188 protein-coding genes, 1 tRNA gene and 4 pseudogenes (1 of these 193 running past the window's edge) are annotated in these 230,686 nt (G+C 72.3%); 119 read left to right on the top strand and 74 right to left on the bottom strand.

The genetic code is table 11. The annotated features are described in order from the left end of the window. The first annotated feature begins 5 nt into the window (after positions 1-5). The 9 genes from gcvH (at position 6) to NAEX_RS54080 (ending at position 7,771) form a co-directional block, all read left to right on the top strand. On the top strand, positions 6-395 hold the full coding sequence (gene gcvH / locus NAEX_RS39020) for a glycine cleavage system protein GcvH (protein WP_096332546.1): 390 nt from the start codon (positions 6-8) through the stop codon (positions 393-395). Positions 396-400: 5 nt separating this feature from the next. Next, positions 401-1,399: a hypothetical protein gene (locus NAEX_RS39015; RefSeq protein WP_096332545.1), complete on the top strand. Its 999-nt coding sequence runs from the start codon at positions 401-403 to the stop codon at positions 1,397-1,399. Further along, complete coding sequence (locus NAEX_RS39010) at positions 1,396-2,565, top strand: aminotransferase class V-fold PLP-dependent enzyme (protein ID WP_096332544.1); 1,170 nt, start codon at positions 1,396-1,398, stop codon at positions 2,563-2,565. Before NAEX_RS39015 ends, NAEX_RS39010 begins: the two co-directional genes overlap by 4 nt. A gap of 5 nt (positions 2,566-2,570) precedes the next feature. Beyond that, a complete protein-coding gene (locus NAEX_RS39005) occupies positions 2,571-2,891 on the top strand; it encodes an MGMT family protein (protein ID WP_096332543.1) in 321 nt (106 codons plus the stop codon). Between the two features lie 391 nt (positions 2,892-3,282). Then, a complete protein-coding gene (locus NAEX_RS39000; protein WP_096332542.1) occupies positions 3,283-4,377 on the top strand; it encodes a hypothetical protein in 1,095 nt (364 codons plus the stop codon). Then, entirely contained in the window at positions 4,374-5,633 is a 1,260-nt protein-coding gene (locus NAEX_RS54085; RefSeq protein WP_100793274.1) for an RNA polymerase sigma factor, read from the top strand. Before NAEX_RS39000 ends, NAEX_RS54085 begins: the two co-directional genes overlap by 4 nt. Before the next feature lie 215 nt (positions 5,634-5,848). Further along, the gene (locus NAEX_RS38990) at positions 5,849-7,117 is read left to right on the top strand and encodes an outer membrane protein assembly factor BamB family protein (protein WP_177325994.1); all 1,269 of its coding nucleotides are present in this window, start codon (positions 5,849-5,851) and stop codon (positions 7,115-7,117) included. 249 nt (positions 7,118-7,366) lie between these two features. Then, positions 7,367-7,621 (top strand): hypothetical protein, encoded by a 255-nt coding sequence (locus NAEX_RS38985; RefSeq protein WP_096332539.1) that lies wholly within the window; start codon positions 7,367-7,369, stop codon positions 7,619-7,621. Between the two features lie 27 nt (positions 7,622-7,648). Further along, a complete protein-coding gene (locus NAEX_RS54080) occupies positions 7,649-7,771 on the top strand; it encodes a hypothetical protein (protein WP_256254092.1) in 123 nt (40 codons plus the stop codon). Between the two features lie 102 nt (positions 7,772-7,873). Here NAEX_RS54080 and NAEX_RS38980 read toward each other — a convergent pair whose 3' ends face one another. Beyond that, positions 7,874-9,223, bottom strand: coding sequence for a TldD/PmbA family protein (locus tag NAEX_RS38980; protein WP_096332538.1), 1,350 nt, complete (start codon positions 9,221-9,223; stop codon positions 7,874-7,876). Then, positions 9,220-10,851, bottom strand: a complete 1,632-nt coding sequence (locus tag NAEX_RS38975) for a TldD/PmbA family protein (RefSeq protein WP_096333872.1) — start codon at positions 10,849-10,851, stop codon at positions 9,220-9,222. Before NAEX_RS38975 ends, NAEX_RS38980 begins: the two co-directional genes overlap by 4 nt. Positions 10,852-11,398: 547 nt before the next feature. Between NAEX_RS38975 and NAEX_RS38970 the strand changes: the two genes are divergently transcribed. After that, positions 11,399-12,841 carry an NHL repeat-containing protein gene (locus NAEX_RS38970; RefSeq protein ID WP_096332537.1) on the top strand — a complete coding sequence of 481 codons (1,443 nt, stop codon included), beginning with the start codon at positions 11,399-11,401 and terminating at the stop codon, positions 12,839-12,841. Between the two features lie 169 nt (positions 12,842-13,010). Here NAEX_RS38970 and NAEX_RS38965 read toward each other — a convergent pair whose 3' ends face one another. Beyond that, complete coding sequence (locus NAEX_RS38965) at positions 13,011-13,370, bottom strand: hypothetical protein (protein ID WP_096332536.1); 360 nt, start codon at positions 13,368-13,370, stop codon at positions 13,011-13,013. Positions 13,371-13,882: 512 nt separating this feature from the next. Between NAEX_RS38965 and NAEX_RS38960 the strand changes: the two genes are divergently transcribed. Then, positions 13,883-16,951 (top strand): ATP-binding protein, encoded by a 3,069-nt coding sequence (locus NAEX_RS38960; RefSeq protein WP_100793277.1) that lies wholly within the window; start codon positions 13,883-13,885, stop codon positions 16,949-16,951. A gap of 117 nt (positions 16,952-17,068) precedes the next feature. Here the strand turns inward: NAEX_RS38960 and NAEX_RS38955 are convergent, their stop codons facing one another. Beyond that, complete coding sequence (locus NAEX_RS38955) at positions 17,069-17,773, bottom strand: hypothetical protein (protein WP_100793278.1); 705 nt, start codon at positions 17,771-17,773, stop codon at positions 17,069-17,071. 170 nt (positions 17,774-17,943) lie between these two features. Between NAEX_RS38955 and NAEX_RS38950 the strand changes: the two genes are divergently transcribed. Then, positions 17,944-19,041: an OmpA family protein gene (locus NAEX_RS38950; protein WP_096332533.1), complete on the top strand. Its 1,098-nt coding sequence runs from the start codon at positions 17,944-17,946 to the stop codon at positions 19,039-19,041. A gap of 242 nt (positions 19,042-19,283) precedes the next feature. Beyond that, positions 19,284-19,982, top strand: coding sequence for a hypothetical protein (locus NAEX_RS38945; RefSeq protein ID WP_096332532.1), 699 nt, complete (start codon positions 19,284-19,286; stop codon positions 19,980-19,982). A 358-nt stretch (positions 19,983-20,340) separates the two neighbouring features. On the opposite strand, the gene NAEX_RS38940 is transcribed toward NAEX_RS38945, so the two are convergent. After that, complete coding sequence (locus NAEX_RS38940) at positions 20,341-21,144, bottom strand: YIP1 family protein (RefSeq protein WP_096332531.1); 804 nt, start codon at positions 21,142-21,144, stop codon at positions 20,341-20,343. Positions 21,145-21,232: 88 nt separating this feature from the next. On the opposite strand from NAEX_RS38940, the gene NAEX_RS38935 reads away from it, so the two are divergent. The 11 genes from NAEX_RS38935 (at position 21,233) to NAEX_RS38885 (ending at position 32,062) form a co-directional block, all read left to right on the top strand. Further along, the gene (locus NAEX_RS38935; RefSeq protein WP_096332530.1) at positions 21,233-21,895 is read left to right on the top strand and encodes a class I SAM-dependent methyltransferase; all 663 of its coding nucleotides are present in this window, start codon (positions 21,233-21,235) and stop codon (positions 21,893-21,895) included. A 2-nt stretch (positions 21,896-21,897) separates the two neighbouring features. Further along, positions 21,898-22,710, top strand: a complete 813-nt coding sequence (locus tag NAEX_RS38930; RefSeq protein ID WP_096332529.1) for a TatD family hydrolase — start codon at positions 21,898-21,900, stop codon at positions 22,708-22,710. Positions 22,711-22,876: 166 nt separating this feature from the next. Further along, positions 22,877-23,548 (top strand): 50S ribosomal protein L3, encoded by a 672-nt coding sequence (rplC, locus tag NAEX_RS38925; protein ID WP_096332528.1) that lies wholly within the window; start codon positions 22,877-22,879, stop codon positions 23,546-23,548. Positions 23,549-23,648: 100 nt separating this feature from the next. Next, on the top strand, positions 23,649-24,269 hold the full coding sequence (locus tag NAEX_RS38920) for an SAM-dependent methyltransferase (RefSeq protein ID WP_096332527.1): 621 nt from the start codon (positions 23,649-23,651) through the stop codon (positions 24,267-24,269). Between the two features lie 195 nt (positions 24,270-24,464). Beyond that, positions 24,465-25,016, top strand: coding sequence for a hypothetical protein (locus NAEX_RS38915; protein ID WP_096332526.1), 552 nt, complete (start codon positions 24,465-24,467; stop codon positions 25,014-25,016). Between the two features lie 59 nt (positions 25,017-25,075). Continuing rightward, a complete protein-coding gene (locus NAEX_RS38910; RefSeq protein ID WP_096332525.1) occupies positions 25,076-25,489 on the top strand; it encodes a hypothetical protein in 414 nt (137 codons plus the stop codon). A gap of 1,022 nt (positions 25,490-26,511) precedes the next feature. Continuing rightward, the gene (locus NAEX_RS38905; protein WP_143141002.1) at positions 26,512-26,847 is read left to right on the top strand and encodes a hypothetical protein; all 336 of its coding nucleotides are present in this window, start codon (positions 26,512-26,514) and stop codon (positions 26,845-26,847) included. Between the two features lie 102 nt (positions 26,848-26,949). Beyond that, positions 26,950-28,815 (top strand): translational GTPase TypA, encoded by a 1,866-nt coding sequence (gene typA, locus NAEX_RS38900; RefSeq protein WP_096332523.1) that lies wholly within the window; start codon positions 26,950-26,952, stop codon positions 28,813-28,815. Positions 28,816-29,126: 311 nt separating this feature from the next. Continuing rightward, positions 29,127-30,476 (top strand): hypothetical protein, encoded by a 1,350-nt coding sequence (locus NAEX_RS38895; RefSeq protein ID WP_096332522.1) that lies wholly within the window; start codon positions 29,127-29,129, stop codon positions 30,474-30,476. 414 nt (positions 30,477-30,890) lie between these two features. Continuing rightward, positions 30,891-31,391: a hypothetical protein gene (locus NAEX_RS38890; protein ID WP_096332521.1), complete on the top strand. Its 501-nt coding sequence runs from the start codon at positions 30,891-30,893 to the stop codon at positions 31,389-31,391. Positions 31,392-31,459: 68 nt separating this feature from the next. After that, a complete protein-coding gene (locus NAEX_RS38885; protein ID WP_096332520.1) occupies positions 31,460-32,062 on the top strand; it encodes a hypothetical protein in 603 nt (200 codons plus the stop codon). Between the two features lie 156 nt (positions 32,063-32,218). On the opposite strand, the gene NAEX_RS38880 is transcribed toward NAEX_RS38885, so the two are convergent. The 8 genes from NAEX_RS38880 to NAEX_RS38845 all read right to left on the bottom strand — a co-directional run bounded on the left by NAEX_RS38880 (position 32,219) and on the right by NAEX_RS38845 (position 42,775). After that, the gene (locus tag NAEX_RS38880; RefSeq protein ID WP_096332519.1) at positions 32,219-33,466 is read right to left on the bottom strand and encodes a Mur ligase family protein; all 1,248 of its coding nucleotides are present in this window, start codon (positions 33,464-33,466) and stop codon (positions 32,219-32,221) included. Between the two features lie 318 nt (positions 33,467-33,784). Continuing rightward, a complete protein-coding gene (locus NAEX_RS38875; protein WP_170136379.1) occupies positions 33,785-34,444 on the bottom strand; it encodes a phosphoribosylanthranilate isomerase in 660 nt (219 codons plus the stop codon). A 130-nt stretch (positions 34,445-34,574) separates the two neighbouring features. After that, positions 34,575-35,381 carry an indole-3-glycerol phosphate synthase TrpC gene (locus tag NAEX_RS38870; protein WP_096332517.1) on the bottom strand — a complete coding sequence of 269 codons (807 nt, stop codon included), beginning with the start codon at positions 35,379-35,381 and terminating at the stop codon, positions 34,575-34,577. Positions 35,382-35,390: 9 nt separating this feature from the next. Then, positions 35,391-36,458 carry an anthranilate phosphoribosyltransferase gene (gene trpD / locus NAEX_RS38865; protein ID WP_096332516.1) on the bottom strand — a complete coding sequence of 356 codons (1,068 nt, stop codon included), beginning with the start codon at positions 36,456-36,458 and terminating at the stop codon, positions 35,391-35,393. Beyond that, positions 36,455-37,093, bottom strand: a complete 639-nt coding sequence (locus NAEX_RS38860) for an anthranilate synthase component II (RefSeq protein WP_211302619.1) — start codon at positions 37,091-37,093, stop codon at positions 36,455-36,457. The genes trpD and NAEX_RS38860 overlap by 4 nt, the downstream gene beginning before the upstream one ends. A 59-nt stretch (positions 37,094-37,152) precedes the next feature. Continuing rightward, the gene (locus NAEX_RS38855) at positions 37,153-38,766 is read right to left on the bottom strand and encodes an anthranilate synthase component I family protein (RefSeq protein ID WP_096332515.1); all 1,614 of its coding nucleotides are present in this window, start codon (positions 38,764-38,766) and stop codon (positions 37,153-37,155) included. 146 nt (positions 38,767-38,912) lie between these two features. Further along, entirely contained in the window at positions 38,913-39,521 is a 609-nt protein-coding gene (locus NAEX_RS38850; RefSeq protein WP_096332514.1) for a hypothetical protein, read from the bottom strand. A 278-nt stretch (positions 39,522-39,799) separates the two neighbouring features. Beyond that, complete coding sequence (locus NAEX_RS38845; RefSeq protein WP_096332513.1) at positions 39,800-42,775, bottom strand: tetratricopeptide repeat protein; 2,976 nt, start codon at positions 42,773-42,775, stop codon at positions 39,800-39,802. 213 nt (positions 42,776-42,988) lie between these two features. On the opposite strand from NAEX_RS38845, the gene NAEX_RS38840 reads away from it, so the two are divergent. The 7 genes from NAEX_RS38840 to NAEX_RS38810 all read left to right on the top strand — a co-directional run bounded on the left by NAEX_RS38840 (position 42,989) and on the right by NAEX_RS38810 (position 50,158). After that, a complete protein-coding gene (locus NAEX_RS38840; protein WP_096332512.1) occupies positions 42,989-44,248 on the top strand; it encodes a serine hydroxymethyltransferase in 1,260 nt (419 codons plus the stop codon). A 35-nt stretch (positions 44,249-44,283) separates the two neighbouring features. Then, positions 44,284-45,465, top strand: a complete 1,182-nt coding sequence (locus tag NAEX_RS38835; RefSeq protein WP_096332511.1) for a beta-ketoacyl-ACP synthase — start codon at positions 44,284-44,286, stop codon at positions 45,463-45,465. A gap of 118 nt (positions 45,466-45,583) precedes the next feature. Next, a complete protein-coding gene (locus NAEX_RS38830; protein ID WP_096332510.1) occupies positions 45,584-46,387 on the top strand; it encodes a beta-ketoacyl synthase chain length factor in 804 nt (267 codons plus the stop codon). Continuing rightward, on the top strand, positions 46,384-46,830 hold the full coding sequence (locus tag NAEX_RS38825; RefSeq protein ID WP_096332509.1) for a hotdog family protein: 447 nt from the start codon (positions 46,384-46,386) through the stop codon (positions 46,828-46,830). Before NAEX_RS38830 ends, NAEX_RS38825 begins: the two co-directional genes overlap by 4 nt. Continuing rightward, positions 46,827-47,549 carry a 3-oxoacyl-ACP reductase FabG gene (gene fabG / locus NAEX_RS38820; protein WP_096332508.1) on the top strand — a complete coding sequence of 241 codons (723 nt, stop codon included), beginning with the start codon at positions 46,827-46,829 and terminating at the stop codon, positions 47,547-47,549. Before NAEX_RS38825 ends, fabG begins: the two co-directional genes overlap by 4 nt. Before the next feature lie 7 nt (positions 47,550-47,556). Continuing rightward, positions 47,557-48,756: an NAD(P)/FAD-dependent oxidoreductase gene (locus NAEX_RS38815; RefSeq protein ID WP_096332507.1), complete on the top strand. Its 1,200-nt coding sequence runs from the start codon at positions 47,557-47,559 to the stop codon at positions 48,754-48,756. 151 nt (positions 48,757-48,907) lie between these two features. Next, a complete protein-coding gene (locus NAEX_RS38810; protein ID WP_096332506.1) occupies positions 48,908-50,158 on the top strand; it encodes a fibrinogen-like YCDxxxxGGGW domain-containing protein in 1,251 nt (416 codons plus the stop codon). A gap of 299 nt (positions 50,159-50,457) precedes the next feature. Here the strand turns inward: NAEX_RS38810 and NAEX_RS38805 are convergent, their stop codons facing one another. Then, positions 50,458-51,057, bottom strand: a complete 600-nt coding sequence (locus NAEX_RS38805; RefSeq protein ID WP_096332505.1) for a Maf family protein — start codon at positions 51,055-51,057, stop codon at positions 50,458-50,460. Between the two features lie 135 nt (positions 51,058-51,192). Here NAEX_RS38805 and NAEX_RS38800 point away from each other — a divergent pair, with 135 nt between their 5' ends. From NAEX_RS38800 to NAEX_RS38775, 7 genes are all read left to right on the top strand, one after another. Next, positions 51,193-52,062: a hypothetical protein gene (locus tag NAEX_RS38800; RefSeq protein ID WP_143141004.1), complete on the top strand. Its 870-nt coding sequence runs from the start codon at positions 51,193-51,195 to the stop codon at positions 52,060-52,062. A 269-nt stretch (positions 52,063-52,331) separates the two neighbouring features. Further along, entirely contained in the window at positions 52,332-53,063 is a 732-nt protein-coding gene (locus NAEX_RS38795) for a YggS family pyridoxal phosphate-dependent enzyme (protein ID WP_096332503.1), read from the top strand. A 453-nt stretch (positions 53,064-53,516) separates the two neighbouring features. Continuing rightward, entirely contained in the window at positions 53,517-54,818 is a 1,302-nt protein-coding gene (locus NAEX_RS38790) for a (2Fe-2S)-binding protein (protein WP_170136378.1), read from the top strand. Positions 54,819-55,067: 249 nt separating this feature from the next. After that, on the top strand, positions 55,068-55,361 hold the full coding sequence (locus tag NAEX_RS53400; RefSeq protein WP_245913898.1) for a (2Fe-2S)-binding protein: 294 nt from the start codon (positions 55,068-55,070) through the stop codon (positions 55,359-55,361). Then, a complete protein-coding gene (locus NAEX_RS38785) occupies positions 55,358-56,563 on the top strand; it encodes an NAD(P)/FAD-dependent oxidoreductase (RefSeq protein WP_245913897.1) in 1,206 nt (401 codons plus the stop codon). Before NAEX_RS53400 ends, NAEX_RS38785 begins: the two co-directional genes overlap by 4 nt. A gap of 387 nt (positions 56,564-56,950) precedes the next feature. Further along, positions 56,951-57,766 (top strand): MBL fold metallo-hydrolase, encoded by an 816-nt coding sequence (locus NAEX_RS38780; protein ID WP_096332501.1) that lies wholly within the window; start codon positions 56,951-56,953, stop codon positions 57,764-57,766. 226 nt (positions 57,767-57,992) lie between these two features. Further along, a complete protein-coding gene (locus tag NAEX_RS38775) occupies positions 57,993-58,778 on the top strand; it encodes a hypothetical protein (protein ID WP_096332500.1) in 786 nt (261 codons plus the stop codon). Between the two features lie 71 nt (positions 58,779-58,849). Here NAEX_RS38775 and mtaB read toward each other — a convergent pair whose 3' ends face one another. The 3 genes from mtaB to NAEX_RS38760 form a co-directional block, all read right to left on the bottom strand. Further along, the gene (gene mtaB / locus NAEX_RS38770) at positions 58,850-60,157 is read right to left on the bottom strand and encodes a tRNA (N(6)-L-threonylcarbamoyladenosine(37)-C(2))-methylthiotransferase MtaB (RefSeq protein ID WP_096332499.1); all 1,308 of its coding nucleotides are present in this window, start codon (positions 60,155-60,157) and stop codon (positions 58,850-58,852) included. Then, on the bottom strand, positions 60,157-62,103 hold the full coding sequence (locus tag NAEX_RS38765; protein ID WP_143141005.1) for a serine/threonine-protein kinase: 1,947 nt from the start codon (positions 62,101-62,103) through the stop codon (positions 60,157-60,159). The genes mtaB and NAEX_RS38765 overlap by 1 nt, the downstream gene beginning before the upstream one ends. 126 nt (positions 62,104-62,229) lie before the next feature. Then, a complete protein-coding gene (locus tag NAEX_RS38760) occupies positions 62,230-62,880 on the bottom strand; it encodes a pseudouridine synthase (RefSeq protein ID WP_096332497.1) in 651 nt (216 codons plus the stop codon). A 154-nt stretch (positions 62,881-63,034) separates the two neighbouring features. On the opposite strand from NAEX_RS38760, the gene NAEX_RS38755 reads away from it, so the two are divergent. Next, entirely contained in the window at positions 63,035-64,843 is a 1,809-nt protein-coding gene (locus NAEX_RS38755) for an acyl-CoA dehydrogenase (RefSeq protein WP_096332496.1), read from the top strand. Positions 64,844-65,119: 276 nt separating this feature from the next. Here the strand turns inward: NAEX_RS38755 and NAEX_RS38750 are convergent, their stop codons facing one another. From NAEX_RS38750 to NAEX_RS38740, 3 genes are all read right to left on the bottom strand, one after another. Then, complete coding sequence (locus NAEX_RS38750) at positions 65,120-66,628, bottom strand: ABC transporter substrate-binding protein (RefSeq protein WP_211302548.1); 1,509 nt, start codon at positions 66,626-66,628, stop codon at positions 65,120-65,122. Positions 66,629-66,711: 83 nt separating this feature from the next. Continuing rightward, the gene (locus tag NAEX_RS38745; RefSeq protein WP_096332494.1) at positions 66,712-67,578 is read right to left on the bottom strand and encodes a tetratricopeptide repeat protein; all 867 of its coding nucleotides are present in this window, start codon (positions 67,576-67,578) and stop codon (positions 66,712-66,714) included. Positions 67,579-67,636: 58 nt separating this feature from the next. Then, positions 67,637-69,712: a serine/threonine-protein kinase gene (locus tag NAEX_RS38740; RefSeq protein WP_096332493.1), complete on the bottom strand. Its 2,076-nt coding sequence runs from the start codon at positions 69,710-69,712 to the stop codon at positions 67,637-67,639. A 142-nt stretch (positions 69,713-69,854) separates the two neighbouring features. Here NAEX_RS38740 and NAEX_RS38735 point away from each other — a divergent pair, with 142 nt between their 5' ends. The 4 genes from NAEX_RS38735 (at position 69,855) to NAEX_RS38725 (ending at position 72,999) form a co-directional block, all read left to right on the top strand. Then, on the top strand, positions 69,855-71,315 hold the full coding sequence (locus tag NAEX_RS38735; RefSeq protein ID WP_096332492.1) for a peptidase M17: 1,461 nt from the start codon (positions 69,855-69,857) through the stop codon (positions 71,313-71,315). An 11-nt stretch (positions 71,316-71,326) separates the two neighbouring features. Beyond that, entirely contained in the window at positions 71,327-72,013 is a 687-nt protein-coding gene (gene ung, locus NAEX_RS38730) for a uracil-DNA glycosylase (protein WP_096332491.1), read from the top strand. A gap of 383 nt (positions 72,014-72,396) precedes the next feature. Beyond that, positions 72,397-72,534 carry a hypothetical protein gene (locus NAEX_RS51425; RefSeq protein WP_170136376.1) on the top strand — a complete coding sequence of 46 codons (138 nt, stop codon included), beginning with the start codon at positions 72,397-72,399 and terminating at the stop codon, positions 72,532-72,534. An 81-nt stretch (positions 72,535-72,615) separates the two neighbouring features. Beyond that, complete coding sequence (locus tag NAEX_RS38725) at positions 72,616-72,999, top strand: hypothetical protein (protein WP_096332490.1); 384 nt, start codon at positions 72,616-72,618, stop codon at positions 72,997-72,999. Between the two features lie 114 nt (positions 73,000-73,113). Here the strand turns inward: NAEX_RS38725 and NAEX_RS38720 are convergent, their stop codons facing one another. Beyond that, positions 73,114-73,980, bottom strand: coding sequence for a ribulose phosphate epimerase (locus NAEX_RS38720; protein ID WP_143141006.1), 867 nt, complete (start codon positions 73,978-73,980; stop codon positions 73,114-73,116). 163 nt (positions 73,981-74,143) lie between these two features. On the opposite strand from NAEX_RS38720, the gene NAEX_RS38715 reads away from it, so the two are divergent. The 4 genes from NAEX_RS38715 to NAEX_RS38700 all read left to right on the top strand — a co-directional run bounded on the left by NAEX_RS38715 (position 74,144) and on the right by NAEX_RS38700 (position 79,503). Continuing rightward, complete coding sequence (locus tag NAEX_RS38715) at positions 74,144-75,694, top strand: sigma-54-dependent Fis family transcriptional regulator (protein WP_096332488.1); 1,551 nt, start codon at positions 74,144-74,146, stop codon at positions 75,692-75,694. Positions 75,695-75,875: 181 nt separating this feature from the next. Then, on the top strand, positions 75,876-77,444 hold the full coding sequence (locus NAEX_RS38710; protein WP_096332487.1) for an SPFH domain-containing protein: 1,569 nt from the start codon (positions 75,876-75,878) through the stop codon (positions 77,442-77,444). A 429-nt stretch (positions 77,445-77,873) separates the two neighbouring features. Then, positions 77,874-78,488 (top strand): hypothetical protein, encoded by a 615-nt coding sequence (locus tag NAEX_RS38705; RefSeq protein ID WP_143141007.1) that lies wholly within the window; start codon positions 77,874-77,876, stop codon positions 78,486-78,488. Beyond that, positions 78,478-79,503, top strand: coding sequence for an amidohydrolase family protein (locus tag NAEX_RS38700; protein WP_170136375.1), 1,026 nt, complete (start codon positions 78,478-78,480; stop codon positions 79,501-79,503). The genes NAEX_RS38705 and NAEX_RS38700 overlap by 11 nt, the downstream gene beginning before the upstream one ends. A gap of 66 nt (positions 79,504-79,569) precedes the next feature. On the opposite strand, the gene NAEX_RS38695 is transcribed toward NAEX_RS38700, so the two are convergent. Beyond that, the gene (locus NAEX_RS38695) at positions 79,570-80,847 is read right to left on the bottom strand and encodes an endonuclease/exonuclease/phosphatase family protein (protein ID WP_096332484.1); all 1,278 of its coding nucleotides are present in this window, start codon (positions 80,845-80,847) and stop codon (positions 79,570-79,572) included. A 160-nt stretch (positions 80,848-81,007) separates the two neighbouring features. Between NAEX_RS38695 and NAEX_RS38690 the strand changes: the two genes are divergently transcribed. Continuing rightward, a complete protein-coding gene (locus NAEX_RS38690; protein WP_096332483.1) occupies positions 81,008-81,925 on the top strand; it encodes a S1 family peptidase in 918 nt (305 codons plus the stop codon). On the opposite strand, the gene NAEX_RS38685 is transcribed toward NAEX_RS38690, so the two are convergent. After that, complete coding sequence (locus NAEX_RS38685) at positions 81,882-82,607, bottom strand: hypothetical protein (RefSeq protein WP_096332482.1); 726 nt, start codon at positions 82,605-82,607, stop codon at positions 81,882-81,884. The genes NAEX_RS38690 and NAEX_RS38685 overlap by 44 nt on opposite strands. Before the next feature lie 179 nt (positions 82,608-82,786). Next, positions 82,787-84,727, bottom strand: coding sequence for a YgiQ family radical SAM protein (locus tag NAEX_RS38680; RefSeq protein WP_096332481.1), 1,941 nt, complete (start codon positions 84,725-84,727; stop codon positions 82,787-82,789). Positions 84,728-84,836: 109 nt separating this feature from the next. Here NAEX_RS38680 and NAEX_RS38675 point away from each other — a divergent pair, with 109 nt between their 5' ends. Further along, positions 84,837-85,610 (top strand): ABC transporter ATP-binding protein, encoded by a 774-nt coding sequence (locus tag NAEX_RS38675; RefSeq protein WP_170136374.1) that lies wholly within the window; start codon positions 84,837-84,839, stop codon positions 85,608-85,610. A gap of 228 nt (positions 85,611-85,838) precedes the next feature. On the opposite strand, the gene NAEX_RS38670 is transcribed toward NAEX_RS38675, so the two are convergent. Continuing rightward, a complete protein-coding gene (locus NAEX_RS38670) occupies positions 85,839-86,657 on the bottom strand; it encodes a 1,4-dihydroxy-6-naphtoate synthase (RefSeq protein ID WP_096332479.1) in 819 nt (272 codons plus the stop codon). Then, positions 86,654-87,283 (bottom strand): futalosine hydrolase, encoded by a 630-nt coding sequence (gene mqnB / locus NAEX_RS38665; RefSeq protein ID WP_170136373.1) that lies wholly within the window; start codon positions 87,281-87,283, stop codon positions 86,654-86,656. The genes NAEX_RS38670 and mqnB overlap by 4 nt, the downstream gene beginning before the upstream one ends. A gap of 315 nt (positions 87,284-87,598) precedes the next feature. On the opposite strand from mqnB, the gene NAEX_RS38660 reads away from it, so the two are divergent. From NAEX_RS38660 to NAEX_RS38595, 13 genes are all read left to right on the top strand, one after another. Continuing rightward, positions 87,599-88,276, top strand: coding sequence for an HAD family hydrolase (locus tag NAEX_RS38660; protein ID WP_170136372.1), 678 nt, complete (start codon positions 87,599-87,601; stop codon positions 88,274-88,276). A 28-nt stretch (positions 88,277-88,304) separates the two neighbouring features. After that, positions 88,305-89,990 (top strand): SDR family oxidoreductase, encoded by a 1,686-nt coding sequence (locus NAEX_RS38655; RefSeq protein ID WP_170136371.1) that lies wholly within the window; start codon positions 88,305-88,307, stop codon positions 89,988-89,990. 4 nt (positions 89,991-89,994) lie between these two features. Beyond that, a complete protein-coding gene (locus NAEX_RS38650) occupies positions 89,995-91,140 on the top strand; it encodes an SDR family oxidoreductase (protein WP_096332475.1) in 1,146 nt (381 codons plus the stop codon). A gap of 10 nt (positions 91,141-91,150) precedes the next feature. Further along, on the top strand, positions 91,151-92,632 hold the full coding sequence (locus NAEX_RS38645; protein ID WP_096332474.1) for a polysaccharide pyruvyl transferase family protein: 1,482 nt from the start codon (positions 91,151-91,153) through the stop codon (positions 92,630-92,632). Then, the gene (locus NAEX_RS38640) at positions 92,629-94,263 is read left to right on the top strand and encodes an AMP-dependent synthetase/ligase (RefSeq protein WP_096332473.1); all 1,635 of its coding nucleotides are present in this window, start codon (positions 92,629-92,631) and stop codon (positions 94,261-94,263) included. The genes NAEX_RS38645 and NAEX_RS38640 overlap by 4 nt, the downstream gene beginning before the upstream one ends. Continuing rightward, on the top strand, positions 94,260-95,033 hold the full coding sequence (locus tag NAEX_RS38635) for an enoyl-CoA hydratase/isomerase family protein (protein ID WP_096332472.1): 774 nt from the start codon (positions 94,260-94,262) through the stop codon (positions 95,031-95,033). The genes NAEX_RS38640 and NAEX_RS38635 overlap by 4 nt, the downstream gene beginning before the upstream one ends. Beyond that, entirely contained in the window at positions 95,030-95,263 is a 234-nt protein-coding gene (locus NAEX_RS38630; RefSeq protein ID WP_096332471.1) for an acyl carrier protein, read from the top strand. The genes NAEX_RS38635 and NAEX_RS38630 overlap by 4 nt, the downstream gene beginning before the upstream one ends. Then, positions 95,264-96,979, top strand: a complete 1,716-nt coding sequence (locus tag NAEX_RS38625) for an AMP-binding protein (protein WP_096332470.1) — start codon at positions 95,264-95,266, stop codon at positions 96,977-96,979. Between the two features lie 93 nt (positions 96,980-97,072). Beyond that, positions 97,073-97,981: a diacylglycerol/lipid kinase family protein gene (locus tag NAEX_RS38620; protein WP_096332469.1), complete on the top strand. Its 909-nt coding sequence runs from the start codon at positions 97,073-97,075 to the stop codon at positions 97,979-97,981. A 4-nt stretch (positions 97,982-97,985) separates the two neighbouring features. After that, positions 97,986-98,780: a lysophospholipid acyltransferase family protein gene (locus tag NAEX_RS38615; protein ID WP_096332468.1), complete on the top strand. Its 795-nt coding sequence runs from the start codon at positions 97,986-97,988 to the stop codon at positions 98,778-98,780. A 339-nt stretch (positions 98,781-99,119) separates the two neighbouring features. Continuing rightward, positions 99,120-100,139 carry an ADYC domain-containing protein gene (locus tag NAEX_RS38610; RefSeq protein ID WP_143141009.1) on the top strand — a complete coding sequence of 340 codons (1,020 nt, stop codon included), beginning with the start codon at positions 99,120-99,122 and terminating at the stop codon, positions 100,137-100,139. Positions 100,140-100,212: 73 nt separating this feature from the next. Beyond that, positions 100,213-100,653, top strand: coding sequence for a hypothetical protein (locus tag NAEX_RS38605; RefSeq protein WP_096332466.1), 441 nt, complete (start codon positions 100,213-100,215; stop codon positions 100,651-100,653). Positions 100,654-100,961: 308 nt separating this feature from the next. Beyond that, positions 100,962-101,192 carry a hypothetical protein gene (locus NAEX_RS38595; RefSeq protein WP_143141010.1) on the top strand — a complete coding sequence of 77 codons (231 nt, stop codon included), beginning with the start codon at positions 100,962-100,964 and terminating at the stop codon, positions 101,190-101,192. Here NAEX_RS38595 and NAEX_RS38590 read toward each other — a convergent pair. The 6 genes from NAEX_RS38590 to NAEX_RS38565 form a co-directional block, all read right to left on the bottom strand. Next, positions 101,162-102,451, bottom strand: a complete 1,290-nt coding sequence (locus NAEX_RS38590; RefSeq protein ID WP_096332463.1) for a DUF4388 domain-containing protein — start codon at positions 102,449-102,451, stop codon at positions 101,162-101,164. The genes NAEX_RS38595 and NAEX_RS38590 overlap by 31 nt on opposite strands. Positions 102,452-102,658: 207 nt before the next feature. After that, positions 102,659-104,113 carry an SGNH/GDSL hydrolase family protein gene (locus NAEX_RS51420; RefSeq protein ID WP_096332462.1) on the bottom strand — a complete coding sequence of 485 codons (1,455 nt, stop codon included), beginning with the start codon at positions 104,111-104,113 and terminating at the stop codon, positions 102,659-102,661. A gap of 497 nt (positions 104,114-104,610) precedes the next feature. Continuing rightward, positions 104,611-106,233, bottom strand: a complete 1,623-nt coding sequence (locus NAEX_RS38580) for a porin family protein (protein ID WP_143825717.1) — start codon at positions 106,231-106,233, stop codon at positions 104,611-104,613. A gap of 6 nt (positions 106,234-106,239) precedes the next feature. Beyond that, complete coding sequence (locus tag NAEX_RS38575; protein WP_143141011.1) at positions 106,240-107,208, bottom strand: NHL repeat-containing protein; 969 nt, start codon at positions 107,206-107,208, stop codon at positions 106,240-106,242. 15 nt (positions 107,209-107,223) lie between these two features. Then, entirely contained in the window at positions 107,224-108,333 is a 1,110-nt protein-coding gene (locus NAEX_RS38570; RefSeq protein ID WP_096332459.1) for a substrate-binding domain-containing protein, read from the bottom strand. A gap of 371 nt (positions 108,334-108,704) precedes the next feature. Then, entirely contained in the window at positions 108,705-108,992 is a 288-nt protein-coding gene (locus NAEX_RS38565; RefSeq protein WP_096332458.1) for a YciI-like protein, read from the bottom strand. A gap of 518 nt (positions 108,993-109,510) precedes the next feature. Between NAEX_RS38565 and NAEX_RS38560 the strand changes: the two genes are divergently transcribed. The 5 genes from NAEX_RS38560 (at position 109,511) to NAEX_RS38540 (ending at position 114,513) form a co-directional block, all read left to right on the top strand. Next, positions 109,511-110,059, top strand: coding sequence for a Rid family hydrolase (locus tag NAEX_RS38560; RefSeq protein WP_170136370.1), 549 nt, complete (start codon positions 109,511-109,513; stop codon positions 110,057-110,059). Positions 110,060-110,229: 170 nt separating this feature from the next. After that, the gene (locus tag NAEX_RS38555) at positions 110,230-112,326 is read left to right on the top strand and encodes a hypothetical protein (protein WP_096332456.1); all 2,097 of its coding nucleotides are present in this window, start codon (positions 110,230-110,232) and stop codon (positions 112,324-112,326) included. A gap of 548 nt (positions 112,327-112,874) precedes the next feature. Beyond that, positions 112,875-113,234 carry an ArsR/SmtB family transcription factor gene (locus tag NAEX_RS38550; RefSeq protein WP_096332455.1) on the top strand — a complete coding sequence of 120 codons (360 nt, stop codon included), beginning with the start codon at positions 112,875-112,877 and terminating at the stop codon, positions 113,232-113,234. Beyond that, positions 113,231-113,869, top strand: coding sequence for an SRPBCC family protein (locus tag NAEX_RS38545; protein WP_096332454.1), 639 nt, complete (start codon positions 113,231-113,233; stop codon positions 113,867-113,869). Before NAEX_RS38550 ends, NAEX_RS38545 begins: the two co-directional genes overlap by 4 nt. 56 nt (positions 113,870-113,925) lie before the next feature. Beyond that, on the top strand, positions 113,926-114,513 hold the full coding sequence (locus tag NAEX_RS38540) for a DUF4291 domain-containing protein (protein ID WP_096332453.1): 588 nt from the start codon (positions 113,926-113,928) through the stop codon (positions 114,511-114,513). Positions 114,514-114,516: 3 nt separating this feature from the next. Here the strand turns inward: NAEX_RS38540 and NAEX_RS38535 are convergent, their stop codons facing one another. The 3 genes from NAEX_RS38535 to NAEX_RS38525 form a co-directional block, all read right to left on the bottom strand. Beyond that, positions 114,517-114,939 (bottom strand): hypothetical protein, encoded by a 423-nt coding sequence (locus tag NAEX_RS38535; protein ID WP_096332452.1) that lies wholly within the window; start codon positions 114,937-114,939, stop codon positions 114,517-114,519. Positions 114,940-114,971: 32 nt separating this feature from the next. Continuing rightward, the gene (locus NAEX_RS38530) at positions 114,972-115,565 is read right to left on the bottom strand and encodes a DJ-1 family glyoxalase III (protein ID WP_245913896.1); all 594 of its coding nucleotides are present in this window, start codon (positions 115,563-115,565) and stop codon (positions 114,972-114,974) included. 144 nt (positions 115,566-115,709) lie between these two features. Further along, complete coding sequence (locus NAEX_RS38525) at positions 115,710-116,426, bottom strand: CoA transferase subunit A (protein WP_096332451.1); 717 nt, start codon at positions 116,424-116,426, stop codon at positions 115,710-115,712. Positions 116,427-116,565: 139 nt separating this feature from the next. Here NAEX_RS38525 and NAEX_RS38520 point away from each other — a divergent pair, with 139 nt between their 5' ends. Next, positions 116,566-118,014, top strand: coding sequence for an esterase/lipase family protein (locus NAEX_RS38520; RefSeq protein ID WP_096332450.1), 1,449 nt, complete (start codon positions 116,566-116,568; stop codon positions 118,012-118,014). A 1-nt stretch (position 118,015) separates the two neighbouring features. After that, positions 118,016-119,827 (top strand): protein kinase family protein, encoded by a 1,812-nt coding sequence (locus tag NAEX_RS38515; protein WP_096332449.1) that lies wholly within the window; start codon positions 118,016-118,018, stop codon positions 119,825-119,827. Between the two features lie 35 nt (positions 119,828-119,862). Here the strand turns inward: NAEX_RS38515 and NAEX_RS38510 are convergent, their stop codons facing one another. The 5 genes from NAEX_RS38510 to NAEX_RS38490 form a co-directional block, all read right to left on the bottom strand. Next, entirely contained in the window at positions 119,863-120,123 is a 261-nt protein-coding gene (locus NAEX_RS38510; RefSeq protein WP_096332448.1) for a GlsB/YeaQ/YmgE family stress response membrane protein, read from the bottom strand. A gap of 208 nt (positions 120,124-120,331) precedes the next feature. Next, positions 120,332-121,603: a pyridoxal phosphate-dependent aminotransferase gene (locus tag NAEX_RS38505; RefSeq protein WP_211302547.1), complete on the bottom strand. Its 1,272-nt coding sequence runs from the start codon at positions 121,601-121,603 to the stop codon at positions 120,332-120,334. Positions 121,604-122,019: 416 nt separating this feature from the next. Further along, complete coding sequence (locus tag NAEX_RS38500) at positions 122,020-122,865, bottom strand: aminoglycoside phosphotransferase family protein (protein WP_096332447.1); 846 nt, start codon at positions 122,863-122,865, stop codon at positions 122,020-122,022. A gap of 13 nt (positions 122,866-122,878) precedes the next feature. Beyond that, entirely contained in the window at positions 122,879-124,489 is a 1,611-nt protein-coding gene (locus tag NAEX_RS38495; RefSeq protein ID WP_096332446.1) for a GMC family oxidoreductase, read from the bottom strand. Between the two features lie 88 nt (positions 124,490-124,577). Then, on the bottom strand, positions 124,578-125,090 hold the full coding sequence (locus tag NAEX_RS38490; RefSeq protein ID WP_096332445.1) for a DUF1993 domain-containing protein: 513 nt from the start codon (positions 125,088-125,090) through the stop codon (positions 124,578-124,580). 348 nt (positions 125,091-125,438) lie between these two features. On the opposite strand from NAEX_RS38490, the gene NAEX_RS38485 reads away from it, so the two are divergent. Then, complete coding sequence (locus tag NAEX_RS38485; protein WP_096332444.1) at positions 125,439-125,909, top strand: hypothetical protein; 471 nt, start codon at positions 125,439-125,441, stop codon at positions 125,907-125,909. A 146-nt stretch (positions 125,910-126,055) separates the two neighbouring features. Here NAEX_RS38485 and NAEX_RS38480 read toward each other — a convergent pair whose 3' ends face one another. Beyond that, the gene (locus NAEX_RS38480; RefSeq protein WP_096332443.1) at positions 126,056-127,012 is read right to left on the bottom strand and encodes an alpha/beta hydrolase family protein; all 957 of its coding nucleotides are present in this window, start codon (positions 127,010-127,012) and stop codon (positions 126,056-126,058) included. A 149-nt stretch (positions 127,013-127,161) separates the two neighbouring features. On the opposite strand from NAEX_RS38480, the gene NAEX_RS38475 reads away from it, so the two are divergent. Together NAEX_RS38475 and NAEX_RS38470 are read left to right on the top strand one after the other, a co-directional pair. Then, entirely contained in the window at positions 127,162-127,959 is a 798-nt protein-coding gene (locus NAEX_RS38475) for a helix-turn-helix domain-containing protein (RefSeq protein WP_245913895.1), read from the top strand. 455 nt (positions 127,960-128,414) lie between these two features. Beyond that, the gene (locus NAEX_RS38470) at positions 128,415-128,729 is read left to right on the top strand and encodes a hypothetical protein (RefSeq protein ID WP_096332442.1); all 315 of its coding nucleotides are present in this window, start codon (positions 128,415-128,417) and stop codon (positions 128,727-128,729) included. A 143-nt stretch (positions 128,730-128,872) separates the two neighbouring features. Here the strand turns inward: NAEX_RS38470 and NAEX_RS38465 are convergent, their stop codons facing one another. Next, a complete protein-coding gene (locus tag NAEX_RS38465; protein ID WP_096332441.1) occupies positions 128,873-130,042 on the bottom strand; it encodes a serine/threonine-protein kinase in 1,170 nt (389 codons plus the stop codon). Between the two features lie 126 nt (positions 130,043-130,168). Between NAEX_RS38465 and nth the strand changes: the two genes are divergently transcribed. Continuing rightward, positions 130,169-130,804: an endonuclease III gene (gene nth / locus NAEX_RS38460; RefSeq protein ID WP_096332440.1), complete on the top strand. Its 636-nt coding sequence runs from the start codon at positions 130,169-130,171 to the stop codon at positions 130,802-130,804. Between the two features lie 524 nt (positions 130,805-131,328). On the opposite strand, the gene NAEX_RS38455 is transcribed toward nth, so the two are convergent. Then, the gene (locus NAEX_RS38455) at positions 131,329-132,486 is read right to left on the bottom strand and encodes an RCC1 domain-containing protein (protein ID WP_096332439.1); all 1,158 of its coding nucleotides are present in this window, start codon (positions 132,484-132,486) and stop codon (positions 131,329-131,331) included. A gap of 475 nt (positions 132,487-132,961) precedes the next feature. On the opposite strand from NAEX_RS38455, the gene NAEX_RS38450 reads away from it, so the two are divergent. From NAEX_RS38450 to NAEX_RS38440, 3 genes are all read left to right on the top strand, one after another. Next, entirely contained in the window at positions 132,962-133,618 is a 657-nt protein-coding gene (locus NAEX_RS38450) for a hypothetical protein (protein WP_143141012.1), read from the top strand. A gap of 503 nt (positions 133,619-134,121) precedes the next feature. After that, on the top strand, positions 134,122-136,842 hold the full coding sequence (locus NAEX_RS38445; RefSeq protein ID WP_096332437.1) for a hypothetical protein: 2,721 nt from the start codon (positions 134,122-134,124) through the stop codon (positions 136,840-136,842). A 74-nt stretch (positions 136,843-136,916) separates the two neighbouring features. Beyond that, positions 136,917-136,984 (top strand) — tRNA-Asp (locus tag NAEX_RS38440). 317 nt (positions 136,985-137,301) lie between these two features. Here NAEX_RS38440 and NAEX_RS51415 read toward each other — a convergent pair. Further along, the gene (locus tag NAEX_RS51415) at positions 137,302-137,439 is read right to left on the bottom strand and encodes a hypothetical protein (protein ID WP_170136369.1); all 138 of its coding nucleotides are present in this window, start codon (positions 137,437-137,439) and stop codon (positions 137,302-137,304) included. A 290-nt stretch (positions 137,440-137,729) separates the two neighbouring features. On the opposite strand from NAEX_RS51415, the gene NAEX_RS38435 reads away from it, so the two are divergent. Further along, positions 137,730-138,155 (top strand): hypothetical protein, encoded by a 426-nt coding sequence (locus NAEX_RS38435; RefSeq protein ID WP_143141013.1) that lies wholly within the window; start codon positions 137,730-137,732, stop codon positions 138,153-138,155. 455 nt (positions 138,156-138,610) lie between these two features. On the opposite strand, the gene NAEX_RS38430 is transcribed toward NAEX_RS38435, so the two are convergent. The 3 genes from NAEX_RS38430 to NAEX_RS38415 form a co-directional block, all read right to left on the bottom strand. Then, on the bottom strand, positions 138,611-139,162 hold the full coding sequence (locus tag NAEX_RS38430; RefSeq protein ID WP_143141014.1) for a hypothetical protein: 552 nt from the start codon (positions 139,160-139,162) through the stop codon (positions 138,611-138,613). 322 nt (positions 139,163-139,484) lie between these two features. Next, on the bottom strand, positions 139,485-140,696 hold the full coding sequence (locus NAEX_RS38420) for a DUF4215 domain-containing protein (RefSeq protein ID WP_245913894.1): 1,212 nt from the start codon (positions 140,694-140,696) through the stop codon (positions 139,485-139,487). Positions 140,697-140,750: 54 nt separating this feature from the next. After that, the gene (locus tag NAEX_RS38415) at positions 140,751-141,839 is read right to left on the bottom strand and encodes a DUF4215 domain-containing protein (protein ID WP_170136368.1); all 1,089 of its coding nucleotides are present in this window, start codon (positions 141,837-141,839) and stop codon (positions 140,751-140,753) included. A gap of 196 nt (positions 141,840-142,035) precedes the next feature. Here NAEX_RS38415 and NAEX_RS38410 point away from each other — a divergent pair, with 196 nt between their 5' ends. Together NAEX_RS38410 and NAEX_RS38405 are read left to right on the top strand one after the other, a co-directional pair. Next, positions 142,036-144,363: a serine/threonine-protein kinase gene (locus NAEX_RS38410; protein ID WP_096332433.1), complete on the top strand. Its 2,328-nt coding sequence runs from the start codon at positions 142,036-142,038 to the stop codon at positions 144,361-144,363. Positions 144,364-144,474: 111 nt separating this feature from the next. Further along, positions 144,475-145,503, top strand: coding sequence for a PEGA domain-containing protein (locus tag NAEX_RS38405; RefSeq protein WP_096332432.1), 1,029 nt, complete (start codon positions 144,475-144,477; stop codon positions 145,501-145,503). A gap of 428 nt (positions 145,504-145,931) precedes the next feature. On the opposite strand, the gene NAEX_RS38400 is transcribed toward NAEX_RS38405, so the two are convergent. Next, positions 145,932-147,230: a hypothetical protein gene (locus NAEX_RS38400; protein ID WP_143141016.1), complete on the bottom strand. Its 1,299-nt coding sequence runs from the start codon at positions 147,228-147,230 to the stop codon at positions 145,932-145,934. A 452-nt stretch (positions 147,231-147,682) separates the two neighbouring features. On the opposite strand from NAEX_RS38400, the gene NAEX_RS51410 reads away from it, so the two are divergent. From NAEX_RS51410 to NAEX_RS38385, 3 genes are all read left to right on the top strand, one after another. Further along, positions 147,683-148,198, top strand: coding sequence for an ester cyclase (locus NAEX_RS51410; protein ID WP_170136367.1), 516 nt, complete (start codon positions 147,683-147,685; stop codon positions 148,196-148,198). Between the two features lie 274 nt (positions 148,199-148,472). Next, a complete protein-coding gene (locus tag NAEX_RS38390; protein ID WP_096332429.1) occupies positions 148,473-149,582 on the top strand; it encodes a WD40/YVTN/BNR-like repeat-containing protein in 1,110 nt (369 codons plus the stop codon). Positions 149,583-149,972: 390 nt separating this feature from the next. After that, complete coding sequence (locus NAEX_RS38385; protein ID WP_143141017.1) at positions 149,973-150,671, top strand: hypothetical protein; 699 nt, start codon at positions 149,973-149,975, stop codon at positions 150,669-150,671. A 236-nt stretch (positions 150,672-150,907) separates the two neighbouring features. Here NAEX_RS38385 and NAEX_RS38380 read toward each other — a convergent pair whose 3' ends face one another. Beyond that, the gene (locus NAEX_RS38380) at positions 150,908-152,404 is read right to left on the bottom strand and encodes a S1 family peptidase (protein WP_096332427.1); all 1,497 of its coding nucleotides are present in this window, start codon (positions 152,402-152,404) and stop codon (positions 150,908-150,910) included. Positions 152,405-152,688: 284 nt separating this feature from the next. Here NAEX_RS38380 and NAEX_RS38375 point away from each other — a divergent pair, with 284 nt between their 5' ends. Together NAEX_RS38375 and NAEX_RS38370 are read left to right on the top strand one after the other, a co-directional pair. Continuing rightward, positions 152,689-153,891: a pectin acetylesterase-family hydrolase gene (locus tag NAEX_RS38375; RefSeq protein WP_143141600.1), complete on the top strand. Its 1,203-nt coding sequence runs from the start codon at positions 152,689-152,691 to the stop codon at positions 153,889-153,891. Positions 153,892-153,987: 96 nt separating this feature from the next. Then, positions 153,988-154,320, top strand: a complete 333-nt coding sequence (locus NAEX_RS38370) for a hypothetical protein (RefSeq protein WP_096332425.1) — start codon at positions 153,988-153,990, stop codon at positions 154,318-154,320. Between the two features lie 146 nt (positions 154,321-154,466). Here the strand turns inward: NAEX_RS38370 and NAEX_RS38365 are convergent, their stop codons facing one another. Together NAEX_RS38365 and NAEX_RS38360 are read right to left on the bottom strand one after the other, a co-directional pair. Beyond that, positions 154,467-156,719, bottom strand: a complete 2,253-nt coding sequence (locus tag NAEX_RS38365) for a hypothetical protein (protein WP_170136366.1) — start codon at positions 156,717-156,719, stop codon at positions 154,467-154,469. A 562-nt stretch (positions 156,720-157,281) separates the two neighbouring features. After that, a complete protein-coding gene (locus NAEX_RS38360; RefSeq protein ID WP_143825714.1) occupies positions 157,282-158,904 on the bottom strand; it encodes a HEAT repeat domain-containing protein in 1,623 nt (540 codons plus the stop codon). Between the two features lie 212 nt (positions 158,905-159,116). Here NAEX_RS38360 and NAEX_RS38355 point away from each other — a divergent pair, with 212 nt between their 5' ends. Together NAEX_RS38355 and NAEX_RS38350 are read left to right on the top strand one after the other, a co-directional pair. Beyond that, positions 159,117-159,767, top strand: a complete 651-nt coding sequence (locus NAEX_RS38355; protein ID WP_096332422.1) for a hypothetical protein — start codon at positions 159,117-159,119, stop codon at positions 159,765-159,767. Next, entirely contained in the window at positions 159,764-160,501 is a 738-nt protein-coding gene (locus tag NAEX_RS38350) for a hypothetical protein (RefSeq protein ID WP_096332421.1), read from the top strand. The genes NAEX_RS38355 and NAEX_RS38350 overlap by 4 nt, the downstream gene beginning before the upstream one ends. Positions 160,502-160,572: 71 nt before the next feature. Here the strand turns inward: NAEX_RS38350 and NAEX_RS38345 are convergent, their stop codons facing one another. Beyond that, complete coding sequence (locus tag NAEX_RS38345; protein ID WP_096332420.1) at positions 160,573-161,571, bottom strand: sensor histidine kinase; 999 nt, start codon at positions 161,569-161,571, stop codon at positions 160,573-160,575. A gap of 1,033 nt (positions 161,572-162,604) precedes the next feature. On the opposite strand from NAEX_RS38345, the gene NAEX_RS38340 reads away from it, so the two are divergent. Next, positions 162,605-163,501, top strand: a complete 897-nt coding sequence (locus NAEX_RS38340) for an ATP-grasp domain-containing protein (RefSeq protein ID WP_096332419.1) — start codon at positions 162,605-162,607, stop codon at positions 163,499-163,501. A gap of 84 nt (positions 163,502-163,585) precedes the next feature. Next, positions 163,586-164,704 (top strand): hypothetical protein, encoded by a 1,119-nt coding sequence (locus NAEX_RS38335; protein WP_096332418.1) that lies wholly within the window; start codon positions 163,586-163,588, stop codon positions 164,702-164,704. A gap of 222 nt (positions 164,705-164,926) precedes the next feature. On the opposite strand, the gene NAEX_RS38330 is transcribed toward NAEX_RS38335, so the two are convergent. Further along, positions 164,927-165,562 carry a hypothetical protein gene (locus tag NAEX_RS38330; protein ID WP_096332417.1) on the bottom strand — a complete coding sequence of 212 codons (636 nt, stop codon included), beginning with the start codon at positions 165,560-165,562 and terminating at the stop codon, positions 164,927-164,929. A gap of 514 nt (positions 165,563-166,076) precedes the next feature. Between NAEX_RS38330 and NAEX_RS38325 the strand changes: the two genes are divergently transcribed. Beyond that, positions 166,077-166,256: a hypothetical protein gene (locus NAEX_RS38325; protein WP_143825713.1), complete on the top strand. Its 180-nt coding sequence runs from the start codon at positions 166,077-166,079 to the stop codon at positions 166,254-166,256. Positions 166,257-166,271: 15 nt separating this feature from the next. Further along, on the top strand, positions 166,272-167,384 hold the full coding sequence (locus NAEX_RS51405) for a hypothetical protein (RefSeq protein ID WP_096332415.1): 1,113 nt from the start codon (positions 166,272-166,274) through the stop codon (positions 167,382-167,384). A gap of 308 nt (positions 167,385-167,692) precedes the next feature. Here the strand turns inward: NAEX_RS51405 and NAEX_RS54790 are convergent. From NAEX_RS54790 to NAEX_RS54075, 4 genes and pseudogenes are all read right to left on the bottom strand, one after another. Then, a pseudogene (locus NAEX_RS54790) lies at positions 167,693-167,815 on the bottom strand (DUF6953 family protein); the annotation flags it as partial. Between the two features lie 15 nt (positions 167,816-167,830). Then, positions 167,831-169,168 (bottom strand): hypothetical protein, encoded by a 1,338-nt coding sequence (locus NAEX_RS38315; protein ID WP_096332414.1) that lies wholly within the window; start codon positions 169,166-169,168, stop codon positions 167,831-167,833. A gap of 429 nt (positions 169,169-169,597) precedes the next feature. Then, positions 169,598-171,967: a hypothetical protein gene (locus NAEX_RS51400; protein ID WP_170136365.1), complete on the bottom strand. Its 2,370-nt coding sequence runs from the start codon at positions 171,965-171,967 to the stop codon at positions 169,598-169,600. Continuing rightward, on the bottom strand, positions 171,954-173,759 hold the full coding sequence (locus tag NAEX_RS54075) for a serine/threonine-protein kinase (protein WP_096332412.1): 1,806 nt from the start codon (positions 173,757-173,759) through the stop codon (positions 171,954-171,956). Before NAEX_RS54075 ends, NAEX_RS51400 begins: the two co-directional genes overlap by 14 nt. Positions 173,760-173,929: 170 nt before the next feature. On the opposite strand from NAEX_RS54075, the gene NAEX_RS38300 reads away from it, so the two are divergent. Next, positions 173,930-174,373 (top strand): GNAT family N-acetyltransferase, encoded by a 444-nt coding sequence (locus NAEX_RS38300; protein WP_096332411.1) that lies wholly within the window; start codon positions 173,930-173,932, stop codon positions 174,371-174,373. 196 nt (positions 174,374-174,569) lie between these two features. On the opposite strand, the gene NAEX_RS38295 is transcribed toward NAEX_RS38300, so the two are convergent. The 3 genes from NAEX_RS38295 to NAEX_RS51395 form a co-directional block, all read right to left on the bottom strand. Beyond that, a complete protein-coding gene (locus NAEX_RS38295) occupies positions 174,570-175,850 on the bottom strand; it encodes a DUF3089 domain-containing protein (protein ID WP_096332410.1) in 1,281 nt (426 codons plus the stop codon). A gap of 214 nt (positions 175,851-176,064) precedes the next feature. Then, positions 176,065-177,213 (bottom strand): alpha/beta fold hydrolase, encoded by a 1,149-nt coding sequence (locus NAEX_RS38290; protein WP_170136364.1) that lies wholly within the window; start codon positions 177,211-177,213, stop codon positions 176,065-176,067. Positions 177,214-177,284: 71 nt separating this feature from the next. Continuing rightward, a complete protein-coding gene (locus tag NAEX_RS51395; RefSeq protein ID WP_096332408.1) occupies positions 177,285-179,708 on the bottom strand; it encodes a sensor histidine kinase in 2,424 nt (807 codons plus the stop codon). A 365-nt stretch (positions 179,709-180,073) separates the two neighbouring features. On the opposite strand from NAEX_RS51395, the gene NAEX_RS38280 reads away from it, so the two are divergent. Beyond that, positions 180,074-180,973 (top strand): MOSC domain-containing protein, encoded by a 900-nt coding sequence (locus NAEX_RS38280; protein WP_096332407.1) that lies wholly within the window; start codon positions 180,074-180,076, stop codon positions 180,971-180,973. Between the two features lie 60 nt (positions 180,974-181,033). Here NAEX_RS38280 and NAEX_RS38275 read toward each other — a convergent pair whose 3' ends face one another. After that, on the bottom strand, positions 181,034-182,116 hold the full coding sequence (locus tag NAEX_RS38275) for a S1/P1 nuclease (protein WP_096332406.1): 1,083 nt from the start codon (positions 182,114-182,116) through the stop codon (positions 181,034-181,036). A 66-nt stretch (positions 182,117-182,182) separates the two neighbouring features. On the opposite strand from NAEX_RS38275, the gene NAEX_RS38270 reads away from it, so the two are divergent. From NAEX_RS38270 to NAEX_RS51390, 5 genes are all read left to right on the top strand, one after another. Continuing rightward, complete coding sequence (locus tag NAEX_RS38270) at positions 182,183-182,782, top strand: hypothetical protein (RefSeq protein WP_143825712.1); 600 nt, start codon at positions 182,183-182,185, stop codon at positions 182,780-182,782. 754 nt (positions 182,783-183,536) lie between these two features. After that, complete coding sequence (locus NAEX_RS38265) at positions 183,537-184,250, top strand: hypothetical protein (RefSeq protein WP_143825711.1); 714 nt, start codon at positions 183,537-183,539, stop codon at positions 184,248-184,250. A 2-nt stretch (positions 184,251-184,252) separates the two neighbouring features. After that, positions 184,253-186,022, top strand: a complete 1,770-nt coding sequence (locus NAEX_RS38260; RefSeq protein WP_143825710.1) for a c-type cytochrome — start codon at positions 184,253-184,255, stop codon at positions 186,020-186,022. A gap of 7 nt (positions 186,023-186,029) precedes the next feature. Continuing rightward, the gene (locus tag NAEX_RS38255) at positions 186,030-186,812 is read left to right on the top strand and encodes a hypothetical protein (RefSeq protein WP_096332402.1); all 783 of its coding nucleotides are present in this window, start codon (positions 186,030-186,032) and stop codon (positions 186,810-186,812) included. Between the two features lie 13 nt (positions 186,813-186,825). After that, on the top strand, positions 186,826-188,001 hold the full coding sequence (locus tag NAEX_RS51390; protein WP_211302546.1) for a hypothetical protein: 1,176 nt from the start codon (positions 186,826-186,828) through the stop codon (positions 187,999-188,001). Positions 188,002-188,216: 215 nt separating this feature from the next. On the opposite strand, the gene NAEX_RS38245 is transcribed toward NAEX_RS51390, so the two are convergent. The 4 genes from NAEX_RS38245 to NAEX_RS38230 form a co-directional block, all read right to left on the bottom strand. Then, positions 188,217-188,921 (bottom strand): FMN-dependent NADH-azoreductase, encoded by a 705-nt coding sequence (locus NAEX_RS38245; RefSeq protein WP_096332401.1) that lies wholly within the window; start codon positions 188,919-188,921, stop codon positions 188,217-188,219. Between the two features lie 76 nt (positions 188,922-188,997). After that, positions 188,998-189,372, bottom strand: coding sequence for a winged helix-turn-helix transcriptional regulator (locus NAEX_RS38240; protein ID WP_096332400.1), 375 nt, complete (start codon positions 189,370-189,372; stop codon positions 188,998-189,000). A gap of 134 nt (positions 189,373-189,506) precedes the next feature. After that, positions 189,507-190,880 carry a right-handed parallel beta-helix repeat-containing protein gene (locus NAEX_RS38235; protein WP_143141575.1) on the bottom strand — a complete coding sequence of 458 codons (1,374 nt, stop codon included), beginning with the start codon at positions 190,878-190,880 and terminating at the stop codon, positions 189,507-189,509. A gap of 367 nt (positions 190,881-191,247) precedes the next feature. After that, entirely contained in the window at positions 191,248-193,683 is a 2,436-nt protein-coding gene (locus NAEX_RS38230; protein ID WP_245913988.1) for a GAF domain-containing sensor histidine kinase, read from the bottom strand. On the opposite strand from NAEX_RS38230, the gene NAEX_RS53390 reads away from it, so the two are divergent. The 7 genes from NAEX_RS53390 (at position 193,658) to NAEX_RS38205 (ending at position 202,898) form a co-directional block, all read left to right on the top strand. Further along, complete coding sequence (locus tag NAEX_RS53390) at positions 193,658-193,984, top strand: hypothetical protein (RefSeq protein WP_245914001.1); 327 nt, start codon at positions 193,658-193,660, stop codon at positions 193,982-193,984. The two genes, NAEX_RS38230 and NAEX_RS53390, sit on opposite strands and share 26 nt — an antisense overlap. 851 nt (positions 193,985-194,835) lie before the next feature. Further along, complete coding sequence (locus tag NAEX_RS38225) at positions 194,836-197,310, top strand: bifunctional aminotransferase class I/II-fold pyridoxal phosphate-dependent enzyme/GNAT family N-acetyltransferase (protein ID WP_170136361.1); 2,475 nt, start codon at positions 194,836-194,838, stop codon at positions 197,308-197,310. Between the two features lie 177 nt (positions 197,311-197,487). Further along, positions 197,488-197,832, top strand: coding sequence for a hypothetical protein (locus NAEX_RS48880; RefSeq protein WP_143825709.1), 345 nt, complete (start codon positions 197,488-197,490; stop codon positions 197,830-197,832). Between the two features lie 17 nt (positions 197,833-197,849). Beyond that, on the top strand, positions 197,850-199,112 hold the full coding sequence (locus tag NAEX_RS38220; protein WP_211302545.1) for an amidohydrolase family protein: 1,263 nt from the start codon (positions 197,850-197,852) through the stop codon (positions 199,110-199,112). A gap of 772 nt (positions 199,113-199,884) precedes the next feature. After that, positions 199,885-200,427, top strand: a complete 543-nt coding sequence (locus NAEX_RS38215) for a hypothetical protein (RefSeq protein ID WP_096332395.1) — start codon at positions 199,885-199,887, stop codon at positions 200,425-200,427. A gap of 54 nt (positions 200,428-200,481) precedes the next feature. Beyond that, positions 200,482-201,108: an RNA polymerase sigma factor gene (locus NAEX_RS38210; protein ID WP_245913893.1), complete on the top strand. Its 627-nt coding sequence runs from the start codon at positions 200,482-200,484 to the stop codon at positions 201,106-201,108. A 107-nt stretch (positions 201,109-201,215) separates the two neighbouring features. Next, positions 201,216-202,898 (top strand): serine/threonine-protein kinase, encoded by a 1,683-nt coding sequence (locus NAEX_RS38205; RefSeq protein ID WP_170136359.1) that lies wholly within the window; start codon positions 201,216-201,218, stop codon positions 202,896-202,898. 1,191 nt (positions 202,899-204,089) lie between these two features. Here NAEX_RS38205 and NAEX_RS38200 read toward each other — a convergent pair. Next, the gene (locus NAEX_RS38200; protein ID WP_096332393.1) at positions 204,090-207,188 is read right to left on the bottom strand and encodes a WGR domain-containing protein; all 3,099 of its coding nucleotides are present in this window, start codon (positions 207,186-207,188) and stop codon (positions 204,090-204,092) included. A 94-nt stretch (positions 207,189-207,282) separates the two neighbouring features. Next, positions 207,283-207,708: an IS66 family transposase gene (locus NAEX_RS54785; RefSeq protein ID WP_096332392.1), complete on the bottom strand. Its 426-nt coding sequence runs from the start codon at positions 207,706-207,708 to the stop codon at positions 207,283-207,285. Positions 207,709-208,009: 301 nt separating this feature from the next. On the opposite strand from NAEX_RS54785, the gene NAEX_RS38190 reads away from it, so the two are divergent. The 3 genes and pseudogenes from NAEX_RS38190 to NAEX_RS54070 all read left to right on the top strand — a co-directional run. Continuing rightward, positions 208,010-208,213 carry a hypothetical protein gene (locus NAEX_RS38190; protein WP_143141626.1) on the top strand — a complete coding sequence of 68 codons (204 nt, stop codon included), beginning with the start codon at positions 208,010-208,012 and terminating at the stop codon, positions 208,211-208,213. Between the two features lie 197 nt (positions 208,214-208,410). After that, positions 208,411-209,505 (top strand): annotated as a pseudogene (locus tag NAEX_RS54780) (helix-turn-helix domain-containing protein); the annotation flags it as partial. Positions 209,506-209,600: 95 nt separating this feature from the next. After that, positions 209,601-209,843: pseudogene (locus NAEX_RS54070) on the top strand (tyrosine-type recombinase/integrase); the annotation flags it as partial. A 366-nt stretch (positions 209,844-210,209) separates the two neighbouring features. Here NAEX_RS54070 and NAEX_RS51380 read toward each other — a convergent pair. From NAEX_RS51380 to NAEX_RS38155, 6 genes are read right to left on the bottom strand one after another with little or no spacing between them, the layout of a single operon-like run. Further along, positions 210,210-210,356 carry a hypothetical protein gene (locus NAEX_RS51380; RefSeq protein ID WP_170136356.1) on the bottom strand — a complete coding sequence of 49 codons (147 nt, stop codon included), beginning with the start codon at positions 210,354-210,356 and terminating at the stop codon, positions 210,210-210,212. Positions 210,357-210,413: 57 nt separating this feature from the next. Continuing rightward, positions 210,414-210,629 carry a hypothetical protein gene (locus NAEX_RS38175; RefSeq protein WP_096332389.1) on the bottom strand — a complete coding sequence of 72 codons (216 nt, stop codon included), beginning with the start codon at positions 210,627-210,629 and terminating at the stop codon, positions 210,414-210,416. Further along, the gene (locus NAEX_RS38170; RefSeq protein ID WP_096332388.1) at positions 210,630-211,412 is read right to left on the bottom strand and encodes a hypothetical protein; all 783 of its coding nucleotides are present in this window, start codon (positions 211,410-211,412) and stop codon (positions 210,630-210,632) included. 59 nt (positions 211,413-211,471) lie between these two features. Further along, positions 211,472-212,467, bottom strand: coding sequence for an IS3 family transposase (locus NAEX_RS38165; RefSeq protein WP_211302334.1), 996 nt, complete (start codon positions 212,465-212,467; stop codon positions 211,472-211,474). A gap of 11 nt (positions 212,468-212,478) precedes the next feature. Beyond that, positions 212,479-212,802 carry a transposase gene (locus tag NAEX_RS38160; protein WP_096325681.1) on the bottom strand — a complete coding sequence of 108 codons (324 nt, stop codon included), beginning with the start codon at positions 212,800-212,802 and terminating at the stop codon, positions 212,479-212,481. Between the two features lie 36 nt (positions 212,803-212,838). Next, positions 212,839-213,495 carry an SMODS domain-containing nucleotidyltransferase gene (locus NAEX_RS38155; RefSeq protein WP_096332387.1) on the bottom strand — a complete coding sequence of 219 codons (657 nt, stop codon included), beginning with the start codon at positions 213,493-213,495 and terminating at the stop codon, positions 212,839-212,841. Between NAEX_RS38155 and NAEX_RS38150 the strand changes: the two genes are divergently transcribed. From NAEX_RS38150 to NAEX_RS38140, 3 genes are all read left to right on the top strand, one after another. After that, entirely contained in the window at positions 213,494-216,478 is a 2,985-nt protein-coding gene (locus NAEX_RS38150) for a serine/threonine-protein kinase (protein WP_096332386.1), read from the top strand. The genes NAEX_RS38155 and NAEX_RS38150 overlap by 2 nt on opposite strands. Before the next feature lie 90 nt (positions 216,479-216,568). Next, the gene (locus NAEX_RS38145; protein WP_096332385.1) at positions 216,569-217,015 is read left to right on the top strand and encodes a hypothetical protein; all 447 of its coding nucleotides are present in this window, start codon (positions 216,569-216,571) and stop codon (positions 217,013-217,015) included. Positions 217,016-217,048: 33 nt separating this feature from the next. Next, complete coding sequence (locus tag NAEX_RS38140; protein WP_096332384.1) at positions 217,049-217,693, top strand: RNA polymerase sigma factor; 645 nt, start codon at positions 217,049-217,051, stop codon at positions 217,691-217,693. Positions 217,694-217,701: 8 nt separating this feature from the next. Here the strand turns inward: NAEX_RS38140 and NAEX_RS38135 are convergent, their stop codons facing one another. Continuing rightward, positions 217,702-219,132, bottom strand: coding sequence for an SAVED domain-containing protein (locus NAEX_RS38135; protein WP_096332383.1), 1,431 nt, complete (start codon positions 219,130-219,132; stop codon positions 217,702-217,704). A gap of 189 nt (positions 219,133-219,321) precedes the next feature. Here NAEX_RS38135 and NAEX_RS38130 point away from each other — a divergent pair, with 189 nt between their 5' ends. The 9 genes and pseudogenes from NAEX_RS38130 to csx7 form a co-directional block, all read left to right on the top strand. Then, entirely contained in the window at positions 219,322-221,712 is a 2,391-nt protein-coding gene (locus NAEX_RS38130) for a CRISPR-associated helicase/endonuclease Cas3 (RefSeq protein ID WP_096332382.1), read from the top strand. After that, positions 221,705-223,834 carry a type I-G CRISPR-associated protein Cas8g1/Csx17 gene (gene cas8g1, locus NAEX_RS38125; protein WP_096332381.1) on the top strand — a complete coding sequence of 710 codons (2,130 nt, stop codon included), beginning with the start codon at positions 221,705-221,707 and terminating at the stop codon, positions 223,832-223,834. Before NAEX_RS38130 ends, cas8g1 begins: the two co-directional genes overlap by 8 nt. Further along, positions 223,831-224,835 (top strand): type I-G CRISPR-associated RAMP protein Csb1/Cas7g, encoded by a 1,005-nt coding sequence (gene cas7g / locus NAEX_RS38120; protein WP_096332380.1) that lies wholly within the window; start codon positions 223,831-223,833, stop codon positions 224,833-224,835. Before cas8g1 ends, cas7g begins: the two co-directional genes overlap by 4 nt. Next, a pseudogene (gene csb2, locus NAEX_RS53375) lies at positions 224,832-225,491 on the top strand (type I-G CRISPR-associated protein Csb2); the annotation flags it as partial. The gene cas7g and the pseudogene csb2 (NAEX_RS53375), both read left to right, overlap by 4 nt. Next, a complete protein-coding gene (gene csb2 / locus NAEX_RS38115) occupies positions 225,434-226,312 on the top strand; it encodes a type I-G CRISPR-associated protein Csb2 (protein ID WP_275937658.1) in 879 nt (292 codons plus the stop codon). The pseudogene csb2 (NAEX_RS53375) and the gene csb2 (NAEX_RS38115), both read left to right, overlap by 58 nt. Before the next feature lie 57 nt (positions 226,313-226,369). Further along, positions 226,370-227,764 carry a Cas10/Cmr2 second palm domain-containing protein gene (locus NAEX_RS51375; protein WP_170136354.1) on the top strand — a complete coding sequence of 465 codons (1,395 nt, stop codon included), beginning with the start codon at positions 226,370-226,372 and terminating at the stop codon, positions 227,762-227,764. 14 nt (positions 227,765-227,778) lie between these two features. Further along, positions 227,779-229,566 (top strand): RAMP superfamily CRISPR-associated protein, encoded by a 1,788-nt coding sequence (locus NAEX_RS38110; RefSeq protein ID WP_170136353.1) that lies wholly within the window; start codon positions 227,779-227,781, stop codon positions 229,564-229,566. 7 nt (positions 229,567-229,573) lie between these two features. Beyond that, a complete protein-coding gene (locus tag NAEX_RS38105) occupies positions 229,574-229,993 on the top strand; it encodes a hypothetical protein (RefSeq protein WP_096332378.1) in 420 nt (139 codons plus the stop codon). Continuing rightward, positions 229,990-230,686, top strand: the 5' portion of a protein-coding gene (csx7, locus tag NAEX_RS38100) for a type III CRISPR-associated RAMP protein Csx7 (RefSeq protein WP_096332377.1). Its footprint extends 134 nt past the window's final position; 697 of the gene's 831 nt are visible here — the first part of the coding sequence; its start codon is at positions 229,990-229,992; the stop codon falls past the right edge of the window. Before NAEX_RS38105 ends, csx7 begins: the two co-directional genes overlap by 4 nt.

The following is a 230,686-nucleotide window of genomic DNA, read 5'->3' as shown; positions in this document are numbered from 1 at the left end:
TCACCATGAGCAAGATCCCGAGCAACCTCCGCTACACCAAAGCGCACGAGTGGGCCCGCCTCGAGGACGACGGCACCGTCGTCGTCGGCATCACCGACCACGCGGTCAACACCCTCGGTGACATCACCCTCGTCACCCTGCCGACCGTCGGCACCCGGCTGACCGCCGACCAGGAGTTCGGGACGATCGACTCGGTCAAGGCCGTGAGCGAGCTGTACGCCCCGATCGACGGCGAGGTGATCGCGGTCAACACCGAGCTCGACGCCTCGCCCGAGGACGTCAACACCGACTGCTACGGCGACGGCTGGATGCTCCGGATCCGCCCGACCGACTCGGCCGCGATCGAGCGGTTGCTGACCGCCGCGCAGTACGAGGCGCACCTCAAGGAAGAGTAGCCGCCGTGGCCGCCTGGCTCGCGCTCGTCGCGGCGCTCGGCCTCGCGCCGCCCGCGACCTCGACGCCCGGCCCGCAGGGCCCGGCCCCCGCGAGCCCGTCGGCCGCGACCGGCTCCGCCGCGACGACCAGCCGTCCCGAAGGCCCGAGGCCGGCCCCCGCGAGCCCGGCCGTCCCCGCCGCGCGCCCGCCCGAGGAGGTCGAGGCCGAGGGCAACGAGCGCGCCGAGCCGCCGGGCGGGGTGCCGAAGATCCCGTCGCCGCGCTCCCTCCGGACCTATGGGACAGGTACCATCAAACCTGTCTCCGAGGACACCCTCGGCTCGCTCGGCCTGACGCGCCAGCGCGACGGCACCATGATGTACGTCGACGCCGGCAAGCGGTTCACCGCGGTGTTCAACGCCGACGGCACCGTGCGCTTCGGCGACCGCTGGAACCGCGACCAGCACGGCAACAAGCTGAAGGGCTCGCGGGCCGCGATGCGCCAGATCAACATGACCGGCCTCGGCATTTCAGGCCCGTCGGAGTGGCTGGTCAAGCTGCAGGACCTGCTCGGCGGCCCCGAGACGGACGCCGCCGCCAAGCGCGAGTTCCTCGACCGCACGCGCGAGCTCCGGACGCAGATGGCGATCGAGTGGACCCTGCGGGTCCTGACCTACCGCCTCGGCACCCTCGAGCGCGAGCTGTTCGAGCTGTGGAGCGGAGCCGGCGACGCGGCGAAGAAGCGCGAGCTGATCTTCCAGCGCTGGGACGAGTGCGACGAGGCTTACCGCGTCGAGTTCGCCGGCGAGGTCCCCGAAGAGGCCATGTCGGAGATCGATCGCACCCGCGCCGACGTCGCCGAGCAGGCGCGCCGGATCATCGAGACCTTCGTGCGCCGCCAGTTGCCGCGGTCCGGCCCGAACGCCTTCAGCAAGCGCGAGCTCGCCGACATGAACGGTCGCCGCACCAGCCGGCAAGAGTTCCGCCCCTACGACATCCAAGCGACCCAGAGGACCGCCCCGTGACCCCGATCCGCCCCGAACTTCAGCCGCAGCTGGCCCGCTACCGCGACGACTACCCGATCCTCGCCCACTCGACCTACATGAACAGCAACAGCATGGGCGCCATGCCGCGGCAGGCCGCCGAGATGCTGCAGAAGTACGCCGACGACTGGGCCAGCGAGGGCGTCGAGGTGTGGCCGCACTGGCTCGACGTCATGCGCGACACCGCCGACAGCGCCGCGCGGTTCCTCAAGGCGCCGCCGGGGCAGACGATCCTCAACCAGAACGTCGCCTACTTCCAGGCCGCGATCGCGTCGTGCATCGACTACGGCGGCGGCAAGAACCGCGTCGTCGTCGAGTCGCTGCAGTTCCCCAACGTCCTCTACGTGTGGGAGCGCTTCGGCGACCTCGGGGCCGAGCTCGTGCAGGTGCCCTCCGACGACGGCATGACGATCCCGCTCGAGCGCATGCTCGAGGCGATCGACGAGCGGACCGCGATCGTCCCGCTGTCGCACGGCATCTACGTCTCGGGCGCGCTGCAGGACATCACCGCGATCACGCGCCGGGCCCACGAGGTCGGCGCGCTCGTCATGGTCGACGTCTATCAGACCGCCGGCGCCGTCCCGATCGACGTCGCCGAGTGGGGCGCCGACATCGTCGTCGGCGGCAGCCACAAGTGGCTGTGCGGCGGCCCGGGCACCGCGTACATGTGGATGAAGCCCGAGCTGCGCGAGCGCCTGCGGCCGCGGCTGACCGGCTGGATGGGCCACCAGGACCCGTTCGCCTTCGAGCCGCCGCCGATCCGCTACGCCAGCGACCACCGCCACTTCCTCGCCGGCACCCCCTCGATCCCCGCCTATTACGTCGCCCTCGCCGCGTACAAGAACCTGCACGAGATCGGCGTCGAGACGATCCGGGCCCACAACCTCGCCCTGTGCCAGCGCATCATCGACCGGGCGCAGGAGGCCGGCCTCGTCGTCCACTCGCCGCTCGACCACGAGCGCCGCACCGGCTTCGTCGCCGTCGACTTCGAGGGCAGCGAAAACGCCAGCAAGCAGCTGATCGAGGAGCGCTACAAGCTCGACTGGCGGCCCAACTGCGGCCTCCGGCTCGGCCCGCACTTCTACAACACCGAGGCCGAGGTCGAGCGCCTGATGGACCGCGTGATCGCGCTCGCCGGCCGCAGCTAGGCGCCATGCACCCCGACTACGCCCGGATCTACGCCACCATCCAGCGGATCCCCCGCGGCCGCGTCGCCACCTACGGCCAGATCGCGGAGCTCGCCGGCCTGCCCGGCCGCGCCCGCCAGATCGGATACGCCCTCCACGCCTTGCCGGACGGCAGCCCGGTGCCGTGGCAGCGGGTCCTCAACGCTCGCGGCGAGATCAGCCTCCCCGGCGCCTCCGGAGCCCGCCAGCGCGCCCTCCTGCTCGCCGAGGGCGTCGAGTTCGGCGACGGCGGCCGCATCGACCTGGCCGAGTATCAGTGGCGCCCGCGCGCCCCCCGGCGCCGCTGACCTGTCCCTCGCGCCAGGTCACCGGCCGGCGCACTTCGGACATGTCCCCAAAGACAGGTCTATCGACACCGCTCGCCCGCGGCGTCCCTGCCGCAAATTCTCGGCGCCAACGGACATACCCTCCATTGCGGTTCGCCGCGAACGCCCGGTCGCAAAGGTCGCCACGATCGATGTCCGCGCACAGCCGGCCACGTCCCGCATCATGGCCCCGACGCGTCGAGACCACGACCCGGCTCGAGACTGCCTGCCTGAACATGTCCTTCAAGACATGTCCTCACAGGCATTTCCACCGCCGGGCCAGCGCGCGCCGCTGCCCCCGGCGCACGACGCGCGGTCCGCTTCCGCCCCGCGCCGGCGGTCGCCGCGTGCGCTAGGATGCTTCGGTCCGCCGATGCCGTCCGCGCTCCTCGCCGCAGTGCTCGCGTTCCAGGTGCCCCAGCCCCCGTCCGCGGGCGCGATCGAGTGGCAGGCTCCGGCCGGCTGCCCCGATCGCCGGGCGCTGGCCGACGCGATCGTCGGGCGCCTGGGCCGCGAGCCCACCGCCGACGAGCTCTCGCTGGTCGGCCGGGTCCAGCGAGAGGGCCCCTCGCAGTACCACCTGAACCTGCGGCTCACCGTCGACGGCCACGCCGAGACCCGGAGCCTCAGCGCCCGCCGCTGCGCCGCCCTGGTCGACGCCGCTGCCCTCCTGACCGCCCTCGCGCTCGACCGAGCGGCCGCCGAGCGCAGCGCCGCGGCCGGCCCGGTCGCGCCCGAGGCCGAGCCCACGCCGGTCGAGCCCCAGCCGCCCGCGCCCGAGCCCGCCAGCGAGCCGGGCCTCGCGCCTGCCACGCCCGCCGCACCCGCCGCCGACGCCGTCTTCGACCCCGACGCGCCGCTCCCGGCGCCGCTCCCGGAGCCTCCGCCCGAGCCCGCCGCCGTCACCCTCCCCGGGCCTCTGGCTCCAGCACCGCCCCCGCGCAAGCGGGGTCCCGGCGCGCTGCTCCGCCTGTCCGCCGGCCTCGAGGTCGGCGCCGTCCCGGCTCCGACCGCCGGGCTCGAGCTCGCCGCCGGCGTGCTCTGGCGCCGCGCTCGCCTCGAGTTCCACGCCGTCCACCTCGTCCCGCAGACCGAGGCCCGCCCGCCCAACGAGGTCCGCGTCTACCTGCTCGGCGGCGGCGCCCGCGGCTGCGCGCGCCTGTTTCGCGGCCGCTTCGAGTTCCCGCTGTGCGGCGGCGCCGAGCTCGGCGGCTTGCGCGGCGAGGGCCGCGGTCCGGGCGCGCGCGCGGCCACCGGCCTGTGGGCGGCCGTGTTCGCCTCGGCCGGCGCCACCTGGCGGTTCCACCGCCTGCTCGGCCTCAGCCTGGCCGCCCAGGGCCTCGTCCGCCTGGCCTCGCCGAGCTTCGACCTCCAGGACGAGCCCGAGCCGGTCAACCTGTTCGCCAGCGCGCCGGCGAGCCTGCGCCTGCTCCTCGGCCTCGAATTGCGCCTCGGAGACCCGCGGTGACGGAATCCCTGTCGGCCGGGGACAGCCCCCACGGCCCCATGCTGCTCGCCACCGACCGGGAAGCGCGCTTTCGCGCCATCTACGACCGCGAGTTCCACTTCGTGTGGTCGGCCGCCAAGTACTTCGGGATCCCCGCGGCCGCCCGCGACGACGTGGTCCAGGACGTCTTCCTCACCGCCTACCGCCGCTTCGACCAGGTCCACTACCAGGTGTCCGAGCGCGCCTGGCTGTACGGCGTCACCCGCCGCGTCGCCTCGCACTGGCACCGCGGCGTCGCCCGCCGGACCCGCCGGATCGCCGCTCTCGGCGAGCTCACCGGTCACGTCGGCGAGGCCCCGCACGAGCGCCACGACGCCGCCCGCCTGCTCGAGCGCCTGCTCGCCGGCCTGCCACGCGGCACCCGCGAGGTGTGGGAGCTGACCGAGCTGCTCGGCTTGAGCGGCCCCGAGATCGCCGCCGAGCTCGAGCTCCCGCTCAACACCGTCTACTCGCGGCTCCGCCTCGCCCGCGCCCGCCTGCTCGAGCTGGCGGCCAGCCCCGAGCTGCTGGCCGCCGAGGTCGCCGCCGACCGCCGCCGCGCCGCGCCGCCGGCCGACGCCGCCTCGCGGACCTGGGCGCTGATGGTCCCGCTGTTCGGCCACGGCAAGCTGGCCGCCGTCGTCGCCGCCTGGACCACCGCCCGCGCCGGCGTCATGACCACCCTGATCGTCGCCGGCGCCACCGCCGTCGTCGCCGTCGCCCCGCGCCAGGCCCCCGGCCGCGCCGCCCCCGTCGCCGCCCCCGCCGAGGACATGTCCGGGCGGGCAGCCACGCCGCGCCCCGCCGCGCCCGCCGACCTGGCCCGAACGCCGGCAACCCTCGCCGACCTGTCCTCGGGTACAGCCGAGACCGCCCCTCCCGATCCGGTCACCCGCCCGGCCTACGATCAACTCCTGTCCCGGGAGACATCCCCCCGCGCGCCCGACCGCGACGACCTCGCCCTCGAGGTCGGCCTCCTCGATCGCGCCCGCGCCCGCCTCGACGCCCGCGACCCCGCCGGCGCCGCCCAGCTCCTCGACGCCCACGCGCGCCAGTTCCCGCGCGGCGCCCTCGTCGACGCCCGCGAGGCCGCCGCGGTCGAGCTGCTGTGCCTGCAAGGCCGCCCCGCCGACGCCGCCGCCGCCGCCCGCCGCCTCGCCGCCCACCTGCCCGACTCCGTCCTCGCCCGCCGCTTCGAGCGCTTCGTCTGTCCCGACGACCCGCCGGCGGAGCAGTAAGACGCCTCGTGGAACATGTCCCCGGCGACATGCCTGTTTCGGCATGCCCGAAGAGACATGTTCATCATGACATGTCCATTCCTCCAGACGGTTCACGGCCGGCGGGGGCACCCGCAACGAGCAGCGAGTGGGACCCCCGGCGGCGCGTAAATCGGCGAGGTCGCCGTGACGGAAACCCGCGCCGACGGGGACAAGCCGGTCCGGAGGTATCTGCATTGTCCCACGCCGCTCACCATGCCCCTCTCGCCTTCCTCGTCCACCTCGCCTGCATCCCCTCGATCGTCGTCGGAGACGCTCCCCAGGACGGCAGCACGACCCCCGCTCCGGACCTTACTACCAGCGGCGCGACCGGCGGTGACGCGCCCACGACCACCACCGGCGAGCCGGTCCCGGGTGTGTGCGGGGACGGCGTCATCAACCTCGACGAGGTCTGCGACGACGGCAACGACGAGCCCAACGACGGCTGCGACGAAGCGTGTACTCGCACGGGCCGTGTCGTCTGGACCTTCGAGCCGGCCGGCAGCTTCGCCATCGCAGACATCGCCTTCGCCCCCAACGGCCTGCTCCTCATCGTCGGCTTCGACGACGAGCCCCGCCTGCTCGCGCTGTCCCCCGACGGCGAGGAACTGTGGCGCAAGCCTGTCCCCGGGGCCGGCGAGCTCGCCGTCGACCCGGCCGGACGGATCTTCATCGGCAGTGGCGAGTTCATCCACGCCTTCAGCCCCGACCTCAAAGTGCTGTGGAGCGTCGACCCGGAGGAAGAGATTGAAATTGGCCTGGTTGTGGGCCTCGACGTCCGCGGCGACGGCGTCTACGCCGGCTCGCTCGAGAGCGCCGATCAACGCCTCGTCGTCCGCCGCCACGACATCGCTACCGGCGCGGTCGTGTGGGAGACCCGCACGCCCCAGGGTTCCACGATCCTCGCCGAAGACATGGCCGTGGTCGGCGACCGGGCCTTCGTCGTCGGCCGGCTCAAGCACGCCGACCTCGTCGAACGGTCCATGCTCGCCATATTCGACCGCGAGAGCGGCGCGTTGCTCTCACTGGAGCTCGACGACCCCGTGCTCCGCTCATGGGTCTCGGCGGCCGCGATCGGTGACGGCGACCTGGTGATCGCCGGCGCGGGCCTCGACGCCGACGTCGCGCTCCGCCGCTTCGATCCCGCGCTCGAAGAGCGCTGGACCATCCTCACGGTCGACGACCTCGCCACCACCCCCGCGCACATGGCCGTCGGGCCGAACGAGCACATCGCCGTGGTCGGCCGGTTCTGGCCCGAAGAACGCCCGGCCCACGTGCATCTCTACGACGGCGCCGGCGCGCCCCTGTGGCTGTCGAAGTTCGAGCACGCGCAAGACGAGCGGGGCAACGCGGTCGCCGCCGCGTTCGGCGCGGACTTCCTCGCCGTCGCCGGCAACGTCCACAGCGGCCCCGACCACGCTCCCCTCATGCGGGCCTGGATCCGTCGGTTCGCCATCGACGAATGACCCTGGGACATGACCGCCAAGACATGTCCTGAAAAACATGTCTCGTCAGGACGAGCTCGCCACCGACGCCCGCGGCCGCGCCGCGTGGTTCAACGGCCCCGGCCGGCCGCGGCGCCGCGCTCGCCGCCGTTCGCGCTCTTTGCGCTCGCCCCCGTCCGATCGCCCGCTCCGCGGCAGACTCCCCGCCTCGCGTCCGGGGGAGCGAGCAGCCGCTTGCCGCGTGGTGAGGTCCCCCGCCATGCCTCGAGCATGACGGCACCGACGAACCCGGAGCGTGACCGCGAGGTCGACGCGTTCCTGCACCTCCTCGGACGCGCGCTGGTGGAAGGCGACGCCCTCACGGTCGCTACGCTGTACGAGACGCCGGCGTTCTTGCTGGCGGACGCCGGGGCGCAGGCCGTCGCCCGGCGCGAGGAGATCGAGCGCTTCTTCGCCGGCGCGCGGGCGCAGTACCTCGAGCGCGGGGTGACGATGACGCGGCCGGAGGTCGAGTCGCGCGAGTGAGTCGGCGACCGGGTCGTCCTCGTCCGCGTGTACTGGCCCTACGTCGACCGCGAGGGCCGCGAGGTCGGCCACGAGCGCTCGACCTACGCCCTCCGCCGCGACGACTCCGGCGCCCTGCGGATCCGCGCCGTCCTCGCCCACCACGACTGACCCGCGAGCAGCCGGCCGCGATCGCCCGCCCCTGCGGGACCTGTCCTTCCAGACATACCCCGCGAGACATGTCCTATCCGACATGCCCCGCCGGACACCCGCTCACACCGCGTCGCTGACGCTGGCGAAGTGGAACTCCTTCGCCACCAGCGGCGGCACCACCGCGACCATCCCGTCGCCGGCCGTGCGCTCGGGCTTGCCGATCGCCACCAGGTGCTTCAGCAGCGCCGCCGGGCTCTCGTTGTAGCGCATGTTCTTCACCGGCCGCGCGATCTTCCCCTGCTCGATGAGGAACGTGCCGTCGCGGGTCAGCCCGGTCGCCAGGATCTGCCGCGGGTCGAGCATGCGGTTGTAGAAGAAGCGGGTCACCAGCACCCCGCGCTCGACCCCGCGGACCAGCTCGAGCAGGTCCTTGCCCTCGGCCGGGTCCGCGGGCCCGAGGAAGATCGAGCGCGGGGCCGGCAGCGCCGGCTTGCCCTGCTTGCGGGCCCAGAACCGGCTGTAGGCCAGCGCCTTCAGCATCCCGCGGTCGATCCACGTCGTCGTCGGCAGCGGCAGCCCGTCGCCCGCGAACGGGATCGACGGCCAGCGCGGATCGGTCGGGTCGGAGCGCAGCGTCACGCGGGGGTCGAACAGCGCCTCGCCGATCGCGTTGCCGCCGGGGCGGCTGAAGAAGCTGCGGCCCTCGTCGGCCGCGCGGGCCTGCAGCGCCGACACCAGGAACCCGAGCAAATCGGCCACCGCCTGCGCCTCGAGCACCACCGTGTACGCCCCCGGCGCCAGCGTCTCGGCCCCCTGGCTCGACATCGCCGCCTTGTCGGCCGCCCGCCGCGCCAGCGCCGACGCGTCGAGGTCGGCCAGCCGGTGCGACGACCCGCCGGCCCAGCCGCTGCCCTTGCCGTCGGGCGTGCGCATCGTCGTCGTCAGCGACGCCTCGGTCCCCGCGTGGAGCGCGAACAGACCTGTCCGATTGGCCAGGACCGTCACCCCGTCCTCGTGCTCGACGATCCCCGACGCCACCAGCTTGGCCTCGCGCGCCACCTTCAGCACCCGCGCCACCACCTCGGTGCGCCCCTCCGGCCCGACCTCGGCCGTCTTCGCGTCGCGGGCCGCGACCTTCGCGTACTGCTGCGGCCCCAGCGGCGGCTCGTGCTCCGGGTCCTTCGGCGCCAGCTTGGCCAGCGCCTCCGCCTCGCGCACCAGCGCCTGCAGCGACGCCGCGTCGCCGCCGGTGCCGGACACCGTCGCCACCTGCCCGTCCTTTGCCGCCGTCACCGACACCTCGAAGCGGCTCGCCTCGCCGGACGTCGTCGGCGCCCCCGCGGCGAACCGCAGGTACGCCGTGCGGCGGGCCGTCACCCGCAGGCTCACGTCCTCGAAGCTCGCGGCCGACAGCGCCGCCTTGACCAGCGCTCGCGCCTCGGCCGGGCTCAGCGGAGACGGCGCGCTCACTTGTCACCCCCGGTGTTGAGGATGTTGACGACGAAGCGCGCCGGCGGGCACCCGTGGCTGACCGCGTTGCTCTGCGACGGCTCGCCCTTGCCGTCGCTCATGCTGCCGCCGAGGCGGTACGTGTCTGTCCCTCCGAGCATGTCACACGAGCTCCAGAATTCGACCGTGTTGGCCTGATACGCGACGTCCCGCAGCGGCCGCGTCAACCGTCCGTGCTTGATCTCCCAGAAGAACTGGCCCGAGAACTGGAAGTTGTAGCGCTGCTGGTCGATCGACCAGCTCCCGCGGCCGGTGATCAGCACCCCGTCGTCGGTCGCCGAGATCAGGTCCTCCGTCGTGTAGCCCTCGGTGCCCGGCTGCAGGCTCACGTTCGGCATGCGCTGGAACGGCACGCTCGCGTAGCTGTCGGCGTAGCTGCAGCCGCGGCTCGCCTGCTCGCCGGCCGCGCCCGCCAGGTCGCGCGTCGTCTGCCAGCCGACGAACGTCCCCTTCTTCACCAGGTCCCAGCGCTGCGACGCCACCGCCTCGTCGTCCCACGCCGTCGTCGCCAGCCCGCCGGGCTGCGTGCGGTCGGCCGCGAGGTTGACGATGTCGCTGCCGATCTTGAACTTGCCCGCCTTGTCCGGGGTCAGAAAGCTCGTGCCGGCGTAGTTCGCCTCGTAGCCGAGCGCCCGGTCGAGCTCCGTCGAGTGGCCGATGCTCTCGTGGATCGTCAGCCACAGGTTCGACGGCGCCAGGATCGCGTGCTTTTTGCCCGGCTCGACCGGGGCCGCGTGCAGCTTCTGCAGCGCCTCCTCCGCGATCTTCGGCGCGCTGCCGACCAGGTCGGCCGCCGTCACGTGCTCCCAGCCGGCCAGCATCGGCGCCACCTCGTGGTCGCGGCCCGCGAAGCGACCGCGCCGGCGATCGATCGCCGTCGCGGTCAGCCCCGGGATCACGCGGAAGTAGATCTGGTGCACCCGCGAGCCCTCGCTCGTCATCACCAGCTTCTCCTCGCGCACGCACGCCACGCTCGCGTCGACGTGCGCCACCCCGGGCACCGCCAGCGCCGCCCGGGCCGCCGCCAGCAGCAGCTCCGCCTTCTCGGCCGGCGCGATCGAGAACGGGTCGACCTGGAACGGCGACACCCAGCCGCCCTGCAGCACCGGCGCCGGCGCCAGCGTCACCGGTTGCGGCATCAGCAGCGCGCTCTGGCGGGCCATCGCCACCGCCGCCCTGGCGATCCCCTCGACCGCCTTCGCGCTGCGCTCCGCCGTCGCCGCGAAGCCCCAGCCGCCGTCCGCGATCACCCGCAGACCGACCCCGTAGTCCTCGCTGCGACCGATCCCGCTCACGTGGTCGTCGCGCACGCTGACTCGCTCGCGGCGCATCAGCACCAGGCGCGCGTCGGCGTAGCTCGCCCCGGCCTTCGTCGCCGCCGCGAGCGCCGTGCGCAGCAGCGACTCGTCGGCCAGCAGGCGACTCGCGGCCAGCAGGGCCATGCCCGCGTCTGCGCTCGCGGGCGCCGACTTGGGCGCCGGGATCCGGCTCGGCGGCGGCCCGGCCCACGCCGCGCGCGAGCCGTGGAGCAGCGCCTCGGCCCCACAGATTCCCGTGAGCGCGAGGAAGGAGCGGCGAGAGCTCGACATCGGCGCGATGATACCCATCCCGCCCGCGGCGCCGCGGCCGAAATGCAGCGCTCGCCGGCCCGCCGCCGAACCGGCGCTGCGCGGAGGATCCCTCGCCCGGCGGCGGCCCCGGGTCGTCCGGCCCGCCGCGTCCCCGATCCCCGCCTCGGCGTTCGCCCCGCGCGCCACCCACGTCGGCGGGCAGTCCCTGCGGAGATCCCCGCGTCGCGCCGCGCCCCCGAGGCCCGTCACGTCTGTCGTTCGCGATGCATCGACCGTGCGTCCTCGCTGCATTCGCGACCGCCCTGTGCCCCCCATCTCGCCGCAGCCGCCCCGCTCCGCGCTTCGCCTGCACCTCCTCGCATTCGCCCGCGCTCGACCTCCGCGCATTCGCCTTCGCGGTTCGCCTCGCCGCCCCGCAGCGCCGCGACGCGGGCCTCGACGTCGCGCAGGGACCCCCGCATGCGAGGCCCCTCGGCGCTCCCCGACGATGGATCCGAACCTCCCCGGGAAGTTCGGTGCGATCGGGTACTTGCCCTCATGAGGGTGATCGTGCGTTCATCGCCCCATGGTCTCGCCTCGTCTCCTGGTCGCATCCCTGGCCGCCTGTCTCCTCGTCGCCTGCGGTGACAGCGGGCGCGCCGACTCGGCCAGCGCCACGGCCACGGTCACGATGCCGACCAGCATCGGCAGCATCACCCTGCCCGATCCGACCATGACCGACCCCACCCAGGGTTCGATGAGCGCCAGCGAGGGCACCGACGGCAGCGCCGGTCAGACCGAGAGCGCCAGCAGCGACCCGCCGACCACCAGCAACGGTTCGATGTCGGGCATGACCATGACCACGCACGGCGGCCCCAAGTTCGACCTCGGCGTCACGCCTGACGGCGGCATGGGCTGCGCCGGCGACATGGACATCGACGAGAGCTTCATCTGGATCCCGGCCACCAGCGACGGCCTCGTCTCCAAGATCAACACCCGGACCCTCGTCGAGGAGGCGCGCTACCTCACCGGTCCGAGCGGCGGCTCCGAGAGCGTCTCGCGCACCGCCGTCTCGGGCGACGGCCGGTTCGTCGTCGTCAACGCCCGCGGCACCGGGCGCTCCACCGCCGTCGCCGCCAACATCGCCGACTGCATCGACTTCAACGGCGACGGCCAGATCACCACCTCCACCGGCGTCGCCGACATCAAGCCGTGGGGCACCGACGAGTGCGTCGTCTGGACGATCGTCCACGCCAACTGGTCGGGCCAGTACATCGAGGGACCGCGCGGGATCACCTGGACCATCGGCGACTACGACAAGGCCACCTGCACCTACAAGAACCAGAAGGTCTGGCTCGGCTTCGGCGCCTTGCAGGCCGGCTCCGCCAACCTGGTCCGGCTCGACGGCGCCACCGGCGTGATGGAGCAGTCGATCGAGGCCGTCGCGTGGAACGGCAGCGGCTACGCCCCGTACGGCGGCGCCCTCGACCCCATGGGCAACGCCTGGTTCACCGGCCTGCGCGGCGAGCTCGCGCGCGTCAACGCCAACGAGAACCCGATCACGATCACGCGGATCCCCCAGCCGTCCAACATCCAGACCTACGGCATGACCGTCGACCGCAACGGCAACCCGTGGATGGCCGGCTGCACCGGCCCGGTCTCGACCTACGACGTCGCCACCAACCAGTGGTTCTCGGTCGCCGGCACCAACGCCTGTCACCGCGGCATGGCCATCGACCACAACGACCACGCCTGGGTCGCCTCGAACAGCCCCTGCGGTCTCGTCGAGATCGACGTCCCGACCCGCACCCTCGTCGCCCAGCACAGCCTCGCCCAGTGCTCGACCCCGATCGGCGTCAGCGTCGACGTCGACGGCTTCGTGTGGCTCGTCGACCAGGCCGGCTGGGCGTGGAAGATCGACCCGCTCAACGTCCCGGCCATGCAGAACATCCCCGTCGCCGGCGACCACTACGTCTATTCGGACATGACCGGCGGCCAGCTCAAGAGCGTCACCCCCCCGCCGGGCTGATCGCGCGGACGGGCGAGGCCTGCCTCCGCCGCGGCGGCGCTGTCGTCCTGCGCTTCGCCGAACTGCGAGCATCGTCCCGACGACGATTCGCCGCCGATCATCATACCCCGCATTCCTTCTCGAATGCGGCGTGATCGCTCCCGCCATGGTCTTCCGTGTGGCGCGCCGATCAGCCCCACACCACCATCGAGCGCTCCGCCCCGAGGCTGCACGTGATGCGGTCCGAGCCCGGCCCGGACTTCCACGGCCCCAGGCGATCGCCGTGCCACCAGCAGCGCACCTTCAGGCGCCACTTCACGCCGGGGGTGCCGCCGCAATTCGTCGCCCCCCAATCGTCGCTCCACCGGTTGCTGCACGTCAGCCCGTCCCGCGATTGCATCGACGTCCCGCCGCGGGGGCCCGACGGCTCCGCCGCGGAGGCCTCGGTCGCCGTCGACTCGTCGTCAGCAACGGTCTGCTCGTCCTCGCAGCCCGGCGCGAGCACGAATGGCAGCAGTCCGGCGAGCACCCACCTGCGACGATTCTCCATGGCGTGGCCTCCTCCGCGGCCGCATCGCGCTCGCGCCACGCCTCCGCGACGTCGCCGGCGCATCGGGCGAAGGCTATCGAGGCTCCGCGATCGTGCCAGTCCGCGCGCGCCGCCTCGCGGCCGGCGGACCGCCCGCCGGCGCCTGGCCCCCGACATCGCCCCACTTCCTCGCCTGCTCGGCCCGCCTCGTCGCGCGCGCGCCCGTCCCCACCTGCCTGAGCGGGCCGCGCCGTCCCCCGCTGCGGCCGGGTTCGCGCCTCCTCGGGACGCCGTTCCCCCGGGCGACGCGCCCGCGCACGCGTCAAAGGACATGTTCATCAGCACATGAACTTTCAGACATGGCCGAAAAACCATGTGAAAATTCGCGCCCCGGCTCGGCGGCCGCCTCGCCGGCGCGGGCGGCCACCCCGCTCGGCGAGCGGCGGTGCGGCCGCGAGGGCCCGGGCGCGGGGGCGCTCCCTCCTGGCCGCCCGCTTCGAACAACCCCCGCGCCTCACGTATTCTTGGCGTGCGTGCTCCCGGGCGCCGAGTTCACCGAGTTGATGGACGACGCTCTCCTCGTCGTCTCGCCGGCCGGCGCCGTCGAGGCCGCCAACGCCGCGGCCGAGCGCCTGCTCGGGGCCTCGCGGGAGGCGCTGGTCGGCCGCGACCTCGCCGCGCTGCTGCCCGACTCGACGCTCGACCAGGCCTGTCGCGGCACCGACGAGGCTCGTTTCTCCCTCGACGACGGCCGCGGCGCCCGGCTCGCCGCGCACGTCGTCCCGCGCCCGGAGGGCGCCTGGGTCGTGCTCCGCCCCGAGCCCGCGCCGCTCGTCGCTCCCGACCTCCAGTCGGACGAGCACCTCCGCACGCTCCTCAGCCACGCCCCCGTCGTGCTGTTCGCCTGCGACGCCCGCGGCATTCTCACCTTGAACGAGGCCCACGGCCTCCGTCCGCTGCGCCCGAACCCCGGCAACGACGTCGGCCGCTCGATCTTCGAGGCCTACGCCGACATCCCGTGGGTCGTCGACGCCGCCCGCCGGGCGCTCGCCGGCGAATCGTTGTCGATGGTCGGCGACCTGCGCGGCGTCGTCTACGAGGCTCACTACAGCCCGCTCCGCGTCGGCGGCAGCGGCGAGCTGTGCGGCTTCATCGGCGTCGCCCTCGACGTCACCGAGCGCGAGCGGACGATCGAGCGCTACGCCAGCCAGCAGGCGGTCTTCAAGTACGTGCTCGCCAACCTCCCGCAGGGGATTTTTTGGAAGGACCGCGAGTGCCGCTACCTCGGCTGCAACCAGCACTTCCTCCAGCGCCTCCGCCTCACCAGCCCCGACGAGCTGATCGGCAAGACCGACTACGACATCTGCGCCTCGCGCGAGGAGGCCGACTTCTTCCGCACCATGGACCGCAAGGTCTTGGGCGACGGCGTCCCGATCCTCAACATCGAGGAGCCGATGCGCATGTTCGACGGCACCGACACCTACCTGCTGACCAGCAAGGTCCCGATCCGCGACGACCAGGGCGAGGTCAGCGGGCTGCTCGGGATCTACGTCGACATCACCGAGCGCAAGCGCATGGAGCTCGAGCTGCAGCGGGCCAAGGAGGCCGCCGACGCCGCCCTGCGGGCCAAGAGCGAGTTCCTCACCACCATCAGCCACGAGCTGCGGACCCCGCTGGCGCTGCTCCTCGGTCCGCTCGAGTCGCTGCTCGACGGCGACGCGCCGCTCGGCGAGCCGGTCCGCGGCGCCTTGACCCGCATGTGGCGCAACGCCTCGCGCCTCGGCCGGCTCGTCGACGACATCCTCGACTATCAGAAGCTCGAGGCCGGCAAGCTGCGGCCCACCTGGGAGCCGGTCGCCGTCCGCGACCTCGTCGAGGGCATCGTCCTCGACGCCGAGCCGGCCGCCCAGGCCGCCGGCATCGACCTGCGGCACGAGCTCGCCGACGACCTCGGCGCCGTCCCGCTCGACCGGCGCATGTTCGAGAAGATCCTGCTCAACCTCCTCGGCAACGCCCTCAAGTTCACCCCCGCCGGCGGCGCCGTCACCGTCGCGCTCGCCCGCCGCGACCGCGCGCGCCTGCGCCTCACCGTCCGCGACACCGGCCCCGGCATCGCCCCCGAAGAGCACGAGCGCGTGTTCCAGCGCTTCGAGCAGCTCGACAGCTCGATCACCCGCAAGCACGAGGGCACCGGCCTCGGCCTGGCGATCGTGCGCGAGTTCGCCGAGGAGCTCGGCGGCGTCGTCGAGCTCCACAGCGCGCTCGGCGAGGGCGCCAGCTTCGTCGTCGACCTGCCGATCGACGCCGATCGCCTCGTCGACCTCGAAGCCGTCCCCCAGCCGAACGCCGCCCGCCCCGGCCGCTTCGACGTCCTCGCCGACGACGCGCGCCCCGAGCCCCGGCCCGACCTGCCGCGCCTCCTCGTCGCCGACGACAACCCCGACATGCGGGCCTACATCGCCGCGGTCCTCGGGAACGACTACGCCGTCGAGCTCACCGCCAACGGCGCCCTCGCCCTCCAGGCCGCCCGCGCGCGCCGGCCCGACGTCATCCTCGCCGACGTCATGATGCCGGAGATGGACGGCTACGAGCTCGTCACCCGCCTCAAGCGCGACGACGACCTGCGCGACGTCCCCGTCGTCCTCCTCAGCGCCAAGGCCAGCCGCGAGGAGACCGCCCGCGGCCTCGACGTCGGCGCCGACGACTACTTGCCCAAGCCGTTCGCCGCCGTCGAGCTGCGCTCGCGCGTCCGCGCCGCGCTCCGCCTGCACCGCACCCACCTCGAGGTCGTGCGTCAGAAGCAGGCGCTCGAGCAGGCCCTGCAGGCCCTCCAGGACGCCCAGGATCAGTTGGTCCAGTCGAGCAAGATGGCGGCCGTCGGCGCGCTGGTGGCCGGCCTCTCGCACGAGCTCAACAACCCCGTCGCCGTGATCCGCATGAGCGCGCAGATGCTGCTGCGCCGCAGCCCGCGCGACCCGTTCATACGCCGCGCCCTCGAGCGGATCGAGCGGCACTCGCAGCGCTGCGCCGCGCTGGTCGACGCCCTGCTCGCGTACACCCGCCGGCGCCCGCCCGGCGCCGAGCGCTGCGAGCTGGACCAGGTGCTCCGCTGGCTGCTCGAGCTGGTGCGGCCCGAGGCCGACGAGCGCGGCATCCGCCTCGTCGCGGGGTTCGCCGGCGACTCGCTGCCGGCGCTGGTGGTCCACCGCCCGTCGCTCGAGTCCGCCCTGCTCAACGTGTTCGGCAACGCCGCCGACGCCACCGGCCCGGGCGGCGTCATCGAGATCCAGGCCCGCAGCGCCCCCGACAGCGACGGCCGCGCGGGCGCCGAGATCGTCATCCGCGACACCGGCGTCGGCATCGCCGCCGCCGACCTCCCGCGCGTGTTCGAGCCGTTTTACACCACCAAGCCGCCCGGCAAGGGCACCGGCCTCGGGCTGTCGATGGCGCAGAAGTTCGTCCGCGCCCACGGCGGCACGATCCGCATCGACAGCGAGCTCGGTCGCGGCACCGCCGTGCGCATGTGGCTGCCCCTGCTCCCGCCCGACGCCGCCGCGGCCGAGGGCCGTGCGCCCGCGAGCCTCGCCCCGCAGGCCCCCTGATCGCCGGGGCCGGCCGCTCGGCGTGCTCCATCCCGGAAGAAACATGCCCCAGGGGTCATGCCCCACGCATCATGTCCATAAAAACATGCCCTTTCGGACATGTACCGTAGCGTCGCCTCACAGCACGCAGCCGAGCTGCACCAGCTCGGGCGGCGCCGACAGCGTCACGAGCGCGTCGACGGCCAGCGGACCGTCGGGCGTCTCGACCTCGACGTGGACCTGCGCCGGCAGCCCGTCGACCTCGGACAGCTTGGCCAGCTCGTCGGGCGGGAACACCGGCACGACCCCGGCCACCCCGCCGTCGAGCGTCTCGCAGCCGATGTAGTACGACTCGCCGTCGCGCTGGTAGAAGTGTCCGGTCGGCCCGATGTTGTAGCCCTCGACGTCGACCACCACCGACACCTCCGGGTGGTAGCCGCCCGGGTCGAAGCCGCCGAGCGACGGGTACAGCCCGAACATCCACAGGCCCTGCCCGCCGCACTCGAGCGGCAACACCGCGCCGTCGACCAACGGCGCCCCGCCCTTCACCGCCAGCTCGAAGAACGGCGCCGGCGCGTCGCGGTCGAAGCCCTGGCAGTACACCGCCGGCGCGGACGTCGTCGACGACACGTCGGTCGACGGCGCCCCGGTCGACGTCGACGACCCCGTCGTCGGCGCCGGCTCGCTGGCGGACTCGTCGCCCGTGGTCGCACTCGAACCCGCGCCCGTCGTCGCCGTCGCGCCGGTGCCTGCCGTCTCGGTGGCCTCGCTCGCGCCCGGCGACGCCGGGCCGCCCGAGCATCCGACCACCACGATCACCACGACGACCCGCGACCGGCGCATGCACCCACCCTATCCGCCGCGCGCCCCGTTTGACCAGACGCGCGGCCGCGAGCTCCAGCCGTGACGCACCGCCCCTCGTGGCGCCGGCGAACCCGGCAGGCCCACCCACGCGCCGCTGGGCGAAGAACTCGGGTTCGCCCGTCGCCCTCGCGCTATCCTGATCCCCCAGCGTGCGACGCACCTCCGCCACTGCCTCGCTGGCCGCCTTCCTGGCCTGCAGCGGCCCGCAAGTCCCCGAGCGGCCGCAGCCGCCCCCGGTCTCGGAGTGCGCGGCGATCCTCGCCACCATTCCCTACGCCGCGACCGCCATCCCCCTCCAGCTCGACCCCGACGGCCTCGCCGAGCTCGACGAATGGATCGCCCGCCTGCGCGCCGATCCCCGGCTGCGCGTCGAGCTCGGCGTCCACATGGCCGCGGCCGCGCGCGCCGGCGCCGACCCGGCGCAGGTCCACGCGCGGATGCGCCGGCTCGGCGTCGACCTGCTCGCGCGCGTGCGCGCCGAGGTCCGCCCCGCCGCTCGCGTCGCGCTCGTCGTGCACGGCGTCCCGGGCGGTCCTGCCGACGATCTGTGGGCCGGCAGCTGGGTCCAGCTCCGGCGCGTCTGTCCGCCCTTCGCCCCCGATCTCGACGCCGACGGCGTCGCCGATGCCCTCGATCGTTGCCGCGACGACCCCGAGGATCACGACCGCTTCGCCGACGACGACGGTTGCCCCGATCGCGACAACGACGGCGACGGCCTCCTCGACGCCGCGCGCTGGACCGGCAGCGAGTGGATCAACTGCGACGGCAAGCTCGAGCGCGGGATCCACCGCCGCGACTGCCGCGACGAGCCCGAGACCGTCAACGGCGAGCAGGACGACGACGGCTGCCCCGAGGCGCTCGTCGCCGACTGCGGGCGCTTCGTCGTCCGCATCGGCTACGACCCCGTCACCCGCGAGCTCGACCCCGACGGCTTCCTCGAGCTCGACGCGCGGCGCAAGCAGCTCGGCCAGCGCCTCTCCACCCGCGGCGTGTTCGTGCTCGAGGGCCACACCGCCGCCGGCATGCCCCCGGCCGAGGCGCGTCAGCTCGGCCTCGACATGGCCGACAAGGCGCGCGCCGTGTTGATCGATCGCGGCTTCGTCCACCACGCGCTCGAGGTGCGCAGCCGCGGCGCCGACCAGCCGATCGCCGACAACGACAGCGACGAGGGTCGGCGCGCCAACCATCGCGTCGAGATCGTCGCCGGCCTCGCCTGCCTCGAACCGTCGAGCCCGCTGTGTCCGTGAGCCCCGGGTCGCCCCGCGATCGCCCGGGGGAGCCGCCGGGTGCCGCCATGGAGGCTCGTGCGCCGTCCTCTGCACGCCCGGCCCGCGACGCGAGGACCCACGAATCGCGGTGCGCTCGCGGCCGCGTGGCGAGGCTTTGCGCCCCCGCGCGCGTGCGCGGCGCCAGGCGGCGATTTGCCTGCGAGCGGCTGGCGCCGCGCGGCTCGCCCGGACAAAATGGCCGCCACTCGGAGGAAGAATCCATGCTCACGACCCGCTCGAGCCTCGCCCTCGCCGTGCTCCTCGCCGCAGCCTGCGGCGGCGAGACCACCAAGCCAGCCCCTGCCCCCGAGGCCGCCAAGCCGGCCGCGCCCGCCCCCGCCGACAAGCCGGTCGAGGCGGCCCCGGCCAAGCCCGCCGAGCAGCCCGTCCTCGCCGACAGCGGCCTCGGGGTCGGCGGCAAGTTCAAGCCGTTCGAGATCGTCAACTGCGACAGCGGCGAGAAGTACTGCCAGGTCTGCAAGTTCGGCGGCAGCCCGAAGATCATGGCCGTCGGCACCATCGACGACGAGGCCTTCAAGAACGACATCAAGAACCTCGACGCGCTGGTCCAGAAGTACGGCGAGGACAAGCTCAAGGCGTTCGCCGTCATCACCGACATCAAGGACGGCAAGGCCACCACCCCCACCGGCGACCGCGCGGCCCTCGAGGCCAAGGTCAAGGCCCTGCGCACCGAGCTCGGCGTCACCATCCCGCTGGTCGTCCCGGCCGACGAGGGCGGCAAGAACGACGCCTTCGACGGCTGGTACAACATCACCAAGAGCCGCACCGTCATGTTCGCCGACGGCCGCAACGCCGTGAAGTACTCCGGCGTCGCCCCGGCCGACCTGTCCGGCCTCAACACCGCCATTCAAGAGGTCCTCGGCGTCCCCGGCGACGCCGCCGCCCCCAAGGCCGGCTGAGCGCTGGCGCTGCCCCTCCAGACATGTCGCCAGGGCCAGCCGTAGCGCTGCCCCTCCAGACATGTCGCCAGGACCATGTCCCCGGCGACATGTCGTGTTTCACCTCATGCCGCTCCGGCTCGGCCGGGCCGAGCGCCCCGTCCCTGCGCCAGGGCCAGCGTCGCCGGCCTGGCTGCGCCGGCGAGACGACCGGCGCTCGCGCGCGGCTCCGCGCCGACGCCGCCCGCCGCTTTCCGGCTCCCGGCCCGAGCTGCGGCCCGCCGAAAGACATTGCCCCGAGGCCATGTCCTCCAGACCATGGCCTTCAAACCATGTTCCTCGCCGCATGTCCTCTCCGACATGCCCCGGAAGCCAGCGCTCAAGGCACCAGGTACGGCAGCCCCGGCGGCGGCGCGTAGCCGGGCAGCTCGCCGAGCGCGAGCACGGCGCGGAGCGCCTGCGTCGCGGCGAACATCGCGGCTGGCACCAGCGCGACCACGAACCCGCGGATCGGCGGGACCTGGTGCGTCCCGGTGAGCGCGTTGCCGGCGACCACGAACGTCAGCAGGGTCAGCGCCCCCAGCCCGCCGAGGTAGACCGGCAGCGTCAGCTGTCCGAGGAACAGCGGCAGGTCGAGCGCCGCGACCCCCAGCAGCGCGGGCGCCAGGGCGTAGCCGACGGCCCGCATCGTCGCCGCGATCGAGCGCGGCGCCCCGCCGGTCAGCGCCAGGGCCACGTGGGTGGCGATCCCCAGGCCGGCGTACAGCAGCGGCACCCCGACCGGGGCCATCAGCAGCAGCCACAGCGACAGCGCCTCGACCAGGCGCGCGTCGAACAGCGGGATCCCCTCCTGGACCGCGGCTGTCGGGCCTGTAACGCCCAGCGTCACCAGCAGCGCCGCCCACAGCGGCAGCCGCACGGTCAGCAGCAGCCGCAGCGCCGCGCCGTGGTCGACCGGTTCATGGACGTGTTGAAAGCTCCGCCGCGGCCGCAGCAGCAGCGCCGCCAGCGAGCGACGCACCCGCCAGCCCCAGCCGGGCAGCGCCGCGGCCGACCCGCCTTCGGCCTCGCGCGGCCACTCCACCGGCAGCGCGCTCCACAGCGCGCCCGAGTCGGCGAGCAGCTCGCGACCCTTCGCTTCCTGGCGGACGCGCGCCGCGCTCGCTGTTCCGGGCTCAGCCATCGGCCGCGGAGTGTAGCCGACTCGGGCCGGCCTCGAACGGGGCGCGGGCACTTCCCGCGGGCCCGGGCTCACGCGTAAGCTGACGGACATGCATCGCCCCCTCCTCGCCGCCGTGCTCGTGGTCGCTGCCGTCGGGTGTCGCAAGCGCGAGGTCGTCGCCGACATGGACTACGACGACCCCAAGGCGGCGATCGCCACCATGGAGAGCGAGGAGCGCGAGTCGTGGGAGATGCCCGACCGGATCGTCCGCGCCCTCCCGATCCCCGACAAGGGCGCCGTGATCGCCGACATCGGCGCCGGCTCCGGCTACTTCTCGCGCCGGCTGGCCCAGCAGGTCCCGACCGGCACCGTCTACGCCGTCGACATCGACGACGAGTTCCGGGCCCACATCGAGTCGCAGCGCGAGAGCTGGGGCACCCCCAACATCCAGCCGCACCTCGCCTTCTACGACGACCCGGCGCTGCCCGAGAAGGCCGTCGACCTCGTGTTCGTCGCCAACACCTACGCCTATCTGCGCGACCGCGTGCGCTACTTCAAGAAAGTCCACGACGCGCTCAAGCCCGGCGGTTACCTCGCGATCGTCGACTTCCGGCCCGACGCCCAGCCGCCGGAGAAGTTCGCACCTGACCCGAAGTACAGGCTCTCGCGCGACGCCATCGTCGGCGAGCTGCAGCAGGCCGGCTTCGCCCTCGAGCGCGAGGAGGACTTCCTCCCGCACCAGTACTTCCTCATCTTCGCCATGAACCGCTGACCATGCCCGCGCCGCGCCCGCCCCGCTTTCCCGGCCTCGTCGACACCCACTGCCACCTCGACTACGCGCCGATGATCGACGACCTCGCCGCCACCCTGCAGCGGGCCGCCGACGCCGGCGTCGAGCAGATGATCCACGTCGGCTGCTCGCGCGCGAGCGCCCCGCGGGCCGTCGCGCTGGTCGCCCCGCACGCCCACCTGTTCGCCGCCGTCGGCATCCACCCGCACGACGCCAGCGAGGCCGACGAGGCCGCCCTGGCCGAGATCGCCGCCCTCGCCCGCGGCGCCAAGGTCGTCGCCGTCGGCGAGACCGGCCTCGACTACCACTACAACCGCAGCCCGCCCGACGCGCAAAAACGCGCTTTGGCCGCCCACCGCGAGATCGCCCGCGACCTCGACAAGCCGCTGGTCCTGCACATCCGCGACGCCCACGCCGACGCCCTCGCCATCCTCGACGACGCCCCGCCGCTGCCGCGCCGCGGCGTCGTCCACTGCTTCACCGGCACCCCCGCCGAGGCCGAGCAGTGGCTCGCGCGCGGCTACCTCCTGTCCTTCTCGGGCATCGCCACCTTCCCCCAGGCCGAGGGCCTGCGCGACGCGGCCCGGCTGTGCCCCGCCGACCGCCTCCTGCTCGAGACCGACGCCCCCTACCTCGCCCCGGTACCCGTGCGCGGCCGCAAGAACGAGCCGGCCAACGTCGCCTTCACCTGCGCGCACCTCGCCGGCGTCCGCCGCGAGGATCCGGCCGCCCTGGCCGTGCAGGCCGGCGCCAACGCCCGAACCTTCTTCCGCCTGCCGGCCCCCGCGAGCGCGTGAGGCAAATCCACCGCCGTCCGCGCCCCGGCGCGCCCGCAGGTTGACGCCCGGCGCGATCGCGGGCACCTTCCCCGTCCCTGCGGCGCCTCGCTCTTCGCTGATTCCAACGTGAAGGAAGCCGCGCCGCAACACCTCACGGCCCTTCGGGCCTGAGCTCCGGAGCCCCATGAATTTCCAGATCGGTCTCATCGCCAAAAAGCTTGGAATGACGCAGGTGTTCAAGGACGAGGGTGACCGCGTCCCCGTCACCGTCCTGCACGTCGCCGGCAACACCGTCACCGCCCACCGCACCGCCGAGCGCGACACGTACACGGCCCTGCAGGTCGGCTTCGCCGAGAAGAAGGCCTCGCGCGCCAGCAAGCCCGAGAAGGGCGCCGCCGAGGCCGCCAAGGTCGGCACCTTCTACGTCCACAAGGAGTTCCGCGTCCCCGCCGCGGCGCTCGCCGCCCACCCGGTCGGCAGCCAGCTCGGCGCCGACCTGTTCAAGGAGGGCGCCCGCGTCGACGTCACCGGCACCTCCAAGGGCAAGGGCTACCAGGGCGTCATCAAGCGCCACAACATGGAGGGCGAGAAGAACAGCCACGGCCAGCACGAGTTCTTCCGCCACGGCGGCTCGATCGGCTGCCGCAAGACCCCCGGCCGCGTCCACCGCGGCAAGCGCATGACCGGCCACATGGGCCACGAGCGCGTCACCCTGCAGAACCTCGAGATCGTCAAGATCGACGCCGAGCGCGGCCTGATCCTCGTGCGCGGCCCGGTCCCCGGCGCCAACAACGGCTTCGTGACCATCCGCGCCGCCATCAAGCCCGCCATCAAGGCCGGCAACAACAAGCCCTGAAGGCCCTGTTCCGAAGGCCCTGTCCTTCGGGACATGCCCTTTGAGCCACACCGCTCGAGCCGGCCACGCGCCGGCTCGGCTGCTTAAGCCGCCGCACGTCATGACCCGCCACCGCCTCAGCGACAAGGCCCACCGCCACGACGCCGCCTACCAGCGCGCCAAGCAGGAGAACTACGCCGCGCGCGCGGTCTACAAGCTCGAGGAGATCGACAAGCGGTTCCACATCCTGCGCCAGGGCGCGCGGGTGCTCGACCTCGGCTGCTGGCCGGGCTCGTGGATCCAGTACGCCGGCGACCGCGTGACCGAGACCGGCTACGTCCTCGGCCTCGACCTCAAGCCGGTCGTGCTCAGCTTCCCCGCCCACGTCGAGCACCGCGTCGCCGACGTGTTCGAGTGGACCCCCGGACCCGACCTTCCGCCCTTCGACGTCGTCCTCAGCGACATGGCCCCGCACACCACCGGCGACCGCCACACCGACGTCGTCCGCAGCGAGGGCCTGGCCGAGCGCGCCCTCGACATCGCCTGCATGGTCCTCCGGCCGGGCGGCCACTGCGTCGCCAAGGTGTTCCAGGGCGGCGGCTTCGGCGAGCTGCTCAAGCGCTTCCGCGCCAGCTTCCAGGAAGCCCGCCCCTACCACGCCAAGAACTCGCGCTCCACCAGCACCGAGCAGTACCTCGTCGGCCGCGGCCTCAAGGCCAGCGCCACGGTGCGCCGGCCCTGAGCGCACGAGCGCCGGCGGTCGCCCTCGCGACCTGCAGTCGCGCCCCGAACGCGCCACGCACGACCTGCCTCGACGCCCCGCGGGCCGATCGGCGGTCGCCGCCGCGGCGGCGTGCACGACGCCCGCAGGGCGCCGCTCGCCGCATGTCCTGCGAGACATGTCCGGACGATCGCGCCGCCCCACGAACTCCGCTGCGTGCATCGCTGTCGCTCGTCGACCTCGAACGAGCGCGAGGTGGGTCCGACCGACGACTGCCTCCGTCAGTTCGCCCCGCCCACCGCGAACGTCGAGATGCCCCGTTCGAACCTCTCGCCTGCGGGCATGCACGTCCCGATTCGTCCCCTCGTCCGTAGCCTCCCGCTCGTCGCGCTCGCGCTGGTGGCCTGCGGAAACGGCGATCCCGCCGACACCGACGCCACCACCACGACCGCCGCCGAGACCACCGCAGGCGCGACCGTAGGCGCCGTCACCGACGCGCCGACGACCCGTCCGCCCGGCACCACCGCCGCCGTGGATCCGACCACCACCACGACCACCGGCACCACGACCACGACCACCGGTGACGACCCCGACACCGCCACCGGCACGACCGGCCGCGAGGCCGGATTCGACGAGAACCTGCCCTACGGCGGCCGCTTCCACGGCGTCGCCGCCAGCGGCCGCGGCCCCGGAAATACCCGCTTCGCCACCATGGCCGCGCACCGCCTGCGCGCCGAGAAGTCGGGCTACGTCACGGCCGTGCGCTGAACAATCGCTTCGATCACCAGCGCGGCAACGTCGGCTACTCGATCGACGACGGCGGCGACGTGCGCGTCGAGCTGCGCGCCGACGACGGCACCGACGACCACTTCCCCGCCGACAGCGTGCTGGCGCAGACGGCCGTGCTCGAGCACAGGATCGAACAGCCCGAGTTCCCGCTGGTCGAGTTCGCCGAGCCCGCGTGGCTCGACGTCGACCAGCTCTACCACATCGTCTACGTCCAGCTCGGCGAGCCCGGCAACGAGGTCTCGATCAACGACCTGCACAACCTCACCTACGGCAGCCCCAAGAGCCCGTTCTTCGACGACGACTTCGCCACCCTGATCTGCCGCGAGAACACCGGCTGGTCGCGACGCGCCCGCTACATCCCGCTGTTCGAGCTCCACTACGACGACGGCGTCGTCAAGGGCCAGGGCAACCTCGCGGGCGCCCCGTGGTCGACTCGATCCAGGGCACCGTGAAGTCGATCTCCGGCGACCTCGGCGCGCGCGAGCGGATCGTCGTCGACGGCCCCACGCGCGTCGCCCGGGCCCTGTGGGTGCGGCCCTGGCGGGTCGAGGGCGACGACCCGTTGCACGTGTGCCTGCGGACCGGCTGCGGCGACGACCTCGTGTGCTTCGCCCTCGATCCCGGTCAGTCTCGGCGCCGTACAACGACCAGAACTTCGACTGCAACGACTGCGGCGACTGCGACAGCTGCGACATCTGCGGCGGCTGCGACGCCTGCGAGGCCGCACCAACGTCGTCGAGTGGATCCGCCTCGAGTTCGCCGAGAGCCGGACCCTCGAGTCCGGCGCGACCTACTCGGTCGAGTTCGCGAGCGAAGCCTCCAGCACCTACCGCGTCACCGCCATGTACGGAACCGGCCACGCCAAGGACGAGAGCGAACGCTTCGGCGAGGACAAGCAGGTCCTCTCGTGGCGTGCCGAGTACACCGTCGACGGTGGTCAGGAGTGGATTGGCTGGACCAACTGGGACGCCGACGACCGCTCCGACCACCACCTCGGCGTCCTCTTCGAGCTCGAGGAGTTCCAACCGGCGCCGCGACCCGCGGTGCGGAGACCAGGACGGGCGGGAAGCAAGTGCCGCCCCGGCATGACATTCCCGCGCCGAAGGAGCGATATCGCGCGCCTTGCTCCTTCTGCGACGTCCTGCCGCCCGCGCGGTTTCGCCCCGGAGCGCTCCCGCTCGCATGCGCTCGCCCCTCGGTCGGGTCCACGAAATGGGGCGCCGACTTCGCCCCGCGAAGCGATCTCCCTGTCCCGAAGGCCAGCCCGGCGCGCTGCCGCGCCCCGCTCTCGCCGCCGTTTTGCGCGCGTCTCCGCCCCGGCAGCAAATCGGCCCTCGGGCCGCTAGAGCGGCCTATCTGGCCGTCCGCGCAGTTTTGCGCCGCGCGATTTGGTTTATCTCCCTCTGATCAAGAGTTCAGGGCAGCCTCGGTGATCGCTGGACACTGATTGGGTGTTCAGTACAGATCCGATCCCATGCAACGCCGTCGCCGACTGCGGATCACCCCCACGCCGGTCCGTGAATTGCCGTCTCCGGACGACCCCGGGCTGCCGGACGTCGCGCCGCGGCCGGAGCCGGAGCCGGAGCGCCGGCCGCCCGAGCCGCCGGAGCCGCCCGAGCCGAACGGCCCGGATCTGCCCGCCCCGGTCCCCAAGCGCGATCCCCGCGATTGCCTTGCTTCCGCCCCGGCCGAGCCGCACCTGTGGGCCGTCATGCAGGCCCAGATCGACGCCGATCGCCGGCGCAGGGCCGCATTCGTGGCCGCGCGGCGACCGAACCGACCCGTATTCGCCCCCGATTCACTCCTGTGACCGTGCTGTCGCCCGCGAATAAGCCCGTGCCGCTCACATCGGCGCGACTTGCCAGCGCCGCGCCGCCGGGTTTACTTCCCGCCGCCGCCCAAAACGGCGTCTATGGCCGCCACGCAGCAGATTCGTAACCTCGCGATCATCGCCCACGTCGACCACGGCAAGACCACGCTGGTCGACGCTCTACTCACTTCAGCAGGCGCGCTCGACCGCGGAGAAGGTCAGCTCGAGCGCGCGATGGACAGCGGCGATCTCGAGAAAGAGCGCGGCATCACCATCACCAGCAAGCCGACCAGCGTCACCTACGGCGACGTGCGGATCAACCTGGTCGACACGCCCGGACACGCCGACTTCGGCGGCGAGGTCGAGCGCGTGCTCAACATGGTCGACGCCGTGCTCGTCGTCGTCGACGCCTTCGAGGGGCCGATGCCGCAGACGCGGTTCGTCACCGAGAAGGCCGTCGCGCTCGGGCTCAAGATCCTGCTCGTCGTCAACAAGATCGATCGTCCCGGCGCCGAGCCGCACAAGACCGTCGACGCCACCTTCGATTTGCTCGCCGGCATCGGCGCCAGCGAGGAGCAGCTCGACTTCCCGGTCATTTTCTGCAGCGCCCGCGAGCGCTACGCGATGAGCGACCCCGACGACGAGAAGGGTCCGATGTCGCGGATCCTCGACTTCATCGTCCAGTACGCCCCGCCGCCGGTGGTGCACGAGGGCGGCGCCGCCTTGTGGGTCTCCACCCTCGACTATGATCCGTTCCTCGGCTTCGTCGCCATCGGCCGGATCCGCAGCGGTCGGATCGCCATCGGCGATCGTCTTGCCCAGCTCCGTCACCCGCCGCGGCCCGCCCACGGCGAGACTGCCGGGCCGCCGACCGTCGCCGAGGTGTTCCGCGTCCGTCGCCTGCTCGGCTTCCAGGGTTTGCGTCGCTACGAGCGCGAGTACGCCGAGGCCGGCGACCTGGTCGCCGTCGCCGGCATGGAGACCTTGCAGGTCGGCGACACGCTGACCACCGAGGATCCGGCCACGCGTCACGTGTTCCCGCGGCTCGACGTCGACCCGCCGACCATGACCATGCGCTTCCGCGTCAACGACGGCCCGTTCGCCGGGCGCGAGGGCAAGTGGGTCACCTCGCGCAAGCTCGCCGAGCGGCTCGAGCGCGAGGTGCGGTCGAACGTCGCCCTGCGCGTCAGCCCCGGCGAGAGCGCCGAAGAGTTCGAGGTCGCCGGTCGCGGCGAGCTCCACCTCGGCGTCCTCATCGAGACCATGCGGCGCGAGGGCTACGAGCTGTGCGTCTCGCGGCCCAAGGTCATCCTCCGCCGCAACGAGAACGACGAGCTGGAGGAGCCGTACGAGAACCTGATCATCCAGTGCGATCAGGAGTACTCGGGCGCCGTCATCGAGAAGCTGAGCCAGCGCGGCGGCGAGCTGCGGGCCATGGACAGCGCCGGCCCCGGCCGCACCCGTCTCGAGCTGCGCACCCCCACGCGCAGCCTGATCGGCTACCGCAGCGAGATGCTCACCGACACCCGCGGCACCGGCATCATGGCCGCCACCTTCGCCGGCTACGGCCCGTACCTCGGCCCGCGGAAGACCCGCCCGCGCGGCGTCCTCATCGTCATGGAGCCCGGCGAGACCTTCGCCTACTCCCTCGGTCGCCTGCAGGACCGCGGCGTGCTCTTCATCGGCGAGCACGTCCAGGTCTACGCCGGCCAGATCCTCGGCGAGCACAGCCGCGAGAACGACCTCGTCGTCAATCCGTGCATCGCCAAGAAGTTCACCAACATCCGCAGCGCCGGCGCCGACGAGAAGATCTTCCTGACGCCCCCGCTCGAGCGCAGCCTCGAGCAGGCGCTCGCTTACATCGAGGACGACGAGCTGCTCGAGGTCACCCCGAAGAGCCTGCGCCTGCGCAAGCGCGACCTCGACCACAACCGCCGCAAGCGCGAAGCCAAGGCGGCAGCCGGCTGAGCGAACCTCGCTCCGCGAAGATTCGCGACCCTGGCGCGACCCTCCCCGAGGGTCGCGCTTTTTCTTGGCCTGCGAGCGACGATCCCCGCATGGGAACCGACGCTGCGCTTCGCGGACCGCCCCGTCCTCGTCGCGCGCCGTCGTGCTCCGCGCGAGCGACAAACACGGACCTTGCCGACCGCCGCGACCTCGTCCCGCGAGCAGTCCATCATTCACGCGAGCAGACGCAACCCCTCACGACAGATCCACGCGCCCCATGCCGCGCGGGAAGGCGTGCGCCTCTGTGCGCGCCGTTGTATCGTCCTCACGAGATGTTCGCCTCGCCGTCCCTCGTTCCGCGCCTTCGCTCTCTCGCCGCGGTTCGAGGCCTGGCGCTCCTCCTCGTCCTGCTCGCAGCGTGTCGGCGAGGCGGCGAGACCACCGCCCCGACCGGCCCCGAGGCGCCCCCCGCCGGACCAGCGAGCGAGCTGCGGCGCACCTACGACCTCCCCGCCGGCGACGTCTCCTGGTCCCCGGAGGACTACCAAAAGGTCCGCGACGTCTTCGTCCGCCTCGAGCGCGAGCGTCCCGGGCTGCTCCCGCGGCTCGACGGACCCGACGGCGCGTGGCTGCGGCGACTCGTCGCCCTCGACGGCGTCGATGCGGCCGCGCAGCGCACCCACGGTCACGACGAGCTCACCGCGCTTCACCTCGCCGTCGCCGACATCCTCCAGCTCTACGCCGGCCGGGCGCTCGCCGGCGGCGACCACGGGCGCGAGTACCTCGCCGTCGCCGCGGCCTTCTTTAAACTGTCCGCCGTGCGCATCGATCGGCTCGCGGCCGACGACACCCGCCGCTCCACCTTCGTGGAGGCGCGGTTCTACCTCGCGCGCAGCGTCCACGACGTCCTCGCCAGCTCGCTCTCGCTGCCGGACACCATCGATCCCGCCGTCGCAGTCGCCACCTTCGTCCCGATCGCCGACGTGGTCGCCCCGTGGTTTTTGCCCGAGGAGCGCGACCGGATCCTCGACCTCGCCGATCGCCTCGCCGCCGTCGACGTCGCCGCCGCCGATCTCGCCGCCCTGCGCACCGCCTTCGCCCCCGATCGCGAGCCGCACGCCCGCGTCGACGCGCTCGCCGAAGCGCTCCGCGAGCACGCCGAGCAGCAGGAGGCCGTGCTCGCCGCGGTCGCGGCCGGCGCCCTCCAGCCGGTCGAGGTCGGACGCGAGGGCGCGCAGGTCCGCTGGGCTTTTCCGGACGCCGGCTTCTCCGCCGTGTTTCCCCGGCGGCCCAACGCGCAGCGGCAGAACTTCACCACCGCCGACGGCGTCGCGATGACCACCCGCATGCTCGCGCTCAAGCAGCCCGGCGACGCCTCGCGGCTCGTCACCTGCAGCGCGCGAGCGAAGCCGATCCCCGGCCGTACCCCTGCCGACGAAGTGCGTGGGATCGCCGACACGATGCATCTTCAGGCCGTGCGCGCGATCGAGGTCGAGGGCGCCGCCGGCCTCGAGGGCACGCTCACCACCGGCACGGCCCACGGCCTCGTCCGCGTCGTCGCCGTCGGCGACGCGACTTGCGTCGTCGTCGGCGAAGCCCCCTCCGCTCGCGCCCGCGAGCTCGCCGACGAACTGCGCCGCTTCGTCGACTCGTTCCGCCCCGGCCCCGCCCGCGGCCGCTGAAATCACCGATCCGCCTCGCGCCCTCGCCACGGCTCCACGGAGCTGGCCAGCTCGAGGACAACCTCGGCGCGCTCGACCTCGAGATCCCGCCCGAGCTCCTGCGCCGCCTCGACGAGCCAGCACCCCACCGGCCACGACCCCCTATACGATGTTCGGCGATCGTTATCAGGCCGCCGTCCACGGCGCCGCCGTCAGCGATCGCCCGCCGGCCTTCACCCCGCCGATCCGCGTCAGCCTCGGCTGAAGTCACGCGTGTCGGTCGAGGTGGGCGCGCCACTGTTGCGAGCAATTGTCGGCAGCCTTCTTTGTCATCACTGCCACCGCCGCCCGGTCCGCGCCGAGCCTCGCCATGCGTGCTCCCGGCGGCTGCGCGGAGCCGTCCGATGCCGCGCGGACGTGCTACCTCTCGTCGCCATGGGATTCTTCGACAAGGCCAAGCAGTTCCTCGGCGGCAAGAACATGGCGAGCGTCGCCATCACCGTCATCGAGCGTCAACCGGCGGAGACCGCCACCTTTCCGGTCACCGACTCGGTGCTCAAGGGCACGATGGTGATCACGGCGCAGCAGGAGTGTACCTTGCTGGCGACCAAGTACGAGGTGTGGCTGTACATCAAGAAGGACGAGGTCGACTCGCCCAACCTCGTCCGCGCCGAGAAGGATCCCGAGCCGAACGTCAGCTACTCGGACAGCTGCCTCAAGATGCCTTGCGACCTCAAGCCGGGGCAGGTCATCACCCAGCCGTGGATGGTGAGCGAGGTCGACCTCGCCGGCATCCTCGCGCGCAACGGCTTCCCCGACCCGAACGCCGCCACGCGTGACCCGCGAGTGCGGCTCGTCGTCAAATGCATCGCCGACGTCAAGGGTTCGCCGTTCGACCCGAGCGCAGAGGTCACCGTCCGCCTCGCGCCGACCTGAACCGCGCGTGCCGGACATGGACCGCGCGCGCCCCTGCGCGCCGCGCCCATGGCACATTCGGCGGCACGATGAACATCGACCTCGCCAGATTCTTGTCCGTCGCCGCCCTCATGAGCCAGGGCCTCGCCACAGCCGGCTGCACGATCAACCTCGACGGCCTCAGCGATACCAACATCGGCCCCGAGACGACCACGACGTCGAGCACGGGCGGTACCACCGACGACACGACCACCACCGGCACGGGCGGCGATACGGCCGACACCACCGAGACCGACCCCGGCACCAGCGTGCCGACGACCACGGACGCGCCGACCAGCACCAGCGGCACCACCGACGCCACCGCCGGCACCACCGGCGAGGGCTTCGTCTGCAGCGACGGCACCGCGATCGAGGACCCGGCGTGGGTCTGCGACGAGAACCCCGACTGCCCGGACGGCTCCGACGAGGTCACCGGCTGCGGCCTCGAGGCCTTCACCTGCAGCGGCGACAAGAAGGAGATCCCGAGCACCTGGGCCTGCGACGAGGTCCCCGACTGCATCGACGAGTCCGACGAGGTCACCGGCTGCGGCCTCGAGGCCTTCACCTGCACCAACGGCACCGAGATCCCGGCGACCTGGAAGTGCGACATGGCCGAGGACTGCCTCGACGGCTCCGACGAGGCCGACTGCTGAATGACTGAATGGACATGCCCCACGGAGCATGCTTTATCGAGCATGCCTGAAGGGGCATGTGCCCGCCTCTGTTCGCGCCCTGCTCGCCCCTGGCTTGAATCGCCACCGCCGCGCCGCCGCAGCGCCCGCCTCTGCCCGCTTCTCGCCGGCGCCCACTCACCCGGGGCGCGAATCGCCGCCGACGAGCCGGCGCACCTCGGCGACGTCGCAGAACGGCAGCGTCTGCCCGCGCGCCGTCTGTCCTTCCTCGTGCCCCTTGCCGGCGATCACCACCACGTCACCGGACGCCGCGGCGGCGATCGCCGCCGCGATCGCCCGCCCGCGGTCGAGCTCGATCGACCACGTCGCGCGCCCGCCTCGCAGCCCCTCCACCACCGCGGCCGCGATCGCCTCTGGCGCCTCGTCCCGCGGGTTGTCGCTCGTCACCAGCGCCATGTCGGCCAGGGCCCCGACGGCCGCGCCCATCGGCGCGCGCTTCTCCGGCGTCGAGTTGCCGCCGGCGCCGAACACCACGAGCACCCGCCCCTGCGCCCCCGCGAGCCGCCGCGCCGTCGCACACGTGTGTGCCAGCGCGTCGGGCGAGTGCGCGTAGTCGACGGCGATCGTCGGCCGGCCCGCGCCGTGGGCCAGCACCTCGAAGCGCCCCGGCACGATCGGGCACCCGGCGATCCCGCGCGCCACCGCCTCGCCCGGGAGCCCCGCCGCCAGCCCCGCGAGCGCGGCCGCCAGCGCGTTCTCGGCGAACACCTCGCCGACCATCTTAGAAAGAAGCGCCCCGCCGAGCGCGGCCGCGGCCGGCGACGGACGCAGCGTCACGCGCGTCCCCGTCGCCGTCACCTCGATCGCCTCGGCCTCGAGATCCGCCGCGCGCAGCCGCGGCCCGCGACCCGGCGCCGCGAACCACCGCCGCTCGACGTCGGCGGGGATCGCCTGGTCGACGAACAGCGCGTGCTTGTCGGCCGCGTTGAGCACCGCCACGCGCCCGGGGCCCAGGTGCATGAAGAGCTGGGCCTTGGCCGCCAGGTAGTGCTCCCAGCTCCCGTGCGTGCCGAAGTGATCGACCGACAGGTTGGTGAACACCCCGAGGTCGAACCGCCAGCTGCGCGCGTAGCCCTGCGCCAGCGCGTGGCTGGTCGTCTCGATCACCGCGTGCCGCGCCCCCCGCTCGTGCGCCCGCGCCAGCGTGGCGACGAAGTCGCCGAACCGCTTGCCGCGCGGCCACGCCTCGTCGTCGAACGCGACCCCGAGCGTCGACACCCGCAGCACCGGCAGCCCGGCCGCCCGCACCGCCGCCGCGATCATCCACGTGGTCGAGGTCTTGCCGTTGGTGCCGGTGACCCCGAACGAGAACATCGACTCCGCCCACGGAGCCGCCGCCGCGACCGGCCGCGAGAAGCTCGTCACCGGCCGAGCATAGCCCGAGCCGCCGGCGACCGTCTCGCGCGCGAGACCCCGGTCGCGCCCGCGCGCGCACCGGAGGCTGGCTCTCACGAACACATGCCCGGGGACGCTTCCCCCTCCCTGTTTGGAGCGGCCGACGTTTGCGCAGTGGGCCGGCTCTCGCCCTCGCTCGCCCGCGGACCGCGGTCCTCGCTCACGCGCGCCTCGCGGTGCTCACCTCGCACCGCTCACCCGAGCGAGCTCGCGGCGGGCTCTCTCACGGCTCTGAGAACATGCCCTTTCAAACATGCCCTTCAAAGCATGCCCGTCCAGACATGCCCTTTAAGACATGCCCTCCGAACCTGCTCGACCAGCCCGCTCGCCGCGGCAGGCCACCAGCAGCGCCGCGATCGCCGCGCGATCCTTCTCCCCGCGCCGCGCCCCCGGCAGCTCCGTCCCGCTGGCGACGTCGAGCCCGGCCGGGCGCACCTGCCCGATCGCCGCCGCCGCGTTGGCCGGCGTGATCCCGCCGGCCAGCCACACCTCGAGCCCCGCGAGCTGCCGCACCGCCGCCGCCGCCCAGCTCCAGTCGGTCGTCTGGCCTGCGCCGCCGTAGCCGGGCACCGCCGCGTCGAGCAGCGCGCGGGCCGGTCGGGGCGCCGGCGGCAGCAGCTCGGCCAGCGCCGGCGTCCCGCGGACCACCCACAGGTACGGCAGCCCGTAGCCGGTCACTTCCTGCGCCCCGACGATCTGCACGAGGTCGAGCGCCAGCGTCTCGGCCGCGCGGCGGACCTCCTCGGCGGAGGGCTCGACGAACACGCCCACGCGCTCGAGCGAGCGCGGCGGGTCGACCGCGCGCAGCAGCGCCTCGGCCTCGGCCAGCGACAGCCCGCGGCGCGAGCCGGCCCACAGGTTGATCCCGACCGCGTCGACCCCCAGCTCGACGCAGGCCGCCAGGTCCTCCGGGCGGGTCACCCCGCACACCTTGAGCTTCACGGACATGTCCGCACCGACCTGTCTCTCGCGTCCTGTCCGCCGGGACATGCCCCCGAAGCCAGCCGCCGCACGACCGCGGCGCTGCCGGTCGCGCGCTCGCCGTGCCCCGGCGCACCCGGTCGGGGAGCCGGCCGCCTCACAGCGCCATCACCAGCTCGCGCAGCGCCTCGCCGGGGTGCTCGGCCGTCATGAAGTAGCTGCCGATCAGCAGCGCGTCGGCGCCCGAGTCGCGCAGGCGGAGCGCGTCGTCGATGCTGCGGACCCCGCTCTCGGCCACGTACGTAAAGCTCTTGGGCACGTACTTGCGCAGCTTGGCGGCGCGGTCGGGGTCGAGCTCGAACGTCTGCAGGTCGCGCGAGTTGACCCCGATCAGCTTGGCGCCGGCCGCCATCGCGCGATCGATCTCCGCCTCGTCGCGGGTCTCGCACAGCACCTGCATCTCGAGCGAGTGGGAGAACTCGATCAGGTTGCGCAGCTGCGGCGCCGGCAGGGCGGCCACGATCAGCAGCACGCAGTCGGCCCCGACCCGCTTGGCCTCGACGATCTGGGTCTTCTCGAGGATGAAGTCCTTGGCCAGCAGCGGCAGCGCCACGCTCTGGCGCACCGTCCGGAGGTCGTCGAGCGAGCCCTGGAAGTGCTTGTCGCACAGCACGCTCATGCAGGTCGCGCCGCCGGCCGCGTAGAGCATGGCGATCTGGCGCGCGTCGGCGCCCTCGCGCAGCGCGCCGGCGCTCGGCGAGGCGCGCTTGAACTCGGCGATGATCCCCGGGCGCGGGCCCTCGCGCAGCGCGCCGATGAAGTCGCGCGGGCGCGGCAGGCGGGCGCCGAGCTCGAGCAGCTCGCGGTCGGTCAGCGCTCCCGAGCGGGTCGCCCGGGGGGCGGCGAGCTCGGCCCGCTTGGCGGCCAGGATCTTGTCGAGGTACGTGCTGCCTTTGTCGCTCATGTCCTGCCCTCAGGGTAGCGCAGCGCGGCTGGCGGCGACGAGCCGGTCGAGCACGGCCGCCGCCCGGCCGTCGTCGAGCGCCGCGCCGATCGCCCGCGCCTTGGCCGGCAGCGTCTCGATCCCGTCGTCCCCGGCCGCCAGCAGGGCCAGCGCCCCGCTGTACTGCACACTTGTGTGGTAGGCGCCCGGCTCCCCGGCCAAGAGGGCCCGCAGCGCGCTCGCGTTGCCGGCCGCGTCGTCGCCGGCGATCGCCGCGATCGGCACCTCCGGGAGCTCCGCGTCGGCGGGGCGCAGCGTGTACGTGCGCAGCGCGCCGCGGTGCCATTCGGCCACCGTGCTCGGGCCCTCGGGGCTGAGGTCGTCGATCCCGGGCCGGTCCGCGCCGGCGAAGAAGCCGTGGACCACGAACACGCGCTCGCTGCCGAGAGCGCCCAGCGCCGCCGCCATCGCCTCGACCTTCGCGGGGTCGAACACGCCGATGACCTGCCGGCGCACCCCCGCGGGGTTGCACATCGGCCCGACCAGGTTGAAGAGCGTGCGCAGCCCGAGCGCCTTGCGCGGGCCGGCCGCGTGGCGCATCGCCGGGTGGAGGTTCGGCGCGAACATGAAGCCGACGCCGACCTCGTCGACGCACTTGCCGACGCGCTCGGGCGGCGCCGTGATGTCGACGCCCAGCGCGGCCAGCACGTCGGCCGAGCCGCACGGGCTCGAGATCCCGCGGTTGCCGTGCTTGGCGACCCGCGCCCCGCAGGCGGCCGCCGCGATCGCCACCGCCGTCGACACGTTGCGCCGGGCCACCCCGCTGCCGCCGGTCCCGCAGGTGTCGATCGCCCCCGGCTCGCGCAGCGGCACCGGCACCACCGCCTCTCGCATCGCCCGCACCGCCCCGGCGATCACCGGCGCCGTCTCGCCGCGGATCGCCAGGCCGACCAAGAGCCCGCCGATCTGCGCCGGGTCGGCCGCGCCGGCCACGATCTCGCGGAAAAGCGCCAGCGCCTCGCCCTCCTCGATCGCCTCGCCGCGGACCAGGCGGGCCAGCCCGCGCCGCAGCGCCCCGTCGCCGGCCCCTTCGGTCATGTCTTCACCGCCATGTCCGATGAGCCATGCATTTCGAGGAAGGTGCGCAGCATCGCGTGGCCGTGCTCGCTGAGCACCGACTCCGGGTGGAACTGGACCCCGTGCAGCGGCCGCGTCGCGTGGCGCACGCCCATCAGCTCGCCGGCGTCGGTGCGCGCGTTCGGGATCAGGCAGGCCGGCAGCGTGCTCTCGACCGCGACCAGGCTGTGGTAGCGCGTGGCCATGAACGGCGACGGCAGCCCGGCGAACACGCCGGTGGCGTCGTGCACCATCGGCGACAGCTTGCCGTGCATGATCCGCCCGGCACGCTCGACCCGCGCGCCCAGCACCTCGCACAGCGTCTGGTGGCCGAGGCACACCCCGAGCACCGGGATCGCCGGCGCGTCGGCCTCCGCCAGCCGGCGGCACAGATCCTGGCACACCCCGCTCTCGGCCGGCGTGCCTGGCCCCGGGGACAGGACGATGTGGCTCGGCGCGTCGGCCAGCACCTGCTCGAGCTTGACCGCGTCGTTGCGGTGGACGTCGACCACCGCGCCGAGCTGCAGCAGGTACTGCACGAGGTTGAAGGTGAACGAGTCGTAGTTGTCGATCACCAGCACGCGGCAGCCGGGGCGGGCCGCGCCGGCGGGCCGCAGGCGCTGGCCGCCCGGCAGCGGCGGGGCCGCGTCGACGGTCGCGTGGTTGTCGTTCGCGCTCACGCTGCACCTCCTTCGGCCGCCGCCGCGATCGCGCGCAGCACCGCGCTCGCCTTGGCGTGGCACTCGTTGTCCTCGCCCTCGGGCGACGAGTCGAACACGACCCCCGCGCCGGCCTGGACCCGGAATTCCTCGCCGACCGCGACCAGCGAGCGGATGCAGATGGCGAAGTCGGCCCCGCCGTCGTAGCCGAGGTAGCCGACGGCGCCGCCGTACCAGCCGCGCGGCGCCGGCTCGAGCGCGTCGATGATCTGCAGCGCGCGGATCTTCGGCGCCCCGCTCAGCGTGCCGGCCGGGAACGTCGCGCGCAGGGCGTCGAGCGCCGTCAGCTCCGGCCGCAGCTCGCCCTGCACCTCGCTGACGATGTGCATCACCCGGCTGTAGCGCTCGATCGAGAACGACTCCGACACCCGCACGCTGCCGGCCACGCTGACGCGGCCGAGGTCGTTGCGGCCGAGGTCGACCAGCATGAGGTGCTCGGCGCGCTCCTTCGGATCGGCCAGCAGCTCGCTGGCCAGCGCCTCGTCCTCGACCGCGTCGCGCCCGCGCGGGCGGGTGCCCGCGATCGGCCGCACGGTCACGCGCAGGCCCGACTGCGGGGCGACCTCGCTGCTCGCGGCCCCCGTCACCGCCGGCGCCAGCGCGTCGCGGTCGCAGCGGACCAGCACCTCCGGCGAGGCCCCCGTCAGCGCCGCCGCCGGCAGGTCGAACAGGTACATGTAGGGCGCCGGGTTGCCGACCCGCAGCATGCGGTAGACGTCGAGCAGATCGACCCCGTCGCGCCGGCTGACGAACCGCTGCGACAGCACGACCTGGAAGATGTCGCCGGCCATGATGTGCTCGCGCGCGGCCGCCACCGAGGCGCGGTACTTCTCGCGCGACCACGGCGGCGCGACCTCGGTCGCCGGCGGCGCGACCTCCGGCACCCGCCGCGGGCCCAGCACCGCCGGCCCGTGCAGCGCCCGCGCCACCGCCTCGACGCGGGCCCGCGCGGCCGCCTCCGCCGCCTCCGGCCCGCCCTCGCTCTCGGCGCACGCGGTCGCCAGCACGCGGACAGTGTTGGAGAAGTTGTCGAACACCACCAGCGTGTCGCTCGCCACCAGCTCGACCGCCGGCAGATCGCTCGACATGACCGAAAGGCCAGGTACGGCCGGGATCGGGTCGAACACGCGGGCCGCGTCGTGGCCCCACACCCCGACCAGGCCGCCCCAGAAGCGCGGCAAGTCGGGCCGCGGCGGGCTCTCGTAGGCCCGCTGCAGCGCGGCGATGCCGGACAGCCCGCGGCTCTTCGCCTCGACCCCGGGCGGCAGCGAGAAGCCCGGCCCCGGGGTGATCGTCACGTCGAGGTCGTAGCCGTTCCACACCCCGCGCACGTGGGCCCGCGCGCCGACGCCGACCACGCTGTAGCGAGCCCACCGCTCGCCGGCCCCGCCCGCGCTCTCGAGCAGGAAGCTGACGCCGGGCAGGTCGGGCGGCCCGGAGCCGCCGCCGCGCGCGTAGGCCCGCAAGCGGGCGTAGACCTCGACGGGGGTGATGCCGTCGCAAAGCAGCTCGCGCCACACCGGCACCAGCCGCGGCGACGCCGGCTCAATCAAGGGCGGGCCCGCGATCATGCCGCCAAGGATACACCGCGTCGGCCGACGCGATCGACGGCGTAGATCGAGCTCCGAGGTAGGACACGCGTCCGCGCCCCGGCACGGCGCGGCCGCGCCCCGGCGCCTGTCCGATCGCGCAGCCGCCGGGTCCGCCCGCGCCGACGCTAGCGGCGCCGGATGCTCGCCCCGGAGTCGGTGTCGACGATCCGGATGTTGCCGAGCGTGTATCCCGCGGCCGCCGTGGCCACGGTGTCGAAGCGGACGCTGCCCGACACCACCGCCGTCCCGGTGGCGTCGACGAAGCTGTAATTGACGATCAAGGTGTTGTCGGTCGCGCTGCCGACGGCCTGGTTCACGGTGTAGCCGGCCTCGGCCTTCACGCGGATGTCGACCTTGGCCACGTTGTCGAGCACCTGGACCCGCGAGTTGCTGACCGCCTGCCGCCACACCCGCTCGTAGGTGTCGTCGGCTGGGTCGAGCAGGGCCACGCTGCCGGAGGTGGCCGTCGGGTCGGTGGTCTGGCGGGCCGTCTTGGTCACCGTCGCCGCCACGTCGGGGCACGGGTTGCCGACCAGCTTGACGGTGAGGGCGCCGACGTTCGCGCCGCCGACGTTGAGGAAGGACATCTTGAACTCGGTCTTCTCCTCGGGATCGCTCGAGCTGTCGTCCTCCCAGGTGATCGTCGTCCCGGTCAGCTCGGTCGTGAACGACGCGTTCAGGTCGATGTCGAGGTTGGCCACCGGCCCCGCCGCGACCCCCGTCTTCAGGACCACATCTCGCCTCATCTTCGGTGTCGGCATGCTGTCTATCGCCCGGGCGTAAGGTGGCCCGGATCCCCCGGCGGATGAGCGTATCCCGACCGGGAAATGGATCACGCGCGTACCTACAAACACGCCCCGTCGGGCGCGCGTCGGCGCGCCGGCGCAGGATCGCTCGCACCGCCGCGCGCAATTGCGCCGACATGAGGTGTTCTATCGAGCATGTTCGAACAAACATGTCCTGATGAACATCTTCCGATCTCGCCGCGCGGACGCCCCCGGGCGGCCGGCCGTCAGCGATCGACGTGGGCCAGCAGCCAGGCGTCGACCTTCGAGACGTCCTCGTCGGCGTGCTCGCCGGCGTAGTCGGCCCGCGCCTCCGACGCCAACGTCAGCGCACGCGGACGGTCGCGCGGCGCGACCGCGCGGGCGAGCGCGAACCGCAGCTCGCCGAGGTCGACCGGCTGCACGTCCTTGCGGGTGCGGATCGCCAGCGCCCGCTCGAGCAGCGGCCGGGCCTCGTCGAGGCGCCCGAGCTCGACGAGGGCCACGCCGAGGCCGTGCAGCGGGTACGCCACCTCGGGGTCGTCGGGGCCGAACAGGGCCTGGCCGCGGGCCAGCGCCTCCTCGTAGATCGGCACCGCGCGCGCGTAGTCGTGCTGCAGGTGGTGGCTGTTGGCGAGGTTGTAGAGCGCGTCGACCAGCCGCGCCTCGAACCCCGCGGTCCGCCGCAGCACCGCCGCCGCCGCCTCGAAGTAGCCGCTCGCGCGCGCGAGGTCGCCGGCGGACAGCAGCACGTTGCCGAGGTTCATCCGCGTCGACGCGATCTCGGGGTGGTCGGGCCCGAGCGTGCGCACGCGGATGTCGAGCGCCCGCTCGAGCGACGCCATCGCCGCGTCCGTCCGGCCCGCGCTCATCTCGAGCACGCCGATGTTGTTGAGGATCGCCGCCACGTCGGGGTGGTCGGGGCCGAGCCGGTCCTCGGCGAGCGCCAGCGCGTCGCCGTAGTACTTGCGGGCCGCCTCGTCGCGCCCGCTGCGGTCCTCGAGCGACCCGAGCGCGTTGAAGGCCTGGATCAGCAGCAGCCGCGACGACGCCGGCGTCGCCCGCAGCACCTCGACCGCGGCCAGCAGCGTCTGCCGCCCCACCTCGTAGTCGCCGCGCTCGCCCTGGACGATGCCGAGCGAGATGTTCCTTCGCGCCTGTTCGATCGGACCTGCCCCGACGCGCAGGTCGGCCGCCGCCGCGAGCTGCAGCATCCGCTCGCCCTCGGCGTGGCGCTGCTGCAGCGCGCCGAGCACGAGCCCGAGCTCGGCCATCGCCTGCCCGCGCGCCGGGTCGACCGCGCCGGCCTCCGCCGCCGCGATCGCGCGCGTGTGCAGCGCGACCGCCTCCTCGGAGCGGCCCTGGTCGGCCGCGATCTGGCCGAGGGTGATCAGCGCCCGCGCCTCGATGGCGGCCGCCCCGATCGCCCGCCCCTCCTGCAGCGCGCGCTCGGCCAGCCCCTGCGCCGCCGCGTACTTGGCCGCGTGTCGCTTGGCCACCGCATGGGCCAAGATGCCCTCCAGCCGCGCCACCTCCTCGCGCGAGGCCAGCGAGCGCCCGTTCGCGTGCATCAGCCGCTCGGCGTCGGCGCACTCCTTCAGGTCCGACAGCCCCTCGACCGCGGCCGCGGCCCGCTGCACCACCTCGCGGTCGGCCTCGGAGAACAACGCCGCGGTCGCCTGCAGCTGATCGAGGTGGCGGTCGAGGCAGGCCATGCGGCGGTCGAGCAGCAGCGGCGCCTGCTCGTGGTGGACCCGCGACGCCTCGCAGACCTCGCGGCGCATCGCCACCCACGTCGCCGCGTACTCGTCGAGGGCGGCGGTCGCCGTCTCGGCCGCGCGCGCCGCGTAGGGCTGCCCGGTCTCGAGGAACGCCTGCCGCGTCTTCTCTCGGGTCGCCTCGTCCCACAACCCGACGAGGTGGCGGTCGGCGCTCTCGCACCCGGGCGGCTTGACCTGCGCCCACACGATCCCGCCGGTCACCGTCGCCGCCACGCCCGCGACCGCCAGCGCCCCGAAGATCGTGCGCCTTCGCCGGTCCGCCGGCGCCAGCGCGGCCAGCATCGCGTCCATCGACTCGAACCGCTGGCTCGGCTCGACCGACAGCGCGCGGAGGATCGCCCGCCGCACGTGCAGCGGCACCGACGTGCGCACCGGCGTGGCGTCGATCTTGCCGCCGAGCACGCTGGTCGTCAGCTGCAGGTAGTTCTTGGCCGGGAACGGGTGGGCCTTGAACAGCGCCTCGAACAGCGCGACCGCGAACGCGAACTGGTCGGCGCGCGCGTCGACCCGCGCCCCCATGTGCTGCTCCGGCGCCATGTAGGCCGGCGTCCCGACCAGCGCGCCGGTCCGCGTCAGCCGCATCGACGACAGCCCCGCGATCGCCGAGTCGAGCCCCGTCGGCGGCGCCTGCGAGGCCAGCGCGGCCGCCTGCAGCCGGGCCGCCGCCGGGTCGGTGTCGGCCAGCGGCGCCGGGTCGTTGCCCTTGTCGGTGGTGGCGAACGGCGACAGGCTGGCCGACGCCGACGCGATCGGCGGCGTCGAGATGTTTTCGGACATGTCCCGAGGGACAGCCTTGAACTCGGGCCCGTCGGCGCCGCGGGCGATGCCGAAGTCGACCACGCGCACGCGGCCGTCGCGGCCGACCAGCACGTTGTCGGGCTTGAAGTCGCGGTGGACGATCCCGGCCTTGTGCGCGGCCGCCAGCCCGCGGCCGGCGGCGACGAAGGTGTCGAGGATCTCTTGGGGCGTCCGCTTGCCGTCCTTGAGCCAGCGCGACAGGTTCTGCCCGTCGACCAGCTCCATCGTCAGGTACACCAGCTCGCCGATCCGGTTGGCGTCGTAGATCGCGACCACGTTGGGGTGCTGCAGCCGGGCCAGCGCCTGGGCCTCGCGCAGCAGCCGGCCGACGATCTCGTCGGCGCGGTGGCCCGGGCGGGCGTGCATGATCTTGAGCGCCACGCGCCGGTCGAGCCGCGGGTCGTAGGCGGTGTAGACCACGCCCATCGCCCCCGCGCCGATGCGGTCGAGCACCGTGTAGCGCTCGATCGCCGCCCCGCGCTCGAACTTGAGCGCCTGGACCTCGTCGATCGACGGCGACTCGACCAGGGTCTCGACGCCGGTCATGCGCGACTGATCGAGGTCGGACAGGCCCCCGGCGGTGCTGCGCGCGCTCGGCGAGCCGTCCGCGAAAGGCCCCTCGCCCACCGTCGCCGCCTCGCCCACGCCTGCATGGTATCAAGGCCCGGCGGCGTTGTGGGCCTGGAGGCGCGCGGCGCCCCTGTTTGCAGGGGAGCGGCCGCAGCGCCGCCGCGGGCGGGACGCGAAACGACATTCGCCGTCCGGGCCCGCGGCGACGTGTGCCGCCTCGTCGGACCCGAGCCGACGCGCCGCGCCGGGCTTGACTCCGCGGCCCTTCGGGCCTGAAAACCTCGGGCGATGCACGCCCGCGATCCCGAGCTCTCCGCCGCCGACCCCGAGATCTTCGCGCTGATCGAGCAGGAGGACGCGCGCCAGCGCGACAGCCTGCGCCTGATCGCCAGCGAGAATTACGTGTCCAAGGCGGTGCTCGCGGCCACCGGCAGCAGCCTCACCAACAAGTACGCCGAGGGTTATCCGGGCAAGCGGTACTACGAGGGCATGGACTTCGTCGACCCGATCGAGTCGCTCGCCGTCGCCCGCGCGCGCGAGCTGTTCGGGGCCGACCACGCCAACGTCCAGCCCTACAGCGGCTCGCCGGCCAACCTGGCCGCGCTGCTGGCCCTGTGCCAGACCGGCGACACCATCATGGGGCTGGCCCTCCCCGCGGGCGGTCACCTCACCCACGGCTGGAAGGTCAGCGCCACCGGCATCTACTACAAGGCCGTCCAGTACGGCGTCCGCCGCGACGACCACCGCATCGACATGGACGAGGTCCGCAGCCTCGCGCTCGCCAACCGGCCCAAGCTGATCTGGGTCGGTCACTCGGCCTACCCGCGCCAGCTCGACTTCGCCGGCTTCGCCGCGATCGCGCGCGAGGTCGGGGCCTACCTCGCGGCCGACATCGCGCACATCGCCGGCCTCGTCGCCGGCGGCGCGCACCCGAGCCCGGTGCCGCACGCCGACGTGATCACCACCACCACGCACAAGACGCTCCGCGGCCCGCGCGGCGGCCTGATCCTCAGCAAGGCCGAGCACGCCGCCGCGATCGACAAGGCCGTGTTCCCCGGCCTGCAGGGCGGCCCGCACTGCCACACCACCGCCGCCAAGGCCGTCGCCTTCCGCGAGGCGCTGCAGCCGAGCTTCCGCGACTACGCCCATCAGATCGTCGCCAACGCCCGCGGCCTCGCGGAGGCCCTGCTCGCGCGCGGCCACGCGCTCGTGTCCGGCGGCACCGACAACCACCTGCTGCTCCTCGATCTCACGCCCACCGGCCAGGGCGGCCGCCACGTCGCCCGGGTGCTCAACCGCTGCGGCATCGAGCTCAACGCCAACGCCATCCCGTTCGACCCGCGCAAGCCGTTCGACCCCTCGGGCCTGCGGATCGGCCTGGCCGCGATCACCTCGCGCGGCGTCCAGACCCACCACATGCCGGCGGTCGCCGACCTGATCGCCGACGCCATCGCCCTCGCCATCGAGAACGCCGACGACGCCCGCTGCGAGGCCCACCGCGGCCGCGTGCGCGAGTTCCTGCGCGCCTTCCCGGCCCCCGGCCTCTGATCCGCAGCAGAGCCGCCGCGCCCGCCCTCGCCGTCATGCAAGCCTACCCGATCACCGCCATGGCCTTGTGCAACGGCATGGGCGACAGCACCGCCGCCGTGCTCGCCGCCTTGCGTGCCGGTCGCTCCGGCCTCGGCCCGTGCCCGGCCGAGTTCGAGCTCGACGCGGTCGTCGGCGCCATCCCGACCCCGCTGCCGCCGCTGCCGGGCTTCCTCGGCCCCGTCCGCGACACCCGGCAGGCGCGGATCGCCGCCGTCGCGCTCGCCGAGCTGCAGGCCCCGCTGGACCGCGCGCGCGCCCGCTGGGGTGCGGACCGCGTCGCCGTCGTCCTCGGCACCAGCACCGGCGGCATCGAGGCCAGCGAGACCGCCTACGCCCACGCTCAGGCCCACGGCGGCGCCCTCCCGGCCGGCTACGACGTCGAGCTCTCGCACGCCCTCGACGCCGTCCTCCACCTCGCGCGCGTCCTCGGCGGCGGCCTCGGCGGCCCGGCCTACGTCGTCTCGACCGCCTGCTCCTCCTCCGCCAAGGTGTTCGCCTCGGCCCAGCGGCTGCTCGCCGCCGGCCTGTGCGACGCGGTCCTCGTCGGCGGCGTCGACAGCCTGTGCCGCCTCACCGTGCGCGGCTTCGCCGGCCTCGAGGTCCTGTCCTCGCGGCCATGTCGCCCCTTCTCGAGCGAGCGGGCCGGCATCAACATCGGCGAGGGCGCCGCGCTGCTCCTGGTCGAACGGACAGGTGACGGCCCGGCCCGCCTGCTCGGCGTCGGCGAGAGCTCCGACGCCTACCACATGACGAGCCCGCACCCCGAAGGCCTCGGCGCGCGCCTGGCGATGGAGCGCGCGCTGCGGGCCGCCGGCCTCTTCGCCGCCGACGTCGACCACGTCAACGCCCACGGCACCGGCACCAAGCAGAACGACAGCATGGAGAGCGCCGCGATCCGGGCCGTGTTCGCCGGCGCCCCCGCGCCCGCCGTGGTCGCCACCAAGGGCTACACCGGCCACATGCTCGGGGCCGCCGGCGCCACCGAGGTCGCCTTCGTCGTCGACGCCATCGCCGGCGGCTACCTGCCCGCCAGCGTCGGCGCCGACCCGCTCGACGAGACCCTCGCCGTCGACGTCGTCACCGCCCGCCGCGACGTCCCCACCCGCGCCGCGCTGAGCAACTCGTTCGCGTTCGGCGGCAGCAACTGCAGCGTCCTCGTCGGAGGCCCGGCATGAGCGCCTGCACTTCCAGACAGGGCCCGAGCGCCATGTCCCAAAATTCATCCTCCCGGACCCCCGCGGCCTGCGCCGGTCACCGCCCGCCCGCGCACGGCTCCGCCCCCGGAGGTCCGGCATGAGCGCGCTCGCCTTCACCGTCCGCGGCCTCGGCTTCTGGGCCCCCGGCTACCCCGACCTCGCCGCCTGGCGGGCCCGGCCCGACACCTGGCCCGAAGGACAGGCGCCGCCGACCGAGCCGGCCGCGCCGAAGGCCGAGCTGCTGCCGCCGATGATGCGCCGGCGCACCAGCCTGCTGACCCGCATGGCCGCCGAGGTCGCGTCGCAGGCCCTGCGCGACGGCGGCCTCGACCCGGCCGCGGCCACCCTCGTCTACGGCTCCGTCTACGGCGAGATCCGCACCACCCTCGACCTGCTCGCCGCCCTGCTCGTCGCCGGCGAGCCGCTGTCGCCGACCAAGTTCCACAACAGCGTCCACAACACCGCGGCCGGCTACGTCTCGATCGCCACCGGCAACCGGGCCGGCAACGCCGCCCTCTCGGCCGGCCGCTCGACCGTCGCCATGGGCCTCGTCGAGTGCGCCGCCCTGGTCGCCGCCGGCGAGGGCGACGTCGTGCTCGTGATCGCCGAGGAGCCGCTGCCCGAGCCGCTGGCCGCCGGCCGCCGCTGGGACCCGTTCGCCGCCGCCTTCGCCCTCTCGGCGCCTGTCTCGTGCGACATGCCCATTCGGACATGCCGCCTCGAACATGGCCCTGGCGACATGCTCACCGAGCCACGTCCGGTCCCGGCCGCGCTGGCCGCCAGCCCCTGCGCCGCCGCGCTCGCGCTGATCGACGCGCTGGCCGCCGGCGCCCCGGCGCGCGTCGCCCTCGAGCCGCACCTCGCGGTCGGCTGGCAGTGCACGCTCGGAGCCGGGGCATGACCGCCTTCCCGCCGGTGGCCGAGTTGGTCCCGCAGCGCCCGCCGATGCTGCTGCTCGACGAGGTCGTGGCGGCCGACGACGACGGCATCACCTGCGCCGCCGTCGTCCGGCCCGACAACCTGTTCCTCGCCGGCGGCCGGGTCCACGCCTCGGTCCTGCTCGAGTACATGGCCCAGGCGATCGCCGCGTTCGCCGGCCTGCGCGCGCGCGTCGACCATCAGCCGCCCGCGCTCGGCCTGATCGCCGCCTGCCGCAACCTCGAGCTGCACGCCGAGCACCTCGCCGTCGGCGACCCGCTGCAGATCGTCGCCACCCGCGTGTTCGCCGGCGCCATGGCCGAGTACCGGGCCGCCGTCACCCGCCACGGCCAGCCGCTGGCCGAGGCCGTCCTCTCCGTCGTCCCCACCGCCCCCGTCCGCACCCCCGCAGGGAGCCCCGCATGAAGCCACGCGCGCTCGTCACCGGCGCCAGTCGAGGGATCGGCGCCGCGATCGCCGAGGCCCTCGCGGCCGCCGGTCACCCGATCGTCCTCAACTACCGCAGCGACGACGCCGCCGCCGAGGCCGTCGCCGCCCGGATCCGCGCCGCCGGCGGCGAGGTCGTCCTCAGCCGCTTCGACGTCGGCGACGACGCGGCCGCCGACGCGGCGATGACCGCGATCCTCGCCGACCCGCGGCCGCTCGGCGTCGTCGTCAACAACGCCGGCATCGCCCGCGACGCCCCGTTCCCCGCGCTCGAGCGGGCCGACTGGGAGGCTGTCCTTCGGACCACCCTCGGCGGCTTCTACAACGTCACCCGCCCGGTGATCATGCCGATGGTGCGGCGCAAGTGGGGCCGGATCATCACCATGAGTTCCGTCTCGGCGCAGCTCGGCAACCGCGGCCAGGTCGCCTACGCCGCGGCCAAGGCCGGCGTCATCGGCGCCACCCGGTCGCTGGCGCTCGAGCTCGCCCGCAAGGGCGTCACCGTCAACGCCGTGGCCCCCGGCCTCGTCGACACCGACATGATCAAGGACGTCCCGCTCGACCACGTGATGCCGCGGATCCCCGCGCAGCGGCTCGGCACCGCCCCCGAGGTCGCCGCCCTGGTCGCCTTCCTCGCCAGCGACGCCGCCGCGTACATCACCGGTCAGGTGATCGGGGTCAACGGCGGCATGGTATGACCCGACCATGCACGACGTCCTGATCGTCGGGGCCGGCCCGGCCGGCTCGACCGCCGCCAACTTGCTCGCGCAGGCGGGCGTCCGGGCCGTCGCGCTCGACAAGGACGTGTTCCCGCGCTTCCACATCGGCGAGTCGCTGCTGCCGATCGACCTGCCGATCTTCGCCCGCCTCGGCGTCGCCATGGACCGCGAGAGCTGGCAGTTCAAGCAGGGCGCCGAGTTCATCGACGAGCGCACCGGCGAGTTCGCCTTCTTCAGCTTCGCCGACGGCCTCGAGGGCACGCCGCCGCACGCCTGGCAGGTCGACCGCGCCGCCTTCGACACCATGCTCTGCGACGTCGCCAGGAGCCGCGGCGCCGACATCCGCTTCGGCGAGCGCGTGCAGGACGTCGCCTTCGCCGACGATCACGTCCGCGTCGTCACCGACCGCGGCGAGCACCGGGCCCGCTACCTCCTCGACTGCACCGGCCAGGACGCCATGCTCGGCCGCGGCGGCCGCACGATCGCCCCGCTGCACGAGCTCGGGCGCGCCGCCGTCTTCTGCCACTTCGACGACCTCTCGCCCGAGGTCCGCGCCGAGCTCGGCGAGCAGGGCAACATCAAGGTCCTGATCGTCGAGGACGGCTGGCACTGGCTGATCCCGATGCACGGCGGACGGCTCAGCGTCGGCCTGGTCAAGTGGCGCGGCAAGCTCGACGACGACGCCTTCGAGGCCGCGCTGGCCGCCTCGCCGCTGTGTCGCCGGCTCACCGCCGGGGCCACCCGCAGCGCCTCGCGGACGATCCGCAACTGGAGCTACAAGAACACGCGCCCCTCCGGTCCGCGCTGGGCCTGCGTCGGCGACGCCTGCGCATTCCTCGATCCCGTGTTCTCCTCGGGCGTCTCGCTGGCGATGCTGGGCGCCGAGCGGACCGTCGACGTCCTCGTCCCCGCGCTCGCCGAGGGCCGCGAGGCCGCGGCCGATCTCATGGCCCCGGTCCACGCGACCATGCAGATCGCCTACGACAGCTTCGAACAGCTGATCCGCCGCTTTTACCACACGCGCCTGGTGTCGCACCTGTTCTTCGCCCGCACGCCCGACCCCCAGCTGCGTCGCGGCCTCATCAGCATGCTCGCCGGCGACGTCTGGCGCGACGACAACCCGTTCCAGGACATGCTGCGGAGCTCTCGCGTGCAGCCGCAACGGGTCACCGCCCCGAGCGAGTGACTGCAAGCTTTGTAAGCCAGATCGCAATTTAGTCAGAGCCTCCCGCCCCGGCTCCACCGAACTGCAGAGTCCGGTGCGGGGTGGTTGCCTGTGCAATGATTGCAATTTGCCCGCGCCCATTGTTCCCTCACTCGCGTCGGGAACGAGTCGCATGCACGAACGCATCCCTCCTCGGATCCGGGTCGGAGTCGACTGGCGCGCGGCGAGCGTCGGGACGGCGCTGCTGCTCGCCGGCTGTCTCGACCGCAACGGCGGGCAGATCGATCCGACCGCGGTCGAGCCCTCGACCGGCGCCGGCACCGACAGCAGCGGCTCGACCACCTTCCCCGGCATCATGACCACCACCGTCGACCCGCACCCGGGCGACAGTGACAGCGACGGCGGCTCCACCGGCGAGCCCGCGCCCCTGCCGTGCGGCAACGGCAAGATCGATCCGCCCGAGCAGTGCGACCAGGGCGAGGCCAACGGCGACGACCGCGAGTGCACCTCCGCCTGCCGCTGGAACATCTGCGGCGACGGCCTGGTCGAGGCCGGCGACGAGCTGTGCGACGACGGCAAGGCCAAGAACGGCACCTACGGCCACTGCGACAAGTACTGCGACAAGTTCGCCGAGCACTGCGGCGACGGCAAGGTGCAGACCGGCGACGGCGAGGTCTGTGACGACCCCGATCCGAAGTACGGCTGCCTCCCCGACTGCACGCAGGCCGCCTCGTGCCTTGCGATCAAGGCCGGCTGGGGCGACGCGGCCGAGACCGGCCTCTACTTCCTCCAGCGCGAGGGTAGAGGGCTGACCGTCTGGTGCGACATGGACGCCGACGGCGGCGGCTACACCTTCTTGAAATATGCCTCGGGCACCGTGGTCCCCGATCCGCCCGACAAGTTCATCCCCGAGGCTCTCACCGCTGCGCAGGCCGAGGCCAAGTGCGCCCACTGGGGCCTGCGCCTGTTCTCGCCGCGCAGCCAGGAGCACCTGCGGGCCGCGATCACCGCCGCCAGCGCGGCCGAGTTCGGCCCCGTCAGCGACAGCGGCGACTTCCCGCCGAACATCGCGGTCGACAGCGACGCCGCCGGCTACCTGTCGATCATGGGCATCTATCCCGTCACGCCGGGCCTCAGCTGCCAGGACAGGCCGCTCAACCACGAGGACTGCCCGCAGTGGGCCGCGAAGCCCCACCCGCTGACGCCCGACGTCGTCATGCCCTACTGGGTCAGCGACAAGATCTTCGCCGGCCAGCCCGGCACCAGCAACTGCGCCGGCTGCTCGCTCCTCTACGACTGGAACCTCGATGTCCAGCCGCCGGTCCTCACCGGCTACTTCGCCGTGCCGATGAACGGCAAGGGCGCCAGCAGCCCGCACTTCCTGTGCGAGATCGGCGACAAGCTCGGCCCGCCCGAGGGCTGACCCTGCGGACATGTCCGATCGACCAGCCTTCGCGCTGACCGGTCGATCGGCCTGAGCGCCGCGCGCGAGCCGTCGTCCGTCCCGCAGCGGAACCGCTATCCATGTCGCCGCGGGTGCGCCGGCGCGAGCGCACGAGGAGCGGAGAAGCTCGCGTCGAAGGACCGCTCCACGCCGTGGGCCTCGTGCGCCGCGTTGCGCCCCCGTTCACGCGAGGCGATGCGGCTCCCACCTCGCCATGCGCTCGCCCCTCGCGCTCGCGACCTGCCCGCGCCTGAGCCCCGCGCGAGCCGCTCGCCGGCTCAGCCGACCGCGAGCCTCTCGAGCAGCTCCACGACCTCGGCGAGCGGCAGCCCGACCACGTTGGTGTAGCTGCCCTCGATCTTGCGGACCAGCCCGGCCGCGGCGCCCTGGATCCCGTAGGCCCCGGCCTTGTCGCGCCACTCCTCCGTGTCGAGGTAGCGATCGATCTGCGCCGGCGTCAGCGGGCGGAACCACACCGTCGTCGTCACCGCGAACTCGTGCCAGCGGACCTCGGGCCCGCGGAGGTCGGCGATCGCCACCGCCGTCGTCGTGAAGTGTTCGCGGCCCGCCAGCCGCGTCAGCATCGCCGCCGCCTCGGCGCGGTCGGCCGCCTTGGCCAGCGGTTCGACCTGTCCTTCGAGCCAGACCGTCGTGTCGGCCGCCAGCACCACCGAACCTGGCCGCAAGGCCAGGTCGGCCTTGGCCCGCGCCACCCGCTCGACGTAAGCGGGCGGCGGCTCGCCGGGCAGCCAGGTCTCGTCGGCGTCGACCGGCGCGCGCGTGAACGCGATCCCGGCCGAGCGGAGCAGCTCGGACCGGCGCGGCGACGCCGAGGCGAGCACGAGGACGGGCCGGGACTGCGAGGCGGGCTCGGTCATGGCCGGCCTTTTGCCGGAAAGCGGCCGCCCGCGCAACCTCGCCGCGCCGCTCGCTCGCGGGTGCGACGAGGCTCCGCTCGCCCCGGGATGGTTGCGCCCGGCGGGCCCGGCGGCCGCGCGTGCTACCATCTCGGCATGCGGCGCCCCTTCTGCCTCTCGAGCGTCTATCTCCTCGCGGTCCTCGCGCTGTCGGCCCCGTTCATCGCCGTCGACGCGCCCGACGCCGCCCGACCTGTCCCCGAGGACACCTGCGACGCCGGCGCCGTCGACCCCGAGCTGCTCGGCGTCTGGCACCGCTGGGACGCCCTCGCCGAGGGCGACCGCATGCGCTTCTACTTCTTCCACGAGGGCGGCTTCGGCCTCTACCGCTACGGCAAGGTCGGCCTCACCAACACCCACAGCTTCGACTACCGCGCCGAGGGTGGTCACCTCGAGCTCACCTTCCGCAAGACCGGCGAGCGGCGGCGCGTCCCCTACCGCATCGAGGAGCAGGGCGGTCGCACCTGGCTCGTCCTCGACGACGACCCGCGCGAGGTCGGCGGCGCCCGCTACTTCAAGGCCCCCGCGGCCGCCACCGGCGTCCCCTGCTTCGACCCGCCCGCGCAGCCCGGCCTCGCCGCGCCCGAGCTCACCGCCGCCGAGCGGATCGGCGGGCGCCTGTGGGGCGAGGAGGTCCGTTACGCCACCGGCGGCATGGGCTTCTCGATCTATCAATTGCAGCCGCAGGCGATCGACGGCCGCGGCGTCGGCTGGCACCACCGCGGCGACTACGACGAGTGGACCACCGAGACGCTGACCTACCGCCAGCGCGGCGATCGCCTGGCCCTGTCGTTCCCGCTGCGGCACGACGGCGTCGAGACCGCGATCGAGGTCCGCGGCAGCGGCGACGATCGCACCCTCCACCTCGCCGAAGATCCGCGCGACTTCTGGCGCGCCCACACCTACCGCGACATGGGCCCGACCTTCGCCGGCGCCGTCGCCCCGCTCGCCTGCTTGCCGCAGTAGCCCGGGCTCGTCGCCTCCGCCATGCCCCCGGCGCCGCCCTCACCGGTCCTTCGCACCTGTCTCTTCCACCAGGTCGCCGCCAACCTGCCGCGGCGCGCCGGTCACCTCCGCACCCGGGACGAGACCGCGTCGCCCCGCCCGCACTGCCTCCCCGGCGACCCCCTCGCCGCGTTCGCGCCGGTCGCCTCCGTGCCCCGGCGAGACCTCCTCGCCCCTCGGACGACTCCCCGCCGTCCGCAACCTGCCTCTTCGCACAGGTCCTTCAGAGCATGTCCTTGACGCCAGACGACATCGCCGCCAACCTCGCCGCCGTCCGCGCCCGGGTCGCCGCCGCCGTGGCCCGGCGCGGCCCCGGTCCCGTGCCGACCCTGATCGGCGTCGGCAAGAAGCAGCCGGCCGAGGCCGTGATCGCGGCCTGCCGGGCCGGCCTCGGCGACCTCGGCGAGAACTACGCCCAGGAGCTCGTGGCCAAGGCCGAGCTCGTGGCCGCGGCCGTCACCCCGCCGCGCTGGCACTTCATCGGCCCGCTGCAGACCAACAAGGTCCGCAAGGTCGTCAGCGTCGGCGCGCTGGTCCACACCGTCGATCGGCCGGCGCTCGTCGACGAGCTCGCCCGCGAGGTCGAGCGCCTGCGCGCGGGCCGGGGCGCCACCACCCCGCTCGAGGTGCTCGTCGAGGTCAACGTCGGCGACGAGGTGCAGAAGGCCGGCGTCTCCGCGGCCGACCTGCCGGCGCTGCTCGACCGGATCGCCACGCGCCCCGAGCTGCGCTGCGTCGGCCTCATGGCGATCCCGCCCGAGGGCGATCCGGAGCAGACCCGCCCGTACTTCGCCCGCCTGCGCGAGCTGCTGCGCCGTGAAGCCGCGATCGCGCGCCCCGGCGTCGACCTCGTCCACCTCTCCATGGGCATGAGCGCCGACTTCGAGGTCGCGATCGAAGAGGGCGCGACCATGGTCCGCGTCGGCACCGCCATCTTCGGCGCCCGGCCCCCGCGCGCCTGACCTCCGCGTCCCCGACCGGCACCTCGGCCAGCCGCCGCACGACGTTCGCGCCCACGCCCCCGCCGCACCCGGCGCGCCGCGATCGTTCAGCCCGACGAGCAGTGATTCGTGACGGCCTCGCTCGAGCCTCACCGCTCCGCCCGCGACCGTTCAGCCCGCCGCGCAGTCGGATTCGACCGCCTCGCTCGAGCCTCGCCCCCGCTCCGCCCTCCGCGACCGTTCAGCCCACCGCAACCATTTTACCGCCCGCCGTCGACCCTCGCCGCACCCGCTCCGCCATCGACGACCGTTCAGCCTGCCGGGCCGCGATCATCCAGCCCGCCGCCGCCGCGTCGCGTGATTCTTGCGACCGCGTCGGGAAGCTCGCGCCTCGCCGGCGATCGTGACCGAGGGCAAGCGGCGCGCCCGCGGGCAGGCGTGTCGCCGCGCGGCGCGGCGTGCTATCGCAGGCCCGTGCCCAAGGCACCCCTGCTCGCACCGCCCGGGCCCCCGACGATCTCGTTCCGCTGGGACGGCGCCCCCGTCGCCGCCTGCCCCGGCGACACCGTCGCCTCCGCGCTGATCGCCGCCGGCGAGCTCGCCACCAGCCGCAGCGCCAAGTACCGGCGGCTGCGCGGCCCCGCCTGCCTGCACGGCGGCTGCGGCACCTGCCTCGTGCGCATCGACGGCCGGCCCAACCAGCGGGCCTGCCTCACGCCTGTCCGCGAGGACATGTGCGTCGAGCCGCAGAACACCTACGGCGGCCTCGACCCGACCGCCCTCGTCGACCAGGTGTTCCGCCGCGGCATCGACCACCACCACCTCGTCGTCTACCCGCGGATCGCCAACCAGATGATGCAGGGCGTCGCCCGCGAGCTGGCCGGCTTCGGCGAGCTCCCCGACGCCCCGCCCGCGGACGTCGCCGGTCTCGTCGACCATGTCCCCGAGGTCCTGGTCATCGGGGCAGGTCGCTCCGGCCGCGCCCTCGCGGCCGCCCTCGCCGCCGCCGGCCACCCGCCGCTGGTCGTCGAGCGCCGCCCCGCCGCCGCCCTCGGCGGCGCCGACCTCCCGACCCGGCTCCTCGCCGGCGTCGGCGTGTTCGCCTGCTACCCGCAGGAGCGGCTGTGGGCGGCCGCCTCCGAGCAGCCGCCCGTGCTCCACCGCCTGCGCCCGCGCCACGTCGTCCTGGCCGTCGGCGCCCACGAGCCGACCATCCCGCTGGCCAACAACGACCTCCCCGGGGTCGTGTCCGCACGTGGCCTCGTGGACATGCTCGAACAGACAGGTCGAACGCTGAGCGCCCGCGTCGTCGTGATCGGCGAGGGCGCCCGGGCCGAGCTGCTGGCGAGCAGCCTCGCCGCCGAGCGGGTCCCGCCGGCGCGCGTGCGCAAGCTGATCGGCGCGCGCCGGGTCAAGGGCGTCCAGCTCGACGACGGCCGGACCCTCCGCTGCGACCTCGTCGCCCTCGCCCCCGACCCCGCCCCCGCGTTCGAGCTGGCCGCCCAGGCCGGCGCGCCGATCCACTTCACAGGCGCGGGCTTCGCCCCCGTCGTCGACGCCGACGGCCGGATCGCCGCCGGCCCGGCCGCCCACCCGCTCGAGGCCGAAGGCGCCCAGACGGCCCCGCCCCCGCCGTGGACCCTGTGGGCCGTCGGCGAGCTCGCCGGGGCCACCACCCCCGCCGAGATCCGCGGCACCGTCGACCGCTGCGCCGCCGCCCTCCTGCGCGCGCTCGCCGAGCCACCTGCCCCGAAGGACAGCCATGCCCGCGCCTGAGCCCCGCGCCCCGCGCCCTCCTGCGGTCCGCGACCTGTCCCCCGAGACAGCCACGACCGCCGCGCCGCTCGCCCCGGCGCTCCCGTCCCGGACGTCCGGGCCCGCCGGCGGCCGCGAGCACGCGACGCCCGAGCTCGCACACCTGTTCTTTCGGCCAGCCGACGACGACCTGTTTTTGCGGACATCTCATCGGCGCCGGTCTCCCGTATCGCCGCCGACCTCCCCTCTCCTGCCTCCGCGAGGCCTGCCATGACCGCGCGCACCTTCGTCTGTCGCTGCGAGGACGTCACGCTGACGGAGATCGAGCGGGCGATCGCCGCCGGTCTGTCCGACGTCGAGGAGATCAAGCGCTACACCGGCCTCGGCACCGGGCCGTGCCAGGGCAAGGAGTGCCTGTCGGCGCTCGGGCGGCTGCTCGTCGCCCGCAACCTGATCGCGCCGGCCGCCCTGCGTCCGTTCACCGCCCGCCCGCCGGTCGAGCCGGTGACCTTCGGCGCCCTCGCGGCCGGCGCGACCGACCTCCCGGAGGATCCGTCGCCATGACCGTCGCCATGGGCCGCGCCGACACCCCGCTGCCGGCCGACGTCGACGTCGCCGTGATCGGCGGCGGCATCATGGGCCTGGGGCTCGCCTACCACCTCGCTCAGCTGTCGCGCGGCAAGTCGCCGCTGTCGGTCGCCGTCATCGAGCGCAGCTACCTCGTCAGCGGCGCCTCGGGCCGCAACGGCGGCGGCGTGCGCATGCAGTGGGGCGACGCCGGCAACGTCCGCCTGATGATGGAGAGCATCGAGCTGTGCAAGGACCTCGCGCAGCAGCTCGGCATCAACTTGTGGTTCCGCCAGGGCGGCTACCTGTTCCTCGCCCGCAGCGAGGCCGGCGAGCGCCGGCTCGAGCGCAACGTCCAGCTCCACGGCGAGGTCGGGGCGCCGACCCGCCTGCTCACCGCCGCCGAGGCGCAGGCGATCGTCCCGCAGCTCGACGTCGCCGAGGTCCGGCTCGCCACCTTCAACCCCGAAGACGGCGTCGTCTTTCCGTGGGCCTTCGTGTGGGGCTACGCCGCCAAGGCCGTCGAGCGCGGCGTCGTCCTGCGCACGCACACCAGCGTCGTCCGTGTCGAGCCGCTGGCCCAGGGCTACGCGCTGCACCTCCACACCGGCGAGGTCGTGCGGGCGCGCCGGGTCGTCAACGCGACCGGCGCGTGGTCCGGCGCGCTCAACCGCCAGCTCGGCATCGACCTGCCCAACCGCCCGCACCGCCACGAGATCCTCTCGAGCGAGCCGCTCAAGCCGTTCCTCGATCCTCTGGTCGTCGACCTCTCGACCGGCCTCTACTTCTCTCAGAGCACCCGCGGCGAGCTCGTCACCGGCATCAGCCTGCCCGACGCGCCTGACGGCAGCGACGAGAGCCTCACCCTCCACTCGAGCCTCCGCTTCCTCACCCACCTCAGCGCCACGCTCACCCGCCTGATGCCGATCACCGCGGCGATGAAGGTCCTGCGCCAGTGGGTCGGCCCCTACGACGTCTCGCCCGACGGCGACGCGATCGTCGGTCCCAGCCCCGGCCACCCCGACTTCATCCAGGTGTGCGGCTTCACCGGGCACGGCTTCATGATGGCGCCCGCGGTGGGCCGGCTGCTCGCGCGCTGGCTGGCCCTCGGCGAGGCCCACCCGATGCTGGCGCGCTGGTCCCCGGATCGCTTCGCCGCCGGGGGTGTGGCCCGCCGCGAGGACATGATCATCGGCTAAGTCGCCGGGATCGGCCCCGCAAATAAACCCGTGCGCCTCGCCATGAACCGGCGGCCACGCGCGAATTCGGCGGCGCCGCCTCACGCGCCATGCGCCATGTGGGCCCGGGTCGCCCCCGCCAGGGTCGCCGTCGCAACCCGCCTCCGGGCGCTCCGCCGCGGCTTACGGCCGATTGGCGGCGAAAAACCCCGGCGATTCCCGACTCCCCGGCAGCCGCCCAGCGCCTCGGGAACCGGGTCGCGACCGCCTGGTGCGCGTGCCCCTTCGCGGCCGGACTGAGATATCATCTCCGTCCGACCTCCGAGGTGCCATGGGCCCGTGCTTGCCAGCCGAATTTGTTCTGCCCTATCATCGGCGAAACATGCAGCCAGCGAAGGATAGCGCCCCATGGAAGTGACTTTCTGGGGCACCCGGGGCAGCATTCCAGTTTCCGGCCCGAAGTACGCGGAGTTCGGCGGCAACACGCCCTGCCTTCAGATCGCGCTCGAGAGCACGACGGACACCGTCATTCTCGACTCGGGCTCGGGCATCCGCGAGCTCGGCATCCGGCTCGTGCAGACTCGAGCCGCGCACTCGCGGGTCATCCACCTGTTTTTGACCCATGCCCACTGGGATCACATCCAGGGCTTCCCGTTCTTTCCGCCGGCCTTCATGCCGGACTTCCGCCTCCACATCTACTGCACGAAGGACGCTCGGACGATCCTCGACCGGCAGATGTCGACGCCGTTCTTCCCCGTCGGCCTCGACGTGATGGGCTCGACCAAGCTCTTCCATCACCTGCTCCCGCAAGAGGTCACGACCATCGCCGAGGCCACGCTGCGGCACATCCCGCTGCCGCACCCGCAGGAGAGCACCGCCTTCCGCGTCGACGAGCGCGGCAAGTCGGTCGTGTTCGCCACCGACACCGAGCACGCCCCGGACCACATCAACGAGACCCTGCGTGACCTGGCCGAAGGGGCAGACGTCCTGATCTACGACGCCCAGTACACCTCCGAGGAGTACAGCGCCGGCAAGCAGGGCTGGGGCCACAGCACCTTCGCCGAGGCCGTCAAGCTGGCCCGCGCCGCCCACGTCGGCAAGCTCGTCCTCTACAGCCACGACCCGACCCACGACGACGAGATGCTGCGCAAGATCGAGGCGGCCGCGCAGGAGCACTTCCCCAGCACCGTCGCCGCCCGCGACGGCATGAAGCTGACGCTCTGACCGTCCCTCCTGGCCGTCAGGACATGTCCTCGCGGCCAGTCGGGCCTCCGCGCCTCGCCGCGTCGCGTCGCCCAGCCGGCCCGGTCCTCGCCGGGGTCGCGGGCGACATCGGCGTTCCGGCCGCCCGCGGGCTCCCGCTGCGACGCGGCGCTGTGCCGGGTCCACTCGCGGCCGTGACTCGCGGGCCCGTCGCATGCGCCCTCGCTGCGCGCGATAAGCTCGCCGCATGTCGCAACACGAGATCGAGGACACCGTCGCCGATTCGGTCCGGCTCCTCCACGAGCACCACCGCGGCGACGATCACCGCGACCTGTTCGCCGCGCTCTACGCCTTCCAGGCCGAATTCGACTGCGGCTTCACCCACGGGCGGGTGCTCGAGATCCTGCTCGAGCGGCGCTTCACCTATCGCCTGCCGATCGACGTCCACCCGCTGTTCGCCGCGAACCGGCGCGCCTTCAAGGGCGCGCCGCCCGAGGAGTGGCGCTTCGTGGACACCGAGGTCCTCTGCCGCGAGCCGCCCGACGATCGGCCCCTCGTCGGCCACGAGAACGGTTACCTCCTCGAAGGCGCGCTGTACTGCGACGTCGGCACGCCGCTGTGGCACGAGCTCGTCGCGGCCGGGACGCTGAAGGGCGCCGACGCCGAGCCCCCGCGACCGCCGCGGATCGGCGCGGTCGCGCTGCACGTGGCGCGCGCGGCCGAGAAGGTCGGCGACCGCGAGCTGATCGCGATGTGGCTCAGCTTCGGCCCCCGGACGCTGTTCCCGCGCACCCGTCGGGTGCGCAAGGGCGAGGTCCTGGCCACGAACCCGTTCACCGGCGAGCCGATCGTCGCCGAGGAAGACCGCGACCTCCCCGTCGAGCCCACCGCCGCCGAGCTCGCCGCCGACCCCGACGCCGTCGCCCTGCGCGACCTGGCCCGCCGCCTCGACGCCAAGAGCGAGCTGGTCCACTACGACTGGCGCCCGCCGCGCGAGCTGTGGTCGGAAGCCGAGGCCTGGCTGTGGGACTGACGCCGCTGGGCCTGCCCGCAGACATGTCTCCAAGGACATGCTGCCGAGGACATGCCCCGAAGGGCACACGCTCACGCCACCAGGCGCCCGACCGCGTGCGTCCCCTCGGCCCGCTCGACCTCGACCGCCCCCGATCGGCCGAGCAGCGCGTCGTCGCCGGCCGCCAGCACCGTCAGCCCGTTGCCGGCGCGACCGACCAGCAGCCCCGTCCGCCGGTGGCGCGTCCGATGGATCACCACCGGCAGCGTGCGCCCAATTTGCGCCGCCGCGAACGCCCGCTGCTTCGCGGCCGACAGAGCCCGCAACGCCGCGCCGCGCCGCTGCTTGACCTCCGCGTCGACCTGCCCCGAAAGACTGGCGGCGTCGGTGCCCGCGCGCGGCGAGTAGGCGAACACGTGCAGGTACGCCAGCGGCAGCGCGGCCAGCAGCGCGTGCGTGGCCGCGAACGCCTCGTCCGACTCGCCGGGGAAGCCGACGATCACGTCGGTGCCGACGCCGATCCCCGGCACCGCCTCGGCCAGGCGAGGCACCAGCGCCCGCAGGTCGGCGGTCGTGTGCGCCCGACGCATGCGCCGCAGCGTGTCGTCGTCGCCGCTCTGCACCGGCAAGTGGAGGTACGGGCACAGCCGCGGGTCGCTCGCCAGCAGCGTCACCAGGCGCTCGTCGACCTCGTGCGGATCGACCGAGCCGAGGCGCAGGCGCGCCGGCCCGAGCAGCGGCAGCAGCTCCGCCACCAGCGCCGACAGCGAGCTGCGCGGCCGCAGGTCGCGGCCGTAGATCCCGAGGTGCACCCCGGTGAGCACGACCTCCGGCACCCCGGCGACGACCAGCTCCTGCAGCTGCGCTCGCACCTCCGGCGGCGGCACGCTCGCGCTGCGCCCGCGGACCTGCGGCACCACGCAGAAGCTGCAGCGGTAGTCGCAGCCGTCCTGGATCTTCAAGTACGCCCGGCTGCGCCGCGGATCGGCGGCGGGGCGCAGCCGGGCCACGCGGACGCGCCGCAGCAGGTCGACCGGGGCGACGTGGATCTCCGGGACATGCCCTTCCGAACATGTCTCTCCGAGCATGTCGAACAGCCGCTCCTTCTCGCGGTTGCCGACCACCAGCGCCACCCCGGGCAGCGCCGCCGCCTCCGCCGGGGCCGCGGTCGCCCAGCAGCCGGTGACCACCACCCTGGCCCCGGCGCGCGCCGCCCGGCGCACGTGCTGGCGCGCGTCGGCGTCGGCCTCGTGGGTGATCGTGCAGGTGTTGACGACCACGACCTCGGGCGCGGCCTCGGCGTCGACCACCGTGTGGCCGGCCGCGCGGGCCATCTGCTCGAGGGCGTCGGACTCGAACTGGTTGAGGCGACAGCCGAGCGTGCTGAACGCGACGCGCATCAGAGCGGCACGACGATCGTGAACTCTTGCGGCGACTTGCGGGTGTTGACGAACCGGACCTTGGTCTTGAAGGCCCGCGCCAGGCACTTCGCCTCGGCGCTCGAGTCGTCGGACGTCGCCTCGGTCACGCGCCCCTTGGGGCCGTCGACCTTGAGCCGCAGCTTGTAGGTCTTGCCCTTCGGGGTGCTGATCGTCCGACAGGTCTCGAACTCGGCGCGGTAGCTCTTCAGCGCCTGCGACCGCTCCATCGGCCCCAGCACCTCGGGCCAGTTGGCCGCCTCCTCGCCCTTCGGCGCGGCCGGCTCGGTCTTCTTGACCGTGGTCGTCTTCTTGGGCTCGACCGCCTTCTTGGCGTGGTCCTTCTTCGCCTCGTCGTCGACCGCAAGCGGCTCGTCGTCGGGCTTCTTCGGCTCCGGCGTCGGCTCGGTCTTCGCCTCGGGCGGCGGCTCGGTCTTCGCCTCGGGCGGCGTCTCGACCGGCTTCGGCGCCTCGGGCGCACCGGCCGTGACCGCCGCGGCCTCGCTCGGCTTGTCGACCGGCTGCGGCTTCGGATCGTCGCTGCGGCTCAGCGCGCACACCAGGCCGACCACCAGCACCAGCACCGCCGCGCCCAGGCCGATCACCAGGCGCGTCAACATCTGCGCGTCCATCGTCCCGCCGCGCCACGGCAGCGACAGCGACGTCGGCCGCAGCCCCGACGCGCTGCTGTTGAGTCCTTGCGTCAGCAAGGAATCGTCCGGCGTCACCGGGTTGGGCACGGCCACGCCCGCCGGCATGCTGACGCCGACGGCCAGGCGCGCCGCCTGGGCCGCCGCCTCGAGGTTGGTCGTGGTCCGCCCGGCGTCCCCGGCGGTCCCGCGCGGCGTCGCGACGATGGCCTCGATCAGCTCGCCCATCGTCTGGTAACGCTGCGTCTTGTCCTTCTCCATCGCCTTCAGGATGACCGCCTCGACCTCGACCGGGATGTCGGCCTCGGGCGCCAGCTGCCGCGGGGGCACCGGCTTGGCGTTCACCTGCTGCGACAGCACCCCGTACATCGTCTTGTCGGTGAACGGGAGGTTGCCGGTGAGCAGCTGATAGAGGATGCAGCCGACCGCGTAGATGTCCATGCGCTGGTCGGCCGGGTCGCCGTGGATCTGCTCCGGCGCCATGTACTCGGGCGTGCCGATCAGCGCCCCGACCTGCGTCAGCGGGTTCGTGCCGCCGTCGCGGTTCTCCTCGAGGAACTTGGCGATCCCGAAGTCGAGCACCTTGACGAAGTCGCGGATCCCGTTGCGCTGGATCAGGAAGCAGTTCTCCGGCTTCATGTCCCGGTGGACGATCCCGTGGTTGTGAGCCGCCTGCAGCGCGCGACAGATCTGCAGCATCACCCGGCGGGCCCGGCCCCACGGCATCGGCCCCTTCTTGAGGACCTTGCCGAGGTCCTCGCCCTGCAGGTGCTCCATGGCGAAGAACACCTGGCCGTTGGGCATCGCCCCGAAGTCGGTGATGTCGATGACGTTCTCGTGGCCGATCGTCGACGCCGCCCGCGCCTCGCGGAGGAACCGCTTCACCTGATCGGGGCGGTTGGTGTAGGCCGGGTTCAGGACCTTGACGGCCACCTTCTTGCCGAGCGCCACGTGCTCGGCGAGGTAGACCTTGCCCATCCCGCCCTTGCCGATGAGGTCGAGGATCCGGTAGCGGTCGGCCAGCACCTGGCCGAACAGCGCGTCGCGCTTGGCCGCCGTCGCCTTGGCCTTGAGGCTCTTGGCCGCCGTGCGCTCGACGGTGTCCTCCTCTTCGCCCTGGGGCTCGCCGTCCACGCTGGTCGGCTGCCCGTCGAGCTCCACCTCGCCGGACGCCCGTCCGAGGTCGATCGAGAAGTGGGCCGCCGAGACCTGGCCCTCGAGCGCTGCCTCATACTCCTCCGCGAGGTCGTCGTCGGCGGCGGTCTCGCTCGCGACCACGGGCGTCGGCGGGAGCGAGTCCGGAGGATCCACGATGACCGCGGTCAACCGCGGCCCCGATCGATCCTCGCCAGCCTGGCCGGAGTCGCGGCTCCCTTCGTTCGTCGCCATCGCGCTCATTGGACGCTAGCACGGCCGCCGCGGGCGGAAAAGCTGGCGCTGACCCCGGAGCCGGGCCTCCTCGGCCGTCAGCGCCCGCCATTGCCCCGGCGCGAGGCCGTCGAGGGTCCAGGGTCCGATCGCCCAGCGGACCAGACGCAGCGTCGGCAGCCCGACCGCGGCCGTCATCCGCCGCACCTGGCGGTTTCGGCCCTCGCGCAGGACGAGCTCCAACCAGCAGGTCGGGATCGCCAGGCGCGTGCGAATCGGCGGCGTTCGCTCCCACAGCGGCGGCGGGTCGATGAGCCTCACCTCGGCGGGTGCGGTCGGGCCGTCTCGGAGGACCACACCGGCCCGAAGGCGCTCCAGCGCCGCTTCCTCGGCCGTCCCCTCGACCTGCACCCAATACGTCTTCGGCAGCTTGTGACGCGGATCGCTGAGCTGGTGCTGCAGAGCCCCATCGTCGGTCAGCACCACCAGGCCCTCGCTGTCGAAGTCGAGGCGACCGGCGGCGTACACGCCGGGGACGTCGATGAAATTCGCCAGGGTCGGCCGGCCCTCGCGGTCGGTGAATTGCGTCAGCACCCCGTAGGGCTTGTTGAACAGGAGCACCTGCGCCACGCCGGGCAAGTTTGGCCGCCCTCGTCGCGCGCGGGGGCGCGTCGCCGACGATTGCATCCTCACGAACCGCGTGGAAGCGCCGGCAGCGACTGCTGGGGGCGCGATCCCCCGATCTTCGGCGCGAGCCCGTGCCTGTGGCCTGGACGCCCTCGGTTCGAGGAAGTAACACAGTGCGACGGCGCCTGCGCGCCGCGGCCCAAAGCGAGGAATCGTGAGCACCACCAGCTTCTCCGTCGACCTCCGCGATCTCCACTTCGTCCTCTTCGACCAGCTCGCCGCGCACGAGCAGCTCGCCGCGATCCCGCGCTTCGCCGAGCTCGACCGCGAGGTCTACGAGGCCACACTCGCGGAGGGCGAGCGCCTGGCGCGGGAGGTTTTGGCGCCGATCAACGCGCCCGGCGATCTCGAGGGCTGCAGCTTCGACGGCCAGGGCAACGTGACCACCCCGAAGGGTTATCGCGAGGCCTGGGAGGTCCTGCGCGAGGGCGGCTGGCTCGCGCCCTCGGCGCCGAGCGAGCTCGGCGGCAGCGGCCTGCCCTTCGCGGTCCACGTCTGCCTGAGCGAGATGCTGTGCGGCGCCTGCATGGCGTTCATGATGTACGCCGGGCTGACCGTCGGCGCTGCGCGCGTGATCCTGGGCCACGGCCCGGAGGCCACGCGGGAGATGATCGCCCGCAAGATGTTCACCGGCGAGTGGGGCGGGACCATGTGCCTCACCGAGGCCGGCGCCGGCAGCTCGGTCGGCGACAACCGTTGCCGCGCCACCCCCACGGATGAGCCCGGCGTCTATTTGCTCGAGGGCGAGAAGATCTTCATCAGCGGCGGCGACCAGGATCTCACCACCAACATCGTCCACCTGGTGCTCGCCCGCACCCCGAACGCCGGCAAGGGCACCAAGGGGCTGTCGCTGTTCATGGTCCCGAAGTACGAGTTCGACGCCGGCGGCGCGCTCGGGGCCCGCAACGGCGCCAAGGTCCTGCGGATCGAGGAGAAGATGGGCATCCACGGCTCCTCGACCTGCGTGCTCGGCCTCGGCGGCGACCAGCCGTGCCGCGGCGTGCTGATCGGCCAGGAGAACCAGGGCATCGAGCTGATGTTCCTGATGATGAACGAGGCGCGGATCGGCGTCGCCGTGCAGGGCCACGCGATCGCGGCGGCGGCCTACAACTACGCCCGCGGCTACGCCCGCGAGCGGATCCAGGGCCAGTCGATCCGCGAGGCCCGCAGCCAGGACGCCCCGAGCGTGCCGATCGTCCAGCACCCCGACGTCCGCCGCATGCTGATGACGCAGAAGGTCTACGCCGAGGCGATGCGGTCGCTGCTGCTGCGCATGGCGCTGGTCGTCGACCGCGAGCACGCCACCGACGACCCGGCCGAGCGCGAGCGCCTGCGCGGCCGCGTCGATCTGCTCACGCCGATCCTCAAGGCCACCTGCACCGATGTCGGCTTCGAGGTCGCCGTCGGCGCGGTCCAGGTCTACGGCGGCTACGGCTACATCGGCGAGTACCCCGTCGAGCAGCTCGTCCGCGACGTCAAGATCTGCTCGATCTACGAGGGCACCAACGGCATCCAGGCGATGGACCTGGTCGGCCGCAAGCTGCGGATCGGCGGGGGCGCGCTGTTCATCGACTGGATGCAGGAGGCCCAGGGCCGGCTCGCGGCCGCCACCGAGGCCGGGCTCGCCGGCCCCGCCGAGGCGATCGGCAAGGCCGTGCAGCTGCTCGCCGCCAGCGCGATGCACCTCGCGGGCCTCGGCAAGGCGCGCAAGGTCGAGGCGGCGATGATGCAGGCCGTCCCCTTCACCCGCATGTTCGGCCTGGTCCTGCTCGGCATCGAGTGCGTCGAGCAGGCGCTGGTCGCCGCCCGCCTCCGCCAGACCCGCGGCGACGAGCCGCTCCTGGTCGGCAAGCAGCGCAACCTCGAGTTCTTCGTCGCCGCGATCCTCCCGCAGGCGATCGCCCTCGGCAAGAGCATCCAGTCGAACGACGAGAGCGCCCTCGACCCGGCGCTGTTCGCCTGATCTCCGCGGCATGTCCGGACGGACATGACCTTGCAGACAGGTCCGCTCGAACATGTCCGAGCGGCCCTGTCGCTTTCGGCGCCCCCGCGGCCGCCGCGTGTCGCCGCAGAAGGTCGCGCTGCGGGCGTTCACCGGCGCCGCGCCGGCCGCGAGCGCACGACGGGACCCCCGACCGGCGACACGCCCAGGCGGCCTCGGGCGCGAGGTCCGGCGCCGAAAGCAGCATGACCGTCAGGACATGTCCTGACGGTCACGCCTCACGCGCGTCCCCTCGGCTCAGGGCACGGGCGCCCAGGTGCCGGTCGTGTCCGGGCAGGCCGGCGTGTACACGGCCGACTTCACCCACCCGCCCTCGGCGTCGAGCGTGTAGGCGGCGATCGGGCTGCACACCTCGCCGCTCGCGTCGAAGTCGAGCGGGCCGGTGATGCCGACGAGGTCGACCGTCTTGCTCGACTGGAACGCGGTGAGCGCCGCGGGCACGAACATCTTGGGGCCGGCGCCGAAGTCGACCGGCGTGCCGGCCTTGTCGGACAGCTTCTTGAACGCGTCGGCGACGCGCAGGCCGACCACGATGTCGCCGGACTTCACGGCCGCCATGCCGAACAGCGACGCCATGGTCGCGTCGTAGGCGAGCGCGCCCTCGGGCGCGAGGTTCGACTCGCCGAGGCGCGTGCGCAGCTTGGCCAGCTGCGGCGTCTCGAGGTCGGGCGCGATGGCGACGACGATGCCCGCGAGCTCGGGGTCCTCGAGCGCCGCGACCGCCGGCATCGCCCGCTTGCTGACGTAGATCTTCTGCGGCAGCGGGGCGCCGGTGGTCTTGTAGTACTCGATGATCTCGGCGACCTCGGACCGCCCGAGCAGGATCAGCATCGGCGGCTCGGCGAAGGTCTTGAGCGCCGTGTCGAGCTTGGCCTTGGCGCCCTTGGTCGCGTCGTCGAGCCCGCGGTACGAGGCGATGAACTGGCTGCCGGGCACCTGCGGGATCTGGCTCGGGGTCGTCTCCTCGGTCGCCACCGCCTTGTACAGGCTGAGCCCGTACGCGTCCTCCGACAGCAGCAGGATCGCGTCGGCCGTCGGGTCGCCGGCGAAGTCGGCCCCGATCCGCTCGCCCAGCGCCGGGCCCTGGTACTTCGCGCCGGCCATCGCCTGGAACACCAGGCCGCTGCCGGTCGAGGTGTCGAGCTCGCGCATGTCGGCCGTGATCATCGGCCCCATCGTGAACGCGTTGACGCCCTGGGCGAACGTCACCTGGTCGACCACCGCGGTGAACTCGACGTCGTCGGCCGGGCCGATGAGCACCGGGATCGTCAGCGTGTCGCCGAGGTGGCGCGCGGCCGACGTCGCCGACGCGACCTCGCTCTTGGTGTCGCACACGACCAGCGCGATCTTGTCGCCGTTCGGCAGCTCGCCGCTGGCGTTGAACTCCTCGACCGCCGCCAGCACGCCCTTCTCCATCTCGAGCCCGAGGTCGGCGTCGGCGCCGGTCTTCGGCAGCATCACGCCGATGAACGCGACGTCGTCGCTGATCTCGCCGCCGGGGTAGATCGGCGCGCCGCACTCGTCGGACTCGGTCGAGGCGCACTCGCGCGGCGCACTCGAGGTCGCGCAGATGTACGCCTCGCCGAGACCCGCGCACTGCGAGTTGGCGTCGCAGCCGTTCTCGCGGATCTTGCAGACGTTGGCCGCGCAGTACATCGGCTTGTTGTCGTCGAAGAACGCCGCGCAGTCGGCGTCCTCGTAGCACTCGGTGAAGTCGAGGGTCGCCGAGCACGCGCCCGCGATCACCCCGAGAGCGCCGCACACAGAGAACCGGACAAGCAGATGCGAGAAGACAGACGACATGGTCGCAAAGCTCCAGCGTTCGCGGCTCAGAAGCGATAGACGTAACCGAGGCCGAGCTGGCTCGGCGAGACCTTGGGCTGCATCGCCTGCACGGCCTTCGACTTGCGGGCCTTCGGCACCAGCAGGAGCACCATGCCGACCACCGCGAGCACGCCGCCGGCGATGAACAGCCCGTCGGCGGTGGCCGCCAGCGACTTGCCCTTCTGCCCGGCCTCGCGCTGGTCGTCGAGCGTCTCCGCGGCCTCGAACTTGTTCTCCTGGCCCTTCGCCAGCCCGCCGGCGACTCCGCCGCCGATCAGCAGCGCCGCGCCGACGCCGAACATCGTGTAGCCGATCGGCCGCAGCAGCTTGGCCTTGTTCTGCGCGGACTTGTCGTCGCCGGGCGGCGACTGCGGCCCCGGCTGCGGCCCGACCGGTTGGTCGGCCTCCGGCTGCTTGGCCGGCTCGGGCTGCTTCGGCTTCGACTTGGCCTCTTCCTTCTCGCGGATCTCGACGATCTTCTCGAGCGTGGCGAGCCGCTGCAGCGCCGTGTCGCGCAGGCCGATGTCGACCGACTCGTCGGCGATGAACTTCTGGTAGTAGGCGATCGCCGCGTCGACGTTGTTGGCCTGCTCCTGGATCCGGCCGATGTTGAACAGGATCGCCGGGTCGGGCTGCAGCGCGTAAGCCCGCTCGAACAGCGCCACCGCGGCGGCGTAGTCCTTCTCGCGGTACTTGGCCCGCGCCTGCTCGGCCAGGCTCTCGAAGGTCTCGCCGCTCGCGTCGGTCGGCGGCGGCTGGGCCAGCGCCGCGCGGACGGCGATCGGGACGTACACCGCGGCGGCCGCCGAGCGGGCGGGCATGCTCGAGGCGAGAAACGCAGCGGCCACGAGAGTGACGATCGGCTTCTTCATGGGGGGCCTTGAGGGCGGGGTCGACACGCGCGACCCTGACGAACCCGAGAGCTAGAGACTAACGCTTTTTGCTCGGACCGACCGGCAACAAATCGTCCTCCGGCGCGGGGTTCGGCTTCGGCTTGGTCTGCCCGTCGGGCGGCTTCTTGGTCCCGCCGCCGGTCGGCCGCTTGGTGCCCCCGCCCGTCGGCGCCTTGGGCTGCTCGACCGGCGGCTGCGGGTTCGCCGGCGCCCCCGTCCGGGTCAGCAGGTAGTCGTAGGGCTGGTCCTTGGCGGCGCTGACGCTCAGCGCGGTCTGCATCGGCCCGTAGCCCGGCGCGGTCAGCGAGATGGTGTATTTGCCGGCGTGCAGCGGCACGTCGATCGGGGTCGAGCCGAGCGGTCCGCCGTCGAGCGTGACCTCCGCAGTCACCGGGGCCGAGCGGATCGTGATGATCGCAAACCCCATGTCCGGGTTGAGGTTGGGGTAAAGCCCCTTGATGCGCTGCTTCGCCTCCTCGTTGCCAGCGTCGAGCGCCAGCACGTCGCGGTAGCCCTTGACCGCGCTGATGCGGTCGCCGTCGCGCTCGTGCTTGCGGGCGCTGGCCAGCGCCTTCATCACCTCGAGCCGGGACCGCAGCTCGTCGGCGCGGTCGGACAGCTCCGGGTCGCGGGCGAACTCCTCCTCCGCGATCTCGAGCTTGCGCTCCGCCTGCGGCAGCTTGCCCTCGTCGATGAGCTGCGCGATCTTGTCGAGGTTGCCCTCGAGCTGCTCGCGCCCGCCCTCCTCGCGGGCCACCGTCTCCGGCCGCTCCGTCTCGGCCTCGGCCGGACCGCCGCCGCCGAACACGTAGACCAGCAGCGCGATCACCGTGAGCGCCGCGACCCCGCCGTAGACCAGGTTCAGCGTGCGCTGGCGAGCCGCGGCCTCCTGGGCCTGCGGACCGACCACCAGCAGCGTGCGCCCGTCCTGGCTCTGCACCAGGCTCCCACCCTCCAGCGGGATGCCCTGCGCCTTGAGTTGGTCGAGCGTCGCCTGCGGGAACTGAGCCGTGATGGGCATCACCGACGGCGGCATCGTCTGCGGTCCGCCCGGCGCGCTCGGCATGCCCTGCGCAAGCGGCGCGGCGGCAACGGCCGGTGCCGATCGCGGCCGGCCGAACGTGCCGACCACGATATTCTCCGGCGACGGGATCGGCTTGCTGTGTTCGGTGCTGCTCTGCGGCTCCTCGGGCTCGAGCGGCTCCGTCCGCGGCTGCGCCCGCGGCAGGCGGAACATCGAGAACGGCACCTGATCGATGAGCCCCTCGACGACCTCGTTGGCGTCGCGTGGGCGCCGCTCCCGGCTCTTTTCGAGGCACCGGCTGATCAGATCCAGCACGCCTTCGGGGACGCCGTTGTCGGGCGGCAGGAGCTCCTGGATCGGCTGCGCCTTCTCGTGGACGTGCTTGTACAGGACCGACGCGTCGTTGTCGGCCTGGAACGGCATCACCCCGGTCAGCATGAAGTAGAACAGGATGCCGACCGCGTAGACATCGACGCGCTGGTCGATCTTCTCGCCCAGGATCTGCTCCGGAGACAGGCAAGTGGGCGTGCCGAGGACGTTCTGCTTGGTGATGTCGGACGAGCCGGAGACCAGCTTGGCGAGCCCGAAATCGAGGATCTTGACGTAGTTGGCTCGCCCCTGCCGCTCGCACAGCATGATGTTGGCGGGCTTGATGTCGCGGTGGATGATGCCGCGCGAATGGGCCTCGCCGAGGCCTTTGAGCACCTGCGCCGCGATCGGCACGAAGTCGGCCAGCGTGAGGTGGCCGCGGCGGCGGACGAAGCGGTCGAGCGTCTCGCCCTGGACGTACTCCATCACGATGAACGCGCGGCCGTCGACCTTGCCGAAGTCGTGGATGGTCACGATGTTCGGGTGCTGCAGGCTGGAGAGCCCGCGGGCCTCGCGTTCGAAGCGGGCCAGGGCCTCGGAGTCGCCGACCCAGTCGGGCGCCAACACCTTGAGCACCACCGGGCGATTCAAGTCGATCTGCGTCGCCTGGTACACGACGCCCATCCCCCCGCGGCCGAGCCGGCGCTCGATCAAGTAGCGCCGAGCGAAAGTCGTCCCCAGCAGGGGGTCTGCTTGTGCTTGGTCTTCCGGTTTGCTCATGGCTTCTCGGGGGACCCTGTGACGTTAACACACCTTCCCCCGGTGTTGCGCGTCTTCGGCAAAACCCGGCGGCAGTCGCCGCAATGGCGCGCGCGTAGAGGCGCAGGACGACGCGGTCGACGGCTTGTGGCATGCTCCGGCCGTGCCCACGACCCTGAGCTTCGCCCCGACCATTCCCGCTCTGCTCCACGGCAGCCGCGCCGTCCTCGTCGTCGCGGCGGCAAACGTCCTCACCGGCGAGTTGCCGGCGTTCTTGCCGGCACCGGCGCAGGCGCTGCTCGCCGAACTCGCGCGTGACACCAAGCCCGGCGAGCTCGGAGCCGTCTCGGGCACGCTCACCGGCCTCCCGGAGCCGCGTCGCCTGCTCCTCGGCGTGCTCCCAGACCACGGTTCTCGCTACAATTCGCCGAGCCGCGCCGAGAGTGTGCGGCGCGTGGTGGCGGCGGCGGACCTCGGCGGCAGCAAGGCCGGAATCATCGTCATCCTGCCGGATCCGGCGCACCTGCTCGCCACCATCAACGCCGTCGGCCGCGCTCTCCCGCTCTATTCGAGCAAGAGCGGCGCGACCAGCGGCGCCGAGGTCCAGATCCTCGCGCTGGACCCCGCCGGCCAACCGATCCCCGTTCCGCCGGAAGTCGAGTCGACGATGCACGCGACGCGGATCGCCGCACTTCACGTCGACACGCCGCCGACCGAGCTCAATCCCGAGGAGTTCGCAGCTCGCGCGCGCGAGCTGTTGACCGCGATTCCACGCGTCGAGCTGCGCGAGATCGTCGGCGACGCCCTGCTCCAGGAGGGCCTCGCCGGCATCCACGCCGTCGGCCGCTGCGCGGTCAAGCCGCCGCGCATGCTGATCGCCCAGTACACGCCGGCCGCCGGCGGCGGCCGCTCGATCGCCCTGGTCGGCAAGGGCATCACCTACGACACCGGCGGCCTCAGTCTCAAGATCAGCGGGGCGATGAACACGATGAAGGGCGACCTCGGCGGCGCGGCCGCCGTGCTCGGGGCGTTCTGCGTGCTGGCCGCCAATCATTGCAAGCACAAGCTCTCGCTGGTCCTCTGCATCGCCGAGAACGCGGTCGGCCCCGGCGCCTACAAGCCCGACGACATCCTCCGCCTGCACTCCGGCAAGACGGTCGAGATCAACAACACCGACGCCGAGGGCCGCCTCCTGCTCGCCGACGGCGTCAGCTACGCCGCGCGGGCGCTCGGCGCCGAGATCGTGTTCGACGCCGCCACCCTGACCGGCGCCCAGATGATCTCGACCGGCCTGCTGCACGCCGCCGTCGTCAGCAACGACGAGTCGCTCGAGCAGACCATCATCGCCGCCGGCAAGCACTGCGGCGACCTCGTCCACCCGCTGCCGTTCGCGCCCGAATTCTACAAGCAAGAATTCGAGAGTAATATCGCAGATATGGTCAATTCTGTAAAGAATCGCATGAACGCCCAGTCGGCCTGCGCGGCGCAGTTCGTCTACTGGCACATGGACGACACCAAGGCGCTGTGGTGCCACATCGACCTGGCGGGCCCGAGCTTCCCGAAGAACCGCGGCACCGGCTTCGGCGTGGCCCTGCTGTCCGAAACCGTGCGCCGGATCGCCTGAGGAGGTCGCGCATGTACGGCTACGGCAACTGGACCCTGCCCGGCAGCTGGCACGCGGCGCTGGCCGACGAGATGGCCAAGCCATACTTCAAGGACCTCGTCGACTTCGTCGGCTATGAGCGTGAAAACAATACGGTTTATCCCGCCGAGGGAGACGTCTTTCGCGCCTTCGAACTCACCCCCTTCGAGCAGGTCAAGGTCGTGCTGCTCGGCCAGGACCCGTACCACGACGAGGGTCAGGCCCACGGCCTCTGCTTCTCGGTGCTGCCCGGGGTGAAGCCCCCCGCCTCGCTGGCCAACATCTTCAAGGAGCTGGCGGCCGACCTCGGGTGCGGCGTCCCCTCCCACGGCAACCTGCAGTCGTGGGCCGAGCAGGGCGTCCTGCTGCTCAACACGGTCCTCACCGTCCGCGCTCACACCCCCGGCTCGCACAAGAACAAGGGCTGGGAGAAGTTCACCGACGCCGTCATCCGCGCCCTGAGCAACCGCGGCGAGCCGCTGGTGTTCGCGCTGTGGGGTGACTTCGCCAGGAAGAAGGCCGGCCTGATCGACGAGCGCCGCCACCGCGTCCTGGTCGCCCCCCACCCCTCCCCGATCCTCGGCAAGGGGCCGAAGTTCCTCGGCAGCCGGCCGTTCTCGGCCATCAACGCCGCCCTCGAGGACCTCGGCTACCCGGCGATCGACTGGCAAATCTTCTGACAGTCGCCGCCGCCACAGCCCCGGCCGTTGCCGGTGATGGCAAAGCGCCACCACCTCGACGCGCCGCCGCTTGCGGTACACGAAGAAATACGGCAGCCCGAGGAGAAAACAGCGCCGGGTCCCGAACAGATACGGCGGCCAGGCGCTGGGGAACCGCACCATCGCCCCGAGGGTGGTCCGTTGGAACTCGGCCTCCAGTCGCCGAACGCGAACGGGCCCGAGGCGCGCGGCGAAGGCGCTGGCCTCCCGCATCTCCCGTTTCGCCTCCGGATGGAACCCGAGACTTTTGCCCTGCTCTTTTTCGCGCGTCACGCTACGAAATCGGCATGACGCGCCCTCCTTTTGCACAACGGCCTCCGCGGATCCTCACGGACGCGGATGGGGTGACCCTCCAGAAAGAGCTCAAGCACCGGCTGGTGGAGCTGGACCGCGGCGAGGTGGAGCTCGTGCCGGTGGAAGAAGTCTGGCGGGACGTGTTCGGCCATGAGGCGCCGCCTGAGCTGAGAGCTCGCCAGCGCTGAGCACCCCGGCGATCCGCCGAAATTTTGTCCCCGCCCGAGCCGGCGTTTATCCTACATCACCCACACCGGAGTTTTTGTCGGATGACGCACGAACGACGCCAAGATCGCAGCGAAAACCCCTGGACCGCCGGGGATCTCTACCTTCGGGCGGTTGCCCAGCGGACCGGCCTGGAGCACCTCACGCTCGCCACGCGCGAGGGTCTGTACCTCTCGGGCACGGGCGACAAGGAGCTCGCCAATCGCGTCGCCGCGGTCGCTCCTCTGTACGTCGAGGAGCCTGCCGCTCTGCGTGCCGGTCTCATCGAGGAGTTGACGGACGGCCAGCCGATGCAGGTCTGGCGCGTCACCGTCCGCAACCGTCCCTTCTACCTCATCGGCTTCGGCGCGCTCACCGACATGTCCGAGGAGGTCCAGCACGCCTTCGACCGGATCTTCGCTCGCCCCGCCCCGCGCACCTCGAACTGAGATCGTCGTCGCGTCACGACGCGCGCTCCGAGAGCCGCGACGATCCTCGTCGCGGCTCTTTGCGTGGGTCGCGCTCCGCGACCCGGCGCCTCGGCTCGCCCGAGCTCGTCGCCCTCAAGCCGGGATCACGCACACCCCGACGTCGTCGGTGCCGGGCGGAGGATCGGCGAAGAAGGGCACGCAGTCTTCGGACGGGGCGCAGTCGGCGTCGCCGCCGGACACCGAGCAGAAGGGCGTGCAGCAGCCCATCGCGCCCATGCAGCCTTCCACCGTCTCGGCCGCCTGGCAGCTGAAGCCGGCCAGGCACGCGTTGGTGTACTCGCACGGCGAGTTGTCGTCGCCGGGGTTGTCGCCGGGATCGGGGGTGAAGCAGATGAAGCCGCCGAACGACGCGTCGCCGTAGCAGCCCTGCATGTCTTCGCAGTCCTGCAGCAGTGGGTCGCACGACTTGAGGCACACCGGCAGCACGCCCTCGTTCGCCGACTCGAGGCAGAGTTCGCCGTCGCCGCAGACGTTGCTTTCGCCGCAGTACGCCGTGCAGGTCCCGCCCTGCCCCGTCGCGAAGTCGAAGTTCAGGCAGATCGTGCCCTTCGAGCAGTTGTCGAGCCCGGAGAACACCGACTCGCCCATGTTGATGTTGCACGGGTCACCGACCGCGCCGCCGTTCATCGGCTCCTCGACGCACTTGTTGGCGTCCCAGTAGTTCATCGCCATCGAGTCGTAGGCCACGCACTTCTGCCCTTCGGGACAGTCCTGGATCTTCGGGTTGCACATGCTCGCGCCGCCCTCGGTGTCGGACGTCGTCGGCGTGTCGGTGCTGGTCTCGCTGTCGGTCCCGGTGGCGGTCCCGGTGCTGGTGGTGGGCTCCGTGGTCGGAGCGGTCGCGGTCTCTTTCCCCATCCCATCGTCGCCGCAGCCCGCCGTCAGCAGCGCGCCGACGAGCGCAGCCATTCCCAGCACCTTCGCGCTTCCCAGCTTCATCATGGCGATTTTATCGCGAACGGCCCGCGCGCCCGTCAACGCCTGCATCCGCGCCGAGCCGCTCCATTCGCCGACCCGCGCGGCTCCAGCGCTGCCGTGGCCTCAGCGCGGGAACGCACGCATCGGTTTGAGCCACCGTCTCATTCTGATACACTCGGCGAGGATGGAGCCAGCAGCGCGCAAGAGACCCGCGAAGTCCGCCCTCGGGGAGACGCCGCCGCGGCGCACGCGGGTCGATCGTGACAGCGTGCTGGTCGCGCTCGGCGAGCTCGTGCGCCGCGAGGTCGACCTCGACGCCTTGCTGGCGCAGGTCATCGACACCGTCACCCGGGCCATGGACGCCGACCGCGGCACCTTCTACCTCGTCGACCGCGCCCGCGGCGAGCTGTTCAGCAAGGCCGCGCATTTGCCGGAGCTGCGCGAGATCCGGCTCAGGGTCGGTCAGGGCATCGCCGGACACGTCGCGCGCACCGGCGAGGCGATCAACCTCTCGCACACCGAGGGCGACCCGCGTTTTTACGGCGCCATCGATCGCGCCACCAACTACGCCACGCGCTCGATGCTGTGCGTCCCGGTCCTCGATCGCGCCGGCGAGATCCTCGGCGTCCTCCAGCTCCTCAACAAGAAGGGCGCCGCCTTCGACGACGACGACGAGGCCCTGCTGCGCGCGCTCGCCAGCCAGGTCGCCATGCTGGTCGAGAGCACCAGTCTTTACGGCCAGCTGCGCGCCCCCACCGGCGGACCGCTGCGCTACCGCTTCAACGGCGTGGTCGGCGGCGGCGCGCGGATGAGGCGCGTCTACGATCTCGTGACGCGCGCGGCGGGCACCGACGCGACCGTCCTCATCACCGGCGAGACCGGCACCGGCAAGGGGCTGATCGCGCGGGCGATCCACTACAACAGCCCGCGCGCCGGGCGGCCGTTCGTCGCAGTCGACTGCGCCTCGCTGCCGGCCACCTTGATCGAAAACGAGCTCTTCGGCCACGAGCGGGGCGCGTACACCGGGGCCGACCAGCGCAGCGTCGGCAAGTTCGAGGCCGCCGACGGCGGCACCGTCTTCCTCGACGAGCTCGGCGAGGTCCCGCTCACGCTCCAGAGCAAGCTGCTGCGGGTGCTGCAGGACCGCGAGTTCGAGCGGGTCGGCGGGCGCAAGACCCTCAAGGTCGACGTCCGGATCCTCGCCGCCACCAACCGCAACCTCGAAGACATGGTCGCTCGCCAGCGCTTCCGCGAGGACCTCTACTACCGCCTGCGCGTGCTCTCGCTGGCCATGCCGCCGCTGCGCGAGCGCGGCCCCGAGGACCTCGAGCAGCTCGCCTACCACTTCCTCGCGGGCTTCGCCCAGCGCCACAACAAGCCCGTCGTGCGCTTCTCCCCCGCCGCGCTCGCGCGGCTGCACGCGCACAGCTGGCCCGGCAACATCCGCGAGCTCGAGAACTGCATCGAGGGCGCGGTCGTCCTCAGCGCCGGCGACGCCATCGAGGTCGCCGATCTGCCGCTGCCCGCCGACCCGCGCGAGCTCCCGGCCGCGGGCCGCAAGGCCGGCCGCGGCGGCGCCGACCTCGCCCGCCTGTCGTGGAACGAGATGGAGAAGCTCTACATCGAGGCCGTCCTCGCCGCCCACGACGGCAACCGCAGCGGCGCCGCGCGGGCCATGGGCATCGGTCGGGCCACCCTCCTGCGCAAGATCAAGGCCCTCAAGATCCGCGCCTGATCCGCCCGCGCCGCCCGTTCGCTGCAGGTGCATCGCAACGATCCATCTGCATCGTTTTGATACACCGCCGATCCTGTCGCGATCGCGCCGTCCGTCCTTCACCCGGGCCGCGCCGCGTCACAGCCCCGTCACGGCGCCTGGCACGCCGGCTGCTAAGGGGTCTCGCGCAGGAGCCCGAACGATGACAGCCAAGCCCGCCCCCACCACGCCCGCCCCCACCGACAACCTCTGGCGCCAGGGCAAGCCCGTGGAGGACCCCGAGAAGATGAAGCGCTGGGGCTTCATCACCGCCAAGCCCAGCGAGTACCTGATCCACGTCCGCCGCGGGCGGATCCGCCGAAGCAGCACCGGTCAGGGCGCGAGCTGCTTCAAGTGGCCGTGGGACAGCGTCGCCGTCATCCCGACCACCATCAACCGCCTGCAGTTCACCGCCGACCAGGTCACCCTGGAGAAGGTCGGCGTGCAGATCACCGGCCTCGCCGTCTACCGGATCGCCGAGCCCGAGCTGACCTTCCGCATGCTCAACTTCTCGTACAGCGAGCGGGCGCAGGAGAAGCTCGGCGAGATCCTCACCGAGATGTTCGTCGGCGCCACCCGCCGCCTCGTCGCCAACCTGCGCGTCGAGGACGCCATGACCCGCCGCAAGGAGTCGATCGCGCGCGAGCTCATGGCCGAGCTGGTGCCGATCGTCGAGGGCCGCGGCCGCACCGACGACACCACCGCCACCGGCTGGGGCGTCGTCATCGACACGGTCGAGATCCAGAACGTGCAGATCCTGTCGGACACCGTGTTCCAGGACATGCAGGCCAAGTTCCGCGCCGAGCTGGCGCTGCGGGCCCGCATGGCCGAGATGGAGAGCGCCCGCGAGATCGCCACGCTCGAGGCGACCTCGGCCCGCCAGATCGAGGAGGCCAAGATCGCCAGCGAGACCGCCACGCGCGAGCTCAAGGCCCAGGCCGAGAGCCGCACCATGCAGATCGAGCTGGCCGAGACCGCCAAGCGTGAGGAGCTGGCCGCGCGCGCCGCCGAGGAGCAGCGCGTGCGCGACCAGATGCGGGCGATCGCCGAGCTCAAGGCCGCCACCGAGCTCGCCGAGGAGAGGGCCGCGCGCGAGCAGGCGCGGGCGATCGCCGAGCTCAAGGCCGCCACCGAGCTCGCCGAGGAGAAGGGCGCGCGCGAGCAGGCCCGCCTGCTCGGCGAGCTGCGCGCCAAGACCCAGCTCGAGCAGGAGAAGGCCGCCCAGGCCGAGGCCGTGCGCCTCGCCCAGCTCGCGCGCGAGCGCAAGTACGCCGAGGCCGAGCGCCAGCTGCTCGAGGTCAAGCACGCCACCCAGCAGCGGGAGGTCGAGCTCGGCGCCCAGCTGGCCATGCAGCGCAACAAGGCCAACACCGAGCTCAAGGACCTCGAGAGCGCCGCGGCTGCGCGGCTCAAGGAGCGCGAGCTGCAGCTCGAGCGGCTGGCCGGCGAGGTGCGGGCGGCCGTCGCCCGGGCCGCGCGCGAGGTCGACAACCTCGTCTCGGACGACCGGATCCGCATGGCCCTGGTCGAGACCGGCCTGCCCGCGATCGCCGGCGCGTTCGCGCAGAAGTTCGGCGAGGTCAAGATCACCGCGTTCGGCGACGGGGCCGATCCCTCGGCGATGATCGCCCGCGGCATGGGCGAGGCCCTCGCCCTCGCCCGCAAGGTCGGCGCCGAGCTGCTCACCCCGCCCGCGCCGCCTGTCCCCACGGACAGCCCGGCCGAGCGCTGAGCGACCCCCTCGCCCGCGCGCGGGCCGCTCGCGGCCGCCGCGCCGACCTGCCTCTCCGGACATCTCGCGCGCGCCCCGGCCGCGACCATGGCCACCTGTCTCTCCGGACATCTCGAGCGCGCCCTCCGGCCGCACCTCGACCACCTGTCTCTCCGGACAGAATCACCTCGCGCAGATCCACCCGCGCTCGTGCGGGTGGATCTCTGCAGGACGTCCCCGCGATATCCAGCGCGGCCGGGCCCGCCGCGCCGCCTGTCCTTTCGGGCATCCGCTCTCCGCACGGCCCGGGCGGCGCCTGCGCGAGCTTTCGCGGCTCGCCCGGTCCCTTCGTCGTCCGGCCTGCGACCTCCACCTCCCCTCGGCCCGGCGGACGAACCTCGATTGCCGGCCGCGGCCGCGGGTCCACGGTTGCCGGGTCCTGGATCTCCGATGACCACGCCAGCCACGACCTCGGCCGCCGCGCGGAGGGCCTGTCTCTTGCGACATGTCGCTCTCCCCTTCGCGCTCGCCGCCTGCGACCTCGGGTCCGGCGACGGCGACGACCCCGGCGCGACCACCGGCGCCGTCGCCTGCCCGCTCAACGACGCCTGGGAGCCCAACGACGATCCCGACGATCCCACCGACGTCGACTGGTACAGCGTCAGCGAGTGGTCCGCCTACCACGAGGTCGCCGACGCCTACCTCTGCCCCGGTGAGGACGACTGGTACCGCGTCGACGTCGCCGGCCTCGGTTACAGCGTCCACTACCTCCACGTGCGCGCGCTGGTGAAGGACGCCGGCCTGTGCGGGGCGGCGTGCGGCGAGCCGGTGCTCGCCCCCGGCCCCGAGCACACCATGACCGTCGAGGTCTACCGCGCCGACACGCACGAGCCCTTGACCGCGCAGACCGCCGACGGCGGCGTGCTCGCGTTCAGCGGTTACGGCGACGACTACGCCGGCGTCCTGCTGCTCCGCGTCCACAGCGACAGCGCGACCGCGGAGTATCCGTATCGGCTGCACGTCGAGCTCCGCAACTACGAAGGCGAGGACGAGTGTGAGTGCTGAAGCCTCGCCGCGGCGCGCCGGGTTCGTCCTGCTCGCCGGCCTCTCGCTCGCCTGCGGCGTCCCCACGCCGACCGGGACCACCGGCAGCGACGACGAGCCCGCGCGCGACCGCGTCGACGTCCACGTCCACCTCGTCGGCGGCCTCGTCGACGAGCTGCTCGCCGCGCTCGACCGCAACGCCATCGCCGCCGCCGTCGTCATCGCCTCGCCGCACCTCGACCCCGCGCTCGGCCTCGCCCCCGGCGCCGACCTTCGCATGCACGGCTGGCGCGAGGCCAACGACGCCCTGCTCGCCGCCACCGCGGCCCACCGCGATCGCCTGTTCCCGTTCGTCGCCGTCGAGCCAGCCGAGGTCGACATCGCCGCGCTCGAGCGGTGGTTTCGGCGCGGGGCTCGCGGCGTCAAGCTGTACTTCGGCCACCACAAGCTGCACGCCCGTCCGCTCGACGATCCGGCCCACGCCTCGCTGTTCGAGTGGCTCGAGCACCGCTCGGTGCCCGTGCTCGTCCACGTCAACACCGTGCGCTACCGCGACGAGCTCGCCCGGCTGCTGCGCGCTCACCCGCGGCTCGAGCTGGTCTGCGCCCACCTGTGCGGCAGCCGCACCGACCTCGATCGCCTCGCCGGGCTCCTGCGCGAGTTTCCGCGGCTGCGCGTCGACACCAGCCACGGCGGCGGCCTGCCCGGCGTCGACGGCTTCACCGCCGTCGAGGAGGATCGCGACCGCCTGCGCGCCCTCATCGAGGTCCAGCCCGAGCGGTTCCTGTTCGGCTCCGACCTCCTCACCACCCGCGGCGCTCCCGACGACCTCGACGCCGTGCGCGAGTGGGACCTGCAGCTCGCCGCCAACCTCGGCCTGCTCGAGCGCCCGCGGTTCGAGTTCTGGCGCCACGCCGCGCGGATCGGCGCGCTCACCCCCGGCGTCTACCACGGCCTCGCCCTCCCCGAGCCGGTGGTCTCCCGCGTGCTCGGCGGCAACGCCCGCGCCTGGCTCGGCGCCTACCGCCGGCGGTGAACTTCAGGCCATGTCCCATCAAGCATGTTTCGGCGGACATGCCCTCGGGAACATGTCCCATCGCTGCTACCCCTCGGACTCTTCGGCCAGGTCCGGCTCGTCCGCGGCGCCGAGCTCGAGATCGACGAGGATCGGGTTGTGGTCGGACACCAGCTTGCCCTCGGCGACCGGGCGCTCGATCACCTGCGGCTCGCGCGGGCGCACGCCCTTGCCGGCGAACCAGTCGACGCGCAGCGGCACCCGCCCGCCCCACGGCGCCAGCCGGCGCTCGAGGTACGTCCACATCACCCGGCGCATCGCCTTGGGCATGTAGTCGAGCGCCTTGCGGAAGATCTCGGGGTCGTAGATGTCGTAGTAGATGGTCCCGCGGGTGAAGTCGTTGAACCCGTCGATCTCGAACCCGCCGTCGCGCAGCGCCGCGAACACGGCCCGCTCGAAGTGCTCCTCCGGCTTCATGTACTGGGCCGCCATGCCCTCGATGCCGAACCGCGTCAACTTGTAGAAGAAGTTGTAGGCCAGGCCGCGGCCGCTGCTGAGGTCGTACGTGTTCGTGTTGAGGTCGCCGCCGAGGAGCATGCGCTCGCCGCCGAACTCGCGCAGGCGGGCGACGATCTCGCGGATGTGGCGCGCGCGGTCGCGGGGGCCGGCGAACGGGTCGAGGTGGACCAGCGCGACCGTCAGCGGCCCGTCGGGCAGCAGCAGCTCGCACAGCAGCGCGCGCTTGTTGCCGATCCGCTTCTCGGTCGCGTGGAACTTGTCGCGCCGCTCCTGCAGCTCGACCGCCTCGAAGCGGAGCACCGGGAAGCGGGTCAGCAGGGCGCAGCCGTGCATCGCCTTGGTGTTCGGCACGCCGTGGCCGCGCTCGCCGCGGTCGCCCTCGGCCAGCACGAGGTGATAGTTGGCGAACACGTAGCCCATGCCGAGCGCGTGGGCGAGCTCCTTCGGCACGTTGCGGTTGCCCGAGCGGCCCATGCCGATGTCGACCTCGGTCAGCAGCAGCAGGTCGGCCGTCGACAGCTCCGGGTCGGAGGTCAGGAGCGCGTGCAGGCCCTCGAAGCGCTTGCCGCGCTCGACGTTCCACGCGACCGCGCGGACGATCCCCGGGCGTCGCGGCGCCAGCGAGTGGCCGAGCGTCGGCTCCAGGTCCCACTCGAAGCCGCGGAGGACCCGCTCGAGTTGCGGGCGGATCGTGCGGAACACCGGATCCCGCTCCAGGCGCCGGCGGGTGCGGATCCGGGCGATGTGGGCCAGCGCGTCGGTGAAGTCGTGATCGAGCTGCGAGCGGAGCGGGAGCGGACCTGGCTCCGAGACCAGGTTAGGATAAGCGAAGAGATTCGTCGGCACGCGCCTCCCCGGGTCGGACCTGGCGATCGGTACCAGATCGCAGGGGCGCTGTCCCGGGTCTGCGCCCGCGCGCCCGGGCATTTTCGATCCGCCGCCCGTGTGCGCAGTACGCGGGCCGGATCGCCGTGGATCGCCGGCGACCCGGGTTATTCTTCGTCGCATGCTGCAGCTCGGCCTCGTCGCCCTCCTCGCCACGCCGCTCCCGTGGACCGCGCCCGCGCCCGCGCCCACGCCGATCTACGGCGGAGATTTGGTCGAGCCGGGCTCGTGGCCGAGCGCCGTGGCGATCCTCATCGGCGACACCATGTGCACCGGCACGCTCGTCAGCCCGACCGTCGTGCTGACCGCCGCGCACTGCCTCGACCACAACCCCTCGCCCGCGCTCATGCACGTCGTCGTCGGCGACGACGTGTGGTCGGGGTTCGAGCAGATCGTCTCCGTCGCCGAGCACGGCTCGCACCCGGACTTTTGTGGCACCGACACCGAGGTCTGCAAGGTCGACATCTGGGACTACGGCTACGTCGTGCTCGAGGAGCCGCTCGTCGGCGTCGCGCCGACGCGGCCGATCAGCGACCAGGCGACCTGGGACGACGCGATGTACATCGGCGCCCCGATCACCGTCGTCGGCTTCGGCGACGACGAGAAGAGCCTCAACGGTTTCAAGCGCCAGGTCGACGTCGAGATCGTGCGCTTCAGCCCGAGCGGCCTCGAGTTCCAGGCCGGCGGCGACGGCCACGACTCGTGCCAGGGCGACTCCGGCGGCCCCGCGTTCGTCACCCTCTCCTCCGGCGAGGTCGTGCTCGCGGGCGTCACCTCGCGCGGCTACACGTGCGGCAAGGGCGGCTTCTACGCGATCCCCTACGCCGCCCTGTGCTGGCTGAACCAAGAGACAGGTGTCGACCTGCGCACCGACGCGTGCGAGACGTGCGACTGCCTGGTGACCGAGCCGAAGCGCGACGACGGTTGCGACTGCGCCGCCGGCGGCGACGCCGGCGGCCCGCTCGGCCTCGTGGTGCTCGCCGGGCTGGCCGGGCTCAGAAGACCTGGGCGCCGACGATCACGTACGTCTCGGCGCTGAGGATCTCGAGCAGGCGGCCGCTGATCGCCTCGGGGTCGTAGTCGGAGAAGTCGACGCCGCGGAAGTACGCGTCGTAGGTCTTGGCGACCGTCAGCGCCCTGCCGCCCGGCTCCTTGCCGGTGATCGAGAACGGCCGGCCATCGTCGGCCGTGCTGAGGTCGAGCTCGACGATGCTGGTCTGATTGGTCTCGAACTTCCAGTTGGCGGTCTCGTGGGCGCCGGACGGGTCGACCGCCGTGCCGGCGAGGTAGATCGTCAGCCCCTCGATCGACGCGTGGCCCTCGACCTTGTACGGCGTGTCGAACGCCTGCTCGGCCAGCGACGACTGGTAGCGGCCGTACTCGACGCGCAGCTTGCAATATGTCCCTTCGGGCAGCTCGACCGACGCGAAGTCGACGAGGTCCTGATCCTGCGCCAGCTGGTACTCGGGGAACGGGCCGTACGGCAGCTCGAAGTCGAAGCTCTCGCCGGCGCACGACTCGACCTGCGCGGCGGTCATCACGACCACGCCCTCTTGCAGGGCGACCTGCCAGCCCTTGTCGTTGACGAACACGCGGGCGGCGTCGGCCTCGCCGTAGTTCGGCAGGACCCCGTTCTCGTCGCGCGTACCGTGGTGCGAGATGGCCAGCGAGACCTTCGTCTTCGGCTCGAGCAGCGCCTCACAGCCCGCCAGGCTCGACATCACAGTGACAGCTGCCAACACTCGCGTCGCGCTCCGCGTCATCGTCATAACTTGGGGCATCTTATCCATAGTCGGCTGTGACGCGGAACTACCGTCCTCGCCGGCGCTCGTGCGCTAGCGTGGTGGCGGGGCGGACCTGCACCGGCGACGCGAGCGCGGCCTTCGGCGCGGCTACCGGTTCACGGTCCGGCGGCCCCGAGCCCGCGCCGCGCCCGCCTGGCGCCCGGGACAGGCGAGGCTCCAGGTGTGCGCGTCGCTCCTCCCTCCGGCGGCACCAGACACGACGGCCCGTGACCGATCAGCGCTGCGCGTCCGGCTCGGCGCAGCGCCTCGCGAGCGAGGTGGTGCTGCGCCGGATCCCAATAAAGTAGTAGCGACTTCTGCAGCTTCTTCTCGCGCAGCTCTTTCGCCGTGTAGACCGGCTGGCGCGTGAACGGATCGCGACCCGTGTAGTACATGCAGGTCGCCATGCTCATCGGCGTGGGGATGAAGTCCTGCACCTGCCGCGGCCGCACGCCTCGCGCCTTCAGCCACAGCGCGAGATCGACCATGTCGTCCAGCGTGCTGCCCGGGTGCCCTGAAATGAAGTACGGCACCAGGTGCTGCTCTTTGCCGGCGGCCTCGCTCGCGCACATGAACTGCTCGGCGAAGCGCTCGTAGCTGGCGACCCCGGGCTTCTTCATTTTGGCGAGCACCTCGTCCTTCACGTGCTCGGGCGCCACGGACAATTGTCCGCCGGTATGGTGCGTCGCCAGCTCGCGGATGAACGCCGGAGATCGTTCTGCCAGGTCGTAGCGGACGCCCGAGGCGATGAACACGCGCCGCACGCCCTCGGCCTTGCGCACCTTCTTCAGCAGGTCGACGAGCGGCCCGTGGTCGGTGTCGAGGTTCTCGCACACGCCCGGGTGGACGCACGACAGCTTGCGGCACGCGCTCTCGATCTGCTCGCTCTTGCAGCGCATGCGGTACATGTTGGCCGTCGGCCCGCCGACGTCCGAGATCACCCCGCGGAAGTCGTCCATGCGGCGCAGCTCCCGGATCTCGCGCAGCACGCTCTCGGCCGAGCGCGACTGGATGATGCGGCCCTCGTGCTCCGTGATCGAGCAGAACGTGCAGCCGCCGAAGCAGCCGCGCATCGTCACGATCGAGTGCTTGACCGTCTCGAACGCCGGGATCTTCTTGCCCGCGTAGATCCAGTGCGGCCGGCGCACGAACGGCAGGTCGTACAGCGCGTCCATGTCGCGCATGTCGAGCGGGTGCGCCGGCGGGTTGCAGTAGAGCGCCCGGTCGCCGTGCGGCTGGATCAGCGGCCGCCCGTTGCCCGGATTGGTCTCGTGCTGGAACGCCCGCGACATCTCGAGGAACGCGTCCTTGTCGGCGCTCACCTCCTCGAAGCTCGGCAGGTGCAGCGGCAGCCCGTCGCGCACGTAGCGGCTCTTCGGCAGGTGCTCCCACTGGCCCTTCGGCAGCATCACCGCGGTGCCGCGGACGTCGCGGATCGTGCTGATGTCTTCGCCGGCCTTGAGCCGCTGCGCGACCTCCCACACCGGCCGCTCGCCCATGCCGAAGATCAGCAGGTCGGCCTTGCTGTCGACCAGCACGCTGCGGCGGACCTGGTCGCTCCAGTAGTCGTAGTGGGCGATCCGCCGCAGGCTCGCCTCGATGCCGCCGAGCACCACCGGCAGCCCCGGGAACGCCTGCCGGGCCAGGTTCGAGTAGACGATGCTGGCGCGGTTCGGCCGCTGCTCGAGCGCGCCGTCGGGCGAGTATTGGTCCTCGCCGCGGACCTTCTTCTGCGCCGTCAGCTTGTTGAGCATCGAGTCGAGGTTGCCCGCGGTGATGCCGACGAACAGCCGCGGCCGACCCAAGCGCGAGATGTCCTTCGGGTCATCCCAGCGCGGCTGCGCGATCATCCCGACCCGCAGCCCGCGGCCCTCGAGGAACCGGCCGATCAGCGCCCCGCCGAACGCCGGGTGGTCGACGTAGGCGTCGCCGTTGATGATGAGCACGTCGAGCTCGTCCCACCCGCGGGCCTCCATCTCCTCGCGGGTCATCGGCAGGAACGCCCGCAGGTCCCGCGGCGGCGCCGTCTTGCTGGCCCTGAGCTGGACGAGCGACATGCGGCGAACACTAGTCGATCCGCCGCCCCTGCGCCCGTGCCCGCGCGTGCGCCACCTCTTGCCCGCGGGCTTGCCGGGCCCCCCCGACTCCCTCCTATTAATGTCGGACATGACCGAGGCGCCCGCCCTCGCCGCTCGCGGCCTGACCTGTCTGCTCGCCGATCGGGTCCTCTACGACGCCCTCGACCTCGACCTCCGGCGCGGACGGATCTGCGTCGTCGCCGGCCCCAACGGCGCCGGCAAGTCGACCCTCCTGCGCACCCTCGCCGGGCTCGACCGTCCGCAGGCCGGCCACGTCGAGCTGCTCGGCGACCGCCTCGCCGACCTCTCGCCGGCCGCGCGCGCCCGCCGGCTCGCCTATCTGCCGCAGCACTGCCCCGTCGAGCCCGACCTGCACGTGCGTGAGGTCGTCCTCCTCGGCCGGCTGCCCAACCTGCCGCGCTTCGGCCCGCCGCGCGCCGCCGACGCCGAGGCCGCCGCCGCCGCCCTCGCCCGCCTCGGCCTCGGCCCGTTCGCCGAGCGGCCGATCGGTCGGCTCAGCGGCGGCGAGCGCCAGCGCGTCATGCTCGCGCGCATGCTCGCGGCCGAGGCCGCCGTCGTCATCCTCGACGAGCCGGCCGCCGGCCTCGACATCGGCCACGCGCTCGGCCTCTACCGCCACCTGCGGGCCCTCGCGCGCGAGGGCGTCGCCGTCCTCGTCGCCGAGCACGACCTCGACCTCGCCCGCCGCCACGCCGACGACGCCGTCCTGCTCGCCGCCGGCCGCGCCCGCGTCGGCGCCTGCCGCGACGTCTTCAGCCCCGAGCACCTCGGCGCGGCCTTCGGCGTGGTCGCCCACGAGCGAGACGGCCGCCTCTTCTTCGAGGCGCTGCCCGCCCCCTGACCCCCGAGCCGCGGTTCACGACGGCCTGCAGACCCCGGGGCATGTCCTCTCCGGCATGTCCTCGAGCACATGTTTTTTTGAACATGTCTTCTCGAGCATGTCCGTGGACGGCGCGTCGGACCACCTCGCGTAGCGCCCGGCCTCATGCGCGGCTGCGTCGTCGCCGTCGCGGCCCGCCCGCCTCGTCACCGGTCCGCCCTTGAAGGGGTGCAGCGCGACCTTCGTCGCTCAGCGCGGCAACAGCCCCGCGGCTCGCCCGCGGCGCCGCAGCTCGGCCAGCGCCGCCGCCCCCTCCGTCCCCATGTCGCGCGAGAACTCGTTGACGTACAGCGCGATGTGCTGCCGGCACACCTCGTCGCTCAGCTCCTGCGCGTGCGCCTTCACGAACGGCCAGGCCGCGGCCGGGTCGGCCTCCGCCGCCGCGATCGACCGCGCGATCCCCTCTTCCACCGCCCGCACTTGCCCCGCCGGCAGCGAGCGATGGGCCGCGATCACCCCGAGCGGCAGCGGCAGGCCCGTGGCCGCCTCCCACACCTCGCCGAGGTCGGCCACCTGCTGCAGCCCGTGGTCGCGGAACACGAACCGCGCCTCGTGGATCACCAGCCCCGCGTCGACCTCGCCGGCGGCGACCGCCGGCATGATGCGATCGAAGCGCATCGGCACCACCGTCACCGACGCCGGCGCGAAGCAGCGGAGCAGCAGGTGCGCCGTCGTGTACGCCCCCGGGATGGCGATCTTCCGCCCCGCCAGCCCCGCCAGCTCCGTCGCCGCGCGCGCGACCACCAGCGGCCCGCAGCCGCGGCCCAGCGCCGCACCTGTCCGCAAGACCAGGTAATCGCGCTCGACCCAGTAAAGCCCGTGCGCGCTCAGCTTCGTCACCGGCAGCGGCGCCTCGCCGGCCAGCGCGCGCTCGTTGAGCGCCTCGATGTCGGCCAGCCACGGCAGCGGCCGCAGGCCCGGCACGAACTCCGGCACCCGCACCAGCGCGTCGAACATCCACGTGTCGTTCGGACACGGCGAGAACCCGATCGGCAGCGGCTCGCTCATTCGCTCCCCCAGTTCGCGGCCTGCAGTCGCAGCAGCGCCGCCTGCACCCCGGCCACCGCCCGCGGCAGGTCCCACCCGCCCGCGGCCCGGCGCCCGGTTCGATTGCTCACGCACCGAAGCTGCACCCACGGCACCCCGGCCGCGCGACAGGCCCACGCCACCGCCGCGCCCTCCATCGTCTCGACCGTCGCCCCCGTGCCGCAGGCCAGCTCACGCGAGCGCGCGTCCGTCCCGCTGCAGGTGCTGACCGTCGCCCCGCGCACCACCGGCACCGCCAGCACCTGCGCCGCCGCGGCCGTGCGGGCCGGGTCGGCCGGGAGCGGCCCGACCGATCCGAGCCCGAGCTGCGACAGCGGCAGGAACCCGTCGTCGACCGCGACCCCCTCGTCGCCGAGCCAGTCCTCGCCGACCAGGCAGACGTCGCCGACGTCGAGCCTGGCCCCCGGGCCATGTCCTTCGGGATAGGCGCCGCAGACCCCGAACAGCAGCACCCACGCCGGCCGCCGCTCGGCCAGCGCCCGCGTCATGCTCACCGCGGAGGCGACCTTGCCGACGCCGAGGCGCAGCGCCGAGGGCAGCCCGCGGCCCTCGACCTCGGCGGCGCAGACGAGCAGCGGCGCGGTCATGCCCGCAACGATAGCGCACCTCGACGCGCGTCCCACCGGTGACGCCCCGACCGGTCTCACGCGGGGGCAATTTCTTAAACGCGCGATCAATCGCCCAGGACAACTACTTACTCGCGCGAGTAAACATCTCGCCCGCTCGCTACCCATTCCACGAAAGCGCCGCGGACCGGCGCCAGACCGCCTTGCGCCCGCTCCTGCGAAGCCCCCTGCACGCGTAAAACAGCGTGCGCAGCGGCCTTCGCAGGCATCTCGGCCCCATTGCGAATGCTTGTAACGCCGGCCTCGGGTGCGCTAACTAGGCCGCGAGCCTGGTCGATGACACAAACCAACACGGCAGCATTCGTCCGCGTCGAAGGCATCCTGCTCGCCCGCGGCGTGCTCAGCGCGGCGGCCTATCTGGCCGGCAACGCCAAGAAGTTCGGCGAGCGGGCGGTGCGCCTCGGCCTCGTCGGTCTGGCCGCCCCGGTCCACCGCCTGCTCGGGCAGACCGACCGCGCGCTGGCCCACCGCCTCGCCCACCTCGCCATCCGCGGCATGAGCCAGGACCGCGTCGAGGTCCTGTGCGAGGAGTACGCCGAGGATGTCCTGAAGGACACGATCTTGGATCAGGGCCTGGAGCTGCTCAAGCGGCTGCAGGCCGAGGGGCGGCGGGTCGTGCTGCTGTCGGACAGCATCGAGCCGATCATGAAGCCGCTCGCGCGTCACCTCAAGCACTACGACGAGCTCGTCTACAACAAGATCGAGTTCGAGGACGGCGAGGCCACCGGCAAGCTGCTCGACCCGGTCATCGGCTCGAACGTCGGCGGCCGCTGGCTCGACGACTACGCCGCCGCGCACGACCTCGATCTCGCGCGCTGCGCCGCCTACGGCGCCCATGGCCCCGACATGCTGCTGCTCTCGCGCGTCGGCAAGCCGTGCGCCGTCAACCCCGACTTCGTCCTGCGCCGCAGCGCCAAGGACGCCGACTGGCCGATCATCGATTATCGCGACTGACCTTGGGGACAGGAACCGGAGGACACCCGTGAACACGCCGATCTCGATCAAGCACAGCTACGCCGGCCGCCACGTCCTGCTCACCGGGGTCACCGGCTTCCTCGGCAAGGTCTGGCTGGCGATGGTGCTGCAGCACGTGCCGGACATCGGCAGGATCTACGTGCTCACCCGCAAGAAGGCGCTGCGCCCCGCGGCCGACCGGTTCGAGCGCCAGGTCGCGACCTCGCCGTGCTTCCGCCCGCTGCACGAGAAGTACGGCGCCGACATGAGCCGCTTCATCAGCGAGCGGGTCGAGGTCGTCTCCGGCGACGTCTCGCTGCCCGACATGGGCGTCGAGGACCCGGAGGTGCTGGCCCGCCTTCGCCGCGACATCGACCTCGTCGTCAACTGCGCCGGCCTCGTCGACTTCGACCCCGACCTGCGCGACGCCATGACGACCAACGTCGACGGCGCCCGCAACGCCGCCAACTTCGTCGCCGCCTGCGACAAGGCGGTGCTGCTGCACATCTCGACCTGCTACGTCACCGGCAAGCGGAACGGCCTCATCCCCGAGGACATCCGCCCCGACCTCTCGCCCGACGGCCAGCCGTTCGACGTCGAGGTCGAGTGCGCCGACGTCCAGGCCAGCATCGACGCCATCCTCGCCGAGCACGAGTCGCCCGAGATGGACAGGCGCGCCCACGACGACGCGATCAAGCAGATCCGCGAGAAGGGGGGCGACGAGAACAACGCGATGCTGGTGCGCAACACCGCCCGCCGGGTCAAGCGCAACCTGCTCAAGGACGCGATGGTCGCCGAGGGCCAGCGCCGCGCCGGCCGCTGGGGCTTCACCAACATCTACACGTACACCAAGAACATGGCCGAGGCGTGGATCGCCCGCCGCCTCGATCCCGGCCGGTGGAGCATGTTCCGCCCCGCGATCGTCGAGAGCGCCATGAGCTACCCGTTCCCCGGGTGGAACCAGGGCTTCAACACCTGCGGCCCGCTGAGCTACGCGCTCGGCAGCTGGTTCCGCCACCTGCCGTGCAAGAAGGGCAACCCCTTCGACATCATCCCGGTCGACTACGTCTGCCGCGGCATGGCCGTCGCCGGCGCCGCGCTGATGCGGGGCGAGCACGCGCCGGTCTACCAGTGCGGCAGCTCGGACCTCAACCTCCTCACCATCGACCGCGCCGTCGAGCTGGTCGCGCTGGCCCACCGCAAGCACCTGCGCACCCGCGGCGACACCACCCTCGACCGCGTCGTCAAGTCGCGCTGGGACGCGATCGCCGTCACGCCCGACCACCCGCTGCGGATCGAGAACGTGCGCAAGCTGACCGAGTCGGTCGACGAGTGGCTGCGCGACCCGCCGAAGGGCTGGCCCGAGTTCATCCGCCGCCGGCTCACCGACCTCGTCGAGCACACCGAGGACGCGCTCGAGGCGATCGACAAGATCGAGCGCATGTGCGAGCTGTACATGCCGTTCATCCACGACAACCACTTCGCGTTCGTCGCCCGCAACCTCCTGCGGCACCCGGTCGTCGAGCCCGAGTGGGACTGCGACCCGCGCAGCATCGACTGGCGCCACTACTGGATCGACGTCCACATCCCCGGCCTGCGCAAGTGGTGCTTCCCGCTGTTCGAGAACAAGACCCCCGAGAGCTACGCCCCGCGCCACCCCTTCCGCCTGCGCGCGCCCGAGGCCGCGCCCGCGCCCCACGCCGAGGTCGTCTGACACCATGGCCATCTTCCTCACCGGTGCCACCGGATACATCGGCTCGTACGTCGCCGCCGGCCTGCTCGACGAGCACCCGAGCGAGCGGCTCGCCCTCCTCGTGCGCGCCAAGGACCCGGCCGAGGCCGAGCAGCGGCTGTGGAAGTCCATGCAGCTGCACATGGACTTCCCGCGCTTCATCGACCTCGTCCGCACCCGCTGCGACCTCTACCTCGGCGACCTGACCTTCCCGGGCCTCGGCCTCGAGGCCGGCGCGCGCGAGAAGCTGGTCCGCACCATGGACTCGGTCATCCACTGCGCCGCCTCGCTCAACCGCAAGTCGTCGAAGGCGTGCTTCAACGTCAACCTGCGCGGCACCCTCAGCGTCCTCAAGCTCGCGCGCGACGCCCAGGACCAGCACGGCCTGCGTCGGTTCACCGACATCAGCACGGTCGCGGTCGCCGGCGAGCGCAAGAGCGAGGTCGTCACCGAGGACAACACGATCGACTGGGACAAGTCCGACTACGACCCGTACGCGCGGACCAAGAAGTTCTGCGAGCACATGCTGCACGAGCTTTTGCCCGACGTGCAGCAGCTGGTGCTGCGCCCGTCGATCGTGCTCGGCGACAGCCGCTTCCCCGAGACCACCCAGTTCGACATGGTGCGGGCCTTCGTCATGCTCGCCAAGCTGCCGGTGCTGCCGTTCCACCCCGACTGGCGGCTCGACATCGTCCCGGTCGACTACGTCTCCAAGGCGATCGTCACCCTGCACCAGCGCGACAAGCTGGCCCACGACGCCTACAGCCTGAGCTCGGGCACCGCCTCGCTGACCTACCGCCAGGTCGTCGACGCCATGCGCCGCGCCGGCCACCCGGTCAAGCACCGCTTCGTCCCCGGCCTCAACGGCGCCTTCAACCGCGTCGTCGAGACCGCCTCCAACACCCCGCGCGGCTGGGGCCTGTCGCTGCCGGCCTCGCTGCTCAAGGTGTTCCTGCCCTACCTCACCTTCGACACCGTGTTCGACAACCGCCGGGTCGTCGACGCCCTCGGCGAGTCGCCGGCGCCGTTCGACCGCTACGCCTACGGCCTCTACCGCTTCGCGGTCGACCACAACTTCAGCTACCCGTACAAGCCCTGGCCCGGCGGCGCCCAGGTGCGGCAGGTAGCCTAGCCCTTCGAACATGTCCAAGAGCGCACCCGTCAAGAAGACCACCAGCAAGATCTGGGACAAGGTCAAGGACGTCGTCGACCCCGACCGCGCCCTCCAGGCCACCGTCGCCGCCGCCATCGAGGGCGTCGCCGTCCGCCACGTCCTCGGCATGGCGCCCGAGCTGTGGAAGCCGGGCAAGCCGCTCAAGCTGCTGCTCGCCGGCTACGTCGGCACGCGCAACACCGGCGCCGACGTCCGCGTCGAGGAGATGATCCGCCAGCTTCGCCACGTCGTCGGCGACGACGACCTCGAGCTGACGATCATGACCGTCGATCCCAAGCTGACGCGCGGCTACTTCCGCGCCGTCCACCAGATCGAGCTGCCGGCGGTGTTCCCCAAGTTCATCGCCACCGAGTGCCCGAAGCACCACGGCGTCATCGCCTGCGAGGGCTCGATGTTCAAGTCGAAGTTCTCGAGCGCGCTGACCTGCTTCATGGCCGGCGCGCTCGGGCTCGCCAACGCCGAGAACAAGGTCAGCGTCGGCTACGGCGCCGAGGCCGGCAGCATGACCCCGGCGCTCCGCGACTTCGTGCGCGACGCCTGCAAGAAGTCGCTGGTCATCTGCCGCAACGAGCCCTCGCGCAAGGTCCTCGGCGAGCTCGGGATCCGCACCACCTCCGGGGCCGACACCGCCTGGACCTTCGATCCCGCGCCGCTGTCGCGCGGCGCCCAGCTCCTGCGCGACGCCGGCTGGGACGGCCGCCAGAAGGTCCTCGTCGTCTGCCCGATCAACCCGTTCTGGTGGCCGGTCAAGCCCGACCTGCTCAAGTACGCCGCCTACAAGCTCGGCGGGCAGTACAAGCACGAGCACTACAGCGCCTTCTACTTCCACCACCACAGCGAAGCGGCCGACAAGAAGTACAACGCGTACATCCAGGCCCTCGCCGACGGCGTCAACGCGTTCGCCCAGGAGCGCGAGTTCTTCACCATCCTCGTCGGCATGGAGCAGCTCGACCGCCACGCCTGCGAGGACCTGCAGCCGCGGCTCGACCGCGGCGCCGCGCTGTTCGTCAGCGACGAGCACGACATGTACGACCTCGTCAGCGTGCTGCGCAACTGCAGTATGATGATCAGCTCCCGCTTCCACGCGATCGTCACCTCGATGCCGGGCCTCGTGCCCTCCGCCGGCGTCACCATGGACGAGCGGATCCGCAACCTCATGAACGATCGCGGCCACCCGGACATGTTCTTCGAGGTCGACGAGGACGACCTCGGCGACAAGCTGCTGCACACCCTGCGCCGGCTGTGGCGCGACGCCGAGGGCATCAGCGCCGACATCGCCAGGGCGGTCCCGGCCCAGCTGAGGCTCATGGGCCAGATGGGCATCGACTTCATGGACGAGGTCGTGCGCGTCTACCCCGAGTTCCCGCGGCGCGACCTCCCGCGCACCTGGGAAGCCCACCTCCCGCCGCTGCCGGCCAACGTGCAGCGCCTGCTGGAGCGCCACGCATGAGCGACAACTTCCTCGAAGTCATCCACGCCGCCGTCCAGAAGACCCGCGAGGATCAGCTCCTCATCGAGCTCCACGGCAAAGAGCGCCGGCCCACCTCGGCCGCCCAGCTCCTGCACCTCGTGGCCCACGCGCGCGGCTTCCTCCGCAGCCGCGGCGTCAAGCCCGGCGACCGCGTCGCCCTGCTCGCGCCCAACTCGGCCCGGTGGGTCGCCGCCGACCTCGCCATCCTGTTCGAGGGCGCGATCGTCGTCCCGCTCTACAGCCGCCAGGATCCGAAGGAGCTGGCCGTCATGGTGCGGGACTGCACCCCGGTGCTCGTCATCGCCGACGGCTTCGAGCTCGCCGCCGGCCTGCGCAATGCCTGGCCCGAGCACTGCCCGATCGAAGACCTGGCCGACGTCCTCCGCGCCGAGCCCGTGCACGAGGCGCCCCGCCCGGTCGCGCCGGCCGATCCGGTCACCATCATCTACACCTCCGGCACCAGCGGCGAGCCCAAGGGCGTCGTCCTCACCCGCGCCAACGTCGACTACATGCTGCCGCAGACCCGCGGCAGCGTCGACCGCATCACCGGCGGCAAGCGGGCCGACAAGGTGTTCCACTTCCTGCCGTTCTGCTTCGCCGGCTCGCGCATCATGCTGTGGACGCAGCTGTACCGCGGCAACCCGCTGCTGCTGTCGACCGACCTGCAGAACCTCGTCGCCGAGATGGGCGCCGCCGACCCGCACTACTACCTCAACGTACCGGCGGTGCTCGAGCGGATCAAGAACGGCGTCGGCAAGAAGATCGCCGAGCGCGGCGGCGTCGCCCTCGCCCTCTACGGCCGCGGCCAGGCCGCCTTCCGCGCCGTGCGCGAGGGCAAGGCTGGCCTTTTGGACAGGTTGACGCTGGCCGCCGCCAAGAAGCTGGTCTTCAGCAAGATCAAGCAGCAGATCGGCCCCAGCCTCGAATTTTTGATCTGCGGCTCGGCGGCGCTGGCCGAGGAGACGCAGTGGTGGTTCGAGCTCGTCGGCGTGCAGGTCTACCAGGTCTACGGTCTGACCGAGACCACCGCGATCGTCACCATGGACGTCCCCGGCGGCGTGCGCCCCGGCTACGTCGGCCACGCGATCCAGGGCTGCGAGATCAAGATCTCCGACGAGGGTGAGCTGCTCGTGCGCGGCCCGGGCATCTTCGCCGGCTACTGGGGCCGCGAGCAGGCCACCGCCGAGGCGATCCGCGACGGCTGGTTCCACACCGGCGACCAGGGCGACCTCGACCCCACCGGCAACGTCCGCATCATCGGCCGGGTCAAGAACATCCTCGTCCCCGAGTCGGGCCACAACATCGCCCCCGAGCCGATCGAGGAGAAGTTTTTGGCCGCCTGCCCGAAGGCCGAGCAGTGCATGCTGGTCGGCCACGCGCGGCCGTTCCTCGGCATCATCGTCCCCGGCGACGTGCCCAGGGACGCGATCGACGCCGCGCTCGCGGTCGTCAACGCCAGCGTCCCGCACTACAAGAAGATCCGGGCCGTCATCCGCGTGGCCGAGCCGTTCACGATCGAGAACGGCCTCTTGACCGCCAACCAGAAGCTGCGCCGCCGCGCCGTCGAGCAGCGCCACCGCGCCGAGATCGACAAGGCCTACGCGTCATGATCGACTGGACCTACAGCGAGGGCGTGTACGAGCTGACGCTCGCCACGCCGCCCTGCAACGAGATCGGCACCACCATGCTCGCCGATCTGCGCCGCTTCCTCGACCAGATCGATCGCGACGCGCACACCCTGATCCTGCGCAGCGGCCTGCGCCAGGGCTTCTGCGCCGGCGCCGACCTGCGCGAGCTCTACCGCGGCCTGTGCGACGCGCCGAAGGAGCAGCACGGGCCGCAGATCCGCCAGTTCATCGACGCCATCCACGGCGTCATGGACGACCTCGACACGCTGCCGCTGACCACCGTCGGCGTCGTCCACGGCGTCTGCTTCGGCGGCGGCTTCGAGCTCGCGCTCACCTGCGACGTCCTGATCGCCGAGAAGACCGCGCGCTTCTGCTTCCCCGAGCTGCGCCTCGGCATCATCCCCGGCTTCGGCGGCATCCCGCGGCTGCGCCGCGACGTCGGCAACGGCCTCATCCGCGACCTCCTCCTCAGCGGGAGGAGCATCAACGCCAAGAAGGCGCAGGCGGCCGGCCTCGTCAGCCAGGTCGTCGCCGGCGGCGAGGGCATCACCGCCGCGCGCGCGCTCGCGGCCCAGACCGCCAAGTTCGACCCCACCGCGCGCAAGGCCGCCAAGGCCTTCATCAAGAAGCTCCCCGCCGACGAGCTGCTCGCCGAGCGCGAGCTGTTCGTCCGCCTCGCCGAGGGCCCGGCGCTGATGGCCGCCCTCAAGCGCTTCGTCGAGTCCACCGACCTGAGACCGTACCTGCCATGAGCACCACCCTCGACACCCTCATCCGTCTCGCCGCCAAGCGCTTCGGCGCCGACCCGGCCCAGCTCCGCGCCGAGGACGACCTGTTCGAGCGCCTCGGCATCGACAGCTTCCAGGCCGTCGAGCTCATCTCGGACGTCGAGGACGAGTTCGACGTCGAGCTGCCCGACTACGAGCTCCAGGGGATCAAGACGTTCGCCGCCCTGGCGCAGAAGATCGACGCGAGGCGCTAGATGCTCGACCTGGGAAAGCTGTCCTGCCTCGGCGAGGCGCTGCGTGACGCCACCATCACGTACAAGAGCCGGACCGCGCTGATCGAGGCCGATCGCCACCGCGAGAACTCGCGCCACACCTTCGCCGAGCTGCGGGCCGCGGCCGAGCGGTTCGCCGCCGGCCTGCAGGTCCACGGCTTCGGCCCCGGCGATCGCTGCGCGATCGTCATGCAGAACCAGTCGAAGTGGCTGATCGGCGCCACCGGGGCGCTGTGGGCCGGCGCCGTCCTCGTCCCGATCGACTACAAGCTGACCGCGCCCGAGCAGCACGCGCTCATCGCCCACTGCCGCCCGCGCGTCGTCCTCGCCGAGTGGCCGGCGTGGGACAAGCTGCAGCGCGAGGACCCCTCGGTCTTCGAGCGCACCCTCGTCATCGTCACCGAGGCCCCCGAGGGCGCCGGCATCGGCCGCGCCCTGCGCTGGGAGGACCTGCCCCAAGGAGCAGGTTTCACCTACTACCCGCGCGCCCGCGAGGACGTCGCCTGCATCGTCTACTCCTCGGGCACCGGCGGCCTGCCCAAGGGCTGCCAGCTGAGCCACGGCAACTACCTCGCGCAGGCCGAGACGCTCGGCAACCTCTACCCGCTGAGCGAGGGCGATCGTTACTTCTCGATCCTCCCGACCAACCACGCCATCGACTTCATGTGCGGCTTCTTGCTCGCGCTGTTCATGGGCGGCGCGGTGGTCCACCAGCGCACCCTGCGGCCGGCCTACCTCGCCAGCACCATGAAGCGCTACGGCATCACCCACATGGCGCTGGTGCCGACGATCCTCAAGACCCTCGAGAAGAAGATCAAGGACAAGATCGCCGAGCTGCCGAAGTGGCAGCGGCTCGTACTCGACGGCCTCATGGACCTCAACGAGTACGCCACCCGCCAGGCGCCCAACCACGCGCTCAGCAAGACCCTGCTCGCCCCGATCCACGAGTACTTCGGCGGCAAGCTGCGGCTCATGTTCTGCGGCGGCGCCTTCGTCGACCGCAGCAGCGCCGAGTACTTCAACCGCCTCGGCCTGCCGGTCGTGATCGGCTACGGCCTCACCGAGGCCGGCACCGTCCTCACCGTCAACGACCTCAAGCCGTTCCGCGGCGACAGCGTCGGCAAGCCGGTCGCCGGCACCGAGATCGAGCTGCGCGACGTCAACGACGCCGGGGTCGGCGAGGTGTGGGTGCGCGGGCCCACGGTCATGCTCGGCTACCTCGACGCGCCCGAGCTGACCCGCGAGACGATCGTCGACGGCTGGCTGCGCACCGGCGACCTCGGCAGCATCGACGCCGCCGGGCACCTCAAGCTGTTCGGTCGCACCAAGAACATGATCGTCACCGAGGGCGGCAAGAACGTCTACCCCGAGGACATCGAGGCCGCCTTCGGCGACATCGACGACTGCGAGGAGTTCTGCGTGTTCGCGGCCAACTACATCTGGCCGACCGGCAAGATGACCGACGAGCAGCTCATCGTCGTCGTGCGGCCCAAGGCCGGCCTCGACGAGGCCCGCCGCGCCGACCTCATCGACGCCTTCCGCAAGCGCAACCTCCGGCTCGCCGACTACAAGCGGATCTCCGCCTACGTGCTGTGGGACCGCGAGTTCCCGCGCACCGCCTCGCAGAAGATCAAGCGCGACCCGCTCGCCCGCGAGCTCAAACCGCTCGGCCGCGACCTCGCCCTGCGCGAGCTGTGAGCCCGCGGCCCCACCGTCCGTCACGTCCTTTCGCCGCGCGGCCTCCGGCCACGCCCGCCTCCACGGCCCTCCGGGGCCTGATAGCATGCCCGCATGCACGATCCGGCCACCCTCCTCGCAGTCGTCAATCCAGCCGCCGGCGGCGGCGTGTGCGGCAAGCGGGCGCCCGCGGTCGTCGACCGGCTGCGGCAGTCGGGGGTCAAGGTCGACGTCGTCGAGACGCGGGCCGCGGGCCAGGCCACCGAGCTCGCGCGCGAGGCCGTCGCTGCCGGCCGGCGCCACTTCGTCGCCGTCGGCGGCGACGGCACCAGCTACGAGCTGATCAACGGCATCTTCTCCGGGGCGCTGCCGGAGGGCGAGCGGCCCTCGCTCGGCATGCTGCCTCTCGGGACAGGCAACTCCTTCCTCCGCGACTTCACCGATCAGGGCGCCGAGTACGCGATCGAGGCGATCATCGCCGGCAAGACCCGGCCGTGCGACGTCGTTCGTTGCACGCACACCCGCGGCGCGCTGCACTTCATCAACATCTTCAGCATCGGCTTTGTCGCCGACGTCGGCGCCACCCGCAACCGCAACTTCTCCGGCCTGGGCGAGTTCGGCTACACGCTGAGCACCGTGCTGCGGGTCGCCGCGCTGCGGCCGTACACCTTCCCGATGCAGGTCGACGGTCACCCCGAGGACCGCGAGCCGCTGACCTTCCTCTCGTTCAACAACAGCCGCTTCACCGGCGGCAAGATGATGATGGCGCCCGACGCCAACACGCGCGACGGCCTGCTCGACATCATCCGGGTCGGCCGCCTGGGCCGGATCGGCCTTCTGCGCACCTTCCCCAAGATCTTCAGCGGCACGCACGTGCAGCACCCGGCCGTGCGCTGCTACCAGGCCCCCGGCCTCGACCTCCGCCTCGCCGAGGACATCGACGTCATGGTCGACGGCGAGATGATCAAGATCAACCCGCGCCGGCTGGAGGTCGTCCCCGGCGCGCTCGACGTCCGGACGTGAGAAAATGGTGTTCAAGATCCTCAAGAAGGCAGCACAGGTCGTCTATTCGGCCGCGGTGTGGACGGTCTCGTTCGCGTGGATGGGCGCCGTCGCCGTCACGTGGGCGGCCGTGTCCACGGTGATCCCGTCGCGCAAGACCCACAACTACATCGGCGGGCCCGGCATGGGCGCGGTCCTCAAGATCACGCTGTCGCGGGTCGAGATCATCTACGACCCCGACTTCGATCCCGAGCGGCGCGGCGTGTTCATGCAGAATCACGTCAACCTGCTCGACGCGCACGCCGCCTGCGCCGCCATCCCGCACGCGTTCTGCGGGCTGATGAACGCCTGGCAGTTCAAGATCCCGATGTACGGCTGGATCATGAAGCTCGCCGACGGCATCCCCGTGCCCAACGGTTCGAACCGTTACCGCGCCATCGCCGAGGCCGCGCGCGACCGGGCCAAGAAGGGCATCTCGATCCTCGCCTTCCCGGAGGCCCACCGCACGCTCGACGGCAAGGTCGCCGAGTTCAAGCGCGGCGTGTTCTGGATGGCCCGGATCGCCGGCCTCCCGGTCATTCCGTTGGCCACGCACGGCATGTACGATCTGATGCGCAAGGGCTCGTACCTGCTGACGCCGACCAAAATCACGATCTACGTCGGCGCCCCGATCGAGACGAAGGGCCTGTCCGACGCCGAGCTGGCGAAGGTCATGGAGCGCACGCACAAGATCATCGCCGACTTCGCCGAGCGCGGCATCGTGCCCGGCCGCGCCGCGCCGATCCCCTCCGACGCCACGCCGATCGCCTCCGGCGCCTGATCCTCGGCCACATGTCCGAGTCGGCGATCGGGGTCGGTGGATCCTCCGTCTGCATGTCGCGGCGGCGGAGATGTGGGACCTGGATCATCGCGGCGGTGTGACGGTCATCGGCGGCGTCACACTGCCGCGATTTCCTTTCGAGTTTCGGGCCGCGCGCGCGGCGTCGCCGGGTGGCATTCCTCGTTTCACGCCCGGGTGTGTGTGACGAACGCACGAACGGCACAGCGCTCGGGGAGGCCGCAGTCGGGGACTGCTGGGGCTGCCCGTCCGCACAAACGCGCTCGCCTTGCGCGCCCGCGAGACCTCGATCATCCCGATAGGCCAGGAGAAGATGGGACCATGACTCGAGGGATTTGGCTGGCACTGGTCTGTTCGGTTGTGGCCTGTGATGTCGTCGAGAACGACATTGGAACAGCGATTACGCTGCGCAGCGACGTCGGCAACGGCCTCGAGTTGAACTCTGCCCGGATGAACGGGCAGCAGTTCAACGGCATGCGCATGAACGGGATCAACCTCAACGGCATGCGCATGAACGGCTGGACCGTCAACGGCATCAACCTCAACGCCATCAACCTCAACGGCAGCAGCTTCTCCGCCACCATGGTCGTCGACGGCACCCCCGTGCAGGTCAGCGGGGACGACCTCATCGGATCGCTGCTCACCCTCGAGGGCAGCAGCGAGACCTACGTCCTGCGCTTCGACGACATCTACCTGAACCCCGCCGATCCCGACGGTGACGTGTGGTTCTACGACATCTCCGTGCAGGACGCCTCGGAGGGCACCTGGTCCAGCCTCTGCTACGACCACGACGGCCAGCCGACCCAGGCGATCGCGATCGGCAACTACTGGGACACCGTCACCGGCGATCGCATCGACGACGCCAGCGTCGTCACCTTCGCCTGCCGCGACGCCGTGCTCGCCAAGTGCGTCGAGTGGGGCTATCGCCCGTGGGCCACCGTCGCCGGTGTGTCGCTCACCGACCACCACCAGGCGTGTACGCGGCTCGCCCGCGCCGACTACTGCGGCGACGGGACCCCGCACACCTTCACCGGCACGCCGATCGACGTGTTCGACGCCCTCAGCCCGGCGATCCAGAGCCCGGCCACGCTGGCCCTGCAGAACTGGGGCATCGAGGCCGAGTGGGGCCCGGACGGCGCCGTCTGTGTCGGCGACCAGATGCGCCTCAAGATGCTCGACGACGCCGGCATCTCCTACGAGTACCCGCCCTGCCTCGACGCCATCGACGACATCAGCGGTTGCGGCAGCTTCGGCGGTGACCGCGGCGGCCTCCTGGCCGATCGCTACTGCGACCAGTGGCAGTCCGATCCCGGCGCCTGCGACGGCTCCCAGCCGGGTTGATCCGCCCGCCCCGGGACACCTGACTCTTCGACCAGATGCCCAGCCGACCCGCCGCTCGTGGTATGGAGGCGGGATGAGCCGGATCCGGATCGGCGACCACACCTGGACCTTCGACGCCGCCTCGCTCGAGCTCTACCACTGCATGAGCTCCGAGGCCGACTGGAACCTCGCGCTCGTCCGCGCCGGCGCGACCCTGTGGCTGGCCGGCACCGTCGTCCCCGGGCCGCGCTCGCCCGAGGCGCTGCTCGGCGCCGAGGTCTCGGTCGACCTGCGCTCGCTCGACGAGGTCGCCGGCGCCCTGCTCGGCCGCCACGTCACCCTCTACCCCGGCGGCCAGGACGTCTGCGCGCTCCGCTTCCGCCTGGCCGCCTCGCCCGGCGGCGTGCGCCTGGCCGCCTCCGCGGGCTGCGACTGGGACCGCTACCTCAAGACCTTCGACCACGACCGGCCGGTCGACCTCGAGCTCGACATCGACGCCGCCGTGGTCGCGCTGCACCCTGGCAACCTGCCCTGAAGGGCATGCTCCCTCGCGCAGGTCTTCTTTACATGTCCTCCGGGACATGCTCCCTGGAGACCGCGCCGAGGTGAGCCGGGCCCGGATCGGACAGCGTCACGAGCCGGCGATCGCCGCGCAGCCCCCGGGTTGACGCCCCCCCACGCCCCGTCGGGGATGCCGCGCGGGGCGAGACCACCGCGACCCCGACCACCGGCGAGCCGCCCACGGCCACCACCGCCGACGCCACCCGCACGACCACCGGCGAGCCGCTGGGCCCGTGCGACGGCCCCCGGCCCGGCCTCGACCACACCGGGGTGCCGCCGGGCGTGCGCCTCGTGCCGAGCGGCTCGATCACCGTCGACGAGGACGGCGCCGTCGTCGAGGGCCTCGACGTCGACGGCACGATCACCGTGCCGGCCGACGATGTCACGTTTCGCAACGTCCGGCTCCGCACCGACGACTCCTACCCGATCCGCTACTTCGACGAGGACAACGTCGGCCTCGTCGTCGAAGACAGCCGCACGGCTCACTTGTTGAGGCGGAACATCCCCGACTGACTCGCCGGGCGCAGCTTGGCCAGCAGCGGCTCGACCTCGCGGCTCAGCGCCTGCTCGTCGGCCTTGCCGATCGACGCGCCGCACGACAGCAGGGCGAACGCCACGTAGTCGTACATCATCTCGCGGACCAGCACCTCGGGCTCGCCGCCGAGGGCGCGACAGATGTTCGTCGCGTTGCGGTCGATCATCTGCCCGTTGAAGCCGCCGTGCTCGAACGGACCTGCCCCGCGGAACAGGTCGTCGTAGGACCCGCGGGCGAACCCGGCCATCGCATTGCGGAACACGGTGCCGCGGCCGGCCATGTCGGCGCGCTGGTGGATCGCCCGCAGCGCCGTGTTGGCCAGCTCGACCGCCTCGGCCGCGCCGCCGCGCAGCCGCGGCGGCAGGATGATCACGTGCTGCGACTGCGTCAGCTGGAACAGCATCTCGGTGACCTGGAACTCGCCGAGCCCGGTCGAGCGGCCGAGCTGCTCGACGCTCTGCGTCCCGTCGATCGCGTTCCACAGCGGCATCACCTCGTTGCCCGGGGCCAGCGCGCCCGGCCGCTTCTTCGGGATGTACTGCGACGACGGGATCCACGGGCGGAAGTAGCGGATGCCGTCGAGGCGCACGATCAGGTGCATCAGCAACGACGTCGCGCTGTGGACCTGGCGGAACGGCAGGCGCGAGTCCTCGTAGCCGTCGAGGAACGCGTAGAGGCCGTCGTCGGCCATCAGCACCGAGAACACGACCTCCTCGACCTGGCGGCCGAGCAGGCTCAGCACCTGCTCCTCGGTGAGGGCGCCCATCGCCACCGCGGCCACGCCGAACCGCTCGCCGGTCTTGCGCGCCCGGATGAGCACGTCGCCGAGGACCTCCTCGTGGACCACGCCGAAGCGGTAGGCGATGCTGCCGAGCAGCTCGTCGCCGGCGTCCGACTGCACGCCGACGATCGACCCGTGCTCGAAGAACAGGCTGCGCGAGTGCTCCGAGTCCTGCACCACCAGCTCGCCGCGCCAGCCGACCTGCGCCAGCAGGGCGATCACGTCGGCCATCGCCCCCGGGCCCGTGATCTCGCCGGCGATCCGGACCACCGCGCCGTCCTCCCGGTCGCGCCGGCCGTCGGCGCCGACGTAGCGCATGAACACGAGGTGCCGCGGGGACGGCATGATCCGGAACGCGCCTTCGCGGGTGCGCATCCGCTGCGTGGCGACCTCGCCCAGCGGATGCGCCGCCCCCGTCCCGTCGATCCAGACCAGCTCGTCCTGCGCGTGCTTCATGGGGTTCGGCACCGCACTGTAACACCTGTCCGTCCCGTTCTCACCCTGGCGCACGCGGCCCCCGGTCCGGTCGGCCGGTGACGCGGCGGGGACCCCCGACCGTGCATGAACTTTGGCGCCTGCTCTTTGGGTCAGCCGACCCCAGCCCTGCACTAGCGCCGCGCCCTGGAATTTCGACCCACGCGGGCGCCCGGGGCGAGATCGCGCTCAGGCCTCGGGCAGCACCACGAACGCGAACTCGCCGGGCGTCGCGGTCCCGAGCGTGTCGACCACCAGGAAGTAGGTGCCGGGCTGCAGCGGCCCCTCGAGCTCGCGGTCGGCTCGCTTCACGCACGTGCCGGCGTCGGTCAGCGTCAGCAGGTGGAGGTCGACGTCGACGTCGCCCTGGTCGAACACCAGCGCGCGGATCGAGGTCGCCTCGGTGATCGTCAGCGCGTACACGTACTCGGGCCCGTCCTCGCCCTCCGTCATGCAGGCGCCGGCGTAGGTATCGAGCTCGTCGCTGGGGCTGTCGGCGGTGCTGCGCATGTCGGCGAACGGGAGGCCCGGGATCGCGATCGGCTCGGCGAGCGTGCCGGCGCCGAGCAGCGTCGGCGCGGTCGCGTCGGGCGGCGCGGCGCCGTCGACCACCACCGGCTTGACGCGCGCGAGCGACTCGAGGGTGACGAGGTTGCGGCGGTTGTAGCCGCTGGTGCTGCCGGAGAAGCCGAGCGCGCACGGGGCCGGGGTGACCATGTCCCCGGCGAGCGCGACGCTGAGGTCGATGCCGTCGGCCGCGAGCCCGAAGCCCGGCAGGCCGGACAGCTCGAGGTTGAGGTCGATCAGCGGGATCTTGCGCCCCTGCGCGAGCGCGCGGACGAACGCGTTGTAGCGCGCGACGTAGGCCTCGATGCCGGCCGGCATGGTCCGCGTCGGCATGGTCGACAGGATCGGGATGGTGCCGCCGGCGATCAGCGTGTCGACCACGAGCGTGAGGTTGTCGGCGAACGTGAACACGCCGTCGGGCGGCGGCACCTCGAGCTCGGCGGTGCCCAGCAGCACCAGCGCGAAGCGAGGGCTGATCTCGGTGACCTCGTTGACGAGCGGCGACGGCATCCCGGTCAGCACGTCGACCCCGCTCCACCCGGCCATCGCCGCCAGGCTGACGCGGCTGAACGAGGTCGTGCCCATGCCCGCCGCGGTCGCGTTGAAGTAGTCGACCGTGGGCTGCAGCTCCGCCGGGAGCTCCATGACTTGCATGGCGTCGGCGAGGCAGTGCAGGAAGTTGGTGCTGGCGGTGCTCGAGCCGCCGACCTTGGCGAACACGCCGTCGTTCTTCATCCCGTTGGCCTTGATCGCGGTCAGCGACGCGGCGACCTCGGCGGTGATCGGCGAGTGGACCTCGTCGAACGGGTAGTACTCGCCGAGCACGGTGGGCTCGCCGGTGGTCGTGGTCTCGGTGTCGCCGGGCTCCGAGGTCAGGGTCTCGCCGTCGGTCGTGCTGGTGGTCGTGGTCCCGCCCGTCTCGGTCGTCGGCCCGGTGGTGGTCGTCGGGTCGGTCGAGGTCGGCATCGCCGTCGTGGCGGTCGTGCCGAGGGTCCCGCTGGTGTCGCCGTCGAGCGGCGCTCCCTGTGCGCACCCGACCGCCAGCGCGGCGACCGGTCCGATAATCCATCGCGTCATGGCCCGGCAGGGTACACCATGTCGGCGGCGTAACACCGGCACGCCGGCCCTCCGGACGGCCCGAGAGCGCGCCTGGGCCCGCCTGGGGGACGTCCGGCGAACGCAGGTGCGCCTGTCCTCCGGCCGCCCGATGCGCACCGGAGCGCCCTCCTCGGGCGCCCGCGCGCGTCTTCGCAACCTCGGCACAACCTGTCCTCCCGGACATCCGCACATCGGGGTCGCACGGACGCCGCGCTTGCAGGCGACGCCCGCGTCACGAGACCCATCTCAGCGCCCGAGGCGAGACAATTGCCCCCACGCGTGCGCCTCGAGACTTGATGTCGCAGGCATGTCGCGACGCGAACGCGGGTGGCCGTCGGCATGTGCTTTCGGACAGGCCGATCCTCCGCGCGTCGCCTCCACCCGTGCGCTCTAACGCCTGTCCCTTCGAACAGGTGCTCGGCCCCGTGGCGGCCGACCCTCGCCCGGCTCCGCGACCTGTCCCTCGTCAAAGAATGTCAGTCGCCGCGCCCGGCGCGGCCGAGGAAGAAGCCCGCGACGCCGCCGGTCACGCCCCACGAGGTGGCGCCGGGGATCTCCGGGACCGCGGCCTCCAGTCGCTGCCAATTCACCGCCGCGAACACCCGCAGGTGCTGCAGCAGCACCCAGTTCACCCCGGCCGACGTCGCCGTGATGCCGTTGCCGACCACGTCACGGGCGCCGACGCGGAAGCGCTCGAAGCGGGCCGACAGCTCGACCGCGCTGTCGCGCACGCGTCGGCTCGCCAGCCGCGGCAGCAGCGTCGCCGGATCCTTGTCCTGGCCCGTCACCACCGCGCCGATCTGCGCGTAGCCGCCGGCGCCGATCTGCTGCGGCAGCGGATCGCCGGGCGTGAACGGGTCGCCGTCGGTGTCGCGCTCGCGCGAGTCGTAAGTGTAGAAGAACTCGCCGCGGGCCGAGAGGAAGCGCCAGAACAGCCCGCCGCCGGCCGTGAAGCGCCGCGAGGCGCCGCTGCTCGGCAGGCCGTGGAAGAAGTCGAAGCCGAACGCGGTGGTCAGCGTCGGCGTGAAGCCGTTCGTCTTGTGGTAGGCGAACACCGACGCCACCAGCCGGAGCTGCGGGCCGCGCTTCAGGAACGCCAGCGGGCTGACCTGCAGCTTGCCGGCGAACGCGATCTTGGTGTTGTTGGCCTCGCGGTTCTGGCCGATGCCGGAGAACACCGCGGCCGTCACCTCGGCCCAGCGCCAGAAGTCGTAGGCCACCTCGAGGCCGACGTGGCGCCCGGGCGCGGCGGCCTGCATCGACAGCGGCGCGCGCGGCAGCTCGTCGACCAAGTCGGGCGCGTTGAAGCGCAGCCCGAACGGCGCCTTGAACTGGCCGGCGCGCAGCCGCAGCCGCGGGGCCGCGGCCCAGGCGATGAACGCGTCGAACAGCTGCGGCCCCTTGGCCTGCGCCGCCTCGATCGTCACGAACGCCGTGACCGGCCCGACCTGGACCCCGCCGCCGATCCGCGCGCCCGCCAGGCTGATGTTGCTGTAGCCCTCGCGCGGCGCCGAGTACCAGGTCGCGTCGGTGCGGATCCACCCGTACGGGAAGAACTGGAAGCGCTCGCGCGAGGGCGTGGGTGTCCCTCCGGGCATGTCCTTCGGGGCAGAGGGTGAGGCCGCCGCGGCGACCGTACCGGAGATGTCCCTGGGGACAGACGACGAGTCCGCGGCAGGCGACGTGTCCTCGGAAACAGGTTCAGGCACGCCTGGCTGCGGGGCAGCGCCCGGGCCCGCCGCGCCGCCCGAACGCGGCTGCAGCGCGGAGCCCGCGGCCTCCCCCGCCCGGCCCTGCGCAGCCATCGGCGCCCCGCTCGTCGGCGCGGCCTCGGCGCGACGCCCGGCGCGCGCGTCCGGCGACGCCGGCATGTCCCCCGGGACATCCGGCGGCGCGCCTGCGAGACCCGCTCCGGGGCTCGCAGAGGACATGCCCTTTCCGCCAGGTTCGTTCTCACCTGACTGTTTGGACATATCCTTCCGGCCATCCTCACTCGCCCCCGGCGCGCCCTCGCGGACCTCGGGCACCGGGGCGCTGGTGATCTCCTCGACCGGGACGGCCCACAGCGCCGCGGCGATGGTGATCGTCGTCGGGTCCACGGGCGCTCAGCAGGCCGGCACGACCACGATTTGCTGGGTGTCGCGGGCGGACACGAAGATCCGGCCGACGCCGTCGAACGCGATCCCCCGCGGCTCCCAGTCGCCCTCCGCGACCGTCGAGATCGCCCCGTCCTGCGTCACCCGGTAGACCCGGCCGGTGCTGTTGGCGGTGTCGTAGGACAGCACCAGCAGGGCCCCGTCGGCCGTCGTCTCCATCAGGTCGAGCGACTCGAACTCGTCGGACACCAGCGTGAGCGCCGGGGCGGCGGCCTTCAGGTCGAGCTTGAACAGCTGCCGCCGCGCCTGGTCGCCGACGAACAGCGTGTCGCCGAGCACCGCGATCCCGAGCGGCTTGGCGAGGCCGCCGACGATCATGGTCTCGACGCCGGCCACCGGGTCGACGCTGGCGATCCAGCCGGTGTACACGTCGTCGGCGTCGCGCGAGTAGGTGGCCACGTAGAGCAGCCCGCGCGCGTCGTCGTAGTCGAGGCCGACGCGGCGCCACTCGGCGTCGACGCCCGCGAGCGCCTCCGGCGTGCCGCCGGGCGCGACGCGGAAGATCGCCCCGAGCCCCGGCATCCCGAAGCCGAAGCGCGGCAGGTAGAGCGTGCCGTCGGCGGCGAAGTCGAGGTCGCCGAGGCCGTCCGAGCCGGGGTCGCCCGAGGGGTTCGGGATGTCGGCGAACACCTCGATCTCCCCGTCCTCGTCGCGCACCAGCACGCGGTTGTCGTCGTCGTCGGCGATGTACAGCCGTTGCTCGTCGGCGCGGTAGTAGAGCCCGTTGGGCTCGGCCTGCACGTCGATGCGGTACGGCGGGAACGTCTCGCACTGGGCCGGCGCGCCCGTCGTCGGCGCTTCGGCCGTGGTCGCGGTCCCCGTCGCCTCCGTGCCGGTCTCGGTCTCGGTCGCGGTCGTCGTGGCCTGCGGCACGCAGGCCGACAGCGCCGCCATCATCGCAAGCACGCGTGTCTTCATGAGCTGCTCCAAAGGTCAGGCGGCGTCGAGCTCCGCCACGCGGTCGCCGCAGCCGCGCACGTCGTAGCCCAGCGACGACAGCTCGCGGCGGAACGCCGCCGACGTCATCGCCTCGAGGAATCGCACCAGCCGCGGGTCGGCCAGCAGCGCCCGCGGGAGCGCCAGGTCGTAGCGCTCCTCGGCCAGCGGCACGAACTCGAGGCCGAACGCGATCGCCGCGTCGCGCGTGGCCACGCCGACCTCGCCCGCCCCGCTGGCGATCGCCTGCGCCACCTCGAGGTGACCGCTCGCCCGCACCGGCGCCGCTTCGGCCAGCGTCGCCGACAGGCCCGCGCGCAGCAGCTCGCGCTCGAGCAGCCGCCGCGAACCGGAGCCGGTCTCGCGCGCGACCAGCCGCAGCCCGCGCCGGCCGAGGTCGGCCGCGCCGCGGATCTTCCGCGGATTGCCGGGCGCCAGCAGCAGCCCCGCCTCCCACCGCGCCAGCGTGATCAGCACGATCGCCGCCGGCGTGTGCTTGCGGACGTCGGGCACGTTGGCCTCGCCGGTGCGCCCGTCGACCAGATGCACCCCGGCCACGTGGGTGCGCTGGGCCGCCAACGCCGCCAGCGCCTGCGTGCTCGAGCGCGGCAGCCACAGCACCCGCCCCGCCCCCGCGCGCCCGCTCAGGCGATCGGCCAGCACCCCCAGCGCCGCCGCGCAGCCCATCACGATCAGGTTGTCCTGCGCCTCGGTCCGCGGCCGCACCAGCTCGACCTGGACCCGCCCGCGCCGCTTCGGCGCCTCGGCCACGATCGCGTCGGCCGCCAGCCGCATCGCCTCGCCCGTCAGCGGATACGACACCCAACGCCCGCCGACGTGCGCCAGCGCCACTCGCCCCGCCTGCACCGGCTCCGCCGGCTCGGCCTCGATCCGCGCCTCCGCGGCGGCGAGCGCGAACAGCTCCTCGACCCGGCAATCCAGCGCCCGCGCCAGCCGCAGCGCCACGTCCACCGCCGGCGTCGCCCGCCCGGCCTCGATCGCCCCGACGCTCTGCCGCGACAGGCTCGCCGCCGCCGCCAGCTCGCTCTGCGACAGCCCCCGGGCCTCCCGCACCGCCCGCACCCGATTCGGCTCGCTCTCGGACATGACAAGTATTCTTTCCAGGATGGAAAGCTTGCTTGTCAAGCGGCGATCGACCCGCCCTCACTGCAAAAACGTGCAGTCGCCGTCGCGGCGCGCCGATCGACACGCCGTCCGGGCACCTGTCTTGAAAGACATGGCCGCCTCGCGCGCCTCGCCGCCTCCCCTCCAGCCCGCGCAGGGCGACGGCTCGCCGCACCTCCACGCCGCACGCTGGCCAGGGCTCCGCACCTCACGATCGCGCGCACCGCGTCAGGCAACGGCCCGCCGCACCGCCACGCCGCACGCTCGTCAGGACGACCGCACCTCACGATCACGAGCGTCGCGTCGAGCGACGGCCCGCGCCGTCGATCTCGCCCTCGCGCCCGCCGGCGCCTTCAGCCGGCGAAGTCGGCCCCGATCACGACCGTCCACGGCCGGACCGTCCAACGGCGGACCAGGCCTTCGCGGACGTACGGATCGGCCTGCGCGAACGCCTCGGCGGCGGACGGGTCGGGGCCGCGGAACACCAGCAGGGCCTCGTCGGCCGGCTCGGCCAGCGCGCCGCCGAGCCGCAGCTCGCCGCGCTCGACGGCCGCGCGGGCCAGCGCCAGGTGTTCGGGCCGCAGCGGGGTACGGCGTTCGAGGTAATCGTCGACGAGTTCGTAGCGGAGCACGAAGTACATCACCGGCGAGCATATCCGGACGGCCGCGTCCGGGGTGGTGCGGGTCGCGCGAAAGTGCCGGGGGACATGTCTTTCGGACCACGGTCGAGGACGCCGGACAGGTGACTGAACGCGGGGTCGACCGCCACCGGGAGGGCGTGACGGCCCCGCGCTGCGACGTCCCCAATTGACAATTGCGCGCCGCGGATTCCCCCGCGATCGCGAAACGCGCTATGTACAATGTGAGGCGTGGACGCCCCGATCGCGCCGCGCCTGCAGACAGGCCGATCCCGAGAGGGCGCCGCGCGGGCGACATCGCCGCATCGGCGAAACAATGATCATAGGGCGATCCCCCGGATCGGCCAATTGCGCCATGACCCTCGGCCGGCGCCGACAACCACCTGTCAGCGGCCGTGGGTGAAGTGAAGCAAGGTACGCGGCGCTGCCCCAAAGTTGATGCATGCGCATCGACGGCGATTGACACGTGTATCACCGGCCACGTAACGTGGTCTCGTTGGAGGTGTGGGATGCAGCGGCCAGTGTTCATTTCGACGGTTCTCCTCGCGCTCTCGCTGTCGATCGCGGCGCCCCAGGTCGTATCGGGCAACGGCTGGGGTCACGGCAACGGCCACGGCAACGGCTGGGGTCACGGCAATGGTCATCACAATAACGGCAACTTCAAGAAGATCGCGGTCCCGAACCCCGAGGCGCCCGACTTCGGCGCTATCTTCAATTGGGGCCTCAAGCTGCGGAACATCGACGAGCTGTTCCTCATCGCCGGCCACGGCGCGCACGACTCGAACGGGCAGATCATGTACCCAGGCGACGCCGTCGGGCAGACCCAGTACATCCTCGACCACTTCGACGAATATCTCGACGACGCCGGCTACGAGCGGAAGGACATCATCCGCATCGAATTCACGATGACGACCGACGTCAGCGACGCCGAATTCAACGCGATCCTGGGCCTGTTCGCCGACTACTTCGCCCCGGTCAACATCAAGCCGGCGGCCGGCACCCTGTGGATCGTCGACGCCCTGGCGATCCCCGGCATGCTGGTCGAGTACGAGATCTGGTGCGCCAAATAGCTCGCGCCACGCGTGGCCGGGCCGCACCGTCCGCGCCGGGGGGCTGGACGGCGCGGCCGCGGCCGTTTTCGAGCGCTCGCGGCCCGTTCACGCGCCGCCTCGACTGCGACGAATCGGCGGCCCGACGGCGAGGGCTGTCTGCGGCGGTGCGCTCGGCGTATCCTCGGTCGATGCCCCACGCCCTCGCGCGTCCTCGCCTCGGCCTCGGCCTCGCCGCCGTCCTCGCCCTCGCCTGCGGCCGCCGCGGCGCCGGGAGCCCCGACGACCCGTCCGATCCCGCCATGCGGGCGATTCACGCCCGCATGCCGCCGCTCGAGCGCGCGGCCGTCGGCCAGGGGCCGGGGTTCGTCGAGGGCGGCTTCGTCTACATGGCCTTGAAGCCAGGTGCGCTCCAGAAGTATTTGCAGTCGCTCCCGCTCGATCCGGACACCGCCCGCGAGGTCTCCCGCGCCGGCGTCGACCTCGGCTTCGACCCGCGCGTCGACGACATCAGCGCCCGCCTCGGTCTCGACCCCGACGCCTTCGTCACCGCCACGATCGCGCGGCCGATCACCGGCACCATGCCCGGCGTCCGCGAGGCCCTGCAGCGCCTCGGTTCCTCGCCGCTGCCGAACCCGTTCCCCGCGGCCGCGACCACGCCGGCCGACGTCGCGCCGTGGCCGGCGCCCCGCCCGGCGCCGCCGCCCGAGCCGCGGGCCCCGCCGAGCCCGCCGCAGCCGTACCAGGATTCGGCGCCGGTCCAGCCGGTCCAGCCGATCGCCGAGCCGTGGAAGCCGCCGCCGCCCGCCGCGCCCCCACCTGACCAGGAGGCCATGGCCCGAGGGGCAGGTAGCCTCGCCTTCCACAACCGCGTCCACCTGCCGGCCAGGGATCCCGCCGCGCTGCCCGCCCTGCTGGCGCGGATGGTCCGCAAGGAGCGGCCGCCGGAGATCGCGACCCTGTGCGGCCAGATCGGCCCGAGCGAGTTCTGCTTCGGCGACGCCAGCGCCCTGCTGGTCGCGCGCAAGGACGCCGCCGCCGTCGTCCTCGACCTGTTCTTCTTCCCCGCCGGCACCGGCGCGGCGTGGGACCCCGATCGCGTCACCGCCGTCACCAGCGGGCTCGCGGCCGCCCCGGCCGACCTGCCGGCGCTCTCGAGCCTGCGCGGCGACTTCGCGGCCTACGCCGACGCGGCCGCCGTGCCGGCGGTCGCCGAGCTCTACGAGATCGCCGACGCCGTCCGCGACCTGCGCTGGTACGAGCCCCAGCAGCTGGCCGAGCGGATCGCTCGCGCGCTCGGGCAGCGGGCCGCGCTCGAGCAGCTGCGCGAGACCCGGCGCCTGTTCACCGGCATGCGCCTCGAGGCCGCCGTCGATCCCGAGACTGTCCAGGTGACCATGTCCTGGGAGCCAGCCGACGCCGCGGCCGCCGACCTGGCCGAAAAGACATTCACGCGCCCCGCCGCCGGCGTCGGCGTGCCCACCCTCGCCGGCCTGTGTGACGGCGCCCTGGCGTGCTGGCGCAGCTCGGGCCTGCCGCCGCTGGCCGGCCTCGGCGAGCTGGCGATCGGCCTCTACGGCCGCGACGAGCGGGCCTTCCGCGACGCGATCGACAGCGCCGGCGACTTCGGCGCGGTCGTCATCCTGCTCGAGACCTGGCCGAGCGCGCTCGGCATGCTCGAGCGCTGGGGTCGCGAGCAGAAGGGCATGGAGGCCGGCATCATCCGCACCGTGCTCGACATCCTCGGCCGGGTCGAGGGCTTCGGCGGCAGCCTGCGCAGCCTGCAGGTCGGCGGCCGCAGCGTGCAGACCGACTACGTCGCCTACACGCGGGTGCAAGGCCAGGACCTCGCGCTGTTCCGCTCGCTCGTCGGCCTGTCGTCGATGCGCTTTTCGCCCGTCACCGTCGCCGGCGTCGACGCCAAGGTCGAGGCGGGCGCCGTGCCCGACGCCGACGCCCCGGTGCAGGTCTACCTCGTCACCGACCCCGGCACCCTGCGGCTCGGCGACAAGGACGTCGAGTTCGGCTGGATCGCCGCCGCCGACGGCCAGGACCGCCTCAAGTGGCTGCTCGCCGACGTCGAGCGCGACAAGGACACGAACCCCGCGTTCTACGGCGAGCTGCCCGACCTGTGGCGCCTGATCGGCAGCTTCGACGACGGCCCGCGCGACGTCGGCTTCCTGCAGTCGTGGCTCACCGGCCGCGGCTTCCGCCTCGCCGGCGACGTCGTCGGCGGCCGCGTCCGCCTCGACGCCGAGTTCGCCCGCCGGGCCGCGCCCGCGAAGTGATTGCTGCCATTCGCCGGACCGACCGCGCGGCCCGCCTCGCCAGAATCGATGTCCCCGCTCCGGTCGCCTCGACCCGAGCGCCCGTCGATTCACGGCAGGGAAACAACTGCCATGATTGTTCGAGCTGCCACGGTGATGCGGCGATGACCGCACCATGCCCGCCGATTCGCCCGGTGAATCGAACTGCCGCCATTGTTCGTTCATCCTCCGGGCTCGGGCCGACCTTCGCCCCCACTGTCGCCTATAACAATTCGCCGCTTTGGCCGGCGTCTCCGATGCGGGGCCTCGCTCGCCGCTCTCGATTCGCCCGCACCCACGATTCGTCCGCCGCTCGCCGGCCCGATGCACGTCCATCACGGTCGACGCCGGCCCCATCTCCCGCCCCTCGGCCCAGGGCTGCCGCACCGACCCCTCGCGACCGCCCTCGGGCGGGCGATCTCGCACCGGCTCGTTTTCGCGCATCGCCATTCCAGCCGCCAATTCGCCGCCAGAACCCCGAATAAACTTCAGCATTGACTTATATAAGCCATCTCTGATACTCACCCGGAGTGCATGCGTTCGACATCCTGGGCGACCCGGTGCGGCGCCGGATCCTCGAGTTGCTGGCCGACGGCGAGCAAACCTCGGGCGCCATCACCCGGGTGATCCAGGACGAATTCGGGATCTCCCAGCCGGCGGTGTCACAGCAGTTGCGGGTCCTGCGGGACCACGGATTCGCCACGGTGCGGCCCGAGGGCACCCGTCGCCTCTATGCAGTCACCCCCGATCGGCTGCAGGAGGTCGACGAGTGGCTCGAGCGGTTCCGTCGCTACTGGGAGCAGCGCCTGGACGCGCTGGCCACCGAGATCGCGCGCGGCAAACGTGAACGACGACTGCAGGCAAAAGCCACGGAGAACGAAGACAAATGATCGACATCGTCCGACAGATCCAGGCCATCCACCGCGACGTCGCCCGCCGCCCCACCGCCGCCGGCGGACAGGGCATCTCGGTCCTGCTGCGCCGCACCTACGACAGCACCCCGGCCGACGTGTGGGACGCCATCACCAACCCCGAGCGGGTCAAGCGGTGGTTCACGCAGCTCGGCGGCGACCTGCGCGAGGGCGGCAAGTTCCAGCTCAAGGGCAACGCCAGCGGCGACATCCTCCGCTGCGACCCGCCGCGCCTGTTGAAGCTGACCTACGGCGGCGAGACCAGCATCGTCGAGATCCGGCTGTCCGCGGGCGAGGGCGACACGACCGACCTCGAGATCGAGCACAACGTCCCGATCGAGCTGGCGGGCAGCGGCGCCGGCTCGCTGTTCGTCGGCCCCGGCTGGGACGGCGGCCTGCTCGGCCTCGATCGGTACCTCCGCGGCCACGTCGCCGAGGATCCGGCCGCCGCCGCCAATTCGCCGGAGGTCCAGGAGTTCTCGCGCCAGTCCGCGCACGCCTGGGCCGCCGCCGTGGCCGCCTCGGGCACCGCCACCGCCGACGAGATCGCCGGCGCGCTGCAGGCCTCGCTCGCCCACTTCGCCCCCGACGTCCAGGGCCCGCCGGCCTCCTGAGTCGCGGCGCCCGCGGTGGAAGCGGCGGGCCCGGCGTGCGACCCTCGCCGGCCGTCATGAATCAGATCCGCGCCGACTTCGACGCCCGCACGATCGTCGTCTACCAGGCCTACGCGCCGGCGATCGCAAAGCCGGCGATCGCCGCCGGGCGGTTCGTGCCGCCGTTTTCGCGGACGCGGATGACGTGGATCAAGCCCTCGTTCCTGTGGCTGATGGCGCGCAGCAACTGGGCCCAGAAGTCCGGCCAGGAGCACGTCCTGGCCGTACGGATCTCCCGCGCCGGCTGGGAGGAGGCGCTCGCCGCCGGCGTGCTCACCAGCCACGTTCCGCGGAGCATCCGCGACCCCGACGAGTGGCGCGAGCGCTTCGCCGCCGCCGCCGTGCACATCCAGTGGGACCCGGAGCGCTCGCTCCGCGGCGCGGACCTGCAGCAGGGCAGCATCCAGGTCGGCCTCTCGCGCCACATCATCGACCGCTTCGTCGACCAGTGGATCGTCGACATCACCGACCTCACCCCGCTGGTGCGCAAGATCCACGGCCACCTCAAGAGCGGCCAGGAGGCGCGCGCCAAAGCCCTCCTGCCGCCCGAGCGGCCCTACCCGCTGTCGCCCGCGCTCGCCCGCACGATCGGCGCGACCGCGTGAGCCTCATTCGCCGGCCGGCGACAGCAACGGCACCAGCGCGTCGCCGAGGCGCGATCGAACGATCTTCGCCGCAGCGAACCGCCGCAGCACGCGCTCGACCGTCGTCGAGCGCACGACGTCGTCGGGGACGATCGCCACCAGGTTGACGTGACCGGCCGCCGACCGGCGGACGTAGAGCCCCGGCGGCCGGAGCGGGCAGCACTGCATCGTCTCGATCTGCACGAACGCGACGTCGCCCGCGTGCTCCCAGTACAGGTCTACCTTGACGCACGCCGCGGGCTCGATCCCCAGCCGCGCGAGCAGTGCCGCCTCGTCGGCCATCGGATGGACCGTCACGCAGCGGCCGAGCCCGGGGCGGGCGAAGACTTCTTCGTCCGTCCGTGCGCGCTCGGCGAAGTCGGCGAGCCGCTGCCTCTTCGTGCGCATCGTGACGCTCGCAGCGTCGCCCGGCCTCCGCCTCAGCGGGGCAGCGTGAGGCCGCGCTCGACGTCGGCCGCGCGGACGTCGCCCATGATCCTGCGGACCAGCGTGAGCCCGAACAGGAACGCCGTGCCGAGGCCCTGGCTGGTCACGAGCTGGCCGTCCTCGACGACTGGCTTTTGGACCAGGTTGCCGTACATCGCGATCCGCGAGGCCACGCTGGGGTGGCAGGTCATCGACTTGCCGGCGAACACGTGGTGGGCCTGCAGGGCCAGGGGGGCGGCGCAGATGGCCCCGACGACGAGGCCGTCGGTGACCGCGTGGCGGAGGCGCTCGCCGACCGCCTCCGAGCTGGCGAGGCGGCGCGCGCCTTCGGCCCCGCCGGGCAGCACGATCGCCTGGAAGTGGCCGGTCACCGCCGACAGCGCGATGTCGGGCAGGAGCTTCATCTTCCGGCCGCACAGGACCGGGCCGTCGCCGTTGAGCCCCGCGAACACCACGTCGATCCCGCCGCGGCGGAGGATGTCGACCACGATCACCGCCTCCGCCTCCTCTGCCCCTTCGGCCAGGATCACCAGGGCGCGCGGGATGGTCGACTCGACCTCGATGTCTTCGATCATGTCCTCCGTCATGTGAGCCTCGCCTATCCTTCCGGCCCGGTGAGGCTAGCCGCGATCCCGCCGAATTGACAAAAACCGGCGAAGGCGCGCGGACGCCCCGCCGGACCGCCCTGCGGGGCCTGCTGCGGGCCTGGGGCCAGCGCCGTGGCCGCCGGCTCAGCCGGCGCGCGGGCGGGTCGTGCGGTACTCGATCACGTTCTTGTGCTCGGGCACGTGGATCACCCGCTGAACGAAGATTCCCGGCAGGTGGACATCGTCCGGGTCGAGCTCGCCGACGTCGACGAGGCGGTCGACCTCGGCGACGGTGACGCGCGCGGCCATCGCCGCCAGGGGGTTGAAGTTGCGGGCCGTGCGATAGAAGCGGAGGTTGCCGAGCGGGTCGCCGACGGCCGCGCGGACGATGGCGAAGTCGGGCTGGAGCGCCGTCTCGAGCACGCAGGGGCGACCCGCGAACTCGCGGACCTCCTTGCCCTCGGACACCACGGTGCCGGCCCCGGTCGGCGTGAAGAACGCCGGGATGCCCGACCCGCCGGCGCGCAGGCGTTCGGCCAGGGTGCCTTGCGGGTTGAGCTCGACCTGGACCTGCCCGGCGAGCATCTGCTGCTCCAGATCCGGGTTGCCGCCGACGAAGCTGCAGATCACCCGCGCCACCCGCCGTCGTTGCAGCAGCACCGCCAACCCCTGGCCCTGGTTGCCGCAGTTGTTCGACACGATCACGAGGTCCTTCGCCCCCGAGGCCGCCAGCGCCTGGATGCAGGCTTCCGGGTTGCCGCACAGGCCGAACCCCCCCACGGCCACCTGGGCCCCGTCGCGCACGTCGAACAGCGCCTCCGCGGCGCTGGAGAACAGCTTGGAGCGGCTCGTCGCGGTCATGGGCCCGGCTATAGCCCAGCCGCCGCGCCGGGCAAAGCCCCGCAGCAACCCCCGCAAGGGCGGGCGCCCGGGACGCGCCAGCGCACACTGCGGCCGCGGGCACTCCCGGAGCGCGCGCCCTCGCTGCTACAGTCGACGCGTGTCGGCCTCACGCTCGCCCGCGCTCACCGCCGCGCTCGCGGCCTCGCTCGTGACCCTCGCCTGCGGCGACGCGCAGGGCCCCGGCGCCGGAGACGGCATGACCGAAGGGACAGGCACCGCCGCCGGCCTCACCACGACCGGCGACGACCCGCCCGAGGCCCCACCGACCACCACCGCGCCGGACGACGACGACGCCGGCAGCGGCACCCAAGGCCACGGCGAGACCACCGGGACCGGCACCGGCGAGCCGGCCTGCGACCCGAATCAACTCGCGCTCGTCGAGCGCGACTACCTCGGCGTCGGCGAGGACGTGAAGGGCGAGACCTTGCCGGCCTGCAGCGAGCACCGCTGGTACGTCGCCTTCCCCGACGAGAGCTCGTGGCAGATCCGCCTCACCCGCACCGACGGCTCCGGCCCGCTGCGGGCCACCGTCGCCTACCCGGACGAGCCGACCGCGCTGGTGTGGCAGGCCGCGCTGGCGCCCCCGCTGGTCAGCGGCGAGGCCCCGGCCGAGGCGATCTTCGCCGTCCCGCGCTCGGGCGAGTTCGCGGTCCATGTCCGATCGGACAGCCCCGACGCCGCGGCCGACTACAACCTCGAGTTCGTGTGCTCGATCGGCTGCGAGCGCGAGACCACCCGCTTCCCGATCGTGCTCGTCCACGGCTGGACCGGCTTCGAGGCGATCGGCCCCCTCACCTACTTCTACGGCGTCACCGCCGAGCTCGAGTCGCTCGGCTACCCGGTCGAGGTCGCCGTCCTCGACCCGTACAACAGCACCACCGTGCGCTCCGGCCAGCTCGCCGAGCAGCTCGACGAGTTCCTGGTGGCCCAGCGCGCGCGCAAGCTCGACCTCCTCGGCCACAGCCAGGGCGGCATCGATTCGCGGGCGGTGGTCGCCAGCCACGGCTACGGCGACCGCGTCTCGGTGGTCGTGACGATCGCCAGCCCGCACCGCGGCACGTACATCACCGACCTCGCCCTCGGCCTCGCGCCCGGCTCGGTCGAGGCCGCGCTCGGCTTCCTCCTCAACTTCGTCGGCGCCGTCTCGGCCCAGCAGAAGTCCGACGCCGAGGCCTCGTTCTACTCGCTCAGCGAGCACTACATGCAGGACGAGTTCAACCCCGCGAACCCCGACGACCCACGCGTCCAGTACATCAGCTACACCGGCCGCACCTGCGACGCCGCGAGCTTCTTGATCCCCGGCAACGACTGTCAGGACCTGGTCGACCCGCTGATCGGCCTCGGCTACGCCGTGCTGCAGGTCGCGCGCGGCGACAACGACGGCCTCGTCACCGTCGAGAGCGCCAAGTGGGGCGACTACCGCGGCGAGATGATCGCCGACCACATCGACGAGGTCGGGCAGATCCTCGGCGTCACCGACCTCAAGTTCGACCACCTCGAGTTCTACCGCGAGCTCGCGCGCGACCTGTTCGCGGAGGAGCACTGAGGTGGCGGCCGCCCCGGCCCCGCCCGAGCCGCTGACCGACGACGAGCGGCGCATGCTCGCCCAGGGGCGGCACGAGGCCCTCGCCCACGCGCTCGCGCTGTCGGGCCGGCACGCCGCGGCCGGCTGGGTGCTCGAGCAGATCTGGGACTTCGCCGGCGCCTGCGAGCACTACGCCCGCGCCGGCCGCCCGCTCGACGCCCTGCGGGCCGCGATCGAGCTCGGCCGGCCCGACGTCCTCGACCGCATCATCGCCGTGTTCACCGCCGCCGACGCCGACACCCGCCAGCAGGCCGCCGCGCTGCTGCAGCGCAAGGGTCGTCACGCCGACGCCGCCCGGATCTTCGCCCTCGGCGATCACGACCCCGAGGCCCGCGCCCGCGCCCTCGTCCGCGCCGGCGACCGCCTCGGGGCCGCGCGCGTGCTGGCCGAGGCCGAGCGCGTGCGCGAGGCCCTGGCGCTGCTCGAGCCGCTGCCCGAGCGCCACGGCCCGACCTTGCAGCTCGCCGCCGAGCTGTCGTGGGAGCTCGGCGACGCCGAGGCCGCGGTGCGGCGGGCCCAGGCGGCCATCCGCGCCGGCGGAGCCGACCGGGCCGCGCTGAGCCGCCTGCTCGCCCGCGGACTCGGGGCCCTCGGCCACGACCTCGCGGCCCAGATCGTCCTCCAGGGCCGCGGCGAGGCCCCCGAGGGGCCCCCGGTGCCGGCGCGCTTCCTCGTCCGCGCCCCGCTCCCGGCCAGCTTCTCGGGCGCGGCCTACGAGGGCATCGACCGCGTCACCCTCGCCGAGGTCGAGATCCACCTCCTCCTCGCCGAGCTGCAGGAGGGCGGCGCCGGCGACCCCGCGGTCCAGGACGCGCTCGAGGCGTTCCAGCGCCGGGCCCTCGCCGCCGCCGCGCTCGAGCACCCGGCGATCCGCGGCATCGTCCAGTTCGACGCCCGCGCCGGCATCCTGATCCTGCCCCACGAGGCCGGCAACAATTTGCGGGCGCTGATCCGTCCGCCGGGCATGCCGCTGCCGCGGGCCCGCGCCCTGGTCGCCTTCCTGCTCGAGGGCCTCGCCGCCGCCCACGCGCGCGGGCTGGTCCACGGCTCGCTGCTGCCGGCCCAACTGGTGTGCGACGCCGCCGGGCGCCCGCTGCTCGGCCCGTTCGGGGCCGACGCGATCGCCGGGCTCATCGCCACCCGCACCGGCGCGCTCGAGGAGCTCTTGACGATCACCGCCCCCGAGGTCCGCGCCGGCGGGGCACCCACGGCTGCCAGCGACATCTACGGCGTCGCCGCGCTGCTGGTCGCCCTCGTCGCCGGCAGCCTCGGCGGGGCCGCGCCCGAGGCCCGCGCCGCGGTCGAGGACGCGCTCGACCCCGATCCTGCGCGCCGGCCCGACGCGACCGCCCTGCTCGCGCGCATGCGCCGGCGGGTGGCTGACCTTCGGGACCTGTCCATGAGCACAGAGCCTTCGGGACAGGAACCTGGGGTCATGTCCGATGATTTCGGCCTGTCCGGCCACGGCGTCGTCGTCGAGGCGGCGCCCGGCTGGGACGACACCGCCCTCGACGCGCTGCTCGCGGCCGACGTGCCGGGGCTGCAGCCGGTCCTCGACCGGCAAGGTCGACGGGTCGCCCTGGCCGCGTGGCCGGAGGGATGTCGTCGCCTGGCCGACGACGTCCCGTTCGATCGGCTCGCCCCGATGGCGATCGTCGACGGCCTGCCGGTCGAGGCCGCGGCGGCCGTGCGCGCGCGGCTGACCGCGGGCGCGTGGGTGGTGACGCCCGCCGGCGAGTGGATGCTGGCCCTCGACGATCTACTCACCCGGTGAGGGCCGGGCGTCCACCCGCCGGCGGCGAAGCGGAGCTAGGCGCGCATGCCGCGGTTGACGGCCAGGCGGTAGATGCCGAGCAGCACCAGCGCGCCGAGGATCGAGGCGATGATGCCCGGGCCCTCGTTGACGTGCGAGTACCAGCCGAGCGCGCGTCCGAGGAAGGCGGCGACGAACGAGCCGGCGATGCCGAGGAGCATGGTGGCGATGACACCGCCGGCATCCTTACCCGGCATGACCAGCTTGGCGAGCACGCCGGCGACAAGGCCCACGATCAATGTCCAGATGAACTCCATGGTTTTCTCCTCCGCAAGGACCGACCGGAGCGTAGCGCGATCCGTTGCCGCTGCAATGAATCGACCGGACCGGAGAATCATCGCACCTGGACCCGCGACAATCGTCGTTCCGCTTGTCGAGTCTGCCACCGCGGCGGCCGAGCCCGTCGCCGCGGGCGGGCCCGGCGCCGCGTCGCGTCTGCTCGCGTCCCCGATTAGGCGGCCGGCCTCAGGCCACGAACGCGACGATGCGCTCGATCGCCGTCAGCACCCGCGGCATGAACCGTCGCAGCCACGCCTCGTCGATCGGCGGGCCCGTGTGGGCGGCCAGCGCCGCGGCGCCGTCGAAGTCGACGTAGGCGAGCCGCGCGCTGAGATCGCCGTACGGCCGGCCGAAGTCGCTGCCCGGGAGGATCGCCACACCTGTCTCTTCGAGCAGGCGCTCGCACAGCGCCTCGCCGCCGGCGATCCCGCGCTCGCGCAGCCGGTCCGCGCACCCGTGGAACTCGGGGAACAGATAAAACCCGCCGCGGGGCGCCGCGCAGGCGATCCCGCCGGCGAGCAATCGCCGGTGGCACCACGCGCCCAGGGCCTTCAGGATCGCCTGCTCGTGGCTGACGTAGGCCGCGATGTCGCGCCCGAACGCGAACGCGGTCACGGCGGCGCACTGGATCGGCGCGCTGGTCGACGTGTACGTCTCGCTGGCGACCGCGACCATCGCCCGCTGCAACCACTCGAGCTCGCGCGGGAACAGGAACGTGCCGAGGCGCCAGCCGCCGGCCCCGCACCACTTGCTGAGGCCCGAGCTGATGATCGTCCCCTCGGGGTAGAAGCGGGCGATCGACGTGTGGTCGCCGTCGTGGTGGAGCTCTCCGTAGATCTCGTCGGACACCACCAGGACCTCGTGGGCGCGCAGGACCTCGGCCAGCGCCGCCAGCTCGTCGGCGTCGTAGGTCTGCCCCGTCGGGTTGGCCGGGTAGTTGAGGATGAGCACGCGCGGCCGCCCGCGGTCGCGGCGGCACAACCCGTCGATGTCGGCCGGCCGCAGCTTCCACCCGTCCTCGGCGCGCGTCGGCAGCCACACCACTTGCCGGCCGATGATCCGCGCCTGCGGCGAGTACGACACCCACGCCGGCGCCGGCAGCACCAGGTCGCCGTAGAACGCGAGCTGGGTGATGAACATCAGCTCCTTGCTGCCCGGGCCGACCAGCACGTGCTCGCCGCTGTACTCGCGCTCGCCGCCGACGCTGCGCTGATGATAGGCGGCGACCGCCTCGCGCAGCGCCGGCAGCCCGCGCACCGGCATGTACTCCTTGCGCGCGGCGTGGGCCCGCAGCGCCTCGACGACGCTGTCGGGCACGGGGAACGGCGACTGCCCGAGGCCGAGCTTGAACACCTCGCGGCCGGCGGCCATCAGCTCGTTGCTGCGCTCGTTGATCGACACGGTGGCCGACGGCGACAGGCCGCGGACCTGGAGGTTGAGGCTGGGACGTCCCTGCACGATTCACCTGGCCTTTCGGACAGCGCTGGCGTGGAGCGGGCCGGCCCGCCCCGGGCTGTCGGCGTCGGCCTGCCAGCGCGGGACCCATGGTCGCACACGGCGGGCCGCGTGTTCGCCGGAGAACCGCGGGCGGCCCCGAGGGCCGCGAAGATTCCACAGATGCTCCGTGCTCGCTCCGTTCGGGCGCGGCCCCACCGCCAGCGCGGACAGGCGGCCAACATACCGCGGACCCGCGGCCCCCGCAACCCGGATGGCCCCAAACACATGTCCACAAAGACATGCGCATGATTCGCGCACCCCGAATGGAATGCGTCACGACCGCGTCATCGACGAATCGCGCTGCGACGAAGTTCGGTTCGCCAATACGAAGGCGCGCAGGCGTCGCGCAGCGTCTGGCGATTCGTCCTTGTGATGTGCTACGGTCGCCCGCGCGCGCGCGCGGCGAGCTCGGCGATCCGCAGGTCGACGGCAGGCTCGTCGCCGTCGTCGAGGATCCACGCGGCCGACAGCCCGGACCAGGCGAGGATCCAGTCCAGCAGGCGCTCGCGGGCGATGCCCGAGCGCTGCGTGACGAGCTCCAGCCGGCGGTGGAACACCCGCTCGTGGACGGCCACCGGCGGCCCGCCGGCCATGTCTGGATTGGCGAAGATGTTGGCGTAGTCGAAGGCCGGGTCGCCGAGGAGGTGCTTGGGGTCGATCGCCAACCAGCCGCGCGCGCCGAAGTCGAGCACGTTGTCGTGGTGCAGGTCGCCGTGGAGCGGCCGCACGTCGCGCGGGTCGGCGAGCAGCCGCGACGCCGTCGCCAGCGCCTCGCGCAGCAGACCGCCGTGACGGCGCGCGCCGGGCTCGAGGGCGGAGAACCACGCCGGCAGGTCGACCAGGCCGGCGGGGATCGGCGTGGCCCGCGGCCGGTGGAGCGCCGCGAGGACGTCGCACAGGACGAGGGTCGCCTCCTCGTCGCCGCCGGTGCGCGCGAGCTCGGCGAGCGAGCGCGTGCCTGTCGCCCGCTCGAGCAGCAGCGCCGCGCCCTCGGCCGCGTACAGCCGCGCCGCGCCCTCGCCGTCCCACCAGCGCAGCAGGACGTGGCCGTGGCGCTCGTCGGGTTCGGTCGCGACCTTCAGCATCGCCGGCTCGCCGCCCCGCTTGACCGGCAGCAGCCGCGCCAGGCCCGTCACGATCTCCGCGCCGTCGGCCACGAGGTCCCAGCGCGCCAGATACGCGTCCCACGACCAGGGCGCGTCGGTGCTCGTCGAGGCGGTCATCGGCGCGCGCCCCTCAGCCGGCCGCGGCCGCGCGCAACAGGTCCGCCGCGCGCCAGCCGATCATCATGCTCGGGGCGTTGAGCGCCGACACCGGCACCTCGGGGATGATCGAGGCGTCGGCGACGCGCAGGTTCTCGACCCCGCGCACGCGCAGCTGCGGGTCGACCACGCTGCCCGGGACCTGTCCCATGCGACATGTCCCGGCGTAGTGGTAGGTCGTCATCGCCATCCGCCGCACGAACGCCGCGAGCGCCGCGTCGGAGCGGACGAACGCGCCCGGCAGCACCTCCGGCCCGCCCCACGGGCGCAGGCCCTCGGCCGCGGCGATCCGGCGGGCCAGACGGACGCCGGCGATCATCGCCCGCATGTCCTCGGGGTCGGCGAAGTAGGCCGGGTCGATGGCCGCCTGCTCGCGCGGGTCGGCCGACGCCAGCCGCACCGTGCCGCGGCTCTTCGGCTTGCCGAGGATCACCACCACCCCGTAGACCCGCTCGACCGCGCGCTTGACGAAACCTGGCCGAAAGGCCATGCCGACGCCGGCCTTGACCAGCCGCGGCAGCCGCGTCCGCCGGTACAGCGCCGGCGGCACCGTCAGCGCCGGCACCATCCGCATCGTCGCCTCGCGGAACGACGAGCGCGCCGGGTAGAAGACGTAGCAGGTGTCGGCCTGGTCGGCCGGCAGGTCGCTCTCGGGCAGCGCGCGGTGGAACCCGTAGAGCTGCGGGTAGTTGCAGTCGACCGCGCGCTTGCCGAAGTAGAACAGCTGCACGTTCGGGTGGTCGTGCAGGTTCTCGCCGACGCCCGGCAGGTCGAACGCCGGCTCGATCCCGTGCGCGCGCAGCACGTCGCGCGGCCCGACCCCCGACAGCATGAGCAGCTTCGGCGACTCGAGCGCCCCGGCGCACAGCACCGCCTCGCGCCGGACCTGCGCCGTGCGCCGCGTCCCCCCCTCCTCGTACTCGACCGCGACCACCCGCCGGCGGTCGTCGAGCACCAGCCGGTGCGCGTGCGCACCTGTCCGTACGACCAGGTTGATGCGGTCGAGGTGCGGCTGGACGAACGCGACGTAGGCGCTGCGCCGCTGCTCGCCGCGGTAGTTCATCCGCTCGTAGCCGAGCGCGCCGAGCAGCTCGCCGCGGTCGAGGTCGCGCTCGCGGTGGAACCCGACCTCCTCGGCGCCGGCGATGCACGCCTCGGTGAACTCGGTCGGCTCGCGCGAGCGCACGTCGAGCACCCGCTCGAGCTGCTCGTAGGCCGGCACGACGTCCGACCAGCCCCAGCCCGGCACGTCCCACGCGCGGAAGTCGGCCTCCGATCCGCGCAGGTACACCATCGCGTTGATCGACCCGCTGCCGCCCATGCCGCGGCCCGAGCCGAGGAACAGCGGGCGGCGCCCGCAGTGCCGCTGCGGCACGCTGAAGCGGTGGTGCAGCAGGTCGTCGTTGACGAACGCGTCCTTGTAACCGTCGGCCCGCAGCGACTCGGGGTGCCGCTCGGCCCGGTCGCCCGTCTCGAGCAAGAGGACCCGCAGCGAAGGATCCTCGGACAACCGCCCGGCCAGCACACAACCGGCCGAACCTCCGCCGAGGATCACGTAGTCGAACACGTCCGGATCGAAGCTCATGCGCGCGCGGACTCTATCACGCGCCCGCCCGCCCCGGCCGCCTCCGCCGCCCGCGCGCGGCGACCCTTGCGCCGCGTCACAGCCCGCCTCAGAGGTCGCGGATCGCCAGCGGCGCGAGGAAGTCCGACTTGCCGACGTCGACGCCGTTGTGCCGCAGGATCGAGTACGCGGTCACGGCGTGGAAGTAGAAGTTCGGCAGCGCGAACTGCTGCACGAAGTCCGGCGCCTGCAGGCCCTTGCCCGGCAGGAACGGCAGCGGGATCACCCGCGCCTCCGCGCCCGCGAAGTCCTCGCTGCGCAGACGGTCGAGCTTCTCGCGGGTCTCCGCCACGCAGGCGCGCACCGCCGCGACCGTCGGCTCGAGCTCGAGCAGGTCCGGCGGCGCCTGCCCGCGCAGCACGTTGGCCAGCCGCAACGGCCCGAACACCACCGCCTGGATCTGCCGCGTGAAGTGCCACTGGTCGGGCGCCAGCCGGGCCGTGAGCAGCACGTTGACGTCGAACTTCCGCTGGTCCGCGTGCGCCTGGGCCTTGTCGAGCCACACGGGGACCTGGCCCACGGTGCGGCTCATGTGGGGGATCGAGATGTCGAAGAGATTCATGCGATCGTGCTCCGGGCGCGGATCGTACTCGGTTCCCGCGCCCGACTGACACGCGCTTCATGAAGGCGCGCTCATCTTCGCCGCTCGCCGGGCCCACGGACGCCCGCTCGTCGCGCCGAGCGACGCGACTCGTTCCGCGGGCCGCACGGGCTGGCACGGCGCCGCCATGCGCCGCGCCGCCGGCGAGCTCGACTCGTCCCGCCGCAGCGCGGCGCAGCCCGATGCTGCGGCGCCTCCGTTCGCGCTCCGCTCGCCCACGCGCACGAGAAACCACCGCACGTGCAGGCCCCCCGTCCGCGCGAGCGACCGCGGCTCGCCGCGGCGCGCGTGATAGGCTCGGCCCTGGCGATGAGCACGGCCTTCGCGGGAGTATCGCCGATCGCGGTCCACGTCCTCGGCGGGGGCGTGTGGATCGGCGCCATGGTGTTCAGCGTGTTCATCCTCCACCCGCGGGCCGAGCGGTTCTTCACCCGCGCCAGCGAGTTCGAGGACTTCATCTTCAGCGTCGTCCACGGCGCGCGCTACAAGGTCCTCGCCGGCATCGCCGCGATCGTCGCCAGCGGCGTCGCCCTCGCCGTCGCGCACCGCGACGCCGCCGCCCCGTGGACCTGGCTCGTCGCCGCCAAGGTCGTCCTCCTGCTCGTCTCGCTGGCGCTGTTCCTCCACGTCACCTTCACCCTGTGGCCGCGCCGCGTGTTCGCCCGCGAGGACGAGCTTCCGGCCGTGCGGCGCCGGTTCTGGTGGGTCGGCGTGGTGATGATCGCCTGCAACACCGCCAACATGGGCCTCGGCCTGCTCGCCCGGGTCCTGCGCGGCTGAAATGGCCGCGCGCCAGCCTCGGCGCGCGAGGAGACCCTCGCCTTCGACGAATGGGGGTTCGGAACTGATGTTGGGAACGTGGAGGCCCATGACAGCACCGGAATCATTGGACGCGCGCCTCTCGTGACCGCGGGCTCGCGCTTCGTCTATTTGGACTCGACCCGTCCGAGCGGGACGGCGGCGCCGGTCAGCGCATGTTGTGCTTCCTGCCACGCGGGGTCTCCGGGATAAAGCCGGGTGCGGAGGTAGGCCGCCGCGAGGAGCTGGACGGCGGCGACGCGTTCGGGGTTCTCGTCGGTGGTCTCGGCGACGTCGTAGCCGGAGACCCCGCCGAGGCCGTGCCCGGCATCGAACAGGGTGACCAGGGACTTGGGGCCAGGGGACAGGAAGTAGGGGTCGGCGTGCCAGGCGGCGCCTGCGGTCGTCAGGTGGGGAGACCCATCCTTGTCGCCGGCGACGACGAGCGCCGGCGTCGTCATCGTCGAGAAGTCGATGGTCGAGAAGAAAGAGTAGTGCTCGGCTGCGTACGCGCTGAGGGCGTCGCCTCTGCCGGGCGCGGCGAGCAGCACCCCCGCCCGGATGCGAGGCTCCGCGAGGCTCACGTCGGTACCGTCGCGCGGATCCTTGTGTCGCGCGCCGAGCAGCACGCTCGCGGTGTGCCCGCCCATCGAGTGCCCGAGGACGGCGACCTTGCTTCGATCCACGCGCCCGGCGATCGCGGGTACGGCCCGCTCGATCGCGTCGAAGCGGTCGAGGATGCGCTTCATGTCCTCGGCCCGCGCTCGCCAGAAGAGCGGCGCATCGGGGTGATCGGAGCTGCGGAAGGGCAGCGTCTTCGAGTCGAGGTGGGTCGGCTGGATCACGACGAAGCCGTGGGCCGCGAAGTAGTTGGCGAGGGGGGCGTAGCCGTTCAGCGACGAGAGGTGGTTCGAGGGGCCGTGGCCGTGCGAGAGCAGGAGGACGGGCAGCTCGCCTCCGGTCACGGGCGCCGAGACGCGGACCTGGAGATCCACGGCGCGGCCGGGCGCCGGCAGCACGATGGGGCTGATCGAGAGGACCTGCGTGGGACCGGGGGAGCGCGCTGCGGGAGTGGAGGGGCTCATCGTGTCAATTCCTTGTTCGCGGGCTCGACGTCCCGTCGACCGCCTTGCTAGCGCCCGCCACCGCCCCTTCGATTGGAAGGACCGGACATTTTGGCTCGGTCGCCCCGCGCCGGCTTGCACGACCCTCGTGGGCGCGCGACAGTACGTGGGTGCTGCCCACGCTGGACGCCGCCGCCGCGACGTTTTCGCTCTCCCGCTTCGTCGAGGACGTTCACGTGCTCGTGCCGCTCGCCGGACGCGCTCGTTACGAACGGCTGCCCGACGGCAGAACGACGCTCGTCTTCCGCGTCCTCGAGGAGGGCCAGAGAGGCGACGTGTGCCTCGTGGGCCCGCGAATGCGCGCGCTGTTCAAGGACACCACCGGCATCGCGCGGGCGATCGTCCTTCAGTTCAAGCCCGGCTGGTCGACGCCGCTCTTCGGCGTGGCAGCGCACGCGCTGGCCGATCGGATCGTCCGCCTGGAAGACATCTGGGGCCGTCCGGGCAGCGAGCTCTGCCTCGACCTCCTCACGACGCGGAGCCTGCCGGAGGTGGTCGACCGGGTCTCCCGCGCGATCGCTGTTCGGGCGCACCACACCGTCGAACCGTCCTCGGCACGGCTCGCGCGCCGCGCGGTTCACCTGTTCGAAGCAGGCGAGGCTCGCGTGGAAGGCGTGGCGGAGCGGCTCGGCGTCACGGCCCGGCATCTCCGCCGCGCCTTCACCGAGAGCGTCGGCATCGGCCCGAAGGACTTCGCGCGGACGGTTCGTCTGCGGCGCGCCGTGCGAATGTCGGCGACCTCGAAGGACTGGGCGCGCATCGCCGCCGACGCGGGCTATTACGATCAGGCACACCTCATTGCCGACTTCCGGGAGCTCGTCGGGCTCACGCCGGCCAGCTTCCTGAAGCGTGCCGGCGAGCGGCGCGTTCGGTCCGCCGGTGAGGCGCAGGTCGCCCCCCGCGCCTGAGCGCCCAGGCGGTTCGAACCGGCGCAAGCGCGCCTGCGGGCTCGCCCACGAGGGGTCGTAGCCCGCTTCCCCGGCGGTCGAGGGGGTCCTCGACGCCCGCGTCGAGAGCCGTTCTCGCGGCCGCCTGCCAGGCGCGGGACGCCGGACCGGACCCGTTACTGCTGAGTTCGCTCGTCCGCCGTGAACATGGGGATTACCCCGGGCGGGTCTTCCTCCATTCGCCAATTCGCGTCTCGCGGCGATCCCCGTACTGCGATTTCCATGAACTGAATGTCATGGCGCCCGCTGCGCTTTCGGCAAGAATCGCAGTAATACGAAATTTACGCGCGTCCGATTCCTGCTCAGCCCGCTCGCAATTGATGCCCGCGGCCCCCAATTGCGACATTGATGATGATTTTGCTTTACCACGAGCGCGAGGCCGGGTTACCTGATTGCAACCTCCCCGAAAGGACAACATGCGCATTTCGAAGCACAACATCGTCGCTGCGATCACGACGCTGATCATGGCCGTCTCGGGCACCTCGCTGATGAGCGGCTGCAACAAGCAGCAGACCGACACCGCCAACCCTGAGCCCGCCTCCACCGCTCCGGCCGAGCCGGCCGAGCCGGCTCCCGTCGATCCGGCGCTCGAGAACCCGCCGCCGGCCGAGCCCGCCGGCGACACCCCGGCCAACCCGACCGACGCGACCACGCCGCCGGCCGAGGCCACCCCGCCGGCCGCCGGCGCCACCCCGCCGACCACCAACCCGCCGCCGCCGGCGCCCAAGTGAGCTCGTCGTGAGGGCATGTCTCTCCGGACATGTCCCTCACACCATGCACCCACGGACGGGTCTTCCTGGTCGAGATGGACGGTGCACGGACATGGCCTTCGGGCCATGTCCGTTTTACGTCTTGGCCCCGCCGCGGCGCCGCCTCAGCGGCGCTCGCGGCCCTCGGGCAGCGCGGGTCGGTCGCGCGGGTCGCTGTTGGTGGCGATCGCCTGCAGGCGTCGGCGGATCCGCTGCACCGAGCTGAGGGCGTCGGCCTCGCGGGCGCGCAGCCGCTTGAGGCGGTGGGCTTTCTTCTTGTAGCGGCGGCCGGACGCCTGCAGCGCGAACACCGTCGGCACGAACACGAACTCGATCAGGAAGAACAGCCCGGTCGCCATCCACGCCCACACCCACACGAACACCCGCAGGAACTTCGGCAGGCTGCGCAGCGCCGGGTAGTCGGGCGCCGGCGCGTGCTCGAGCGCCTGCGACGACGCCGACGCCGGCGGCGACGCGCGCCGCGGTTCGCTCGGCCGCCGCGGCGGGCGGGCCGACGTCCCGAGGGCCGCGCGCACGGCCGCCGCCGAGCCGAGGCGGCGCGTCGGGTCCGGCTCCAACATGGCCGAAAGGACATCTCGCAAACGGCTCGGCCCCAGGCAGCGCTCGAGGTCGATCTGCAGCCCCCTGCGCGGCAGCTGGTCGGCGGGCAGGCCCGCGGCCAGGGCCGCGATGGTCGCCCCGAGCGCGTAGATGTCGGTCGCCGGGGTCGCCTCGCCGTGGAGCTGCTCCGGCGCCATGTAGCCGAACGTGCCGATCATCGTCGAGCCGCCGTCGGGCCGCACCGCCAGGCGCACCCCGCCGAAGTCGATCAGGCACAGTCGCGCGTCGGGCCGCAGGATCAGGTTCGACGGCTTGATGTCGCGGTGGATCACCGGCGGCTGGCGGCCGTGCAGGTACTCGAGGATGTCGAGCGCCGCCGTCAGCCAGCGCAGCAGTTCGGCCGGGTCGCCGGGTCGCCCGAGGCGCTGCGACAGAGGTGTCCCTTCGACCAGCTCCATCACCAGGAAGAAGTCGCCGGTGGTCTCGCTGGTGTAGCGATCGACGTAGCGCGGGATGCCCGGGTGCGACAGCGATTCGAGCGCCTGGCACTCGCGCTCGAACAGGTCGAACGGCTTCCAGTCGCCGCCGAGCGAGCGCAGGTGCAGCACCTTGACCGCCACAGCCGCGCCCGTCTGGCGGTCGATCGCGCGGAACGTGCGCCCCTGCGCCCCCGCGCCGAGGGGCTCCATGATCTGGTAGCGCTGCAGGCCCTGGGGCGGTGCGGTGTCGGCCATCCGCGCGGGAGTCTAGCGGACTGCGGCCCGCGGGGGAAAACCGCGTGATCCGATCCGGACCAGCCGGCGGACGGACGGCCGCGGAACGCGCCGACCGCTCGCCATCCGGGGCATAATGCCGCCGCCATGCAGCGACCCGACATCGACGTGCTCCTCGACCGCCTGCGCCAGAGCTACCCCGACGCTCGCTACGAGCTCGACTGGGACACCCCGGTGCACATGCTCGTCGCCACCATCCTGGCCGCCCAGTGCACCGACGAGCGGGTCAACGCCGTCACGAAGACCCTGTTCCCGCGCTACCCCGACGCCCAGGCGTTCGCCGACGCCGACCTCGCCGAGCTCGAGGAGGCCGTGCGCCCGACCGGCACCTTCCGCCAGAAGGCCAAGGCGATCAAGAGCGCCTGCCGCATGCTCGTCGACGAGTACGGCGGCGAGGTCCCGCAGTCGATCGAGGCCCTGGTGCGCCTGCCCGGCGTCGCCCGCAAGACCGCCAACGTGGTCCTTGCGACATGTTTCAACATACCTTCGGGCGTCATCGTCGACACCCACGTCATCCGCCTGGCCGGGCGCATGGGCCTGTCCGAGCACTCGGGCCCGCAGGACATCGAGCGCGATCTGATGCGCCTCGTCCCGCAGGACGACTGGACCTTCTTCGGCCCCGCCATGATCCTCCTCGGCCGCTACGTGTGCACCGCCAAGAAGCCCGACTGCCCGAACTGCGTCATGCAGGACATCTGCCCCAAGATCGGGGTCGCCCGCTGATGATGCTTGACCATGCTTAGACGCTCTTTCCAACCCCGCCGAGGGTCGTTTTTGTGTTCTGGCCGAACATGGGCCCGGTTTTCAGCCGGCAAGAGTCGGGTGATACGAATCTTGGTCGTTCCAAGCACCAGACGCCGCTCGAACGCCGCTCCGTCGAGGGTGCGCCAACACCCCTGGCCCGACGCCCCCGCAAGGGGCGTCCGTGTTTGGTCCAACCCACCGACGCGCGAGAGCTGCAACAGACGGGGAAGGACCATGAACACGGGCGGCTGATGCGGGAAGCGCAGCCGTTCCTGGACCACTACGAGAGATTGGTCGTGCAGGAGAACTTTGGAGGGCGACGCTCACGTCGGCGCCAGTGTATGGGCTCAGCGTGAATACAACCGAGGGAGGGGCGCCTATAGACTTGCGGGTGGGCAGGTCTCATCGGGATGATGGTGGGTTTGATGTCGGCAAGTTCGCGGCGTTGGCGGCGGAGCTCCCGGGCGACCTGCGGCGCCTTCGTCCTGTCCCGAAGGACATCCTCAAGGGTTCGGCGGCGTCGGGCTCGTTCGCAGCGCGCAGGTGAAAAAGCGCCCAGCGGCGATCTGCTTCGCGCCGGCGACGCCGGGTACGCGGACGACCGGCTGTTCGGGCTGTTCGACGCCGAGTTGGCGACGGTCGTTGCTGCCGAAGCACAGCACCTCACCGCCGGCAGTCAGCGCGCAGGTGTGGTGCACCCCCGAGGCGATGGCGATCGCGTCGGCGATGCCGTCGATGCGCCGTGGCGGCCGGCGCGAGTCGGCGCACCAGACCGCGCCGCCGCGATCGAGGGCGCAGGTGGTCTGCTCGCTGGTCGAGTCGCCGACCTGGCGCATCGACAGCGCGACGATGTCGCGGAACCCGGCGATCGCCACTGGAACCAGCTCGTCGGGCACCGCCTCGCCCGTGGGGTACTGGTCGGCGCTGCCCCAGCACCACACGGTCGCGTCGCGCCGCACCGCGCACGTCCACGCGTTCGAGGCCGCGAGGTCGACGGCATCGGTGAGACCGGTGACATCGACCGGCCGCGTGCTGAAGTCCTTGCCGCCGTTCCCGAGCTGACCTTGACGCCCCGCGCCCCAGCATCGGACCGCGCCCGTCGAGGTCCGCGCGCAGGTGTGCGAGGAGCCAGCGGCGAGCTGGACGACGTCGGCGAGGTCGACCACCTGCGCTGTGCGATCGCTGCCCCTTGAGGCGCCCTCGGGCAGCACGACCTCGCCGGTGCGGAGGTCGATCGCGCCGATGGCCCCGGCGGGCGCTTCGTTCCCGCGCCCGAGCTGCCCCACGAGATCTCCCCCCCAGCAGGTGACCGAGCCGTCTTTCTCCAGCGCGCAGCCGTGGCTCGAGCCGAGCGCGAGGGCCCGGGCGTGCGGCGCGGGGGCGAAGGGCGCCGGCGTATCGCTCGCTATCTCCTGCCCCGGCGCGCCGTTGCCGAAGCACGCCAGGCCCTCGGGCCCCAGCGCGCAGACCTGCTGCCCGGTGCCGAGCAACGTGCCCGCGGCGATCGGGTGGGCTGCGGGCGGCGCCTCGCCGACGATGCTGCCCCAGCACACCACCGGCGCGTCGATCGCCGGCTCGGTTTGTTGCGCAGCGACGCTCGCTTCGTTCGCGCCGCCGGAGCAGCCCGCAGCAGAGAGGCCGAGAAGGACGAGACGATGCATCGGTGGTGATGCTACCGCAAGCCCCGTCACTACGGACCCGATCGTGCGCGAAGCCACTTCCGGACGCTCGCGCCTTCGAGCAACGCCTGAGCCTCGCCCCGAACGACCCCGGATTCAAGACGTCTGAGGACATTCCCACGGACACCGCTTCCTGTTCGTGATGCGGACTGACGGGTCCCAACGCGTCGGAGGCTACGGTCGAGGGCCGCCTTGAAGCACACGCCCGGGCTGTTCGAGCGGCGTGGTGGTCCAAGCGCCGTCGACACCGGAACTGAGCACCGCGCCAGGGCTACCATGGGCAAGGTGGCGCTCGCTCGCCGGCGTCCATAGCTCCTCGGGCCGCGAGGTGCGTCGTGAATGTCTTTCGTTCGACGCCGTCCGATCCCCGCCCCCGCTTGTCTGAGATATGCCCCGAAGGGTATTTCACTCGCTCGCCGGCTCGACACCTGCGTCTGCCCGCCCGGTCCGCGCCGAGGTGCTCGCGGCTCTTCCCCTCGCCGTCGCACTATCCGGCGCGCCGGCATCGGCCAAGCCTCCTCCGGTCGCGCCGTCGTCGGAGCTCCCCCTCCAGACACAAACCTGGCCCGAGCGCTTCGTGCCGAAGCAATTTCTGCCCGAATGCGGCCAGTCCTGGTCGATCCCGCTGCCGGGGCCGAAGCCGCCGCGCGAGTCCTACGACAGCTACCCCGCGCCGTATTTCATCCCCGGTTTCCGGATCGCCGTCGGCCCCGGCATCGGCCTCGTCGGCGACCGGAGCGACCGCGCCCACTTCGCGCTCGACGCCCTGCTGTTCGCCCGCGTCGGCACGCACCGCGGGAACGTGCAGACGGCGTTCTTCCCCACGCTCGGCTACAGCCTCGGAGTCGGCCGGGTCACCCGCGAGCACCTTCTGGTCGCCGGCTTCGGCCTCGGCTACGTAGGTCAGAAAAGCGCGCTGGCCCTCGTCCCCGCCTTCCTCTTCGGCGACGTCGAGCGTCGGCGCGCCCTCGGCGTGCGCACCTCCCTCCTGATCGACATCACCCGCATCGGCGTCGTCGTCGAGGTCGCTCACCAATACCTCTTCTTCCCGGACGGTGACCGCCAGGAGCTGCGGCTGATGCTCGGCTTCGACATGCTCAGGATATTCCGATGACCGCACCGCCTGCTCGCCCGCGCCGTGGAAGGGCGAAGCGCATCCGTCCTGCATGACGCAATTGGCGAGCTCGCAGGCCCAGTCCTCGGCCTTCGAGGCGGTGAGATCCTTGAGCCGGACGGCCCCGAGCACGCCGAGATGCGTCAGCTCGTGCTTCCGGTTCTTGAGCGTACGCGGCCGAATCTGCTTGCCTTTGAAGCGTTGAGCCTGTGCGGTGAGGAACGCAACAGCGATGGTGTCGAGAGTCGAGGAGGGAGTCAGGTCAGCGAGGGACATGTCCCCCGCGACAACCCGCGGATACGAGCTGTCGAGCTCCGGCGACCGCGCGATGCAGCCCATCTGCCCGAACATCGGCGTCCAGGCGGCCTGACGGCGACCTGACCTCGGCGTGAAACTGGCCCGCGCGGCCGCGCGCCCCCGTGTCCGCGCGCGGGCGGCCATGCGGCGACGCTTCCGATCGCCGGGGCCGCGGACTATCCTGCCGGCCCTCAGCGAGATCGAAGATGGCCATCGAGAATCGGCAGAAGATCCCAGTCCCACGTCGCTCCTTTTTGTGGTCGCTCAACGAGACGTCGGGCGAGATCCTCACCCACATCGGACCGACCGAGTTCACGCCCAGCGCCAACGACCGGATCGTGCGGTCGAACGGGCGCGGCGGCTACGAGCCGGCGCCGATGGAGGCGCGCCCCTTCATCATCGCCCGGGACGGCGAGTACGTCCTGCTCGAAAACCCCGTCTTCGCCGACCACCCCGAGGGCCCCAACGGCTCCTACGTGCCCGGCGGCAACAAGGAGAAGGAGCTGCGGCTCGGGACCAAGAAGATCATCCCCGGCCCGTGCGCCTTCGCCCTGTGGCCCGGTCAATCGGCCGAGGTCCGCCCGGCGCACAAGCTCAACGCCAATCAATATCTCCTGGTCGAGGTCGTCGGTCCGCTCGACGAGACCGCGCCGTACTTCCGCCTCGTGATCGAGTCGGCCGGCCTCTCGAGCGTCGTCATCGACGGCGCCGACGACGACACCGCCCGCCGCGCCCAGCCCGAGCCGGCCACCAAGGCCCACCCCTCGCAGCTGCGGATCGGCCAGCGGATCGTCATCCAGGGCCGCCACACGCAGTTCTTCATCCCGCCGACCGGCATCGAGGTCGTGCCCGCGCTCGAGGAGACCGAGGCCCGCGGCCGCGAGGACGACGGCGTGGCGACCCTGCCCGTGGCCGCCCAGGAGGAGCTGGCCAAGCTGCTGGCGCAGGTCGGCGAGGGCATGTCGGCCAAGCAGTTCAGCGTGGTGAAGAACGAGATCCGCCACCGCCAGGACTACACCAGCGGCGAGCGCGGCGTGATCCTCGCGACCCTCGACGAGGCGTGGAACGACCGCGCCGCGCAGAAGCGGCAGCGCACCGCCGACGGCGGGCGCGGCGTCGCGGCCGACCCGTACGCGCGGCGGGCCGTGGTCCTCGGGCCCAAGAACTTCTGCTTCCTGTTCGACGCCGACGGCAACCCGCGGATCGTCCGTGGCCCCGCGCGCGTGTTCCCCGGCCCGCACGACACCTTCCTGCAGCGCGGCTCGCGGCGGCGGGTCTACGACGCCTACGAGCTCGGCGAGCACCAGGCGCTCTACCTCCGCATCATCACCCCGATCGCGCACGACGAGCTGAGCAAGCGGCTCCCGCCCGGCACCCCGCTCGACCGCGACCACTACGAGGCCGGCGCCGAGCTGCTGGTGCGCGGCCTGCCGAGCGTGTTCTTCCCGTTCATCGAGGCCGAGGTGCTGAACCCGGTCACCCGCGAGCCGCACGTCGGCAACGACCACGACGCCGTCGTCATCAACGCCATCGGCATCGATCAGAAGTCGGGCGTCTACGTCCGCGACCAGCGGACCGGCATGGTCAAGATGGTGCGCGGCGAGACCTCGTACCTCGTCGACCCGCGCGGCGAGGAGCACGTGCAGCGGCGGATCCCGCACGACAAGTGGAACCTGTGGATCGGCCACGCCGAGCCGCACAAGCTGACCACCGCCGAGGTCGTCACCCCGTGGGCGCTGTCCGTCATCGTGCCCAACAACGAGGCCGTGCTGATCACCTCGCGGCACGGCCGGCGCGTCGTCGTCGGTCCGCGCACCGAGCTGCTCGAGTACGAGGAGCAGCTCACCGCGCTCAAGCTGTCGAAGGGCAAGACCAAGGACGGCCACACGACCGTCACCACCTGCTTCCTGCGCGTGCAGGGCGGGCGAGTCGCCGACAACTTCGAGATCGAGTCGGCCGACTTCGTCCGCTTCAAGGTCAAGCTCGGCCTCGCCGGCCACTTCGAGGGCGAGCCCGAGCGGTGGTTCCACGTCGAAGATCCGGTCAAGCTGCTCGCCGACACCGTGCGCGCTCGCGTGCGCGAGGCGGCGCGGCTGCTGTCGGCCACGCAGCTCTTGCTCGAGTTCCCGGCGGTCGTGCGCAAGACCCTGCTCGGCGACGACGACGGCCTGCTCCGCTTCCCCGACAACGGCATGGTCCTGAGCGGCGTCGACGTGCTCGGCTTCCAGGTCGCCGACCCTGCCCTCGCCGAGCTGTTCGCCAACGTCCAGCGCGAGGCCGTGTCCCTGCAACTGCAAGATCAACAGTCCCGCCGGCGCCTGGAGTCCACCCGCCTGCGCGACGCCCTCGACGCCGACGAGCACGCCCTGCAGCGCGGCGCCAGCCAGCGCATGGCCGAGACCAACAAGCTCGAGGCCCAGGACGAGCACGCCGTCGTCCTCCTCAAGCAGCAGCTCGTCGCCGGCCGCGACGCCGACGCCCTGCGCTACAAGCAACAGCTCGAGCGCCTCGCCTTCGAGGCCGCCCGCGACCGCGAGCGCGAGCAGGGCGAGCTCGCCGCCGCCGCGCGGGTGCTGGCCGCCGAGTCCGAGGCCAAGGCGCGCGCCCTCGTCGATCGCGCCGCCGAGGAGCACGCGCGGGCCCTCGCCGAGGTCGAGCAGGCCCGCGCGGCCGCGCTCGCCCAGGCCGACGCCGTCCGCCTCGGCGCGCTGCAGCACGAGTTGGTCGGCGCCCTGCAAGCCGCCGCCGACAGCGAGGTCCTCAAGGCCGCCGCCAGCAACATGAACCTGGTCGCGCTGCTCGGCGGCAAGAGCCCGGCCGAGCTGCTGTCGCAGCTGGTGCGCGGCACCCCGATCTCGCGCACCACCGACGGCATGCGCGCGCGCGAGTCCGCCGGCAAGGACGGCAAGCCCGGCAAGGCCGAGTGAGCCGCGGCTTGACGCGAGCCCCTCGCTCCGGCGATCCTCGCCGGCGAGGGGCTGCCACGTGGGCGGCAACACCAACATTAGTGAAATTGGTCATCACGTCAGTCTGTCACACTGAAGGTAGCGAGTTCGATCCTCGCATGTAACAGGTGCCCGTCGGGCAGCCCCTCACTTCGCACTCTTGATTGGAGAAGACACGCTTTTCGATCAGGTTCAGCACGCTCTCCCCTGACGCTCCCCGAAGCCATCCTTGCCTTCATTCATGGTCATGCTCGTGCAAGAGATGTGGACCCTACCTTCGGTGAGGCTTCCATCGCGTAGCTCGAGCGACCTGCTGCAGACCGCGCTCTTTCGTGGCCGCGACCATGAACCAGCGGCCCCGCCCCTGAAGGGCGGTGGTGTTGTCGCGGCTGAACCGGCAGCTCGGCGTGGGGCCTCGACGGGTCAGCCCGCGAGAGGCCGTCACGCCACCCGGAATCCGTCGGCGCGCCAGAGCTGCACGCCCGCAACTGCAGTGGCGGCGCCGCCGACGAACTGGGTGAGCGCTGGCGCGGCCATCAATGCGACGGCGATTTCGCCGACCGCCCGAACCAGCGACACCACAACAGCAGATGCACGAAGACGAGGCCGACGCACAGCCTCGTGAGCCGCGTCGCGCTGCGACGCCGCCGCTCGTACGCTTGATCCGCGTCGGCCGTCCTCGGGTCTAGTCTCATCGAAGCCGCCGTGGACGTAGAGCCCCCCGCGGCCCCCGGAAACCGCCGACCTCCTCGATCGCCTCCCTCGAGCGGCGTCGGGGCCCACGGCATCGGCCCGGCATGCGCGACCCACAGACGGCCAGTCGCTGCATCGAGCTGCCCGCTGGGCGCCGCAGGGGGTACATTGAATGGGTGGAGAACCTGCGGCTACCACTGATTCTGAGCCTCCTCGTCGCCTGCGCGGGCCCGTCGCGCGGGCCGGGCACGTCCGAGACCGACGAATCGGGTACCGGGCAGGGCACGACCGACGCGACCGGCGCCGGAACGAGCACGACCGGGACCGGCACCACCACCGAGAGTCCGACTGGCAGCGGCAGCACCGGTGAGACCACTTCGCTCGCTCCCTGTGAGGCCGGTGATCACCCTGGTCCGGAGGTGCCGCTTCAGTGCGCCGCGTGCATCGTGGTCGACGATGCGCCGGGCTTTTGCGCCGACGGTGTGCTGAACCCGGCCTGCGTCGACGGCACCTGGAAGTGCGTCGAAGACACGATTCCGCGCGAACTCTGCCCGCACCCGGGAGCCCCCTGTCAATTGGACGAGGACACGACCGGCGGGTGACTGCACCCCGCCGTCGCGGCGCCGCCGCGAGATGCACCGCAAGACGGCGTCAAGGCGGCAACGGCGTCTGCGAGGTCAATCGGCCGTCGCTCGCGGCCGTGAACGGTACGCTCGGTCGAGCGCGGCGGCCAGCGGCCCCGCGCGCGACGTCGCGGTCTTTCGCGGCCCGCCGCGCGTCGCAGCGGGCCCCTCGCATCCTGCTCCAAATACGCCGAGCTTCGCCGGCGCACGCGTCTGCCCGCCCCCTTCGCGCCATCTCGCGCCACGTACGAGTCGAGTCCCTTGCGACCCGACCGCCGCTCCCCCTACGATAGCCCTCGGTTTTCACGGCGCCGCGGCCGGTCCATACCGTGGATGCGGGCAAATGGTAGGGCGGCCTCGCTGCCACCATTGGCGCAACGATCCCCAGAGACATCTCATCAATGCATCGATCCGCTCGTCCGGCCCGCCGCGGCTCACCGCAGCATCACCACCCGCACCGCCGTCCCTTGGTGGCAATCGTGAATCGGCGGTGGGTCTTGCAGGTCGTCGAGCACCGCGGCGTCGACCGCGAACGCGTCCGCGCCGGGGGAGGTGACCGGCACCATGAAGTCCCACGGGAACGGCGGGAGGGAGCACTCCTCCTGCGAGGCTTCGTCGATGTGCCAGGCGCCGGGGCCACCGTCTTGCTCGCCGAGGATCCCCGTGCACAGGGCGGTGTTCATCAACGCGAAGCCCTTGAGCCGGGCCTCCTTGTACGTCACCGCCTCCGAGAAGCACTGCGGCGGTCCGTCCTTGCCGGTGAAGATCGCCGCCGAGTCGGTCAGGAGGTAATCGTCGCCGCCGCAGTCGATCCGCATCTCCGTCGTCTGCGCCACCAGCAGCTCGATCGCCGCCTGCTTGATGCGGAAGCGCGAGCTCTCGGGCGTCTCCGGGTTGACCGCCACGTCGGCGAACAGCGCCCGGCCGATCGGCTGCTGACGCGGGCTGCGCTCGACCAGCGTCCAGCCGCCGTCCGCCGTCTGCATGTCGCAGTACACCACTCCCGCACGAACCAGGCCCGCCCGCATCACCTCGGTGTAAATCGAGCCTGCCGCCGCAGCAATTCTCGCCCCTCGGGCGAAATCGCACCTTCGGCCGGAACCCGCGCAGGACCGCCCGCGCGCGTCGTCGGCGCGGCTTGACGCTGGCGGCCGGAGGCGGTCATCCTCGCCGCGAGGGGCCGCCACGTGGACGGGCGTCATCTATCTTTGGCGAAAATGGTAAACGCGTCGGACTGATAATCTGAAAGTTGCCGGTTCGATTCCGGCATGATTTACGGCATCCGTCGGGCGGCCCCTCACTGTCGATTCAGCGCAGCATGATCCGGCGCTCCGCGCCCGGCTGGTGGCAGTCGTGAGCGGGGTCGACGTTCTGCGGATCGACGGCGAACGCGTCGACCGACGACGGCGAGATCGCCTCGTTGTTGCCGGCCCACGGATAGCCGTCGAGCAGACAATCGTACTGGTTCTCCTCGTCGATGCTCCACGCGCCCGGGCACTGGCCGTCGCCCAGGCCGACGAACACCGTGCACAGCTGCACGTTCGTCAGCTTGTACTGCTTGAGCTCCGCCTCCTGGTAGAGCACCGGGGCCGAGTTGGCGCAGCCCGGCGGGCCGAGGTCGCCGAGGAACAGCGACTGCGCGTCGGTCAGCAAGTAATCGCTGCCGCCGCAGTCGAGCCGCATCGCCGTCGAGTTGATGGCGATCGCGCCCATCGTCCCGCGCGACATGCGGTACCGCGTCGCCAGCGGGGTGTTCGAGTTCTCGGGCGCGTCCTTGAACAGCGCGAGGCCGATCGGGTCGTTGTACGGGCTGCGCTCCATCAGCGTCCAGCCGCCGCCGGCGGTCGTCATGTCGCAGTACACCGGGATGAGCGGCATCGGCTCCGGCCCGTCGGGATCGATCTGGGCTTGGCCGTCGTTCGCCTGCGGATGGAGCTCGAGGAGCTCCTTGCACGTGTGCGGGACCACGCAGTCGACGCAGCCGTCGGCCGGATTGAAGTTGGCGTCGTCGCACTGCTCCACGCCTGCCTGCACGAACCCGTCGCCGCACGCTGCCGTCGTACACAGCGTCGTGCAGGCGCCGGTGTCGCTGTTGTCGGCCCCCTCGTCGCACTGCTCGGGCCCCTCGACCACCCCGTCGCCGCACGTCCACGGGTCCCCGGTCGAGAACCACTCGGTCGTGCCGGTCGACAGCGGCCACGACGTGCCGGTGTCGGTCGTCTCGATCCACGTCGTCTCCGACGTCGTTCCTCCCGTCGACTCCGTCGTCGTCGTCGTCGTCGACTCGGAGCTCGTCGTGCTCGTCGGCAGCGGCTCGGCCGTCGTGCTTCCGGTCGTCGTCGGCGACAGCATCCCGCTCGAGGCCCCGCCCGAACCGGTCGGCTCTTCGAACCACGGGTTCGTGTCGAGGCAACCGGTCACCAGCGCGGCGACGACGACGCCCGCGACCACCTCACTCCGCGCTGCACCCATGGCTCCGGTGTAGTCGACGCCGTCGCGGCCGACAATCGGCCCGCGCACGCGGGTCCGCACGATCGCGCGCTTTCGTGCCGCGCCCGCGGTCCGCGCCGGCGCTCAGCGCATGAACACGGAGCGGATGGCCCCCGGCTTGTGACATTCGTGGACCTCCGGCTCGACGACCGTCGGGTCGGCCGCGAAGACGTCGGCGGACTGCGTGGTGAACAGCTGCCCGTCCAGCCACGGCGTGCCGGACAGCCCGCACAGCTCCTGCTCGATCTCGTCGATGCGCCACGCCCCCGAGCACTCGCCGTCGAGGAAGCCCGAGAAGCCGGTGCAAAGCTCGACGTCCGTCAGCAGGATGTCATTGAGCTGCGCCTCCTTGTAGAGCACCGGGCCGATGGCGTTGCAGATGTTCGGCTCGTCCTCGCCGGCGAACACGAAGTCCGAGTCGGTCCACAGGTGGTCCTTCCCGCCGCAATCGATCCACAGCTCGTTCGAGCGCTGCTTCACCGCTTCCATGGCCGCGCGTCCCATGCGGTAGCGCGGGTTCGTCGGGTCGGCGTAGCTGACCTCGACGTCCGCGAACAGCGCCCGCGCGATCGGATCGTCGAACGGGCTGCGCTCGACCCGGGTCCAGCCGCCGCCTTGCAGCGTCATGTCGCAGTACACCGGCACCAGTGGCCCGGGCCCCGGACCGTCCGGGTCCATCTTGTACAGCCCCGTCGGGCTGCCCGGGGCCCGAAACAGCACTTCCTGGCACACGTGCGGCTCGAAGCACGCGACGCAGCCGTCGGCGGGATCGTCGTTGCCGTCCTCGCAGGACTCGACGTCCTTCTGGATCAGCCCGTCGCCGCACCGCGCCAGCGTGCACTTGCTGGTGCAGGCCGCGTCGTCGGCGTTCGCCGGGCCGTCGTCGCACTCCTCGTTCGGGTCGAGCTGCCCGTCGCCGCAGCCCTCGAACGGCGTCGTCGTCGGGCCCGTCGTCAGCGAGTCGGTCGTCTCCGTCACGCCGACCGTGGCGGTGCCCGCGTCGGTCGCGGACGGGTCCGACGGCGAGTCGGCGGTCCCCTGGGACGGCGGCGCCGTCGGATCTCCCGTGGTGGTCGCGCTGTCCGAGCCGCTCGCGGTCGGCAGCGGCGGCTCTTCGAAGTCCGGGTTCCGGTCGAGGCAACCTGCGAGCGCCGCGGCTGCGACGATCCCCACGCTCGCTCGCCACCGACCGAAGGGCGTCACCATCATCTTGGTGTAAACGAGGCGCTCGCGGCCGGCAATCGCCGCCTTTCGCGCGAATTTGCCCCGCGCACCGCTCGCCGGCGCGCACTCGTCACTTTCACGCCTGCGCCGTTCGGCGCTACCTTGGAGAGGCGACCTTACCGAGGTCGTCGGTCGGTCCTTTCCCGTGAGCAACCAGTCCTCCGACACGCTGCGCGACCCTTCCGACACGCTGCGCGGGGGAGGCATCGACGCGACGCTCGTCGCCGCCACGCCGGCGCAGCTCGTCGCGCCCCGGCCGCGCGAGGAGCTGTACGAGACGTTCGACCGACCGGTCGAGGACTCGCTCGCGGAGGCCCGCGCCGCCGGCAGGCTCGCGCTCGATCAGACCCGGCCGTCGCATCCGGGCGCGCTGGTCGGCCCCGTGGCCGCCCCTCCCCGCTTCGGCCGCTTCGCCGTCCTCCGCACTCTCGGCGAGGGCGGCATGGGCGTCGTCTACGCCGCCTACGACGAGGAGCTCGACCGGCGGATCGCCGTCAAGGTCCTCCGCGACGCCGCGCAGGATCCCAACGCCCGCGACCGCATGGTCCGCGAGGCCCAGGCGATGGCCCGGCTGTCGCACCCCAACGTCGTCCAGGTCCACGAGATCAACCAGCAGGGCGGCCAGATCTACGTCGCCATGGAGTTCGTCAAGGGCCTGACCCTTCGGGCATGGCTCTCGGAGCAGGCGCGATCGTGGCGCGAGATCCGGGACATGTTCGTGCAGGCCGGGCGCGGGCTGGCGGCGGCGCACGCCGAGGGGCTCGTGCACCGCGACTTCAAGCCCGACAACGTCCTCATCGGCAACGACGGGCGGGCCCGCGTCGCCGACTTCGGGCTGGCGGGGACCGCCGGTCAGCAGCCGAGCCCCGCGCCCGAGAGCGCCGGCGACAGCGTCGCCCTCCGCGTCGGCCGGCACAACGCCTTCAGCACCGCGCTGACGATGGCCGGCACGATCATGGGCACGCCGGCGTACATGTCGCCGGAGCAGCACCGCGGCGAGGCCACCGACGCGCGCTCCGACCAGTTCAGCTTCTGCGTCGCGCTGTGGACCGCGCTGTACCGGCAGCAGCCGTTCGCCGGCGACAACCTGCTCGACCTCGCCGACACCGTGTGCTCCGGCCAGCTCGTCAAGCCGCCGGCGAGCGAGGTGCCGGCGTTCATCCACGACGCGCTGGTCCGCGGTTTGGCGACCGAGCCGGCCCAGCGCCACCCGTCGATGGACGCGCTGCTCGACGCGCTCACCCGCGACCTCGTGGCCGCGCGCCCGAGCCGCTGGCGCAGCCTCGCCGTGGCCCTCGCCGCCGCCGCCGTCGCCGCCGTCGCCGTGCTGCTGGCCACCCGCGAGCGCCCGCCGAGCGCCGAGGAGCTGGCCCACATCGCCCAGCTGGCCGCCGACGCCCGCGCCGCCGGCTCCGCGGCCCACTGGGTGTACCCGCCGGCGTCTGACCCGAAGGACACGTCGATCCTCCGCGTCGTCGCGCTCGACCGCACCGAGGGCCCGGCCGAGCGCCCCGCGCGCGACGAGGCCCAGAAGCTGCGCGAGGAGTTCGCCGACGCGCTCGCCGAGCTCGGCGACACCTACTGGGACACCGACGCCGGCAAGCCGTTCGCCCGCGACTTCTACTCGCAGGCGCTGGTGTTCCAGCCCGACCACCCGCGGGCGCGCGAGCGCGGCCTCTACACGCCGGGGCAGATGGCCGAGCTGCTGGCCAAGGCCGAGCGCGGCGAGTTCACCGCCGCCGACCTCGCCGCCGCCGAGCTGCTCGAGATCCTCGCCGATCACGACCGCGGCCACCGCGACGAGCGCCTGCGCAAGTTCGTGCGCGAGCGCGGCGCCGCGACCCAGAAGGAGCTGCTGGCCGCGCTGCTCGGCCCCGACGCGCTGCGAGATGTCCCGCAGGACATGCCCGCAATCCCAGCCGATCCCGCGCCCGCCGCGGCGCCGGAGCCGACCCCCGAGCCGCCACCGGTCGTCGCGGCCCTGCCGACCCCCGAGCCGCCGGCGACCCGCCCGCGCCCGGGCAAGCCCGAGCCCAAGGTCGAGCCCAGGCCCGCGCCGCCGCCTGCGCCGGCCGAGGAGCCCGAGGAGCAGCTGGCGCAGGCCGCCCAGGACAGGGCCCGCTCCGACGAGCTGACGCAGGAGGGCGAGGCGGCCCGGCGGCGCGGCGACTTCGCGGCCGCCGAGCGGGCCTTCAACCAGGCGCTCGCCGCCTACAACCGCAACGGCGCGGCGCTGATGGGCCTGTCCGACGTCGAGTTCGACCGCGGCCACTTCGAGCAGGCGGTGGTGTTCGCCGAGCGGGCGGTCAAGGCCGAGCCGAAGAAGGGCGACTTCCGGATCCGCCTCGGCGACGCCTACTTCAAGGTCCTGCGCTACCCCGACGCCAAGGCCCAGTACGACAGGGCCGCCGAGCTCGGCCACGCCAAGGCCGCCGGCCGGCTCGACAAGGTCAAGGAGAAGATCGGTGGCTGAGGCCATGTTCCGAAGGACATGTCTCCGAGGACCTGTCACGACCCGCGCCCCGGGCGGCGCCGCGCGGCCGGCGAGGAGGAGATCGGTGGCTCGAGCCATGTTCCGAAGGGCATGTCCTGGCGTCCATGTGATTTTGACCATGTCGCTGATCGCCGCGCCCGCGGCCGCCCAGCCGGCCGCGAGCCCCCCTGCCCGGCCGCCGCCGCGCCCGAGGCCGACGCGCCGAAGCTGGCGATCGCGCCGATCGCCCTCAGCGGGGCCGACGATCCGCTGCTCGCCTCGCAGCTCGCGCAGGACCTGCGCGACGGGCTGGGGCGCGGGCGGCTGCAGCTGCTCGACGCCGGGGCGGTGGCCCGCGTGGCCGGCGGCCCGTGCAGCGACGACGCCTGCCTCGAGCGGCTGCGCGACCAGCTCGGGGCCGCCTTCGTCCTGCGGGCCCAGGTCACGGTCAGTGACCGCGACTACACCCTGCGGCTCGAGCTCGTCGCCACCCGCGACCTCGGGCGCGCGGCCGAGAGCGAGCGAGGCTGCGAGCTGTGCGGCCTGGCCGAGCTGCGGGCGCTGACCGCCGATCAGGCGGCGCGCCTCTTGGCCAAGCTCGACGCGCTGGCCAAGCCGCCGCCGGCGTTCGAGATCGTGACCACCCCGCCCGGCGCGCTGGTGTTCATCGACGGCCAGCTGGTCGGCGCCGCCCCGGTCGAGCGCAACGTGCTCGAGGGCAAACATGTCGTTCGGGTCATGTCCGAAGGGTACGTCCCGGAGGAGCGCGAGCTGGTCGCGGTGGCCGGCCTGCGCGAGAGCCTGCAGATCGACCTGCGGCGCACGCCCGAGGCGCTCAAGCTGCGCGGGGCCGGCTGGGGCCTGCTGTTCAGCGGCCTGCCGCTGCTCGCGCTCGGCGTCGGCCTGCTGGAGATCGACGGCGAGGAGTACCGCGGGCGCTGCGACGGCATCGACGTCGACAGCTCGGGCCGCTGCCGCTTCGTGTTCGACACCGACTGGGGCGGCGCGGCGGCGCTGGCCGCCGGCGCCCTGCTCGGCACCGCCGGCACGATGCTGCTCCTGCGCACCCGCGACCGCGGCAAGACCCGCCTGCGCGCGCGTCTCGGGCCCACCTACATCGGCCTCGCCGGCGCCTTCTGAGCGATCGGGCGTAATCGGCGACACAGCCGAATTGTCGCACCTTCGCCGCCGACAACCGTCCGATCGACGTTCGTGGCCCCACGCCGCCTCGCCGCGGCGAATCGACGGCGCTGCGCCGCGTGCGAACTGCTCGTGGCGCAGGTCATCGTCGCCGGATTGCCGCACCCGATGGTCCGCCCAGACTTGGAGTCGAGCCCCGTCGGTGTGTTCGCAGATGTCCAGCCGCGATCTTTTGGCAGCGAGCTCCGCCGGCCTCGTGCGCCGCGCCTCGGTTTGCGATTCCGGGCGGCGCTCGCCTGCCCGTCGCCCCCGTCCGGCGGCGCTTCGCCCCGCGATCGGGACGAGTTTGGACGTCGCCGGTGTCGTCGCTGCGTGGGTCGGGCTGACGCGCAGCGCCGCACCGGCGGCGTCCGAAGTGTGCGGCGGCCTCACGCACGCCGGAGCGCCGGCCGCTCGTCGAGCAGCGGCTCCAGGCTCAGCTCGGCGGCGCGATAGGCCCGCAGCTCGTCGATCCGCGGATCGACGGCCAGCCGCGCGAACAGCTGGCGCGCGTGCGTCGGGCTCGGGAAGTTGAGGCTCACCACGAGCTGTTGCTGCACCTCGGCCGGCATGTCCTCGAAGCCGCGGCCGAGCCGCTGGGCGTCGATGGCCCCGCGGATCTGGAACTGCTCGCGCAGCGCCTTGGCCCGGCTCTCGCCGACGTACACGAACAGCAGCGCCTGGTCCTGCCAGTCGCAGATCCGCTGCAGGTTGAGCGACGAGTTGAAGAACAGCCGCGGCACCGGCACGAACGCCAGCGCGTGGACCGACGACACGTTCTCCTCCTGCAGGCGCTGGCTGTCCTCCGCGCCGACGCCCTCGATCACGCGCAGGCCGATGCCCGGCTCCGTGACCTCGACCTCGGTGCCGAGCAGCGCGGCCGCGCGGTTCGACACGGCGATGAAGGCCCGGTCGCCGAGCAGCCCGACGGCGATGCCCATGGCGATGCTGGCCTGGGCGGTCTTCGGATCGGTGCTCGACACGGTGAGGCACGCCAGCAGCCCGCCGCTCACCACGCACAGCCCGAACGAGCGGGCCGCGTCGGCGAACGTGCGGGTGGTCGCGTCGTAGCCCGCGATCCGCACCAGGATCCGGCCGACCGACAGCATGAACGACGTCGTCGCCGTGCTCAGCACCGTCCACGCGACCCAGATGTGCCAGGTCGGCAGCTCGCCGCCGAGGTTGGGGAACAGCTGCGACGGCGGCAGGTGGATCCCGAGGATGCAGAACGCCAGCATCGCCGAGGCCAGCAGGCCGAACACGCCGACCTGCGGCAACAGGCCCGACTCGTAGCGCATCTGCGCCCGCCCGCGCTCGTAGGCCCACGTCGCCTGGCAGCGCGCCTTGACCTCGTCCGGCAGCGCCGCCTCGGCCGGCGCGTCGCGGCACAGCAGGTTGAAGTTCCGCCGCGAGAAGCGGAACAGGATCATGCGCGCGACGATGTGCAGCATCACGTTCGGCAGCGCGACCAGCACGGCGAGCAGCAGCGGCACCGTCTTCAGCGTGACGAGCCCGAGCGGCGACACCGTGCCCTCGCCGATCACCCCGTCGAGCGACGCGTACGTCGACACCAGCAGCGCCATCCAGGCCATGAACGCCATCAGCCGGGCCCAGCCGTACGTCATCGCCGCCGCGAGCAGGCGATACAGCCCGTCGCGCGCGCGGTCCTGCGGGTCGGGAGCCGTCATCGCGTCATTGTCCGCCGTTTGCCGGGCGGAGGAAACGCGCACGGTCGCGCGGCCGCCCGGGCGGATGCGAGCGCCGGCCCGCGTCGATCCGCGCGCCGTCGATTCGCGTCGCCTGCCGAACGCGCCGGCGACAGGCATGAATGACGCGACGGACTGCCCTCGTTTCGTCGCCAGGCGAGGACGATGGATGCTCTAAAAGACATGTTCTCAAGGACATGTATCGCACCCCGCTGCCGGTGGACCATCGCCGCTGGCGAATGCAGGCCCGGCGCCTCGACGGCCGAGCCACGACCCGAGCCGGGTGCGGCGCGGACGGCGGCGACGTGGCGAGCTGCGCGGGCTCCGGCACCGCCGCCGACGAGCTGCGCAGCGCGGCGGCTCCGGCAGGAATAAGCAGACTGGAGCGAAGCGTTCGCCGGTCGAACGGCAGCGCGACACCTCCCGAGTCGACCATGGACCGACGCCAAGCACTGACGACCCTCCTCATGCCCCTGGCCGCGAGCGCGTGCGGCGGCCCGGCCGGCCAAGTTCGACCCGACGCGACCGGAGTGCGGCTCCTGAGCGAGTTCTGGGCCAGGGTGTACAACCCGCCCCCGGACCTGGACACGATCGACAGACTCTGCACCGAGGACTTCATTCTCACCACTGCGGGCACGGATGTCGTCGGGCGGGCCGCGTTCAAGGAGTGGGTGCGCTCGTTCAGCGCGAAGATTCGCGAGCTGCGATTGACGAGCCACGACATGTTCGGCAGCGCCGACGGGACCCGCGTGGTGTCGCGCTGGGTCGTCACCGGATTCAATCAGGGCATCTTGAACACGCCCGCCGACGACCGGCCGATCGAGTTCACCGGCATCTCCGTGTGGGAGGTGCGGGACGGCAAGCTGGCGCACAATTGGGTCGAACGCAGCGCGTACGAGCTCGCCCAGCGGCTGGCCCAGCCGAGCCCGCCGGACACGGGCCCGCGGTGAGGCGCCGTCGCCGGCGAGCGCGTCGTCGTCGACGGCAGGCAGGGCGCGGCGAACGAGTCGTCCGGACCGCTGCGGACCTCCGAGGGGAGAGCGACCATCGGCGCGCGGGTCCGTGCGAGCGATATCTTCGGCCCCGAGCCGAGCCGAGGTCGCCGTCACGAGCGCGGGCGTGTCCCATGAGTTCGCGACCGTCGACTCTCGCTGGGGGCGCGAGGCGACTCGCCCCGGCGCTATTGACAGCCCGCGCCGGTCGCGACGAACTGAGCGGACTACCATGACTTCGCCTCGCTCGCCCCTCTCGCTCCTGCTCGGGCTGCCGGCGCTCGCGCTCGCCTGTACCACCCCGTCTTCCGCGACCGACGGCGCGTCGTCGACCTCGTCCACCGCCTCGACGGACGCGTCGACCTCGTCGCCGACCACGAGCTTGCCCGACCCGACCGAGGATTCGCCCACCGTCACCGAGAGCACGACCGGCTGCGACGATTTCGTCCACGAGCTCGAGGTCACCCCGCTCACGGCCGACGAGGCGGTCGAGTTCGTGTCGGTCACGGCGCTCAACTCCACGCTCGCGCTGGCGCTGGCGGCCGACGGTCGCCTGTTCCGCCCCGACGACGGCGGCGTGTTCCGCGCGCTGGCGATGCCCGCCGACCCGGCCCTGAAGCGCGTCGAGCTGGTCGACGCGGCCACGTGGATGGTCGTGGGCGACGGCGGCGTCGCCCATCGCAGCGTCGACTTCGGCGTCACCTGGTCCCCCGTCGATCTCGGCACCGACGCCGCGCTGCGGGACATCGCGTTCTTCAACTTCGTCGAGGGCGGCGGTACGTCGCTGTACGGGATCGCCGTCGGCGACGGCGTCATCGTGCGCTCCACCGACGGCGGCGCGACCTGGCAGCCGGCCGCGCTCGCGCCCGCGGCCACCGGTTCGTTCCACGCCGTCACCGGCAACCCGCTGGTGGCGGTCGGCGCCGGCGGCCTGGCGGTCCACAGCGTCGACGGCGGCGTCACCTGGAACCCCGTCGCCACCGGCACCACCGACGACCTCGTGCGGATCGCCCAGGTCTACGACGAGGCCGCGATCGTCACCGCCACCGGGAAGGTCCTCCAGCAAGCCCCGGGCGAGGTCCAGTTCTATCCGGTCGAGCCCGCGGCCCCGGTCGTCGGCATCGGCCGCTTCGACGGCATCCTCGCCGCCCTCTACGACGACGGCACCCTCGGCGGCTGGCCCGAGTCCTCCATGCTCGCCGCTCCCACGCCCGTCGGCGCCGGCGCGCGGGTGACGTCTCGCGGCAACGCCTCCGGCATCCTGGTCGCCGGCGACGACGGCCTGCTCGCGTTCGTCACGCTGGCTCCGAGCGGGGCCTGCAAGCTCCCGCGAGGCTCCTGAGCGGTCCGGCCTCGGGTCCTCCCTCGCGCCACCCGGTCGGCCGCCCGTGCCCCTTTCACCTGTCTCTGAGGGCATCTTGCCTGCGTGCGGACCGCGGCCGCCTGCCTCGTCGGACCCCCGCTGTCGCCGGACCGCCGACGGCACGACCTGTCCCTTTGGACCCCCTCTGAACGGCCCTGCGCTCGCGTGCGGGCCGCGGCCGTCGCGAGCTGTCTCCTCGGACAGCCCTGCAGCCGGGCCGTCGACGGCACGACCTGTCCCTTTGGACACCCTCTGAACGGCCCTGCGCTCGCGGCCCGCTGCGATCCCGCGCACACCGACGACGCCGGCGACCTCGCGGCGCCGCCACCCGCGCTGGCGTCGATCCGCGATCGCCCTCACCTTGCGGCGATGTCGCCCGCGCTCGCCCTGTTCGTGTCGCTCACGCTCGTCCGGCCGGCCGCGCCCGTGCCCCCGCGCGAGTTGCCGCCGGCGATGCCGCTGTCGGGGCTCGGCCTGCTCGTCAGCGCCGGCGTCGCGGGCGGCCTCGGGCTCGCCGCGCACGTGCGGCGGATCGGCATCCTCCGCCGCGGCTGCGGCCAGGAGCACGTCTACCCCGAGCTGCACATCCGCGTGACCGACTGCATCGACGAGTCGCTGCGCTACCTCGGCTTCTCGACCGTCGCCCCGGTGTTCAACTTCGCCGCCGTCGGGCTGGCGGCCGGGGGCGGGACCGTGCGCGGCCGCTTCTCGGCGTGGAACCGGGCCCGGCACGAGCGCCGCGGGAAGGTCGCCCCCGCCTACGTGGGCGCCGGCGCCGGCCTGCTCGCGCTCGGCCTGGCGATGTACGTCGGCTCGCGCGTGGCGCTGTGGCGCGACGCGTTCGGGGCCGCGACCTGCCGCGACGAGGGCCGGCTGACGGTCGACTGCGTCCGCGACCGCTGGAGCGCCTGGCTGGTGCTGACCGCCGCCGGCCAGTCGCTCACGGTCGCCGGCGCCGGCTTGCTCGCGTTCGGCGTGTCGTACGCCCGCGCCGCCCGGGTGTCGCGCCTCGCCGAGCTGCAGATCCAGCCCAGCTTCGCCGGCCTGGCCGTCGCCGGCAGGTTCTGATCGGACATGTCTGTATGGGCATGCCGCTACAGACCTGTCTGTTCCGACATGCCTGTTTCGACATGCCTTCTCAGACATCCCGAGGTCCCGCCGCGCCCAGGCCGCCCGGGCTCCCCGAGGCTCGCTGAAGCGGCCGTTCGTGGCCCCTACCGGCCACCACGAGCCGGGCCCCTCGCCGCGGGGGAGCCCCGGGCCTGGAGCGTCGCTCCGGGTCGTCGGCCTGCCGCCGATCCAGCTCAGCGGCGGCGGCGGCGGCCGAGCAGGGCCAGGCCGAGCAGCATGAGCGCCCCGCCCCTGGGCGCGTCGGAGCCCTCGGCCGCGCAGGCGCAGCCGTCGGACTCGCCGAGGCCCGAGGTGTCGCCGGCGGTGGCCGGCCCCGCGGTCGTGATCGGCCCGCTGCCGCTGCCGTTGCCCTGGGTCGGGTCGCTGCCGGTCGTCGGCGCGCCGTCGGTCGACTCGCCGGAGTCGCTGTCGCCGCTCGACTCGCTGTCGCCGTCGGTGGTGTCGGGCGGCGGCGGCGGCGGCGGCGGCGGCGGCTCCTGATTGATGCACAGCGTGATCGGCTCGGCCATGCCCTCGTTGCCGACCCAGTCGATCGCCTTCGCCCCGACCTCCCAGCAGCCGGTCGGGAACGACACGTTGGCGAACTCGTACGGCTCGGCGACGTCGACGCCGCCGACGTCGTTGCCGTTGATGAGGAGGCGGACCTCCTTCACCCCGCAGCCGCCGGCGTTGTCGGTCGCGCCGACGCTGATCGCCGTCGACACGTTCTCGGCCATGTCGGGCGACATCAGCACCGTCTCGTCGGCCGGCGACAGCACGCTGACCGTCGGGCCCTCCTTGTCGGCCGCCTCGTCGCAGGCCGCCGAGCCGCAGGTCACGCTCTGGCCGCCGACCGGACCGCCGCCGCAGCCGGTGCCCCAGTCGCCGTTGCCGGCCCCCGGGTCGAGCGGGAAGCCCTTGCACGCCGGCGTCGGGTTCCACGTGCCGTCGACGTTGTGGCACGGCGTCAGGTCGATCCCGCTCTGCTGCTCGAACCACTCGATGCCGCGGTGCATCTGCGAGTACATGCCGCCGGTCCCGCACGCGCCGCCGTACGAGGTGATGCCGAACACGCGCCACGAGCCGTCGGCCAGCTGCACGAACACCGGCCCGCCGGAGTCGCCCTGGCAGCTGTCCTTGCCGTTGCCGCCGATGTCGACCTCGCCGTTGCCGGTGATGCTGTTGATCGTGGTGACGACCTCGCGCTTGACCCCGTACGGCCCGGTGTCTGCGTTGCCGAAGCCGACGATCGTCACCTGCTGGCCCGGCTTCAGGATGTCGGTCTCGCAACCCATGAGGATGGGCACGATCGGGATGTCGAGCTGCGGCTGCGACAGCTTGCAAAACGCGAAATCCTGGCCGTTCCCCGGTCCGCCCCCCGGGAAGGTTTGACAGAATTCCGTGGGCACCTGGCGCTTCGGGCCGTTGATCGACTCGCCGAGGATCACGGCGTTGTAGCCCGACCCGCAGTGGGCCGCGAAGATGACGACCTCCGGGTGGACCAGCGTTCCGGTGCACTGGCCGAGCATCGACACGGTCGTCGGCCAGCCGCACGTCACCGTGTCGACGCCGCCGTAGATCTCGGTCGGCTCGACCGGGAAGCCGAGGACATCGGGCGGCTCGTCGGCTGCTGCCGGGGTGGCGAACGAGAGGGCGACGAAGGCGGCTGAGATGTACGCTGGGGGCCTCATCGCCCTACCATGGCACTACGGGCGAGGACTGACCAAGCGGTGCGGCCCTGTGGGTGTGATCGCGCGGTATCGCGCGAGGGGTTTCTACTCGCCATGGAAACGCACGAGATACGGCGTTTCGATGGTCTCGCGAAGGGCAGGTGAGTTTTGCTACCGTGGACGGTCTGAGGAGCGGTGGCATGAACTTCGAGCGAGGAATGTCGCGACATAAGCTCGCGTTTGCGGGTGTTTTGGCGCTGTTTACGGGCTGCGGTGACGACGGCACGACCGGGAGCGGGACCGCGGTGATCCCGGACACGGACACGTCGACCGGGGCGACGGGGACCACGTCCGAGCCGACCAGCGGGACCCCCACCGGCGCAACCACCGACGAGCCGACCACCACCTCTGGCGACACGACCACCGATACGACGACGGGCGGACCGATCGAGCCGCCCGCCTATGATCAGTGGATCACCGTCCCGCTCGAGGGAGCGGTGTGCGGCAACGGCAGCCAGTACAAGATCTTCGTCAACTGGCACGAGGGCGCCAAAGACCTGCTGGTGATGCTCGAGCCGGGCGGGGCGTGCTGGGACTTCGACACCTGCTCCGGCAAGGCCGACCTCGGCGCCGCGCACCCCGACGGCGTCCCCGACGACCTCCTCTACGACCCGCTGACGAAGAACCTGTCCCCGCTGATGCGCCGCGACGTCGAGGGCCTGACCCAGGACTGGAACCTGGTGTTTTTGCCGTACTGCACCGGCGACGTCCACACGGGCAACAACGTGATCGTCTACCAGGACCCCGAGGGCGTCGAGCCCGACCTCGAGTTCCACCACAACGGCCACAACAACGTGATGGCGGCGACCGACTGGATGGCGGCCCAGTTCCCGGGCACCGACCGCCTGTTCGTCACCGGCTGCAGCGCGGGCGGGGCCGGTGCGCTGATCAACTACCACTTCTTCCGCTCGCGGATCGACGCCCAGCGCGGCTACCTGATGGACGACTCCGGCCCGATCTTCCCCAGCGGCGGCTGGTCCGCGAAGCTGCACGAGAAGATCCGCTCCTCGTGGAACGTGGACTCGGTGTTCGGCGAGCTGCCGCGCGGCTACGAGATCGACGACGACTTCGGCGTGCTCAACACCCACCTCGCCGACCTCTACCCCGACGACCGCCTCAGCACCGTGTTCTTCCAGCGCGACTTCAACTACTCGCGCTACTCGTACGAGCGGTTCTACCCGGACATGACGAAGGAGAAGATCCTCGAGTACTGGGCCGAGGACACCGACCTCATGACCGCGCTGTACGACCCGCACCCGAACATGGCGTACTACCTGCCCTACTGGCGCGACCTCAACGACAGCCACTGCGTCTCGATCATCTCGTACCTCGACACCGAGATCGAGGAGCAGGGCGTCGACCTCGGCGACTTCATCGAGACCCTGCTCGACGACGACAAGCCGCTCGTCAACTACCGCGAGTCCGTCCAGCCGGACGAGGACAACTAGTGCCGCGGTCCCCGCCGCGCGCGCTGGCGAACGCGCGCGCGCGGGGTTATTGACTGGGGCCGGGCGGACGCCTACGGTCGGGCCTCGGGAGCCCCTATGGACCTCAGCGGACGTTGGGAATTCAGCTTCGACCGGACCCTCAACGGGCAACTCGCGCCCACCACCGTGCCGTCCGAGCTGATCATCATCCAGCTCGACCCCGAGCACTTCGTCGGCCGCTACGTGTTCCCCGCCGACGACCCGAGCCACTTCCAGGGCACGCTGTACTCGTCCGCGCGCGGGACCCTGTTCTCGATCCGCCAGGTCAACGAGAAGACCGGCTACCACGCGCTCTACGTCGGCAAGGTCGAGAATTCGACCAGCCTGTCCGGCATCTTCACCGACGTCGCCGGGCCGGCCGGCGACGTCCGGCTGCGCAAGATCCCGTAGGCGACCGCGCCGCCGCGGCCACGGGACCTGCCCCCCGCGGCATGGTCGCTCGGACATGGCCGATCGGCCATGCCCCGGAGGACATGGCCGCGCGTACATCTTTCGCGGGCGCGGCCCGATCACGGGCCGCGCCGGGACCCGCGGGGTCAGGGCTTGCGCACGGTGGCGGCCAGCCGGTAGATGAACTGGCCGGCGGCGCCGTTCTGGGCCAACCCGGACGCGCGGACCTGGACGTAGTAGGTCCCGGCGGCCAGGTTGTGCGCGCCGGCGTCGAGCGGCGCCGAGCCGGTGCCGTCGATCAGCGAGCAGAAGCCGCGGCCGTCGTCGTCGTCGTTGGCGAGCTCGACGCCCATCGCGTTGTAAAGGGTCACGCGCGAGTCGACGCCGTTGCTCTCGCAGGTCTCGACGGCGCGGTCGCCCTCGATGACCTCGAGGCGCAGCGAGCTGCCGGCCACCGGCACGTCGATCCGGTAGTAGTCCGAGTCGGCGTTGACCGAGTGGTCGCCGAACACCAGCAGGTCGGAGCCGTCCTGGATGTTGAGGTTCGCGGCCGCCAGGGCCTCGTTCGGCTCGGTCTCGGTGCCGGCGTCGGTCAGCACCGCCGCCTCGAGGAAGTAGTTCATGATCGCGGCGTTGTTGCCGGTCTCCTCGAGATGGACGTAGGTGGTGCCGGCCGGCACCGGGAACACCAGCGCCGAGCAGGTGCTGATCCCCGCCGTCCCGGTGTCGGCGATGATCTGGACGTTGTTGCTGTCGTAGAGCCGCAGCGCCGTGCTGATGCCGGCGCAGTCGCTGAAGGAGGTGAAGCTCTCGAGGCGCAGGAACTGCGGCGCCGCGAGGTCGAAGCGCCAGCGGTCGACGTCGGCGACCGGCGTGATCGCGCCGCCGAACAGCGCCGAGCCGGTCGCCACGATCCCGGTCGCGTCGGACTGGGCGTTGGTGTTGTTGGGCTCGATCTCGGCGATCACGTCCTCGAGCTGGCAGGTGCCGTCGCAGCCGTCGCCGTCGGCGACGTTGCCGTCGTCGCACTGCTCGCCGAAGCCGAGCAGCCCGTCGCCGCAGACGACCGGGGTGAGCTTGATGTCGAGCAGGTAGTCGTTGATGACGGTGTTGTCGAGGTAGTCGGTCACCCGCACGTAGACGGTCTCGCCCGGCGCCACCGGGTAGCTGGGGATGAGCGAGCAGTTGTTGATGCCGCTCTGGTCGTCGGTGGCGAGGAGCACGTTGGCGGCGGAGCGGATGTCGATCACCGTGTCGGGCGACACGCAGGTGCCCGGGCCCTCGATGCCGAAGGTCTCGAGCCGCAGCGTGGCGTAGCCGTCGCCGGTGTTCTGCACGGCGAACACGTCGTCGTCGCCGACCGGGGTGATCTTCGCCTTGATCAGCGTGTCGCCGGTGTACGGGCCGTTGGCGTTGTCGGCGCTGAAGTCGTTGGTGCCGGTGGCGACCATGCCGTCGTCGTTCGGCTCGGTCTCGTCGACCGCGGTGATGCAGCCCGAGAGGTCGAAGCCGCAGTCGGCCGCGCACTTGAGGGTGCCGAAGTCCGCGCCCTGCGACTGACAGGTCGCGCCGCCGAGCAGGGCGCCGTCGCACTCCTCGGCCCCGCCGAGGACGTTGTCGCCGCAGGTGCTGCAGCTGCTGGTGTCGAGCGCGCTGCAGTCGGCCGCGCAGCCGAGCTCGCCCGCCTCGAAGCCCTGGCTGACGCAGTCCTCGCCGCCGAGCTCGGTCCCGTCGCACACCTCGGGGCCCGAGATGTTGCCGTCGCCGCAGGTGAAGCACGCGGACACGTCGAACACGCAGGTGTTCGCCATGCACGTCAGGGTGCCGTTCTCGAACCCCTGCGAGACGCAGTCCTGCCCGGCCAGGTCGTCGCCGTCGCACGACTCCTCGCCCTCGATCGCCCCGTTGCCGCACGAGGCCAGGACGCACCCGCTGATGTCGAACGCGCTGCAGTCGGCCGCGCACGCCAGCGTGCCGCTGTCGAAGCCCTGGCTGACGCAGTCCTGATCGGCCAGCGCGGCGCCGTCACACACCTCGGGGTCCTGGATCACGCCGTCGCCGCAGCCGACCCCGTCGGTGGTCGTGTCGGTCGTGTCGGTATCGGTGGTGGTGGTCGTCGTCGTGTCGTCGGTCGTCGACGTGGTGGTCGTGACGGCGTCGGTCGTGGTGTCGTCGGTCGTGGCCGTGTCGGTCGTCGTCGTCGTCGTCGTCGTCGGGTCGGTCGTGGTGGGCACGCCGGTCGTCGGCGTCGTGTCGGTGACCGGGCTCGTGCTGGTCGAGTCGTCGGTGGTCGAGGTCTCCGAGGTCGACGCCGTGGTGTCGACGGTCGCGTCGTCGCCGCACGCGGTCATGGTCGCGATCGCGGCCGAGAGGGGAAGGGACAGAGCAATCCTGCGCATGATGGAGCGGCGATGCTATGCGCCGCCGCTCGCCCGCGAAAGTGCGCCGCGCGGTGCACACTCCGCAGCCGCGGTCGGGTTGCACGGATGCAAGGTCCGACTCGGACGTACGAGTTCGACACACGAGCGCTTCGAAGGATGTCCTTCGAGACAGCCGAGGTCCGCCCGCCCGCGGGGCCTCGTCGCCCGCAGACCGCGGAGCCGGCGAGCTCGGCAGAATGTCCCTCGAGACATGTGTTGATTCGGCCGTACACCCGTCCGCGCAGCGGTGTCCGGCGCTCGAGCCGCGGGCGCTCGCCCGGCCTTGGACTCAGGCGCTGGCGTCGCAGCGGACCTCCCGCAGGCCAGATGCTCCGAAGGACATGCAGCGAATGCAGCCGACCGGGTGACCCTCCGCGCTGCCACCATATGTCCCCGGGGACATTGCGGTGAGGCGACCCGGAAGCGCCTCGATCAGTCCACCGTCGCAGGCTCCGGCGCCGGCGGAAGGTCGCGGCCGTCGCCCCGCGCGGCGCACGTCCCGGGGACATGCCCTGCCCCGCCCCGGCGGCGAGCGAACGCCTCAGGCGCTGCCGGCCGCGCGGCCGAGGCGAGCGCGCTGGGCCCGGCCCGTCTCGAGCAGCACCTCGGGGGCGGCGCCGATGAGGTCGATCGCCAGGGCGGTGAAGTCGGTCGGGGTGACGCGGTCCTGGTGGCGGACGATCGCGGCGAGGACGGCGTCGAGGCAGTCGTCGTCGACGCGGATCCGCAGGGCCACCTGGTCGTCGGAGTCCTTGCGCCCGACGGCCAGGCGGATGTGCTCGAGCGGCACGCAGGTGCCGAGCGAGCGCGACAGCTCGCGGTCGTACAGCCAGTAGCCGGCCTCGAGGTTGGCGTGGGCGCCGAAGTAGCGGCCGATCGCCGGCGGCTCGACGCGGGCGACCCCGCGCATCTGCTGGTAGAAGGCGAACCACTGCCGGGCCTCGCGCCAATCCTGGCCGTCGAGACAGGCGACGAACCGGCCGATCCGGTCGAGCTCGCCGAGGTCGGGCTCGGGCGCCTCGACGTCGACGCCGGCGTCCTCTTCGTCCTCGTCGCCCTCGCCGGCCTCGTCGCCGTCGTCGTCCTCGTCGTCCCCGGCCAGCTCGCTCGGGTCGACGCCGAGCCACTCCGCCAGCGCGGCGCGCTCGGTCAGCGCCGGCGCGAGGCCGATGTCGCGCAGGGCCACGCCGATGTTGGCGTAGCGCCAGGCCGCCGGGGCGCGCACGAGGCTCGCGAGCGCCTCGCGCTGGACGGCGCCGAGGGCCTCCGCGCTCGCCCCCGCGGGCACGGCCGCGTCGGCGAACGCGAGCCCGAGCAGCGCGGTCGCCAGGCCGAGCGCGTCGCGGCCGCGGACCGCCTCGAGCGCGCGCCCGAGCGCGGGGGCCAGGCGCAGGCGCGCCGCCGCGGGCAGGCGCAACAGGCCGTCGGCGAGCGGCCCGTAGCTCATGCGCGCGGCGTTGTCGTGCAGCTCGTCGAGCTGGCCGAACAGGTCGACGTCCTCGACCAGCTCGGCGAGCGCGGCGAATTGCGGGCCTTCCACCGGGGCGCCGCCGCGCGCCAGGCCGAGGCCGGCGTAGAGGCGCACGGCCGGGTGCTCGCTGATGTCGACCAGCCGCTCGCGCAGCTCGTCGGCGCGGGCCGGGTCGGCGATGCAGCCGAGCGCGAACGCAGCCACCGCGCGGACCGCCGGCTCGTCGTCGTCCTCGACGGCCGCGGCGAGCGGGGCCCGGGCCTCCTCGACCGCGAACAGCCCGAGCAAATAGGCCGCGGCGACGCGCACCGCCGGCTCGGGGTGGCCGAGGCGGCGGGCGTAGACGGAGATCCCGCGCGACACGGCCTCGCGCGCGGCCGCGGCGGGGTTGGGCGCCGCCTCGGCGTCCTCGTCGGGCGCGCCGGTGGCGAGGTGGGTCAGCAGCTCGAGGATCGCCGGCAGATCCTCCTGCGCGTCGGCGTCGAGCAATTCGACCAGGAACGGCACCGCGGCGGGGCTCGCCGAGTATACCGTGCCTTGATGCCAGATCGTCGAGAACAGCGCGTCGAGTGCGCCCTCCCGCTTGCCGGGGTGATCGCTGACGAGCGCGCGGATCAGCTTGGGCACGTCGCTCGCCTCCCCGTAGGCGTGCCGCAGGGACTTCCAGTCGATCGCGTCGAGGTTGGCGAGCACCACCGCGACCATACCCCTGCGCGCTCGCCTTGTCTGCAGCACGCAGCCGGCCGCAATCGGGCGCTGGGAGGCTTTTGAACGCCGTCAACCGCGATGGAGTTCGTCTGCGCACCCGGCGCTGCGCGCGGTGATCGGCGTCACCGTTTGCACTCCCTGCGGCTGCGGCGGGCTGCGTCGCCCGGTCCGGCGCGGGGTGCTACTGTGGGCCCGCCATGCAGCACCGCGCTCGCTCCTCGCTCCTCGCCTGCGGCCTCCTCTCCGCCGCGCTGACCGCAGGCGCCTGCGCCTCGTCGCCCGACATCATCTCGTTCCCGCTGGTCTATTCGCCGACCGAGAAGGCCGACCCGGGCAAGGTCGCGGGTCTGCCGGCGGTCCCCCCGGGCACCCTCCTCTTCATCGCCCAGATCGTCGACAAGCGGCAGGTGCAAGATCCGCATCTGCTCGGGATCAGCGAGGACGCCAACCCCGACGCCCCGGTCTACAACGCCGCCGGCGGCCAGGTCCCGACCGAGTACGTGCGCAACGTGTTCGCCAAGGAGCTCGCGGCGCTCGGCTTCCCGATCACCGCCGATCCGCAGGCCGCGACCCACACCCTGCAGCTCCAGCTCGACCAGTTCTGGATCGTCGAGGGCAACGTCTACCAGGCCACGCTGATGGCCCAGGGCTGGCTCATCGACCGCAGCAGCACGACGGTGTGGCAGGGACCGATCGCCGGCAAGAGCAGCCGCTGGGGCCGCAGCCAGGAAGAGAGCAACTTCCTGCAGGCGTTCGGCGACGCCACGCTCGACGGGTCGGTCAAGCTGGCGCAGACCCCCGAGTTCCGCAACGCGCTGGCGGCCGCCCCGCCCCCGCCGCAGCCGTGACCGCGCCCGGGAGCCATGACCCGCGGCCGGCGTGGCGGATCCACGGCCTCGCTCTGGCGGCGCTGGTCGTCCTGTACGCGTACGTGTTCGGCGATTTGCTGTTCGATCCGCCGCGCGGCGTCCTCGATCTCAGGGGCTTCGCCGCCCACATGTCGATGATGCTCCTCATCGCCTACGCGGTGGTGACGAGCTTCGCCATGCGGTGGGTCGGCCGGCGCACCTGGGGCCCTGTCGTCATGCACGTCCTCCTCGCGGGCGGCTACATCGTCGCCGTCGTGCTCGACGAACGCGAGGCGGAGGCGCGGCGGGCCGAGTTCGCGCGGCAGAGCGAGGCGGAGGAGCGCCGCCGGGTCGTGAACTGCCTGGGGGTCGAGCTGCGGGCGATCCGCGGCGCGCCGCCGCGCGCCGTCGTGGAGCTGCACAACGGCTGCGAGGTGCCGTTGGCGCTCCACGACGTCAGCCTCGTCGGCTTCGCGCCCGCGGGCGGCAACGTCTTCCTCGACGACGAGGACCGCGACGACCGCGAGGTCACGACCTTGCCGCCGGACCAGCGCGCGACCTTCCGGCTCGTCTCGACCTTCCCCGGCGACCTCGCCGTCGGCGACGGCTGGAACTGGCGCTGCAACGTCCTCGTCGACGGGCCGGACCCGGGCATCCCGTGCTTCGCCACGCCGGGCGCCCCGTCGACCGGCGGGTGCGGGTCCTTCCGCCGCGTCGCGCTCGACAACCGCTGATCCGGGGCGTGGTCGCTCGGGCATGTCCTTCCGGACATGACCCGCAGCACATGCCTATATGGACATGCCCTCTAGGACATGGCCCTTCGCTCACGCGCCGCGCGCCGGCGGCCGCGCAGCTCGACGCACAGCCCGCCGTAGGGCCCGCGGGCCAGCTCGAGCGAGAAGCCGTGGGCCTCGGCGACGCGGGCGGCGATGTGGAGCCCGAGCCCGCGCCCGCCGGGGCGGGCCTGCTCGCCGTGGGCGCCGCGGAAGTAGCGTTCGGTCAGGCGCGGCAGCTCGTCGGGCTTCACGCCGGGGCCGTCGTCCTCGACCCGCAGGGCGAAGCCGTCCTGGCCGCGGCGGACCAGCACGGCGGCCACGTGGCCGCCGCGGTAGTTGTAGGCGACCGCGTTGTCGATCACGTTGACGATCGCCTGCTCGATCAGCAGCGCGTCGCCCTCGATCCACACCGTCGCCTCCGGCACCGCCGAGACCAGCTCGACCCCGGCCTTGCGCGCCTGCACGGTCGCGCGGACCACCACGCGCAGCAGCACCGCGCTGAGGTCGATCGCTGTGCGCGCCGGCGCGACCTCCGTCGCCAGCGCGGCCGCGGCGGCGAGGTTGCGCAGCAGCCCGGCGATGTGGTGGACCTCGGCGATCGCCGCGCCGGGGCCGAGGTCGCCGAGGTGCCCGTGCAGGGCCGTCAGCGGCAGCATGACGTCGTGGGTGGCGTCGACGACGACGTCGCGCAGGGCGGCGTTGCGCCGCTCGCCGAGGGCGGCGTGGTCGCGCACGGCTCGCCCGACGACGTTGAGGCTGTGGGCCAGCTCGGCCAGCTCGTCGTCGCCGCGGACCTCGATCTCGCGGCGGTGGCCGCTCTCGGCGGCGTCGCGGGCGGCTTCGGCGAGCCGGCGGATCCGCCTTACCAGCGGCCCCGCGACGCCGAGCGCGGCCGCGAGTCCGAGGCCGAAGCCGAGGCCCAGGGCGCCGGTGCGCCCGAGCAGCGGCTCCGGCAGCGCGCTCGCCCCGATCAAAACCGGCGCCGCGACGACGAACAGCGCCGCCGCCACCCGCGCTCGCAGCTTCATGCCCGAGCCTCCTCGCGCGCGGGCGGACGTGTCCGCGGGGACATGGGGCGCGTGATTCGACCTCTCCCTGGGGGCACTTCGCCGGCGAGGACGGAGTTCGTCGCTCCGCGCGAGGCGTCCCCGAGCTCGCCGCGCTCGCCGTCGAGGCGGCAGCCGCGGCCCGCGCGGCGACCTGTCCCTTCGCGCAGGTCGGGCCCGCCTGCGCTGCGGCCTGTCCGTTCGCGCACGTCGTCGCTGCCTGCGCTGCGGCCTGTCCGTTCGCGCAGGTCGCCGCGGGCCGTGGTCGGGCCTGTCTCTTCGCACAGGTCGGCCGCGCCTGCGCCGCGGCGACCTGTCCCGAGCGCCAGGTCGGTGCGAGCGCCGCGGGCCGGCTGCGCCCGGTCGGCGAAGGGGGGCTCGTGGGCGGAGGGGAGCACGCGCTCGGCTGTCGGCCGCGAATCGGTCACGCCGCGGCAAGCGTAGCGCCGGGTCGCGCGGGCGCAGCCCGGGGGCTCCGGCCCAGCGGCCCGACCGGGCGCAAACGCGGCCGTCGTGGGCCGGCTGCGCCGCGCTCCGGGCCGGTGCGCGGCGCGTCACTCCCGGTCGAGGTCGGGCGGCTGACCCGCGAGTCGGACGCGCCGCGGCGCACGTCTGCGCCGCCGACCGGGGCCTCGCGCCGGCGGATGAGGTCGTCGTCCGCGAGCGTCCCGGGCCCGGTCCGAGCCCAAACCTCCGCTCATGCCCGAAAGGTCACGAGGCCCTCGGGACAGGTGACGTGCCACCCGAGGTCGCCCAGGAACTCGCGCCGCCGGCGGCGGTTCCGGCTCCAGCGGCGTGTCGCGCTCGCTCGCCAGGCCCGGTCGGACGAGCCGGCGCGCACCGGCGGACGAATTCCCGGTCCGGTTCGCGGTACTGCACGCAGTCGTCGCGCGAGTCGTACGAGGCGAACAGGTCGAAGCGGAACCGGTCGCGCACGCCGCTGTCGGCCGCTCGCGCGCGCGAGCCCGCGGACGCGGGGGCAGCAGCCCGCGCCGGCGCCCGCTACGATGCCCGCATGCGCGTACTGTTCTGCACCGATCCGCTGCTCGAGCGGGGCCCCGATCGCGCGTTCGCGCCCGAGGTCGCGGCCGCCGACGTCGCCGGCGTCGCGTGGTCGTGCGTCGACTTCGAGGCGCTGGTCGCCGGAGACGTCGCCGCCGCGCTGCGCCGCGTCCCGGCCAGCGAGGGCGCCGAGGTCGCGATCTACCGCGGCTGGATGTTGCCGGTCGCCGCCTACGACGCGCTGCACGCGGGCCTCGTCGCCCGCGGCCTGCAGCTCGTCAACGACCCGGCGGCCTATCGCAGCGCGCACCTGCTGCCCGCCGCGCTGCCGTACCTCGCCGACGACACCCCGGAGACGGTGGTGCTGCCGCGCGAGGACGGCTTCGCGTGGTCGCGGATCGAGGCCGCCCTGGCGCGCTTCGGCGGGCGCGCGCTGGTCGTCAAGGACTACGTCAAGTCGCGCAAGCACGAGTGGAGCGACGCCTGCTTCATCCGCGCGGCCGACGACGGCGCCGAGGTCCGCCGCGTGGTCGGCAACTTCCTCGAGCGCCAGGGCGACGACCTCGTCGGCGGGCTGGTCTTCCGCGCCTATGAACCGCTGGTGCCGCTCGGGAACCACCCGAGGAGCGACATGCCGCTCCCCCGCGAGTGGCGGCGCTTCATCGCCGACGGGCGCGCGCTCGTCGAGTCGCCGGCGTGGGAGATCGCCGACTCGGCCGCGCCGCCGGAATTCGCCGCGCTCGCCGGCCGCGTGCCGAGTCGCTTCTTCAGCCTCGACCTCGCCGAGCGCCAGGCCGGAGGCTGGACGGCGATCGAGCTCGGCGACGGCCAGGTCGCCGGCCTGCCGCCGCAGCTCGACCCGGCCGTGTTCTACCGGGCGCTGGCCGCCTGGGATCCGCAGCCGGTGTAGTGGCGTGAGTCCCGGCGGAGCCGCCGCCGACCTGCGACACGGCCGTGACGCCCGCGTGGAAATGCGCACCTACGGTCACGCCGCATGAGGATCTCGCGGGCCGCCATCTGTCTCTTCGGTCATGTCGCCACGCTCGCCGGATGCGCCGGCGGCGATGACTCCGACGCCGGCGGCTTCGCCACCGGCCTGACCGGCGCCACCGCCGGGGCCACCGCGGGCACGACGACGACGGGCATCAGCGGCAGCGACACGCAGTCGCCGACCGACGGCAGCGGCAGCGCGGGCGAGACCACCGGCGCCGCGCCGACGACCACCGCGACCAGCGCGGACGACAGCGACTCGTCGCCGGCGACCGGCGACGCCTCGGCCTCGACGCTGCCCGGCCCCGACCTGCCCGACATCTCCGAGGCATGCACCAAGGTCGACGTGCTGCTGGTCGTCGACGCCTCGGCGACCATGGCCGACGCGCTGGCCTCGCTGCCGTCGACCTTCGCCGAGATCCAGGCGACGCTCGCGCTCGCGGTCGGCGACGGCATCGACGACTTCCACGTCGCCGTCATCAACGCCTGCCCGAAGCCGCCGCACTTCCACAACTACGGCGCCGGCGACACCGACTGCGAGTTCCCCGACGGCCGCAACTGGCTGGCCGCCGACGATCCGACGCTGGCGCAGAGCTTCGCCTGCGTGGTCCAGCTGCCGTTCCAGGACGAGGCCCTGGAGGGCAAGGGCGGCGACAACGGCGGCTACGAGTCGATCCCCGACACCTGCAGCGACGAGGACGACGAGGACGAGCAGCCGGCGTGGACGGCCGCGAAGGCGCTCGACCCGGGCGTCGCCGTCAACGCCGGGTTCGCGCGCGCCGACGCGGTGCTGTTCGTGGTCGCCATCACCGACGAGGACGAGTCGCTGGTCGGCCCCGACGACGCCGGCGAGATCCACGACGCGATCGTCGCCGCCAAGGGCGACGCCGCGCGCGTGGTGTTCCTCGGCATCGGCGGCGACGAGGGCGGCTGCGACAACGCCTACGGCGGCGGCGAGGTCAAGGACTCGAAGGTGCTGCGCGAGGTCGCCGAGACCTTCGGCGCCCGCGGCATGTACCGCACGATGTGCGAGAGCCGCGGCGACGACCCGATCGGCGCCGCCTTCGACGAGGCGCTGACGACCGTGGTCGACGCGGCCTGCGACGGCTTCATCCCCGATTGAACGGGGCGGTCGCCGCGCGCGCTCGTGCATGCCTGAAGGACATGCTCTTTCGAGCATGTCTTTTCCTACGCTCGCGCCCGCGGCGCGCCATCGCGGCGATCACGCCGCAGGCGCCCGCGGGCAGTGGATGGCGCTTCGGACATAAAAAAACGGCCATGTCCTCATGGACATGGCCGTGTGAGCAGGTTCGGCCCGCGCCTCGTGCGCCGCGCCTGCTCGACCTCATCCCGGGCGCGGCGGGGCCGTGCCGCCCCGGGTGATCGCCGGCGGCTTGCCGGCGCGCTTGCTCGGCTGCTTCGCCTTCTTCTTCGGCCCCTCGCCCACGTACGTGATGCCCGGCTGCTTCGCCTTCTTCGGCCCCTCCCCCACGTACGCGATCGCCGGCTTCTTCTTCGGCCCCTCGCCCACGTACGAGATGCCCGGCTGCTTCGCCTTCTTCTTCGGCAGCTCGCCCACGTACGTGATGCCCGGCTGCTTCGCCTTCTTCTTCGGCAGCTCGCCCACGTACGTGATGCCCGGCTGCTTCGCCTTCTTCTTCGGCAGCTCGCCCGCCCACGTGATCGCCGGCGGCTTCGCCTCCGTCGGCTCCTCGCCCACCCAGGTGATCGTCGGCGGCTTCGCCTCGGTGGGGGCCGCGCCGCCCGGCCGGGTGGCGGGTGGCTCGCCGGCGTCGGCGCGGCGGGCCGGCTTGCCGCGGCCATGCCGGCCCGGGTCGCCCGAGGAGGCCCAGCCGTGGCCGCGGCCGGCCATCGGCGGCGCGGGGCCGTCCGACCCCCAACCGCCGTGCGACGCGAGCGTGAAGCTGCAACCGGTCACGCCGAAGAGGACCGCCAACAGGGTCAGGATGATCTTTTGCATGGAAACCTCGATGCGCACGGACGCGCGTCGACTCCGCCTATTCAGACTGTCGACATTCGTCGCCGATCGGCCTCTGCTCACGGCGGGTCGCCCGCCGGCGCGGGGTACGACGAATCGAGGCGAATGTGATGACATGTCCAGAAGGTCATTTTATTCCGACGCGACCCCCCGCGCGGACCGACGCGGTGGGCGTGTTCGATGGCGGCGCCCGGCCGGGCGTGCGACGAGGACTCGACACGGCGAACTCGACCGGCGAGGGGGGTGGGTTGCATTCGTTGCGAGCGGCACGGCTTCAGCCCAATTACGGCGCCTGCCGCCGCGTCGTGGCCGATCGAAACGAGGTGAAGCTGCTCTTCGTGGTGTGGGTCGGCCGCGAGTGCGAGGCCCTGTTCGAGCGGGCGCCGGCGGCGACGAGGCCGTGCTGCAGGGGCACGCCGAGCTCGGCCGCGTCCGGTGCCGGCGATCCATGCACGCGTGGCGAGAGCGCCTCGGCCTCTCGGCACGGCGCTCGGACATGGACCTGGACGGCGGCGACCTCGAGCGACCGTGGCGGGCCCGGCGGTGCTCCGGCGGTGACGTCGTCGTGAGCTCGAACCTCACGGCAGCCGAGGCATGGTTCGCCGGGGTCCTGCTCGACCGCGTCCGCGGTTGGCCCGACCTCTCCCGCTTCGTGGAGAACTTCGCGCCACACTGATATCCTGGCCGCTCCGTGCCCCGCGTCCCGCTCCTCTGCGCGCTCCTGCTCGCCTGCGCGCGTCAGACGGCGCCGGACAAGGCGCCGCCCGCTCCGCCCCCGGCGCCGGCGCCGGTCGATCCGTGCGCCCCGGCGCCTGTCCCCGGGGACAGCTCCCGGGCGCTCGCCCGGGCCGACGTGCTGCTCCGCTGCGGCGACGACGCGGGCGCCCTGGCGATCCGGTTCGCCCTGCTGCGCCGCGATCCGGGCTCGACGGCGCGGGCCTACGCGCTGGCGGTGCTGGCCCACGAGTCGGGGCGGGTCGGCGACATCGACGCGGCGGTCGGCGAGCTGCCGCTGACGGCCGGGGCGCGCGCGGTCTACCGCCTGACCCGCGACGTCGCGGTGTACCTCGACGCCGTGGCGCGGCGGGCCGAGGACCCGAGCAAGCGCGACGAGCCGGTCGAGGCGGCCGCGCTGGCGCGCGACGTCGCGGCCGCGCTGGCGGTCACCGCCGACGACCCCTACGCGCTGAGCCTGGCGCTGCGCTTCACCGCGCTGCACGACGCCGACCCGCGCGAGCGGGCCGCGCCGATCTGCCGCGACCGCGCCGACCCGCTGCTCGCCCGCCTGCGCGACCGCGAAGGCGCAGCGGTCCTGGCGGCCGCGTGCGGGCGGATCGCGTTCCTCTCGTCCGAGCCGGGCGACGGCCGGCGCCGCTTCGCCCGCGCGCTCGAGCTGACGCCCGACGACCACGCGGCGGCGCTCGCCTGGGCCGCCGCCGAGCTCGCGGCGGGCAACCTCGACGAGGCGGTGCGGCTGTACCAGCAGGCCTCCGCCGCCCCCTCGCCGCGCCTGCGCTACGCGGCGTTCCTCGGCCTCGGGGTGAGCTACGCCCGTCGCCACGAGCGCGGCCCCGCCGAGGTCGCCTACCGCAGGGCGCTCGCCGAGCGCGGGCTCGACACCAAGACCCCCGCCAAGCTGCCGCTCGAGCTGACCTTCAACCTCGGCACGCTGCTGGCCGACGCCGCCGACCCGGCCGCCCGCGCCGAGGCCCGCGCGCTGCTGCGGGCCTTCGTCGCCGGCCCCGGCGCCGACGAGCGCCGCCGCCTGCGCGCCCGGATCCTGCTGCGCGAGCTCGGCGACTGAGGATGTCGTTTCGGACATGTCCCAAGGGACATGACGGCCCGCTGCCGCCTCACCTCGACGGCGCCGCCCACCGCCGCCGAGCTCCGGCGACGCGGTCGGCTTCGATCGACGGGCGGCCCAGAAGGCCACCGGTCTCGGTCGGCCCCTCGTCGTCGACCCGGGCGACGTCGACGTCATCGGCGCGTCGCCAGACGCCGCGACGGTGCGCGCGTGGCTGGCGACGCGCTGGTCGGAAGAAGGCCTCGGCGCGGGTGGATGTTCGCGTGGAGCGCCAGGTACGGGCGCTGCGCTCTACCCCTGCAGGTCAGTCACACCTGCCGTCCCTCGGGATCGTCGTCGTCGCGCAAGCGCCAGGACCTCTCGGCGCGCACCCACACGACTGTCTCTTTCGTCGACGCGAAAAATTCTGCGAGGACATCCTGATGGATCGCGACATTGCCGTGCCGTCACGGTTGCGGGACCGCCGGCGACTCCGGCGTCGCCGGGCTCGCCGACGGGTGCCCAGCCAGCGGCAGCGCCGCGCCGACCTGAAACCGCGGCGCGCCGGTGGCCTGGTCGACCGCGAGGAGCAGGCCCGGCTTCAGGATGTACAGGTTCTTGACCGGCGAGTCCGGGTGCGAGGCGAACAGCAGCGAGCGGTACTGGACCATGTTGTCGAGGTGGTCGCTGTTGGCGCGGACGAAGGGGCCACGGTACATGCTTCGCGCCCACACCAGCGCGCCGCTGCGGGCGATCGAGGCCACGATCTCGATCGCCTCCTCGCGCTGCTCGACGCGCTTGGGCTCGAACGAGTCCGCCGCCGGTCGATTCTCCGTGGTCAGGCTGCGCCACTCGACCATGTCGAAGAACGCGTGCGGCCACGCCAGCTCGAAGCCGATGATCCTCGCGTTGAAGTCGGGCTCACCGGCCGTGAGCCCTGCCGGACGGTCGACCACCCGCCACTCCTCGCCGTCACGGAACGTCGGGTCGCCGATGTGCAGCATCACGGTGCGCTCGGGTCCGCCGTCGCTGCGCTTGTCGGAGCAATACTCGTTCCCCTCCCGCTGCCGGCGGCTCTTGTTGTAGCGGCCGCACACCTCCGCCGGGTAGCCCTCGCTGCTGGCGTGCGCGTTCTGCAGCGGGCTCATCGCCTCGGCGTCTTCGCGGTCCCCGACGGCGGGGCAGTCGGACGGGCGGTCGCTGCGTCGGCCGGCGAGCTCGCCCGCGCTGCTCAGCATGACGCCGCCGTCGCGGCCGTCCTCGAGGCCGATCCAGAAGCCCTCGGCGACGCGGCAGATTCCGCCCACGCTCGACACCGAGGGCACCTGCTCGGGGAAGCTGCCGCGCTTGCGCAGGGCACCGTCGGCGCTGGCGACGAGGATCCAGTCGCGCGCCCAGGCGACCAGAAACACGCCGTCGCCCGCGGCCGTCAGCGGGATCGCCGGGAACACCTCGTCGACGCGCCAGCCATCGGTCCGCACGAAGCTCGCCGGCTGGGGGTCCAGAGCGACCCGCCACAGCACGCGGCCGGTGGCCTCGTCGAGCTTCACGAGGGCGGCGGCGCCGTCGCGCTGGACCACCCCGAACAGCGAGCCGTCGGCGCTGCGGGCCGGCAGCGAGGCCCACGTGTCCGGCAGGGTGACCGACGCGGCGGCGAAGGGGACGACGTCCCAGGTGTTGGGGACGGCACCGCTCATCACGACCTCGTGACCGTCGCCCTTGAGCAGGTCGCACGTCGAGAACACGAACACGGCCCAGCTGACCGCGACGGCAGTGATGATGATGACAGCGCGCGTATTCGGCATCGTGAGGCCCTGGCGGGACGGGGAGCATAGCGAGCCTCGGTGCCAGCGGCGACCGCCGTCACGCCCGCGACGAAGAAGATTTCGCGCCGCGCGATCTCGAGTGCGCGCGATCGTCACCGCGTGATGCTCGAGCGCTCCGCCGGGCGGCCGCCGAGGCGCCTGCGCATCGGCGACGCGACAGGTCCGTCATGCCATGTCTCCGGACCAGCGCCTGCCGGGGCATCGGTGCGCCGCGCGACGCCTCGGCCGCGACACCGGCGCCGACCACCGCGGCCGAACTCCCGCAGCTCCTGCTGCGCGAGCCCGGCGACTGAGTCTGCCTCTTCGGGCATGTCACGGAGGCCATGTCTGAAACGACATGCTCGCTTCGACATGCCCTTGCAAGCATGTCCCGAGGGTCTCGCGGCAGACCGCGCGCACCCGCCCCGCTCAGCGCAGGGCGCCCGCCGCCTTGGCCGCGGCGCCGACGATCACCCGGCCGTCGCTGTCCGGCGCGTACTCGAGCGGCTCCTCGTAGCGGCCGACCAGGCGGCCGAGGCCGGCGCGGCACAGGGCGCTCTGGCCGCCGGCGTCGTGGCCCCACGCGGCGACGTGGTCGAGGCAGCGGGCGTAGGCGGTGAACACCGCCTCGCGGCGCTGGGCCGCCAGCTCGCGCATCTGCCGGGCCAGGCCGGCGTCGCCGGCGGCCTCGACGGCGGCGGCGACCGCGTCGAGCAGCGCCAGGTCGGACTCGTACACCTGCGCCTTGCGGGTCTCGATCAGCGCCGCCGCCTGATCGCGCCCGCCGGTCCCGCCCGCGGTGGCCTTCTCGTAGACCGCGCTCATGCGCTCGACCTCGGCCTTGCGGACCTCGAGCCACGCGCGCGAGCGGGCCGGGTCGAGGCTCTTGGGCGGCTGGCTGGTGAGGGCCGACTCGGCGTCGAGATCGCCCTGCAGCAGCGCGACCTGGCGGCTGGCGGCCCGCGCCTCCTCGGCGTCGACGGCGATCGGCGCCTCGAGCTTGTCGACCTCGCCGCCGCTGACCTCGGGCAGCAGCTTCTGCGCGCGGTCGAGGTGCTCGCGGCCGCGGGCGTGCGGCTTCGGCAGGCGGGCCACCACGCGCGCCGGCGTGCGGTCGCGGCCGAACTCGACGCACAGGCCCTCGGTGCCGGGGACCGGGCAGGACGCGCGCAGCCAGGCCTCGGCCGCGTACGCGTGGGCGATCGCCAGCCGCCGCGGCCCGCCCTCCTTGCCGAACCGCTCGATGTACTTCTCGGCCGCCTCGGGCGTGACGCCGGGGCGGATCACCGCGCGGAATTGGATCGCCGCCGCCAGCGTGCGCTCCTCCGGGCGGCCGCGGATCAGCGCGTCGAGCTGTCCTTCGGGCAATGTCCCGGCGCGCAGGCTGAGGATCAGCGAGCGGCGGCGGGCGGTCGCGGCGGCGCGGTGCCGCGGGGCGCGGGCCACCAGGTCGAGGTAGCGGTCGCGGGCCTGCTCGTCGTTCAAGATCCGCTCGTGCAGGCGGGCCAGCCGCAGCACCGCGTCGGGGGCCCGCGGGTCCTCGCGGTGGACGTCGGCCATCCGCTCGAGCCAGTCGATCGCCTTCTGCGTCAGGCCGGCGTGCTCGTAGCAGCGACCGGCGCCGTCGGCCGCCTCGGCCGCCGCGTCGAGGTCGGCGCCGAGGTCGGCGTACAGCGCCTCGAAGGCCGCGCCGCAGCGGGCGTCGTCGCCGACCGCCTCCGACTCCTCGGCCTGGGCCCACAGCGCCGCCCGCCGCAGCGCCGCGACCTGGGGCGCCTGCGGCCCGCCGGCGGCCTCGACCTCGGTCGCGGCGGTCACCAGCGCGAGGCGGGCGGCCGAGCGCTCGCTGGCGCTGGCGGCCTCCATCCAGCGCGCCAGCAGCAGCCCGACCAGCAGCACCCTGGCCTGCTCGCGCGCCGGCCCGGTGACCGCGCGCAGGCCGGCCTCGGCCTCGTCCCAGCGGCGGTACCGCATCAGCAGCTCGGCCCGCTCGACCGCGACCTGCCCGGCCTCGGGCGTGTTCTGCAGCCCGGGCTCGGCGAGGAACGCGTCGTAGGCGGCCAGCCACTCGCGGTCGCCGGGCGTCAGCTCGCCGGGGGCGACGCGCGGGACCGGGTCGGTGCAGCGGCCGCGCGGATCCGGGAGACATGTCTGTTCGGACATGACCCAAGAGCGAGGTTCCCCCTCGCGCACGCGGCGGACCGCGTCGAGCTGGGCGCGGGCCGAGCGGGCGGCCTGCTCGGCCGGCAGCCCGCCGGCCAGGGCGGCGCGGTGGTGGGCGTGGGCCTCGCGCAGCGCGTCGTCGGTCAGCGTGCGCTCGCCGATCTCGGCCGTGAGCCGCTCGGCGCGGGCCCACTCGAGCTTGCCCATCGCGTGGTGCAGCAGCGGCGCCTCGGCCTCGGCGGGGAAGTGCTGGCGCAGGGCCGCGTAGGCCTGGCGGGCCAGCGCGTGGCTCTGCGCCCCGCCCGACTCGGCCCCTTGCTCGGCCCAGCGCAGCGTCACCGTCGTCAGCGCCTGGCGGGTCGCCTCGGCGCAGCGGGCCGCGTCGGGCCGGCCGCGGGTCGCCACGTGGGCCTGGACGAGCTGCTCGATCTCCTCCCACAGGTAGCGGTCGGTCAGGCGCACCAGCCCGTCCTGGACCGCGCTCGCCCGCGCGTCGCAGGTCGCCACCGCCGCCGCGCCGGATGTCTCCGAGGACATGTCCTTCGGTGCATGCACGGGCGCGGTCGTCGGCCCCCGCGGGGCGCAGCCGAGGCTCAGCGCCAGCGCCAGCGCGGACCGGCGCTCACGCCTTGCCATAGCAGTACTTCCGCCTGGCCCGGCCCTTCTTGGCCGCCTCCGCCGCCTCGGCGCCCTCCTCCCAGGCGATCGCGTTGTACTCGCAGTCGCGCAGGGTCTTGGCGCACTCGGTCTTCTTGAGGCTGGGGTTATTGTAGCACCACTCCTTGAACTGCTGCGCCTCGGCGCCGCCGGAGCGCAGCCAGCGGGTCACGCCCTCCTGGGCCTTGAACGGCGCGCGCACCAGCAGCACCCCGAGCGCGGGCGACGACACCGTGGCCTCGACGTCGTCGAGCGCCGCGACCGCGGTGGCCTTGCGGTCGACGCCCTCGACCCCGACCTCGTAGGCGGCCCACAGCCCGTTCGGCGCGCTGACGCGGACCAGCTCGCCGACGCTGCGCCGCTGCGAGTCGATCGCCTGCGCCAGCTGGTCGAGCGGCTCCTTCCACGCGTTGGCGGCCGGGCCGACCAGGCCGAGGCCCTCCGAGCCGAGCTCGAGCTGGGCCGCCTCGGCCGGGACCACCGGCGCGAGGAGCTGGTACAGCGCGGCCAGGTCGACGTGCTGGGTCTTCATCAGCGCCACGCCGGCGTGGCCGACCGCGGGCGGGCCCGGCAGCGTCGGCGTCGGCGTCGGCGCGACGTCGGGCGGGTCGGCGGTCGCGGTCGCGGGCGGCGGCCGCGGCGAGTCGCCGGGGTCGGGATCGGCGGCCGTCATTCCGGAGATGTACACGACGCTGGCCACCAGCGGGGCCGCCAGGCCGACGGCGTAGAGGCCGTAGCGGGGCCGCGTCGCGTCGGCGCGCATCGCCGCGTCGAGGTCGGCCAGCAGCTGCGCCAGCGCCGGGTAGCGCGCGTCGGGGTCGGACTGCAGGCCGCGGCGCAGCGCGTGCCACACCGCCGGCGGCACCGGGGAGCGCCGCGGCGGCGCGACCATCTTGCCGTCGATCACCGCCATCGACAGCTCGCTGTAGCTCTCGCCCTTGAACGGCCGCTGGCCGTACAGCGCCTCGTAGGTGGCGACGCAGAACGAGAACTGGTCCGAGCGGGCCGAGCTCGGGCGCGCCAGGTGCTGCTCGGGGGCCATGTACGCCGGCGTCCCGACGGTCATGCCGGTCAGCGTGAGCGACTGCAGCAGCGCCTCGCGCCCGGGCTTCAGCGACACCGACGGCGCGGGCGCGGTCGGCAGGGCGGCGGCGTCGATGGCCGGGCGCGCCAGGCCGAAGTCGAGCACGTGGGCGCGGCCCTCGACGCCGACCAGCACGTTGTCGGGCTTGAAGTCGCGGTGGACCAGCCCCGCCGCGTGCGCGGCGACCAGGCCCTCGCCGGCCATCAGCATGATCGAGAGGATCTCCCGCCACGAGCGCGGCTGCTGGCGCAGCCACCCCTTGAGCGTCGAGCCGGCGATCAGCTCCATGGCGATGAACACCCGGCCGTTGACCTCGCCGGCGTCGTACACGGTGACGACGTTGGGGTGGCGGATCTTGGCCGCTGCCTGGGCCTCGCGCAGCATCCGGTTGCGCCCCTCGGTCCCGCCCTCGGCGCCCGCGAGCAGCAGCTTGAGGGCGATCTCGCGGTCGAGCTGCGGGTCGTAGGCGCGGTAGACCACGCCCATGCCCCCGGCGCCGATCCGTCCGGTGATCTTGTAGCGGCCGACCTCGGCGCCGACCGGCAGCTCGGGCGCGTCGGGCTGAGGCCGCGGCGTGGCGTCGCCGAGCAGCGTCGGGGCGTTGGCGAGCGAGGCCCCGGGCGGCAACGTGCGCTGCTGCGACGCCGTGTCTTCGAGGGCGCTCGCCTGAGTCTCGGCTCGTTCCACGCCCCAGCAATGTTGCCGGCAACGCCGTCCGGCGACAACGCCCGCGCACGCGCCTGCGCGGCGCCGCTCTCCGCGCACGGATCGGCGCCCGGCGGCCCCAAAGGGGTCCAGGCGCCCGAAACCGGCCGCGTGCGCGCAAGCTCCGCGGTGGGCCCTATAGTGCCGGCACCATGCACTTTCGCCCGGCCACGAGCTCCGACGTCCCCGCGATCCTCGACATGATGGAGGACTTCAACCGCCTGGAGCACATCCCGTGGCGCCGCGGACCGGGCGAGGCGCCCTTGCGGACGCTGATCGGCTCCCCCGGGCTCGGCACGGTGGTCCTCGGCCTCGACGGCGACACCCCGCTCGGCTACTTCGTGCTCACCTGGGGCTTCGACCTCGAGTGGGGCGGTCGCGACGCTTTCCTCACCGAGCTCTATCTCCGCGCCGAGGTCCGCGGCGCCGGCCGCGGCCGCGTGTTCCTCGACGCCGCCCTCGCCTCCGCCCGCGCCCACGGGGCCCGCGCCGTCCACCTGATGGTCCGCACCGACAACACCCCGGCGCTCGAGCTGTACCGCCGGGCCGGCTTCACCGCGCCCCCGCGGGTGCTCATGACCCGGCCGCTCGACTGAGCCGCCGGCGGCGCCGACAGGGCCCCTCGCGGCGGGAGCCGCCCGGCGGCCCTTGGGGTCGGCATCGCGGGGCTGGCTCATTCGACATGTTCCAAGGGATATGCCTGATGGGCCATGTTCTTTCGGGCATTCTTCTTGAACCATGTCCCGATCGCCCGGCTCGGCGGCGCAGGTCCGAAGGGGACAGGCCGCGGGCTCACAGCCCCGCGGCGGTCGCCTTCGCCGCGGCCGCGTCGAGCAGGTCCTGCAGCGCGAAGTTGTAGTCGAGCACGTGCAGGCCGAGGAAGCCGGGGTTGAACAGCGGCGCCATGACGTCGATCGGGTCGGTGCGTACGTCGTCCGCGTCGGGCTCGGGCGCGACCGCCAGGAAGTGCTCGCCGTCGCCGTCGGTCTGGCACGACAGCCCGTAGAAGTCGCGCATGACCACGAACGGGGTGTCGATCGCCGCGCCGAAGTCGATCTTGGGGAACACCGCCTCCTGATGGGTGAAGTTGGGGAAAAACGCCCCGCGGGCGCGCGCCGAGCCCCCGCCGGGCGCGGCCGGGTTGGTGCAGGCGACGTCGTTGCCCGGGATGTCGGGCGCGTTCGAGGTCCCCTCGGGCGGCAGCCCGGCCGCGTAGGTGCGGTAGGCGACGACGCAGCCGAGCTGCTCGGCGCTCTCGCACAGCGGGATGGTCGCCAGCGTGCCGCCGACCTGCTCGCCGAACGGCACGCTGAACGAGCCGCCGAGCAAGAACGCCGCCAGCAGCCGCTCGCGCAGCGCGGGGTCGGGCTCGACGACCTCCTGGATCAGCCGCGTCGTCATGTGCGTGCCCTGCGAGTGGCCGAGGATCAGCAGCGGCCGGCCGTCGGCGTGGCGCTCGAGGTAGCTCTCGAACGCGGCCAGCACGTCCTGGTACGCCGCCGTCAGCAGGGCCTCGGCCTCGCTGCTGCCGTAGGTGCCGATCGTCACCTGGTGGTAGAGCGGCGCGAACATCCGGCACATCGAGGTGAAGCGGGCCGCCTGGTTCAGCAGCGGGTCGAGCTCCTGGTCGAGGTCGTCGAAGCTCTCGGTCTGGCCCGGCTGCAGGCGGATGTCGACGGTCGGGTAGACGTAGAAGCAGTCGAACGCCGGCGCGGCCGCGATCGTGTGCTCGACGATCGCGGTGCCGCCGTCGGGCAGCAGCTCGGTCGCGGTCAGGTCGGCCGAGAGGCAGGCGTCGGCGTCGACCGGCTTGTCCGGGTGGCACAGCCACAGCGCCGGATCGTCGTAGCCCTCGAGCGGGGCGCCGGTGGTGCTCGCGTCGCTCCCGGTGCCGGTGGTCGGCGCGACCTCGGTGGTCGAGCCGGTGGTGGTCGTCGTCGCCGGATCGCCCGAGGTGCTGCCGGGGTCACCGGTCGACGTCTCACCGGCCGTGCCGTCGCTCTCGCCGCCGCAGGCGACGGACGCGAACAGGACGGCCAGCAGCAGGCGCGGGATCCGGGGAGCGGCGATCATCGCACCACGTAATGACCGGCGCCGCCGTCCTGTCAAGCGTCGCCGCGCCCGATCGCCGGGCCAGGCCCGGCGCCTCCGGGTACCCTCGCGCGGCAAGGATGGCACCCGGCGCCGGGTCGCATTCGCAGGACCGCCCGCCGCGGCTTTTGCCACAAAGCGAGCGAGCCGCACCGTCGTCGCTCGCACTCGCCGTGGCAAAGCGGCGCCGCCGTCGTCACTCGCACTTGCCGTGGTAAAGCGGCGCCGCCTTCTTCTGGGTGACGATGTCCTGCGGGTCGCCGTCGGCCGAGTAGTACCAGTCCTTCGTCGGTTGGCCCGTGCCGAAGTAGGCCACCAGGTCGCGCGCGACCTCCTGGGGGGCGGCCCACTGGGTGTTGTGCCCGATGTCGTCGATCTGCACGCCGTCGGGGCCGATCGGCCGCTTGCCGTACTGCTTGAACCAGTACTCGAGCTTGCACGCGTCGACGGCGACGTCGAGCGCGGCGCGCAGCGCCTGCTGGTCGGGGTCGTCGTAGAAGAACGCGTCCTGGGTGGCCCACAGGATCAGCGTCGGCACGCTCAGGTCCTGCAGGCGCTGGCTGTTGTCGGTCTGCAGCAGCGCCCGGGCCACGCCGATCCACGTGCCCATGCGCGTCGCCGCCGTCTCGGGCACGATCGAGGCCAGGTAGTCGGGGTCGGCCGCCGGGTCGACCACCCAGGCGCCCTCGATCCACGCCTGCGCGTCGGCGTCCGCGTCGAGCGGATCGAGCGCGTAGACCTCCTCGGGGAACGCGAGGCCCTGGGCCTCGAAGCCGGCCTTCCACGCGCCCTCGACCGGCTCGGCGAGGATGTAGTCCTGCAGCACCACGTTGCCGACCACGCTCGCCGCGGTGCCGATCAGCACCAGCCTGTCGACCCGCTGCGGGTGCGACAGGCCGAGCTCCTGGGCGACGAAGCTGCCCATCGAGTGGCCGACGATCGAGGCGCGGGCGATGCCCTTGGCGTCCATGAACGCGATCACGTCGTCGGCCATGTCGGCCGGCTCGAAGCACTGCGCCGGGGCGGCCGCGCAATCGGCCGCGGGCGGCATCGACGAGCCGCCGTGACCGCGCTGGTCGAGCACGTACACGTGGTAGTCGTCGTCGAGCTGGTGGAACGCCAGCGCCGTCGGCATGAACGAGCGCGAGGTATCGGTGTACCCGTGGAGGAAGATGACCACGTCGCCGTCGGGATCGCCGAGCTCGCGGTAGGCCATGTCGATGCCGGTGGACAGCGCGATGGTGTCGTGCTGCACCGGGCCCGAATCGCCGTCCAGCAGGTCATCGAGGAAACAGGCCGGAGAAGCGACGGCCAGCGCTGCCAACAACGATGAACGACGAATCACACGACGCATGAGCTGGTCCGGTCTTAGGCCAGGACCGAAACGCTCGCAACGGTGATCGCCCTGGCCTCGATTCAGGCCGGACGTGGCGACATCGTCCGGACAGCCGTGGCGAGCGCGATTCGCACGGCCTCGCGCGTGAACGGCTCGGCGAGTGTGGCCACGAAGCCCCGCGGCGGCGCGCCGTCGCCGAGGGCGATGGCCACGGCAAGCGGCGGGCAAGCGGCGTCGCCCTCGGCGATCCAGACGTCGACGCGCGGCTCGATCGGCGTCGCGGGCTCGCTCGCGCGCTCGACGGTGAGGCCGAGATGTCGCAATGTAGCCACCAGTGCGTCGCGGGACGGGGAGCTCGCACCGACGATCCGCGCGCACAGCCCCGTAAACGGCGAGATCTCGGCGGCCGGCGCCTGCTCGACCAGCGGCAGCTCGAACCAGAACAGCGAGCCCTCGCCCTCCTCGCTGTGATAGCCGATCGAGCCGCCCATCAGCTCGACCAGCCGCTTGCACACGCTGAGCCCGAGGCCGGTGCCGCCGTGCCTCCGCGCGTAGGAGCCGTCGACCTGCGTGAACAGCTGGAACATCCGCTCGCGCGCCTGCTCGGGGATGCCGATGCCGGTGTCCTCGACCTCGACGCGCAGGCGCGACTCGACCCGCCGCGCCCGCACCACCACGTCGCCGCGCGGCGTGAACTTGATGGCGTTGCCGACCAGGTTGAACAGCACCTGCCGCATGCGCCCCTGATCGCCGACGATCGCGGCGGGCAGCGCCGGATCGACGGCGACCGCCAGGTGCAGCCCGCGCGCCCGCGCCTGCGGCGTGAACAGCAGCACCACCGACTCGACCAGGCCCGCGGGGTCGAACGGCGCGGTCGACAGCTCGATGTGCCCGGCCTCGATGCGCGACAGGTCGAGGATGTCCTCGACGATCCGCAGCAGGTCGCGGCCGGCGCTGTCGATCGCGTCGGTGTAGCGCTTCAGCTCGGGGTCGGTCACGTCCTCGCGCAAGAGCTCGTTCATGCCGATGACGATGTTGAGCGGCGTGCGCAGCTCGTGGCTCATCGTCGCCAGGAACTCCGACTTGAGCTGCGAGGCCCGCTGCGCCCCGTCGCGGGCGACCTCGGCCTCGTGGTAGGCGGCGCCGAGCTGCCGGCCCATCTCGGCCACGGCGTGGGCGCTGTGATCGAGCTCGGCGATCACGATCGGCGGCGGCTCGACCACGTACTCGCCGGCGCCGATCCGGCGCACCAGGCCGTCGATGGCGAGCAGCGGCGTGACGACCTCGGCGGAGATCTGGCGCGCGCGCCGGGCGATGAACCACAAGAACCCGCAATAGAACGCGATGAGGCCGAAGACCATCCAGCCGCCGATCCGGAACAGGCGGTCGCCGAGGCTGGTGACCTGGGCGTAGATGTCGCGCTCGGGGGCGACGATGAGGAGCGTCCAGCCGGTCTGCGCCGCGGTGCCCCAGGCGACCACGTGCGGGCCCTTGAGGTCGACCGCGGCCACGCCCTGCGGCGCGCCGCGGATCTTCTCGGCCAGCACGGCGAGGTCGGGCCGCTTGAACAGGTTGAAGTCGTCGGGCTTGAAGGTGTCCTGGGTGATGACCTCGGTGTACGAGTGCTCGGTCAACTCGCGCAGGCCCCACTCGGCCTCGCCCGCCGGCGGCAGCGCCAGCAGCACGCCGTCCTTGCCGATCAGCACGCCGTAGCCGTTCCACGGCAGCTGCAGCTCGAGCACCTCGGCGATGATCGTCTTGGTGGTGATGTCGAGGCCGATCACGCCCTCGAGGAAGTCGCCGCGGTACACCGGGGCGATGCACGACACCATCCAGCCCTGCCCCGCCGGATCGACGTACGCGTCGGTCCACACCGCCTCGCGCGCCGGGTTGTGCCTGGCGTCGGCCTCGTAATAGAAGTTGTACGAGGGGATGTCCATCCGCGCGCCGTACTGCGCCAGGCTGTCGACCGCGGGCAGGATCCGGTTCATCGAGTCGAACGAGTTGAAGTACAGCTGGACGATCAGCGGATTGCTCGCCAGGATGTCGCGCATCACCGGGTCGAGCTGGGCCGTGCGCGCGACCTTGTCGAGCTCGGCCGGCCCGATCGGCGTCGCCGCGCTGTAGTACACCGAGCTGCCGGGCGCGCCGGGCTCGGTGTAGAAGACGCCGTCGGGCGAGGTCTTGTAGGTCGCCCGCTGCTCCGGCGTCAGCTCGTACGGCCGCGCCAGCGCCTCCTGGGTCTGCCGGGCGTAGAGCGTCGCCATCTGCCGCACCCCGGCGAGCTGGCCGTCGATGATCGCCGCCTTGCTGACGGCGATCCGCGCCAGCTCGGCGTCGGCGATCTCGCGCACCGCCGCCAGGTTCTCGCGCGTGCCCGCGACGTTCGCCAGCAAGTAGACGGCGATCAGCGCGATCTCGACGAGCAACAACGGGAGCAGCGCGACCCGCAGGAAGGCGCGCCAGACGTGCTGTCGGAGCAGCAGTGGCGGGCGGACGGACAAGTGCCCCTACGTATCACGATCCGCCCGGGCATGACCGCCCGCGTGTCGGGCGCCGGACCGCCGCCGCCCGCAGGCTCGGAGCAGGCCCGATGAACGCCTCTGCGCCGGATTCACCGTACGCGGGATCCAGCGCCTGAGGATGGGCCGTGCCCCGATTGCGGGCACCGCCAGGGCCGCCGATCCGGGGCCCGCGTGCTGCGAATTCGGGCCACGCGGTCCGCTGCGGCGGCCGCGTCCGCATCGGCGGTCCGCGTCATTTCGCGCACCGCGGCGGCCCCGCAGCGCCGACCTGTCCTGTCACCAGATGTCCCTTCGGACATCTCGTCCGCCCGGCCGCCCGCGGTACGCTGGCGGCGGAGGAGACCATGGGCGTCCTGGCGATCTGGCGCTACCCCGTCAAGGCGATGCTGGGCGAGTCGCTGCCCGAGACCTACGTCGATCACGCGGGCTGCGTCGGCGATCGGCGATACGTGGCGGTCGACGTCGACACCGGCGAGAGGATCGCCAACAAGCGCGGGCCGACGCACCCGGCCCTGCGCGCCTGTCGGGCTGCGCTGCTCGCCGATCGCGACGAGCCGCTGCCGCTGCGCGTGACGCTGCCCGACGGCGAGGTCGTCGAGGGCGCGGAGGTCGAGCCGGCGCTGTCGTCGCTGCTCGGCCGCCGCGTGCGCCTGCAGGCCGCCCACGACGCCCCCGGCCGCTTCGCCGCGCCCGGCCGCCACCAGGACTTCGCCCCCGTCCACGTGCTGACCACCCGGACCCTGGCGCACCTGCGGGCGCTACAGCCCGAGGTCGACTGGGACGTCCGCCGCTTCCGCGCCAACTTCCTGCTCGACGACGGGGACGCGCCCGGCGCCTTCTCGGAGGACGCGCTGCTCGGCCGCGACCTCCGCGGCCCCTCGGGCCTGACGCTGGCGGTCGGCCTGCCGACCCCGCGCTGCGTCGTCGTCACCCGCGCCCACGAGGAGCTCCCCGCCGACCCGCGGACGCTGCGGACGCTCGCCGAGCACCACGAGTTCGACCTCGGCCCGTTCGGCCGCCACGCCTGCGCCGGCGCCTACGCGGAGACGCGCGCGCCGGGGCGCGTCCGCGTCGGCGACGTCCTGGTCCCCGAGGGCGACGCCGGCCCCCCTCCGCCGCGATCGCGACCTCGCTGGCCCGCGTGCAGGCGCTGCTGGCCGGCGCGGCGCCAGCTTAAAAAACATGTGCGATCGGGCATGCCCGCGGCGACATGTCCCGAAGCGCACCCGACAGTCATGTCATGATAATGACATGACCCAAAAGACATGTCATGGCAATCGCGCTCGCCCCTCACGCGCCCCGCGTCACGGCCTGGCGCGGCTCTCGGCCCGGCCGATGCAGTCCGCGAGGCGATAGCCGGCCAGCGCCGCCCGGCGCATCGCCAGCACGCGCGAGGCCTGCAGGTAGCGCCGGTCGAGCGCGACCGGGAACGGCGAGGTCGCGCCGGCCTTCGGCGGGGCCACCAGCGCGGCGCGCAGGCGGGCGTCGTACACGCTCGAGTCGGCGGCGCGGAAGCTCTCGTCCAGCCAGAGATTGACCATCGCCTCCACCCCGGCCGAATCGTCGGAGCCCGCCAGCTCCGCCTTCAGGCTCCGCCGCGGGTTGGCCGCGACGATGCGGCGCTTGACCGCGCGCTCGGTCTTCGGATCGTCGGCGAGCAGGTCGTCCCACACCGCGTGCAGCCGCGTCGGCGTCGTCCCGGCCGGGCCCGGCGGCGCGACGATGAAGGCGTTGCCGCCGAAATCGCCCTGCGGCAGGTACCGCGCCGAGAACAGCGCGGCCGAGTGCAGCGGCTGGTGCGAATCGCCGACCAGGTGCAGCACCCAGGCCAGCGCGACCGCCCGTCGCTCGGCCGACAGGCTGCGGTCCTCGAGCTCGCGCAGCGCGTTCGGCAGCGCCTGCTGGACCCCGACCGGCCGCGCGGCGGGCGGAGCCGCGGCCGGCAGCGCGTACGGGTCGACGTGGATCGGCTTGTTGTCGTAGTGCCACGTCGGGTTGTCGTAGCGCTTGACGTCGGCGAGCCGGCGCTCGAGCTCGGCCTTCTCCGCCCCAACCGGCAACGCCGCGATCTTGTCCGCCAGCTGCCGGTTCGCGCCCTTCAGCAGGTCGGGCCAGATCGCGGCGTGCATGAACACCCACTGCCGCCGCTCGGCGTCGTCGGCCGGGCGGGCCGCGATCTCGGGCGGCATGCGGGCCGCGAAGTCTTCGGCGAAGCGCGGGTGACGGACCAGCAGCTCCGAGGCGAACAGCTGCTGCGCCCGCGTCAGCTCGTCCCAGGCGATCCGGGCGACGATCCGGTGCCCGCTCTCGTTCCAGGCCCGGGCCGTCCCCGGGGCCGCGACGATCGCCGCGGCGATCGTCCACCTCGCTGCCGTCCTCCCGCGCATTCGCTCCTCCGCGCGCGGATGCTACCGCAGCCCCGGCGCCGCGGGTCTGCCACAATGGCGCGCGCCATGCCCTACTACGGCCACCGCTGCGCGACCGTGCCGCAGCGCCACCGCGACGCCTGGTGGGTCTGCACCGCGTGCATGCCCGACTTCGTGCCGAAGTGCGGGCTCTGCTCCGCCGTCGCGCCGATCGTCGATCGCCAGCCGGGCTTCGTCGGCCACGCCTACGGCCACCTCTGCCCGGCCTGCGTCGCCCGCGTGAAGCAGGCCGGGCCCTGGCGCGAGCGGCGGGCCCGGGCCGCCGAGGCCCGGCGCGACGCCCTCCGCGCCCGCTTCCCCGGGCTCGCGGTGGTGCGCGCCGCGCCGGCCGTGATCCAGCTCGCCGGTGAGATTGACGGCCGCCGCGTCGAGGTCCGCCTGCGCCTCACCACCCGCCAGGACTGCAACGACCGCCACGTCTTCCACGTGCAGCACGACGTCGGCACGCTCGACGCGGCGTCGCTCGAGCTGCCCGAGGGCCTGCGATCGAAGCTCGCCCGCGGCTCGCCCACGTACACGCAGACCGCGGTCCGCTGGCTCCGCGTCGCCTTCGCCCACCTCGGCAAGCTCGACACCGTCGTCGCGCTCGAGCACCTGCTCGCGCGCACGCGGCCGCCCGCGTCGTGACCGCGCGACCTCGCGTGCGCGCTCGATCGGCCACCCGCGGACCGGCGCATCCACGCGGGGCTGCGCCGGCTCGGCGCCGCGCCGACGAGCGACCTCCCGGGCCTGGATCCGCCAGTTCGTCCGCTGGCCCTCCTCGCCGAGATCGATGGCGATCCTGGGATCATGCCACCTGGCGCTCGACCGGGCCGAGCCTCGTCGGCGTCGCGCGGGACGATCGAGCATGGCGCTCACGCAATCCCTGCCGGGCGAGATCTTGCCGCGAGCAGGCCAGCGTCACCGCGACACCCGTGTCGCGGTCCGCGAGCCCTTCGTGGCCACCCTCGGCGGGGCCGAGACCTGACCGAGAGGCACGGACCGCCTGCGAGGCCGGGCCCGCATGCCCGCCGCGCGCCGTGGCAACCGGAGGGCGCGAGGAGCCTGGTGCGCGGGCGGGCGCACCCGTGGCCGCGACACCCGCTTCACGGGCACATCGCCGTGAAGGTCCGGTAGAGTGAACGAGCGACCCCGTGTCGCCGGCATGCTCTGGCTCTCTTCCATCGCGTTCGTCGTGCTCGTGCTCGGGCCGCCGGCGTCGCCCGCGGACGACGGCGCTGCGCGGGGCGAGGCGGCCGCGAATTCGGGGCCGCGCGAGCTCCCGGACCGCGCCGGCGCTCCCCTCCGCGATCCGCTCGCCTCCCGCGAAACGGCGGCCATGCCGGTCCAGGGGGCCGCGCCTCTCGGTCCCGGGAGCGGCCCCGCAGCGCCCGCGTCGCCCGTGCCCGCGGACGGCGTCGCCCCGCTCGCGGGCACCCTCGCCGCGCCGGACGCCGCCCCCTCGTCGCTCCCGACCGACGGCCTCACGCCTCTCGAACGGGGCACTCGTCCCCCGGTCGGCTCGGCGACGCCCCTCGCACCTTTCGGCTCCGGGCCCGCGCTGCCCCCCACCGCCCCCACCGATCCGCGGACGCTCCGCGCGGTCCGGATCGATCTCCTCGCGGGCCCCGTCTGGCGGAGCCGGACCACCGACGCGCAGGTCCTCGTCAACCTCGAGGCCGGGCGCCTGCAAGGCTTCTCCGGCACCTTCCACGTCGGCGTGGTCGTCGCTCCCGACCGCGGCATCGTCGACGCCATCGACCTCCCGATCGGCGCCGGTTTCGTCGCCCGGCGGCGCCTGGGTCGGCGTTCGGTCTACGGCAGCGTCGGCCTCACGGCCGGCCTCCTCGTCCACCGGGCCGCCACGGACCTGGGCCTCGTCCACCGCGTCGACCCCGACTTTCAGCTCCCCCTCAAGTTCGCCTGGAGCGCCGGGCGGGTCGGGTTCAGCCTCGCCCTGCTCCAGGGCTTCAGCGTCCGCACCCGGACCTATGAGCGCCGGGGAGTCGAGGTCTGGAAGCGGATCCCCTACCGCATCGGCTTCGCGGTTGGGCTACACTTCGACATTGGGGTCGGCAGGGCGAAACCGCGCCGCGCCCGATCGAGAGGGTTATGATGATGACTTATCTTCGCTTGTTCGCCGTGTGCTCGCTGGTTTTGACGGGCTGCCAGGACGCGATCGATCTCGATCCGCTCGACAACTCGCCGGTCGTCGAATCCACCGTCCGCCCGCCGCCGATCCTCGGCGGCACGCTCACGCTGACCGACGACGGCATTGCGATCGCCGCCGACCCCGACCGCGACCTCGTGCATGTCGTCGACCTCGACGCCGGCGAGGTCCGCCACACCATCGCCCTCGAGCCCGGCGATCAGCCGCACCGGGTCGCGCTCGGCAGCGACGGCCTGGCCCACGTCGTCCTCCGCGGCGCCGGCGGCATCGCCACCATCGACCCGCACGAGGGCACCGTCACCGCGCGCCACGGCCTCTGCCCCGAGCCCCGCGGCATCGCCTTCCACGACGAGGACAGCTCGCTCTACGTCGCCTGCGCCGGCGGCTCGCTGCTCCGCCTCTCGGAGGCCGGCGCGGTCCAGGAGCGGTGGGAGCTCGAGCCCGACCTGCGCGACGTCCTCATCGTCGGCGGCGAGGTCAAGGTCTCGCTGTTCCGCGAGGCGGCGGTCCTCGGCCTCGACGGCACCCGCCTCGCGGTCCGGCCCACCGCCGACTTCCTCCCCCACGTCGCCTGGCGCACCTGGGTCACCGAGTTCGGCGACGTGGCGATGCTCCACCAGATGGCGAGCATCAAGCCCGTCCCGATCGACCCCGGCCCCGACGAGCTCCCCGACGGCGGCGCGCCCTACGGCGGCGGCGGCGTCTGCGATCTCGGCCTCGTCAGCGCCGCGATCACGATCTTCTCCGACAACGAAGTCCGGACCACCCCGCTGCTCGGCTCCAGGCTCACCGTCGACGCCGCGCTGTCGTCCGACGGCATGGTGGCGATGGCGGTCCCCGGCGTCGTCCGCCCCGAAGATCGGGTCGAGTCCAAGCGACCTGGCCGCGATGACAGCGTCTCCTTCGACCCCGCCCGCAGCGCGCTGCGGGTCGATGACCCCGACCAGCCCGGCTGCGGCAGCTTCGACGAGAACGACTACGGCCAGGTCACCGCGGTCGCCTACGCCGCGGACGGCCGCCTGGTCGTGCAGAGCCGCGAGCCCGCGCAGATCGTCGTCATGGACGACGGTGCACCCGGCGGCGGCTTCGCGACCATCCCGCTCGTCGGTGAGCCGCGCTTCGACACCGGCCACGAGATCTTCCACCGCGCCACCGACTCGGGCCTCAGCTGCGCCTCGTGCCACCCCGAGGGCACCGACGACGGCCACGTCTGGGACTTCGCCGGCCTCGGCCCGCGGCGCACCCAGGCGCTCGACGTCGGCCTCCGCGACACCGCCCCGTACCACTGGGACGGCGACATGGCCGACTTCGACGTGCTGATGGCCGAGGTCCTCGCCCATCGCATGGGCGGCAAGCGCCAGTCCCCGGAGCGCGGCGACTCGTTCACGCGGTGGATGTTCGAGCAGCAGCGACCGGCGCTTGCCGCCGGCAGCGCCGATCCGGCGCTCGCGGCCGCCGGCGAGAAGCTGTTCGTCTCCTACGGCTGCGCGACCTGCCACGACGGCCCCGCCTTCGGCGGCCAGCGGACCGAGCGGATCGCCGGCGTCGCCAAGCAGGTCCCGACCCTGCGGCGGATCTCGCTGCACCCGCCGTACATGCACGACGGCCGCGCCGCGACGCTCGAGGCGGCGATCCAGGACATGGTCGAGACCACGCGCGGGACGACCGCCCCGGACGCCGACGTCGACGCGATCGCGGCCTACCTGCGCGAGCTCTGACCCGCGCATGATCGTCGTCACCGGCACCAAGCGATCCGGCACGTCGATGTGGATGCACGTGCTGGTCGCGGCCGGCCTGCCGTGCATCGGCGAGCGCTTCCCGGCCGGCTGGGGCGAGCTCCTCCGCGACGCCAACCCCGACGGCTTCTTCGAGTCCGAGCTGATGGGCGGCATCAACTATCGGACCAATCCGCACCCGCTCACCGGCGCCTACCTGGCGCCGCAGGCGACCCGCGACCACGCCGTCAAAGTCTTCATCCCCGGGCTCGTCCGCAGCGACGTCGCCTTCCTCGACCGCTGCATCGCCACCGTCCGCGACTGGCGCGAGTACGTCGCCTCGATCCGCCGCCTCGGTGGCGGCGACGCCGGCTTGCCGCCCGCGCTCGACTGGTGGTGCTCCAACTTCGCGCTGATCCGCGACCTCGCGATCCGCGGCTACCCGGCCCACGTCGTCTCCTACGACAGCTTCCTCCGCGACCCCGAGCGGGTCGCCGCCGAGGTGCTGGCGTGGATCGGCCGCGGCGATCCGGCGGCGGCCGCCCGCGTGGTCCAGCCCGAGCGGAAGCGCCAGCCGGGCGGCGCGGCCGACGGCGCCCTCGCCGACGGCGTCGACGCGCGCCACCTCGAGGTCTTCGACGAGCTCTACGCCTGCATCGACGCCGGCCGCCCGCTGAGCGCGAGCTTCATCGAGCGGCTCAACGCCGTCGACCGGGCGCTGCGCCCGATGGTCCTCGAGCGGCGGGCCGTCGGCGAAGCCAAACTGGTGGCCGACATTTTCGGGCGGCGGTGATACCCTCCCGATGATGGTGTCAGGGCCCTCCGAGCTCCACCTGCGCTTCCGCGACGACGCGGCCGCCGACCCGCTCGCGCCGCCCGACGTCGCCGCCTTCCTGCGCTCCTCCGCGCCGGTCGCCGACCCGCTCGCGCCGCCCGACGCCGCCGCCTTCGCGCGCTCGGCCTCGCCGGACGTCGACCCGCTCCTCGACGACGAGCTCGGCGTGCTCCCCGGCGCGAGCACCCTCGATCCCGACGACCCTCTCGTCCTCTTCTTCCGCCAGCCCGAGTTCGGGATCCCGGCCCCCGGGTACGACCATCGGCTCCCCGACCTCGGCGATTGGTCCGTCCGCCCGACGACCTTCGGCTGGATCGCCCACGTCCCCCCCGCGCGCGGCGCCGGGCCCCGACGCGCCGCCCAGGTGCTGGCGGGCTGCCTCGCCCTCGCCCTGCCGACCGCCGCCCTCGCGCAGGCGCCCGCGGCCCCGCAGCCGCCCGTCCAGGCGCCCGCGAGCCGGCCCACCGCGCGCGAGGTGGCGAAGAAGCCCGAGCCCGCGCCCGTGACGGCACCCGCGCCCGCGCCCGCGCCCGCGGACCCGCTCGCGTCGTCGCCCGCCTCCCCGCCCCCGCCCGCGACCGAGCCCGAGTCCGCCGCGCCGCCTCCGTCGCCGGCCCCGCCCCCGGCGTACGGCGCCGCCGTCGACGTGAACACGGCAGTGACCGACGCCGCCTGGGAGGGCGTCGACGGCTTCGACGTCGTCGTCGAGCTCAAGGGCGGCAAGGTCCTCCGCGGGCGCGTCGGCGCCGTTCAGGTCGAGACGTTCACCCTGATCGACTCCAGCTCGGGGCAGATCCTCGTGATCCCCAAGAGCGGCGTCGCCTCGCTGCGCGCCCACGTCCCCCCGCCGCTCCCCGCCAGCACCGGAAGCGGCCTCATCGCCGGCGGCAGCGTCCTCACCGCGCTCGGCGGCCCGCTCTTCATCACCGGCGTCGTGTTCCTCGGCATCTGCCCGTCGTGCGTCGAACTCCACCTGCCGATGCTGGTCATCGGCGCCGGCGGCCTCGGCGGCGGCATCCCGATGATCTCGCGCGGCCTCCAGCGCCGGAACGCCTTCCAGAAGGCCCTCCGCGAGCACCGGCTCGCCCCGTCGGTGACGCGCACGCCCTACGGCGGGTGGAGCGGCGGGCTGCAGATCCGCTTCTAGCCCCTGCTCGCCGCGGCGGACCCCAGAGACATGCTCCTCCGGACATGTCCTATAAAACATTGCGAAAAGCGCATGTCCTGAAGTTCAGCCGCGCGCTCGGCTCGATCGCCGGTCGTCGCTCACGCCGGATCGCGGCAGCGCCTCAGGACCGTGTCTCGCCGCAGCGCCCGCATCAGGACCCGAGCGACGGTCGCCACGCCGGCTGCGGCGACGTCTCACCCCACCGCCCCGAGGAAGTGCCTCGCTCCCATTTCACCGCTCACGACGCCAGGCGCGACCGGTCGCGCGGCGAGCCGCGCGGCGAGCCGCTCGACCTCGGCCTCCGCCGCCGCGATCGAGGCCCGGAAGCGGCCGTCCTGGAACTCGTCGAAGCCGACGCGGACGAACGTGACGTCGGTCAGGCCCATGAAGCCGAGGCAGGTCGCCAGGTGCGGCTCGAGGAAATTGAGGTGCGCCAGCTCGCCCCCCGGGTTCAGGGCCCCGTCGCCGACGGAGGTGATCACGACCACCGGGCGGGCGCGCAGCAGCGGCTGGTAGGGCTCCGCGGCCGCCGCGTCGAAGTCGAACGTGCGGCCCACGCGGATCACCTGATCGAAGTACGCCTTGAGCTGCGCCGGCATCCCGAAGTTGTACATCGGCGCCCCGATCACGATCGCATCGGCCGCGTCGAGCTCGTCGATCAGCACCTCGCTCGGCCGCAGGGCCGCGCGCCCTTCCTCCGAGCGGGCCGCGGGATCTGCGAACGCGGCCGCGATCCACGGCTCGTCGACCGGCGGCGGCGGGTCCAGCCCGACGTCCCGGTGGACGACCGTACCGCCGGGCTCGTGCGCGCGCCAGACCTCGGCGAAGCGGCGGGTGAGGCGACGGGTGATCGAGCGGGTGACACGCCCGCTGGCATCGACGACGAGGAGCTTGTGCATGGCGAGGAATGTAGCGGCGGCCCTCGCTGCGCGCCTCGTCGTAAAATATTGAGTCACTCACCGAAAAGTGAGCGGCTCAGGCGACTCGCGTCCGTCGCGTGCCGCGGCGCGCGAGGTAGCCCACGCCCCACGTTTCGAGCTGGTCCAGCACGCCCGACAGCGTCTTCCCCGCCTCGCTGAGCGCATACTCGACGCGGAACGGGGTCTCCTCCGGGTGGACGGTGCGGACGACGACCCCGTCGGCCTCGAGCTGGCGCAGCTGCACCGTCAGCGCTTGGGCCGTGATGCCCGCGAGCGCGGCCTGCAGCTGGGAGAAGCGCCGCGGACCGTCCTTGAGCTCGTACAGGATCGACGGCTTCCAGCGCCCGCGGATGACGTCGAGCGCGGCGCGGACGGGGCAGTCCTCGTGGAGCCGGTCGAACTTCTGCTCGTAATCGGCGAGGGACTTCATCCCGCAACGCTACCCCGGCCGCAGCGGCGCGACAACCGCGGCGCGGACCTCGCGGACCTCGCACCGCCGCTGTCGCTGCTCCACGCGACGTGAGGCTCGACCACGCCGACGCGAGCTCCGCCGCCGACCGGGACTCAGCGCTCGTAGGGGCCGACGTCCGGCGCCTCGCCCTTCGGGCGGGCCTTGCCGTCGAGATCGAAGGCCGGAGCGTACTCGGGGCTGCCGGCGTCGATCATCGGGCTCATCGGGCCGAGGTGGAAGTCGCCGCTGGGGTCGAGCGCATAACCGACGAGCTGCGGATCGTCCGTCGTGGCGTGGTCGCCGCTCGGGTCGGTCATCCAAAAATTGTTGTGGGAGACCAGGTGATTCGGCCCGTCGTACAGCACCATCCCGATGCGGTCGGCGTACAGGATGTTGTTCGTCACGTAATAGTCGGTGAACTCGCAGGTGATCTGGCCGCACGGCGAGTCGCCGTTGCCGAGGACGATCCCGTCGGTGTTCGAGGTCAGGTTGTTGGAGACGGTGACGTAGTTGGCGTTGTGCCAGCCGTGGATGCCCCAGCCGGAGACGTTGTAGACGATGTTGTTGTAGACCTTCGCGTGCGGGTGCGAGACGTAGATCCCCTGGACGAACCCGGCGTTCTCGCCGGGGTTGCCGATGTCGTGCACGACGTTGTTGAAGATCTCGACGTCCTCGCCCTGATACGGCTTGTCGGACACCCAGCCGGCCGAGAGGATGCCCGCGCCGCCGCTGCCGCCGCGGGTCTTGGCGACGATCCCGTACACATGATTGTTGAAGATCCGGCAGTGATTGGCGAGCTTGCCGTCGCCGTTGGAGATGCCGAGGCCGATGCTCTCGTCGGTGGTGGTGACCTCGAAGCCGTCGATGTCGACGTAGTCGCCGACGTTCTGCAGCGGGATGGTGGGGGCGGAGACCTTGGCCTGCCAGCGCTCGACCGAGACGTAGTGAATGCGCGCGTCCGCGGTCCCGTGGGCGGTGTTCTTGAAGGCGCCGTAGTCGCCGGGGTACACGCAGACGGTGTCACCCGCGGCGACGATGCCGGTCGCCGCCTGGATCGTGGCGAGCGCCTGGTCCTTGGCCTTGCCGGAGTTGCCGTCGTCGCCGGTGAGCTGGTCGACGAAGATGGTGCAGGCGCGCTCGTCGAAGGTGGTCGACGGCGGCTCCTCGTCGACGCCCGTGGTCGTGCCGCCGCTGCTGCTGTCGCCGGTGCTGTCCGTGTCGCCGGTCGAACCAGCGGTGGCGTCGGTGGCCCCTTCGCTGTCGGAGGAAGTCGGGGCGGTGGTGCCCTCCGTGTCGCTCGCGGTCGTGGGCGAGAGGCTGTCGTCGGCCGTGCTGCTCCCGGTGTCGGCGGTGCCCGTCTCGCTGCCGCTGCTGCTACCGGTGCTCCCGTCGTCGGTGGTGTTCGGCGAGGACGAGCACGCGAGCAGCGTCGCGCCGATGATGCAGGTCGAGATCGGCGCATGGATGCTTTGAAGCAATAGTGACATGGCGGCGAGAAACTATGAGCGGACCGATCCGATGTCAATATGAAATCGGGATGGGTGCCGAAGGCCGCAGACCTGCTCGCAATGTCGTCACGAGCGACGCAGCGCTTCGGTCTGGCGTGAAGGAGCGAGCGGGGCGGCCTGCGCGAGCGCCTGGGCATCGCGCGCGCCGGAGCGGCGCGGTCGCGCTGGCGGCGATGCTGCCGACCGCGGGCGGAGGGGCCAGCGGCGACGAAATCGGCGGCGAGGACAGCACCGACAGCAGCGTGAGCGACGAGACAACCGCCCGTCGCGACCGCGACCCCTGCCGGGCGCCGCCGCCTCGAGATCGTCTTCGTTCTCGATGCGACCGGCACCCGCTCCATGGTCGTTACCGCGGCAGCGTGACCCGGAACGTGCTGCCCTGACCGGGGTTCGTCTCGACCTCGATTCGTCCCTCGTGCTGCTTCACGACGGCGCTGGCGATGTAGAGGCCGAGGCCGAGTCCGACGCTCGATCCGACCTGGACGTCAATTCCCGGGACACGGTAGAACCGATCGAAGATATGAGGCACTTCCTCGGGTGGGATGCCGGGCCCCTGGTCGCGAACCACGAACACGGCCTCCGGGCCCTGCTCGCGGAGCGCCATCGTGACAGGGCGCTCGCACGGCGAGAATTTGAGGGCGTTGCAGAGCAAACACTTGAGGACCTCGCCGATTCGCCCGCGATCGACGAACGCCTCGACGGGTGCGCGCGGGAGCTCGAGTATCACCTCCCGGTCGTACGCCGCGGACTCCTCGGCGGCTGCTTCGCGGCAAATCGCGACGAGGTCGCTGCGCTCGCGGTGAACCGCGAGCTGCCCCGACTGGATGGCGCTGACACAGAGGAGCTTTTGCGTGAGCTCCTCCATGCGCGCGATGGAGCGGTCGATGCCGGACAGCATCTTCGCCGCCGTCTGGACCCCCCCCGGCTCCTCGAGCTTGCGCTGCAGGAGCTGGACCCGGAGCTTGAGGCTCGTGAGCGGCGTCCAGAGCTCGTGGGCCGCGGTCCCGAGGAAGACGTCCTTGAGCGCGGACTCGGCGGCCGCTCGGCGCGTGCGCACGAGCTCGAGGTGCGTGCCGACGCGCGCGAGGAGCTCGCGCGCCGAGAATGGCTTGCAAAGATAATCGTCCGCGTGGGCGGAGAGAGCCTCTACAGCGGATTCCTCGCCCGAGCGCGCCGACACCAGGATCACCGGGGTTGAGCTCGTGGACGCCTCGGAGCGCAGCGCCCGGAGCAGGTCCAGACCGTCCAGGCGCGGCATCATCACGTCGCTGATCACCAGATCGGCAGGACGCGCTCGTACTGCCGCCAGCGCCTCGGCGCCGTCGGCGACCGCCTCCACGGCGTAACGATCGCTCAGCAGCCGCATGAGATAGGCGCGCATCTCGGCATTGTCGTCGGCGACGACAATGCGCGGACGCAGGGCGCGCTCGGGCTCCTGCGAACGCTCGCGCACCGTGCCCGGCGGCTCGCAAGGCGCCGGGGCGCCGGGGAGCCACCAGGGCGCCGTATCGACGGACGAAGGGGCCTCGCGCGATTCGACGGCAAGAGCAGCGGGAGCCAGGCGCTCGGCCGGGAGGTGCGCGTGGCCGCGGGGGATCTGGACCGTGAAGATCGATCCGCAGTCCGGCGTGCTCTCGGCGCGGATCGTCCCGCCGTGCAGTTCGACGAGCTCCTTGGCGAGCGCCAGACCGATGCCGGCTCCTTCCGCCGACCGCCCTCGCGAGCCCCGGACGCGGTAAAACCGCCCGAAAATGTGCGGCATCGCCTCCGGGGGGATCCCGATCCCGGTGTCCCGTACGCTGAGCTCGATGTTATCGCCGACCCGCCGCAGCACCACATCGATCTCGCCGACGAAGGTGTACTTCAGCGCGTTCGCGACGAGGTTGCAGACGATCTTCTCCCACATGGAGCGATCGACGTACCCGGGCTCGGGCTGCGACTCGCATGAGACCTGCAGGCGGATCTGCGCCTTCGCGGCCGCGAACTCGAACAGCCCGACGAGCTCCCGCGTCAGGGCGGCGAGGTCGGTGGGCTCGAAGACGGCGTCCACCTGGCCGGCCCCGACCCGCACGAAATAGAGGAGCGCATTGACGTGATCGAGCAGGCGCAAAGCGCTGCGACGGACGGTGCCGAGCTCTTCGCGCTGCCATTCGGTGGGGGCGTCGCGTACGCCGGACAGGAGGCCCTCCACGGGGCCGAGCAGCAGCGTCAGCGGCGTGCGGAGCTCGTGGCTGACGTTGGCGAGGAACTGGGTCTTGAGCGCATCGAGCTCCTGCGTCGCCTCGAGCCGCGCCTGGATCTCGCGCCTGGCTTCCTCGGTGCGCCGGAGTGCCCGGCGCTCGAGCAGGATGGACAGCTGGATGCTGATCATACAGGCGAAGTCGATCTCGTGCTGCTGCCATACGTGCGGCTTATCGACGTGCTCGAAGCAGATCGTCCCGAGGTTCTGGCCGCCGAACCGGATCACCGCGTCGAGCATGGAGGTGATGCGATTCGGCCGGAGGTACCCCTCGACGTAGCCCGCGGTGCGGCGATCGGTGTATGGATCGCTCGCATCGACGTACAGGGAAGATTTGAGGGCTTGAAACTCCTCCACGAATTCGTGCTCGTGGAGGATCCCTCCGGAGGAATGCTCACCGGTCGAGAGGTTGAACTGATCGATGCACTGGAGCTGCGTCTCGGTGTCGTCGAACAGCCAGACGTTCACCCGCTCGACGGCGAGCAGACGCGCGCAGGGCTCGGTGATGAGCTGAGCGATGGCCTCGACGTTCCCGTCGATCATCGCCGGGTTGCGCGACAGTTGGTCCACGAACTCGCGCTGGTCGCGGATCTCGCGGCTCTGTCGCTCTCTCGTCGACGTGCTCTCCGGGTCGCGCTCGGCCGGACTCGACGTTCGGGGCGAACGATCCTCGTGGATCGGCTCCATGTCCGTGTCCAGCGCCGAGCCTTTCGTGGTCATGGGCACTGCCGGTGGACTATCCCACATTCAGACGCTCGCGCACGACTCGCGGCGGGCGCGGCTCCGCAGCGCCGCCGCTACAGGCGCCTTCCATACCTCGCAGAACCGCCTCCCGGCAGCGTGAACGGGAGGCCCGTCTCAACCGCACCAGGGGCGTGTCGCAGCATGCTCGTGCATGTCCAGCGTTCGTGCTCGTCGGTCCGGCGCCCTCGGCACCGGTGCGCCCCGACCGCACGCCTGCGATGACCCGCCGTCCCGCGCGCCGGACAACCTCGGCAGCTCGGAACGGTACCGAGGGCGCCCGCCCGGGTGCGGGCCCTGCGCGAGCTCCACGCAGCGGTGGGATCGCGTCGTCGCTTCGCCATCTCGCGGTTCCGAACCGGGTCGCTGGACGCACTGCGATGAGACCACGCTCGCCACTCGCGTCCGAGACGATCCAGCGACACGCGGTGTTGCGCCCAAGGGTTCGCACATGCACCGGCACACCCCGCTCCCGCCGACATTCCTCACGAATCTGACAGCAACGGGCGTCGTCTGCGAGGCCGGCCCCTCGGCCACGCCTCCTCACCGCATCCTTCGGCTTAGCACCCAGGCTCTTGGCGCCGGCTCCGCGCCGCACGCCCGGGCCGCGACCCGGTCCTGCTCCGCCAGCGCATACACCGAGACCGCTCAAGCTGTCGCCGATGCTCGCGGCCGGACCGGCGCAGCGGTGACGCGAGCGCGCAGATCGTCTCCCGACCGATCGCGGGGCTCATGAGTTCATGGCGCGGCCGAGGAACCACTCGCTGCATCGACATGTCGCAAACTTCGTGCCCGCGAATCATCGGACCTGCGCGAGCTCGCCGGCCCCGTCGCGCCAAGTGCGGAGCGCGCGACGGAAGCGTCCGCAAGCACCGATCGGGCCATTCATCAGGGACGGACAGGGGAAATCTGCCTCGTGCGGCGCACTCGCGCTCTGCTATCAAGCCACCATCGATGGACGCATCTAGTTTTCGAGAAGCGATATTCCAGGTACACAGCCACGGCCGCGACCGCGGGCACTATTTCCTGGCGGCGGAGGACCCGCGATTCGACGACCGCCACATCAGCGTCGCCGGCAAGCGACTGCTGTCGTTCGGCAGCTGCTCGTACCTGGGCCTGGAGTTCGACCCACGGCTGATCGACGGCGGGGTCGAGGCCTACCGCCGCTACGGCACTCAGACGTCGTTCAGCCGCGGCTACCTGTCCTGCCCGCTCTATCCGGAGCTCGAGGAGGACCTGCTGCCGCGCATCTTCGGCGTGCCGCGGGTGCTGCTGCTGCCGAGCACCAGCATCGCGCACCATGTCGTGATGCCGGCGCTGCTGGCCGAGAACGACGCGGTCGTCTGCGACCACCAGGTCCACCGCTCGGTCGACGACGCGATCACCCTGCAATGCGCGCGCAGCGGCGCCGTCAAGGTGGTCGTGAAGCACGGCGAGCTCGAGCGGGCGCTCGACATCGTCGGCCGGCTCGCGCGCACGCACCACCACGTATGGTTCGCGTGCGACGGCGTCTATTCGATGTACGGTGATTTCTTGCCCGCCGGCTTCCTGCACGACCTGCTGGCCGTTGCGCCCAACGTGCGGCTGTTCATCGACGACGCCCACGGGATGAGCTGGACCGGCGAGCGCGGCTGCGGGCACTTGCTGTCGCGCTTCCCGCTCGGCGAGCGCGTCGTTCTGGTGACCTCGCTCGCCAAGGCTTTCGCCACCGGCGGCGGCGTCGTCGTCGTCCAGGACCGCCGCCTTCTCGAGACCGCGCGCCTGGTCGGCGGCCCGTTCTCGTTCTCGGGGCCGCTGCGCCCGGGCGACCTCGGGGCGAGCATCGCCTCGGCGCGGATCCACCTGAGCCCCGAGCTGGCGACGCTCCAGGCCGCGCTGCGCGACCGGATCGCCCAGGCCAACGCGCTGTGCCGGACTCTGGCGATCCCGCTCGTCATCGCCAACGAGGCGCCGATCTTTTTCATCGCCCTGGGCCGCGTCGAGGCGGTGTACCAGATGGCCGAGCGGCTGCGCGACCAGGGCTTCCATGTCAACGTGTCCGGCTTCCCGGCCGTCCCCGCCAGCCGCGGCGGCCTGCGGATCGCCATCAACGCCATCCACAGCGCGGCGCAGGTCGACGCCCTGTTCCACGCGATCGCCGAGCACCTGCCGGAAGTGCTGGCCGCCGTCGGGGTGACGCGCGACGAGGTCGCGGAGCAGTTCGAGGGCGTGCTCCCGTCGTTCCTCCGCGCCGCGCGTCCTCTCGCGTCCGCGGTGCAGCAGCTGCCCGAGCGACACGCCGCGCCGGCCGACGCGCTCACCGTCGAGACCCACGCGAGCATCGATCGGCTCGACGCCGGGCTCTGGGACGCGCTCGTCGGCGACTTGTCGTACATCGATACGCGTTCGATGCGGGCGGCCGAGCGTGTGTTCCACGACGACCACGCGCGCCGCGAGCACCGCTGGTCGTTCCGCTACGTGTTCGTTCGCCGGGGCGACGAGGTCGTCGCCGCGGCGCCGTTCACCACGGTGTGGATGAAGGACGACACCTTCATGAGCGCGGCCGTCAGCGCGGCGCTCGAGCGCGAGCGCGTCGCCGATCCGTACCTGTTCACCTCGCGCGCGGTCGTGATGGGCAACATGGCCTCCGAAGGCGAGCACATGTTCCTCGCCCCCGGCCCGGGCCGCGCCGCCGCACTGATCGCCCTCGCCGAGGCCGGCGTCGCCGAGATGAAGGCCCAGGGCTGCAGCACCCTGGTCCTCCGCGATCTCGCCGACGACCCCGAGCTCGTGCGCGTCCTGACCGGTCAGGGCTTCGTGCCCGTCCCGCTGCTCGAGCGCTACCTCGTGCCGCTCGACTGGCGCGGCGAGGAGGCATTCATCGCCGCGTTGCCGAGCCACGGCCAGCGACGGCACGTCCGAGCCGTCCACGAGCAGGCGCCCCTGTTCGAGGTCGAAGTGTGGGACGGCCGCAGCGCCGCGTCGGACGACGAGCTCGGCCACCTGTACGCGCTCTACCGCCGGATGGCGGCAAAGAACCTGCGGATCAACATCTTCCCCCTCCCGCCGGAGCTGCTGCGCGCTCATCTCGAGAGCGGCTCGTGGGAGTTCGTGTTGCTGCGGCGCCGGGGCGGTCCGGTGGTCGCGTGGGCCGCCACGCGCCCCGCCGGCCGCGAGTACCGCGCCCTGTATTGCGGCGTCGACTACGACGATTTCCGCGCCGGCAAGATCAACCCCTATCGCCAATTGCTGTGGCAGCTGGTCCGCCGCGCGGGCCAGCTGAGCTGCGAGCGCCTGCACCTCGGCATGGGAGCCGGCCAGGAGAAGACGCGCTTCGGCGCCACGCCCTCGCCCGCGCTCGCGCTCGTGCGAGCAGACGACGCCTACGCGGCGACCCGCCTGCAGGAGTTCGTGACGCAAACGGCTTTGCGCAGCGCCGGTCGCTCGTAGACCGATCATGCGGCCGTCGCGGGTAGCATGCCTCCAAGTCATCCGATAGCGGTGACAAATGCGAGCCCGAGTGAGGCGAGGAGCGACGCGCGACCTCGGCAAGCCCAGCCACGGGCTCGCCCTCGTCCGAGCATGACGGCCTCGACCGCCCGGCCCGCGGCCGTTAGGCTTCATTAGATGTCCTTCGAGGCCTGGCGCGCCAGGCTCCGGCGGCTCACGGGCATCTCGGTGCTCGCCAAGATCGCCACGCTGCGCCCGCGCGACGCCGGCTATCTTGCCCTCGAGATCGACCCGGGCGGGCCGTGGCCCGCGCTGCTGCGGCGCTTCCCGACGACGCACGGCGGACTCGAGCGGCGCGCGTTCACCAGTGAGATAGCGCGCGTGGGGCACCGGTTCCCGATCGCGACCTGCGAACGCTACCACCGGCGAGACGGTCGGCGATTACTACATCGACATCCGCTCAATCGACCTGAATGGTCGGGTGGAGCTCGCGCGGCCGCGATCCGGAAGCGAATCCTATGACTAGACACGACACCTTGATGACATCGCTCGCCCTCGCCTTTGCCCTCGGTACGACCACCAGCTCCGCCGAGGCCGCGCATCTGACCTGCTCGCAATCGTTCGCGATCACCAACGTGCGGGTGTTCGACGGCGACAAGGTGATCGCCAAGGCCACCGTGCTCGTCGTCGACGACGAGATCGCGGCGGTCGGGCCAGAGGTGATGATCCCGCAGGGCACGCCGACGATCGACGGCGCCGGCGCGACGCTGATGCCGGGCATGCTCGACAGCCACGCGCACGCGTGGCAACGCGGCGACCTCGAGCGCGCGGCGCAATTCGGCGTGACGACCGAATTCGACATGTGGTCCGACCTCGCCTTCATCCAGGCGATGACGGCCGAGCAGGAGAGCACCGGGGCGCCGGACCGCGCCGATGTGTTCAGCGCGATTCACCCGGCGACCGTCACCGAGGGGTATCCCTACAACTGGACCCCGGACGTCATCGAATCGCCGACGGTCGACAGCCCGCAGGGGGCCAAGAAGTTCGTCAAGGATCGAGTCAAGGAGGGCGCCAACCACCTCAAGATCATGATTGAGGACGGCACCCTGACCGGCCCCCCGGTCCCCGTGCTCAGCGACGCCACCATCGCGGCGTTGACGAAGGAGGCGAAGAAGCGCGGGATGCTGAGCATGGCGCACATCACCAAGCAGGCGCCGGCGTTCTCGGCGGTCGGCAACGGCGTCGACGGCCTCGTCCACGTATTCGTCGACGAGCTCGCCACAGCGCAATTCGTCGAGCTGGCGGTGGCGAAGGGGATCTTTGTCGTCGGTACGCTCGCCGCCGAGGAGGCGTTCATCACCACCGACGGCGGCGCCACGATCATCGCGGACCCCGACCTCGGCCCATACCTGACCGAGCTCGAGAAGGAGTACCTGCTGTTTCCCGGGCCGCCGAGCGTGCTGACGCTCGAGAACCTGCAGATCGCCCAGGACAACGTGCTCGCGCTGCACGAGGCCGGAGTGCCGATCCTCGCCGGGACCGACCTCGCGACCCACGGCGTCAGCATCCACCGCGATCTCGAGCTGCTCGTCGACGCGGGCCTGACCCCGACCGAGGCGTTGGTCGCGGCGACGTCGGCGCCGGCCGACGCGTTCGGCTTCGGCGACCGCGGCCGGATCGCGCCCGGGCTGCGCGCCGACCTGGTGCTGGTCGACGGCGACCCGACCACGGACATCCTGGCGACGCGCGCGATCCGGAAGATCTGGAAGCTCGGCGTCGAGGTCGAGCGCGCGCTGCCGTGACGAACTCGTGACGGGTCAACCTCCACACGCCGCGTTTCGGACCTCGCTCGCGGCGAACCCGGCAGTCTCTGCGGTCTCCGGGTCACTTCCCCGCGAACGACTCGACAGCATCACCGTAGCCACGCCGCCAGGCCCGCCCACGCGCCCGAGGCCGCCGGCTTCGCGCGCCGGGGCGTCGGCCCCGAGCGCGCCCTCGCGGCCCACGAGCTGCTCGGCGGCGGCCTATTCTTGCCGGTCCACCGGGGCATCTTCAGCCTCGCCCCCACGCGGGGGACAACCCCGCGGAGCAGCTGTTCGCCCGCCGTGACACGTGGGGAGGCTCAGGCCGTGTTGTCGCGGGGAAAGAGCTCGTTCTGAAGGACCTGGGCGGCTTGTAGCCGCTCGCCCGGCCTGCGCCCGCAGCACGCTTGGTCGTTGTGGGGCGCGACGCCTGAGCGCCTCGACGTTCAGGATCGTCAAAGCAGCGTCCGTGCATCTGGAGCAGGCCTTGGTTCTTGAAGTAGACGAGCACCGAGGCGTCAGGGTCGGGGGGGGACGAGGACTCGATCGAGCTCCAGCCGAGGCTGCTGGCGGACCTCGACGGCGCGGACATGCTGCCCGGGACGAGTCGTCCCACGTAATGGGAGCCCGCGTGTCAGCTCGACGAGCGGTGAGCTCGACAGGGCCTCGCCGGCGGCGCACCGGCACGAGCGAGACCGCGCCCGCGCATGCGCGCTGCATCTCGTCCAATTGATTTGCCGCTCCCAGGGACCACGGCGGACGGAGACGCTCGATGCCCGCCTCACGAATCCTCGCCCTCTTCCTCCTCGCCTCGTCCGCTTGCAGCCACGTCGCCAACTACGGCCCGGTCCCTGGCGACGACGTCGCCGACACCGACGAGCAGGCCTCGACCGCAGCCGGTGACTCCGACAGAGTCGACTCAGACGCCGCCGCGCCGGCGGCCGCCGAGCTCGCCTCACCGCCGGCCCACGCGCGCCTCGAAGCCGCCTGCGCGCCCGGCGGCGGCAAGGCGGTGCGGATCCGGATCGGCCTCGCCGCGCCTCGCTGCGACGCCGACCCGACCGCGACCGAACTGCTGGTGTTCGTGTTCCAGGGCGGCCCGCTCGCGCCGGGGACCTACGAGCTCGACGACGGCGGCGGCTATGCCTTCTTGCAGTCGGCGGGGCCCGCTGGGGCCAGGTCGGGTCGCGTCACGATCACCGCGTGGGACGAGCAGGCCGTCACCGGCACCTACGCGCTGAAACTACCCGACGGCGGCGTCCTCTCCGGTGGCTTCGCCGGGCCGGCGTGCCCGGGCGAGGCCGCGTGCGGCTGACGCGGTCCGTCGCGCTTTGACCGCCCGGACCCCTCGTGCGAGCATGCCCGGGCGATGGACGAACCCTCCGATTCGATCCTGCTCGCGGCCTGGTGCGCGGGCGATCGCGCCGCGGGGTCGGCGCTGTTCGAGCGCCACTTCCGGGCTGTCGCCCGGTTCGTGCGCAGCAAGGTCGCGCGCGAGGCCGAGGTCGACGACCTGGTCCAGTCGACCTTCCTCGCCTGCCTCGAGGCGGGCCAGCGCTACCGCGGCGAGGGCAGCCTGCGCGCCTATCTGCTCGGCATCGCCTATCACAAGGTCCAGAAGCACTACGCCGCGCGGCGCCGCGGACCCGTCGACGTCGAGCACGTCAGCGTCGAGGACCTCGCGCCGGGCCCGAGCGCCCTGCTGGCGCGGCGCGCCGAGGAGCGGCTGCTGCTCGCGGGCCTGCGCCGCCTGCCGCTGCAATTCCAGGTCGTGCTCGAGCTGTACTTCTGGGAGGACCTGACGGCGGCCGCGATCGGCGAGCTGCTCGGCGAACCGGAAGGCACGATCCGGACCCGGCTCCGCCGCGCCCGCGAACTGCTGACGCAGCAGCTGCGCCGACTCGCCACCTCGCGCCCGCTGCTCGAGAGCACGCTCAGCGGCCTCGACGACTGGGCGCGAGCGCTGCGCGGCGACGGCGACGAATTTACCAATTGACCGCAGCCGCTCGGGGACGACAGTGCAGCTCCGCCATGTCGTCGCACTCGCCCACGCAGCCCGCCTCGCGCTTGCCAGCCTCGCGCCCCCCCGGCATCCTGCCCGCGTTGGCTCACCACGACACCGAGCTGGCCGATCGACTGCTCGCACAGCGCCTCAAGGCCGCCCTGTTCGGCGCGACCACGCCGCCGCTGCACATCGGCCCGTACCGCCTCGCCAGCCGGCTCGGCGCCGGCGGCATGGGGGTCGTCTACCGCGCCCACGATCCGGAGCTCGGGCGGGACATCGCGCTCAAGCTGATGCACCCCGAGCTCACCGGCGCGGTCGAGCGGATCCGCCGCGAAGCCCGGGCGCTGGCCCGCCTGGCCCACCCGAATGTCGTCACCGTGTTCGGCACCGGCGATCACGAGGGTCGTTTCTTCGTGGCGATGGAATTCGTCGAAGGCACGACCTTGCGCGAATGGCTCGAGCAAGTCCGCGCCACCCGGACGCGCGACGCGTGGCGGGCGGTGCTCGAGCGGTTCCTGCAAGCGGCTCGCGGCCTGCAGGCCGCCCACGCCGCCGGGCTGGTCCACTGCGACTTCAAGCCGGAGAACGTGCTCGTCGGCAATGACGGCAGGGTGCGCGTCGTCGACTTCGGGATCGCCAGCCCCGACGGTATGGACATTCGCGCGCGCGAGCTCGCCGACGCCGGCCGCCTCGACGCGACCATGCGCTCGCTCGCCGGCGAGGCCGCCGGCACGCCCGCGTACATGGCCCCCGAGCAGTTCCGCGGCGGGCCCGTCGACGCGCGCACCGACCAATTCGCGTTCTGCGTCGCCTTGCACGAGGCGCTCGTCGGCGCCCGGCCGTTCGCCGGTGAGACCCTCGACGGCCTGATGGACGCCGTGCTGCACCAGGAGCCGGCCCCGCTGCCGCGGCGGCTCCCCCGGCCGCTCCGCTCGCTGATCGCACGTGGCCTCGCGCGCGAGCCGGACCGCCGCTTCCCCGACATGGCCGCGATCATCGAAGAGCTGGGGCGCATGCTCGCGCCGCGTAGCTGGCGGCTCGTCGCCGCGGGCGCGAGCGCCCTGTGCCTCGCCGCCGTGGTCGCCGCTGTGCTGCGCGAGCCCGCCGCCCCGGCGCAGCCGACCGGCCCCGGTTTGTTGACGTGGATCCGGGCGCAGGTCCCGAGCCTCTGCCTCGCTCCTTCGCCCGCCCTCACCGACGCCGCCTACATTACCGAGAGCGAGCGGCTGGTCGCCGAGGCGGGCGCCGCGATCGCCGGCAGCCGCGAGTACTACCGCTCGAAGGCCCGCCTCCTGGCCCTGCAGCTCGCCCGCGGCAACCTCGACGCCTGCAAGACGGCGGCGATGACCCTGCGCAGCGCCCCGGACATGCCGTGGGCCAGCGCCGCCGAATTCCGCTGCCTGTGGGCCCGCCACTGTACGGCGCCGGCGGGCGCGGCCTGTCCGCCGGGCCTGGCCGCGCAGGGCGTCGCAGGTTGTCGACCGCTCGCGAAGTGCGCGGTGCGAGGCCTCTCCGCCCAGGCCGATGCATGCCTCTCGGGACAGGTGGAATGCTGCCGCGTCGCGCTGGTGCAGACGCAGTACACCCTGCAACGAGCCGGCGAAGCCGACGCGCCGGAGGCCCGCGCGGAGCAGCGCCGGCTCGCCGAGGCCGGATGCACCGCCGGCCACGCCGAGCTGTGCCTGGAGGCCGCGAAGCTCGGCATGGACGTCGAGCCGGCGCGCCGACAGGCCTGCGAGCTGCACCACCAGGCGTCGTGCGGCCCGGCCACGACCGACTGAGCTGGCTCACGGGTCCGAGCGGGCGAGGCCACGAGACTCTTGCCTGAGGCCGCGAAGCATGGACGCCGAGCCGGCGCGTTTACGGGCCTGCGAGCCCGGCGCGCTGCCGGAACTCGACGTGCTCCACAGGAGCGACATGCACCGTCAAGGGCTCGCAGCCGGCGCCATCGCTGGCGTTCCACCAGCCCTTGAAATCGACCGTCCACAGATCGCCGGGCTTCTGGTCTGGGGAGCCTCGCCTGGCCGGCTTCGAAGCGATGGGCGCCGACGCGGAACGACCTCGCCAGCTCGCTCGAGGATCCGCGCGATCGTCCGCACGCTGGAGAGGTCATCGCCGGCGACGCCGGCTCGCGCTGTGGTTGCCCTCGCGTGCCCGTACCACCTGTCTGTGGGGACAGCCGGACCTCCCGAGTTCCTGGGTGACCCCATTGCACACGTGCCGTGGTCTAAGACCCCGGAGGAGCTCCCGGGAACAACCGAGCCTTCAGCCCGGGGAGTGCTGCCTTCCGCCGTCGTGAGGGCGTCGGCCTCCTCCACCTCAACCTTTTCGGGGCTCAATACACGGCCCATGTGCTTGCTGTGTACGCTTCGCGTTTCCGTTTCCGGGTCTCGCGCAACACTCGGTTCCGGCTAGAGCTCGGCCTCGGCCGGGCGGGGTCAAGGTCCCCCGCACAGGGTCACTTTCAAAGGTTTCTGCTTCCTTGCTTCCTCCTTTGCCAGGCTTTCCTTGGCGCACCATGACGCGGTTCGTCGTACAGTTACGGTCAAGAAGGATGCAATGATCGCCGAGCTGTCGGAGGCGCTGGTCGACCTAAAAGAAGGGCTTGGGGAGCTCTGAACGGCCGCTGAGTGCCCCATGAGACGTGGGACGAGGGGGATCGACTTCGTCACCGGCTGGTCGGAGAAGACCGAGCTGGCGCCGGCCCGCTTCGCGGCGTGCGGGGGATCCAGCGGTCGCAGCGGACGCGCTGGCGCGAGCGGCACGGCAAGGCCAACGAGCACAACGGGAAGATCTCGCGCGATCACTGGATCCTCGACGCCGAGCGCCAGGCGATCCTCGATTTCTTCGACAAGCACCCACTCGAGGGCTATCGACGGCTCACCTCCATGGTGCTCGACCAGGACATGGTCGCCGTCAGCCCGGCGACCGTCTACCTTGTCATCGCTCTTCGCACCGGCCTCTTCACCGCCTCAGTGACACTGGAAGAACGCGGTCTTCTCGAACACGAACAGCACCCCGGCATCGCCGAGATTCATGCTGAGGAACGCCTCGTCGAGCTGCATCACGAAGCGGCCGGCAGGCTCGGGCGACTGCAGCCAGATGGGCTCGCCGAGCGCGCGGGCGTGCAGCGCATACACGGCCTTCCGCAGCTCGCCGAGGTCCTGCGCCTCCTCGTCTTCCTCGTCGTCCAGGCGCTCGACGAGCTCGTCATCGAAGATCGTCGCGGGGACCTTCACGGTGACCACCTCGAACCCCTGCGCGTCCGCCACGGGCCGCGCGAGCGGCCGCGCGAGCGGCTTCTTCTGCAGGTCCTTCTCGCTGAGGCGCACGACGACGACGTGGTCGTTGTCCGGCTCCCAGGCCTCGTGGTGCATCGCGCTGCTGACGAACAGCGCCACCGCGCGGCAGCGGGGAAAGAGCGGCTTCAGCCCCGGCAGCGTCTCGAGATCGAGGGTGAGGAGGTGCTGCATCGGCTCGCCCTTCGCGGCAAAAACGGGCCACGTCTCTTCGTCGACGCCGCGAGGCACGCCGTGGCGCTGGTTGTAGGTGTCGTCGGTCTGCTCGCTCGAGCGCAGCGCCGCGATGGTCGTCATCTTGCCGCGCCAGCGCCTGGCCGCGACCACCTCGAGGAGACGGTCCACGTCGTCCTTCTTCGTCGAGACCGCGGGCGCCGCACCAACACCGCTGCTCAACTCGGCATAGCGCTCCTCGTCGACGAGTTGAGACCACAGCTCCTGGTTGCGCTTGCCGGGCAGCGAGAATGCGAGGACGAGCATCCGCTCGCGCTCCGCGGGCGGTGTGCGCTCGATGAACGTGTCGATGTAGCGGCGGCACTCTTCGAGGTCGAGCCTGTGCTCACAGGCCATGAGGCTACGCACGGCTTTCTCGTGCAGCGCCGGCACCGACGCGACGAGCGGCAGCGTGCGCACGAAGGGCGGCAGCTTGGCCGGCGCTGCGCTCTCCAGCCCGCGTGCGAGCACCGCCTCTCGGCGCGCCGGCGGCAGCTTACCGATCGCCTCGTGCAGCGCCGGCTGCACCTCCTGCCGGAAGAACACGTCCGCGTGTCCGTACCCGCCGAGGACCGGGTCACGCCATTGATCGCCCCAGCCGTGAAACTGGAGGACCGCGTCCAGCGCCTCGGGCCACTCCTTCGCGCGTGCCAGCGCGTACACCAGCGCCATGCGGATCTCCATCTCCGCCGCCTTCTCCTTCGGCGATAACGTCGTCCACGCCGAGTGCAGCGGCTCGATCGCCGCCTCGCCGACGAGCGCGATGCCGTAGGGCAGGAGAATCGCGTCGGGCTTCTGCTTGGCGCGCAGCGCGGCCACCACCGCCCGGAGCACCTCGTCGTCGAACAGCCCGGCGATCAGCGCCGAATCGCTCTCGCCCTGAATGCGCGCGAGCAGCACCCGCTTGGCGCGGTCCCTCGGCAGACGGCGCAAGAGCTCGATGTAATGCTTCGTCGCGCGCAGCCCCTGGCCCTCGGGCGTGCCCCAGGTCGCGGGGTCGCGCGACAGTCGACCGTATCCGTCGAGCCGCCACCACTTGTTCTTCAGAACGCGCGCGACGATCGGCTCGGGCAGCGGCCTTTCGTGGCGCCCGGCGGCGACCAGCGCCGGCAGCGCGCAGCGCTCGGGCAGCGTGTCGTCTTCATCCTCGGCGTCGCCCGTCGCCCACGCGAGCAGCTCGTCAACCGTAGCGAAGCGCAGCAGATCGTCGGTGCTGTCGGCATAGCGGCCCATCAGCGCTCGTCGCTGCGCCGGCGAGGCGATGTCCAGCGCCGGCACGAGGTTCGAGAAGCTCTCCGGCCCACCCGTGCCCGCGGGCGGAGACAGCGCGAACCACAGCAACGATTGCGCCCACTTCTCGCGGTCGGCGAACAGCTCCACGTAGCGGAAGAGCTCGGGCCCGAACCGTCCGTCATGCACCGGCAGATGGACGTCGTCGCGCCACTCCCCGTCGACCGTCATCGTCACGTAACGGCCCGTCCAACCGTCGGTCGAGCGCTGCACGCCGAAGCCGTTGTGAAGGAACTCGAACGCGAGGCGCGCGGCCATGTTGCACGAGAACTCCATCGTACGAATGCCACGCCGGCGCATCACGGCGTTGACGCCGTCTTTCTGCCATGCCGGGAGCGCCGCGAACGCTGGCTCTCGCGTCAGCGCTGCGAGGCCATCGGCACCCAGCCGCACCACGATCTCGTCGAGGTGCTTCGGCCACCCCGGGAACGCCGTCTCGAGCGCGGTCGAGTCCCGCTCGCCGTCCGCCTCTTGCTCCTTCAGCGTGCGGCCGGCGAGCCCGCGATAGTCCTTGTCGGCGAGCTCGCGATACCCCGCCGGCAGCTCGGGCTCGTCGACCAACGAGAAGAGGTGAAGCACCTCGCACGCCGCCAGCGTCCGCTGCTCGTCCTCGACTCCCTCCGCGAGATTGGCGAGCAGCGACCGCTTCACCGCCGGCGCGAGCGTCCTGGAAGCGAGCCAGCCGTTGGCCCACAGCTCCCAAAGCAGCGCATACGCCAGGCCGCGCACGTCGGAGGCGTCCGCGAGCAGGGGCTCGATCGCCGCCTCGAGGAGCCGCAGCTGGGCATACTCGTCCTCTTCCTCCGCCAGGCGCGCCGCGAGCTGCTTCCGGTCGAGCTTCGCCAGCCGCTCGTCGGGCGGCACGAACGAGGAAACAGCCTCGGACGGCGCCGGCTTCTTCGCCCCCTTCGTGGCATCGGCCTTCGCCGGCTTCTTCGGCTTCGTGGCAGCGGCCTTCGCCGGCTTCTTCGCCGGCTTCGTGGCAGCGGCCTTCGCCGGCTTCTTCGCCGGCTTCGTGGCAGCGGCCTTCGCCGGCTTCTGCGCCGCCTTCGTGCCAGCGCGCGCGGCCACCTCGGCGTACCCCTTTTTCACCTTCTCGGCGATGAGCGCCTCGGCAGCTTTCTTGGCCGCCGCGCCGGAACCGTGCGACTTGACCTGCGTCTGCCCGGCCGTCCCGACCCGCCCAAAGCGCACTGTCGTCGACTCGCCCTCGACGCCGATTTCCCAGAACTTGTTGGACTTTCCGTCCTGAAACAGGAACGAGCGCATCCGACCTCTCCTCGGCCCACGGGCTCTGTGCGAGCAGACTCCCCGCCTTCGCCCCAAGAAATGAAGCCTTGCTACCCCGCTGCGAGCTCACCTGTCAATCACCGGCAGCCCGCGACGGCAACGAGCGTCGCGAAGCGTAGGAAGTTGAACGTCGCCTGTGTGGCCGGGTGCCGACCTCCATCAGGGCGCTTGAAGCGGAAGTCGGCCGTCTTGGTCTTCCTCCGCGGGGCCCCCATGCTCCTCGGCGGGCACGAGGACGCCGGTCGCGTCGGTCCACGAGCGGCTCGACGAGGTCAACGAGCTGCTCGTGCCAGCCACAGAACGTCGAGCGCGACAGCTCGAGGCCATCGCGGGCGTAGATGCCTCCCTGGCGGTGCAGCGGCGTGTGATCCTCCTCAGTGATGGTGGGGGCGTGATCGCGTACAGCTCGATCGGCTCTTGGGGGGACGCGCTGCCGCGCACCGTACGCCCGAGGCCCAGTTGTAGCCAGCCACCGGCGCCAGTGCACCGCGGCTCTCATCCGCCACCGCGAGCGCTCCGCCGCCTTCCAGGCCGCCGCAGAACGAGCCCCGTGGCGCTCGGGCGGCGACTCGTCGTCATCGGCGACCCCGACGCCGGCATGCACACCCGGTTGATGCGGGCCTACGGCTGCGGGGACCTGTGCATCGACATGAACGGCTGCCCGAGGTGCCTGATCACCGTCGTCGCCGACATCACGAAGGGCCCGATCGCCATCGGCCTCGAGGAGAACCGGTCGTCACCGGCGCGCTGGGTCTCGCGCTCGCGGCCGCCTCTCGGCCGAAGGGGCGGATGTGAAGGCCATGGCGACTTCGAACATCGAGCAGGCCCTTGAGCTCGCGCGGGCGGAGGCGAGAGCGCTCTCCGACCAGCTCCGCCAGCCCCGCGCCGATCTGCACCGGCTCGGCATCGCCGACCAGAACCGTGCCCTCGCCTGCGCCGCCGTCTCGGGAGCGCTCGGGGTGCTGTGCGGTATCGGCATTGGCCTGAGCATCCGGAAGAAATGAACCTCGAGTGATGGAGGGAGTAGGAAGTGGTGAAGACAGGACATGGCCCAGCCGAGTCGGCTTCAAGACCATGACTTGCTCGACATCTACTACGATTGCCGAATCTACGATTTCACCTCTGGGAAATAAGCATTCGCGAGAATGCCCCGGATCATCAACAATCCAATGCATCCGCACTGTCGTCAAGGAGGTGGAAGATGGGTAGAGGAGAAGAGCAGCAAGTCTCGCCAGAGCCTTCTGGATTAAGGCCATTCATGTCCCCTGCGGAGACCGCGCAAGTCTTGCGGATCTCCACCCGGACTCCGGCGAACTGGCGGAGTTCAGGGCGTGGACCCGCCTTCCTCAAGGCAGGGGGCCGGGTTGCCTACCGAGCCGCGAGTGTGCTTGAGTGGGTGCAGCAACAGGAGATCGAGGGCGACGGCGGAGAAGGACACCCCAAGGTGAGAATCACCATCCGCCCCTACCTCAAGGACCCCAAGCGGCTGCACGTGGACATCATGCTCCCCCACCCTCACACACCCAACCGACCCATTCGTCGACGCCTCCTGGCGCCCGACGGGATGGACTCGGACACAGCGAGGGCATGGGGCATGCGCCAGGTTCACGAGATCCTGAGGGACCTCGGCCAGTCCACGCAGGCAGCGGAGAAGGAGGATAAGTCAGTCAGGACCCCGCGCGGGAGCCTGCCCCACCAAATGCCCCCAACGATGACGCTCCGCATGTTTTGGCCGACGTTCCTCGAAGAGCACGTCGAACCGAACCTCAAGGCCGGCACTCAGGACGCTTACCATGCCGCCTGGCACCAGCACATCGCGCCCACGCTCGGAGATTGCCCGTTGGATCAAGTTGATGCCGCAGCGATCTCCCGCTTGAGACGCGCGCTCAAGGTGAAAGGGCACGGTACGGCATACCGGAACCTGACCTGCGCCAAGGTGCTGGTCATGGTGCGGATGGCTGCCGAGTGGGGCAAGATCTCCAAGGAAGCGGTCCCCCACATGTCCTGGGAGAAGGTGAAGAGCCGGCCCAAGGAAGTGTATACGCCGGCTCAGGTCGAGCTCATCTTACAGGCTGCGCTCGCGCGATCCAAAGAGTCCCACGTCCTGCTTCCGCTGCTGAGCAAGGCGGCGCTCCGGATCGGCGAGGCCACCGGCCTCATGTGGGAAGATATCGACTGGGACCGTGGGACCGTGCTGATCCAGCGCAATGTCTACCGAGGGCTGCTGCAAGATTCGCCCAAGGGCGAAATCGGGGCGGTACCGATGGCGCCGGTCCTGATGCGGGCCCTGCGCGAGCTCCACGCAGAGGCGGGATCGCGTTGTCGCTTCGTCATCTCGCGGTTCCGGGCCGGTCGCTGGACGCACTGCAATGAGACCACGCTCGCACTCGCGTCCAGGCCATCCAGCGACAGGCGGGTGTTGCGCCCAAGGGCCCGCACATGCACCGGCACACCGCGCTCACGCTGGCCGCGCGGGCTGGCGTGCCCCCGCTGGCGTTGCAGAAACTCGCGCGTCACTCCAGGCTGGAGACGACCATGCGCGACTACGTCCACATCCAGGACGTGGAAATGGCCGCGCTCGCCGTGGCTGCACTCGACCCCTCGCCCGTCGGCTCGCTCGAGCCGGCGACGTAGGCCCGAGCGGGAATTCCCATGAACACGCAGGACAAAGGCAAGATCCACGTCTTCACCTTCAACGCGCGTGCCTTCCGCTCAAACGCCCCTCAATTCGCCGTTGCCCTCGATCTCCGCGAATTCGGCCGTTTGGCGGGGGGTCCGCCGTCTCTGCCCGTCCCGCGTCTTCCTGGAAATTCCCGCCGTTCTGGCAACGTCCTGGCAACCGGGCGCGACGCCGCCCGGCATCACAGTCCGGTCGACGACGCCAAACGCTTGCGTCTACCCCGGGCGCTGACTCGCGGACGCTCGCATACGCCCTCGCTCGCTGCGGGTGAGCTCGCCTCCCGTGAGGGAGGCAGCGCCAGCACATGAAGCGCTGTCGGTCTAAACGCCCTCCGTCAGCAGGTGCTCCAGAACGTCGTACCCGATATCGGTGCCGCAAAAATCGATGTTGACCGACCGCCCCTGCAGGCGCGGCGGGCCCGCGTTCGGGTACGCCCGCGCCAGCTCGTCATGCACCAGCGCGAGCATCTTCTGCGGCGGCTCGGCGCGCAGCGAGCGGTGCTTGCCCCTCGTCGAGCACCAGCATCAGGTCGATATCCTTGAGCGGTCGGATTGCCGTCCGCCGGCGGTACACCCGCTCAGGAAGTCGTGCGAGATCGCAAGGCTCGCGCGGAGTTTGTCGCGCAGGGCGTTCGACTGCCGCGTCGCCTCGCTCTGCTCCCGCTCCGTCAGCTCGAGGCCGCGGAGCAACTGATCGAACGCTTGGGGGACTGTGAGGGATGCCATGATATCTCCGCTCATTCAGGGCAGGACCTTGACCTCGACGTATGCGAGGCCCGCGGCGTCGTACCAGCTGCGCAGGCGCCAGCCCTTGCGCACGTTCGAATAGCCGTGACCGGCTCCATAGGCCAGGCCGAGCGCGCCGCCGACCTTGAGCCCCAACTCCGGATCGCGGAATAACGCCCCGATCAGCAAACCAGCACTGCCGCCGATGAAGCCGTAATGCAGCGCGCTCAGGGTCATCACGCCGAGGTAATCGCGGAGCTCCGCCGGGGACGAGGGGTCCCACTCCACCCGCACGCCAAGCTGCTGGATCGCTTGATCGAGCGCGTGCTTGAGCTTCCGTAGGTTCTCCAAGCCCGACAGCACGACGTGTCGCTCCCGGAGGATCTGAGCGACGAGTCCCTCCGTCGACTTCGCCGCGCTCACCCGTCCATGCGCCTCTTCGGCCACCGGCTGGTCCGGCGGCTCCTCCGCGCATCCGCTGGGGAAGACGGGACCGAACAGGCGACCCCAGGCCGCGGCGCTATCGGCCTCATCCGTCGCCTCGAAGGCGCGGCGTGCCGTCTCGGCGGACGCCGCGGCGCAGCGGACGAACTGTGCAAAATCGGCATCGGAGGTCTTCGCCAATACGTCGCTCTGACGGACCCGATGGGCCTGGAGTCGCGGCTTTCCGCCCGCCGCATGGCACCGCACGATCTCCTCGAGTGTCAGCATCACTCCCTCCGCGACGCTCTCGATGTCGTCTGGACAATACTCCTCGATTAGCCGCTCGAGCGGGTAGCTCCGCGGGTGCTCCGGCATGCCCGGGCAGTGGACCTTCTGTATTGGCTCAGCGTGAATGCAACCGAGGGAGGTGCGGCTTACGGACTTGCGGGTGGGCAGGTCTGGTTGGGATGATGGTGGGTTTGGTGTCGGCGAGCAAGTTCTCGGCGTTGACGGCGGAGCTCTCGAGCGGCCTCGAGTTTGCGGTCGCGTTCGACGAAGATCGCAGCTTCGCGGCCGGCGAGCTTGTCGACCGGCGCAATGTAGCCGATGGCACTGTGGAGGCGGCGGGCGTTGTAGTGCTCGACGAAGTCGGCGGTGACGCGACGGGCCTCGTCGATCGTCGATGGCGCTGCGGGCCGTAAGGCCGTGGACTTGAAGGTTTTGTGCCAGCGTTCGAGCTTGCCGTTGGACTGCGGGTAGCCGGGTGAGATCCGGACGTGGGTCATGCCGGCGACGCGGATGAACTCCTTGAAATCGCGGGCGATGAACTGGGGGCCGTTGTCGGTGACGATGCGGGGCCGCGCCCCGGGGAACAGCTCCCGGGCGCGCTGCAGGATGCACTCGACGTCTCGTTCGGTCATCGACTCGCGGAGATCCCAGTGGACGATGTAACGGCTGTAGCCGTCGAGCACGCTGCACAGGTAGTAGAACGTGCCGGCGAGGTTGATGTAGGCGATGTCGACGTGCCAGTGGCGGTGCGGGCCGTCAGGCTGCTGGAAGCCAGTGCCCTTCTTCGAAGGACCGCGCTGCCAGCGATCGAGGCGGCCAGCGGCGCTCAGGACTCGGTAGACGGTCGCCGGGCTGACGGCGACGATGTCCTGGTCGAGCATCATGTAGGTCAGCCGTCGGTAGCCCTCGAGTGGGTGCTTGTCGAAGAAGTCGAGGATCGCCTGGCGCTCGGCGTCGAGGATCCAGTGGTCGCGCGGGATCTTCCCGTTGTGCTCGTTGGCCTTGCCGTACCGCTCGCGCCAGCGCGTCAGCTGCGACCGCTGGATCCCCAGCCACCCCGCGAAGCGGGCCGGCGCCAGCTCGGTCTTCTCCGACCAGTCGGTGACGAAGTCGATCACCTCGTCCCGCGTCTCATGGGGCACCCAGCGGCCGTTCAGAGCTCCCCAAGCTCTTTTTTTAGGTCAACCAGCGCCTCCGACAGCTCGGCGATCACCGCGTCCTTCTTGACCAGCTTCGCCTCGAGGTGCTCCACCTTCTCGCCGAGCTCGCGCTTGACCGTCTCCGCCGGCGTCGTGCGAGATTCGACGAACACCTGCGGCGCGCGCTCAAATAGCGCCCGCTGCCAGCCGTAGAACACGCTGGGCTGCAGCTTGTACTTCTCGCACAGGTCCGACACGGGCACCTTGTCGAGGTGGTGCTCTCGCAGGATCTTGGATTTCTGCTCGGGGGTGAAGTGTCGGCGTTCTTGCTTCTTCATGCGGGCCTCCTGGCCACGCCTCTCCTCTACCAAAACTCAGGCCCGTTGCGGGCCAGCCGAGGCAGTACACTTCCAGCACTTGAGCGCCTTGACCACCCCGAGGAAGTGCTGGTTGCAGCGCGCGTTCTTGCTTCGCGTGCTCGCCAGCTGCGCGAGGGGGTGGCTCTGTCGCCAGCGATCGGCCTCGCGATCGGGGATCAGCAGCGGTTCGGTCTTCCATGCGCTCAGCTCGGCCTCGGTCGGCTCAAAGCCCTCCTCAAGCGGCTCGGCGCGAGCCTCTGCGAGCATCTGCTGCAAGTCGACCCGCGACGGCGCGGACGCGAGGACGAGATCGAGGTCGACCTCGTCGCACTGGATGCGGAACGACCGGCCCTGCGCCCGTACGTTCGCATAGTGTCGCTGCAGGAACGGCCGCAGCAGCCTGAGCGCCTTCTCCGGCCCGTAGCGCACCGGGTCGAGGTTGGTGACGAACACGAGGTCGACGTCGGAGCCCTCGCCGCCAGCCAGGGGCCGCAGCGCCGTGGAGCGGCGATAGCTCCCTTGAAGGAACGTGGCGACGTGATACCTCCCCAGCTCGGGGTCCGCCCGTAAGCGTCGGCTCAGCTCCAGATGCGCCCGACGAAACTCGCGGAGCTGGCCCTGACTCGGACGGATCTGCTCGAGAAATCTGCGGAATCGATAGTTGAGCTCCATGGCTGCCTCCGAACCTGTCGTCGGACTCGCCCCGCTCGATCACGCGGCGCCACGGCTTCCCCCTGAGAGACATCACACAACGACTGACGGCGCTCGCGGTCGCCTCGTCGGGGCTGCCCGGCAAAAAAAATCGACAAGCGCCCATGATCGAGGACGCGCGACAAACGACTGTAGGGGACGCTCGATGCCCCACCGACGCTTGACCGACCGCGCGACGCCGCGGATGCTCGACGCTGTGAGCAGCACGCAGGACGACGACGACGACCTGCAGGGGCTCTTCCCGCCGCCGCCGCCCGTCGCGGGCGGCGGCGGCGCTCAGCGGCAGTTCCACCGGGTCGGCGCGCGGCTGTTCGGCGAGGAGGAGACGCCGCTGATGCTCGGGCGCTGGACCATCGGCGACCTGATCGACGTCGGCGGGATGGGTCGCGTCTACAGGGCCTTTGATCCGGCGCTGGGCCGCGAGGTCGCCGTCAAGACGATGCAGTTCGGGGCGGGAGCGGACCTCGACCGGCGGCGCCGGCGGATGCTGCGAGAGGCGCAGGCGATGGCCGCCGTACGCCACCGGAACGTCGTCCAGGTCTACGACGTCGAGGTCTCGGATGCCCAGGTCTTCGTCGTCATGGAGCTCGTGCGCGGCCAAACTCTGGCTGCCTGGCTCGGCGCGAGGTCGCGACGCTGGCAGGAGATCGTCGAGGTCTTCATCGCCGCGGGCGAGGGCCTCGCCGCGAGCCACGACGTCAAGGTGATCCACCGCGACTTCAAGCCCGACAACGTGCTCATCGATGAAAATGGGCAGGTCAAGGTCATCGACTTCGGGCTCGCTTGCGTCGACGGCACCATCGAAGGCGACCGCGCCGGTGGGGCGCTGGCAGCCTCCCTCACGGTCGAGGGGACCATCGTCGGCACGCTGAACTACAGCGCCCCTGAGCAGCTCCGCGGCGAGGAGGTCTCGGCGCGCAGCGATCAGTTCAGCTTTTGCCGGGCGCTCTACGAGTCGCTCTACGAAGTCCGCCCCTTCGTCGGCGACACCGCCGCCGAGCTCCTGGCGGCGATGGCCGCCGGCGAGCCGGACTTCGCCGGCTCCCGGCGTATCCCTCGTCGCATCCGGGCAACGCTTCGCCGCGGGCTCTCGTTCGTGCCCGCGCGTCGCTTCGACGACATGCACGCGCTCCTGCGCCAGCTCAGGGATGCGGCAAAGCCGTCACCACTTCGCTGGCTCGCGCTGACCCCGGTCCTCCTGTGGCCGCTCTGCGCGCCTCATCCCTCCACGGACGCCTGTCGCGCGCTCCAGGCCGACGCCGCGCACTTGCAACAAACGGCGAGCCTCGCGCGAGCGGGCGCGACCTCCCCGGCGGCCAGACTCTCGGCGCCCGACCACCTATGGTCACGATTTGAGCTCCGGTGGATGCGACACGTCGGCGCCTGGTACCAGGCGAGCGAAGACCTCTGCCGCAGCGCCGGCGAGAGCGAGAGCGCCAGCCAGCCCCGCGTCGCCTGCCTCCGCGATCATGGCGCGAGCCTGTCTGCCCTCGCCGACGAGCTCACGCGGCCGACCACCGACCTCCTCGCCAACCTCGACGTCCATCTCCTCGATCTCGACGAGCGGCTCGCGCGATGTACCTCCCTCGCGGGCGTGGCCCCCTCAGACGCCTCGCCCGCGAAGGTCCGGCACGTCCGCGGGCTCCTGGCGCGAGCGTGGGCCTCCGAAAGGGCCGGCAAGCTGCGGCTCGCACGAATCGCCGCCGAGGAAGCGCGGCAGGAAGCCGAGGCGTCCGGCGACGCGGGCCTGCTCGCCGAGGCGGAGCTGCAGCGGGGCCGCGTCCTCGGGCTCTTGCACGATCCCGGAGCGCGCCCTGTCCTCGAGCGCGCCCGGGACCTCGCGCTCGGCGACGGCGACCTCATGGTCGCCCTCGATGCCGCGCTCTTCCTCTACAAGTTCGCCGCCGAGGTGCTCGAGGACACGGCGCTCGCGCTGCGTCAGGAGGCGCTGCTGCACCCGCTCGTGCATCGACTCGGCGATCCACCGTGGCGCCGATCGCAGCTCGCTGACGCGCGAGGCCTGGTCCTTCGCTTCGCGGGTGAGCCGGAGGCCGCCGAAGCCGCCCACGACGAGGCGCTGGCGCTGATCGACGCCCTGCTCGGGGACGGCTCGGCCGAATCGCTGCGGATCGAGCTAAACAGGCTGACCGCGCGCGCGGAGGCGTCGGATACCAACGAAGACGAGCTCGCCGCGCAATACCTCGCGCTCCTCGGGCGGGTGTCGCGTCAACTCGGCGAGCGCCACCCGCTCACGGTGAGCGTCCGTCGCGAGCTCGCCCTCACGCTCTACGACCAGGACGCGCTTGAATCCGCTGCAGCCACCGCCCAGGCCGCGCGCGCCGTCGCTCGTATGGTCTATGGCGAGGACAGCCGCGACGTGGCGGTCCTCGACACGCTGCTGGCGCGGCTCTTCTTCGACGACGAGCGACCGGCCGCCGCCGAGTGGCATGCATCCGTCGCCCTGGCCCACCTCGAGGCGCTCGCGGAGCCGGACCGCCCTGACTCCGACCGTGTCGCCGCCCTTTCGGTCCTCGGAGACATCGCGTTCGGGCGCGGCGAGTTCGTGCAGGCCGCGAAACTCTACGAGCGCGGCGCCTCGCTCGCAGAGCGTCTGCCGGGGCGTGCCTCGCAGCAGGCGCTCGAGATGGGGAACAACGCCGCGTATGCCCTGTACGCAGCCGGCCAGAACGCCGAGGCCGCGTCGCGTCTGGATGCGCTCGCCGCCCAGATCGAGCGGCACGAGCTCGCATTCACGAACCTGGGGATGAGCATCTACGGAAACCGCGGGCTCGCATACAGCGACCTCGATCGGGGAGCCGCTCGCGGATCCCTGACCCGCGCGCTCGCCATCGCCGACGGCCTGGAAGATCCCGCGCTGGAGGCGGCCCGCAGGCTCTACAGCGACGCACTCGTCCGGCTCGGGCCACCCGAGCGCAGCCGTTAGCCCTTCTTGACACTCAATGTTCGCCTCGTCACCACGCCGCCGGCGTGGCGGCTCGATCCACGTTGTACGACGAAAGAGAGCAAGACACCGATGAGCTACAACCTCGTGAACACCAACCCTTTGCAGCTGGCCGCCTCCATCGACTCCTCGGGAGCAATTGACATGGCCTACGCGGGGATCGACCTCACCTCCTATGACGAGGAGGTGCTGGTCGAGCTCGACGAGAACCAGCAGACGCAGATCTACGTCCCGGACTTCGCCCATGGCGGGCAAGACCGCGATGTGTACGTATTCGAGGTGGACTCGTCGGGTGGCCTCACGGGGCCGTGGACGCGGAGCGAAGGCGGCGCCGTCTCCGGCGTCACAACCTACGCGACGGCGCCCAAAGACGTGGTGATGGCCGTGATGTCGGTGCTCGCCGAGTCGTCGGCGCCGAGCCCCGCGACCAGGAGCGAGGCCCAACAGAGCGGCGCCGGCATCATCAAGGTCAAGATCCGGCGCCGCGGCGAGCTGCCGATCCCCTCCCGCCGCGGATAGCGAGGGCGTGCGCGGCATGGTACACAGGATCTGATGAACGACCTGCCCGACGAGCTCCTCCTGCAGCGCTGGCAACAAGACGACAAGCCCGCCGGCAAGGAGCTGTACCGCCGCTACTTCCCGGTCGTCCGTCGTTACTTCTACAATAAGGCCGGCTCCGACGAATGCGATGACCTCGTCGGCGCCACCTTCCTGCGCTGCCATCAAGGCCTGCAGACCTTCCGCGGCGAAGCGTCCTTCAAGACCTTCATCCTGAAGGTCGCGCGTAACGTCTTCGCAGATCACTGTCGTCGTCGCGCTCACCACCGCAAGCACCTCGCCGGCGTGACCCCCAGCTCGGACGAGGTGTCCGCCCGCGATCTCGCCAAGAGCCCGTTTTCGATCGTCGCCGACGGTCAGCAAGCGCGTCTCCTGCTCGAGGGCCTTCGAACGCTGCCGTTGGAGATCCAGGAGCTGCTCGAGCTCTTCTATTGGGAAGAGCTGAGCGGCTCCGAGATCGCCAGCGTACTCGAGATCCCGGAGGGCACTGTCCGCAGCCGCCTCAAGAGCGCACGGCGCCAGCTCACCGAGCGGCTCGAGCAGCTCGCCGGCTCGCCGGAGGAGCTGGCGAGCACGCTCTCCGACCTCGACGGCTGGGCGCGGAAGATCCGCGCCGGCATGAACCGCACGCCGGAGTAGCTCGCGTCTCACAGCCGCGGTTTTGGGAACGGGATCCACGCTCCCCGATCACCGCCGGCGGCGTAGAACGCTTCGATGTCCTCGACACCGGGCGTCGCCTCCATCCCGAGGTGCAGCTTGGCGCGATCGTAGGCGCGCCGCACGTCGTAGCCCGCCGCGAGTGCGCCATAAAACTCCCGCGTGAACTCGGCGGCGCTCTTCTGGGCGATCGCCCGCGCGACGCCGATGGCCGTATCGACGTGGCGCGTCAGCGCCTCGGCCGTGGCCGCGGAGTGACAGGCGTGCAGGATGACGACCCGCGGCGGCAGCTCGGCGTGCTCGAACGCCTCGACCACCTCTCTGCTGATGATCTCGGCCGCCTTTAGGGTCCCGGGATGCACCGCCACCAGCCCGCTCTTGTCGGTTCCGTGGCACAGCACATGGACGACGTCCGGAGACGACCTTTGCAGCTCGGCCGCCAGATCGCGGCCGCGGAATCCGAGCAAATTGATGATATCGCAGCGATTTCGGACCGTGGTGAGCGTCTCCTCGATCAGCCGGAGCTCCGTCTGGAGGTCGACTGCCGCCTCGTTCTGCGGACTCGCCGAGAGGATCAGGATCCTCGGCCTCATCCGCCTCGGGCCAGCCTGCGGATAATTGAGCGCAGGGCGGTACACAGGGGGCTGCGCGGTCCTGTCGTGATTCGGCAGCCAGATCGGACGCAGATAGTTCGGCATCGCCCAGCCGGCCATGACCGCGAGCGACAACGGCCCCGCGCAGAACAGGGCTACGCCGCGACGGCGCGGAAACCGGTTGTGCAGCTCCGTCAACACGCGGGTGATCTGCCACATGGCCGCGGGCGCGGCCTCTTCGTCCAGGACGACCTGCTCCTCCGTGCTCGCATTGAGCTCGACCAGCGCACAGCACCCACTCCCCTGACCGCGGAGAAAGTCGACGACGACCCCCTCGCTGAAACCCTGCCCCAAGCCGATACACAGGGCGACCACGCCGTCCGTGTCGAAGCCGCCGCGCTGCATGCGCTCGACCGAGAAGAACGGCTGCTCGGACGGCGCCGCGCGAGGTTGCTCGAGCCGGAACGAGTCGAACGCCGTCGTGCGCTTGCGGGGGTTGTGGACGGTGACCCGCGCGCTGCCCGACAGAGCCAATCCCGCATAGGCGGCCAGCGGGAGCGCTCCGCGCCCCACGACGTGGTACTCGACCTGGTATTCGTCGCTGGGGCTTTCGGCGCGCGCGCGGGCCAGCATGGCGTCGAAGCTGCGCGCCCAGCGGTGCCAGCCATCGGTCCGAACGCCCTCGGGGAAGCGCTCTGCGCCGAATTCGGTCATACGATAGGGCCGCACCTCGGCGTCGGCCGGCAGGCGAGCCCGGACCGCGTCGATCGGCACGAGGTTATCCGTGGCGACGTCGAGGTGGAGGATGATGTGGCGGACTGGGCTCATGACGCTCTCCGATCTCCTCGGCGGCGTCCACGGTGATCGCTCGCATCGAGGTGGAGAACTGGTCGCAGCAGCCAGCGACCCGATCACAGTGACTAACGGCGTAAAGTCTCATCCATCGAAGTACCACGGATATGATCGGGTCCGCTCGAGCGCGCGACTGTCCATGAGAACCTCCTGCATGGAGCTCGCGTGGTTCAGTCTCGAGCGACATTCACTTCCTGGTTTCAGTCCATCACGGGGCGGCCGCCCTATCCATATCAGGAGGCCCTCGCTCTCGCGCCGGAGCTACCGGACATCCTGTCCGTCCCAACCGGCGCCGGGAAGACCGCGACCGCCGTGCTCGGCTGGCTGTGGCGGCGGCGCTTCGCCGACGAGGGCACGCGGCTCCGCAGCCCGCGACGACTCGTCTTCTGTCAGCCCATGCGCACGCTCGTCGACCAGACCTGGCAGAACGCCTGCGCCTGGCTCGAGCGGGCCGGGCTCCCGGCTCGCGAGCACGTCTTCCGCCTGATGGGCGGCGCCGTGGAGCACGGCTGGGACCTCCACCCGGAGCGCGACGTCGTCCTCGTCGGCACCCAGGATCAGCTCCTCTCGCGCGCCCTGGCGCGCGGCTATGCCATGAGCCGCTACCGCTGGCCCTGGCACTTCGCCCTGTTGCACAACGACTGCCTGTGGGTCATCGATGAGGTCCAGCTCATGGGCGTGGGGCTCACCACCACCGCGCAGCTCCAGGGGCTGCGCGAGCGCCTCGGCACCGCACTGGACGCGCGCACCTTGTGGATGAGCGCCACGCTCGCGGAGGGCAGCCTCGCCACCGTCGACCTGCGCGAGCGACCGCTCACCACCCTGGGGCTCGGCGACGCCGATCGGCGCGCCCCGGGTCTCGCGCGACGCCTCCGCGCCCACAAGCGGCTCGTTCGCAGCGACATCCGCGTCACGAAGAAGGACCCCGGGACCCAGGCGCTCGCCGCCGAGGTCCTCGCCGCGCATCAGGACGGGACGCTCACCCTCGTCGTCGTCAATCGTGTCGCGCGTGCCCAGGCGCTGTTCGAAGCGCTGCGCCGGCGCGCCTCGGGGCGCGTGGCGCTGATCCACAGCCGCTTCCGGCCCGCCGATCGAGCGGCGCACCAGGCCCCCGTCCTGCAGCCCGCGGACGACCGGCCCTGGACGGGCATCCTCGTCGCCACGCAGGCCATCGAGGCCGGGGTCGATCTCGACGCCAGGCTCCTCTTCACCGAGCTGGCGAGTTGGTCCTCGCTCGTCCAGCGCTTCGGCCGGTGCAACCGCGCCGGCGAGTACGAGCGCGCCGAGGTCCGCTGGATCGACGTCCCCGACGAGCTCGCGGCGCCCTATACCAGCGAAGCGCTGAACCACGCCCGTACCCGCCTGGCCGCCCTCGCCGACGTCGGCCCCGAGGCGCTGTCCGGGCTCCCGCGCGACGTCGCCGCCCCGACGCCGCCGGCGCTGCGCCGCCGCGACCTCCTCGAGCTCTTCGACACCCAGCCCGATCTCGCCGGACACGACCTCGACATCGCCCGCTTCGTGCGCGACAGCGACGACGTCGACGTCCAGCTGGCCTTTCGCATGTGGCCCGGAGACCACGACGGCGCGCCGCCCCCTGCCGACTCCCCCGCCCTCCACGAGCGCGAGCTGGTGCGCGTCGGTGTCGTCGCGCTCCGCGACTTCTTGAAGAAGGCCGGGCGCGCCGCCGCCTTCCGCTGGTCCAGCGAAGACGGCGCCTGGCACCTGGAGGAGCGCCCGGTCCCCGGGATGACCCTGCTCCTGCCGCTCCACGTCGGCGGTTACGACCCCGCGCTGGGCTGGACCGGCGACCCGGCGCATCGCGCGAACGACCTGCGCCCCTCGTCCGGCCAGCCCGAAGATCATGACGCCGCCGATCGCTGGACCGCGGGCTGCCGCGACTACGTCCTGCTGTCACGCCACGCTCAGGACGTCGCCGAGGAACTGCGGGCGCTGGCCGACGCGTTCGGGGGCGAGCACCCGTGGGAGCTGCTCGAGCGGGCCGCTCGCTGGCACGACCTCGGCAAGGTTCACCCTGCCTTTCAGCGCATGCTCCTCGCCAACCTCCCCGCCGGGGATCTCCGCCACGCCGGTGGGCCGTGGGCCAAGAGCGACCAGCCTCGGGGCGCGCGCTGCGAGCGGCGCGGGTTCCGGCACGAGCTGGCGAGCGCCCTCGCGTACCTCGTCCATCACCCCGACGACGACCTCGGCGCCTACCTCGTCGCCGCTCACCACGGCAAGGTTCGCCTGTCGATCCGGCCATGTCCCAACGAACAGCCTCCCGCAGAGCCCGGTCGGCGGTTCGCCCGTGGCGTCTGGGACGGCGAGCCGATGCCCGGCGCCGACCTGGGCGGCGGCGTCCTCGCCTCGCCCGTCACGTTGCGGCTCGACGCGATGGAGCTCGGCGCCCACGGCGACCAGCCGAGCTGGCAATCCCGGGTGCTGGCGCTGCGCGACCGCCTGGGCCCGTTTCGCCTCGCCTTCTACGAGACCCTGATTCGCGTAGCCGACGCCCGCGGCACAATGCGCCATCAGCCCGAGGAGTCCATGGATGCCTGAGCTGTACCTCGACGGCTGCCGCCCCGAACCGCTCGCCCACTACCTCAAGGCCCTGGGCGTCCTTCGCCTCGTCGCCGAGCAGGCCGATCCGAACGCCCGCGGCTGCTGGCGCGGCGACGCCTTCGTCCTCACCACCACGCTGTCCGCCGACGAGCTGGTCGAGTTCTTCCTACGACGATACGTGCCCACGCCCTTCGTCGGACCCTGGAACGGCGGCAGCGGGTTCTACCCGAGCGATCAACAGTCCGGGATCGAGGCGATCTCGACCTCGACCGCCGCCCGGTTCAGCCCCTACCGCGACACCCTCGTCGCCGTACGGCGTGTCCTCGATCGGCTCGGCCTGCAGCAGAAGCCCGACAAGGACGCCAAGAAGGACCTCGTCGAGCACCTCCGCAGCGAGCTCCCCGACTCCGCGCTCGACTGGCTGGACGCGGCCCTGGTCCTGACCGACGCGGGCCTCGACTTCCCGCCGCTCCTCGGCACCGGGGGCAACGACGGCCGGCTTGAGTTCTCCAACAATCACATGCAGCGGCTCGCCGAGCTGCTCCTCGCCGCAACCGTGCCCACCCCCGCGCCGCTGCGGGCGGCGCTGTTCGGCGAGCCGACCCACGGCCTTTTGCGCGACAAGGCCATCGGCCAGTTCGCGCCGGCTCAGGCCGGCGGCGCCAACGCCAGCCCGGGCTTCGACCGCGACTCGCTGGTCAACCCGTGGGACTACGTCCTCATGCTCGAGGGCGCCGTGCTGTTCGCAGCGGCGGCCACGCGCAAGCTCGAGTCGGCGGGGCCCGACGCGCTCACATTCCCGTTCACCGTCCGCGCCAGCAGCGTCGGCTACGGCTCGGCTTCCATGTCCGACGAGGCTGACACGCGCGACGAGCTGTGGCTCCCGCTTTGGCAGCACCCCGCCGGCCTCGCGGAGCTACGAGCCCTGTTCTCCGAGGGCCGCGCCAAGGTCGACTTGCGCCGGGCTGGCAGCCTCTCGAGCCGCCCTGCCGTCACCGGCGTCGACTTCGCTCGCGCCGTCACCAACCTCGGCGTGGCCCGCGGCATCGACAGCTTCGTCCGCTACGGCTTCCACGTCCGCAACGGGCTCTCCTACCTGGCTACGCCGCTCGGCCGCTGGCACGTGCCCGACCGCCCGAGCGAGCACGTCGATCTGCTCGCGCCGCTCGACGCCTGGCTCGCGCACCTTCGCCGCCGAGCCACCGCCAAGGGCGCTCCGGCGTCGCTGCGTCGCGCCTCGCGCCGCCTCGAGACCTCGCTCCTCGACCTCTGCCGCAGCGCAGCTCCCTCCGCCGTGCAGGCCGTGCTGATCGCCCTCGGTGACGTCGAGGCCTCCCTCGCCCGCGCGCGCCAGCACGCCGAAGCCCGGCCCGTCCCCCGCCTGCCCCCGCTGTGGCTCGAGCGAGCCGACGACGGCTCCCTCGAATTCCGCCTGGCCGCCGCGCTCGCCGGCGCTGGTCTGCGCGCGCGGCTGGTCCCGGTGCGCGGCGGAGCCTGGACCGACGCGGACGACGCTCGCGTCGTCTGGACCGACGCCGATCTGCTCCGCAACCTCCATGCCTGTCTCTTACGCCAGGAGATCGAGGACGGCGGGACCACGCGTGACGACGAGGCCGACGCGCGCAGCCACGCCGCCCTGGGCCGGCTCGACGACAGCCGTCACCCACGCTGCTTCGCCGCCCTCGGCGACCTCGCCGCCTTCATCGACGGCCGCACCGACGACGCGCGCCTCGAGGCGCTCGCGCGCGGGCTCTCGCTCCTCGACTGGGACAGCCTCCCCCACCGCGCGCCGGCTGGCCTGCGAACGCCCCCGCCGTCGAGCTTCGCCCTCCTGGCCCTCGCGCTCCGCTGGTGTCCTCCGGGACAGGCCGCGCGACGCACCCCAGGCCTACTGACCCGCGCGTGCGCCGGTGATCTCGCCCGCGCCGCCAAGCTCGCCCGCCGGCGCCTCCGCGGCTACGGCGTCGCCGTCCCGGCCAGCGATTTCGTCGTCCCCGCGCCGGCGCGCGTCGCCGCCGCCCTCGCCTTCCCGCTGTCTCACCACGCGCTCCCCGATCTGCTCTCGCTCCTCGTCCCCCGTCACCTCCGCGACCTCTCCGCGCCCGAGCCCACACCATGACCCGCCTCGATCTCCCCTCCGCCCCGCGCCTGCTCCTCGAAGCCGACCTGCGGCCCATCCAGGGCACGCGCTTCCAGCCCACCGGCTTCCCCGACCTCGGCGCCGCCACCTATCGCCTCCCGGACGAGCGCGGCACCGAGATGCTCCTCGTCGAGTCCGCGCAGTCCGTCGCCAACCGCCTCGAGTCCGCGGTCTGGGACGACGCCGAGGACGACCTCGTCGCCCCCCTGCGCGGCCTGCCGTACGTCAAGGTCGTCCGCGACGGCAAGGCGCTCACCAACAGCCTGCTCGAGGCCCACCGCCTCAACTCGGTGTACATCGAGAAGAGCGACGCCTTCGACACCATCCGCGCCGCCGTCGGGTACGTCTCCGGCCAGCCGTTCGACCGCCAGACGTTCGTGCGCGCCCTCTGCAAGTACGACCCCGGCTGCCTCCTGCACGGCGTCTTCCTCGAGAGCATCGCCGGCGTCCTCCGCCTCCCGCGGGCGCTCAGCGGCTTCATCGAGGCCCGCGACGTCCGGGTCGTCAGCGGCGGGGGCGTCAAGAACGACCGCGTCCACGCCGGCAAGGACGCCTCGGGCGCTGGCGCCGACGCCGGCTTCGGCAACGTGCCCTATCACCGCGACGAGTACACCGCCGGTTCAATCACGGCCTACTTCAACCTCGACCTCGCGCAACTCCGCAGCTACCGCCTCGGCGCCGACCTCGAGAGGCTCCTGTTCGGTCTCGCCGTCTTCAAGATCCGCCGCTTCCTCGCCGAGGGCCTGCGCCTGCGCACCGCCTGCGACTTCGAGGCGACGACCGTCCGTGTCACCCGCCCCGATGGCTACGACCTCCCCGGCCTCGGCGTCGTCGCCGAGGTGCTGCCCGAGCTGATCGCCGCCGTGGCCAAGGCCGGCCTCTTCGCCGCTCCTGCCGTCACCGTCGCCCATTATCAAGAGTCGGGGAAGGCCAAGCCCGAGGCCGCCGAAGGCGCGAAGAAGAAGGGCAAGGGCAAGTGATCGCCGTCGCCTTCGAGCTCCTCGCCGGCCGCTATCACGCCACCGGCTGGGATCACCACGTCAACGAGGGCACGGTCGAGTGGCCGCCGTCCCCGTGGCGACTCCTGCGGGCGATGCTCTCGGCCGCTCACCGGGAGGCCCTCCCCGCCGAGCGCGTGCGCGCGCTCCTCCTGCGATTCGCGGGTCTTCCGCACTATCACCTCCCCCGCGCCGCTGCGAGCCACCTCCGGCACTACATGCCGCTCGCCGACGACAAGACCACCAAGGTCTTCGACGCCTTCTACGCCTTCGAGCGCCCGGCGGAGCTCGTCGTCACCTGGCCGGAGGTACACCTCGACGCGGCGGAGCGCGAGCTCCTCGCTGCCATCCTCACGGCCATCCCTTACCTGGGCCGGGCCGAGAGCTGGTCCCACGCGCGGCTCTGCGGCCCCCCTGCGACGAGCGACGTGATCGCCCGGCCCGCCGCCCACGAGCCGTCCGAACACCGCGCTCGCCTGCTCGCGCCACGACCTGCCGACGAGTACCGCGCCTGGCGCGACGGCTATCTCGCCGCGCTCGATCCAAAGCAACGCAAGCGCTTGCCGCTGCCGGCCGACGTCTGGGAGGCGCTCCATCAGGACACCGACGCGCTCTTCAAGGACGGCTGGTCGAGCCCCCCCGGCGCGCGCTGGGTCGACTACACCTTCGACGGCGACCCCCTGTCCCCGCGCCGCACCGCCCACCGCCCAGCCCCCTCGCCCCACCCGCCCCGGACCTCGCCCGCTTCGTCCTCGACAGCGCCGTCCATCTCCGCGCCGAGAAGACCCTCTGGGTCGCCGAGAAGCTGCGCGCCGCGCTGCTCAGCAAGCTGGGGGCCCTCGCCCCGGGCGACGCCCCCTCGCTGATCGGTCACGGTGACGACGCGGCTCCGCTCACCGGCCACCGCCACGCCTACTTCTTGCCCGAAGCCGACGCCCGCGGGTTCATCGATCACGTCACCGTCTACGCCCCCGGCGGCTTCGATCCAGCCGCCGTACGCGCCTTGCAGTCGCTGCGCGAGCTCCACGGGCTCGGCAGCCACCCGACCTACCCCACCCTCGTCGCCCTCGGCCGGCGCGATCGACTCGAGCGATTGCCCGCCCTCTTCGGCCGCAGCGACACCTGGGAGACCGTCACCCCGTTCATCCCGCCCCGCTGCCCGAAGATCCGCCGCGGCGAGCTCCGCGACACACCCGAGCAACAGATCCGCTGGCTCTGCCGCGAGGTCCTCCGCGAGGAGCCCCTCACCGTCGAGATGTTCTCCCCGGAAGAGGCCCGCCGTCGAGGTCTGCACCGCTACCGCAACGCCCGCCGCCGTGGCGCCCCCGTACCCGGCGGCGCTGCAGCCCACGGCGCCCGCCTCCGCTTCGCCGCACCGATCGCCGGCCCGATCGCTCTCGGCTACGGCGCCCACTTCGGCCTCGGCGTCTTTCGCCCCGTCATCGACAAAAACTTTTGATCGATCGCCGGCGACGAACGACTGGAAGGTCGACGGCCTCACTGCCGAAAACCTCCCATGTCCGACCGCATCGACCTCAGCGGGTTCGCCGACCCGTGGCTCGTCGGCTACGACGCCCACGGGATTCAGGAGCTCATCACCGCCAGCAATCGACCGCTCGCCATGCTCGGCGCGAGCGGCACGATCACCCGGTTCGACGGCTACGCCGCCGCGACCGCGACCGTCTCGGTCTTCGCCGGCGGCGGCCGCGGGGTCGAGCTCCTCGACGGCCCTGACGCCGCGGCCGCGCGTTGTCGGCTGCTCGAAGCGCACTACGCCGAGCAGACCTTCGGCGGCCCGCTCTCGACCGCGGCCGTGCCCCTCGACCGGCGCGACGAGGCCGGCAGCCTGCTCTGGCTACGACAGCGCCTCAAGCTGCTCGCCGACGCCGCGCGCCCCCCGGGGCGCGGCTATCTGGCCGCCTATACGCGCAAGAGCGATCAATGCGCCGACTGCGGCGGGTATCAAGCCGTTTACGAGTCTCAGCAGCGGGACGCTCGCGGCGAGCGCATCTGCCCGCGCTGTCACGCCATGACCCAGCGCGGGCGCCTGGCGAGTGACAGCGCCGGCGAGGAGATCCAGTCGCTCCTCGATCTCGTCCCGGACGGTCAGTACGTCGCCGCGCTCTCCCTCGACGGCAACAACCTCGGCGCCTTCTTCGAGGAGCTCCGCACGCTCGACGACACCCGCCGGGCCAGCGGGGCGCTCAAGCAGGTCTTCTCCGACGCGCACGCCGCGGCCAGTCGCGCGATTGAAGGCCGCCACGTCTCGCTCGCCACCGGCGGCGACGACATCCGCCTGTTCCTCCCGCAATTTCTCGTGCTTCGTTACCTCGACGTCCTGATCCCCGAGCTCGAACGGAGGGCGGCCGCCCTCGCCGCCCGGCCCCCCTTCCGCGACCGATTCGACCGCTTCGGCGTCGGCGTCGGCGTCGTCCTCGCCGACGCGCACCTGCCCGCCAAGCGACTCATGGAGCACGCTCACGATCTCGAGCAGTCGGCCAAGCGCCACTGCCGTTTAAAGGGCCCGCGCTCCGCGATCGACTTCGCGGTCCTCACCGCCGGTGACGCCTCCCGCATCGAGCCGTCTCTCCGTCGCGGAGGCCGTGAACCGCTCGGCTTCGGCGAGCCATGGGTCCGCGCTATCCGCGAAGCCGCCGCGCTCGCCCGGGTGCCGAGTTCGCAGCGCTCGCTGCTGTTCGACGAGCCGGCCGACGATTGTCACGAGTTCGGCAATCAGTGGCGCTACCAGGTCGCCCGACACGCCGAATGGCAGGCCTGGTACGACGCGATTGGACGGGACTGGCGCGACGCCAAGGCTGTCGTGCGCGACCGCCCGCGCGCGCATCACCTCGATCTCCTGCACTTCCTCGCGCCCGATCCGCGCGCCGCGGCCTCGACGACCGCCCGTTGAACCAGGACACGCGCATGTCTCGCCCCTTCACTCTCACCATTCGCGCGCAGGGCAGCCTCGCGCTCGGCGGCATCACCGGCGTCGAGCGCGACCACCACAGCGCCTCCGCCCGGGACGCCGCCGGACGACCGTTCATCCCTGCCACCGCCCTCCGCGGCGTGCTTCGCAGCAACCTCGAGGCCGTGCTGCGCGGGGCGGACTGTCCGGCCTGCGCCGGCGGCACCGGCCTCTCCCCCGACGCCCCCGCGGGCGCTCGCCCCGAGCCATGCACGCTCGGTCCGGAGGGCACGCGCTGCCTCGCGTGCCGGCTCTTCGGCGGGCACCAGGAGCGACTGCCGGATGGCGCCGCCTTCTTCTCCGCCCTCGTTCTCACGGACGCCGTCCTCCCCGACGACGCGCCTCCACCCCCCTGGACCACCCGCAGCACCGTCGGCATTCGCCGAGACGCACGCAGCGCTCGCCAGCACGTGCTCGCCCAGCAGCGCGTCCCCACGCCGGGCGTCGAGCTCGTCTTCGTCGCACGCGGGCGACTCCTCGATCCCGATCTGGAGTCTTGCCTGTCCGCCGCGGTCTCGGCGACCACCCACATCGGCGCCGGCCGGAGCCGTGGCCTCGGGCGCATCGAATGTGGCCTGCGGTTCGACCCCTTGGTGGAGGCGCCGGCCGTCGCCGTCGAGGGTGACAGCGTCCGCCTGCGCCTGCGCCTGGTCTCCCCGGCGTGCATCGGCGTCGCCTTCGCCGACGATAACCTCCGCGACACCCGGCGCGAGATCCCCGGCTCGGCGCTGCGCGGCGCCATCGGCTTCGCCCTCGCCGAGGCGCTCGACGGCATGCACACCCGCGAGCGCCCCGACGCGGCCTTCGAGCGCCTGGTCGCCGAGGACGGCGCCCGCTTCGGCTTCCTCTACCCTGTCGACGCGAAGAGCGTCCCCCTCGACGCCGCGCCGCTCCCCATCACCACCCTGGGGTGCAAGTTCGAACGCAACACGCATCCCGTCGTCGACGGCCTCCTCGACGCGATCGCGGCCACCCTCGCCGAGTCCGCCGTCGTTGCCGGCCGCGTACACGACACCTCCCACGTGTCCTGTCAAACCTGCCGCGCCCCCCTTAGGACCCTCCGTGGCCCGCGGGAGCACAGGTCCGCCGTCCCGACCCGCACGATCACCCGCCTCGCCATGGATCGGCAGCGCGGCTCGGCACGGAGCGAGATGTTGTTCTCACAGGTGCTGCTCGAGCCCGGCCTCCATCTCGAGGGCTCGATCGACAACATCCCGGCGGAATGCCGCGACCGGCTCGCGCTCGCCCTGTCGCGCCCGCTCGCCCTTGGGCGTGGCCGCGCGCAGGGCTGGGGCCGCGTCGAGGTCCAGGTCGTACCTTCGCTCGACCTTCCGCCGCTCGCGCAGCGCGCCGCCGACTTCCACCACGCGCTGCGCGAGCGGCTCGCGCGAGCCGGCCTCTCTCCTGCCGAAGCGGCCCGCTGGATCCCCATCACATTGCACGCCCCCATGATCCCCGACGCGGACGACGAGGACGGCGAGCAGGCGATCCTCCGCGTGTTGCCGGGCCGCGTCGCCTACAAGGCCCGCCGCTTCACGCGTGAGGGCGGCTGGGACCAGCGGGAGCACGGCCTCCAGCCGGCGCTCGCCGTCGCCGCAGGGGCCGTTTTTGCCGTCCAGATCCCCGAGTCCGCGCGGCTCGAGGACCTCTTGCCCCGCCTCGCCCAGATCGAGCGCGACGGCCTCGGACTCCGTCGTCACCAGGGCTACGGCGCCCTCCGCTGCTTCGACCGGGTTCACCGCTGACACCACCATGCAAACCAACCTCGCAGACCTCCGTCCCCACCGCCAGGCGCTCGTCCTGGCCGCCGAGAGCGTCTTCAGCGATCCTCACTCGCTTGAACGAGAGAGAGAGCTCAAGTCGCAGCTCAATCACCTGATCGCCGTCTGCAACGAGGCGACCTGCACCGAGGAGATCGAGCTTTACCTTCGCTACCAGTCGGCCCGCGAGGGCCGCCACATCGGCCCTGAGTTGGTGCATGCCATCATCGAGGCCATCCACAAGGCCTTCAAAGAGCGCCGCCTCGCCGACGAATCCGAGCTCAAGCTCGGCGCCTGGCGGCTCTACGCCGTCTACCTGGCGCGCGCCTATACCTATCGCGCCGCGGTCCTCAAGGCCAATCCGCGGACCCCGAGCCACCCCAACCGTGAGACGGGAGGGAAGCAGCGATGAGCGCCGCCGACTTCCACGTCCTGCGTCGTCGCCTCCGCCTCACCGGCGAGCTCGTCACCGTCACCGCCCTGCGCGTCGGCAGCGGCGGCGCCGGCGAGCTCGACGGCGCCGACCTCCCGGTCCTGCGCGATCGCGACGGCTTCCCCTACATCCCGGGCGCCAGCGCCAAGGGGGTCCTCCGCGCCACCATCGAATCGCTGCTGCGCGGCGCCCTGCCCGATCGCTCGCACCCGCTCTGGCCCTGTGACCCGCACCACGAGGCCCCGCGTGAGTCCGATCGCGACGGCGCCTGCGGCTTTCACAAGAGCAACCAGCGCGCCCACGCCGAAGCCAGCATCGACCGCCACTGCCCTGTGTGTCGCCTGTTCGGGTCGCGCGTCCTCGCCAGCCACGTGCGCATCACCGACGCGCGCGTCCACGCCGATCAGCGCGTCGCTCCCCCGCCGATCGAGATCCGCGATAGCGTCGGCATCGACCGCGACCTGCGGACCGCCCGCAACGGCCTCAAGTACGACTTCGAGGTCGTCTCCCCGGGCACGCGCTTCGCCCTCGAGGTCTTCGTCGACAACCCCGAGCCCTGGCTCATGGGCCTCTTGCTCGTCGCCTTCGAGCAGCTCGACGAGGGCTTCGCCGCGCTCGGGGGCTTCAGCTCGCGCGGCCTCGGGCGCGTCCGCTGGCGCTGGGCCGAGCTCC

Origin of the sequence: Nannocystis exedens, assembly GCF_002343915.1 — a bacterium.
GTDB lineage: Bacteria > Myxococcota_A > Polyangia > Nannocystales > Nannocystaceae > Nannocystis > Nannocystis exedens.
The sequence above is the reverse complement of the archived record's forward strand: the minus strand, read 5'-3'. Positions and strand labels throughout refer to the sequence as shown.

Excerpts from the sequence above, each read along its gene's own strand:
- NAEX_RS38535 (WP_096332452.1), bottom strand. The coding sequence starts at position 114,939 with ATGCGCACGAAGAGGCAGCGGCTCGCCGACTTCGCCGAGCGCGCACGG.
- NAEX_RS38325 (WP_143825713.1), top strand. The coding sequence starts at position 166,077 with ATGGACCTGGACGGCGGCGACCTCGAGCGACCGTGGCGGGCCCGGCGG.
- NAEX_RS38720 (WP_143141006.1), bottom strand. The coding sequence starts at position 73,980 with ATGAAGCTGGGAAGCGCGAAGGTGCTGGGAATGGCTGCGCTCGTCGGC.
- NAEX_RS38340 (WP_096332419.1), top strand. The coding sequence starts at position 162,605 with ATGCGCGTACTGTTCTGCACCGATCCGCTGCTCGAGCGGGGCCCCGAT.
- NAEX_RS38545 (WP_096332454.1), top strand. The coding sequence starts at position 113,231 with ATGATCGACATCGTCCGACAGATCCAGGCCATCCACCGCGACGTCGCC.
- NAEX_RS38355 (WP_096332422.1), top strand. The coding sequence starts at position 159,117 with ATGCAGCACCGCGCTCGCTCCTCGCTCCTCGCCTGCGGCCTCCTCTCC.
- NAEX_RS38905 (WP_143141002.1), top strand. The coding sequence starts at position 26,512 with ATGCAACGCCGTCGCCGACTGCGGATCACCCCCACGCCGGTCCGTGAA.
- NAEX_RS38650 (WP_096332475.1), top strand. The coding sequence starts at position 89,995 with ATGGCCATCTTCCTCACCGGTGCCACCGGATACATCGGCTCGTACGTC.
- NAEX_RS38625 (WP_096332470.1), top strand. The coding sequence starts at position 95,264 with ATGCTCGACCTGGGAAAGCTGTCCTGCCTCGGCGAGGCGCTGCGTGAC.
- NAEX_RS38855 (WP_096332515.1), bottom strand. The coding sequence starts at position 38,766 with ATGATCGCGGGCCCGCCCTTGATTGAGCCGGCGTCGCCGCGGCTGGTG.
- NAEX_RS38570 (WP_096332459.1), bottom strand. The coding sequence starts at position 108,333 with ATGTCCGAGAGCGAGCCGAATCGGGTGCGGGCGGTGCGGGAGGCCCGG.
- NAEX_RS38740 (WP_096332493.1), bottom strand. The coding sequence starts at position 69,712 with ATGAGCAAACCGGAAGACCAAGCACAAGCAGACCCCCTGCTGGGGACG.
- NAEX_RS38215 (WP_096332395.1), top strand. The coding sequence starts at position 199,885 with ATGCCCGCCTCACGAATCCTCGCCCTCTTCCTCCTCGCCTCGTCCGCT.
- NAEX_RS38235 (WP_143141575.1), bottom strand. The coding sequence starts at position 190,880 with ATGTCACTATTGCTTCAAAGCATCCATGCGCCGATCTCGACCTGCATC.
- NAEX_RS38645 (WP_096332474.1), top strand. The coding sequence starts at position 91,151 with ATGTCCAAGAGCGCACCCGTCAAGAAGACCACCAGCAAGATCTGGGAC.
- NAEX_RS38615 (WP_096332468.1), top strand. The coding sequence starts at position 97,986 with ATGGTGTTCAAGATCCTCAAGAAGGCAGCACAGGTCGTCTATTCGGCC.
- NAEX_RS38555 (WP_096332456.1), top strand. The coding sequence starts at position 110,230 with ATGCCCCACGCCCTCGCGCGTCCTCGCCTCGGCCTCGGCCTCGCCGCC.
- NAEX_RS38945 (WP_096332532.1), top strand. The coding sequence starts at position 19,284 with ATGCTCACGACCCGCTCGAGCCTCGCCCTCGCCGTGCTCCTCGCCGCA.
- NAEX_RS38680 (WP_096332481.1), bottom strand. The coding sequence starts at position 84,727 with ATGTCGCTCGTCCAGCTCAGGGCCAGCAAGACGGCGCCGCCGCGGGAC.
- NAEX_RS38940 (WP_096332531.1), bottom strand. The coding sequence starts at position 21,144 with ATGGCTGAGCCCGGAACAGCGAGCGCGGCGCGCGTCCGCCAGGAAGCG.
- NAEX_RS38870 (WP_096332517.1), bottom strand. The coding sequence starts at position 35,381 with ATGAGCGACAAAGGCAGCACGTACCTCGACAAGATCCTGGCCGCCAAG.
- NAEX_RS38590 (WP_096332463.1), bottom strand. The coding sequence starts at position 102,451 with ATGAAGCACGCGCAGGACGAGCTGGTCTGGATCGACGGGACGGGGGCG.
- NAEX_RS38140 (WP_096332384.1), top strand. The coding sequence starts at position 217,049 with ATGAACGACCTGCCCGACGAGCTCCTCCTGCAGCGCTGGCAACAAGAC.
- NAEX_RS38690 (WP_096332483.1), top strand. The coding sequence starts at position 81,008 with ATGCTGCAGCTCGGCCTCGTCGCCCTCCTCGCCACGCCGCTCCCGTGG.
- NAEX_RS38300 (WP_096332411.1), top strand. The coding sequence starts at position 173,930 with ATGCACTTTCGCCCGGCCACGAGCTCCGACGTCCCCGCGATCCTCGAC.
- NAEX_RS38210 (WP_245913893.1), top strand. The coding sequence starts at position 200,482 with ATGGACGAACCCTCCGATTCGATCCTGCTCGCGGCCTGGTGCGCGGGC.
- NAEX_RS38815 (WP_096332507.1), top strand. The coding sequence starts at position 47,557 with ATGCACGACGTCCTGATCGTCGGGGCCGGCCCGGCCGGCTCGACCGCC.
- NAEX_RS38840 (WP_096332512.1), top strand. The coding sequence starts at position 42,989 with ATGCACGCCCGCGATCCCGAGCTCTCCGCCGCCGACCCCGAGATCTTC.
- NAEX_RS38330 (WP_096332417.1), bottom strand. The coding sequence starts at position 165,562 with ATGCAAAAGATCATCCTGACCCTGTTGGCGGTCCTCTTCGGCGTGACC.
- NAEX_RS38255 (WP_096332402.1), top strand. The coding sequence starts at position 186,030 with ATGATCGTCGTCACCGGCACCAAGCGATCCGGCACGTCGATGTGGATG.
- NAEX_RS38335 (WP_096332418.1), top strand. The coding sequence starts at position 163,586 with ATGAGGATCTCGCGGGCCGCCATCTGTCTCTTCGGTCATGTCGCCACG.
- NAEX_RS38935 (WP_096332530.1), top strand. The coding sequence starts at position 21,233 with ATGCATCGCCCCCTCCTCGCCGCCGTGCTCGTGGTCGCTGCCGTCGGG.
- NAEX_RS38230 (WP_245913988.1), bottom strand. The coding sequence starts at position 193,683 with ATGATCGACGGGAACGTCGAGGCCATCGCTCAGCTCATCACCGAGCCC.
- NAEX_RS38705 (WP_143141007.1), top strand. The coding sequence starts at position 77,874 with ATGACCACGCCAGCCACGACCTCGGCCGCCGCGCGGAGGGCCTGTCTC.
- cas7g (WP_096332380.1), top strand. The coding sequence starts at position 223,831 with ATGACCCGCCTCGATCTCCCCTCCGCCCCGCGCCTGCTCCTCGAAGCC.
- NAEX_RS38975 (WP_096333872.1), bottom strand. The coding sequence starts at position 10,851 with ATGTCGAGCTCTCGCCGCTCCTTCCTCGCGCTCACGGGAATCTGTGGG.
- NAEX_RS38835 (WP_096332511.1), top strand. The coding sequence starts at position 44,284 with ATGCAAGCCTACCCGATCACCGCCATGGCCTTGTGCAACGGCATGGGC.
- NAEX_RS38605 (WP_096332466.1), top strand. The coding sequence starts at position 100,213 with ATGAGCCGGATCCGGATCGGCGACCACACCTGGACCTTCGACGCCGCC.
- NAEX_RS38465 (WP_096332441.1), bottom strand. The coding sequence starts at position 130,042 with ATGGCCGACACCGCACCGCCCCAGGGCCTGCAGCGCTACCAGATCATG.
- NAEX_RS38110 (WP_170136353.1), top strand. The coding sequence starts at position 227,779 with ATGTCTCGCCCCTTCACTCTCACCATTCGCGCGCAGGGCAGCCTCGCG.
- NAEX_RS38630 (WP_096332471.1), top strand. The coding sequence starts at position 95,030 with ATGAGCACCACCCTCGACACCCTCATCCGTCTCGCCGCCAAGCGCTTC.
- NAEX_RS38370 (WP_096332425.1), top strand. The coding sequence starts at position 153,988 with ATGGACCTCAGCGGACGTTGGGAATTCAGCTTCGACCGGACCCTCAAC.
- NAEX_RS38170 (WP_096332388.1), bottom strand. The coding sequence starts at position 211,412 with ATGCCGGAGCACCCGCGGAGCTACCCGCTCGAGCGGCTAATCGAGGAG.
- NAEX_RS39005 (WP_096332543.1), top strand. The coding sequence starts at position 2,571 with ATGCACCCCGACTACGCCCGGATCTACGCCACCATCCAGCGGATCCCC.
- NAEX_RS51410 (WP_170136367.1), top strand. The coding sequence starts at position 147,683 with ATGGACCGACGCCAAGCACTGACGACCCTCCTCATGCCCCTGGCCGCG.
- NAEX_RS38970 (WP_096332537.1), top strand. The coding sequence starts at position 11,399 with ATGGTCTCGCCTCGTCTCCTGGTCGCATCCCTGGCCGCCTGTCTCCTC.
- NAEX_RS38530 (WP_245913896.1), bottom strand. The coding sequence starts at position 115,565 with ATGACGGAGGACATGATCGAAGACATCGAGGTCGAGTCGACCATCCCG.
- NAEX_RS51420 (WP_096332462.1), bottom strand. The coding sequence starts at position 104,113 with ATGACGCGATGGATTATCGGACCGGTCGCCGCGCTGGCGGTCGGGTGC.
- NAEX_RS39000 (WP_096332542.1), top strand. The coding sequence starts at position 3,283 with ATGCCGTCCGCGCTCCTCGCCGCAGTGCTCGCGTTCCAGGTGCCCCAG.
- NAEX_RS38175 (WP_096332389.1), bottom strand. The coding sequence starts at position 210,629 with ATGAGCGGAGATATCATGGCATCCCTCACAGTCCCCCAAGCGTTCGAT.
- mqnB (WP_170136373.1), bottom strand. The coding sequence starts at position 87,283 with ATGACCGCGCCGCTGCTCGTCTGCGCCGCCGAGGTCGAGGGCCGCGGG.
- NAEX_RS38875 (WP_170136379.1), bottom strand. The coding sequence starts at position 34,444 with ATGTCCGTGAAGCTCAAGGTGTGCGGGGTGACCCGCCCGGAGGACCTG.
- NAEX_RS51390 (WP_211302546.1), top strand. The coding sequence starts at position 186,826 with ATGGTGTCAGGGCCCTCCGAGCTCCACCTGCGCTTCCGCGACGACGCG.
- NAEX_RS38795 (WP_096332503.1), top strand. The coding sequence starts at position 52,332 with ATGTCCTTGACGCCAGACGACATCGCCGCCAACCTCGCCGCCGTCCGC.
- gcvH (WP_096332546.1), top strand. The coding sequence starts at position 6 with ATGAGCAAGATCCCGAGCAACCTCCGCTACACCAAAGCGCACGAGTGG.
- NAEX_RS38200 (WP_096332393.1), bottom strand. The coding sequence starts at position 207,188 with ATGCGCTCGTTCCTGTTTCAGGACGGAAAGTCCAACAAGTTCTGGGAA.
- NAEX_RS38620 (WP_096332469.1), top strand. The coding sequence starts at position 97,073 with ATGCACGATCCGGCCACCCTCCTCGCAGTCGTCAATCCAGCCGCCGGC.
- NAEX_RS38160 (WP_096325681.1), bottom strand. The coding sequence starts at position 212,802 with ATGAAGAAGCAAGAACGCCGACACTTCACCCCCGAGCAGAAATCCAAG.
- NAEX_RS38390 (WP_096332429.1), top strand. The coding sequence starts at position 148,473 with ATGACTTCGCCTCGCTCGCCCCTCTCGCTCCTGCTCGGGCTGCCGGCG.
- NAEX_RS38490 (WP_096332445.1), bottom strand. The coding sequence starts at position 125,090 with ATGAATCTCTTCGACATCTCGATCCCCCACATGAGCCGCACCGTGGGC.
- NAEX_RS38725 (WP_096332490.1), top strand. The coding sequence starts at position 72,616 with ATGACGCACGAACGACGCCAAGATCGCAGCGAAAACCCCTGGACCGCC.
- NAEX_RS38785 (WP_245913897.1), top strand. The coding sequence starts at position 55,358 with ATGACCGTCGCCATGGGCCGCGCCGACACCCCGCTGCCGGCCGACGTC.
- NAEX_RS38920 (WP_096332527.1), top strand. The coding sequence starts at position 23,649 with ATGACCCGCCACCGCCTCAGCGACAAGGCCCACCGCCACGACGCCGCC.
- NAEX_RS38280 (WP_096332407.1), top strand. The coding sequence starts at position 180,074 with ATGGGCGTCCTGGCGATCTGGCGCTACCCCGTCAAGGCGATGCTGGGC.
- NAEX_RS38760 (WP_096332497.1), bottom strand. The coding sequence starts at position 62,880 with ATGCAATCGTCGGCGACGCGCCCCCGCGCGCGACGAGGGCGGCCAAAC.
- NAEX_RS38470 (WP_096332442.1), top strand. The coding sequence starts at position 128,415 with ATGCGCATTTCGAAGCACAACATCGTCGCTGCGATCACGACGCTGATC.
- NAEX_RS38635 (WP_096332472.1), top strand. The coding sequence starts at position 94,260 with ATGATCGACTGGACCTACAGCGAGGGCGTGTACGAGCTGACGCTCGCC.
- trpD (WP_096332516.1), bottom strand. The coding sequence starts at position 36,458 with ATGACCGAAGGGGCCGGCGACGGGGCGCTGCGGCGCGGGCTGGCCCGC.
- cas8g1 (WP_096332381.1), top strand. The coding sequence starts at position 221,705 with ATGCCTGAGCTGTACCTCGACGGCTGCCGCCCCGAACCGCTCGCCCAC.
- NAEX_RS38500 (WP_096332447.1), bottom strand. The coding sequence starts at position 122,865 with ATGACCGCCTCGACGAGCACCGACGCGCCCTGGTCGTGGGACGCGTAT.
- NAEX_RS38805 (WP_096332505.1), bottom strand. The coding sequence starts at position 51,057 with ATGACCGAGCCCGCCTCGCAGTCCCGGCCCGTCCTCGTGCTCGCCTCG.
- rplC (WP_096332528.1), top strand. The coding sequence starts at position 22,877 with ATGAATTTCCAGATCGGTCTCATCGCCAAAAAGCTTGGAATGACGCAG.
- NAEX_RS38275 (WP_096332406.1), bottom strand. The coding sequence starts at position 182,116 with ATGCGCGGGAGGACGGCAGCGAGGTGGACGATCGCCGCGGCGATCGTC.
- NAEX_RS38295 (WP_096332410.1), bottom strand. The coding sequence starts at position 175,850 with ATGATCGCCGCTCCCCGGATCCCGCGCCTGCTGCTGGCCGTCCTGTTC.
- NAEX_RS38955 (WP_100793278.1), bottom strand. The coding sequence starts at position 17,773 with ATGCGCCGGTCGCGGGTCGTCGTGGTGATCGTGGTGGTCGGATGCTCG.
- NAEX_RS38510 (WP_096332448.1), bottom strand. The coding sequence starts at position 120,123 with ATGGAGTTCATCTGGACATTGATCGTGGGCCTTGTCGCCGGCGTGCTC.
- NAEX_RS53390 (WP_245914001.1), top strand. The coding sequence starts at position 193,658 with ATGGCCTCGACGTTCCCGTCGATCATCGCCGGGTTGCGCGACAGTTGG.
- NAEX_RS38525 (WP_096332451.1), bottom strand. The coding sequence starts at position 116,426 with ATGACCGCGACGAGCCGCTCCAAGCTGTTCTCCAGCGCCGCGGAGGCG.
- NAEX_RS38270 (WP_143825712.1), top strand. The coding sequence starts at position 182,183 with ATGCCCTACTACGGCCACCGCTGCGCGACCGTGCCGCAGCGCCACCGC.
- NAEX_RS38145 (WP_096332385.1), top strand. The coding sequence starts at position 216,569 with ATGAGCTACAACCTCGTGAACACCAACCCTTTGCAGCTGGCCGCCTCC.
- NAEX_RS38225 (WP_170136361.1), top strand. The coding sequence starts at position 194,836 with ATGGACGCATCTAGTTTTCGAGAAGCGATATTCCAGGTACACAGCCAC.
- typA (WP_096332523.1), top strand. The coding sequence starts at position 26,950 with ATGGCCGCCACGCAGCAGATTCGTAACCTCGCGATCATCGCCCACGTC.
- NAEX_RS38245 (WP_096332401.1), bottom strand. The coding sequence starts at position 188,921 with ATGCACAAGCTCCTCGTCGTCGATGCCAGCGGGCGTGTCACCCGCTCG.
- NAEX_RS38135 (WP_096332383.1), bottom strand. The coding sequence starts at position 219,132 with ATGAGCCCAGTCCGCCACATCATCCTCCACCTCGACGTCGCCACGGAT.
- NAEX_RS38445 (WP_096332437.1), top strand. The coding sequence starts at position 134,122 with ATGGCCATCGAGAATCGGCAGAAGATCCCAGTCCCACGTCGCTCCTTT.
- NAEX_RS54785 (WP_096332392.1), bottom strand. The coding sequence starts at position 207,708 with ATGAGAGCCGCGGTGCACTGGCGCCGGTGGCTGGCTACAACTGGGCCT.
- NAEX_RS38965 (WP_096332536.1), bottom strand. The coding sequence starts at position 13,370 with ATGGAGAATCGTCGCAGGTGGGTGCTCGCCGGACTGCTGCCATTCGTG.
- NAEX_RS38610 (WP_143141009.1), top strand. The coding sequence starts at position 99,120 with ATGACTCGAGGGATTTGGCTGGCACTGGTCTGTTCGGTTGTGGCCTGT.
- NAEX_RS38660 (WP_170136372.1), top strand. The coding sequence starts at position 87,599 with ATGACACAAACCAACACGGCAGCATTCGTCCGCGTCGAAGGCATCCTG.
- NAEX_RS38365 (WP_170136366.1), bottom strand. The coding sequence starts at position 156,719 with ATGCGCAGGATTGCTCTGTCCCTTCCCCTCTCGGCCGCGATCGCGACC.
- NAEX_RS38675 (WP_170136374.1), top strand. The coding sequence starts at position 84,837 with ATGACCGAGGCGCCCGCCCTCGCCGCTCGCGGCCTGACCTGTCTGCTC.
- NAEX_RS38480 (WP_096332443.1), bottom strand. The coding sequence starts at position 127,012 with ATGAGCCCCTCCACTCCCGCAGCGCGCTCCCCCGGTCCCACGCAGGTC.
- NAEX_RS38890 (WP_096332521.1), top strand. The coding sequence starts at position 30,891 with ATGGGATTCTTCGACAAGGCCAAGCAGTTCCTCGGCGGCAAGAACATG.
- NAEX_RS38670 (WP_096332479.1), bottom strand. The coding sequence starts at position 86,657 with ATGAGCGAGCCGCTGCCGATCGGGTTCTCGCCGTGTCCGAACGACACG.
- NAEX_RS51380 (WP_170136356.1), bottom strand. The coding sequence starts at position 210,356 with ATGCTCGCGCTGGTGCATGACGAGCTGGCGCGGGCGTACCCGAACGCG.
- NAEX_RS51400 (WP_170136365.1), bottom strand. The coding sequence starts at position 171,967 with ATGGCAAGGCGTGAGCGCCGGTCCGCGCTGGCGCTGGCGCTGAGCCTC.
- NAEX_RS38405 (WP_096332432.1), top strand. The coding sequence starts at position 144,475 with ATGTCCTGGCGTCCATGTGATTTTGACCATGTCGCTGATCGCCGCGCC.
- NAEX_RS38345 (WP_096332420.1), bottom strand. The coding sequence starts at position 161,571 with ATGAAGCTGCGAGCGCGGGTGGCGGCGGCGCTGTTCGTCGTCGCGGCG.
- NAEX_RS38385 (WP_143141017.1), top strand. The coding sequence starts at position 149,973 with ATGTCGCCCGCGCTCGCCCTGTTCGTGTCGCTCACGCTCGTCCGGCCG.
- NAEX_RS38745 (WP_096332494.1), bottom strand. The coding sequence starts at position 67,578 with ATGAAGAAGCCGATCGTCACTCTCGTGGCCGCTGCGTTTCTCGCCTCG.
- NAEX_RS38830 (WP_096332510.1), top strand. The coding sequence starts at position 45,584 with ATGAGCGCGCTCGCCTTCACCGTCCGCGGCCTCGGCTTCTGGGCCCCC.
- NAEX_RS38800 (WP_143141004.1), top strand. The coding sequence starts at position 51,193 with ATGCGGCGCCCCTTCTGCCTCTCGAGCGTCTATCTCCTCGCGGTCCTC.
- NAEX_RS38930 (WP_096332529.1), top strand. The coding sequence starts at position 21,898 with ATGCCCGCGCCGCGCCCGCCCCGCTTTCCCGGCCTCGTCGACACCCAC.
- NAEX_RS38380 (WP_096332427.1), bottom strand. The coding sequence starts at position 152,404 with ATGAGGCCCCCAGCGTACATCTCAGCCGCCTTCGTCGCCCTCTCGTTC.
- NAEX_RS38895 (WP_096332522.1), top strand. The coding sequence starts at position 29,127 with ATGTTCGCCTCGCCGTCCCTCGTTCCGCGCCTTCGCTCTCTCGCCGCG.
- NAEX_RS38565 (WP_096332458.1), bottom strand. The coding sequence starts at position 108,992 with ATGTACTTCGTGCTCCGCTACGAACTCGTCGACGATTACCTCGAACGC.
- NAEX_RS38640 (WP_096332473.1), top strand. The coding sequence starts at position 92,629 with ATGAGCGACAACTTCCTCGAAGTCATCCACGCCGCCGTCCAGAAGACC.
- NAEX_RS38825 (WP_096332509.1), top strand. The coding sequence starts at position 46,384 with ATGACCGCCTTCCCGCCGGTGGCCGAGTTGGTCCCGCAGCGCCCGCCG.
- NAEX_RS38540 (WP_096332453.1), top strand. The coding sequence starts at position 113,926 with ATGAATCAGATCCGCGCCGACTTCGACGCCCGCACGATCGTCGTCTAC.
- NAEX_RS38260 (WP_143825710.1), top strand. The coding sequence starts at position 184,253 with ATGACTTATCTTCGCTTGTTCGCCGTGTGCTCGCTGGTTTTGACGGGC.
- NAEX_RS38575 (WP_143141011.1), bottom strand. The coding sequence starts at position 107,208 with ATGAAGACACGCGTGCTTGCGATGATGGCGGCGCTGTCGGCCTGCGTG.
- NAEX_RS38400 (WP_143141016.1), bottom strand. The coding sequence starts at position 147,230 with ATGACGGCTCCCGACCCGCAGGACCGCGCGCGCGACGGGCTGTATCGC.
- ung (WP_096332491.1), top strand. The coding sequence starts at position 71,327 with ATGTACGGCTACGGCAACTGGACCCTGCCCGGCAGCTGGCACGCGGCG.
- NAEX_RS38485 (WP_096332444.1), top strand. The coding sequence starts at position 125,439 with ATGAGCACGGCCTTCGCGGGAGTATCGCCGATCGCGGTCCACGTCCTC.
- NAEX_RS38105 (WP_096332378.1), top strand. The coding sequence starts at position 229,574 with ATGCAAACCAACCTCGCAGACCTCCGTCCCCACCGCCAGGCGCTCGTC.
- nth (WP_096332440.1), top strand. The coding sequence starts at position 130,169 with ATGCAGCGACCCGACATCGACGTGCTCCTCGACCGCCTGCGCCAGAGC.
- NAEX_RS38715 (WP_096332488.1), top strand. The coding sequence starts at position 74,144 with ATGGAGCCAGCAGCGCGCAAGAGACCCGCGAAGTCCGCCCTCGGGGAG.
- NAEX_RS38155 (WP_096332387.1), bottom strand. The coding sequence starts at position 213,495 with ATGGAGCTCAACTATCGATTCCGCAGATTTCTCGAGCAGATCCGTCCG.
- mtaB (WP_096332499.1), bottom strand. The coding sequence starts at position 60,157 with ATGCGCGTCGCGTTCAGCACGCTCGGCTGTCGCCTCAACCAGTTCGAG.
- NAEX_RS38775 (WP_096332500.1), top strand. The coding sequence starts at position 57,993 with ATGTCGCAACACGAGATCGAGGACACCGTCGCCGATTCGGTCCGGCTC.
- NAEX_RS38495 (WP_096332446.1), bottom strand. The coding sequence starts at position 124,489 with ATGAGCTTCGATCCGGACGTGTTCGACTACGTGATCCTCGGCGGAGGT.
- NAEX_RS38150 (WP_096332386.1), top strand. The coding sequence starts at position 213,494 with ATGGCTGCCTCCGAACCTGTCGTCGGACTCGCCCCGCTCGATCACGCG.
- NAEX_RS38885 (WP_096332520.1), top strand. The coding sequence starts at position 31,460 with ATGAACATCGACCTCGCCAGATTCTTGTCCGTCGCCGCCCTCATGAGC.
- NAEX_RS38810 (WP_096332506.1), top strand. The coding sequence starts at position 48,908 with ATGCACGAACGCATCCCTCCTCGGATCCGGGTCGGAGTCGACTGGCGC.
- NAEX_RS38430 (WP_143141014.1), bottom strand. The coding sequence starts at position 139,162 with ATGCAGACGGCGGACGGCGGCTGGACGCTGGTCGAGCGCAGCCCGCGT.
- fabG (WP_096332508.1), top strand. The coding sequence starts at position 46,827 with ATGAAGCCACGCGCGCTCGTCACCGGCGCCAGTCGAGGGATCGGCGCC.
- NAEX_RS38455 (WP_096332439.1), bottom strand. The coding sequence starts at position 132,486 with ATGCATCGTCTCGTCCTTCTCGGCCTCTCTGCTGCGGGCTGCTCCGGC.
- NAEX_RS38315 (WP_096332414.1), bottom strand. The coding sequence starts at position 169,168 with ATGCCGAATACGCGCGCTGTCATCATCATCACTGCCGTCGCGGTCAGC.
- NAEX_RS38985 (WP_096332539.1), top strand. The coding sequence starts at position 7,367 with ATGACGGCACCGACGAACCCGGAGCGTGACCGCGAGGTCGACGCGTTC.
- NAEX_RS51375 (WP_170136354.1), top strand. The coding sequence starts at position 226,370 with ATGTCCGACCGCATCGACCTCAGCGGGTTCGCCGACCCGTGGCTCGTC.
- NAEX_RS53400 (WP_245913898.1), top strand. The coding sequence starts at position 55,068 with ATGACCGCGCGCACCTTCGTCTGTCGCTGCGAGGACGTCACGCTGACG.
- NAEX_RS38710 (WP_096332487.1), top strand. The coding sequence starts at position 75,876 with ATGACAGCCAAGCCCGCCCCCACCACGCCCGCCCCCACCGACAACCTC.
- NAEX_RS38220 (WP_211302545.1), top strand. The coding sequence starts at position 197,850 with ATGACATCGCTCGCCCTCGCCTTTGCCCTCGGTACGACCACCAGCTCC.
- NAEX_RS38780 (WP_096332501.1), top strand. The coding sequence starts at position 56,951 with ATGGAAGTGACTTTCTGGGGCACCCGGGGCAGCATTCCAGTTTCCGGC.
- NAEX_RS38685 (WP_096332482.1), bottom strand. The coding sequence starts at position 82,607 with ATGTCGAGCCTGGCGGGCTGTGAGGCGCTGCTCGAGCCGAAGACGAAG.
- NAEX_RS38240 (WP_096332400.1), bottom strand. The coding sequence starts at position 189,372 with ATGAAGTCCCTCGCCGATTACGAGCAGAAGTTCGACCGGCTCCACGAG.
- NAEX_RS38190 (WP_143141626.1), top strand. The coding sequence starts at position 208,010 with ATGGCGACTTCGAACATCGAGCAGGCCCTTGAGCTCGCGCGGGCGGAG.
- NAEX_RS48880 (WP_143825709.1), top strand. The coding sequence starts at position 197,488 with ATGTCCTTCGAGGCCTGGCGCGCCAGGCTCCGGCGGCTCACGGGCATC.